Annotated in this window: 219 protein-coding genes, 1 tRNA gene and 3 pseudogenes (2 of these 223 cut by a window edge); 128 read left to right on the top strand and 95 right to left on the bottom strand. The window is 65.8% G+C overall.

Going from position 1 to position 225927, the window contains the following annotated elements; translation table 11 throughout:
* The 9 genes from rlmH to rplU form a co-directional block, all read right to left on the bottom strand.
* Nucleotides 1-371: the 5' portion of a 23S rRNA (pseudouridine(1915)-N(3))-methyltransferase RlmH gene (gene rlmH / locus AUL31_RS09865; protein WP_060605124.1), read on the bottom strand. The gene continues 112 nt to the left of window position 1, outside the view; 371 of the gene's 483 nt are visible here — the first part of the coding sequence; its start codon is at nt 369-371; the stop codon falls past the left edge of the window.
* Nucleotides 372-383: 12 nt separating this feature from the next.
* Nucleotides 384-848 carry a ribosome silencing factor gene (gene rsfS, locus AUL31_RS09860; RefSeq protein WP_082646881.1) on the bottom strand — a complete coding sequence of 155 codons (465 nt, stop codon included), beginning with the start codon at nt 846-848 and terminating at the stop codon, nt 384-386.
* A gap of 22 nt (nt 849-870) precedes the next feature.
* Nucleotides 871-1452, bottom strand: a complete 582-nt coding sequence (locus tag AUL31_RS09855) for a nicotinate-nucleotide adenylyltransferase (RefSeq protein WP_143190202.1) — start codon at nt 1450-1452, stop codon at nt 871-873.
* A 50-nt stretch (nt 1453-1502) separates the two neighbouring features.
* Entirely contained in the window at nt 1503-2777 is a 1275-nt protein-coding gene (locus AUL31_RS09850; protein ID WP_060605121.1) for a glutamate-5-semialdehyde dehydrogenase, read from the bottom strand.
* The gene (gene proB / locus AUL31_RS09845; RefSeq protein ID WP_060605422.1) at nt 2770-3936 is read right to left on the bottom strand and encodes a glutamate 5-kinase; all 1167 of its coding nucleotides are present in this window, start codon (nt 3934-3936) and stop codon (nt 2770-2772) included. The genes AUL31_RS09850 and proB overlap by 8 nt, the downstream gene beginning before the upstream one ends.
* Nucleotides 3933-5003 (bottom strand): GTPase ObgE, encoded by a 1071-nt coding sequence (obgE, locus tag AUL31_RS09840; RefSeq protein ID WP_060605118.1) that lies wholly within the window; start codon nt 5001-5003, stop codon nt 3933-3935. The genes proB and obgE overlap by 4 nt, the downstream gene beginning before the upstream one ends.
* 118 nt (nt 5004-5121) lie before the next feature.
* Nucleotides 5122-5730 (bottom strand): GNAT family N-acetyltransferase, encoded by a 609-nt coding sequence (locus tag AUL31_RS09835; RefSeq protein WP_060605115.1) that lies wholly within the window; start codon nt 5728-5730, stop codon nt 5122-5124.
* Between the two features lie 124 nt (nt 5731-5854).
* Nucleotides 5855-6124 (bottom strand): 50S ribosomal protein L27, encoded by a 270-nt coding sequence (gene rpmA, locus AUL31_RS09830; protein ID WP_060605111.1) that lies wholly within the window; start codon nt 6122-6124, stop codon nt 5855-5857.
* A gap of 118 nt (nt 6125-6242) precedes the next feature.
* Entirely contained in the window at nt 6243-6731 is a 489-nt protein-coding gene (gene rplU / locus AUL31_RS09825) for a 50S ribosomal protein L21 (protein WP_060605108.1), read from the bottom strand.
* 263 nt (nt 6732-6994) lie between these two features.
* On the opposite strand from rplU, the gene AUL31_RS09820 reads away from it, so the two are divergent.
* The 11 genes from AUL31_RS09820 (at nt 6995) to AUL31_RS09770 (ending at nt 18435) form a co-directional block, all read left to right on the top strand.
* Nucleotides 6995-7084 (top strand) — tRNA-Ser (locus AUL31_RS09820).
* A gap of 369 nt (nt 7085-7453) precedes the next feature.
* On the top strand, nt 7454-8614 hold the full coding sequence (locus tag AUL31_RS09815; protein WP_060605105.1) for a transporter substrate-binding domain-containing protein: 1161 nt from the start codon (nt 7454-7456) through the stop codon (nt 8612-8614).
* Nucleotides 8611-9264: an ANTAR domain-containing response regulator gene (locus AUL31_RS09810; protein WP_060605102.1), complete on the top strand. Its 654-nt coding sequence runs from the start codon at nt 8611-8613 to the stop codon at nt 9262-9264. Before AUL31_RS09815 ends, AUL31_RS09810 begins: the two co-directional genes overlap by 4 nt.
* Before the next feature lie 23 nt (nt 9265-9287).
* Nucleotides 9288-10523, top strand: a complete 1236-nt coding sequence (locus AUL31_RS09805; protein ID WP_060605099.1) for an urea ABC transporter substrate-binding protein — start codon at nt 9288-9290, stop codon at nt 10521-10523.
* Nucleotides 10524-10607: 84 nt separating this feature from the next.
* Nucleotides 10608-11480, top strand: coding sequence for an ABC transporter permease subunit (locus tag AUL31_RS09800; RefSeq protein ID WP_060605096.1), 873 nt, complete (start codon nt 10608-10610; stop codon nt 11478-11480).
* Between the two features lie 3 nt (nt 11481-11483).
* The gene (locus tag AUL31_RS09795) at nt 11484-12563 is read left to right on the top strand and encodes a branched-chain amino acid ABC transporter permease (RefSeq protein WP_060605093.1); all 1080 of its coding nucleotides are present in this window, start codon (nt 11484-11486) and stop codon (nt 12561-12563) included.
* Nucleotides 12563-13282, top strand: a complete 720-nt coding sequence (locus AUL31_RS09790; RefSeq protein ID WP_060605090.1) for an ABC transporter ATP-binding protein — start codon at nt 12563-12565, stop codon at nt 13280-13282. The genes AUL31_RS09795 and AUL31_RS09790 overlap by 1 nt, the downstream gene beginning before the upstream one ends.
* On the top strand, nt 13275-13991 hold the full coding sequence (locus AUL31_RS09785; RefSeq protein ID WP_060605087.1) for an ABC transporter ATP-binding protein: 717 nt from the start codon (nt 13275-13277) through the stop codon (nt 13989-13991). The genes AUL31_RS09790 and AUL31_RS09785 overlap by 8 nt, the downstream gene beginning before the upstream one ends.
* 40 nt (nt 13992-14031) lie before the next feature.
* Nucleotides 14032-15030, top strand: a complete 999-nt coding sequence (locus tag AUL31_RS09780; protein WP_060605083.1) for an acetamidase/formamidase family protein — start codon at nt 14032-14034, stop codon at nt 15028-15030.
* 69 nt (nt 15031-15099) lie between these two features.
* Nucleotides 15100-16842 carry a nitrilase-related carbon-nitrogen hydrolase gene (locus AUL31_RS09775; protein ID WP_060605080.1) on the top strand — a complete coding sequence of 581 codons (1743 nt, stop codon included), beginning with the start codon at nt 15100-15102 and terminating at the stop codon, nt 16840-16842.
* A 168-nt stretch (nt 16843-17010) separates the two neighbouring features.
* On the top strand, nt 17011-18435 hold the full coding sequence (locus AUL31_RS09770; RefSeq protein WP_060605420.1) for an SNF2-related protein: 1425 nt from the start codon (nt 17011-17013) through the stop codon (nt 18433-18435).
* A 9-nt stretch (nt 18436-18444) separates the two neighbouring features.
* Here AUL31_RS09770 and AUL31_RS09765 read toward each other — a convergent pair whose 3' ends face one another.
* The 7 genes and pseudogenes from AUL31_RS09765 to AUL31_RS09735 form a co-directional block, all read right to left on the bottom strand.
* Nucleotides 18445-19188, bottom strand: a complete 744-nt coding sequence (locus AUL31_RS09765; RefSeq protein ID WP_082646880.1) for an ATP-binding cassette domain-containing protein — start codon at nt 19186-19188, stop codon at nt 18445-18447.
* Nucleotides 19185-20021 (bottom strand): ABC transporter permease subunit, encoded by an 837-nt coding sequence (locus AUL31_RS09760; RefSeq protein ID WP_060605072.1) that lies wholly within the window; start codon nt 20019-20021, stop codon nt 19185-19187. Before AUL31_RS09760 ends, AUL31_RS09765 begins: the two co-directional genes overlap by 4 nt.
* Complete coding sequence (locus AUL31_RS09755) at nt 20018-20974, bottom strand: sulfonate ABC transporter substrate-binding protein (protein ID WP_060605069.1); 957 nt, start codon at nt 20972-20974, stop codon at nt 20018-20020. The genes AUL31_RS09760 and AUL31_RS09755 overlap by 4 nt, the downstream gene beginning before the upstream one ends.
* A 30-nt stretch (nt 20975-21004) precedes the next feature.
* A complete protein-coding gene (locus AUL31_RS09750) occupies nt 21005-21745 on the bottom strand; it encodes an ABC transporter ATP-binding protein (protein ID WP_060605065.1) in 741 nt (246 codons plus the stop codon).
* Between the two features lie 2 nt (nt 21746-21747).
* Nucleotides 21748-22584 carry an ABC transporter permease gene (locus AUL31_RS09745; protein ID WP_060605062.1) on the bottom strand — a complete coding sequence of 279 codons (837 nt, stop codon included), beginning with the start codon at nt 22582-22584 and terminating at the stop codon, nt 21748-21750.
* Between the two features lie 8 nt (nt 22585-22592).
* Nucleotides 22593-23551, bottom strand: a pseudogene (locus AUL31_RS09740) (aliphatic sulfonate ABC transporter substrate-binding protein).
* A gap of 123 nt (nt 23552-23674) precedes the next feature.
* Nucleotides 23675-24505, bottom strand: coding sequence for a MetQ/NlpA family ABC transporter substrate-binding protein (locus AUL31_RS09735; RefSeq protein WP_073469136.1), 831 nt, complete (start codon nt 24503-24505; stop codon nt 23675-23677).
* A gap of 329 nt (nt 24506-24834) precedes the next feature.
* Between AUL31_RS09735 and AUL31_RS09730 the strand changes: the two genes are divergently transcribed.
* Together AUL31_RS09730 and AUL31_RS09725 are read left to right on the top strand one after the other, a co-directional pair.
* Nucleotides 24835-25767, top strand: a complete 933-nt coding sequence (locus AUL31_RS09730) for a sulfurtransferase (RefSeq protein WP_039188269.1) — start codon at nt 24835-24837, stop codon at nt 25765-25767.
* A gap of 9 nt (nt 25768-25776) precedes the next feature.
* Nucleotides 25777-27006 carry a YeeE/YedE family protein gene (locus AUL31_RS09725; RefSeq protein ID WP_060605054.1) on the top strand — a complete coding sequence of 410 codons (1230 nt, stop codon included), beginning with the start codon at nt 25777-25779 and terminating at the stop codon, nt 27004-27006.
* Nucleotides 27007-27027: 21 nt separating this feature from the next.
* On the opposite strand, the gene AUL31_RS09720 is transcribed toward AUL31_RS09725, so the two are convergent.
* The 8 genes and pseudogenes from AUL31_RS09720 to AUL31_RS09685 all read right to left on the bottom strand — a co-directional run bounded on the left by AUL31_RS09720 (nt 27028) and on the right by AUL31_RS09685 (nt 34678).
* Nucleotides 27028-27540, bottom strand: coding sequence for a cupin domain-containing protein (locus AUL31_RS09720; protein WP_060605051.1), 513 nt, complete (start codon nt 27538-27540; stop codon nt 27028-27030).
* Nucleotides 27537-28160: a glutathione S-transferase gene (locus AUL31_RS09715; protein WP_060605417.1), complete on the bottom strand. Its 624-nt coding sequence runs from the start codon at nt 28158-28160 to the stop codon at nt 27537-27539. The genes AUL31_RS09720 and AUL31_RS09715 overlap by 4 nt, the downstream gene beginning before the upstream one ends.
* A gap of 31 nt (nt 28161-28191) precedes the next feature.
* A pseudogene (locus AUL31_RS09710) lies at nt 28192-29311 on the bottom strand (LLM class flavin-dependent oxidoreductase).
* Between the two features lie 10 nt (nt 29312-29321).
* Nucleotides 29322-30446, bottom strand: coding sequence for an LLM class flavin-dependent oxidoreductase (locus tag AUL31_RS09705; protein WP_060605048.1), 1125 nt, complete (start codon nt 30444-30446; stop codon nt 29322-29324).
* Nucleotides 30443-31624, bottom strand: a complete 1182-nt coding sequence (locus AUL31_RS09700; protein ID WP_060605045.1) for an acyl-CoA dehydrogenase family protein — start codon at nt 31622-31624, stop codon at nt 30443-30445. The genes AUL31_RS09705 and AUL31_RS09700 overlap by 4 nt, the downstream gene beginning before the upstream one ends.
* Nucleotides 31617-33137: a tripartite tricarboxylate transporter permease gene (locus AUL31_RS09695; RefSeq protein WP_060605043.1), complete on the bottom strand. Its 1521-nt coding sequence runs from the start codon at nt 33135-33137 to the stop codon at nt 31617-31619. The genes AUL31_RS09700 and AUL31_RS09695 overlap by 8 nt, the downstream gene beginning before the upstream one ends.
* 7 nt (nt 33138-33144) lie before the next feature.
* Entirely contained in the window at nt 33145-33669 is a 525-nt protein-coding gene (locus AUL31_RS09690; RefSeq protein WP_060605040.1) for a tripartite tricarboxylate transporter TctB family protein, read from the bottom strand.
* Nucleotides 33653-34678: a Bug family tripartite tricarboxylate transporter substrate binding protein gene (locus AUL31_RS09685; protein WP_060605036.1), complete on the bottom strand. Its 1026-nt coding sequence runs from the start codon at nt 34676-34678 to the stop codon at nt 33653-33655. Before AUL31_RS09685 ends, AUL31_RS09690 begins: the two co-directional genes overlap by 17 nt.
* A 142-nt stretch (nt 34679-34820) precedes the next feature.
* Here AUL31_RS09685 and AUL31_RS09680 point away from each other — a divergent pair, with 142 nt between their 5' ends.
* On the top strand, nt 34821-35687 hold the full coding sequence (locus tag AUL31_RS09680; RefSeq protein ID WP_060605032.1) for a LysR substrate-binding domain-containing protein: 867 nt from the start codon (nt 34821-34823) through the stop codon (nt 35685-35687).
* Between the two features lie 3 nt (nt 35688-35690).
* Here AUL31_RS09680 and AUL31_RS09675 read toward each other — a convergent pair whose 3' ends face one another.
* A complete protein-coding gene (locus AUL31_RS09675; protein ID WP_060605027.1) occupies nt 35691-36959 on the bottom strand; it encodes an amidohydrolase family protein in 1269 nt (422 codons plus the stop codon).
* Between the two features lie 80 nt (nt 36960-37039).
* Here AUL31_RS09675 and AUL31_RS09670 point away from each other — a divergent pair, with 80 nt between their 5' ends.
* A complete protein-coding gene (locus AUL31_RS09670) occupies nt 37040-37456 on the top strand; it encodes a nuclear transport factor 2 family protein (RefSeq protein ID WP_060605024.1) in 417 nt (138 codons plus the stop codon).
* Between the two features lie 6 nt (nt 37457-37462).
* Here the strand turns inward: AUL31_RS09670 and AUL31_RS09665 are convergent, their stop codons facing one another.
* Nucleotides 37463-38182, bottom strand: coding sequence for a GntR family transcriptional regulator (locus tag AUL31_RS09665; RefSeq protein WP_060605022.1), 720 nt, complete (start codon nt 38180-38182; stop codon nt 37463-37465).
* A gap of 240 nt (nt 38183-38422) precedes the next feature.
* Here AUL31_RS09665 and AUL31_RS09660 point away from each other — a divergent pair, with 240 nt between their 5' ends.
* Genes AUL31_RS09660 through AUL31_RS09645 form a run of 4 tightly spaced genes read left to right on the top strand, consistent with a single transcriptional unit; the run spans nt 38423 to nt 42717 of the window.
* Complete coding sequence (locus tag AUL31_RS09660) at nt 38423-39286, top strand: ABC transporter ATP-binding protein (protein WP_244489362.1); 864 nt, start codon at nt 38423-38425, stop codon at nt 39284-39286.
* A complete protein-coding gene (locus AUL31_RS09655) occupies nt 39283-40059 on the top strand; it encodes an ABC transporter permease (RefSeq protein WP_060605018.1) in 777 nt (258 codons plus the stop codon). The genes AUL31_RS09660 and AUL31_RS09655 overlap by 4 nt, the downstream gene beginning before the upstream one ends.
* 46 nt (nt 40060-40105) lie before the next feature.
* Nucleotides 40106-41128: an ABC transporter substrate-binding protein gene (locus tag AUL31_RS09650; RefSeq protein ID WP_060605015.1), complete on the top strand. Its 1023-nt coding sequence runs from the start codon at nt 40106-40108 to the stop codon at nt 41126-41128.
* A gap of 53 nt (nt 41129-41181) precedes the next feature.
* Nucleotides 41182-42717 carry a gamma-glutamyltransferase family protein gene (locus AUL31_RS09645; RefSeq protein ID WP_060605012.1) on the top strand — a complete coding sequence of 512 codons (1536 nt, stop codon included), beginning with the start codon at nt 41182-41184 and terminating at the stop codon, nt 42715-42717.
* Nucleotides 42718-42737: 20 nt separating this feature from the next.
* Here AUL31_RS09645 and AUL31_RS09640 read toward each other — a convergent pair whose 3' ends face one another.
* Nucleotides 42738-43706, bottom strand: a complete 969-nt coding sequence (locus AUL31_RS09640; RefSeq protein ID WP_060605008.1) for a GlxA family transcriptional regulator — start codon at nt 43704-43706, stop codon at nt 42738-42740.
* Between the two features lie 74 nt (nt 43707-43780).
* Between AUL31_RS09640 and AUL31_RS09635 the strand changes: the two genes are divergently transcribed.
* A complete protein-coding gene (locus AUL31_RS09635; protein ID WP_060605004.1) occupies nt 43781-44452 on the top strand; it encodes a DJ-1/PfpI family protein in 672 nt (223 codons plus the stop codon).
* Nucleotides 44453-44461: 9 nt separating this feature from the next.
* On the opposite strand, the gene AUL31_RS09630 is transcribed toward AUL31_RS09635, so the two are convergent.
* The 3 genes from AUL31_RS09630 to AUL31_RS09620 form a co-directional block, all read right to left on the bottom strand.
* On the bottom strand, nt 44462-45298 hold the full coding sequence (locus AUL31_RS09630) for a DMT family transporter (RefSeq protein ID WP_060605001.1): 837 nt from the start codon (nt 45296-45298) through the stop codon (nt 44462-44464).
* Nucleotides 45295-45861: a TetR/AcrR family transcriptional regulator gene (locus AUL31_RS09625; RefSeq protein ID WP_060604998.1), complete on the bottom strand. Its 567-nt coding sequence runs from the start codon at nt 45859-45861 to the stop codon at nt 45295-45297. Before AUL31_RS09625 ends, AUL31_RS09630 begins: the two co-directional genes overlap by 4 nt.
* A 75-nt stretch (nt 45862-45936) precedes the next feature.
* Nucleotides 45937-46689, bottom strand: a complete 753-nt coding sequence (locus AUL31_RS09620; protein WP_244489361.1) for an AraC family transcriptional regulator — start codon at nt 46687-46689, stop codon at nt 45937-45939.
* Nucleotides 46690-46825: 136 nt separating this feature from the next.
* Between AUL31_RS09620 and AUL31_RS09615 the strand changes: the two genes are divergently transcribed.
* Nucleotides 46826-47044 carry a DUF1127 domain-containing protein gene (locus AUL31_RS09615; RefSeq protein ID WP_060604991.1) on the top strand — a complete coding sequence of 73 codons (219 nt, stop codon included), beginning with the start codon at nt 46826-46828 and terminating at the stop codon, nt 47042-47044.
* Between the two features lie 47 nt (nt 47045-47091).
* Here the strand turns inward: AUL31_RS09615 and AUL31_RS09610 are convergent, their stop codons facing one another.
* The 7 genes from AUL31_RS09610 to AUL31_RS09580 all read right to left on the bottom strand — a co-directional run bounded on the left by AUL31_RS09610 (nt 47092) and on the right by AUL31_RS09580 (nt 52800).
* Nucleotides 47092-47445, bottom strand: a complete 354-nt coding sequence (locus tag AUL31_RS09610; protein ID WP_060604988.1) for a cupin domain-containing protein — start codon at nt 47443-47445, stop codon at nt 47092-47094.
* 4 nt (nt 47446-47449) lie between these two features.
* Entirely contained in the window at nt 47450-48211 is a 762-nt protein-coding gene (kduD, locus tag AUL31_RS09605; protein WP_060604983.1) for a 2-dehydro-3-deoxy-D-gluconate 5-dehydrogenase KduD, read from the bottom strand.
* Nucleotides 48208-49041 carry a 5-dehydro-4-deoxy-D-glucuronate isomerase gene (gene kduI / locus AUL31_RS09600; protein ID WP_060604979.1) on the bottom strand — a complete coding sequence of 278 codons (834 nt, stop codon included), beginning with the start codon at nt 49039-49041 and terminating at the stop codon, nt 48208-48210. The genes kduD and kduI overlap by 4 nt, the downstream gene beginning before the upstream one ends.
* Nucleotides 49042-49062: 21 nt before the next feature.
* Nucleotides 49063-49869, bottom strand: coding sequence for a FadR/GntR family transcriptional regulator (locus AUL31_RS09595; RefSeq protein WP_060604975.1), 807 nt, complete (start codon nt 49867-49869; stop codon nt 49063-49065).
* 12 nt (nt 49870-49881) lie between these two features.
* Nucleotides 49882-51162 (bottom strand): TRAP transporter large permease, encoded by a 1281-nt coding sequence (locus AUL31_RS09590; RefSeq protein ID WP_060604971.1) that lies wholly within the window; start codon nt 51160-51162, stop codon nt 49882-49884.
* A 2-nt stretch (nt 51163-51164) separates the two neighbouring features.
* Complete coding sequence (locus tag AUL31_RS09585; protein WP_060604968.1) at nt 51165-51755, bottom strand: TRAP transporter small permease; 591 nt, start codon at nt 51753-51755, stop codon at nt 51165-51167.
* 70 nt (nt 51756-51825) lie between these two features.
* Nucleotides 51826-52800, bottom strand: a complete 975-nt coding sequence (locus tag AUL31_RS09580; protein WP_060604965.1) for a TRAP transporter substrate-binding protein — start codon at nt 52798-52800, stop codon at nt 51826-51828.
* Between the two features lie 144 nt (nt 52801-52944).
* On the opposite strand from AUL31_RS09580, the gene AUL31_RS09575 reads away from it, so the two are divergent.
* The 5 genes from AUL31_RS09575 (at nt 52945) to AUL31_RS09555 (ending at nt 57053) form a co-directional block, all read left to right on the top strand.
* Nucleotides 52945-54027: a Gfo/Idh/MocA family protein gene (locus AUL31_RS09575; RefSeq protein ID WP_244489360.1), complete on the top strand. Its 1083-nt coding sequence runs from the start codon at nt 52945-52947 to the stop codon at nt 54025-54027.
* 3 nt (nt 54028-54030) lie between these two features.
* Complete coding sequence (gene uxaC, locus AUL31_RS09570; RefSeq protein WP_060604962.1) at nt 54031-55431, top strand: glucuronate isomerase; 1401 nt, start codon at nt 54031-54033, stop codon at nt 55429-55431.
* 186 nt (nt 55432-55617) lie between these two features.
* On the top strand, nt 55618-55827 hold the full coding sequence (locus AUL31_RS09565) for a Blp family class II bacteriocin (protein WP_060604959.1): 210 nt from the start codon (nt 55618-55620) through the stop codon (nt 55825-55827).
* Nucleotides 55828-55903: 76 nt separating this feature from the next.
* Nucleotides 55904-56146, top strand: a complete 243-nt coding sequence (locus AUL31_RS09560; RefSeq protein WP_060604956.1) for a hypothetical protein — start codon at nt 55904-55906, stop codon at nt 56144-56146.
* Between the two features lie 4 nt (nt 56147-56150).
* Nucleotides 56151-57053: an ATP-grasp domain-containing protein gene (locus tag AUL31_RS09555; protein ID WP_060604953.1), complete on the top strand. Its 903-nt coding sequence runs from the start codon at nt 56151-56153 to the stop codon at nt 57051-57053.
* Here the strand turns inward: AUL31_RS09555 and AUL31_RS09550 are convergent.
* Entirely contained in the window at nt 56974-58674 is a 1701-nt protein-coding gene (locus tag AUL31_RS09550) for a hybrid sensor histidine kinase/response regulator (RefSeq protein ID WP_060604949.1), read from the bottom strand. The two genes, AUL31_RS09555 and AUL31_RS09550, sit on opposite strands and share 80 nt — an antisense overlap.
* Nucleotides 58671-59309: a response regulator gene (locus AUL31_RS09545; protein ID WP_060604946.1), complete on the bottom strand. Its 639-nt coding sequence runs from the start codon at nt 59307-59309 to the stop codon at nt 58671-58673. The genes AUL31_RS09550 and AUL31_RS09545 overlap by 4 nt, the downstream gene beginning before the upstream one ends.
* Before the next feature lie 158 nt (nt 59310-59467).
* Between AUL31_RS09545 and AUL31_RS09540 the strand changes: the two genes are divergently transcribed.
* The gene (locus AUL31_RS09540; RefSeq protein WP_082646877.1) at nt 59468-60790 is read left to right on the top strand and encodes an HlyD family secretion protein; all 1323 of its coding nucleotides are present in this window, start codon (nt 59468-59470) and stop codon (nt 60788-60790) included.
* Nucleotides 60787-62925, top strand: coding sequence for a peptidase domain-containing ABC transporter (locus AUL31_RS09535; protein WP_060604939.1), 2139 nt, complete (start codon nt 60787-60789; stop codon nt 62923-62925). Before AUL31_RS09540 ends, AUL31_RS09535 begins: the two co-directional genes overlap by 4 nt.
* Nucleotides 62926-62938: 13 nt before the next feature.
* Here AUL31_RS09535 and AUL31_RS09530 read toward each other — a convergent pair whose 3' ends face one another.
* The 4 genes from AUL31_RS09530 to AUL31_RS09515 form a co-directional block, all read right to left on the bottom strand.
* On the bottom strand, nt 62939-64219 hold the full coding sequence (locus tag AUL31_RS09530; protein WP_060604937.1) for a TRAP transporter large permease: 1281 nt from the start codon (nt 64217-64219) through the stop codon (nt 62939-62941).
* A gap of 3 nt (nt 64220-64222) precedes the next feature.
* Nucleotides 64223-64729 carry a TRAP transporter small permease gene (locus AUL31_RS09525; RefSeq protein WP_060604934.1) on the bottom strand — a complete coding sequence of 169 codons (507 nt, stop codon included), beginning with the start codon at nt 64727-64729 and terminating at the stop codon, nt 64223-64225.
* 63 nt (nt 64730-64792) lie between these two features.
* A complete protein-coding gene (locus AUL31_RS09520; RefSeq protein ID WP_060604931.1) occupies nt 64793-65764 on the bottom strand; it encodes a TRAP transporter substrate-binding protein in 972 nt (323 codons plus the stop codon).
* Nucleotides 65765-65794: 30 nt separating this feature from the next.
* Entirely contained in the window at nt 65795-66493 is a 699-nt protein-coding gene (locus AUL31_RS09515) for a GntR family transcriptional regulator (RefSeq protein ID WP_244489359.1), read from the bottom strand.
* Between the two features lie 117 nt (nt 66494-66610).
* Between AUL31_RS09515 and uxuA the strand changes: the two genes are divergently transcribed.
* Nucleotides 66611-67831 carry a mannonate dehydratase gene (gene uxuA, locus AUL31_RS09510; protein WP_060604925.1) on the top strand — a complete coding sequence of 407 codons (1221 nt, stop codon included), beginning with the start codon at nt 66611-66613 and terminating at the stop codon, nt 67829-67831.
* Here uxuA and AUL31_RS09505 read toward each other — a convergent pair.
* Nucleotides 67785-70970 carry an efflux RND transporter permease subunit gene (locus AUL31_RS09505; RefSeq protein WP_060604922.1) on the bottom strand — a complete coding sequence of 1062 codons (3186 nt, stop codon included), beginning with the start codon at nt 70968-70970 and terminating at the stop codon, nt 67785-67787. The two genes, uxuA and AUL31_RS09505, sit on opposite strands and share 47 nt — an antisense overlap.
* Complete coding sequence (locus tag AUL31_RS09500; RefSeq protein ID WP_073469140.1) at nt 70967-72187, bottom strand: efflux RND transporter periplasmic adaptor subunit; 1221 nt, start codon at nt 72185-72187, stop codon at nt 70967-70969. The genes AUL31_RS09505 and AUL31_RS09500 overlap by 4 nt, the downstream gene beginning before the upstream one ends.
* A gap of 220 nt (nt 72188-72407) precedes the next feature.
* Here AUL31_RS09500 and AUL31_RS09495 point away from each other — a divergent pair, with 220 nt between their 5' ends.
* From AUL31_RS09495 to AUL31_RS09465, 7 genes are all read left to right on the top strand, one after another.
* Nucleotides 72408-72998, top strand: a complete 591-nt coding sequence (locus tag AUL31_RS09495; protein ID WP_060604919.1) for a TetR/AcrR family transcriptional regulator — start codon at nt 72408-72410, stop codon at nt 72996-72998.
* 133 nt (nt 72999-73131) lie between these two features.
* Nucleotides 73132-75420 carry a heavy metal translocating P-type ATPase gene (locus tag AUL31_RS09490; RefSeq protein ID WP_060605411.1) on the top strand — a complete coding sequence of 763 codons (2289 nt, stop codon included), beginning with the start codon at nt 73132-73134 and terminating at the stop codon, nt 75418-75420.
* A gap of 99 nt (nt 75421-75519) precedes the next feature.
* Nucleotides 75520-76659: an ABC transporter ATP-binding protein gene (locus AUL31_RS09485; protein WP_060604915.1), complete on the top strand. Its 1140-nt coding sequence runs from the start codon at nt 75520-75522 to the stop codon at nt 76657-76659.
* Nucleotides 76656-77579, top strand: a complete 924-nt coding sequence (locus tag AUL31_RS09480; RefSeq protein ID WP_060604911.1) for a carbohydrate ABC transporter permease — start codon at nt 76656-76658, stop codon at nt 77577-77579. Before AUL31_RS09485 ends, AUL31_RS09480 begins: the two co-directional genes overlap by 4 nt.
* Nucleotides 77579-78400 (top strand): carbohydrate ABC transporter permease, encoded by an 822-nt coding sequence (locus AUL31_RS09475; RefSeq protein ID WP_060604908.1) that lies wholly within the window; start codon nt 77579-77581, stop codon nt 78398-78400. Before AUL31_RS09480 ends, AUL31_RS09475 begins: the two co-directional genes overlap by 1 nt.
* A 47-nt stretch (nt 78401-78447) precedes the next feature.
* On the top strand, nt 78448-79731 hold the full coding sequence (locus AUL31_RS09470) for an ABC transporter substrate-binding protein (RefSeq protein WP_060604905.1): 1284 nt from the start codon (nt 78448-78450) through the stop codon (nt 79729-79731).
* A gap of 62 nt (nt 79732-79793) precedes the next feature.
* Entirely contained in the window at nt 79794-80594 is an 801-nt protein-coding gene (locus tag AUL31_RS09465; protein ID WP_060605407.1) for a phosphodiesterase, read from the top strand.
* Nucleotides 80595-80616: 22 nt separating this feature from the next.
* Here the strand turns inward: AUL31_RS09465 and AUL31_RS09460 are convergent, their stop codons facing one another.
* The gene (locus AUL31_RS09460; protein ID WP_060604901.1) at nt 80617-81708 is read right to left on the bottom strand and encodes a calcium:cation antiporter; all 1092 of its coding nucleotides are present in this window, start codon (nt 81706-81708) and stop codon (nt 80617-80619) included.
* A 188-nt stretch (nt 81709-81896) separates the two neighbouring features.
* On the opposite strand from AUL31_RS09460, the gene AUL31_RS09455 reads away from it, so the two are divergent.
* Complete coding sequence (locus AUL31_RS09455; RefSeq protein WP_060604898.1) at nt 81897-82892, top strand: Bug family tripartite tricarboxylate transporter substrate binding protein; 996 nt, start codon at nt 81897-81899, stop codon at nt 82890-82892.
* Here AUL31_RS09455 and AUL31_RS09450 read toward each other — a convergent pair.
* Complete coding sequence (locus AUL31_RS09450; protein WP_192842518.1) at nt 82889-83497, bottom strand: IMPACT family protein; 609 nt, start codon at nt 83495-83497, stop codon at nt 82889-82891. The genes AUL31_RS09455 and AUL31_RS09450 overlap by 4 nt on opposite strands.
* A 92-nt stretch (nt 83498-83589) precedes the next feature.
* On the bottom strand, nt 83590-84402 hold the full coding sequence (locus AUL31_RS09445; protein ID WP_143190178.1) for an MBL fold metallo-hydrolase: 813 nt from the start codon (nt 84400-84402) through the stop codon (nt 83590-83592).
* Nucleotides 84403-84587: 185 nt separating this feature from the next.
* Here AUL31_RS09445 and AUL31_RS09440 point away from each other — a divergent pair, with 185 nt between their 5' ends.
* From AUL31_RS09440 to AUL31_RS09415, 6 genes are all read left to right on the top strand, one after another.
* Nucleotides 84588-85394, top strand: coding sequence for an IclR family transcriptional regulator (locus AUL31_RS09440; protein ID WP_060604891.1), 807 nt, complete (start codon nt 84588-84590; stop codon nt 85392-85394).
* Complete coding sequence (locus tag AUL31_RS09435) at nt 85391-86140, top strand: ABC transporter substrate-binding protein (RefSeq protein WP_060604888.1); 750 nt, start codon at nt 85391-85393, stop codon at nt 86138-86140. Before AUL31_RS09440 ends, AUL31_RS09435 begins: the two co-directional genes overlap by 4 nt.
* A 29-nt stretch (nt 86141-86169) precedes the next feature.
* Nucleotides 86170-86823: an amino acid ABC transporter permease gene (locus AUL31_RS09430; protein ID WP_060604885.1), complete on the top strand. Its 654-nt coding sequence runs from the start codon at nt 86170-86172 to the stop codon at nt 86821-86823.
* Nucleotides 86820-87548, top strand: coding sequence for an amino acid ABC transporter ATP-binding protein (locus AUL31_RS09425; protein ID WP_060604881.1), 729 nt, complete (start codon nt 86820-86822; stop codon nt 87546-87548). The genes AUL31_RS09430 and AUL31_RS09425 overlap by 4 nt, the downstream gene beginning before the upstream one ends.
* A gap of 11 nt (nt 87549-87559) precedes the next feature.
* Nucleotides 87560-88843: an NAD(P)/FAD-dependent oxidoreductase gene (locus tag AUL31_RS09420; protein WP_060604878.1), complete on the top strand. Its 1284-nt coding sequence runs from the start codon at nt 87560-87562 to the stop codon at nt 88841-88843.
* A gap of 61 nt (nt 88844-88904) precedes the next feature.
* Nucleotides 88905-90218 (top strand): chloride channel protein, encoded by a 1314-nt coding sequence (locus AUL31_RS09415; RefSeq protein WP_060605401.1) that lies wholly within the window; start codon nt 88905-88907, stop codon nt 90216-90218.
* 86 nt (nt 90219-90304) lie between these two features.
* Here AUL31_RS09415 and AUL31_RS09410 read toward each other — a convergent pair whose 3' ends face one another.
* The gene (locus tag AUL31_RS09410) at nt 90305-93088 is read right to left on the bottom strand and encodes an autotransporter outer membrane beta-barrel domain-containing protein (RefSeq protein ID WP_082646875.1); all 2784 of its coding nucleotides are present in this window, start codon (nt 93086-93088) and stop codon (nt 90305-90307) included.
* 191 nt (nt 93089-93279) lie between these two features.
* Between AUL31_RS09410 and AUL31_RS09405 the strand changes: the two genes are divergently transcribed.
* The 3 genes from AUL31_RS09405 to AUL31_RS09395 are packed head-to-tail and all read left to right on the top strand — an operon-like array spanning nt 93280 to nt 96542.
* The gene (locus AUL31_RS09405; RefSeq protein WP_060604871.1) at nt 93280-93459 is read left to right on the top strand and encodes a hypothetical protein; all 180 of its coding nucleotides are present in this window, start codon (nt 93280-93282) and stop codon (nt 93457-93459) included.
* A gap of 48 nt (nt 93460-93507) precedes the next feature.
* Nucleotides 93508-94548, top strand: coding sequence for an efflux RND transporter periplasmic adaptor subunit (locus tag AUL31_RS09400; RefSeq protein ID WP_060604868.1), 1041 nt, complete (start codon nt 93508-93510; stop codon nt 94546-94548).
* 35 nt (nt 94549-94583) lie between these two features.
* Nucleotides 94584-96542 carry a MacB family efflux pump subunit gene (locus tag AUL31_RS09395; RefSeq protein ID WP_192842520.1) on the top strand — a complete coding sequence of 653 codons (1959 nt, stop codon included), beginning with the start codon at nt 94584-94586 and terminating at the stop codon, nt 96540-96542.
* Here AUL31_RS09395 and AUL31_RS09390 read toward each other — a convergent pair.
* From AUL31_RS09390 to carA, 5 genes are all read right to left on the bottom strand, one after another.
* Nucleotides 96531-97649, bottom strand: coding sequence for a Fic family protein (locus AUL31_RS09390; RefSeq protein WP_060604861.1), 1119 nt, complete (start codon nt 97647-97649; stop codon nt 96531-96533). The genes AUL31_RS09395 and AUL31_RS09390 overlap by 12 nt on opposite strands.
* 63 nt (nt 97650-97712) lie before the next feature.
* Complete coding sequence (locus tag AUL31_RS09385; protein WP_060604856.1) at nt 97713-98762, bottom strand: glycosyltransferase family 4 protein; 1050 nt, start codon at nt 98760-98762, stop codon at nt 97713-97715.
* Between the two features lie 3 nt (nt 98763-98765).
* Nucleotides 98766-99239 (bottom strand): transcription elongation factor GreA, encoded by a 474-nt coding sequence (gene greA / locus AUL31_RS09380; RefSeq protein WP_060604852.1) that lies wholly within the window; start codon nt 99237-99239, stop codon nt 98766-98768.
* 144 nt (nt 99240-99383) lie between these two features.
* The gene (gene carB / locus AUL31_RS09375; RefSeq protein ID WP_060604848.1) at nt 99384-102815 is read right to left on the bottom strand and encodes a carbamoyl-phosphate synthase large subunit; all 3432 of its coding nucleotides are present in this window, start codon (nt 102813-102815) and stop codon (nt 99384-99386) included.
* A 138-nt stretch (nt 102816-102953) separates the two neighbouring features.
* Nucleotides 102954-104162 (bottom strand): glutamine-hydrolyzing carbamoyl-phosphate synthase small subunit, encoded by a 1209-nt coding sequence (carA, locus tag AUL31_RS09370; RefSeq protein ID WP_409359956.1) that lies wholly within the window; start codon nt 104160-104162, stop codon nt 102954-102956.
* Between the two features lie 195 nt (nt 104163-104357).
* Here carA and AUL31_RS09365 point away from each other — a divergent pair, with 195 nt between their 5' ends.
* The 6 genes from AUL31_RS09365 (at nt 104358) to AUL31_RS09340 (ending at nt 110609) form a co-directional block, all read left to right on the top strand.
* The gene (locus tag AUL31_RS09365) at nt 104358-104822 is read left to right on the top strand and encodes a GatB/YqeY domain-containing protein (protein ID WP_159439796.1); all 465 of its coding nucleotides are present in this window, start codon (nt 104358-104360) and stop codon (nt 104820-104822) included.
* Between the two features lie 118 nt (nt 104823-104940).
* Nucleotides 104941-106869 carry a DNA primase gene (gene dnaG / locus AUL31_RS09360; protein ID WP_060605399.1) on the top strand — a complete coding sequence of 643 codons (1929 nt, stop codon included), beginning with the start codon at nt 104941-104943 and terminating at the stop codon, nt 106867-106869.
* Nucleotides 106870-107122: 253 nt separating this feature from the next.
* Nucleotides 107123-109093: an RNA polymerase sigma factor RpoD gene (gene rpoD, locus AUL31_RS09355; RefSeq protein WP_060604836.1), complete on the top strand. Its 1971-nt coding sequence runs from the start codon at nt 107123-107125 to the stop codon at nt 109091-109093.
* Between the two features lie 177 nt (nt 109094-109270).
* Nucleotides 109271-109645: a hypothetical protein gene (locus tag AUL31_RS09350; protein ID WP_060604833.1), complete on the top strand. Its 375-nt coding sequence runs from the start codon at nt 109271-109273 to the stop codon at nt 109643-109645.
* Nucleotides 109646-109887: 242 nt separating this feature from the next.
* Nucleotides 109888-110172 carry a glycine zipper domain-containing protein gene (locus AUL31_RS09345; protein WP_060604830.1) on the top strand — a complete coding sequence of 95 codons (285 nt, stop codon included), beginning with the start codon at nt 109888-109890 and terminating at the stop codon, nt 110170-110172.
* Entirely contained in the window at nt 110169-110609 is a 441-nt protein-coding gene (locus tag AUL31_RS09340; protein WP_060604827.1) for a BA14K family protein, read from the top strand. Before AUL31_RS09345 ends, AUL31_RS09340 begins: the two co-directional genes overlap by 4 nt.
* A 55-nt stretch (nt 110610-110664) precedes the next feature.
* On the opposite strand, the gene AUL31_RS09335 is transcribed toward AUL31_RS09340, so the two are convergent.
* From AUL31_RS09335 to AUL31_RS09320, 4 genes are all read right to left on the bottom strand, one after another.
* Entirely contained in the window at nt 110665-111627 is a 963-nt protein-coding gene (locus tag AUL31_RS09335) for an ABC transporter permease (RefSeq protein WP_060604824.1), read from the bottom strand.
* A complete protein-coding gene (locus AUL31_RS09330) occupies nt 111624-112538 on the bottom strand; it encodes an ABC transporter permease (protein WP_082646892.1) in 915 nt (304 codons plus the stop codon). The genes AUL31_RS09335 and AUL31_RS09330 overlap by 4 nt, the downstream gene beginning before the upstream one ends.
* A gap of 26 nt (nt 112539-112564) precedes the next feature.
* Nucleotides 112565-114046: an ATP-binding cassette domain-containing protein gene (locus AUL31_RS09325; RefSeq protein ID WP_060604818.1), complete on the bottom strand. Its 1482-nt coding sequence runs from the start codon at nt 114044-114046 to the stop codon at nt 112565-112567.
* 67 nt (nt 114047-114113) lie between these two features.
* The gene (locus AUL31_RS09320) at nt 114114-115127 is read right to left on the bottom strand and encodes an ABC transporter substrate-binding protein (protein WP_060604813.1); all 1014 of its coding nucleotides are present in this window, start codon (nt 115125-115127) and stop codon (nt 114114-114116) included.
* Between the two features lie 286 nt (nt 115128-115413).
* Between AUL31_RS09320 and AUL31_RS09315 the strand changes: the two genes are divergently transcribed.
* A complete protein-coding gene (locus tag AUL31_RS09315; protein WP_060605396.1) occupies nt 115414-116652 on the top strand; it encodes a GAF domain-containing sensor histidine kinase in 1239 nt (412 codons plus the stop codon).
* Nucleotides 116640-117359: a response regulator transcription factor gene (locus AUL31_RS09310; protein ID WP_060604810.1), complete on the top strand. Its 720-nt coding sequence runs from the start codon at nt 116640-116642 to the stop codon at nt 117357-117359. The genes AUL31_RS09315 and AUL31_RS09310 overlap by 13 nt, the downstream gene beginning before the upstream one ends.
* A 3-nt stretch (nt 117360-117362) precedes the next feature.
* Here AUL31_RS09310 and AUL31_RS09305 read toward each other — a convergent pair whose 3' ends face one another.
* Nucleotides 117363-118043 (bottom strand): GntR family transcriptional regulator, encoded by a 681-nt coding sequence (locus AUL31_RS09305; RefSeq protein ID WP_060604806.1) that lies wholly within the window; start codon nt 118041-118043, stop codon nt 117363-117365.
* 151 nt (nt 118044-118194) lie between these two features.
* Between AUL31_RS09305 and AUL31_RS09300 the strand changes: the two genes are divergently transcribed.
* From AUL31_RS09300 to AUL31_RS09290, 3 genes are read left to right on the top strand one after another with little or no spacing between them, the layout of a single operon-like run.
* Entirely contained in the window at nt 118195-119172 is a 978-nt protein-coding gene (locus tag AUL31_RS09300; RefSeq protein ID WP_060604802.1) for a Bug family tripartite tricarboxylate transporter substrate binding protein, read from the top strand.
* Nucleotides 119173-119210: 38 nt separating this feature from the next.
* Nucleotides 119211-119687 (top strand): tripartite tricarboxylate transporter TctB family protein, encoded by a 477-nt coding sequence (locus tag AUL31_RS09295; RefSeq protein ID WP_060604797.1) that lies wholly within the window; start codon nt 119211-119213, stop codon nt 119685-119687.
* Nucleotides 119688-119691: 4 nt separating this feature from the next.
* The gene (locus tag AUL31_RS09290; RefSeq protein WP_060604794.1) at nt 119692-121191 is read left to right on the top strand and encodes a tripartite tricarboxylate transporter permease; all 1500 of its coding nucleotides are present in this window, start codon (nt 119692-119694) and stop codon (nt 121189-121191) included.
* Between the two features lie 39 nt (nt 121192-121230).
* On the opposite strand, the gene AUL31_RS09285 is transcribed toward AUL31_RS09290, so the two are convergent.
* The 5 genes from AUL31_RS09285 to AUL31_RS09265 form a co-directional block, all read right to left on the bottom strand.
* A complete protein-coding gene (locus AUL31_RS09285; protein WP_060605393.1) occupies nt 121231-121539 on the bottom strand; it encodes an HPr family phosphocarrier protein in 309 nt (102 codons plus the stop codon).
* Nucleotides 121540-121542: 3 nt separating this feature from the next.
* Nucleotides 121543-121944 (bottom strand): PTS sugar transporter subunit IIA, encoded by a 402-nt coding sequence (locus tag AUL31_RS09280; RefSeq protein ID WP_039188321.1) that lies wholly within the window; start codon nt 121942-121944, stop codon nt 121543-121545.
* Nucleotides 121945-122136: 192 nt separating this feature from the next.
* A complete protein-coding gene (locus tag AUL31_RS09275) occupies nt 122137-122574 on the bottom strand; it encodes an HPr kinase/phosphorylase (RefSeq protein ID WP_060604791.1) in 438 nt (145 codons plus the stop codon).
* Nucleotides 122571-124340: a stimulus-sensing domain-containing protein gene (locus AUL31_RS09270; RefSeq protein WP_060604787.1), complete on the bottom strand. Its 1770-nt coding sequence runs from the start codon at nt 124338-124340 to the stop codon at nt 122571-122573. Before AUL31_RS09270 ends, AUL31_RS09275 begins: the two co-directional genes overlap by 4 nt.
* A gap of 84 nt (nt 124341-124424) precedes the next feature.
* The gene (locus tag AUL31_RS09265) at nt 124425-125126 is read right to left on the bottom strand and encodes a response regulator transcription factor (RefSeq protein WP_060604783.1); all 702 of its coding nucleotides are present in this window, start codon (nt 125124-125126) and stop codon (nt 124425-124427) included.
* Between the two features lie 414 nt (nt 125127-125540).
* Here AUL31_RS09265 and AUL31_RS09260 point away from each other — a divergent pair, with 414 nt between their 5' ends.
* The 5 genes from AUL31_RS09260 (at nt 125541) to AUL31_RS09240 (ending at nt 129194) form a co-directional block, all read left to right on the top strand.
* The gene (locus tag AUL31_RS09260) at nt 125541-127151 is read left to right on the top strand and encodes a phosphoenolpyruvate carboxykinase (RefSeq protein ID WP_060605390.1); all 1611 of its coding nucleotides are present in this window, start codon (nt 125541-125543) and stop codon (nt 127149-127151) included.
* Between the two features lie 81 nt (nt 127152-127232).
* On the top strand, nt 127233-127715 hold the full coding sequence (arfB, locus tag AUL31_RS09255; RefSeq protein WP_060605385.1) for an alternative ribosome rescue aminoacyl-tRNA hydrolase ArfB: 483 nt from the start codon (nt 127233-127235) through the stop codon (nt 127713-127715).
* Nucleotides 127716-127803: 88 nt separating this feature from the next.
* Nucleotides 127804-128298 carry a peptide-methionine (R)-S-oxide reductase MsrB gene (msrB, locus tag AUL31_RS09250; protein ID WP_060604780.1) on the top strand — a complete coding sequence of 165 codons (495 nt, stop codon included), beginning with the start codon at nt 127804-127806 and terminating at the stop codon, nt 128296-128298.
* A gap of 153 nt (nt 128299-128451) precedes the next feature.
* Entirely contained in the window at nt 128452-128907 is a 456-nt protein-coding gene (locus AUL31_RS09245; RefSeq protein WP_060604777.1) for an Hsp20 family protein, read from the top strand.
* 32 nt (nt 128908-128939) lie between these two features.
* Nucleotides 128940-129194 carry a BQ00720 family protein gene (locus tag AUL31_RS09240; RefSeq protein WP_060604774.1) on the top strand — a complete coding sequence of 85 codons (255 nt, stop codon included), beginning with the start codon at nt 128940-128942 and terminating at the stop codon, nt 129192-129194.
* 19 nt (nt 129195-129213) lie between these two features.
* Here AUL31_RS09240 and ptsN read toward each other — a convergent pair whose 3' ends face one another.
* The 6 genes from ptsN to lptC all read right to left on the bottom strand — a co-directional run bounded on the left by ptsN (nt 129214) and on the right by lptC (nt 134261).
* Nucleotides 129214-129669 (bottom strand): PTS IIA-like nitrogen regulatory protein PtsN, encoded by a 456-nt coding sequence (gene ptsN, locus AUL31_RS09235; RefSeq protein WP_060604772.1) that lies wholly within the window; start codon nt 129667-129669, stop codon nt 129214-129216.
* 246 nt (nt 129670-129915) lie between these two features.
* Entirely contained in the window at nt 129916-130494 is a 579-nt protein-coding gene (gene hpf, locus AUL31_RS09230) for a ribosome hibernation-promoting factor, HPF/YfiA family (protein ID WP_060604769.1), read from the bottom strand.
* A gap of 193 nt (nt 130495-130687) precedes the next feature.
* Nucleotides 130688-132070, bottom strand: a complete 1383-nt coding sequence (gene rpoN, locus AUL31_RS09225) for an RNA polymerase factor sigma-54 (protein ID WP_306302611.1) — start codon at nt 132068-132070, stop codon at nt 130688-130690.
* Between the two features lie 111 nt (nt 132071-132181).
* On the bottom strand, nt 132182-132964 hold the full coding sequence (lptB, locus tag AUL31_RS09220) for an LPS export ABC transporter ATP-binding protein (RefSeq protein ID WP_060604763.1): 783 nt from the start codon (nt 132962-132964) through the stop codon (nt 132182-132184).
* Nucleotides 132961-133563, bottom strand: a complete 603-nt coding sequence (locus tag AUL31_RS09215; protein ID WP_060604760.1) for an LptA/OstA family protein — start codon at nt 133561-133563, stop codon at nt 132961-132963. Before AUL31_RS09215 ends, lptB begins: the two co-directional genes overlap by 4 nt.
* A gap of 5 nt (nt 133564-133568) precedes the next feature.
* Complete coding sequence (gene lptC / locus AUL31_RS09210) at nt 133569-134261, bottom strand: LPS export ABC transporter periplasmic protein LptC (RefSeq protein WP_060604757.1); 693 nt, start codon at nt 134259-134261, stop codon at nt 133569-133571.
* Nucleotides 134262-134444: 183 nt separating this feature from the next.
* Between lptC and sppA the strand changes: the two genes are divergently transcribed.
* From sppA to AUL31_RS09195, 3 genes are all read left to right on the top strand, one after another.
* Nucleotides 134445-135392 (top strand): signal peptide peptidase SppA, encoded by a 948-nt coding sequence (gene sppA, locus AUL31_RS09205; RefSeq protein ID WP_082646891.1) that lies wholly within the window; start codon nt 134445-134447, stop codon nt 135390-135392.
* Between the two features lie 81 nt (nt 135393-135473).
* A complete protein-coding gene (locus AUL31_RS09200) occupies nt 135474-135755 on the top strand; it encodes an integration host factor subunit beta (RefSeq protein ID WP_039188343.1) in 282 nt (93 codons plus the stop codon).
* A 106-nt stretch (nt 135756-135861) separates the two neighbouring features.
* Complete coding sequence (locus AUL31_RS09195) at nt 135862-136254, top strand: lipopolysaccharide assembly protein LapA domain-containing protein (protein WP_060604751.1); 393 nt, start codon at nt 135862-135864, stop codon at nt 136252-136254.
* A 7-nt stretch (nt 136255-136261) separates the two neighbouring features.
* On the opposite strand, the gene AUL31_RS09190 is transcribed toward AUL31_RS09195, so the two are convergent.
* The gene (locus tag AUL31_RS09190; RefSeq protein WP_060604746.1) at nt 136262-136711 is read right to left on the bottom strand and encodes a CoxG family protein; all 450 of its coding nucleotides are present in this window, start codon (nt 136709-136711) and stop codon (nt 136262-136264) included.
* Between the two features lie 107 nt (nt 136712-136818).
* On the opposite strand from AUL31_RS09190, the gene AUL31_RS09185 reads away from it, so the two are divergent.
* From AUL31_RS09185 to olsB, 4 genes are all read left to right on the top strand, one after another.
* Nucleotides 136819-137934 carry a class I SAM-dependent methyltransferase gene (locus AUL31_RS09185; RefSeq protein ID WP_060605382.1) on the top strand — a complete coding sequence of 372 codons (1116 nt, stop codon included), beginning with the start codon at nt 136819-136821 and terminating at the stop codon, nt 137932-137934.
* Nucleotides 137931-138800, top strand: coding sequence for a TrmH family RNA methyltransferase (locus tag AUL31_RS09180; protein ID WP_060604737.1), 870 nt, complete (start codon nt 137931-137933; stop codon nt 138798-138800). Before AUL31_RS09185 ends, AUL31_RS09180 begins: the two co-directional genes overlap by 4 nt.
* Before the next feature lie 4 nt (nt 138801-138804).
* Nucleotides 138805-139311, top strand: a complete 507-nt coding sequence (gene lspA / locus AUL31_RS09175) for a signal peptidase II (RefSeq protein ID WP_306302610.1) — start codon at nt 138805-138807, stop codon at nt 139309-139311.
* A 108-nt stretch (nt 139312-139419) separates the two neighbouring features.
* On the top strand, nt 139420-140310 hold the full coding sequence (olsB, locus tag AUL31_RS09170) for a l-ornithine N(alpha)-acyltransferase (protein ID WP_082646872.1): 891 nt from the start codon (nt 139420-139422) through the stop codon (nt 140308-140310).
* A 3-nt stretch (nt 140311-140313) separates the two neighbouring features.
* Here the strand turns inward: olsB and AUL31_RS09165 are convergent, their stop codons facing one another.
* Nucleotides 140314-140589, bottom strand: a complete 276-nt coding sequence (locus AUL31_RS09165) for a hypothetical protein (RefSeq protein ID WP_060604731.1) — start codon at nt 140587-140589, stop codon at nt 140314-140316.
* 205 nt (nt 140590-140794) lie between these two features.
* Between AUL31_RS09165 and mutS the strand changes: the two genes are divergently transcribed.
* The 26 genes and pseudogenes from mutS to pnp all read left to right on the top strand — a co-directional run bounded on the left by mutS (nt 140795) and on the right by pnp (nt 171617).
* Nucleotides 140795-143506: a DNA mismatch repair protein MutS gene (mutS, locus tag AUL31_RS09160; RefSeq protein WP_060604728.1), complete on the top strand. Its 2712-nt coding sequence runs from the start codon at nt 140795-140797 to the stop codon at nt 143504-143506.
* Nucleotides 143507-143536: 30 nt separating this feature from the next.
* On the top strand, nt 143537-146368 hold the full coding sequence (locus AUL31_RS09155) for a [protein-PII] uridylyltransferase (protein WP_073469142.1): 2832 nt from the start codon (nt 143537-143539) through the stop codon (nt 146366-146368).
* Nucleotides 146365-147978: a murein biosynthesis integral membrane protein MurJ gene (gene murJ, locus AUL31_RS09150; protein WP_060604725.1), complete on the top strand. Its 1614-nt coding sequence runs from the start codon at nt 146365-146367 to the stop codon at nt 147976-147978. The genes AUL31_RS09155 and murJ overlap by 4 nt, the downstream gene beginning before the upstream one ends.
* Before the next feature lie 52 nt (nt 147979-148030).
* Nucleotides 148031-149098 carry a tryptophan--tRNA ligase gene (gene trpS, locus AUL31_RS09145; protein ID WP_060604722.1) on the top strand — a complete coding sequence of 356 codons (1068 nt, stop codon included), beginning with the start codon at nt 148031-148033 and terminating at the stop codon, nt 149096-149098.
* Nucleotides 149099-149155: 57 nt separating this feature from the next.
* Complete coding sequence (locus AUL31_RS09140; RefSeq protein WP_060604720.1) at nt 149156-149647, top strand: universal stress protein; 492 nt, start codon at nt 149156-149158, stop codon at nt 149645-149647.
* A 76-nt stretch (nt 149648-149723) separates the two neighbouring features.
* On the top strand, nt 149724-150302 hold the full coding sequence (locus AUL31_RS09135) for a NifU family protein (RefSeq protein ID WP_060604717.1): 579 nt from the start codon (nt 149724-149726) through the stop codon (nt 150300-150302).
* 18 nt (nt 150303-150320) lie between these two features.
* A complete protein-coding gene (tsaB, locus tag AUL31_RS09130) occupies nt 150321-151049 on the top strand; it encodes a tRNA (adenosine(37)-N6)-threonylcarbamoyltransferase complex dimerization subunit type 1 TsaB (RefSeq protein WP_073469144.1) in 729 nt (242 codons plus the stop codon).
* A 45-nt stretch (nt 151050-151094) separates the two neighbouring features.
* Entirely contained in the window at nt 151095-151622 is a 528-nt protein-coding gene (locus AUL31_RS09125; protein WP_060604711.1) for a GNAT family N-acetyltransferase, read from the top strand.
* Between the two features lie 7 nt (nt 151623-151629).
* Nucleotides 151630-152457, top strand: a complete 828-nt coding sequence (olsA, locus tag AUL31_RS09120) for a lyso-ornithine lipid O-acyltransferase (protein WP_060604709.1) — start codon at nt 151630-151632, stop codon at nt 152455-152457.
* Nucleotides 152458-152532: 75 nt separating this feature from the next.
* Complete coding sequence (gene miaB / locus AUL31_RS09115; RefSeq protein ID WP_060605372.1) at nt 152533-153966, top strand: tRNA (N6-isopentenyl adenosine(37)-C2)-methylthiotransferase MiaB; 1434 nt, start codon at nt 152533-152535, stop codon at nt 153964-153966.
* A complete protein-coding gene (locus AUL31_RS09110; RefSeq protein WP_060604706.1) occupies nt 153963-155015 on the top strand; it encodes a PhoH family protein in 1053 nt (350 codons plus the stop codon). The genes miaB and AUL31_RS09110 overlap by 4 nt, the downstream gene beginning before the upstream one ends.
* Entirely contained in the window at nt 155012-155557 is a 546-nt protein-coding gene (gene ybeY / locus AUL31_RS09105) for an rRNA maturation RNase YbeY (RefSeq protein WP_073469146.1), read from the top strand. The genes AUL31_RS09110 and ybeY overlap by 4 nt, the downstream gene beginning before the upstream one ends.
* 27 nt (nt 155558-155584) lie before the next feature.
* A complete protein-coding gene (locus AUL31_RS09100; protein ID WP_082646871.1) occupies nt 155585-156625 on the top strand; it encodes a transporter associated domain-containing protein in 1041 nt (346 codons plus the stop codon).
* Nucleotides 156622-158199: an apolipoprotein N-acyltransferase gene (gene lnt, locus AUL31_RS09095; RefSeq protein WP_143190180.1), complete on the top strand. Its 1578-nt coding sequence runs from the start codon at nt 156622-156624 to the stop codon at nt 158197-158199. Before AUL31_RS09100 ends, lnt begins: the two co-directional genes overlap by 4 nt.
* A 128-nt stretch (nt 158200-158327) precedes the next feature.
* Complete coding sequence (locus AUL31_RS09090; RefSeq protein ID WP_232414203.1) at nt 158328-158786, top strand: helix-turn-helix domain-containing protein; 459 nt, start codon at nt 158328-158330, stop codon at nt 158784-158786.
* A gap of 199 nt (nt 158787-158985) precedes the next feature.
* Nucleotides 158986-160203: a methionine adenosyltransferase gene (gene metK, locus AUL31_RS20685; RefSeq protein ID WP_060605358.1), complete on the top strand. Its 1218-nt coding sequence runs from the start codon at nt 158986-158988 to the stop codon at nt 160201-160203.
* The gene (trmB, locus tag AUL31_RS20680) at nt 160200-160904 is read left to right on the top strand and encodes a tRNA (guanine(46)-N(7))-methyltransferase TrmB (RefSeq protein WP_060604700.1); all 705 of its coding nucleotides are present in this window, start codon (nt 160200-160202) and stop codon (nt 160902-160904) included. The genes metK and trmB overlap by 4 nt, the downstream gene beginning before the upstream one ends.
* A gap of 164 nt (nt 160905-161068) precedes the next feature.
* Nucleotides 161069-161662, top strand: a complete 594-nt coding sequence (rimP, locus tag AUL31_RS09075; protein ID WP_409359955.1) for a ribosome maturation factor RimP — start codon at nt 161069-161071, stop codon at nt 161660-161662.
* Nucleotides 161663-161767: 105 nt separating this feature from the next.
* Nucleotides 161768-163357: a transcription termination factor NusA gene (gene nusA / locus AUL31_RS09070; RefSeq protein WP_060604694.1), complete on the top strand. Its 1590-nt coding sequence runs from the start codon at nt 161768-161770 to the stop codon at nt 163355-163357.
* Nucleotides 163245-164144: an RNA-binding protein gene (locus AUL31_RS19980; protein WP_082646870.1), complete on the top strand. Its 900-nt coding sequence runs from the start codon at nt 163245-163247 to the stop codon at nt 164142-164144. Before nusA ends, AUL31_RS19980 begins: the two co-directional genes overlap by 113 nt.
* A pseudogene (locus AUL31_RS20895) lies at nt 164145-164288 on the top strand (translation initiation factor IF-2 associated domain-containing protein); the annotation flags it as partial. It abuts the gene before it with no gap.
* Between the two features lie 63 nt (nt 164289-164351).
* Nucleotides 164352-167306: a translation initiation factor IF-2 gene (gene infB / locus AUL31_RS09060; protein ID WP_457912011.1), complete on the top strand. Its 2955-nt coding sequence runs from the start codon at nt 164352-164354 to the stop codon at nt 167304-167306.
* A gap of 138 nt (nt 167307-167444) precedes the next feature.
* A complete protein-coding gene (rbfA, locus tag AUL31_RS09055; RefSeq protein ID WP_060604688.1) occupies nt 167445-167873 on the top strand; it encodes a 30S ribosome-binding factor RbfA in 429 nt (142 codons plus the stop codon).
* Complete coding sequence (gene truB / locus AUL31_RS09050; RefSeq protein WP_060604685.1) at nt 167873-168853, top strand: tRNA pseudouridine(55) synthase TruB; 981 nt, start codon at nt 167873-167875, stop codon at nt 168851-168853. Before rbfA ends, truB begins: the two co-directional genes overlap by 1 nt.
* Nucleotides 168854-169016: 163 nt before the next feature.
* The gene (gene rpsO, locus AUL31_RS09045) at nt 169017-169286 is read left to right on the top strand and encodes a 30S ribosomal protein S15 (RefSeq protein WP_039188381.1); all 270 of its coding nucleotides are present in this window, start codon (nt 169017-169019) and stop codon (nt 169284-169286) included.
* 198 nt (nt 169287-169484) lie between these two features.
* Entirely contained in the window at nt 169485-171617 is a 2133-nt protein-coding gene (pnp, locus tag AUL31_RS09040; protein WP_060605355.1) for a polyribonucleotide nucleotidyltransferase, read from the top strand.
* A 92-nt stretch (nt 171618-171709) separates the two neighbouring features.
* Here the strand turns inward: pnp and tlpA are convergent, their stop codons facing one another.
* Entirely contained in the window at nt 171710-172390 is a 681-nt protein-coding gene (gene tlpA / locus AUL31_RS09035; RefSeq protein ID WP_082646869.1) for a thiol:disulfide interchange protein TlpA, read from the bottom strand.
* 39 nt (nt 172391-172429) lie between these two features.
* Between tlpA and argH the strand changes: the two genes are divergently transcribed.
* The 4 genes from argH (at nt 172430) to AUL31_RS09015 (ending at nt 178083) form a co-directional block, all read left to right on the top strand.
* Complete coding sequence (gene argH / locus AUL31_RS09030) at nt 172430-173830, top strand: argininosuccinate lyase (RefSeq protein WP_409359954.1); 1401 nt, start codon at nt 172430-172432, stop codon at nt 173828-173830.
* Between the two features lie 32 nt (nt 173831-173862).
* Nucleotides 173863-174108 (top strand): hypothetical protein, encoded by a 246-nt coding sequence (locus AUL31_RS09025; protein WP_060604681.1) that lies wholly within the window; start codon nt 173863-173865, stop codon nt 174106-174108.
* A gap of 22 nt (nt 174109-174130) precedes the next feature.
* Entirely contained in the window at nt 174131-175396 is a 1266-nt protein-coding gene (gene lysA, locus AUL31_RS09020) for a diaminopimelate decarboxylase (protein ID WP_060604678.1), read from the top strand.
* Nucleotides 175397-175497: 101 nt separating this feature from the next.
* Nucleotides 175498-178083, top strand: coding sequence for a TIGR02302 family protein (locus tag AUL31_RS09015; RefSeq protein ID WP_060604674.1), 2586 nt, complete (start codon nt 175498-175500; stop codon nt 178081-178083).
* A 6-nt stretch (nt 178084-178089) separates the two neighbouring features.
* Here the strand turns inward: AUL31_RS09015 and AUL31_RS09010 are convergent, their stop codons facing one another.
* The 3 genes from AUL31_RS09010 to AUL31_RS09000 all read right to left on the bottom strand — a co-directional run bounded on the left by AUL31_RS09010 (nt 178090) and on the right by AUL31_RS09000 (nt 179466).
* Nucleotides 178090-178497: a response regulator gene (locus AUL31_RS09010; protein ID WP_060604671.1), complete on the bottom strand. Its 408-nt coding sequence runs from the start codon at nt 178495-178497 to the stop codon at nt 178090-178092.
* Nucleotides 178498-178670: 173 nt separating this feature from the next.
* Nucleotides 178671-179207, bottom strand: coding sequence for a hypoxanthine phosphoribosyltransferase (gene hpt, locus AUL31_RS09005; RefSeq protein ID WP_060604668.1), 537 nt, complete (start codon nt 179205-179207; stop codon nt 178671-178673).
* Between the two features lie 76 nt (nt 179208-179283).
* Nucleotides 179284-179466 (bottom strand): hypothetical protein, encoded by a 183-nt coding sequence (locus AUL31_RS09000; RefSeq protein WP_060604664.1) that lies wholly within the window; start codon nt 179464-179466, stop codon nt 179284-179286.
* Nucleotides 179467-179603: 137 nt separating this feature from the next.
* Here AUL31_RS09000 and ftsE point away from each other — a divergent pair, with 137 nt between their 5' ends.
* The 5 genes from ftsE (at nt 179604) to AUL31_RS08975 (ending at nt 183763) form a co-directional block, all read left to right on the top strand.
* Nucleotides 179604-180263, top strand: a complete 660-nt coding sequence (ftsE, locus tag AUL31_RS08995) for a cell division ATP-binding protein FtsE (RefSeq protein ID WP_060604661.1) — start codon at nt 179604-179606, stop codon at nt 180261-180263.
* Nucleotides 180256-181257 (top strand): cell division protein FtsX, encoded by a 1002-nt coding sequence (locus AUL31_RS08990; protein WP_060604658.1) that lies wholly within the window; start codon nt 180256-180258, stop codon nt 181255-181257. Before ftsE ends, AUL31_RS08990 begins: the two co-directional genes overlap by 8 nt.
* 129 nt (nt 181258-181386) lie before the next feature.
* Nucleotides 181387-182028, top strand: a complete 642-nt coding sequence (locus tag AUL31_RS08985) for a YdcF family protein (RefSeq protein ID WP_060604655.1) — start codon at nt 181387-181389, stop codon at nt 182026-182028.
* Nucleotides 182029-182068: 40 nt separating this feature from the next.
* Nucleotides 182069-182869: a lysophospholipid acyltransferase family protein gene (locus tag AUL31_RS08980; protein WP_060604651.1), complete on the top strand. Its 801-nt coding sequence runs from the start codon at nt 182069-182071 to the stop codon at nt 182867-182869.
* A 99-nt stretch (nt 182870-182968) separates the two neighbouring features.
* Nucleotides 182969-183763: a SapC family protein gene (locus AUL31_RS08975; RefSeq protein WP_060604647.1), complete on the top strand. Its 795-nt coding sequence runs from the start codon at nt 182969-182971 to the stop codon at nt 183761-183763.
* A 10-nt stretch (nt 183764-183773) separates the two neighbouring features.
* Here AUL31_RS08975 and AUL31_RS08970 read toward each other — a convergent pair whose 3' ends face one another.
* A complete protein-coding gene (locus tag AUL31_RS08970) occupies nt 183774-185030 on the bottom strand; it encodes a class I SAM-dependent methyltransferase (protein WP_060604644.1) in 1257 nt (418 codons plus the stop codon).
* Nucleotides 185031-185280: 250 nt separating this feature from the next.
* On the opposite strand from AUL31_RS08970, the gene AUL31_RS08965 reads away from it, so the two are divergent.
* The 8 genes from AUL31_RS08965 to AUL31_RS08930 all read left to right on the top strand — a co-directional run bounded on the left by AUL31_RS08965 (nt 185281) and on the right by AUL31_RS08930 (nt 193013).
* Complete coding sequence (locus tag AUL31_RS08965; protein WP_060604641.1) at nt 185281-187560, top strand: FepA family TonB-dependent siderophore receptor; 2280 nt, start codon at nt 185281-185283, stop codon at nt 187558-187560.
* Between the two features lie 86 nt (nt 187561-187646).
* Nucleotides 187647-188498: a sulfite exporter TauE/SafE family protein gene (locus AUL31_RS08960; protein WP_060604638.1), complete on the top strand. Its 852-nt coding sequence runs from the start codon at nt 187647-187649 to the stop codon at nt 188496-188498.
* Between the two features lie 11 nt (nt 188499-188509).
* Nucleotides 188510-189814, top strand: a complete 1305-nt coding sequence (gene pncB / locus AUL31_RS08955) for a nicotinate phosphoribosyltransferase (RefSeq protein ID WP_060605347.1) — start codon at nt 188510-188512, stop codon at nt 189812-189814.
* Between the two features lie 90 nt (nt 189815-189904).
* Nucleotides 189905-190726 (top strand): ferredoxin--NADP reductase, encoded by an 822-nt coding sequence (locus AUL31_RS08950; RefSeq protein ID WP_039188413.1) that lies wholly within the window; start codon nt 189905-189907, stop codon nt 190724-190726.
* A 63-nt stretch (nt 190727-190789) separates the two neighbouring features.
* Nucleotides 190790-191032: an Lrp/AsnC ligand binding domain-containing protein gene (locus AUL31_RS08945; RefSeq protein ID WP_060604634.1), complete on the top strand. Its 243-nt coding sequence runs from the start codon at nt 190790-190792 to the stop codon at nt 191030-191032.
* A gap of 124 nt (nt 191033-191156) precedes the next feature.
* On the top strand, nt 191157-191693 hold the full coding sequence (locus AUL31_RS08940; RefSeq protein WP_073469150.1) for an SRPBCC family protein: 537 nt from the start codon (nt 191157-191159) through the stop codon (nt 191691-191693).
* A 4-nt stretch (nt 191694-191697) separates the two neighbouring features.
* Nucleotides 191698-192669, top strand: a complete 972-nt coding sequence (locus tag AUL31_RS08935) for a YVTN family beta-propeller repeat protein (protein WP_060604628.1) — start codon at nt 191698-191700, stop codon at nt 192667-192669.
* Nucleotides 192666-193013: a hypothetical protein gene (locus tag AUL31_RS08930; RefSeq protein ID WP_060604625.1), complete on the top strand. Its 348-nt coding sequence runs from the start codon at nt 192666-192668 to the stop codon at nt 193011-193013. Before AUL31_RS08935 ends, AUL31_RS08930 begins: the two co-directional genes overlap by 4 nt.
* A 7-nt stretch (nt 193014-193020) precedes the next feature.
* On the opposite strand, the gene AUL31_RS08925 is transcribed toward AUL31_RS08930, so the two are convergent.
* Nucleotides 193021-193821, bottom strand: a complete 801-nt coding sequence (locus AUL31_RS08925; protein ID WP_244489356.1) for a quinoprotein dehydrogenase-associated SoxYZ-like carrier — start codon at nt 193819-193821, stop codon at nt 193021-193023.
* Nucleotides 193822-193886: 65 nt separating this feature from the next.
* Nucleotides 193887-194846, bottom strand: a complete 960-nt coding sequence (locus AUL31_RS08920) for a quinoprotein relay system zinc metallohydrolase 2 (protein ID WP_060604622.1) — start codon at nt 194844-194846, stop codon at nt 193887-193889.
* A gap of 567 nt (nt 194847-195413) precedes the next feature.
* Here AUL31_RS08920 and AUL31_RS08915 point away from each other — a divergent pair.
* The 6 genes from AUL31_RS08915 to AUL31_RS08890 all read left to right on the top strand — a co-directional run bounded on the left by AUL31_RS08915 (nt 195414) and on the right by AUL31_RS08890 (nt 200671).
* Entirely contained in the window at nt 195414-197231 is a 1818-nt protein-coding gene (locus AUL31_RS08915) for a methanol/ethanol family PQQ-dependent dehydrogenase (RefSeq protein ID WP_060605341.1), read from the top strand.
* Nucleotides 197232-197250: 19 nt separating this feature from the next.
* Nucleotides 197251-197799, top strand: a complete 549-nt coding sequence (locus AUL31_RS08910) for a c-type cytochrome, methanol metabolism-related (protein WP_073469152.1) — start codon at nt 197251-197253, stop codon at nt 197797-197799.
* A complete protein-coding gene (locus tag AUL31_RS08905) occupies nt 197784-198644 on the top strand; it encodes a substrate-binding domain-containing protein (RefSeq protein ID WP_060604618.1) in 861 nt (286 codons plus the stop codon). The genes AUL31_RS08910 and AUL31_RS08905 overlap by 16 nt, the downstream gene beginning before the upstream one ends.
* A gap of 4 nt (nt 198645-198648) precedes the next feature.
* Nucleotides 198649-199188: a PQQ-dependent catabolism-associated CXXCW motif protein gene (locus AUL31_RS08900; protein ID WP_060604615.1), complete on the top strand. Its 540-nt coding sequence runs from the start codon at nt 198649-198651 to the stop codon at nt 199186-199188.
* Between the two features lie 157 nt (nt 199189-199345).
* Nucleotides 199346-200332 carry a DUF808 domain-containing protein gene (locus tag AUL31_RS08895; RefSeq protein WP_060605335.1) on the top strand — a complete coding sequence of 329 codons (987 nt, stop codon included), beginning with the start codon at nt 199346-199348 and terminating at the stop codon, nt 200330-200332.
* A 42-nt stretch (nt 200333-200374) separates the two neighbouring features.
* Nucleotides 200375-200671 carry a DUF6522 family protein gene (locus AUL31_RS08890; RefSeq protein ID WP_060604611.1) on the top strand — a complete coding sequence of 99 codons (297 nt, stop codon included), beginning with the start codon at nt 200375-200377 and terminating at the stop codon, nt 200669-200671.
* Here the strand turns inward: AUL31_RS08890 and AUL31_RS08885 are convergent.
* The 8 genes from AUL31_RS08885 to AUL31_RS08850 all read right to left on the bottom strand — a co-directional run bounded on the left by AUL31_RS08885 (nt 200643) and on the right by AUL31_RS08850 (nt 207921).
* Nucleotides 200643-201353, bottom strand: a complete 711-nt coding sequence (locus tag AUL31_RS08885) for a hypothetical protein (RefSeq protein ID WP_060604607.1) — start codon at nt 201351-201353, stop codon at nt 200643-200645. The genes AUL31_RS08890 and AUL31_RS08885 overlap by 29 nt on opposite strands.
* A 14-nt stretch (nt 201354-201367) precedes the next feature.
* Nucleotides 201368-202177 carry an ABC transporter permease gene (locus AUL31_RS08880; RefSeq protein WP_060604604.1) on the bottom strand — a complete coding sequence of 270 codons (810 nt, stop codon included), beginning with the start codon at nt 202175-202177 and terminating at the stop codon, nt 201368-201370.
* The gene (locus AUL31_RS08875; RefSeq protein WP_060604601.1) at nt 202174-202950 is read right to left on the bottom strand and encodes an ABC transporter ATP-binding protein; all 777 of its coding nucleotides are present in this window, start codon (nt 202948-202950) and stop codon (nt 202174-202176) included. The genes AUL31_RS08880 and AUL31_RS08875 overlap by 4 nt, the downstream gene beginning before the upstream one ends.
* Nucleotides 202951-202957: 7 nt before the next feature.
* The gene (locus tag AUL31_RS08870; protein ID WP_143190181.1) at nt 202958-203557 is read right to left on the bottom strand and encodes a cupredoxin domain-containing protein; all 600 of its coding nucleotides are present in this window, start codon (nt 203555-203557) and stop codon (nt 202958-202960) included.
* 38 nt (nt 203558-203595) lie between these two features.
* The gene (locus AUL31_RS08865; protein WP_060604598.1) at nt 203596-204570 is read right to left on the bottom strand and encodes a PQQ-dependent catabolism-associated beta-propeller protein; all 975 of its coding nucleotides are present in this window, start codon (nt 204568-204570) and stop codon (nt 203596-203598) included.
* Between the two features lie 110 nt (nt 204571-204680).
* A complete protein-coding gene (locus tag AUL31_RS08860) occupies nt 204681-205310 on the bottom strand; it encodes a response regulator transcription factor (RefSeq protein WP_060604595.1) in 630 nt (209 codons plus the stop codon).
* Nucleotides 205307-206650 (bottom strand): HAMP domain-containing sensor histidine kinase, encoded by a 1344-nt coding sequence (locus AUL31_RS08855; RefSeq protein WP_060604592.1) that lies wholly within the window; start codon nt 206648-206650, stop codon nt 205307-205309. The genes AUL31_RS08860 and AUL31_RS08855 overlap by 4 nt, the downstream gene beginning before the upstream one ends.
* A gap of 65 nt (nt 206651-206715) precedes the next feature.
* Nucleotides 206716-207921: an ABC transporter substrate-binding protein gene (locus AUL31_RS08850; protein ID WP_060604590.1), complete on the bottom strand. Its 1206-nt coding sequence runs from the start codon at nt 207919-207921 to the stop codon at nt 206716-206718.
* Nucleotides 207922-208073: 152 nt separating this feature from the next.
* Here AUL31_RS08850 and AUL31_RS08845 point away from each other — a divergent pair, with 152 nt between their 5' ends.
* The 5 genes from AUL31_RS08845 to AUL31_RS08825 all read left to right on the top strand — a co-directional run bounded on the left by AUL31_RS08845 (nt 208074) and on the right by AUL31_RS08825 (nt 213275).
* Nucleotides 208074-209144: a (5-formylfuran-3-yl)methyl phosphate synthase gene (locus AUL31_RS08845; RefSeq protein WP_060605328.1), complete on the top strand. Its 1071-nt coding sequence runs from the start codon at nt 208074-208076 to the stop codon at nt 209142-209144.
* A 112-nt stretch (nt 209145-209256) separates the two neighbouring features.
* The gene (locus AUL31_RS08840; RefSeq protein WP_060604586.1) at nt 209257-209907 is read left to right on the top strand and encodes an amino acid kinase family protein; all 651 of its coding nucleotides are present in this window, start codon (nt 209257-209259) and stop codon (nt 209905-209907) included.
* Nucleotides 209904-211346 carry a DUF6513 domain-containing protein gene (locus tag AUL31_RS08835; protein WP_060604583.1) on the top strand — a complete coding sequence of 481 codons (1443 nt, stop codon included), beginning with the start codon at nt 209904-209906 and terminating at the stop codon, nt 211344-211346. Before AUL31_RS08840 ends, AUL31_RS08835 begins: the two co-directional genes overlap by 4 nt.
* Nucleotides 211343-211924 carry a DUF447 domain-containing protein gene (locus tag AUL31_RS08830; RefSeq protein ID WP_060604580.1) on the top strand — a complete coding sequence of 194 codons (582 nt, stop codon included), beginning with the start codon at nt 211343-211345 and terminating at the stop codon, nt 211922-211924. The genes AUL31_RS08835 and AUL31_RS08830 overlap by 4 nt, the downstream gene beginning before the upstream one ends.
* A gap of 28 nt (nt 211925-211952) precedes the next feature.
* Nucleotides 211953-213275, top strand: coding sequence for a solute carrier family 23 protein (locus AUL31_RS08825; RefSeq protein WP_060605325.1), 1323 nt, complete (start codon nt 211953-211955; stop codon nt 213273-213275).
* 73 nt (nt 213276-213348) lie between these two features.
* On the opposite strand, the gene AUL31_RS08820 is transcribed toward AUL31_RS08825, so the two are convergent.
* Complete coding sequence (locus tag AUL31_RS08820) at nt 213349-214371, bottom strand: hydantoinase/oxoprolinase family protein (RefSeq protein ID WP_060605322.1); 1023 nt, start codon at nt 214369-214371, stop codon at nt 213349-213351.
* A gap of 83 nt (nt 214372-214454) precedes the next feature.
* Between AUL31_RS08820 and AUL31_RS08815 the strand changes: the two genes are divergently transcribed.
* Nucleotides 214455-215117: a HisA/HisF-related TIM barrel protein gene (locus AUL31_RS08815; RefSeq protein ID WP_060604577.1), complete on the top strand. Its 663-nt coding sequence runs from the start codon at nt 214455-214457 to the stop codon at nt 215115-215117.
* A 77-nt stretch (nt 215118-215194) separates the two neighbouring features.
* On the opposite strand, the gene fae is transcribed toward AUL31_RS08815, so the two are convergent.
* The 7 genes from fae to AUL31_RS08780 form a co-directional block, all read right to left on the bottom strand.
* The gene (fae, locus tag AUL31_RS08810; protein WP_060605320.1) at nt 215195-215710 is read right to left on the bottom strand and encodes a formaldehyde-activating enzyme; all 516 of its coding nucleotides are present in this window, start codon (nt 215708-215710) and stop codon (nt 215195-215197) included.
* A gap of 257 nt (nt 215711-215967) precedes the next feature.
* On the bottom strand, nt 215968-216777 hold the full coding sequence (locus AUL31_RS08805; protein ID WP_060604576.1) for a triphosphoribosyl-dephospho-CoA synthase: 810 nt from the start codon (nt 216775-216777) through the stop codon (nt 215968-215970).
* Nucleotides 216774-217682 carry an ATP-grasp domain-containing protein gene (locus tag AUL31_RS08800; RefSeq protein ID WP_060604573.1) on the bottom strand — a complete coding sequence of 303 codons (909 nt, stop codon included), beginning with the start codon at nt 217680-217682 and terminating at the stop codon, nt 216774-216776. The genes AUL31_RS08805 and AUL31_RS08800 overlap by 4 nt, the downstream gene beginning before the upstream one ends.
* 7 nt (nt 217683-217689) lie before the next feature.
* Nucleotides 217690-218658 carry a methenyltetrahydromethanopterin cyclohydrolase gene (gene mch, locus AUL31_RS08795; RefSeq protein ID WP_060604570.1) on the bottom strand — a complete coding sequence of 323 codons (969 nt, stop codon included), beginning with the start codon at nt 218656-218658 and terminating at the stop codon, nt 217690-217692.
* Nucleotides 218655-219776: an ATP-grasp domain-containing protein gene (locus tag AUL31_RS08790; RefSeq protein ID WP_060604567.1), complete on the bottom strand. Its 1122-nt coding sequence runs from the start codon at nt 219774-219776 to the stop codon at nt 218655-218657. Before AUL31_RS08790 ends, mch begins: the two co-directional genes overlap by 4 nt.
* Before the next feature lies 1 nt (nt 219777).
* On the bottom strand, nt 219778-220677 hold the full coding sequence (locus tag AUL31_RS08785; protein ID WP_060604564.1) for an NAD(P)-dependent methylenetetrahydromethanopterin dehydrogenase: 900 nt from the start codon (nt 220675-220677) through the stop codon (nt 219778-219780).
* Nucleotides 220674-221681: a beta-ribofuranosylaminobenzene 5'-phosphate synthase family protein gene (locus AUL31_RS08780; RefSeq protein WP_244489355.1), complete on the bottom strand. Its 1008-nt coding sequence runs from the start codon at nt 221679-221681 to the stop codon at nt 220674-220676. The genes AUL31_RS08785 and AUL31_RS08780 overlap by 4 nt, the downstream gene beginning before the upstream one ends.
* A gap of 164 nt (nt 221682-221845) precedes the next feature.
* On the opposite strand from AUL31_RS08780, the gene AUL31_RS08775 reads away from it, so the two are divergent.
* The 4 genes in view from AUL31_RS08775 to AUL31_RS08760 are tightly spaced (each overlapping or abutting the next) and all read left to right on the top strand, a layout consistent with a single transcriptional unit that may run on beyond the window.
* Nucleotides 221846-222934 (top strand): molybdopterin-binding domain-containing protein, encoded by a 1089-nt coding sequence (locus tag AUL31_RS08775; RefSeq protein WP_060604559.1) that lies wholly within the window; start codon nt 221846-221848, stop codon nt 222932-222934.
* Nucleotides 222931-224550, top strand: a complete 1620-nt coding sequence (locus AUL31_RS08770) for a formylmethanofuran dehydrogenase subunit A (RefSeq protein ID WP_060604556.1) — start codon at nt 222931-222933, stop codon at nt 224548-224550. Before AUL31_RS08775 ends, AUL31_RS08770 begins: the two co-directional genes overlap by 4 nt.
* Nucleotides 224547-225455, top strand: a complete 909-nt coding sequence (gene fhcD, locus AUL31_RS08765) for a formylmethanofuran--tetrahydromethanopterin N-formyltransferase (protein WP_060604553.1) — start codon at nt 224547-224549, stop codon at nt 225453-225455. Before AUL31_RS08770 ends, fhcD begins: the two co-directional genes overlap by 4 nt.
* On the top strand, nt 225452-225927 hold the 5' portion of the coding sequence (locus AUL31_RS08760) for a formylmethanofuran dehydrogenase subunit C (protein ID WP_060604548.1). Its footprint extends 322 nt past the window's final position; 476 of the gene's 798 nt are visible here — the first part of the coding sequence; the start codon lies at nt 225452-225454; its stop codon lies beyond the right edge, outside the window. Before fhcD ends, AUL31_RS08760 begins: the two co-directional genes overlap by 4 nt.

Genomic DNA, 225927 nt, shown 5'->3' with positions numbered 1-225927 from the left:
ATGGACGATGCCTGCGAGCGAAGCGACGGAGACAGCCCGTCCGGCCCCCCGATGACGATGCCGAGATCGCGCACGGGCTCGTCCCTGAGCGCCGCAAGGCGCAGGGCGAATTCATCCGAATTCGGCGTCTTTCCCGTTTCGTCCAAGACCATCAATGCGGCTTTGTCCGGCAGGGCGGCAAGGATGCGCGCCGCCTCGTCGGCCTTGCGCGCATCGGCATCGGCGGCCCGCGATTCGGTAAGCTCGACCACGCCGGCGAAATCCAGCCCGAGCGGCGCGCCGCTCTTGCGCAGACGCGTCAGATAACGGGCCGCAAGCTCCTGTTCCGGCCCGGCCTTCATGCGGCCGACGGCAATCAGCGTCATGCGCACGCGGCGGCCCGCTCAGTGCAGCTTCGGATCCTGATCCACGGCCGACCACATCTTCTCGATATTATAGAAGCTGCGCACTTCCGGCCGGAAGATGTGGATGATGATGTCGCCGGTGTCGATGAGCACCCAGTCGCCATTGGTCAGGCCTTCCACCTTGGCGGGGCCGAATCCATTGTCCTTCAGGTCTCTCAACAGGTGGTCCGCAACGGCGCTGACATGGCGGTGAGAGCGGCCGGAGGCGATGACCATATGGTCCGCGAGGGCCGACTTTCCCTTGAGGTCGATCGAGACGATCTCCTCGGCCTTGGAATCGTCGAGGCTTGCGATGACCAGATCGATGGCGTTCCGGTCGGCCGTACGGTCGCCGGAGGGCGCGTCGGAAGCAACGTCCGGGACGTCCTTCGTTTCAGGCGCGGGGGTCAGTTGACAGGCTCCTTCTTGCTGCAAACGGTGCGGCGATTGTGTTCCAACTTGCATATCGTGTCCAGTTCGATGCCGATCAAGCATTGCTGCGCAATGCTGTTGATGAGAGAGCCGAGCGCGGCCCATGAAGAAAAACCCAGGCCGGCGGCCGGGCGCCGGGCAGCGCCCGGGCCGAGCGCTCCGGCATGCGCCAGCGTTGAAAACGCTGCGCCATGGGAGAGGATAGGAGCGACAGGGTTGATCCCGGGCGGTCCACGACCGCGATCGGCATTGCCGCCGCGATAAACTGCCAGTCCTGCCAGCGGTGGAACGTCGCCAGGCTGTCGGCGCCCATCACCCACACAAATTCTACGTCGCGGCGGCGTGCGGCCACCAGCCGCACCGTGTCGGCGGTAAACCGGATGGCGGCGGCCGCCTCGAATGCCGTGACATCGATACGCGGATCGCGGGCCAACGCTTCCGACAGCGCCAGCCGCTCGCCCAGTGGCGCAAGGACCCCATGGTCTTTCAACGGGTTGCCGGGCGTCACCATCCACCACAGACGGTCGAGGCCAAGCCGGCGCAGCGCCGTTTCCGCCACCAGCAGATGGCCGCGATGGGGCGGGTTGAACGATCCGCCGAACAGGCCGACGCGCATGCCGGCCATGGTGAACGGCATGCGCAGGGCGTGGGCGGGCAGGGGCCATTCGGGGGCTGAGAAGCCCGCGTTCACGGCCTCAATTGCCCGGTGCCATGGACGCGGTAGTTGAAGCTCGTCAATTGCTCGACCCCAACCGGACCGCGCGCGTGCATCTTGCCGGTGGCGATGCCGATTTCCGCACCCATGCCGAACTCTCCACCATCGGCGAATTGCGTCGAGGCGTTATGCAAAAGAATCGCGGAATCGATCGCCCGCATGAAGCGGTCGGCGGTTGCCGCATCGTCGGTGACGATGCACTCGGTGTGGTGCGAGGAATAGGTCTCAATATGGTCGATCGCCCCCTCGACGCCATCCACCAGGTCTACCGAAATGATGGCGTCCAGATACTCTGTCCGGAAATCCTCGTCGGTGGCGGCATTGGCGGCCGGGTACAGGGCGCGGACGGCATCGGAGCCGCGGATCTCGCAGCCCTTGGATGCCAGAGCGTCGAGGATGGGCGACAGATGCGTCTCTGCCACCGCCCTGTCGACAAGGAGCGTTTCGGCCGAGCCGCAGATGCCGGTGCGCCGCATCTTGGCGTTGACGGCGATATCGCGCGCCATGTCCAGTTGCGCGGCCCGGTCGATATAGACATGGCACAGGCCTTCCAGATGCGCGAAGACCGGTACGCGCGCCTCTGTCTGCACCCGCTCCACGAGGCTGCGGCCGCCGCGCGGCACGATCACGTCGATTGCGCCGCCAAGCCCTTTCAGCATCTCGCCAACGGCAGCACGGTCGGCCGTCGGCACGATCTGTATGGCGTCTTCGGGTAGCCCGGCCGCCTGCAGCCCGCTGGTCAGCGCCCGATGGACAGCGGCTGAGGAGCGCGCGCTGTCGGAGCCGCCACGCAGGATGACGGCGTTGCCGGAAGCAAGGCACAGCGCCCCCGCGTCTGCCGTCACATTGGGGCGGCTTTCGTAGATGACACCGATCACGCCGAGCGGCGTGCGCACGCGCTCGATCCTCAGCCCATTGGGCCGGGTCCAGGCATCGATGACCGCGCCGACGGGATCGGGCAGGGCGGCCACGGCCTCGATGCCGGAGGCGATCCCGGCGATGCGACCTTCATCCAGCACCAGCCGGTCGATCAGCGCGGCGGAAAGCCCGGCTTCCCGCGCCTGCGCGACGTCCTGCGCATTGGCCGCCAGTATATCCGCTTCGGCACGCCGGACGGCGGCGGCCATGGCAAGAAGCGCCTCATGGCGCAGCGCCGACGGAGCCTGCGCCAGCAGGCGCGCTGCCGCGCGCGCCCGCGTGCCGATGTCCGCCATGACGCTTTCGATACCGGCGCTGTCGTCACGCATCGTATGTCTCCGATTTCTCTCCGGATGCCCCATCGCCCTGTCGCGGGCTGACGACGAGATCGTCGCGATGGATCATCGCCGTGCGCGGCGCATGGCCAAGGATGCGTTCCACATCGCTGCTGCGATGGCCGGCGACGGCGCGCGCATCTTCAGCGTCGTAGGCGACGAGGCCACGCGCCACCTCGTGGCCGGCCTCGTCTTCCACCACGATCGTGTCGCCGCGTCCGAAGGTTCCGTGCACGGCCCGCACGCCCGCCGGCAGCAGGCTGCGACCGCGGCGCAGGGCGTCCACCGCGCCGGCATCGACGGTCAGGCGCCCCAGCGTGTTGAGGTGCCCGGCGATCCACCGCTTGCGCGAGTTGACCGCACTGGACGCGGGGGCAAAGAAGGTCGCGCGTTCGCCGGCCTCGATTGCCGACAGCGGGCTCATGCGGTTGCCGGCGGTGACGATCATGGCCACCCCGGCTTCCGTCGCGATTCGGCCGGCATCGATCTTGGTTTTCATGCCGCCGCGGGAGAGCTGCGAGGCGGCGGCCCCGGCCATCGCCTCGATCTCGGGCGTGATGACCGCGACATGCGGGATATGACGCGCATCCGGATTTTGGGCCGGCGGCGCGGTGTAGAGCCCGTCGATGTCGGACAGAAGCACCAGCAGGTCGGCGGACATCATGGTCGCCACCCGCGCGGCCAGCCTGTCATTGTCGCCGTAACGGATTTCCGCAGTGGCGACGGTGTCGTTTTCGTTGATGACGGGGATCGCGCCGAAGCCGATCAACGTCTTGATGGTGGCGCGGGCGTTCAGATAGCGGCGTCGCTCTTCGGTATCGCCGAGCGTCAGCAGAATCTGCCCGGCTTCCAGCCCATGCGCGCCCAGCACTTCGGAGTAGACGCGCGCCAAAGCGATCTGGCCGACGGCCGCCGCCGCCTGGCTTTCGTCGAGGCGCAAGGGCTTGGGCTGCAGCCGCAACACATTGCGGCCGAGCGCGATGGCGCCCGACGATACCAGCAGCACCTCGTGCCCCGCACGGACCAGGCGAGCAACGTCGTCGGCAAGGCTTTCCAGCCAGGCGCGCCGCAGCCCGCTTTCGCGGTCGACCAGCAGAGCCGAGCCGATCTTGATGACGATACGGCGATAGGCCGAAAGGGATGTGTCGCTCACCGACGCCAATCCTCTTCATTCATACGATGGCCGAAGCGGCTTGCATCTTCCTCGGCCAGCCGCTCACCAGCCTCGTCGGCGAAGCTGTCGATGTGCCGGCGCAGCAGACGCAACGTTTCGGGCAGGCCCTCGCGGCTGACGGCGGACAGGGCGATGACCCGGTGGCCGACCTCGGCTTCCAGCGCCGCCAGCTTTTCGGCCCGGATTTCGGGCGACAGGGAATCGATCTGCGACAAGGCGACGATCTCCGGCTTGTCTGTCAGGCCACCCTCGTACAGCTCCAGCTCGCGCCGCACGGTACGGTAGGCATGCGCGACATCCTCCTCCACACCGGATACCAGATGCAGCAGGACGCGCGTACGCTCGACATGGCCCAGGAAGCGGTCGCCGATGCCGACCCCCTCATGCGCACCCTCAATCAGGCCGGGAATATCGGCGATGACGAATTCGGTGCTGTCGACCGAAGCGACGCCGAGGTTGGGATGCAAAGTGGTGAACGGATAATCGGCGATCTTCGGCCGCGCCGCCGTCACGGAAGCCAGGAACGTCGACTTGCCGGCATTCGGCAGGCCCACAAGGCCGGCATCGGCAATCAGCTTGAGCTGCAGCCAGATGGTCAGTTCTTCGCCCGGCAGGCCGGGGTTGGCGCGGCGTGGAGCCTGGTTCACGGATGTCTTGAAATAGGCGTTGCCGAAACCGCCATTGCCGCCGGCAGCAATGCGGAACACCTCGCCGACTTCCGTCAGGTCGCAGATCAGCGTCTCGCCGTCCTCGGCAAAGACCTGCGTGCCGACGGGCACCTTCAGCGTCACGTCGGCGCCCTTGCCGCCCGTTCGGTTGCGGCCCATGCCGTGCATGCCCGTCTTGGCGCGGTAATGCTGCTGGTAGCGATAGTCGATCAGCGTGTTGAGGCCCGAAACGGCCTCCACGAAAACGTCGCCGCCGCGCCCGCCATCGCCACCGTCCGGCCCGCCGAACTCGATGAACTTCTCGCGGCGAAACGAGACGGAGCCGGAGCCGCCGTCGCCGGACCGTACATAGACCTTGGCCTTATCGAGAAACTTCATCTTATGCCTTCATCCTTGGCTGCCGGGAGCGGGCGGTTCCGTCCTCGGCGTGCTTGCCCCGTTTCTTAAGCCAACCACGCGAAGAATTGAACGCCCGCCGCAGCTTGTTTTGCGGCCGTCAGCTCACCTGGTCCAGTTCGCCGGCCGGCACCGGCGACGTATCCCGCACCCAGGACTTCAACGACAGCCAGCATCGGCGGTCCATGCGGTAGGATTCGCTGGCCACCCGGCCCGCGACGGCCGACACATCCATACCGACGCCCTGATAGTGGAAACCGCATTTGTGGATCACGCGGCGCGAGGCGTTGTTGATGACGCGGCAGCGGATCTCCACCGCCTCCGCCGCCAGTTCGCCGAAGGCATAGTCGATCACGGCATGCGCCGCTTCGGTGGCATAGCCCTTGTTCCAGAAGGGACGGCCAAGCCAGTATCCGAGGTCGAGCGCGTCGCTATCATCCTTCTCGCGCAGCGATATAAGGCCCATGAAGGCGTCGTCGGCGTTGCGCATGATGGCGAAGGTCAGTTCGTGGCGCGTGCGCGCCAGAAACTCTTTCGCATCCTCCAGCCGGTAGGGGTAGGGGATGCGCGCCGTCATCTCGGCGATGTGCCTGTCATTGGCCAGCGTGGCAATTGCGGGCGCATCGTCCATCCGAACTTCCCGCAGGGTCAGTCTGCGGGTTGGTAACGGACTGAGTTCTTCCTCTATCCACAAATCGTCCGAAGGCATCGGGGTCCACTTTCCACGAAAAGAAACGGGGAGATGGCGGCCCATCTCCCCGTTTTATCGCTTTACCCGAACCTGTTCGGTTAAAGCGCCGGGTCGGTGGGACGCCGGCGCTTGGAAGCCAGCGTCACTCGGCGGCTTCGGCGGTCGGCATAATCGATACGTAGGTGCGCCCTTGCGCTTTGGTCTGGAAGTTCACGACGCCGTCGGTGGTCGCAAAAAGGGTATGGTCGCGGCCGATGCCTACATTGACGCCCGGGTGCCAGCGCGTGCCGCGCTGACGCACGAGGATATTGCCGGCGATGACGCGCTCGCCGCCGAACTTCTTTACGCCGAGGCGTTTGGACTCGGAGTCGCGACCGTTGCGGGAAGAACCGCCTGCCTTTTTATGTGCCATTGTTCAGTCTCCTGATCTCATCCACATGGTGGAGCCCATCCTGGGCTGCGCTGCCATGCATGTTCAATTTCGTTCACGCCGGCCGAAGCCGGCCTGATCTCACCTTGGGCGGGGCCGCTCAGGCCTCGTCGCCCGCAGCGTCCTTCTTCTTGGTGGCGCGGGGCTTCTTCGGCGCGGCCTCTGCGGCCTCCACCTTTTCGGCCTTCGGCTTAGCGGCGCGCTTGGGCTTGTCGCCCTCGACTGCCGTATCCTCGACCTTCGCCTCGCTTACCTTGGCGGCCTTTTCCTTCTTGGACGGGGCCTTGCCGTCGGTCAGGATCTCGCTGATGCGCACCAGCGTCAGGTCCTGGCGGTGACCGCGCGTGCGCTTGGAGTTCTGGCGACGACGCTTCTTGAAGGAGATCACCTTCGGGCCGCGCGTCTGCTCGACGATCTCGGCCACGACACTGGCGCCGGCCACGAAGGGCGCGCCGATCGTGGTGCCGACCATCAGCACCTCTGCGAAGGAGACGCTGTCACCGGCTTCGCCGGCTACGCGCTCGATCTCGAATTCGTCGTTGGCGGCGACGCGATACTGCTTACCGCCGGTTTTGATGACTGCGAACATGCCATGTACCTTTATCAGGGGATCGGCTCTCGGGGTTACCGGGCCATCTTCTTTTGATTCTTGGGTCTTCAGGGCTTTTGAGCCCGCGCGCTGCATAGCCGATGCGCTGCCCTGCGTCAACGCCGAAAGCCCGGCGTCTGCGGCATCCGAAGCGATTGATGGCGCCTTAAGGGAAATTGGCTCTTGTGCGCCGGGGGCAAGCTTTGATATGCACCGCACGCGCTTTCAGGCGCAACCACGAAAGTCCGGTTTCACCGGCGGCCGGAGAGGTGGCAGAGTGGTTGAATGCACCGCACTCGAAATGCGGCATGCCTGCAAGGGCATCGGGGGTTCAAATCCCTCCCTCTCCGCCATCCAATAAAAATCCGCAAAATGATAAGTGCTGGCTAAGGGTCGTGCTGTCAGGCGATGGCTGATGACGTGGGCTGTACCGAAGCCTCCTGTCACTGGAAAACAAACCTCCACGGCTGTACCCAGCGGGCTTGGCGCGCAATCCGTACGGAAGTCCTGTGCGCAGGGGCGTCGCGCGCCTCGTTTTGTTCGCGATAGGCGCCATTGCCAACTTTAAAAAATAGCCAGTTGACATGGCCGCGTTTTGTCGTCAGCCTAAACATTAGTCGCAGGGCAGGGCTGCCCAAAAATGCGACATTTGATCGACGATATTTCGGCAGCTTCGCCCCGCAGCATCTGATGCTGAGGGGTTTCGTTCGTTGGGCAGTTCCATGACGGCTATGCGCATCCCCATCGGTATCGTCTTCTCCGCCACCGGCTCGTATGGAACCGTCGGGCGCACGATGCAGAATGGCGCACTGCTGGCTTGCCACCAGATCAACTCCCAGACGGACGGCAATCTGCGCATCGAGCCCGTCGTGATCGACCCGGGCAGCCGCCTCGAAGCCTACGTCCCAGCGGTCGAAGGGCTTCTGGCACAGAACATCCGTCATATCGTCGGCTGCTACACCTCTTCTGCGCGCAAAGAGATAATCCCGATCTTCGAGAAGCGCGATGCGCTCCTCTGGTATCCCACGCATTATGAGGGATTCGAGAGTTCGGAGAACGTCGTCTACACCGGGGCGGCACCCAACCATCACATCCTGCCGCTGGTCGAGTTTCTGGTGGCGCGGCACGGGCGACGCGCCTTCTGCATCGGCTCCAACTACATCTGGGCCTGGGAAAGCAACCGGGTTCTACGCGAAGAGCTGATACAGCGCGGTGGTACCGTGATGGCCGAGCGTTATCTGTCGGTCGGCGAGACTGAGATGGCGCATATCGTCTCGGCCGTCATCGATGCGCGGCCCGACTTTGTCTTCAACTCCCTGATCGGGGAGTCCGCCTATGCCTTCTTTCGGGCGATGCGCGCCGAATGCAAGCGACGCGGCATCGACCAGATCGGCGACATGCCGATTGCCAGCTGCAACCTGTCAGAGCCCGAACTGGTCGAAATCGGACCGGAGGCCATCGACGGCCATCTCAGCTCCTCGGCCTATTTTGCCTCCATCGACACGCCGGCCAACAGGGCCTTCGTCGCCGACTATGCCAAGCACTTCCCGCACGGTCCTGCCGCATCGGGCGAGGCGGAGTCAGCCTATGTCGCCGTGAGGCTGCTGGCCCAGGCACTGGCGCAAGCGGGTTCCGACGACATCGCTGCCGTGAAACACTGCGTCGCCAGCCAGACTCTCGATGCCCCACAAGGGGCCGTCTCGATCGACCCCGATACGCTGCATGCCTATCTCACCCCCCGCATCGGACGCTCGCGCCGCGACGGACAGTTCGACGTCCTGGTCGAGGCGCCGGCTCCGGTGCGGCCGGACCCTTATCTCGTGCGGTCCTCCGAAGCCCTGGAGCAGCCAATCCTGCGTCCCATCCTGAAGGTGGTGTCATGAGCGTCGCGCGCCTCGTCCAGAACTTCAGCCAGCGCCGTGCGCTGATCGCCTCCGGCGACCCGCGGGCAATCGAGTCTCTAACCGCGACGCTGCGAAAGCTGGGCTTGAGCGTCGACACGCTGGAGGGTTGCGAGGCCGGCCAGAAGCCTGTGGCATTCCAGGGTGATCCGACGCGCGACATCCTGTTTCTCGACGGAGACCTCAATGCCGCCGAGGGCGGTGCGTTCGGATATGACGCAGTGCTTCCGGCGGTTCCGGTGATCGGCCTTGTCGGCGTAGAGGCGCCGAGCCGGCTCCGCACGCTGATGACGGCGGGGGCCACCGCCTTCCTGCCCAAGCCGATCTATGGCGGATCGGTCTATTCGGCCCTCTATCTCGGGGTCAACGAGCACGCGCGCCGCGCCCGGCTCCAGGCCGATGTCGAAGAGCTCGAAGCCCGGCGTCGTCTTCGCCGCCATGTCATCCGCGCCGTCGTCGAAATCATGGCCGCACGCAATCTCGACGACGAGGGTGCCTACCAGATCCTCCGACGCGAGGCGATGCGCGAACGCCTGGCACTGGAAACCTACTGCGAACGGCTCGCTCTTTCCGGAGCGCCGCCGCCCGCTGTTGATACGGCGCACCTGCTCCGCCAGGCCGTCGCGGACTGAACCTCCCAATCCGAAGGAGACAAATGATGAAGAAGCGATCCTCCGGCGCCCTCGCGGCGCTCGGAACACTCCTCCTGTTGTCTGGTGCCGCCCTCGCGCAGGAGCCGATCAAGCTCGGCGTCCTGGAGGATCAATCCGGCGACTTCGCCGTGGCGACGATCGGCAAACTGCACGGCATCCAGCTCGCCGCCGACGAGATCAACGCATCGGGCGGAATCGCCGGCCGGCCGCTGGAACTTGTCGTCTATGACACCCAGTCCGATAACACGCGCTACCAGGAGTTCATGCGCCGCGTCCTGCAGCGTGACAAGGTGGACGCAGTCTTCGCCGGCTTCTCGTCCGCCTCGCGCGAAGCCTATCGGCCGATCGTCAACCAGTTCGATGCGCTGGCCTTTTACAACAATCAGTACGAGGGCGGCGTCTGCGATGCCAACATGATCGTGACGGGCGCCGTCCCGGAACAGCAGTTCTCCACGCTCCTGCCTTATATGCTGGAGACATACGGCAAGAAGGTCTACACGATCGCCGCCGACTACAATTTCGGCCAGATCTCGGCCGAGTGGGTTCGCAACATTGTCAAGGAGAACGGTGGCGAGATGGTGGGCGAGGAGTTCATCCCGCTCGGCGTGTCCCAGTTCTCGCAGACCATCCAGAATATCCAGGCGGCCAAGCCCGACTTCATCGTGACGCTTCTGGTCGGGACGGCGCAGGCCTCCTACTACGAGCAGGCGGGCGCGGCGAACGTGGCCCTGCCGATGGCATCCTCGGTCAATGTCGGCCAGGGCTACGAGCACAAGCGCTTCAAGCCGCCGAGCCTGGCCAATATGTACGCCACGGTGAATTACATCGAGGAAGTCGATACGCCGGCCTCCAAGGCCTTCGTCGAGAAGTGGCACCAGAAGTTCCCGGATGAGCCCTACATCAATCAGGAAGCCGAGAACTCCTACACCGCCGTCTACCTTTACAAGTCCATGATCGAGCGGGCCGGTGGCAAGACCGACAAGGAATCGCTGCGCGCCGAGATCGCCAAGGGCGATGTCTGCTTCGACGCGCCGGAGGGCAATGTCTGCCTCGACCCGAAGAGCCAGCATATGTCCCATACGATCTATCTCGCCAAGGTCGAGGACGATCACTCGATCTCCTTCCCGAAGGTCTGGAACGACATCAAACCCTACTGGCTGGGGGATTCGGGCTGCGATCTGACCAAGAACGATCCGAGCGAGCAGTACACGCCCTCCAACCCGCCGCCGAAGGGCTGACGACCTCCGCGTGACACCGCACCGGCCGGGCCTTGCGGGCTCGGCCGGCCCATTCTCGACGGCTCACAGACATCGGATGGCACTATGGACGTCTTCTACGGCGCCTTCACCTTTCTTTACCAGGCGGGCGACGCCTTCGCCTTCCTCGTCCTCTCGGCCTGCGGCCTGGCCGTGATCTTCGGCATGATGGGCGTCATCAACCTCGCCCACGGCGAGTTCATCCTGTGCGGTGCCTACGTTTCGGCGAGCGCGGCGCGGATGGGCCTGCCCCTGCCGCTTGCCATCCTCGTCGGCGCCCTGGTTGCAGGGCTTGTCGGCATGGTGCTGGAGCGCCTCGTGATCCGTCACCTCTACGATCGCCCGCTCGACACGATCGTGGCGACCTGGGGCATCTCGATGATTGCGACACAGGGAACGCTTATCCTCCTTGGATCGTCCATGCCCGGAACCGGCACGCCTTTCGGTTCCTTCTCCGTCGGCTCCTATTCCTATTCCGTCTATCGCCTGGTGCTGGTCGGATCGGCGCTCCTCATGCTGCTCTGTCTCTGGCTTCTCTTCACCAAGACTCGCTTCGGCCGGCTGGCCCGCGCCACGATCCAGGTGCCGCACATCGCCGAGGCGCTCGGCGTCAACACCAACCTCATCTACTCGCTGACCTTCGGTCTCGGCGCCGCGCTGGCAGGCCTTGCGGGCGGTCTCTACGCCCCGACCATGACGCTGGTGCCGACCATGGGCTCGGCCTTCGTGGTGGAGGCCTTCGTTACCGTGGTGGTCGGCGGAGCCGATGTCTTCCTAGGAACCGCGCCAGCGGCCGCGATCCTCGGCATCGTCAAGGCGGCGCTGACCTCCTGGCAAGGGCAACTCTTCGGCCAGATCGGCCTCCTCGTCGCGGTGATCGTGGTGATCCGCGTCCTGCCCCGGGGCATCTCGGGCCTCATCCTGCGCGAGAGGGCATAAGCCATGGCGACCGCAAGCAAGAGGCCTGGCCTCCTCGCCCTCCTCGAAGGCCCGCAGACGCTCGGCAAAGGGCCGAAATTCTGGACTTCGTTCGCCGTCGTCCTCGCCGCCGCCTGCGCCTATCCGCTGTTTGCGGACGGGTACGATGTCGGCAACAACGTCTACTTCTTCAACTGGGCCTTCATGGCCTTGGGCCTCAGCCTGGTCTGGGGGTATGGTGGCGCGCTCACCTTCGGGCAGACAGCTTTCTTCGGCGTCGCCGGCTACACCTACGGCATCATTTCCATCAACTTCGGCGATGCCTACGGCCTGACGCTCTTCGCGCTCATCGCCTCGGTCGCCACTTCGGCGCTTCTGGCAGCCATCCTTGGCTACTTCCTGTTCTTCGGGCGCATCTCGGGCGTGTTCCTGGGCATCGTGACACTATCGGTGACGCTGGTTCTGGAGCGCTTCATGGCCCAGACCGCTGGTCCGGAATGGAAGGTGGGCACGGCGCGGCTCAACGGCTTCAACGGTATGGGCGGCATGCCCTCGCTGACCATCCCTTGGCCGGGCGGCGACATCGCGCTGTTTCCCGACGTGCCGCTCTACTACGTCACGCTCGCGCTGCTTGTCACAACCTACCTCGCCCTTCGCATGCTTGTGAACTCGCGCTTCGGCAACGTGCTCGTCGCCATCCGCGAGAACCCGCAGCGTGCCGAAATGCTTGGCTATGACATCCGCCGCTACCAGCTCGCCGCCTTTGTCATCGGCTCGGCGCTGGCAGGGCTGTCCGGCGTGCTCTACACCTCCTGGGGCAACTACATCACGCCCGCCTCCATGGGCATGACGGCGGCCTCGCTGCCCATTGTCTGGGTCGCGGTCGGCGGACGGTCGGATCTGACCACCACGCTCCTCGGCACCCTTCTCGTCCTCGGCGGCTTCCAGGCGCTGACGATCTACGGCAGCCAGTATGCACTGGTCGTCATGGGCCTGCTCCTGGTCGCCACCGTGCTGCTGGCGCCGAACGGCCTTGTCTACGGTCTCGGGACACTTCTGTCGGGCCGGCTGCGCCGCCGTGTCCGCGAGCGGGAGGCGCTCTGATGTCGGCCATCCTCGAAACCCGCGCGCTGAACAAGTGGTTCGGCGGCCTTCACGTCACGGGCGGCATCGATTTTGCGGTGAAGACGGGCGAGATCCACTGCCTGATCGGCCCGAACGGCGCAGGCAAGAGCACATTCTTCCGATTGATCCTGGGCGAGCACATGCCGACAAGCGGCACGATCCTCTATGACGGTGCCGACATCACCCGCGAAAAACCGTTCCAGCGCATCCGGCGCGGCATCTCGGTTAAATTCCAGGTGCCGGGCATCTTCAAGGCCCTGTCGGTACGCCAGAACCTTCAGATCGCCCTCCAGCATCACAGAGGCGATATCTCGCTCGCCGAGGAGATCGACCGCCTCCTGGAGTTTCTCAAGCTGAAGGACGATGAGCGGACGCTCGCCGGCAACCTCAGCCATGGCCAGAAGCAGTGGCTGGAGATCGGCATGGCAATCGCGCTCAAGCCCCGGCTCCTGCTCCTGGACGAACCGACCGCCGGCATGACGCCCGACGAGACCTTCGCGACGGGCGAGATGGTCCAGGCGCTGAACCGCGATGGCGTCAGCGTGCTCGCCGTCGAGCACGACATGGCGTTCGTGCGCCAGATCGCGCAAGCCGTCACCGTTCTCCACTTCGGCAAGATCTTCGCGCAGGGGTCGATCGACGAAATCGTCGCGGACGACCGCGTAGCCGCCATCTACCTGGGAGAGGTCCATGCGTAGGGAGGTGATCCTCAACACGACGGGCCTCTGGTCGGGCTATGGCGGCAAGCCGGTGCTCCAGGGTGTCGACATGCAGGTTCACGAGGGCGAGATCGTCGCAGTGATCGGCCGCAACGGGGTGGGGAAATCCACCCTGATGAAAAGCCTGATCGGGCTCCTGCCCACGGACAGGGGTTCGGTCGTCTTCCGCGGCAGCGCCATCGACACGCTCTCGGCGCACAAGCGTGCACGGCTCGGCATCGGATACGTGCCGCAGGGACGCGACGTCTTCCCGCGGATGAGCGTGCTCGAGAACCTCGCGATCGGCGAGGAAATCTCCGGCAAGCGGGCGCCGAAGGACCGCCTCGACCAGATTTTCTCCTTCTTCCCGATCCTTGCCGAGCGGCGCGACCAGCGTGCCGGCACCATGTCGGGCGGCCAGCAGCAGCAGCTTGCCATCGGTCGTGTCCTGATGGGCGCGCCCGCCCTGATCCTTCTCGACGAGCCGTCCGAGGGCATCCAGCCCAACATCGTGCAGGACATCGCCCGGATCATGGTCGAGCTGAACCGCGCCACCGGCGTCACGGTCGTCTTCGTGGAGCAGAACATCGACATGATCCGCGCCATGGCGAGCCGGGCTTACGTCATGGACAAGGGTCGCATCACCAACGAGATCGCGCCGGACGCGCTGGAGGACCGCGATGCGGTCCGCCGCTACCTTGCCGTCTGAGCGCCGGACCATCAGCAGACACACAACAGGAGGCTCTAACATGAGCTGGTTTCAGGATTCCCTCATGGCCCGCCGGGCCGTCGCCAAGGGCGAAGCGCGCAGCGAGCACGCCATCACCGAAGAGACGCAGGGCAAGTATCACTACGTCTACGGCGCCTTCGTCGAACCCGTCCTGACCGTCGATCCGGGCGCGGTCGTCTCGGCCGAAACGCACGACGCCTTCGAGGGGGCGATCCAGACCGAACAGGACATGCCCAGCGAGAAGCTGAACTTCCCGTATCTCAACCCGCAGAACGGCCCGATCTACGTCAATGGCGCGGAGAAGGGGGACTGTCTTGCCGTCTACATCAAGAGCATCGTGCCGCGGGGGGCCCAACCGCGCGGCACCACGGTGATCATGCCCGAGTTCGGCGGCCTCGTGCCGACGGCCGACACGGCGCTTCTTACCGAGCCATTGCCCGAGCGTGTGAAGAAGCTTCATGTGGATGCCGAGACGGGCGTTGTCTGGAACGAGCGGATCACGCTGCCTTACGAGCCCTTCATCGGCACGATCGGCACGGCGCCCGAGATCGAAGCGATCTCTTCGTTGGTGCCCGACTACTACGGCGGCAACATGGATCTGCCCGATGTCGCGCCGGGTGCGGTCGTCTACCTGCCCGTCAACACCAAGGGCGCCTATCTCTATCTCGGCGATTGTCACGCGGCGCAGGGGGACGGCGAATTGTGCGGCGTTGCCGTCGAGCACCCGACCGTGACGACCGTCCAGATCGACCTGATCAAGGGCTGGACGATCCGGACCCCGCGCCTCGAGAACGAGTCCTTCTACATGACGGTCGGCTCGTCGCGGCCGATGGAGGACGCGGCGCGCGGCGCTTATCGCGAGCTGATCCGCTGGCTGGCCAAGGATTTCGGCTTCGACGAGCTCGACGCCTACATGCTGCTCACTCAGTGCGGGCGTATCCGCCTCGGCAACATGGTCGATCCGAAATACACGGTCGGCGCCTCCATCCTGAAGTCGATCGCCGGCACGCCGCGCTGATTGACCGACCGGCCGACGCGACGCGGCGGCCGGGCCTTTCCTTCGTCAGCATTCCCGCGGAGCCAGACCATGCCCGTCCCCTTCAAGGCTGCGGCCGTCCAGTTCGAACCCACAATGTTCGATAAGGAGCGCAATATCGAGACTTTGCTGGCCCTGGTCGGCGAGGCGGCGGATGCGGGTGCGCGGTTGATCGTGACGCCCGAGATGGGCACGACCGGCTACTGCTGGCACGAGCGATCGGAGGTCGCGCCCTTCGTCGAACCGATCCCCGGCCCGACCACCCGGCGCTTCGCGCAACTTGCGCACGAACGAAACTGCTTCCTTGTCATCGGCATGCCGGAGGTCGATCCGGCGACGAACCTTTACTACAATTCCGCCGTGCTTATCGGCCCCGAAGGCATTGTCGGAACGCACCGCAAGACGCACCCCTATATATCGGAGCCGAAATGGGCGGTGTCTGGCGATCTCGGACACGAGGTCTTCGAGACGGAGATCGGGCGCATCGCGCTTCTGATCTGCATGGACATTCACTTCGTCGAGACGGCGCGCCTGGCGGCCCTGAAGGGGGCCGACGTCATCTGCCACGTATCGAACTGGCTCGCCGAGCGCACGCCCGCGCCCTACTGGATCAACCGCGCCTTCGAGAACGGCTGCTATCTGATCGAGGCGAACCGCTGGGGGCTCGAGCGGGGTGTTCAGTTTTCGGGTGGCTCCTGCATCATTTCGCCCGACGCGGATATCCTGGCCGTCGTGGATGGTGGCGACGGCATCGCCTATGCCGAAATCGATCCGGCCCGTGCGCGAGCGCGCACCGTCTGGGGCGAGCCGATTTTGAAGCAGCGTCGGCCGGACCTCTACATGGAGCTGATGACCAACACTTTCGCCTGGAATCCTAGCGACTTCTTCCGTCTCTACGGTCACCGACCGCTGCCCGAAGGCCGCAAAGCCAAGGTCGCAGTGGCGGAGATGGAGCCGGCGGACGACCCGGCCGCAAACCTGCAGACGATTGCCGAGACCGCAAAAGAAATTGCACTGGAGGGTGCGGAGCTTATCGTATTTCCCGAACTGGCGCTGACGGGTCTTTCTCGGCCGGCCGAGACGGCGGTCGCCACCGATGCACCCACGCTGGTGCATCTCCAGCGCATTGCCGCCGACCTCGGCATCCATCTTGTCGCGGGCTTTGCGGAGCGCGACGGAGAAGACTGCTACAACAGCGCCGTTCTTGCCGGACCGGAGAGCATTGTCGGCACCTATCGCAAGATCCATCTGACCGAGGCCGAGAGGGGCTGGGCTCGGGCAGGGGATTCCTGGGCCGTCTTCGACCTGCCTTTCGGGCGCCTTGGCCTCCTGATCGGGCATGACATGAGCTTTCCGGAAGCAGGGCGGATACTGGCGTTGAAGGGCTGTGACCTCATCGCCTGTCCCGCTGCCGTCCGGGACCGGTTCCATGCCTCCCATGACGGCACCAGCATCGCCCAGCCTGCACCGATCCCCACCGGTGCCGATCCGCTGCATTGGCACCAGTACCGGGTCCGCGCGGGCGAGAACAATTGCTGGCTCGCCTTTGCCAATGTGCGCGCGCCTCTCGACGGCTATCCGGGCCTGTCCGGCGTCTTCGGGCCCGACACGTTCCTGTTCCCTCGGCAGGAGGCGGTTGTACTCGACAACGAGAGCTACGCGCTTGCCGAGATCGACACGAGCAGCCTGGGCGGGCCTTACCCGACGCATGTTGCGCGTCGGAAGGACCTCGTGCTGATGCGCCAGCCGCATCACTACGGCGATCTCGTTGCCCCTCGAGCCGAAGGATCATAAGCGATCCCATACCTCCGGGGTTCAGCCTGTGATGAGTGACTATCGTGGAAACCGCTTGGGAAGATGCGATATGTCCAGCCGAAATGGATCGGTGCTTGCCAATGAGCGCGTATAAGGCGACCAGAGCACACGCCTCATCCAGGCAGATCATCAATAACCGGAGTGAACGTGTCGAAAGCAGCGTCTTCCGCAGCGAATGAGCCGCTATTCGTCCCGCGCCCGCACCAGATCGAGGCGCGCGATTCTATCCTGGCAGCCAGAGCGCGCGGCCGGCCGGGTTTTCTGCTCGGCGATCTGACGGGGTTGGGAAAGACACTGTCGGCGTGGAGCGCCATTTGCGCAATGCCGGACCCGGAAGTGCTGATCATCTGCCCGAAGGGCGCGATCCCGCAGTGGCAACGCACGATCGCCGGCTCGCCTGCCAGTGGCAAGAGAGTGACCATCATGAACTTCGAGAAGACGAAGTCCCTGATGGCGCCGCCAAGCTCCAGCACCCGGCGCTCGACGCGGGCAAAGAACAACGAACTCGCCAAGCTCGGAACGCTCAAGCGGCGCTGGCCGCTGGTGGTGATCGACGAGAGCCATCGCATTCGCAACCCGTCATCGCAGCAAGGGCTGGTCTGTCGGCATCTGGCCGCTGCGGCCGACTTCGCGATCTACATGAGCGCGACGGCGGGCCAGTCTCCGCACGAACTGTCCTATCTCGGCAGGCTGCTTGCCTTTGCCACCGGAGGACACACCGGCGACATGAACGAATTTCGTGCCCTGATGAAGCGCCTGAAAATCGGCCGGCCACGCGGACGGTGGAAGAACTGGAGCTGGGAGCCGAACGAAACCGACCGGCAGGTGATGTCCGGGCTCCTGTATCGCGGCGACAACGCGATCGGCTTGCGTCGGCGGCCCGAACAGATCGCCGGCTGGCCCGAAGTGCAGCGGGAACTGGCGCCCACGGCGCTGGATGCCGAAGCCACACGGCTTTACGATTCCACCTGGCGGGAGTTCCGGCGCGAGCTCGGCCTTGCCGGCGGATCCACCCGGCGGCCGACAGGCTGGGCGGCGGACCTGCGCTTTCGGCAGAAGGCCAGCCTGATCCGCGTGAAGGGCACCGCCGACTTCGTCTGCGATCTTCTGGAGGTGGGCCAGCAGGTGGCGATCTCGGTCGCCTTCCTGGAGACCAGCGCGATCCTGGCAGACAGCCTTCGCGGCCGGGGGTGGAGCGTCGGCGAGATCAACGGCAATGGTGCCGGCGACGCGAATGAGAAGACGCGTGTGGCGTTCCAGACGGGGCAGCTCGATGTCGTCATCCTCACGGTGACGGAGTCGATCTCGCTGCATCGTGGTGAGATGGAAGGCGGTGACCGGGAGCGCTCGCTCGTCGTGCATGACATGCGCCACAGCGCGATTCAGCTTCAGCAGATCGAGGGCCGCTGCCACCGCGATGGGCAGCGCGCGGTGATCTATTACACCTTTGCCGAGGGCACGGTCGAAGAGCGGATCGCCGCCATCGTCATCGCCCGGATGGCGTCGATGGACGGAATGGCGGGGGACGACACCGCGCTGCTCGACGCGATAGCGCTGGAACTCCAGGCCTGAGCGCTCCGCTTATACGGCGGCCAGCACCTCGGCCTGTAAGGCGACTGCGTCCGCGTCGGTCAATTCGCGGCGTGGTCGCGGAAGGTCGATGGCGATGTCGAGGGCGATGACACCATCGCGCAGTACGATGACACGGCCTGCCAGGGCAACCGCCTCGGCGACGTCGTGGGTGATGAGAACGGTGGTAAAGCCGCTCCGCAACCACAGACCTTCCAGCAGGGCGTGCATCTCGAGCCGGGTGAGGGCGTCGAGCGCGCCGAAGGGCTCGTCCAGCAGCAGGACATGCGGGTCGCTTGCCAGCGCGCGCGCCAGCGCCACCCTCTGCTTCTGCCCGCCGGACAAAACGCGTGGCCAGTCCATCGCACGGTCGAGAAGCCCGACATCGGCAAGGCAGCCTTGCGCGCGGGCGCGCCAGCCCTCGCCACGGGCAATGCCGACATTGTCCAGCACCCTGGCCCATGGCACCAGGCGCGGCTCCTGAAAAAGCAGCCGCGTGCTGGCGCGGCGGGCAGTCGCCGGCACACCATCGATCTCCGCCTTGCCCGCCGTCGGCACGTCAAGGCCGGCCAGCAACCGCATGAGCGTCGATTTTCCACCGCCGGACCGCCCGACGACGGCCAGAAACTGGCCGGCCGGCACATGCAGATCCAGACGCCGCAGGACCGGCCTGTCGTCGAAGGATTTGGTAAGCCCGGCCAGCCGGATATTGAAACCGCCCTGCTGCGACAAAGGTCTTTCAGCGGCTGCGCTCATGGCCGATCCCCCTGCTTTGATGCGTAGGCGGGGTGCCAGGCAAGAACACGCCGCTCGATGGAACGCGTGGCCGCGTCGGCCGCCTTGCCGAGCAGGGCGTAGATGAGGATGCCGAGAATGACGATGTCGGTCTGCAGGAACTCGCGCGCATTCATGGTCATGAAGCCGAGCCCGGTAGAGGCCGAGATCGTTTCAGCCACGATCAGCGTCAGCCACATGAAACCCAGCGCATAGCGCAGGCCGACGAGTATGGAGGGCAGGGCGCCGGGCAGCACAATCCGGGTCAGGATCGCCCGTCGAGACAGCCCGTAGACTTCGGCCATCTCGACGACCTGATCGTCCACGGTGCGCACCCCATGAAACGTGTTGATGTAGATGGGGAAGAACACACCGATGGAAACCAGGAATATCTTGGCCGTCTCGCCGATGCCGAACCATAGGATGACCAGCGGTATCAAAGCCAGATGCGGGATATTGCGCAGCATCTGGACCGTACTGTCCAGAAACACCTCGGCCGGCTTCCAGAGCCCGGTTGCAAGCCCGGCCGCAAAGCCGAGCCCGCCGCCGATAATAAGGCCGATGAAAGCGCGCTCTGCCGATGCCGCTGTGTTGAGGATGAGGCTGCCATCCATGAGCGTTCGCCAGAAGGCGAGGGCGATGGTGGAAGGCGCCGGCAGAAGGCGGGCATTGACGAAACCCGCTTGCGCCGCGACTTCCCATGCGACCAGTATGGCAAGGGGCAATGCCCATGGGGCCAGCCAGCGCAGCCATGTGCGCCAGGCATGGCGCCGGCCGCCGACCACCCGGGAGGGCGTCTGTGCCACGCTCGTCATGCACCGAGATCCGCGACCGCATCTGCGATGGAGATGGCGGAAGGGATAAGCCCCAGCTCATGAAACGTGTCGGCTATGGCCTGCTGCTGGGCCACGACCGCGTCGGTCAGCGGCGTGACGCCGTAGGATTGCCGCGCCAGCGCTACGGCCAGCACATCCGCCGGTATTCCGACATTGGGCGCAAGCTGCGCTGCAGCCTCTCCGGTATTGGCGCTGACCCAGACATCCGTTTCGCCGATCGCGGCCAGAAGCTGCTGCACCGCCTCGCGGTGGTCGTCGACGAGGTCTCGTGTGCCAAGGTAGAACTGGTGGTTGGGTACGATCCCTTCGCCATTGCGCAGTTCGCGTGCCTCGATGGCCACTTCCGCCGCCGCCTGGAATGGATCCCATATGGCCCATGCATCCACGGAGCCGCGCTCGAAGGCGGCGCGGCCATCTGCCGGCGGCAGGAAAACGGTGGTGACGTCGCTGTAGGACAGGCCGGCATCTTCCAGCGCCTTGACCAGAAGATAATGGACGTTCGAGCCGCGATTGAGCGCCACCGTCTTGCCCTTCAGGTCGGCCACCGTCTGCAACGGGCTGTCCTTAGGAACAAGGATTGCCTCGCCGCGCGGGGCCGGCGGCTCGTGCGCGACATAGACCAGCGGCGCGCCGGCTGCCTGGGCGAAGATCGGCGGCGCCTCGCCGGTGGAGCCGAAGTCGATCGCCCCGACATTGAGGGCTTCAAGCAGTTGCGGCCCGCCCGGAAACTCGGTCCATGTCACCTGGTAGCCTGTGCCGGCGAGTTTCTTTTCCAACAGGCCGCTGCCCTTCAACAGCACGAGCGTGCCGTATTTCTGGTAGCCGATACGCAGGGTTTTCTCCTGCGCGCGCGCCGGGGCGCCGAAGCCCATGATCGGATTGGCGATGGCGGCCGCCGTCAGGATCGAGAAGGTGCGTCGTGTGATGCTCATTGCCTGTCTTCTCCTTTGAACGGCTGCCGCTCAATGCGGGCGGCCAATGGCTTCGTCCAGCGCAAGGCGCACCCGTCGTACGGCGGCCTCGAATTGCGGCGAGATGCGCTGGCGCGGACGCGGGACGTCGATGGCGATTTCGGCGGATACACGCCCGGGGTGGGAGCGCATGACAAGGACGCGGTTGGCCAGGGCGACGGCCTCGTCGATGTCGTGCGTCACGATGATGAAGGTGCGCTTGTCTCGCTGCCACAAGGCGACGAGGTGGTCCTGCAACTCGGTGCGGGTGATCGCATCGAGTGCCGAGAAGGGCTCGTCCATCAAGAGCACCGATGGCTCGGGTGCCAGCGCCCGTGCAATGGCGACGCGTTGGGCCTGCCCGCCGGACAGCTCTTTCGGCCAGCGCTGCGCGTAGCTTCCCAGTTGCACGGCGTCCAGAAGCGCCGATACCCTCGCGCGGCGCTGCCCGGCCGGCAGGTGCCGCAGCCCGAACCCGACATTGTCGGCAACGGTAAGCCACGGCAGCAGACGCGGCTCCTGGAAAACCATGCCGATCTCTTCGACCGGCCGGGTCACCGCATTGCCCATCAGCCGCACCGCGCCACGGCTTGCCCCGTCGAGCCCCGATATGAGGCGCAGCAGCGTGGACTTGCCACAGCCGGAGCCGCCCACGATGGCGACGATCTCCCCCTCCGCGACGTCCAGGTCCAGCCCGGCCAATGCCGTCGTGCCGTTGGGATATACTTTCGAAAGCTGCTCGATCGAAAGCATCGTCATGCCCCCTGTCCGTGTGTGTCCTGCCAGCGCAACAGCGGCGTGAAGGCAGCGGCAAGCAGCGCGTCCGTTGCCTTGCCGAGCACGGCGAAGGCGATGATGGCCGCCACGATCTGTGTCGGCTTGCCAAGCTGCTGGCCGTCGATGAGCAGGTAGCCCAACCCGGCGGACGCCCCCATGAACTCGGCCGCGACGACGAACATCCAGCCAAGGCCGAGGCCCGTCCGCAACGCGGTCACGAAGGCCGGAAGGGTGGACGGAAGCAGAATGCGAACGATGGTTTGCAGCGGCGTCAGCCGGTGGATGCGGCCAACCTCGACGATCTTCCGGTCCACCGTCAGGAGCGCCGAACTGACACCCAGATAGACCGGGAAAAAGACACCGACGGCGATCAACGTGACTTTCGATGCCTCGAAAATGCCGAACCAGAGAATGAACAGCGGCACCCAGGCGATCGAGGGGATGGAGCGCAGCGCCTGCAATGTCGGGTCCACCGCCTCTCGCGCAAGGCGCCAATAGCCGGCGGTCGCGCCGAGCACGGTGCCGGCTGCCGCGCCGGCAAGAAAGCCGGTGGCAACGCGCCAAAGCGTGATGCCTGCATGGTGCGCAAGCGCGCCGTCAGCCGAAAGCGAAACCAGTTCCGCCCATATGCGCGACGGCGGCGGCAGCAGGCGACCGCTGGAAAGCCCGGCGGCAACCGCCGCCTCCCACGCCAGTGCAACCACCACCGGCAGGACAAGGGCAATGGCCAACCGTCGCGGCCAGCCGACGCCGGAGCGTGGCGCATCGGCAAGGTTTGCCGTGTCGTGCGGCGCAGTGTCGGCGACAAGCGTCATGGGTGCGCTCACTGGCCCAGATTGTCGAAGCGCCTGTCGATCAGGTCGGCCACCGTGCCATCGACATCGACGTCGGCGGCGATCACCCCGGCCGATTGCAGCGCCTTGCCTGCCTCTGAAATGGTCTGCGCCTGTGCGTCGCCGATGGTGGAGTGGGACAGGTCGGTGCGCTCGAGCTGGCGTTCGATCACCGCGTCGGGCAGGCCTGTTGCGGCGACAAGCAGCGCCTGCAGATCTGCCGGGTTGGCCAAAGCTTCCTGCCGCGCCTGCTCGTAGACGGCAAGGACGCGCTGCACGAGCGCCGGATGCTCTTCTGCGAAATCCTCCCGCGTGTTGAGGACGCCCCAGGTATTGGCGTCGGCGTTGCGGAAGAAGAGCCGGCGCCGTCCTCCACCTCTGCCGAAGCCATCAGCGGATCGAGGCCGGCCCATGCGTCGACGTCACCGCGCAGAAGTGCCGTCTTGCCGTCGGCGTGCTGAAGCAGCACGAGGTTGAGGTCGCGCTCGGAAAGGCCGGCATCCGACAGGGCCCGTACCAGGAAGATGTGCGGGTCGGTGCCGCGCGTTACCGCGACGGTCTTGCCCTTCAGGTCCGCCACGGCGGAAATATCGCTGTCGCCCTTGGTGACGAGCGCGGTCCATTCGGGCTTGGAGTAGACATAGATCGACTTGACGGGATTGCCGTTGATCCGCGCCAGGAAGGCTGCCGAACCGGCAGTCGAGCCGAAGTCGATGGATTGCGCGTTCAGGAACTCCAGCGCCTTGTTGCTGCCGGCAGACTGCACCCAGCGGATCGATATGCCGTCCGCCTCGAACTCCTTTTCGAGAAGGCCCTTTTCCTTGAGAAGGATGGAGACCGGGTTGTAGGTGGCCCAATCGATGCGGATCTCTTCCACGTCGGCGGCCTGCGCCGTCGTCGCCGCGAAAAGGGCGGCTAGCCCGGCGAGCATGGTTCCTAGGCGTTTCATGATGGCGGGCCCCCTTCGTCGTCAATGAGCCCTCAGGCTAGCCGCGGCGACGAGACCTCGCCTAGAAATAGTCTATTAATTTTATCGACTTTCAGAACAATTCTTGCCTCGCTGCAGGTGCGGCTAGCGGTTTTCCCATGGCAGGGAATAAAGGGCGTCATTGTCGGCATAGGCCCGGCTGATCTCGGCGCGGACGGCCGGCGACTGCTGGTAGATCTGTATGAAGCGCGCGATGTCGGCGTCGTCGGCATTGTCCTTGCGCGATACGAAACGAATGGCGAAATCGCTGTCAGCCACGCCGGAATAAAGCAGGGCAGAGCCGGCGATCTCAGGCTTGCCCGCGTTGACGTAATGGGCGGGGTAGCCCTGCGCCAGATCGACGTCGTCGAGCGCACGAACGAGCTGCGGACCCTCGATCTCGATCAACTCGATGTTCCGGGGGTTGGCGACGATGTCGTCCAGCGTTCCACGAGAGGCGACACCGTCCCGCAGCGTGATCAGCCCGGCCTGTGCCAGCAGCAGCAGGCCACGCCCCTGGTTGACCGGATCGCTGGCCACGCCGACACGCGCACCCTCGGGGAGTGCGTCGAAGCTTGGGTAGCGCGTGGAATACAGACCGATATTGGGCAGCAGCCCCAGCCCGACGCTGACCAGCTCATAGCCCGTCTCGGCAATGGCATTGTCCAGAAAGGCCTTGTGCTGGAAATAGTTGAGATCGAGATCGCCGGCGTCGAGCGCGAGGTTTGGCGTGGTCCAGTCGCTGAACTCCACCACCCGTACGTCGAGCCCGGCGCCCCGCGCCTCGTCTGCCGCCACCTCGATGGAATCGGCAAGGGCGCCCGGCGTCACGCCGATCACGAGCTCATCGGCCATCGCGCCCATCGGCACGCTGAGCATGGCCGCAACCAGGGCGCTTCGCAGTGCCGGTCGGGCCGGCCGTATAATTCTGATCATCTTGACTACTCTTGAGCTTGGAGGGCGGGCAGGCATCGCCGGTCCCATCCGGCGACGCTGGACAAGAAGGCTAGGCGGGATCGGCCCGCCTGGAAAAGAATAATCTATCGATCTTATAGATTTTTAGGGAAAGGCATCCCTTATTGGCTCGGGAGGCCGCAAAGCCAGGCAGAGCAGCGATCTCGCCGCCCACGCGTTTGTGATGAATCGTGAGCGCCCCTTGGCCATGGCTGACCAAAAATCTCCAGTGCTTTGGTATATTTTGCCTCGCGGCCTGTCGGCCAAGCGCCCTAGCCTGTTCCTCCCAAGCGCAACCTCGGAGAGACAGAATGAGACACAATGGGGCCGTTGCGGCCGTCGCTTTTGCATTTTCGCTTTATGCGGGCTCAACCTCGGCGCTGGCCCTGGACGTGCCGGACGGGCCGCTCGTCACCACCGAATGGCTGGAGGCCAATCTGGGCGATGACGCGCTTCGCCTCGTCGAGGTTTCCGTAGAGCCCGGTGTCTTCGAGCGCGGGCATATCGAAGGCGCGCAGAACGTCGTCTGGCACACGGACCTGGTGGATCCGGTCAAGCGCGACATCGCCAGCCGCGAGGATTTCGAGGCCCTGGTGCGCAAGCTCGGCATCGACGAGCAAAAGACCGTCGTGCTGTACGGCGACAACAACAACTGGTTCGCGGCCTGGGGCGCCTGGGTGTTCGATACCTATGGCATCGACGTGAAACTGCTGGATGGCGGCCGCAAGAAATGGGAGGCCGAAAACCTTCCGCTATCGACCCGCGTCGCTTCGGTGGCCGCAACGAGCGTCGAGCTTCCCGAGCGCAACGAGGCGCTGCGCGCGCGCCTGTCGCAGGTGCTGGATGTCGTGAACGGCGAGGAAGACGCAACAATCGTGGATATCCGCTCGGCCGACGAATATTCGGGCCGCATCTTTGCGCCCGAAGGCTCGCAGGAATTGACGATCCGCGCCGGCCACGTGCCAGAGGCGATCAACGTTCCGTGGGGCACGGCCGTTGCCGAGGACGGCACGTTCAAGCCGGCGGAAGAGCTGCGCAGAATCTATGCCGAGAAGGGGATCGACGGTTCGAAGCCCATCATCGTCTATTGCCGCATCGGAGAACGCTCCAGCCACACATGGTTTCTGCTGAGCAAGATTCTCGGCTACGATGTGCGCAATTACGATGGCTCATGGACAGAGTATGGCAACTCGGTCGGATCGCCGATCGTCAATGTCTCGAACACGGTGTGGACCGGAAAGTAAAACCGGGCGATGACGACTCGTTCGCAGAAAGCAGATTACGCGACGCCCGGCAGCCTTGTGGTTGCCGGGCGTCGCCTCGTTCCCGTCGGCATCGCTGTGGCGCTCATCGCCGCAGGGCTTGCCCTGTCATGGAGCGGCGCGGGCGACGGCCTGGCACTGTCGCTGACATTCGGCGCGATCTTCGGCCTGGTGCTCCAGCGTGCCCGCTTCTGTTTCTATTGCTCGATCCGCGAGTGCATCGAAGAGAAAGAGCCTGACGGCGTGCTCGGCATCCTGGTGGCGCTGGCTGTCGGGATGGCGGGCTATGCCGTCGTCTTCGGCGCCTGGATGCCCGACCCGGCAACGGGCCGTCTGCCGCCGGACGCCTTTATCGGCCCGGTTGCCTGGAGCCTCGTCCTTGGCGGGCTTGCCTTCGGTGCCGGCATGGCGATTTCCGGCTCGTGCCTCTCGGCGCATCTGTATCGGCTGGGCGAGGGGTCGCCGACCGCTCCCTTTGCGCTGGCGGGAGCCTTCCTCGGCTTTATCCTGGGTCTGGCAAGCTGGAACAGCCTTTACCTCGCCATGGTGGTGGATGCGCCGACCGTATGGCTGCCCGCGCATCTTGGATATGCCGGCTGGCTTATGGCGTCTCTGGCGCTTCTTGCTGTCGTCGCGTGGCCGCTGGTGTTCTGGCACTCCAACAGGCGAACGCAGACGCGGGCTGGCCTGGCCCGGCTTGCCGACGATCGGCTGAAGCCGGTCAAGGTGCTGTTTATCGGGCGGTGGCCAGGCTGGATCGGCGGCATCGCCGTGGGCGTGCTGGGCATGGTCGCCTATCTGCGCGTCGCGCCACTGGGCGTGACGGCCGAACTTTCGGCGCGTGCACGCGCGGTGGGCACGGATGTCGGCCTTGTTCCGGGGCAATTGCTTGGCCTGGACCGCCTGCGCGGCTGCATTTCCATCGTTGCAGACGCCCTTTTGTCCAACAATGGCCTGTTCATCCTGGGTCTCGTTTCGGCCAGCTTCGCGGCGGCGATATCGAGTGGGCAGTTCACGCCGCAACGGCCTCGCATGGCCCATGTCGCAAGAGGGTTGGGCGGCGGCATCCTGCTCGGATGGGGGGCGACGACCGCGCTCGGCTGCTCGGTCGGTACCCTGATGTCCGGCATTCATGCTGGTGCGCTGTCGGGCTGGGTGTTTGCCCTATCCATGCTCGCGGGCATCGTGCTGCTGCGCGCACGCGCCCTCAGTCGTCGCTGATCTTATGACGCGCAGACACCGCTATGGATGGCGGTGGATCGGGTCTACCCAGTAGACCTCTTCCGGCTTCTCGACCGGGTCGACATCGGTGATGTTGACCACGACCGCCTCGTTGTCCGAGCGGACCAGCACGCATTGCAGCGGTTGGGTGGGATCGGCATTGATTTCCTGGTGCGGCACGAAGGGCGGCACGAAGATGAAATCGCCGGGCTCTGCCTCTGCCACGAATTCGAGCCGGTCGCCCCACCGCAAACGCGCACGGCCGCTGACGACGTAGATGACGCTTTCCAGCTCGCCATGGTGATGCACGCCGGTCTTGGCGTCGGGCGCGATGCTTACCGTGCCCGCCCAGATTTTCTGTGCACCGACGCGCGCGGCGTTGATGGCCGCCTGGCGGAACATGCCGGGTGTCTGCGGGGTGTTCGAATCCAGCGCGTCGCCCTTGATGACCCGGATGCCGTCATGCTTCCAACGTGGCTCGTCATCCGTGTGTGGATGGGTGTGGTCGTGGGTCAATGATGCCTCCTCGGTCATGCCGGTACCGGAGCTTCCGCCCCCGTCTGGCGGATACTCTCATGATTTTCGATTGTGGCGAACCATGCGGCGGCATGGGGATGCTCCGAACGCCAGTCCAACTCGCGGAAGCGCAGGTCCAGATAAAGGAGCGCGCAGGCCAGGGTGATGGTGCCTATATCCAATGCCGTGTCGAAGGCCGGGGCGGCGGCATCGATTGCCGCGAGCGCGGACCGGATCTTGTCGAACTGGCGCTCCTGCCAGAGTGCCCAGCGCAGCTCGGCGGGGCGGGCGGTGGCTTCATAGCGGATCAGCAAGGCAGCATCGAGCAGGCCATCGCCGAGCGCCTGCCGGGCCAGTGCCTGCCAGCGGCCTTTTCCGGCGGTGGGGAAAATCCGCTGATCCCCCGAGCGTGCCGCAAGATATTCCGCGATGACGCGGCTGTCGAACAGAACCAACCCTTCCGACGTGATCAGCGTCGGCACTTTGCCGAGCGGGTTGTGCGAAACGATGGCGCTGTCCCGATCGATGGGATGCGGGGCCGCGGGGATGATCTCGATATCGCCTGCCTGTCCCGTTTCATGCGCGACGATCATGACCTTGCGGGCATAGGGCGAGGTGGCGGAATGATACAGCTTCACGGTTGCGTCTCCGTTGCTCAGGGTCTGGCGCTCACTCGGCCGCGGCTTTTTGCCGGCGCTCGGCAATGATCTGCCGGGCACGCGGCAGCAGTTCGCGGCCGTATTGCACCGCGTCGACGAGTGGATCGAACCCGCGCAGCAAGAACTTGCTGATACCGATCTCGTAATAGTCGGCCAGGGCTTCGGCCACCTGGTCGGGCGTGCCGACGAGCCCGGTCGAATTGCCGCTGGCGCCCGTCAGGGCTGCAATACCCGTCCACAGGCATTTGTCCAGGCGCGGCCCCTTCGCTGCCGCTTCCAGCAGGCGGCGGGACCCTTCGTTCTGCGGCAAAACGCTCGGGTCCCGTGCCTTGCGGGCATTGTTGGGGTGCGCGTCCATCCCCGCCTGCCTGCCGCAGGGCTTTCGCCCGTTCCAGGATGGCCTCCGCCTTGGCCCACGCCTTTTCTTCCGTGTCCGCAAGCACCGGCCGCAGCGACAGGCTGAATGCGGGCTTCCGGTTGAATTTGGCCGCCGCCGTCCGAACCCGGCCGGCAAGCTCGCCCACCTGCGCATAGGTTTCGCCCCACAGCGCATAGATGTCGGCATGCTGGCCCGCAACCGCTATGGCGGCGTCGGACGCCCCGCCAAAGAACACCGGAATGCCACCCGGCTGGTTCGGCTTCACGTCGCCGAAGCCCTGCCGGACGCGGTAATAGGCGCCGTCATAGTCGAAGGGCGTTTCGCTGGACCATTCGCGGCGCAGGATGTCGATATATTCGGCGGTGCGGGCGTAGCGCTCGTCCTTGGTCAGATGGTCCCCGTCCTGCGCCAGCTCGGCATCGTTGCCGCCGGTGATGATGTGGACGGCGACACGCCCTCTGGAAAACTGGTCCAGCGTCGCCAGTTGCCGGGCGGCCAGCGTCGGCGCGGTAAAGCCCGGCCGATGCGCGATCATCAGCTTCAGCCGCTGTGTGACGGAGGCGACATGCTGGCCGATCAGGATGCTTTCGGCCGACGTCGAATGGAAGGCGACGAGCGCCCGGTCGAAACCGACATACTCGTGGGCCTTCGCCACCGTCTCGATATGGTCGATATCGACTGCGGGGCCGGTGCGACGGACAGATTCGGACGAATTGAAATGGCCGACATAGCCGATAAATTCGATACTCATGGGTGGTCTCCTACTCGGCAGCGATGCCGCGGGCCGTGTCCCGTGCGGCGGCCAGGGCCCGAATGCGCGGCAGTAATTCGCGGCCATACTGAATGGCGTCGACCAACGGGTCGAAGCCGCGGATAAGAAAGCGGGTGACGCCCAGTTCGTGATAGGCGGCCAGCGCATCGGCCACCTGATCGGGTGTGCCGACGAGGGCCGTGGTGTTGCCTTGCGCCGCCGTGAGTTGGGCGATCCCGGTCCACAGGCACGTATCGAGGCGCGTCCCCTTTGCGGCGGCCGCCAGAAGGCGGCGCGACCCTTCGTTGGGCGGGATTTCGCCGGTCTTGCGCTTCTGGCGGATGTTGTGCGGCGACTTGCCGTCGCCACCGGCGGTGCGCAGGGCCGTGGCCCGCGCCAGGATGTCGTCGGCCTTCGCCCAGGCCTTGGCTTCGGTATCGGCCAGCACCGCGCGGATCGAGACGCTGAAGGCGGGAGAGCGTCCGAAAGGGGCGGCGGCGGCGCGAACCCGCGCAATGAGCTCGGCCACCTGGTCGAGGCTTTCGCCGTAGAGCGCATATGTGTCGGCATGCTGGCCGGCAACCGCTATGGCGGCGTCGGACGCCCCGCCAAAGAACACCGGAATGCCACCCGGCTGCCTCGGCTTCACGTCGCCGAAGCCCTGCCGGACGCGGTAATAGGCGCCATCATGGTCGAAGGGCGTCTCGCTGGACCATTCGCGGCGCAGGATGTCGATATATTCGGCGGTGCGGGCGTAGCGCTCGTCCTTGGTCAGATGGTCTCCGTCCTGCGCCAGCTCGGCATCGTTGCCGCCGGTGATGATGTGGACGGCGACGCGCCCTCTGGAGAACTGGTCCAGCGTCGCCAGTTGCCGGGCGGCCAGCGTCGGCGCGGTAAAGCCCGGCCGATGGGCGATCATCAGCTTCAGCCGCTCTGTGACGGAGGCGACATGCTGGCCCACGAGGATGCTGTCGGCGGAATTGGAGTTGAAGGCGACGAGCGCCCGGTCGAAGCCGACATACTCGTGGGCCTTGGCCACCGCCTCGATATGGTCGATGTCGACCGCGGGGCCGGTGCGCCGCGCGACCTCGGAAGAATTGAAGGCGCCGACATAGCCGATCAGCTCGATGCTCATGGTTCTGCACTCCAACGGGAAAGCGCTTGCCGACCGGATGCGGCAAGGGCGGAATCGTCCTGGGGCGTGTGGATCCGCCCGCACAGGACGTCGCGGAAATGCCGTTCCAGCGGGTTGTCTCGATTGATGCCGTGATTGCTGCTCAGCTTCACGCACTGTTCCACCACGGCAATCGCATTCTCGGTGACGATCACCTTCAACAGGGCCGAATCCTCGGCGGGCGGCGCCAGGCCGTTATCGACATCCCTTCCGGTGCGCTCGATGAGGCTGCGGTTGACCAGGAGGCGCTTTTCGATTTCGCCGACGGCCTCCTGAAAGCGGGGCAGGGTGGCAAGCGGCGCTCCAAGGCTTGCCGGCTTGCGTTCATTCAGGAAGGTAACCAGCCAGTCTCTGGCGGACCGCGCGATCGCATCGTAGACGGCAGCAAGAAGCGTCCCATGCCAGGCGGCCTCTATGGGTTCCTTTCCCTTCCACTGGTCTGGCGTCCGGAGATCGGCAGCGTAGCGGGCGGGCACGGTGACCTTGTCGAAGATGACGTCGTGGCTGGCGGTCGCGCGCATGCCGAGCGCGTTCCAGCTTTGCTTGATATGCGTGCCGGGGCTTCCCGCCGGCACGACGAAACGCCCGACGCGCGGAACCGCCTCGTCGGTCTTTGCCCAGACGAGCATCCATCCAAGCGCGGTAGACCCCGTCGAATAGATCTTGTGCCCGCTGATTTCCCATCCTGAGCCGGTGGCCCTGGCGGTCGTGAGCGGCAGGCCGCCACGCGCGGGCGAGCCGAGTTCGGGCTCGACACGCAGCGAGTTGATGAGCGCGCCTTGCGTTGCCCCCGATCCGACCACCTCGTCCACCAGAGCAGGGTCCCAGCGGCCGCGCGGAATGGCGGCCAGATTGGTGTAGTGCATGAAAAGGATCAGCGCGGTGGACGGCTCGCCCCCGGCAATGGCGCCGATTACCGCCGCCGCCTCTGCCAGGCCGGCGCCCCGCCCGCCGAGCGGGCCCGGCGCCGTCAGGCCCATGAGGCCGGCCTGCCGCAGCGCCTTGAAATTGGCGACGGGCAGTTCCGCCGTCCGGTCGTGCAGTGCGGCGGTCCGGGCAAAGGCCCGGGCCAAAGAGAGCGCCGTTTCGACGGGATTGCCTGCCGGGGCGGGACGGAAGAGGCTGAGGGTCTCAGGCATCGACCGCGTCCTCCACCAGTTGGCCCTTGGCCCGGGCTTTGGTGAGTGCCGGCAGGAGCAGCGAAGCGAAAAGCGCCAGCACGCTGAGGGCCAGGAACAGGATGGTGATCCCGCTCGAGACGAAGATCGAAAGCGAGCCGCCGGAAATCGTCATGGACTGGCGAAAGGACTGCTCCATCATCCCGCCCAGGACGACCGCCAGGACCAGCGGTGCGGTGGGTATGTCGAGCTTCCTGAACGCGTAGCCCATCAGCCCGAAGCCGAAGACGATATAGAGATCGAAGACGCTGCTGTTGACGGCGAACACACCGATGGAGGCGATGGCGATGATGAGGGGGAACAGGATCCCCGTCGGGACACGCAGCAGCTGAACGAACAGGAAGATCAGGGGCAGGTTGAGCACGAACAGGACGATGTTGCCGAGATACATGCTGTTCACCAAGCCCCAGAACAGCTCGCTATGCTGGTTGATCAGCAGCGGACCCGGCTGGATACCGAGGATCACGAACGCCCCCAGAAGCACCGCCGTCGCGCCCGAGCCGGGCAGGCCGAGCGCCAGAAGCGGCACCATCGATCCCGCCGAGGCGGCGTTGTTGGCCGCCTCCGGGCCGGCGACGCCCTCGATCATCCCGGTGCCGAACTTATCCTTCTCCTTCGATATCGCCCGTTCCAGATTGTAGGAGAGCATCGTCGAGATGGTGGCTCCGCCGCCGGGCAGCACGCCCTTGACGAACCCGATCGCCGTTCCGCGCAGGATCGGAAAGATGGAGCGTCGCCATTCGTCAGCGGTGAGCCACAGCCGGCCGGAAATCGGCACCATGCGAACGGGGTTGCGGAAATGGTTTTCCAGGCCGGTGAACACTTCGGCCAGGGCAAACAGGCCAACCGCCGCCAGAATGAAATCGACCCCGTCGAGCAGTTGCGCATAGCCGCCCGTAAAGCGCGGCATGCCGCTTTGCAGGTCGATGCCCACCGTGGCGATAGCCAGTCCGAGCAGCATCGAGAGCATGCCGCGCGCAACCGTACGCCCCCCGAGCGAGGCTGCCGACAGCATCGAGAAGACCATCAGCGTGAAATATTCTGGCGGCCCGAACTGCAGCGCAAGCTGGGCAAGGGGCCGCGCCAGCAGGCTGAGCAGGATGATGCCGATCGTGCCGGCGATGAACGAGCCGATTGCCGAAACCGCCAGTGCGGCGCCTGCGCGGCCTTTCCGCGCCATTTGGTAACCATCGAGCGTCGTCATGACCGACGATGCCTCGCCGGGCGTGTTGATCAGGATGGAGGTGGCCGAACCGCCGTACATGGCCCCGTAATAGATGGCCGCGATCATGATGAGCGCGCTGACGGGCTCCATGCCGAAGACGATCGGTATCAGAAGCGCCATCCCGGCAGAGGGACCAAGCCCGGGCAGGATGCCGACGATGGTGCCGAGCAGGCATCCGATCACCACATGCATCAGATTGCCCGGCTGCAAGGCGACGAGTAGCCCGTCAAGCATGGTGGAGGCGTTCATCGCGCTCTCAATTCAGAAACGGTACGCCCGGAAGGAATACTTCCAGGTAGTGATCGAACAGCACGAAGGTGGCGGCCGAGAAGGTGACCGCAACGATGGCGCTTCGAACAAGCCGCCGACCGTCGAACACGACGATCAGCCCGAACAGAAACAGCGTGGTTGCCACGATGTAGCCTGCGACATCGAAAACGAGGAAGTAGAGCAGCGTCCAGCCCATCACGCCGGCCGCGATGCGCCAACGCGGGTCGCGGATATCGAAGCGCTCCTTGCCGGGTTCCGTGCCGCGAAACAGCAGCAGCCCCTCGAAGAACAAGCCGACCGCGCAGGCAAGCAGGGCCGCCCCGATCAGGTAGGGGAAAGCCTTCGGACCCACGGGGTCGCTGAGTTGCGGCGTTACGATCTGCGATGCGGCCCTGATATAGGCCACGGCGAAGATGGCGGACAGCGCCGCCAGCCAGAAGCTGGCCTTGGCCTGGAAAGGCAGCCGGGCGCGCGCCGCCGGGCCGGCCCGCTGCTCAATGTCCTGCGACATTGAGGCCGAGCTCCTTGTAGATCGCCGCATATCGCTCGTTTTCGGCAGCGTAGAAGCGCGCCGCGGCCTCGCTGTCGAGGTAGCGCTCGTTCAGGTCGCTTCTCTCCACCTCGGCCTTCCATTCCGGCGTTTCCACGAGATCGGCGAAGGTGGTGTCCCAGAAGCGGATCTGTTCCTCGGTCAGGCCCTTCGGGGCCACGATCCCGCGCCAGGCGTAGATTTCCGAGTCGATGCCCAGCTCTTTCCAGGTGGGCACGTCGGCCAGCACCCCGCCCGCACGCTCTGCCGAAGAGACGGCGATGATCTTCATGTCGCCGGATTCGACGAAAGGCAGGATCGGCTGGGGCGAGGATACGACCACGTCGATCCGCCCGCCAAGTGCCGCGGTGATCGCCTCGGAGTTTCCGTTGGAGAAGTTGACCGTCTTCAACTGGCCGCCCTTGACGTCGACCCCGGCGTCCCGCGCCAGCATCAGGGTGGCGATGTGCTGGACGGTGCCGAGGCCGGTGGCCGTCGAAAAGACCACCGAAGCCGGATCGGTCTTCAGCCGATCGAGCAGATCCTGTGCGGAGGAAATGCTGGACGAGGTCGGCACCGAGAAGATGACATTCTCGTCGTACAGCAACGCGATCGGGGTGAAGTCCCTGTAGGTGATCGGGCTTCGGCCCAGAAGATTGTTGGTGATCAGAGGCGTATTCACGAGCTGGATGATCTCGCCCGAACCGACATGACCGGCCGTGTAGGTCAGCGCCAGCGCATGGCCACCGCCCGGCTTGTTCAGGACGATGCTGTTGGACGGGATCTTTCCGGCCTTTGTCAGCCAATCCAGGATCAAGCGTGCATTCCGGTTCAATCCGCCCTCGGCGGCGTTCGTCCCCAGAACGATCTCCACGCGCTTCTCGGGCTTCCAATCCTGTGCCAGCGCGGGCATGGCAGCGCCGGCCACGAGCCCGATCGCAACGGCGTATGCGGAACGCCGTGCAGCGGTGAAAATGCTTCCAATAGCCATGTCTTGCGACCGTCCTTTTTATCTACTTGATCGCTAGACTGAGGAGCCGTAATCAATTTGGCAAATTGATTTTTCGCCGCCGTACATTTGCAAAACTGAACTGTTGGACGATGAAGCACACCGTTCTCAAGCGTGGTCGGTCATGAGCACAATCAACCTCGATCTCGATCTCCTGCGCACATTCGTTACCGGCGTGCGCCTTGGAAGTTTTTCCAAAGCTGCCGTGCGGGTGGGGCGTTCGCAGTCGGCGGTCAGCCTGCAGTTGCGCCGGCTGGACGCGCAGATCGGCGCCACGCTGCTGAAACGCGAGGGCAAGGGCCTGAGGCTGACCCCGGCAGGAGAGATCTTCCATGCCTATGCGGTGCGGCTGCTGGAGCTGAACGACGAGGCGCTGGAAGTGGTGCAGCGCCGGCAGGTCGAGGGCGAGGTCCGTCTCGGCATTCCGCCGGACCTGGCAGAGACGTGGCTGCCCCGCATGCTGGCGCGGTTCGGGCGCTCGCATCCGGGGGTCTTCATAGAGGCGCGCGTGGATCGGACCGCGACCCTTGTCGAGGATATCGCCAAGGGCAGTCTCGATCTTGCGCTGGTGTGGGAGCGCGGCGCCGTGCCCGCAGGCTCCAACGCGTCGACCATCGCGACCGTGCCTATCGTATGGATTGCCGCGGAAGGGTATGAAATCCCGTCTTCGGAAAGCCTGCCTCTGATCATGATGGGAGAGCCCTGCCTGTTCCGGGCGCAGGGTCTGGAGACGCTGGGCGAAGCCGGGATCGCGTATCGCATCGCGTTCACCAGTTCCAGCCTGGCCGGTCTTTGGGCTGCCGCCGCCGCGGGCCTTGGCATCGCCATACGGACACCATCCGTCATTCCGGCGGGGCTGGTTCCCCTATCGCACCCGTCGATGCCCGACCTCGGAGACGCGGCGCTGCGACTGTACACCGCCGATGCCCCGTCATATTCGGTCCGGCATTTTTCGAAGCTGCTGGTCGAGACGACGGGGGAGTTCTTCTGACGACTACCGGTTGAACGCCGGCACGCCTTCGGGCGGGACATCCAGCGTCGCGGGATCGCATCGGAACGAGCGCCTGCCATTCTTGTAAGCCGAAACCACCGTCGGCAGCTCTGCGAGCGCGCTGATCGCATCCGGGGCATCGAGGATGACGAAGTCGGCTGGCGAACCGGCGTGAAGGCCATACCCCTCAAGCCGCATCAACTGGGCAGGCAGCCGCGTTATGAGGTCGAGGCACAGCTCGAAATCATCCGGCCCGACATGCATCACGTTGGCATAAAGCTGGGCCATGCGCAGCAGCGAGCCATCGCCGAACGGCGTGAAGGGGTTCAGGACGTTGTTCGTGGCAAGCGATGCAAGGACGCCTTGCTCTGCATGAAGGCGATGCACCGGCGCGATGCCGCGCGGCACATCGAAACCCCGGTCACGCCCGTTCAGGTATAGGTCGGTTGCCGGCAGGGCGGTGACGGCAACGCCTGCATCGGCGAGCGCCGTGCCTGCCTGCGAAAACGCGCCTTCGTCCATCGACGAAAGCTTGGTGACATGGCCGATCGCGACGCGCCCCTGCCAGGCGTGACGCGTCGCCTGCCGGCAGATGTCGAACAGCAGGGCACCCTCCGGGTCGAGGTCGAAGTCGAGATGGATGTCGAGGTCGAGATCGCGCTCGACCGCAATGGCGAAAAGGCGCTCGATCTGCGCCTGCGGGTCGGTGTCGGTATAGGGACAGCCGCCGAGAAGGTCGGCGCCGGCATCCAGCGCCTGCATAAGCAGTGCTTCCGTTCCCGGATCGTTGGTCAGCCCCTCCTGCGGAAAGACGCAGACGGACAGGTCGACCGCGAAGGCATATCGGCGCTTCAGCTCCAGGATCGCCTCGAAGGAGCGAAGCCCGACGCGCGGATCCACCTCCACATGGGTGCGCATATGCGTGGTGCCCTTGAGGATCGCCTTTTCCAGCGTGCGTGCGCCTCGGGCGTAGACATCGTCGGTCGTAAAGCCACGCTTGGCGGCCGAGACGGCCGCGATGGCGCCCTTCAACCCGCCGGCCCCGCCGCAGGCGCAGCCCATCAGGCAGGATTTGTCGAGGTGGACATGACTGTCCACGAAACCGGGCATCACAAGACGCCCGCCCGCTTCCTCGACCACCCTGGCGGCGATACCCGGCCCGGCCGTATGCGGCTTGATCACGGCGATCCGCCCCGCCGTCACGGCAATGTCGTGCCGCCCCGGCTGCCCGCGCAGCGCCGCACCCCTTACCAGCAGATCGTACTGCCCCATCGTCCTACCCGCACTTGAGATGTGATAGTGCATACAGTAATTGCATTCCATTGCCACCGGAAAAGTCGAAGGGAAGACGGATGCAGGATCGCGACCTCGAAGCGGTGAAGGCGTATCTGGATGCGACCATGGCGCAGGACCCCGCGCGCGCTGCCCGCTATGTGGCGCCGGGCTTCAAGGTGCGCTTCACGGGCGGGCGGGCCTTCGACGCGCCGGACGGGCCAACTGGCTTCAATGCCGCGCGCTACAAATGGGTGAAGAAGCGCATCCTGCGCTATGACGTGATGCCGGCCGGGGCAGACGGAACGGTGATCTACAGCCTCGGCTATCTCTTCGGGGAATGGCCGGACGGAACGCCGTTCGACAACAACCGCTATGTCGACCGCTTCGTGGTCAAGGACGGGCTGATCGTGGAAACCGATGTCTGGAACGACAGTGCCGAATGGATCCTCGACCCGGCGTGCCAGAAAGCCGTCGAGGCGGCGCAGAAAGGCTGATCCGTATCAGCGCTTTGCGGCGCGCCCGGAAGGCGCGGATGCGTAGGGTGCAAGGATGTTCATGAGATCGCGTGCCGGCGACCCGGGCGCCTGTAGAAGCGCCCGTTCGGCAACCGCGTCGAGATGATGCGCCATCAGGTCCGCAGCCTTGCCGGCATCCCCCTCCACGAGGGCATCGATCAAGGCAAGATGCTCGTTGACCGCGCATTCCGAGGAATGCGGCCGGCCGAACGATGACAGCGACAAGCCCGCCCGGTAACTGATCTCCGACACGTAGCGGATAAGGGTCGGCTTGCCCGTCATCTCGGCAAGGCGGACATGAAACTCGGTGGCGAGCCGAATGGCGTTGCCGGCCGCGCCGTCCCGCGCGGCGTCTTCCTCGGCTACCATGGCGCGCAGCTCGGCTACCTGCGCGGCCGTCAGGCGGCCCGCCAGCCGGCGCATGACCAGCCGCTCCAGCTCGACACGGATGTCGAACACGTCGCGAGCGTCCTCGAAGGAGGGCGTCGCCACCACGGCGATGCGGTTGCGGCGCAGGTCCACCAGGCCCTCCGCCGCAAGCTGGCCAAGCGCATGGCGTGCGATGGTCCGGCTGACGCCGAAGCGTTCGCCCAGCGCATCTTCCGGCAGACGATCGCCGGGCACCAGCGCCCGCTCGATCACCGCGCGGCGGATCGCCTGGCAGATCAGCCGCGTCCGGTCGCCCCCCTTGTCTGCCGCACCCATGTCCTTCCTCGCCCCGTCGACCCTTCCGGGCAAGGATTAGTCGCCCGCCATGCATCGCGCAATGGCGCGGGGCGCATGTAATTTCGGCACGTCGCACAATCGCTGCTCACCGGGCGATCTGCCCTATGGCCGCTGCCAGGGCTCCACCAGGACGGCATCCCTTACGCTACGGCGTGTGGCGAGTTTGGCACGGGTATTGCATGCATTTTCTGGTGAGGACGCATGCAGATTGGACGCTTGATGCCTGATGATATTTTGCCCATGCGCGCCGGCGGCACGGCCGACGGGCGCCCACCGCACGCAATCGAGTTGTCGCGCGCGGGCGTCGCCTTCGGCAAGGGCCCCGACCCGGTCACGGCGCTTCGCCCGACGGACTTTCGGATTTCCGAAGGCGAGTTCGTCGCGCTGGTTGGGCCGTCGGGTTGCGGCAAGTCCACCATCCTGAAGCTGGCCAGCGGGCTTCTGACCCCGTCCGAAGGCGTCGTGCTGGTTGGCGGCCGCGAGGTGTCCGCCAAGGCGCTCCGCATCGGCATGGCGTTCCAGAACCCGACGATGCTGCCGTGGTTGACCATCGAGCGCAACGTCATGCTGCCGCTGAAGATCGTGCAGCCCTTCCGTTCCGAGTTCCGTGCCAAACGTAAGGGCGAATTCCGCGAGCGGGTGCACGCGCTGCTTGCCGAGGTCGGGCTGGCGCGGTTCGCCGGCCATTACCCGTGGCAGCTTTCGGGCGGCATGCTGCAGCGCGCCAATCTGTGCCGCGCGCTCGTGCACGAGCCGCGGCTCCTGCTGCTCGACGAGCCGTTCGGCGCACTCGACCAGTTCACCCGAGAGGAATTGTGGGGCGCGCTCCAGACCCTCTGGATGAAGCTCAAGCCGACCGTGCTTCTGGTGACGCACGATCTGAAGGAAGCCGGCTTCCTGGCCTCGCGCATCTGCGTGATGAGCGCGCGCCCCGGGCGCATCGTCGACGACAGTCCGGTCGACTTCGCGCGTCCGCGCACCGTGCCGATGACCTTCGAACCCGACTTCGTCGCCCTCAACCAGCGCCTGCGCGCGCAGATCGAGGAGGCGCGCATGACCGCCACCGAAGGAGCGGAACGATGAGCTACGAAATCCGCCGCCGCATCTGGGCCGTGCTTCTGATCCTCGGTTTCTTCCTGACATGGGAGGCGTTGTGCATCGCGCTGAACGTCTCCGACCTGGTCCTGCCGCGCCCGAGCCAGGTAATGGCGACGCTGGTTGCGCGCTTCCCCGTGCTTTGGCCCCATATCGTGCAGACCGTCTACACCACCATGATCGGCTTTGCGCTGGGCGTGGCGGTCGGCGTTGCGATCGGGGCGTGTATCGGCGTCTCGCGCACCGCCTACGACACGGTATATCCGCTGCTGATCGGCTTTTCGTCGATCCCCAAGGTGGCGGTGGTGCCGATCTTCGTTCTGTGGTTCGGCGCAGGCACGGTGCCCGCGGTGCTGACCGCGCTCGCCATGTGCTTCTTTCCCATCGTGGTCAACATCGCCACGGGCCTCGCGACCACCGAGCCCGAGCTTGAGGATGTGTTGAAGGCGCTCGGTGCAAGCAAGCTCGACATTCTCTGGAATGTCGGCCTGCCGCGCACCATGCCGTTCTTCTTCGCGTCGCTGAAGATCGCCGTCACCTTCGCCTTCGTCGGCACGGTGCTGGCCGAGACGGTCGCCTCCAACAGGGGCATCGGCAACGTCATGATGAGCGCCTCGTCGAATTTCGACGTGCCGCTGGTTTTCGCCGGCCTCTTCATCCTCGCGACGCTCGGCGTGCTTCTCTACGTCCTGTTTTCCCTCGTCGAGCATCGCGTCGCGGGATGGGCCACCCGCCGCACCGACGTCGCGGCAACCGCCTGACCTTTCTTCCCGGCCTCGTTCAATCAACCCTAAGGATCATGATCCCATGCGCAAGACTGGCCTGACTGCTTTTGCCCTGACACTTCTTCTGTCCGGCGCGGCCTTCGCCGACACGGACATCCGCTTCACCCTCGGCTGGAAGACGCAAGGCTCGGACGCCGCCATGCTTCTGGCGCTCGACAAGGGCTATTTCACGCAAGAGGGGCTGAACGTGACGATCGACCAGGGCGAGGGCTCCGGCGCGACGGTCACGCGGATCATGTCGGGCACCTACGACGCCGGCTTCGGCGACATCAACGCCATCATCCAGAACGCCGCCGCCCGCCCGGATGCGGCGCCGGTGATGGTCTACAACATGTGGAGCAAGCCGCCCTTCACCATCGTCTCCAGGAAAGAGACGGGTATCGAGACGCCGGCCGACCTCGAGGGCAAGACGCTCGGCGGTGCGCAGGGTACGCCGACGACGCGCCTGCTGCCGGTTCTGGCACGCTTCAACGAGGTCGACCTGGAGACGATCCGCGTCGACAACATGGCCCCGAACCTGCAAGAGCCGATGCTGATCCGCGGCGATATCGACGGCGCGCTTGTCTTCAACATCACCAGCTACTTTAATCTCCTGCAGAATCGCCAGGATCCCGAAGCGGACTTCAACTGGCTGAACTTCGGAGAATACGGACTGGACCTCTATTCCAACGGCGTCATGGTCTCGCAGGCAATGATCCGCGACAATCCCGATGCGGTCCGGGGCCTGGTGCGGGCGATCAACCGCGCGGCGGTGGAGATCGGCCTCGACCAGGAGGTCGGCGGCGACGCCGTCATCGCCTACGACAACCTAGCCAATCGCGATATCGAGATGCAGCGCCTGCGCTACGCCTACGAGAACCTCATCGTCTCGGACGAGAATGCCAAACTCGGCATGGGCGATCTCGACGACGCGCGTCTGACCAAGGCGATCGGGATCGTCGTCGAGGGCTACGACCTTCAGACGACGCCGGAAGCCTCCCAGATCTTCAGCCGCGAGTTTCTGCCGGCGCGCGAAGAGCGCGAGCTGGTCTACAAGAACGACTGACAGCGGGGCGCGGCAGCATGCACACGGGCGGCGAGGCGCATTCGCGCCGGGGAATGGTGACAAGCCCGGACCTTAGTGCCAGCGCGGCAGGGCGCGATGTCCTTGCCGCCGGTGGAACTGCCGTGGAGGCAGTGGTGGCGGCCGGCGCGGTGCTGGCCGTCACCTACCCGCATTTTTGCGGCCTGGGTGGCGACGCCGTCTGGCTTCTCGCGGATGGGAAGGGGCAGCGCGACTGCCTGCTCGGCATCGGGCAGGCTGCCGCCGAACTACCTGCCTATCCGGACGGCATTCCACCGCGCGGCCCCTTGTCGGCGATCACCAGCGCCTGCCTCGTCGATAGCTGGGACACGGCGCTTGCCTTTTCCCGGCAGGCGTGGGGCGGCACAGGCACGCTGGCCGACCTGCTGGAGCCGGCGGTGCGGCTTGCGGAAGATGGCTTCCCGCTGACCGCCTCGCAGGCATGGTGGCGCGACTATCGCGCCAAGGACATTACAAACTGGCCCGGCTTCCTGTCACTCTTCGACGCGGACCGGGCAGGCATGCCGTTCCGCCAGCCGCAACTGGCCAAAACCCTGCGGCGCATCCAGCGGGACGGGTCGCGGGATTTTTACGAGGGCGCGCTTGCCGCCGACATCGCGCGCGGCCTTCAGGCGGCGGGCTCGCCCCTGCGCGCCGCCGATCTGGCTGCGACGCGCACGCGGCACGCCGAGCCGCTGTCGCTCGACTATCGAGGCACCACGCTTCTTGCCCCGCCGCCGCCGACGCAGGGCGTGACGACGCTGGCCATCATGGGCATCCTGTCGCGCCTCGATCCGGGCGCGCTCACCGCAGGCGGACCGGATCACCTTCATCTGCTGGTCGAGGCCGTGAAGCGTGCCTTTCTGGATCGGCGCGGCATCGCAGACCCGGATGCCGTGGCACAGCGCACCGACGAATGGTTGAGCGCCGACCGTCTCGATGCGCACGCCGCCTCGATCGATGCCGGGAGCGCCATGGCCTGGCCGCACCGCTTCCAGACCGGCGACACCGTCTTTCTTGCCGCGTGCGATGCGCAGGGGCGCTGCGCCAGCGTGCTGCAGAGCCTGTATTTCGACTGGGGCAGCGGCGTGGTTGCAGGCGACACCGGCATCCTGTGGCAGAACCGGGGCGCCGCCTTTTCCACAGACACGGGCGATGCCAACCGTCTTCGGCCGGGGAAGCGGCCCTTCTACACGCTCAATCCCGGGATCGGCCTGAAAGACGGTCGTCCGTCGCTGCTCTACGGCACGCAAGGGGCCGACGGCCAGCCGCAGACGCTGTCGCTCGTCCTGTCCAATATGCTGGATTTCGGCCTCTCGCCGGCCGAGGCGCTGGCCGCACCCCGCTTCCTGCTTGGACGGACCTTTTCCGATACGCGGGACAGCCTTAAGCTGGAGGTGTCGGCGGGGGAGGCGACCATCGCGCAATTGTCGCAGCGCGGCCACGAAGTCGCGCCCATCCCGGCATTCAGCCCGCTTGCGGGCCAGGCGGGAATGATCCAGATCGACGGCAACGGCGCGATGCGCGGCGCCCACGACCCCCGAAGCGACGGTGCGGCGATCGGTGTGTGAAGTCGACGAACGGCGTCTCGTCACCCATGAAAGCGATCCCGGTAGGCGCGCGGGCCGACGCCCAGATGGCGCAGAAACACGCGGCGCATCGTCTCTGTCGAGCCGAAGCCGCATCGCGCGGCGGCTCTTGTTACGCTTGCGCCGTCTTCCAGAAGCCGACGTGCGCCGTCCAGGCGGATCGTCTCGACGCCCTCCGCCGGTGTTCGGCCCGTTCCAGCCCGGTAGCGTCGGCAGAAGGTGCGAAGGCTCATGCCCGCGCGGTCCGCGAGAACGCTCAATGACAGGTCGTTATCGAGATGAGCGGCGATCCAGCCATGCAGCTCTTCGAACCCCTCGTCGGCCGACTGCAGCGCAAGCGTCGCGCTGAACTGGGACTGGCCGCCCGGCCGCTTCAGGAACACGACAAGCTGGCGCGCCACGGCCAGCGCCAGCTTGCGCCCGTGATCCGCCTCCACCATGGCGAGCGCCAGATCGATGCCCGCCGTGACGCCGGCCGATGTCCAGACCGTGCCGTCGCGCACGAAGATCGGGTCGGGATCGAGATGGACCAGGGGGTAGCGTGCCGCGAACTCGGCGCAGCGCTGCCAGTGCGTTACCGCCCGCCGCCCATCGAGAAGGCCCGCTTCGGCAAGCAGCAGCGCCCCGCTGCAAACCGAGGCGGTGCGTTCCGCCAGGGATGACCGCCGCCGCACCCAGTCGATCAACGCCGTATCGCGCCGCGCCGCATCCACTCCGTAGCCGCCCGAGACGATCAGCGTGCCGAACGCGCCCGCCCGGCTTGCCGCAGGCACCGCCATCAAAGTGAGGCCCGAGCTGGTGACGACCGCGTCATCCAGCGAGACGACGGTAATCTCGTAGGGGCGGGGCGTGCCGGGGCTCGCCAGGTCGTTGGCCTTGGCGAAGACCTGCGCGGGCCCCGTCACGTCGAGGATCTGGGCGCCGGCGAAGGCAAGGATTTCGATATGATGAGGCGAGGCTGCGTTTGGCATGATCCGAGCGATGATTGGCACAATGGCCAGAAGGTCCCGTGCTAGGTGTCTGGTGTCAAGACAGGACCAGACCCATGACCCTTCGCTTCGGCCTTCTCTGCTTTCCCGGCGTCCAGCAGCTCGACCTTACCGGCCCCTACGAGGTTTTCGCCTCCGCCACGGGCTCCACCGTGCATCTTATCTGGAAGGATCTTCAGCCCGTGCGCTCGGCCACGGGCCTGATGCTGACGCCCGATACGCTGCTGTCCGAGGCGCCGGATTTCGACGTTCTGTGCATTCCCGGCGGCGGCGGGGTGAACGCGCTCCTGACCGACGAGACGGTGCTTGCCTTCATTCGTGACAAGGCGGCGAAAGCGCGGTTCGTCACATCGGTGTGCACGGGCGCGCTGGTGCTCGGCAAGGCGGGGCTGTTGTCCGGCAAGCGCGCGGCGACGCACTGGAACGCGATGGACTTCCTGCCTGCCTTCGGAGCGATCCCCGTATCGGAGCGCTTCGTGCAGGATGGATCGATCATCACCGCCGGCGGCGTAACCTCGGGCATCGACTTCGGCCTTGCGGTCGTCGCCGAACTTCTCGGCCGTGCCGAGGCCGAGACGATCCAGCTCGCGCTCGAATACGCGCCCGCGCCGCCCTTCGACGCGGGGCAGCCCGAAACGGCATCGGAGGCTGTCGTCCGGGCGGCGAAGTCCCGCATGGCCGGCTCTCGGCAAGAGCGCGAGGCGCTCTTGGGATATGCGAGGGCGTAACGGCCTTTTCTAGTTGCCAAGGCCTATGAGCACCGCGCCGACGGTAACCAGAATGCACGAGGCGATCCTCTGCCGCGTCAGTGCTTCATTCAAAAACACGGCGCCGATCAGCGCGGCGAAGACGACGCTGGTTTCCCGCAGGGCCATCACCGGCCCTGTCGGGCCAAGTGAAAACGCCGTGACGACGAGGACATAGGATATCAGGGATACGATGCCCCCGCCGGCGGCCTTGCGCGTCTCTAGCGAGCGCGGATTGATCGACAGGCGCCCGCGGACCGCAAGAAAGGCGCCCATCAGCAGCGCCCCGTAGACGAGGCATATCCACGCCGAGTAGGCGATGGGGTTACCGGCATGGCGCACGCCCAATGCGTCCACGGTGGCGTAGAGTGCAACGAGGGCGCCGGTTGCAAGCGCCCACAGCAGGGCTCGTCCGCTCATCCGCGCGCTGCCCACCGTCAGCCCCATGATGCCGCCGACGATCAGCGCGATGCCTGCAAGAGAGGCGATGGGCAGAACCTCGTTGGCGAAGACGAAGCCGCCGACAGTCGCCAGCACGGGTATGGTGCCTCGCACGACCGGATAGACCTGCCCAAGCTCCCCATGGCGGTAGGCCGCGACCAGAACGAAGGCGTAGCCTGCCTGCAGCAGCGACGACAGCAGGATGTAGGGCCAGGCGTGCGCCGGCGGGAAAGGCAACAGGACGGCAAAGGGAAGGGCCACCAGAACCATCGTCAGGCTCATGACGGTGACGACCCAGAGGCGATCCGCGCCGGAGCGCAGAAACGCGTTCCAGGATGCATGCGCCAGGGCCGCCGAAAGGGCGAGGGCGACGACGAGCGCGCTCACGCGATTGCGGCTTGCGCAAGAAGGGCGTTCGTTCCGGCCTCAAGGGCGGCAACGGCTTCGTCCGTGCCGGAAATCCGCGCCTGCATGACTGCCCCCTCGAACATCATCGCGACCATCATTGCCAACCGTTTCGCCTCTGCGTCGTGCAATTCCTGAGACAGGATCGATCGAAGCCGCGCGACGAAGGCGCTTTTCTGCGCCGCTGCCGCCTGAAAGACGGGATGGTCCGGATCGCCGAACTCGGCGATGGCATTTGCGAAGGCGCAGCCGTGGAAGTCGGCCCGCGCGAACCACCGCTTGTACCAGCCGATGATCGCACCGATGCGCGCGCGTGCGTTCGGCTGCGATGCCGTGAGCTTGTCCAACTGCGTGTCGAAGCGCGTGGCCCTGGATCGCAGGACTTCGGCGATGAGGTCGTCCTTGGCGCGGAAGTGTCGATACATCGTCATCTTCGCGACGCCGGCCTCGGCGATGATCCGGTCTATGCCGACAGCATGGTAGCCGTCCGATCGGAACAGGCGGTACGCTGTCGACACGATATCCTGCCGCTTGTCGCTGATCATCGAGCACTCTCAGTAAGTGATGAGACAGGTCTGTATCATCGCGTACGCACTGTGGCAACTGCAGGTCTCACGGACCTATCGCTGTGTGCGATACTCGGTTGGCGCAGCTCCGAGCAGCCGGTTGAACATCGCCGTAAACGAGGCCGGGTTTTCATAGCCGAGTGCAAGCGCGATGCTGGTAACGCTTCGCCCCTCGGCAAGCTGCGGGAGTGCCGACATGAGGCATGCCTTCTGCCGCCATTCCACGAAGGTGCATCCGGTTTCCTGCTTGAATAGCCTCGTAAAGGTTCTTCGGCTCATTCCGACGTCGTCGCTCCAAATGTCGATCGTGTCATGCGGCGACGGGCTTTCGATGAACCGCCGGCACTTTCCGGCAAGCCGCGGATGTCGAGGCAGTGGGAGAGACAGGGGCAGGGGTGACAGCCCTCGCAATTCATGCAGCAGCAAATTCACCAGGGCGCCATCGCGCCCTGCCTCGTCATACTGCGCCGCGATGGCGGGCGCGGCGATCAGGATGCTGCGCAGCAGGCCGGATACGCCGACCACCTCGCAACGGTCGAAGGGCGCGGGGAAGGCGGCCTCGTCGATGTAGACGCTGCACATCGCCACCTGCCCCAGCATCCTGACACTGTGCTCCGTGCCCGGCGGAATCCAAAGCCCTCGCTCCGGTGGCATCATCCACGAGCCCTCGGACGTCGATACCAGGACGACGCCTGAGGAGCCGTAGAGAAATTGCGCACGTCGATGCTTGTGTGGGGCGGCCTCATAACCGTCCGGGTAATCGATCCCCAGCACCAGAACGGGCCGATCGACGTCGCGATCGGCCAATTGGCTTTCGGATGGAGGAACTTGGCCCACTTGCATAAGGGTTAAGCCTACCAGCGGTGGCGGGCCAACCGCAAGAGGCGCAGTTTACAGGCAAGGAACGCCGAGGCGTTCGCTCAACCTGTTTTGCGAGGTACCGATGACCGACGCTTCGATTTTCCTGCGCAACGCTTTGCCGTTGCGACAGCCATTGTCCCTTCATGCGGCCGCACGCCGGTTCGCACGCTGTATCCACCGCTGGATCGAACGCTCTCGGCAGCGCTCGGCGCTGTCGGAACTGAGCGACGCGCATTTGCTGGATCTCGGCCTCAGCCGGGCGGACGTCGCACGTGAATGCGCAAAGCCATTCTGGCGGTAAGCAGGCCTCAGGCCTACCTGGTTCACCCCGTCATTCCAGGCATCAGATCAGCCCGGCTTTTTCGCAGCCAGGAAGTCTTCCCGCATCGGCGTGAAATTGTCGATCAGGCGCCCCTTCTCTATGGCCTTCACGCCATGCTGCACGCCGGATGGCACGACGAAGGTGTCGCCGACCTGCAGCCGTTCGGTATGCCCGTCTATGGTGACGTCGAAGACGCCTTCCGCAATATAGCTGGATTGGACATGGGGATGGGCGTGCAGCCAGCCTTCGCCCCCCTTCTCGAAGGCGAATTCCACCAACATCAGTTCCGGCGTATGGCACCGGATGCGGCGTCGGTTGCCATCGGGCGTCGGTTCCCACCCGCCATCGCCCTCGCGGGACACGAATCCATTCTTGCTCATGACATCACCTCGCCAACCATCCGCCATCCACCGGAAGGACCGCGCCGTGCACATAGGATGATGCCGGCGCCAGCAGAAAGACGACGGCATCGCCGATATCGTCGGGGCGTCCCCAGCGGGCAGCCGGTATGCGCTCCAGGATGGACTTGCTGCGCGCCGCATCCTGGCGGAGCGCTTCGGTATTGTTCGTCTCGATATAGCCGGGCGCGATCGCGTTCACGTTGATCCCGCGCGATGCCCACTCATTCGCCAGAAGCCGGGTCAGGCCGAGGACGCCGTGCTTGGAAGCCGTGTAGGATGCAACGCGAATGCCGCCCTGAAACGACAGAAGGGAGGCGATGTTGACGATGCGGCCCGCCTGGCCAAGCGACAGCAGCGTGCGGCCATAGGCCTGCGAGAGACGAAAAACCGATTTCAGGTTGATGTCGATGACATCGTCCCAATCCGCCTGCGAAAGATCCACCGCATCGGCCCGACGGATGATGCCCGCATTGTTGACGAGACCGTCCAGGGGCCCATCCTGCATCAGGGCTTCGATACAGGCGACGCCGGCCGGGATGTCGGCAAGATCGACTATTGCCGTGGTGAAACTTCCTCCCGCGCTGTCCACCAGTTGCGCGGTTTCGTCCATCGACGATCGCCCGATGCCGATGACGGAAGCGCCTGCGCGCGCGACGGCAACCGCGATGCCCTGTCCGATGCCGGTGTTGGCGCCCGTGACGGCAATGCGGCGGCCCGCCAGGCTGAAGGCGTCGGGGCGGCTCAACGCATGTCTCCGAGGTGCACCTTGTCGACATCGGTGTAATCGACATTGTCGCCGGCCATCGCCCAGATGAAGGCGTAACTGGCCGTCCCGCAGCCGGAATGGATAGACCATGGCGGCGACAGGATCGCCTCCTCGTTGGCGATCACCAGATGCCGCGTTTCGGCCGGCTCGCCCATGAAATGGAAGACGCGCGCATCGTCCGGCAGGTCGAAATAAAGATAGGCTTCCATCCGCCGGTCGTGGACATGGGCGGGCATGGTGTTCCAGACGGATCCCTTCGCCAACTGGGTCATGCCCGCAACGAGCTGGCATGTTTCGATGGTCGTGGTGAACTGGAAGATCGAGCGCTCGTTGGACGTTTCGGCGCTGCCGAGGTCCAGTCGCTTCGCCTGGTCGATGCCGATCCGCACCGTCGGGCATTTGCGGTGCGCCGGAGCCGACAGAAGGTAGAATTTGGCCGGCATCGCCGCATCGTCGGAGGCGAAGGACACCGTCTCGCCGAGGCCGACATAAAGCATGTCCCGCGTGCCGAGGCGGTGCGCTTCGCCCGAAACCGTCACGGTGCCGGCCCCGCCGACATTGACCACGACAAGCTCGCGCCGGTCGAGGAAGCCGGCGGTGCCCATGGGCTTTACGGCCGGCAACTCCAGCGTGCCTCCGTCCGGCATCGCGCCGCCGACAACCATGCGGTCGTAATGGGTATAGGTCAGCGATACGCGACCGGGGCGGAACAGGCCGCCGATATGGAAATTGGCGCGCAGCCGTTCCGTATCCATTGCGGCGGCCGCTTGCGGGTCTATGGCGTTGCGGCTGGTGAAGTCGAGTGTCATGGCGCTTCCGATGTTCGATTGTCAGGTGCCGCCGCCGGATGAGGCCGGCAGCGTGGTGAGGTAGTTGGCCTGCTGCCCGGCAAGGCGCTGGCGGTAGCGGTTCTGCGCGGCGCCGAGATGGGCGCGCATGGCGCGCCGGGCCGCCCCCGGATCGCCGGCGGAAATCGCCTGCAGGATCGCAAGATGCTCGCGCTGCAGACCGGCGAGATAGTCGGCCGACAGAAGCTCCGGCGAATAGAAGGGAGAGGTCCGGTCACAGGGGATGGTCCTGTCGCCGAGCGCGTCCAGAACCTCTACATAAAAGGGGTTGTTGGTTGCCGACGCGATCTCGCGGTGGAAGGCGAAGTCCGCCTTGCCGGTATCGGTGCCCTGCCGAAGGGCGTTGTCGAAGTCGAAGAAGGCCTCGTGGATACGTGCCTCCTGAGAGGTGTTGCGCCGCTCTGCGGCCAGGCCGGCACTTTCGATCTCGATGCCCATGCGCACTTCCAGCACGTTGATCGCCTGGCTGATCCGATTGCCCACATCGGAGGAGATCGGGCCCATGATCCGGCTGCGATTGTCCAGCACGAAGACGCCGGCGCCGTGGCGCGGCTCCAGCAGGCCGTCCGCCGCCAGCACGGCCACCGCCTCGCGGATCACGGTGCGGCTGACGCCGAACAGTTCGGTCAAACGGCTCTCGCTGGGCAGGCGGGCGCCGGCCTCGAACTCGCCCGCCAGGATCTGGCCGCGCAGCTTGCGTGCGACGGTTTCCGAAAGCCGCGGCTTGCGCCCGTTCTCCGACGGTTGCGCCGCGCGCCCCGGCTTTGGTTCCGCGATCCCGTTGGCCATGGGGCATCCTTCCTATCGAAATGCCGCCGGAAGCCACAGGGAAATCGCCGGGATGTAGGTGACGAGCAGCAAGACGACGACGCCGGCGCCGTAAAAGGGCCAGATCGAGCGCATCGCTTCCCAGACCGAGATCTTTCCCACGGCGCAGGCGACGAACTGGACCCCGCCTACGGGCGGCGTATTGAGGCCGATGCCGTAGTTGAGGATCATGATGACGCCGAAATGCACCGGGTCCACGCCATAGGCAACGGCGATCGGCAAAAAAATGGGCGTGGTGATGATGATCGTCGGACCCATGTCCATGAATGTGCCGAGAAGCAGCATCAGGACGTTCAGAAGAAGCAGGATGACGATGGGGTTGTCGGACAAAGACTGCATCCAGCCGACCAGCTCCGCCGGAACGCGCAGGAAGGCCATCAGCCACGAGAAGGCGGCGGCGCATCCGATGATCAGCAACACCATCGCAGTCGTGCGCACGGCGCCCATCGTTGCATGGATGAAGTCGTTCCAGGTGAGCTGGCGATAGACGAAGACGGTGACGAGCAACGCGTAGATGACGGCGATGCACGAGCTTTCGGTGGCGGTGAAGATGCCGAGGCGCACGCCGCCGAAGATGATGCCGATCAGCAGCAGGCCCGGCATGGCCACCGCCAGAAGCTGCGCAGCAACCGCGATGCCCTGGAACCGGTCGGTCGGATAACCTCTGCGGCGGGCAACGAAATAGGCCGTGACCATGAGCGCGGCGGCCAGCAGCAGGCCGGGGATGATGCCGGCCGTGAACAGGTCGGCGATGGAGATCCGCCCGCCTGCCGAGATGGAATAGATGATCATGTTGTGCGACGGCGGCAGCAGCAATGCGATCAGGGCCGCCATGGACGTAACGTTGACGGCGTAGTCGGCACCGTAGCCGCGCGCCTTCATCTGCGGGATCATGATGCCGCCGACGGCGGCGGCCTCGGCCACGGCAGAGCCGGAAATGCCGCCGAACAGCGTCGAGGTCAAGATGTTCACCTGGCCGAGGCCGCCGCGAAGATGCCCTACCAGCGCCGCCGCGAACGCCACGATGCGCCCGGCGATCCCGCCGCGCACCATCAGGTCCCCGGCATAGATGAAGAAGGGGATGGCCAGCATGGAGAACACGCTCATGCCGGAATTCAGCCGCTGGAAAACGACGAGCGGCGGCAGGCCCAGATAGGCGACGGTGGCCAGGCTGGAAATTCCAAGACAGAAGGCGATGGGCGTGCCGATCAGCATCAGCACCGTGAACACGCCGAAGAGAATCCAGAGCTCCATGGTCAGCGTGTCCTGTCGAGTTCTGCCGCGTCGCGGCGCACGTCTTCGATGCTTTCGAGCTCCACCGCGATCTCGGCGGGGGCGGCCTTGTCCAGGGCGTCGTCTATCGGTGCACCGCGCAGGCGCAGCACGATGCGCTCCAGGGCAAACAGCACCACCAGCGCGCCGCCGCCCACCAGCGGCACATAATCCCAGCCCCCGGAAATGCCGAGCGAGGGAAGCGTGGTCGCCCATGTCAGGCCGACCAGCTTGCCGCCGTACCAGACCATGCCCGCGCCGAAGAGCAGGATGGCGATATCGGAGATCATCCGCAGCCAGGCCTTGCCGGATGGCGGCACGACATAAAGCAGGACGTCGAAGCCGAGATGATTGTTCTCGCGGACGCCCACGGCCGCACCCAGCATGATGAACCAGCTCATCAGCATGACGGCGCCGGGTTCGGTCCAGCTTGGAGAATCGTTGAGCACGTACCGACAGAAGACCTGCCAGCCGACGATGCAGGTCATCGCCACCAGGCCGACGCCGGCCACGTAGAGCGCAAGAGTGTTGACCCGGGTCAGAACCGGAACGTGAGGTTGGGGCGGGCTGTGCATCGTAGCGTCCGTTCGATTGGCTCGTCGTCTGAGGGCGGCGGCCTGCGCCGCCCCTGCGGATCGCGCGTCGTCACTGCGTCGCCTGCACCTCGTCCACCATTTTCTGAAGCACCGGGTCCGTCACATGCTTGTCGTAGACGGGCTTCATCGCGTCGATGAAGGGTTGCTTGTCGACCTCGTTGATCTCGGCGCCCGCAGCTTCCACCGCTGCACGCGACTCCGCGTTCTTGGCTGCCCACAACTCCCGTTGCCGCGCGACGCTGTCTGCCGCGGCCTGCCGGAAAATCTCCTGGTCTTCCCCCGAAAGAGCATCGAAGGCCGCCTTGTTCATCACGAAGACTTCCGGAAGGATCGTGTGCTCGTCCATCGAGAAGTATTTCGCCACCTCGACGTGACGGGCCGTGTCGAAGCTCGGGAAATTGTTCTCGGCACCGTCGATGACGCCGGTTTCGATGGATGAATAGACCTCGCCGTAGGGCATCGGTGTCGCGTTGGCGCCCAGGGCCGATGCCATGTCGACGAAAATGTCCGACTGGATGACGCGGAACTTCATTCCGGCAAGATCGGCAACCGTGGTGATCGGCTTCTTCGAATTATAGAAAGAACGCGCGCCGGCGTCGTAGAAGGCCAGGACCACCAGTCCGGCCGGCTCGAACGCCGCCTTGATCTGGTCGCCGATTGGGCCGTCCATCACGGCGTGCATATGGTCTTCGGACCGGAAGATGTAGGGCAGGGCAGGCACGATCGTTTCCCGCACCGTGCCGTTGAACGGCGCCATGGAAACGCGGTTCAACTCGATGACGCCGGATCGGACCTGCTCGATCGTGTCCTTCTCTTCGCCGAGCTGCGCGGAATGATAGACCTCTACCGCATAGCGCCCATTGGTGCGCTCGCCGATGAGCTCGCCGAAATACTTGACGCCCTCGACCGTCGGATAGCCATCCGGATGGGTGTCCGAGGAGCGCAGAACCGTCTGTGCGCCAGCCGCTCCGATCATCAGCCAGGACGCAAGCGCCATGCGCGCCGCGATGCCGGTAAAAGACATGCCGTTTCCTCCCAAATCAAAAGAGATCATATGACTTCACGGGGTGGTCGCATTCTGTCCGGTCCGGAATCTGGCGACCTTTGCTTATGATTGTGATGTTGTTGAATGCTTTTAGCTATGTCAACATACAAGTTGAAAATTCATATGCTGACTATGCATATGATGGTTCTGGCGCCGGGGAGGGTGCGGATGTCGAAGGTGCGGTTGGGGCTTGTCGGGTTGGGTATGGCCTCTGCCCCGCATGCAGCCAGCTTGAAGGAGCTTGCGCATCGCGTGACGGTAGCAGGGGTGTATTCGCCCTCGGCGGCGCGGCGGGAGGCCTTCGCGGCCCGTCATGGCTTTCCAACGGTCGATGACATCGACGATCTGATCGGCGCGCCCGATATCGATGCGCTCTTGCTTCTGACCCCTCCCTCCACCCACCTCGAACTCGTCCGCCGCGCAGCGGGCGCCGGTCAGCACATCCTTCTGGAGAAGCCGCTGGAAACGAGCCTGCAACGGGCGCAGGAGCTGGTTGCAACTGCGGAGGCGGCATCGATCACCCTGGCCGTCGTGCTGCAGCGCCGGCATCGCAGATCCCTTGTCGAGGCGCAGGCCATGCTTTCGCAAGGAGAGTTGGGAGAGATCGTCTCCGCTTCGGCTCGCATCGCCAATTGGCGGCCGCAATCCTATTACGACGAGCCGGGCCGCGGCACGCTTGCGCGCGATGGGGGCGGCGTCCTGCTGACGCAGGCAATCCATACCCTGGACCAATTGATCGCACTGGCTGGCATGCCGGGCCGGGTCGCTGCCTTCGCGACGACCAGTCTTATGCATCGAATGGAAACGGAAGATCTCGTCCAGGCGGTGTTGCACTACGATAGCGGCGCCTTGGGGTCCATATCGGCGACGACCGCCGCCTATCCGGGTTTCGAGGATGAGATCGAAATCCTGGCGACGAAGGGCTCGATCCGCTTGCAGGCAAACGGTGCGCGGATCGCCTTGATGGACGGTACGGAGCGCCGAATCGACGACGACGGCGCCGATGGCGGATCGGGCGCCGATCCGATGGCATTCTCGCACGCCAACCACCGCGCCGTCCTGGAGGATTTCCTGACGGCGGTGGAAACGGGGAGGCAGCCGCGCGTCAGCGGCCGGGATGCCCTGCGCGTCCACCGGTTGATCGACATGCTGCTGGCATCCGCGGCGGATGGCGGCAGGCCCGTCGCGCAATCACAGGGAGAGTAGAGAATGAGCCTCAATCCGGATCGCCTGCTGCCGATCGAGCCCGACGCGCGCGCCATCGCACGGCGCCTTTTCGCGGAGGTTGAGCATCGCCCCATCATATCGCCGCACGGCCACACCGAACCCGTCTGGTATGCCGAGAATGCGCCGTTCCGCGACCCGGCATCGCTGTTCGTGATCCCCGACCACTACATTTTCCGCATGCTCTACTCGCAAGGGGTGCCGTTGGAGGCGCTCGGCGTTCCCCGCTTCGACGGAGCACCGGTGGAACAGGATCCGCGTGCGATCTGGCGCCTTTTCGCCGCGCACTACCATTTGTTTCGCGGTACGCCGTCGCGGCTGTGGTTCGAGCATGCCCTTCAAACCGTGTTCGACATCACGGAACGGCTGTCTGCGTCCAATGCCGACCGCATGTTCGATACGATCTCGGAGACCTTGACGCAGGATGCCATGCGCCCTCGCGCGCTTTTCGAACGGTTCGGCATCGATGTCATTGCCACGACGGACTCCGCCGACGACACCCTGGCCTACCACGATGCGATCAGGGCATCCGGCTGGAGCGGCCGTGTCGTTCCCACCTATCGGCCGGATGCGGTCGTCGACCCCGACCGGCCGGGTTTCCGAACGGCGCTTCGGCGCTTTGTCGAGATGTCGGGCGAGGCGGCGACCTTTGCCGGCTACCTGACGGCGCACCGCACCCGGAGAGCGTATTTCCAGGAGCGTGGCGCCACCGCCACCGACCATGGCCACCCGACCGCCGATACGGCCGACCTGTCGACCGCCGATGCCGAAGCGTTGTTTGCGGACATCCTTGCCGGAACGGCCGATGCCGAAGCGCGTGCGCTGTTCCGTGCGCAGATGTTGACGGAGATGGCGCGCATGAGCCTGGACGACGGAATGGTGATGCAGATCCATCCCGGTTCGCTGCGCAACCATAACAAGGCGGTCTTCGATGTCTTCGGCTTCGACAAGGGAGCCGATATCCCCACACGGACGGACTATGTCCATTCCCTGCGGCCGCTTCTGTCGGCCGTCGGCAATGAAATCGGCCTGACGGTGATCCTGTTCACCCTGGATGAAACCGCCTATGCGCGCGAGCTGGCGCCGCTCGCCGGACATTATCCGGCCCTCAGGCTCGGCCCGGCCTGGTGGTTTCACGACAGCCCGGAAGGCATGCGCCGCTTTCGGGAAATGACCACGGAAACGGCAGGCTTCTACAACACGGTCGGCTTCAACGACGATACGCGCGCCTTCCTGTCCATTCCGGCGCGGCACGACATGGCACGCCGGGTGGATTGCGCCTTCCTGGCGCGCCTCGTTTCGGATGGCAGGCTGGACGAGGACGAGGCCGCACAGTTGGCTTTGGACCTTGCCGGTAGGCTGGCCAAGGAAGCCTACAAGCTTTGAGAACAGAGAGCGATAACAGCATAAAGTGCCGCATCGTACACCTGTACGAATGATCGTCTCGCGGTGGGAGCTTATAATTTCTCCCAGATATAGCCAAACAAAGTATCCAGAATTTTCAAAGGCTATATCGATGTTCCATTGAAACAGGAGATACTGATGTCCACTGCACAAATGGAAATCAATTCAATGAGAGAATTGAATTTCGACGAAATGAATATGGTTGGCGGCGCTGATTTTTCCTGGCAGGCGGCGGGTGCGTCGATGGTTGCCGGCGGCGTAGCCGGGGGCCTGGGCGGCATGGCGCTCGGCGGCATCGGGGCCGCGCCTGGCGCGCTGGCCGGTGCCCTGGCCGGGGGCATCACCTACGGCGTCTATGAAGTCGTCATGCTGCTCTAGACGGCCAGCCTCTGCGGGCGCGCGGGATTGCTCGCGCGTTTCCGCGCCCGGGAAAAGCAAACGACGAGGTAAGACGATGACCAATCTGAACGACGGAACCATGCGGACTCTGACCGATGGTGAACAGGAACGCGTCTCCGGTGCCAGTGCCGAGTTGGTAACGACCCTTGCGGTGGGCGAGGAAGACGGCGGCGGCGGCTTTGCCACCACCAAGGCGCTCGGCGAGGAAGATGGTGGCTGGGCAACCACGATGGCGGTCGGCGAAGAGGATGGCGGCGGCCTGTCGCCCATCGCGCTCGACGCCAAGATCCATCGGTAAGACGATGATCGTCATTGCCGGCGGCCTTCACGATACCAACCTGACGGTGCTGCTGGACCGGCTGCGGCAGCGAGAGCTGCCGCACCGCGAAATCCGCGTCGGTCCGGAAGGCGGGCCAGGCCTGCGCATCGACATCGCGGCCAACAGGCTGGAGATAGATGGGGAGGTGCTGGAGCCGACGGCGATGTTCGTTCGGCAGGACGTCTTTCTGTATCCGACGCAGGATATCGCCGCCGCGCATGCCGGCGCGTCGAACTGGTATAGCGCCGTACGTGGCTGGGCCCTCGGCCGGCCGGACATACGCATGTTCAACAGACAGACGAGCCTGCGCGAAAACAACAAGATCCAGAATCTGGTCGAGGCCCTGAAGGCGGGGCTTCGCGTGCCGGAAACACTGGTATCGACGGCTGTGCCGGAAGCGGCGGCCGTCGGCGCCTGGATCACCAAGCCGGTTGCCGGGGGCGCCTATACAAGGCTGGTGGACGAGGTCACGGATGCGGATGGTGCGCCGTATCCAAGCTTTTTCCAGCCCCGGCTGGAGCGGCCGGAAATGCGCATCTACAAGATCGACCGGATTTTGATGGGCTTCTGGCTGGCGTCGCCGGACCTCGACTATCGAGAGACGCAGAGTGCTCTACTGTCCGAGGCTGAGGTGCCGGCCGAGCTGGGCGCCAAGCTTCTGGCGCTCTGCGATAGGCTGGGGCTCGAATTCGCGGCCGCCGACTTCATGGCCGATGCCGATGGCACCCTCCACTTTCTGGAGGTGAATTCGCAACCCATGTTTGCCGCGTTCGACCGTGTCGTCGAGGGGCGTCTTGCCGACGCGATCATCGACCGTCTTCTCGACGCCGCGCCAGCACGATCAGCGACGAGCGAAGCTCGATGGGGCGCAACGGCTTCTGCATGACGGGAATATCCCGCCCCATGACCGCCTGTTGCACCCGCCCGTCGTCGTGACCTGTCATCAGCAGCGCCGGTACCTCGGCGCCCAGCCTGAGGCGAACCCTGTCGACGATGTCGACGCCGGAGACCGGCCCGTCCAGATCGAAATCGGTCAGCACCACGTCCACCGGTTGGGGTTCGAAATCGGCCGAGGCTTCCGCCTGGACGACGCATCCCCAACGGCGCAGCAGCAGCGAGGTCGCGTCGAGAACCTGCCTGTTGTCCTCCACCAGAAGGACCCGCAGGCCGGCCAACGGCTCGTACGCAACGGGGCCGGACCGCTCCGTGGTCTGGTGCCGCGCTTCCGCGGCGCTGGCGATGCGCAGCCCGGTGATGGCGAAGCCGGCGCCGCGCCCGGGCGTGGACCGCACCTGCACCGAGCATTCCAGAAGGCGCGCCATGCGCTGCAGGATGGACAGGCCGAGGCCGATGCCCTCCACGTCGCGGCCGGGTTGCGGGATACGATAGAACTCGACGAAAATGTTGGCCTGTTCGTGCGGCGCAATGCCCGGTCCGCGATCGATCACCCAGATTGCCGCGGTCCCGCCATTGCGGCGGCAGCCGATCAGAATGTCCGAGCCGGGAGCGTGCTTGAGGGCATTGGAGACGAGGTTCTGCACCATCGTCTCCATCAGGGCGCCGTCCGTGCGGACGCGCAACGCCGTTTCGACCACCCTTATCCGAACGCCGCCGGCGCGTGCCGCTTCGCCGTTGCGCGCCGCAACGCCCTTGAGAAGCCGGCCGATGTCGACAGTGGACGGTCGCACCTCGATCTTGCCGCTGTCCAGCATGGAGACATCGAGAAGCGAGCGGAACAGGTTCGACACGCTGTCGAGCGCGCGGTCGATATTGTCGGTCATCTGGCTTTGGGCGCCGTTCAACCCTTCCTCGCGCAGGCAGGCCGTGAACAGGCTGATGGCATGGATCGGCTGGCGCAGATCGTGGCTGGCCTGGGCCAGGAAGCGCGATTTTGCGATATCGGCAGCCAGTGCCGCATCGCGCGAGCGCCGCGTTTCCCGCAGCAGGAGGTTGGCGTAGAGCGGCACGATCATCGCGGTCAGGAACAGCATGCCGACAAGGCTTGGATGCTGCCGCCAGAACGGCGAGGTAAGACCGATCACCAGCACGCTGGCCAGCGATGCGGCCGTGCCGGCCAGAAGATACCACTGGCCGAAGCGCATGCCGTAGCCCACCGTGACCCAGATGAGGATGGCATAGATCGGCGCGGCGAACTGCGCGCCGATGGCGATCGTGGCGGTCAGGATGGAATAGTCGAAGATCAGCGTCGTGATGCGGCGCAGCCGTGACGCGTGGGGCCACAGCCGAATCGATGCGCGGATCACGAGCGAGAAGGCCAGTGCGCCGATGAACATCCAGAGATATAGATTGCCGAGCGTCGGCGACAGCAAAGAGAACGCGCGCCCGAGCAAGAGATAGGCATTGGCGACAAGAACGATGGCAACGCGGATGTCGGCCTGCTCGCGTTCGTGCCGCGCAAAGGGCAGGCTGTCCGATGCACTGCCCAGCGACCGGATGAGGGCAAGCCGCTCCGAACGGCTGCCGACGGGATCGGCCAGTTCCGTCAAAGGCCCAGCTCGGCAGCCCGGAAGGCAGCCGCGCTTCGGGACGACACGTCCAGCGCCCTCAGCAGCGCCGAAACGTGCACGCGGGCGGTAAAGGGAGAGATGGCAAGATCCCAGGCGATTTCCTTGTTCGTCTTGCCTTGCGCCAAGAGGGCAAGCACCTCGCGCTGACGCGGCGTGAGGGCGTCCAGGCACACACCGGGAGCCTCGTCCGTCGGCTCGCCCGAAGGCGCTTCCGTCACGATGACCGGTTCGCCGGCCAGGATCGCCTCTACCGCCTCGACCAGTGCCGTCGGCGGCACCGACTTGCAGATGAAGCCGTCGGCGCCGTTGCGCATCACGGCCTGGATTTCGGTCTGGTCTTCGACCATCGAGACGACCACGATCGCCATGCCCTTGAACTCGGCGCGCAAGGCCGGCAGGCAGGTTTCCGCGTCGAAGCCCGGGAAGCGGAGATCCAGCATCATCATGCCGGGCGGCTGGCCGTCGCGCGCACAGGCCAGCGCTTCGTCGAAGCTGCCGCACTCGGCGATGCGCGCCAGCGGAAAGCTGCGCTGCATCAGCCGGCGCAGGCCATCGCGGAACAGGGGGTGATCGTCTGCTATGACGATGCGCTCGGAATCCTCGAATTCACCCATGAGTAAACGTCCGACCCTCCCGGCGATCCTGCACTGCGACTTAGGGCGCGGACCGTTCACCTGCCCTAGTACATGTGTACGACTAGCGGCTTGCGGCGCGACATCTAGCCTTTATTGCCCAATTGCAACTCAAGGGTAAGAGGCGACCGGCGATCCAGATGGCTGACCCTGCACCTCTGTTCCGGCCTGAATCGCTGGAATCGCGTCGCCATTCCTGGCTGGGACGTCCGATGCTGATGCCCTCTCCGTCGGGGGCCGTCTTCGCGATATTCTCCATAGTACTGGTGGTAGCCCTGGCGGTCGGACTGGTGTTCGGGGAGTATACGCAGAGGGTGCGCGTCGGCGGTGTTCTGCTTCCATCGGAAGGGCTGACCCGTATGGTCGCGCCGCAATCCGGCTGGGTGACGGAGGTGGCGACGGCCAACGGCGCACGCGTCGGGCGCGGCGATCTTCTGTACCGCATCAGCATAGACCAGCAGACGGCGCTCGGCGACACGCAGGATGCGGTGGCGCAGCTTCTGCGCGACAAGGCGGACAATTTACGCGCCGCCATCGAAAGGCAGGTCGAGCTCGACGCGCAGGAGCGCGGCTGGCTGGACGTGCGGACCGCCAACCTGACGGCGGAAATAGAGGGAGCGGACGAACAGATCGTCGTCCTGACCGAATTCGTCGAGCAGACGCGCACCTTCGCCGAACGGCAGGAGGACTATGTTTCGCGCGGTATCTCCGTGGCCGGCGAGTATCAGGCCCGGTTGTCGGCCTATCACGCGGAGCGGAGCCAGCTTGCCCGTTTGAAGCGGGAGCGTATCCAGCTCGAGTCCCAGCGTGCGGAGATCGTCAACCAGATCGCCGGCTTCGATCTCGCCGCAGAGACGCGGATCTCCGAGATGCGCCGACAGATCATCGACACGGAGCAGCAGCTTTCCGAAGCGGAGGCGCGGCGGTTGATCGAGGTGACGGCCCCGCGCGACGGCCGGGTAACCGGTCTTCTGACGCTGGCCGGGCAGACCGTATCGGCCGGCACGCCGCTGTTGACCATCGTGCCGGAAGACAAGCCGCTGAGGGCGGAGCTGCTCGTACCCAGCAGCGGCATAGGCTTCGTGCGCGAGGGCAGCCCCGTCCTGCTGCGCTACGAAGCCTTTCCCTATCAGAAGTTCGGCCAGCATCCCGGCCGGGTCGAGTCGATTTCCCGCACGACGCTGCGGCCGGAGGAACTGACCTTGCTCAATGCCACGGCAACCCAGGACACGGGTTCGGTCTACCGCATCACCGTATCGCCGGACGAGGAGCATGTCGCGGCCTATGGGCAGGACGTCCGGCTGCAGGCCGGAATGCAGGTGGAGGCCCACATATTGACCGACACGCGACCGCTGTATCAATGGATCCTTTCACCGGTGTACAGCCTGCGTGGCGGCCTGACAGGCGCCGACGAGGGGCGTCCCGCCGCGGGGCCCGGTCCGCTTGCCGAGGCCGCGCCATGACGGGCGAGACGGGCGCATCGCTGGCCGGGCGGATTTCCACCAGCCTCTTCGCACGCACACCGCTGATCCTGCAGAGCGAGGCGGCGGAGTGCGGGCTGGCCGCCATGGCGATGGTGGCGGGGCACCATGGCCACCGCATGGACATGGCCGCCATCCGCCGCCGCTTCTCAGCCTCGATCAAGGGCACGACCCTGCGCGATCTCGTGTCGGTGGGCTCCGGGCTTGGCTTGGCGACGCGCGCGCTGCGGCTGGAGCCGGGCGATCTCGGCAAGCTTCGGTTGCCGTGCATCCTGCACTGGGGGCACAATCATTTCGTCGTCCTGACGAAGGTGCGCAACGGCTCGATCGTCATCCACGACCCGGCCAAGGGGCGACGCGCAGTGCCCATGGCGGAAGTATCGCGCCAGATGACGGGCGTCGCCCTGGAAGCCTGGCCGGCAGAGGGTTTCACGCGGCGGGACGAAACCGCGCGCCTGCGTGTGACGACCATGCTGGCCCGGACGACGGGCCTGTGGCGCACGGCATTCCAGGTGCTGGCCATATCGCTTGCCATCGAGGCGGCGGTGATCGCCATGCCCATCGGTTTCCAGCTTGTGCTCGACGAAGTGGTCGTTGCCGCCGATTACGACCTGCTGACGCTGATCGCACTGGGCTTGTTCCTGCTTCTGATCGTTCAGGTGGCCGCCACCTTCGCGCGGGCGTGGGTTACCATGCTGGTCGGCTCCAGCCTGGCGCTTCAGTGGAAGGTCGCGCTGTTCGACCAGCTACAGCGGCTGCCGCTGTCCTTCTTCGAGAAGCGGCATGTCGGCGATGTCGTCTCCAGGTTCTCATCTGTGGATGCCGTCCAGCAGACGCTGACCACAAGTGCGATCCAGGCGATACTGGATGGCATCATGTCCGTCACGCTGATCGTCATGATGTGGCTTTACGGGGGCTGGCTGCTGTGGATCGCGCTGGCCAGCGTCGCGGTCTATTCCATCATGCGCCTGCTCTACTACCGGCCCTATCGCGGCCTTTCGGAAGAGGCCATCGTCGCGGCCGCGCAGGAAAATTCCCATTTCATGGAATCCGTCCGGGGAATGAGCAGCATCAAGGTGCTCAACCTGGAAGAGCGGCGTCGCGGCGTCTGGTCGAACCATCTCGTCGAGCGGATCAACGCGCAACTTGCCGTATCGCGGTTCGACGCTGTGTTTTCCGCAGGCAACGGCTTTCTGTTCGGGGTCGACCGCATCCTGATGATCTATCTCGGCGGACGGGCGATCCTGGCCGGAGACCTGTCGATCGGAATGCTCGTCGCCTTCCTGGCCTACAAGGACCAGTTCGCGGCGCGTGTCGCCAGCTTCATCGACACGATGCTGCAGTTCGCGATGCTGTCCCTGCATGGCGAACGCCTTGCCGACATCGCCTTCGCCGAGCCCGAAAAAGTCGGTAATGGGGCGGCGGCGCCGGTACGGGACGGGGAGAACCGGCCAGCCGCGATCACCCTGTCGGGCGTCGGCTTTCGGTATGCCGAAAACGATGCCCCCATTCTTTCGGGCTTCCACATGCATGTGGCGGCCGGGGAGTGCGTCGGCATTGCCGGGCCGTCCGGTGTCGGAAAATCGACGCTGCTGAAGCTCATGGCAGGTTTGGCCGAGCCGGAGACGGGGCAGGTGCTGGTGGATGGCGTGCCGCTGGCATCGATCGGGCTGAATGCGCATCGCGAACGGGTCGGCTGTGTGTTGCAGGAAGACAGGTTGTTTGCCGGCTCCATAGCGGAGAACATTTCCGCCTTCGATCCGGCGCCCGATCCGGCCTGGGTACAGGCGGTGGCCAGGATGGCAAATATCCATGACGAGATCATGCGCATGCCGATGGGCTACGAGACGCTCGTCGGAGACATGGGCAGTTCCCTGTCGGGTGGGCAGAAGCAGCGCGTCGTCCTGGCAAGGGCCGTCTACCGGCGCCCGGCACTGCTGCTGATGGACGAGGCGACCAGCCATCTGGACCCGGATGCCGAAGCGGCGATCAACGCCGCGGTCCGGCACCTGCCGATGACGCGTATCCTGATTGCGCATCGGCCATCCACGCTGCAGATGGCCGATCGCGTCGTCACGCTTGCGCCGCCGGGCGCGGCCGCGCAGGCGGCGGAGTGATGCGGCTACGGGCTCAATTTCCCATCATGGCGTTTGGCAGCCAGGTTGCGAAGGGCGCGTAGTAGGACACCATCAGCAGCACGATGATGTTGGACAAAAGGAATGGCAGCACCGCCTTGATGACCGGCAGCAACGGGATGCGGGCAATGTTGCAGGCCACGAACAGGCACACGCCGACTGGTGGCGTCGTTAGTCCGATCATGAGGTTCAGCACCGCGAAGGTCGCGAAATGGACCGGATCGATGCCGACGCTCGTTGCCAACGTCAGGAGCGGGACGAACAGGATGATCAGCGCCGCGATCGTTTCCATGAACATGCCGACGATCAAGAGCAGGATGTTGATCAGCAGGATGACCAGCAGCGGATTGTCGGTGATCGACAGGACGGTCTGCGCAAGCGCCTGCGGGATCCGCTCGGAGGCCAGGATGGATCCGAACACATTGGCGAAGCCGACCAGGGCCAGGATGCCGGCCGAGGAGATCGCGCTGTCGATGATGATGCGCGGCACCTTGGACAAGGGCAGTTCCCGGTAGACGAGCGTGCCCACAAGGAAGGCGTAGATGCAGGCGACGACCGCCGTTTCTGTGGGCGTGGCCATGCCGGTGATGAGGCCGCCGATGATCAGCGCGATCATGGCCAGCGCCCACGACGCCGACAGCGCCGCCGACACGAGCTCGCCCCAGCCTTGCCAGGGCATGCGCGGATAGTTGCGGCGCACGGAAATCACGTAGCAGGTGATGCCCATGCCGATGCCCATGAGGACACCCGGCACGGCGCCGGCCAGGAACAACTGCCCGACCGAGATACCGGACAGCGCGCCGACGATGATCATCGGAACGCTGGGCGGAAGCATGGGCCCGACGGTGGAGGAGGCCGCCGTGATGGCGGCGGAGAAGTCGGCCGGATAGCCGGACTTCTTCATGCCGGGGATCATGACCGAACCGGTTGCCGCGACATCGGCGACCGCCGTGCCGGACACGCCGCCGAACATCATGGAATCGGCCACGTTGGCCATGGCGAGGCCACCGCGCATCCAGCCGACCAGCGCGTTGGCCAGACGGATGATGCGTTCCGTCACGCCGCCGTAGTTCATCAGGTTGCCGGCCAGGATGAAGCCGGGAATGCACAGCAGCACGAAGACATCCATGCCGGCATACATGCGCTGCGGCAGGATGACGATGGGCAGGCCGGCGACCAGCATGTAGGCGAGCGACGACAGGGCCAGACAGATGGCAACGGGCACGCCGAGGGCGAGCGTCACCACGAAGGTGACGAGAAGCAGTGCGAGTTCCATCGATCAGGCTTCCTCTGGGCGTTGCGGACGCCCGTCATCGGCGCCGGCCAGCATGCCGACGACCCGCAGGGCGGAAAAGAGAAACAAAAGGACCGCCAGCACGAAGACGCTGGCATGGACCATGTCCATGGTGACGCGAAGGGCGGGCGACCGCTGGAAGGCGCCGATCTGCACGAAGCGCCATGCCGGCCAGATCATCACCGCCGCCAGCAGCGCGGTGGCGGCCAGCGCCACAAGGCGCATCCACCAGGAGGCACGTTCGGGCACCGCTTCCTGCAAAAGATCGACCGCGACGAACTCGCCGGTCATCAGTGACAGGCCGATGCCGAAGGCGACCATGTAGAGCAGAAGGATGCGCGACAGCTCTTCCGTCCAGACCGGGGAGGGCAGGCCGAAGGTTCGCGTGGCGATCTGCAGCGTAACCACGACGATCAGCCCGAAGAAGGCCAGGCCGACGAGGCTTCGGGTGGTTGCCACCAGCAGGCGCGAGAAGAGATTCAGGAAGTGCATTGGCGATCCCCATGCGTTTCGCGCGATGGCCATGCGCGTGTCATGGCCATCGCGCGGTTCGGATCAGCGGGCGAACAGCTCTTCGACCGTCGGACGGATTTCCGCATCGACGGAGTCGATCACGGGCTGGCGCGCCTTTTCCGCGAAGGCCGCCTTGTCGACCTCGACGAAGGTCATGCCCTTGGCTTCCAGGTCGGCGCGGATCGCGTCCTCGTCGGCCAGGAACTGCTCGCGCTCGAACTCCTGCGCGATCCGCGCGGCTTCGATCAGGTGCGCCTGGTCGGCTTCGTCGAGCTGGCTCCAGACCTGCTCGGCAATCGCCAGATAGATCCAGGAACGGACATGCTCCGTCATGTTCACATGGCTCTGCACTTCATTGAACGATGCCGTCTGGATGAGCGCGAGGGGGTTTTCCTGGCCGGCGATGGTGCCGTTCTGGAGCGAGGTGAACACCTCCGAGAAGGCCATGGGCGTCGGCAGCGCGCCGAGCGCGGTCCACGTATCCACGAACAGCGGCACGTTGGGTACGCGCATGCGCATGCGCTGGAGTTCGTCGGGCGTGGTGATGGCGCGGTTGGCGGTCAGGTTGCGCGGTCCGCGCGCGAAATAGGCGAGGGGGCGCACCTGGGCGCGCTCGACGATCTGCGCCTCGATCTGGTCGCCGATTTCGCCGGAGGCGACCGCGTCCATCTCTTCCAGCGTCTGGTAGGCATAGGGCAGGGCCAGCAGGGAGGCCATCGGCGCCCAGTTCTGCAGGCTCTCGCCGGTGATGGTCATTTCCACCGTGCCGAGCTGCATTCCGTTGATCAGGTCGATTTCGCGGCCGAGCGAGTCGTTCGGGTAGACTTCCACGACGATGCGCCCGTCGGTCCGCGCCTTGACCTCCTCGCCGAAACGAAGCGCTGCCTTGTGCCAGGAGTTCTGTTCATTGGCGAGATGGCCGAGCTTGAGCGTCAGATCCTGCGCCAAAGCGCCCGTACCTGTCGCCAGCGCCACGATCAGCCCCGCGATACCCGTCTTGAAACCCGTTGTCATGAAATCCTCCCTGAAGATGCGTTCGAAAGTTCAGCCGCCCTTCCCGAACAGGTCGGGATGGGCCGCGGCGATATCCGGAAGCGAGCGCAGGATTTCGCGCAGGTGCCCGCGCATGGCCTCCTCCGCGGCGGCGGCGTCGGCCGCCTCGATGGCTCGCGCTATGGTCTCGTGCTGGGCGATCAGCCGGCGCACATGCATCTCTTCGACGCTGAGATAGCGGATGCGGTCCATCTGCGCCTTGACGTCCTCCACCACGCGCCAGGCGAAAGGCACGCCGGCGATCTCGGCCAGCGTGCGGTGGAACAGCTCGTCCAGCTTCATGAAGGCGGCGACGTCATCCTCGGCTACGCGCTTCTGGTCGTCGATCTGTGCCAGCAACCGGCGGGCGTCGTTGCCGTCGGCGCGGGTGGCCGCAGCGCGTACGACATCGGCCTCGATGGCCTCGCGCACGAAGCGCGCCTCGGTAACCGCCTCCGCCGTGATCGGACTGACCATCGTGCCGCGTTGCGGCCGAACCCGCACAAGTCCTGCCTCGGCAAGCTTGATGAAGGCTTCGCGCACGGGTTGCCGCGAAACGGAGTAGGCCTTTGCGATTTCCGTTTCGGAGATGATCTCGCCGGGGCGCAACTCGGCGCGCACGATCCGCCCCCGCAAGCTTTCGTAAAGCTGCGGCGCGATGGCGGTGTCGGCGTCGAGCTCGACGGCCGGTCGCTCAGATCCTGCTCCCACGCGAATCCCCCTCGTCCTCGCGCCTATTCTCTCCATACTTCCATACTAGTCAACTCTAGTTTAAGAATCGGTGCGTTCGGTCACGGTTCGGGGCCGGTGAAGATAAGGGAGTGCCCAATGAGGCAGACTTGGCGATGGTTCGGTCCGCATGATCTGACCTCGGTCGACGATATGCGGCAGGCTGGCGTGGAGGGCGTCGTCAGCGCCTTGCACCATGTGCCGACCGGTGCGGTCTGGACCGACGAGGAAATCCGCAAGCGGCAGAGCGAGATTTCCCGCATGAAGGACGGCAGCGCTTCCGGCCTGTCCTGGGACGTCGTCGAAAGCCTGCCTGTATCGGAGGCGATCAAGAAGCAGAAGGGCGACTGGCGCGCCCATATCGCGAACTACAAGGTGAGCCTCGAAAACCTCGCTTCTGCCGGGCTGCAGACGATCTGCTACAATTTCATGCCCGTGCTGGACTGGACGCGCACCGACCTCGCCTTCCGCGTCGGCCATGGCGGCACGACCATGCGCTTCGACCATATCGATTTCGCGGCATTCGATATCCACATCCTGCAGCGGGGCGGTGCGGCCGAGAGCTTCGGGCCCGAGGTCACGGAAGCAGCCGGCGCGCGTTTCGCGGGCATGAGCGAAGAGCGCAAGCAGCAACTGGCCGCCAATGTCACGGCCGGTCTTCCCGGCTCAACCGAAAGCATGACCACGCAGGAGGTGAGGCAGCACCTTGCCGAGTACGATTCCATCGGCGTGGATGCCTTGCGGGCGAACTTCATCGCCTTCCTGGAAGAGGTGACGCCGGTGGCCGAAAGACTGGGCATGCGGCTCTGCTGCCATCCCGACGACCCGCCTTTCCCGCTGCTGGGCCTGCCGCGCATCATGTCGACGGCCGACGATTACGCCGTCATCCTGGATGCGGTGGACAGTCCGGCCAGCGGCATGACGCTCTGCTCGGGTTCGCTCGGGGCGCGGCCCGACAACGACATCCCGGCGATCATGCGGCAGTTTGCGCCGCGCGTGCATTTCCTGCATCTGCGCAACGTGACGCTGGAAACGCCGGGCATGCCGGCATCCTTCCATGAAGCGGAGCATCTCGGCGGGGGCACCGACATGGTGGCCCTGATCGCCGAGATCGTCGCGGAAGAGGCCCGCCGCAAGGCCGAAGGGCGGGCGGACCACCAGATACCCATGCGGCCGGATCATGGACAGGACATCGTCGACGATCTCGGCCGCGATGGGCAGCCCGGCTACCCGATCATCGGGCGGCTGAAGGGCCTGGCGGAGCTTCGCGGCGTCATGACGGCACTGACTCACCCGTCGATGGCGCGTGTGCCGGCATAGCCTGGCGGCGTACCGGTGCCAGGCGGCGCACCAGGACGTAGAAGACCGGCGTCAGGAACAGGCCGATCAAGGTGACGCCGATCATGCCGGCGAAGACGGCGATACCCATGGCCGAGCGCATCTCTGCGCCGGCCCCCGTCGACAGGACGAGCGGCAGCACGCCCATGATGAAGGCCAGCGACGTCATCAGGATCGGCCGCAGCCGCAGCCGTGCCGCTTCGATGGCCGCCTCGCGGGCGTTGCGGCCCTCTGCCTCCAGCTCGCGGGCGAACTCCACGATCAGGATGGCGTTCTTGGCCGATAGTCCGACAAGCACGATCAGGCCGATCTGCGTGAAGATGTTGTTGTCGCCGCCGGTCAGCCAGATGCCGGTAAGCGCCGAGAACAGCCCGGCCGGCACGATCAGCAGGATCGCGATCGGCAGGGTGAGGCTTTCGTACTGGGCGGCCAGCACCAGGAAGACCAGCAGCAGCGCGAGCGGGAAGATGATCAGGCCCGAATTGCCGGCGATGATCTCCTGGTAGGTCAGTTCCGTCCATTCGAAGGAGAAGCCCGGCGGCAGCGTTTCCGCCGCGATGCGCTCCACCGCCTCCTGGGCCTGCCCGCTCGAATAGCCGGGCGCGGCGTTGCCGTTGACGTCGGCCGACAGGAAGCCGTTGTAGCGCAAGGCGCGCTCTGGCCCGGACACCATATCGACATTCATGAGGGCCGACAGCGGGATCATCTCGCCCGTGTTGGACCGCACCTTCAGGGCGCCTATGTCCTCGGCCCGTGCGCGGTAGGGCGCGTCGGCCTGGACGCGGACCGAATAGGTGCGGCCGAACTGGTTGAAGTCGTTGACGTAGAGCGAGCCCAGATAGATTTGCAGCGTATTGAAGATCTCGGTGATGGGCACATCAAGCTGGCGGGCACGGGCCCTGTCCACATCGGCGAAGAGCTGCGGCACGTCTATGCCGTATCCGGTGAACAGGCCGACAAGCTCGGGCGCCTGCTGTGCGCTGGCCAGAAACGCCTTCACCGTATCGTCGAGGGCCTGGAACCCGTTGCCGGCCCGATCCTCGATCTGCAGCTTGAAGCCGCCGATCGTGCCGAGCCCCTGCACCGGCGGCGGCGGGAAGATGGCCGTGAAGGCCTCCTCGATCCCGGCGAAGCGCCCGTTCAGGCTTTGTGCGATGGCGCCGGCCGAAAGCTCCGGCGTCTTCCTGTCCTCGAACGCGTCGAGCGCGAGAAACACGACGCCGGCATTGGACGAGTTGGTGAAGCCGTTGATCGACAGGCCGGGGAAGGCGATCGTGCTTTCGACGCCCGGCGTCTCCAGCGCGATGTCGCCCATGGCCCGCACCACCTTTTCCGTCCGATCCAGCGAGGCGCCGTCGGGTAGCTGCGCGAAGCCGACGAGATACTGTTTGTCCTGCGCCGGTACGAAGCCGCCCGGCACGGAGTTGAACAGCACCGCCGTCATGGCCACCATGAGCACGTAGAGCCCCAGCGTAATGCCCTTGCGGGATATGACGCCGCCCAACCCGTTGCCGTAGCGCCTGGAACTTGCCCCGAAGAAGCGGTTGAAGCCGCGGAAGAACCATCCGAGGGTCCGGTCCAGGAACCGCGTGAGGCGGTCTTTCGGGGCATCGTGGCCACGCAGCAGCAGAGCCGCCAGCGCCGGCGACAATGTCAGCGAGTTGAAGGCCGAGATGACGGTGGAGATGGCGAGCGTCAACGCGAACTGACGGTAGAACTGCCCCGTCAGGCCCGAGATGAAGGCCAGCGGCACGAAGACGGCCACCAGCACCAGTGCGATGGCGATGATCGGGCCCGACACCTCGCTCATGGCCTTGTAGGTGGCCTCGCGCGGGGCAAGGCCGTTCTCGATGTTGCGCTCGACATTCTCGACGACCACGATGGCGTCGTCGACGACGATGCCGATGGCGAGGACAAGGCCGAACAGGCTGAGCGCGTTGATGGAAAATCCCAGGAAGTACATGACCGCGAATGTGCCGACGATCGACACGGGCACGGCCAGAAGGGGGATGATCGAGGCGCGCCAGGTCTGCAGGAAGACGATGACCACGATCACCACCAGCAGGATGGCCTCCAGCAGCGTGTCCACGACGGCCTCGATGGAGGCGCGCACGAACTGCGTCGTATCGTAGACGATCTCGTAGTCGATGCCCTCGGGCATGGTCTGCTTGATCTCGGCCATGATGGAACGGACCTCGTCCGCGATGGCGATCGCGTTGGAGCCGGGAGCCTGGAAGACCGGTATGGCGACAGCCGGCTCGTTGGACAGAAGCGAGCGCAGCGCATAGTCGCTGGCGCCCAGCTCGACCCGGCCGATATCGCGGATGCGGGTGAGCGCCCCGGTTTCCGGGTCCGTCCGTACGATGATGTCGGAAAATTCCTCGACATCCTTCAGGCGGCCCTGTGCGTTGACCGAAAGCTGGAATTCGACGCCGGGCACGCTGGGCGATGCGCCGATGACGCCGGCGGCCGCCTGTATGTTCTGCTCGCGTACGGCCTGCACCACGTCGCTGGCCGACAGGCCGCGCGCCGCCGTCTTTTCCGGATCGAGCCAGATGCGCATGGAATAGTCGCCGGAGCCGAAAAGCTGCACCTGCCCCATGCCTTCCACCCGCGCCAGCCGGTCGCGCACGTTGATGAGGGCGTAGTTGCGAAGGTAGGTCAGGTCGTAGCGCCCGTTGGGCGAGGTCAGGTGGACCACGAGCATCAGGTCGGGAGAGGATTTGACGACGGTGACGCCGAGGCGGCGCACTTCCTCGGGCAGGCGCGGTTCGGCCTGGGCGACGCGGTTCTGCACGAGCTGCTGAGCCTGGTCCGGGTCGGTGCCGATGCGGAAGGTGACGGTCAACTGCATGACGCCGTCCGTGGTCGTCTGGCTGGACATGTAGAGCATGTCCTCGACGCCGTTGACCTGCTCTTCCAGCGGCGTCGCCACCGTTTCGGCGATCACCGCCGGGTTGGCGCCGGGGTAGGTGGCGCGCACCACGATGGATGGCGGCACCACATCCGGATATTCGCTGACCGGCAGGGCGAAGATGGACAGAAGGCCGGCAAGGAAGATCATGAAGGACAGGACACCGGCGAAGACCGGCCTGTCGATGAAGAAACGGGACATGTTCATGGCTGTTGGTGCTCTGTTGCCGGTTCGGCTTGCGCCGTGCGTGTCGACAGGGGCTGGCCCGTTTCCATCGACACCATCCGCGGTTCTACGCGTGCGCCGGGGCGCAGGCGCTGCAGGCCGTTGACGACGATGCGCTCGTCTTCGGCAAGGCCGCTTTCCACCACGCGCATGTCGCCGGAAGCGCGACCCAGCGTGACATTGCGATATTCCACCGTGTCGTCCGGCCCGACCACCAGGACGTAGCGCCGGTCCTGGTCGGTGCCGACGGCGCGTTCGGCCACCAGTATGGCCGGCGCCGCGTTCGCCTCGCCGAGGCGGATCCGGGCGAACTGGCCCGGCAGCAGCGCGCCGCTCTTGTTGGAGAACGCGACGCGGATGCCGACCGTGCCGTTTTCGGGATCGACGCTGGGGTCGATCAACTGGATATGTCCCCTGACCATGGTGCCGTTGGCGAGGTCCATCTCGACCGGAACCCGATCCAGCCCCTGCGTGGCGGCCAGAAGGCCGTCGACCGTGCCCTCGTCGGCATCGAAGCTGGCATATATGGGATCGACGGAAACCATGCGCGCCAGGACGGGCGAGCCGGCACCGGCCGAGACGAGGTTGCCGGCCGTCACCTCCAGCCGCCCGATGCGCCCGGATACCGGGGCGCGAATGTCGGTATAGGCAAGGTCCAGCCGCGCGCTGCGCAGCATTGCCTCTGCCGCGGCCAACTGGGCCTGCGCCTCGAGGCTTGCCTGGACGCGCCGCTCGTATTCCGAAACGGCGATCGTGCGGTTGCCCTGAAGCTGCGTGCCGCGCTGCAGTTCGCCCCGGGCGTAGGCAAGGCGTGCCTTGGCGGCTTCCAGCTCGGATTCGGCGCGCGAGACCGCGGCCTGGTAGGGCGCCGGATCGATGGTCAGAAGCGGCGCTCCCTTCTCGACCAGGCTGCCCTCGCGGAAATGGGCGGCCTCGACGGCGCCTGCCACGCGCGAGCGGATGTCCACCCGCTCGACGGCTTCGAGCCGCCCCGAAAAGCGTGTCCACAGCTCTACCGGCCGCCGCTCGACGCGCGCTACCGAGGCGGGGACCGCGGCTGGCTGCTCGCTCGGGAGCGTTTCGGCTCCGGCGTTGCGGCCGACGAACCCGATGCCGAGCAGGACGACGAAGAAGGCCACCGTTGCGAGCGTGGCGAAAATGCCGACAACCCAGTTCACGATTCTCTGGATGCTGGACATGGCGTTTTCCTGATAATGGAGTGAAGACGAGTGTCGGCCGGCTGACGCCATGCGACAGCAGTCCATGCCCGGAAGACGAGGCCGGGCGCCGGTGAAAGTGTTGATTACCGATCGGTAAGAAATGAATTAGGGGCTTGGAACCGAAGTGTCAATGGATTAATTTACCGATAGGTATAAAAGTTGACGACAACGGTTTTGCAGGCAGGAAAGGAATAACGCGATGGGTGTCGGCCGTCCGCGGGAGTTCGATCCCGATGTGGCCCTCGACAGGGCAATGGAGCTTTTCTGGCGCCAGGGCTATGAAGGGACGTCGCTGTCCGACCTGACGGAAGCGATGGGCATCGCCAAGCCAAGCCTGTATGCCGTTTTCGGCAACAAGGAGGAATTGTTCCGCAAGGCGCTGGATCGCTACGCGTCGCGTCGCTCCGATACCGCCTGCGATGCCTTGAACGAGCCAACCTCGCGCCGTGCGATCGAGATGCTTCTGCTTGGCTTCGCCGGTGTCGGCGCCGAGGATGACAAGCCCAAGGGTTGCCTGATGGTGCAGGGCGCGCTCGTCTGCAGCGAGGCCAGCGAAACCATCCGGCGGGAACTGTGCGACCGGCGCGCCGAAAGCGAAGCCGCCCTTTGCCGCCGCATGCAGGAATGGAAAGCCGCAGGAGACCTGCCGGACAGCGCCGATCCGGAGGATCTTGCACGCTATGTCATGACCGTGGCCAACGGCATCGCCGTGCAGGCGGCCAGCGGCGCCAGCAAGGAAGATCTGCGGCAGGTGGTGGAAATGACCATGCGGACCTGGCCGCCGGCCTGAGACGAACCCCCTGCCATCGCCCCTGTGCCGGGCACGTCGATTTTTTCGCTTGCTCCTCTAGTCGCTAGAGGAAGCAAGCTCCCGGATCATGATGGCCGCGTGCGTTGCGGCCCCTGCATTCGGGACGGGTTCGATGAGAGACGATAGCGTGCAACGGCGGGAATGGACGGTCACGGGCATGGATTGTGCCGCGTGCGCGACCAAGGTCCAGAATGCGCTTGGCAGGCTGCCGGGCATCTCCGAAGTCCGGGTCGGGCTGATGAGCGAGCGTCTTTCGCTCAACCTTCTCCCCGGTGTCGGCGTGGATGGCGATGTGGAAGATGCCGTCCGCCGGCTTGGCTACGGCATCACCCCGCGCGAAAGCGGCCCGGTGCACGATCATGAAGAGCAGGGCGACGCTGGGGCGTGTTGCGGTGGCCATGCCGCCGCCGCCGAGACCGGGCATCACCACGATCATGGCGACCCGCACGATCATGGCCACGCGGCGGAGGATGCCGCGCATGGCGGGCACGTCCACGACGACCCCGCCGACAGGGGCAAGCGCTGGTTCCGCACCGCCAAGGGCCGGCTCGTTCTCCTGACGGGCGCGCTGCTTGCCTGCGCCTGGGCCTTCGAGATGCTGACCGGCACCCGCTACGGCTACTGGGCGTTCCTTGCGGCGTGCCTCATCGGGGTGGCGCCCGTTGCGCGGCGGGCCTTCGAGGCGGCACGCATGGGCCAGCCCTTCACCATCGAAAGCCTGATGACCATCGCGGTGGTGGGCGCCCTGTGGATCGGCGCCGCCGAGGAAGCCGCGCTCGTCGTATTCCTGTTCGCGGTCGGCGAGGTGCTGGAAGGCGTTGCGGCCGGCAAGGCTCGGGACGGCATCCGGGCGCTGGCCGACCTTGTGCCCAAGACGGCCCTTCTGGACGATGGCGGCACGACGCGCGAAGTCGCGGCCGACACCTTGCGCGTCGGCCAGACGGTGCTGGTGCGTCCCGGCGACCGGATCCCCGCCGACGGCGAGATCGCCGACGGCACCAGCGGCGTCGACGAAAGCCCGGTAACGGGCGAAAGCGTACCGGTGACGAAGGGGCCGGGGGAGGCCGTCTTCGCCGGCTCCATCAATACCGAGGCGGTCCTGCGCGTCACGGTCACGAAAGAGCCTTCCGACAACACCATCGCCCGCATCATCCGCCTCGTCGAGGATGCGGAGGAGGCGCGGGCGCCCACCGAGCGCTTCATCGACCGGTTCAGCCGCTGGTACATGCCGGCCATCGTGGCGGTCGCTGCGCTGGTGGTGCTGGTGCCGCCGCTGGCCTTCGGTGCAGATTGGGACATTTGGGTCTATCGCGGGCTGGCCCTGCTTCTGATCGGCTGCCCCTGCGCCCTGGTCATCTCCGTGCCCGCATCCATCGCCTCGTCGCTGTCCGCCGGAGCACGCAAGGGCCTGCTGATGAAGGGCGGCGCGGTGATCGAGGCGACATCGGTGGTGCGGACCGTCGCCTTCGACAAGACGGGCACGCTCACGCATGGCCGGCCGGAGGTGGTGGACATCCGCCCCGCCGCCGGGGTGGATGCAGCCGAGCTGCTGGCCGTCGCGGCCGCCGTCGAGGCCGGCTCGAGCCATCCACTGGCACGTGCGGTGCTGAAGCGCGCGGCCGCCGACGGCGTCTCTCCGCTGGCCGCCGCCGACGCACGGGCCATGCCGGGCAAGGGCGCCGAGGCCATTGTGGACGGTGCGCGCGCCGTCGTCGCTTCGCCGCGCCATGCGGCGACCGAAGGCGGCATCGATGCCGAGGGCGCAGAGCTGGCCGGCACGATGGAAACCGAAGGCAAGACGGTCGTCGCGGTCTACCGGCAGGGGCGTCCGCTTGGGATTCTGGCACTGCGCGACGAAGCGCGCGGCGACGCGCGCGAGGCCATCGCCCAGTTGAAGAGGCTGGGCGTCGGCGCGGTGATGCTGACCGGCGACAACCCCCGTACGGCCAAGGCGGTGGCCGGCGGGCTTGGCGTGGACTTCAAGGCCGGAATGATGCCGGAGGACAAGCTGGCCACCGTACGCGAGATCGGCGCGCAAGGCGGCGTCATGATGATCGGCGACGGTATCAACGACGCGCCGGCCCTCAAGCAGGCGGCCGTCGGTGTCGCCATGGGTTCCGGCACCGACGTGGCGTTGGAAACCGCCGATGCGGCCATCCTGCGCGACAGGGTGGTGGATGTGCCGGCGCTGATCCGGCTGGCGCGCGCCACCATGGGCAACATTCACCAGAATGTCGCCATTGCCCTGGGGTTGAAGGCCGTATTTCTGGTGACCTCCGTTCTGGGCATCACAGGCCTGTGGATCGCCATCCTGGCGGATACGGGCGCGACCGTGCTGGTGACGCTCAACGCCCTGCGTCTTCTGGGCTTCGATCCGACGCGGGAGCGCTCTCACCAATAAGCCGGGACGGCAACCGTCTTTCATGGAACCGCAGCAATAGCTTCATGCGCCCGTCATGGAACCAGCCGATATGCCTCCACCTAAGGTTAGGAGCAAGGCATGGCAGCGCAATCGGTGGAGCTTGTCGGGATCGGCAAGCGGTTCGGCTCGGACGAGGTGCTGAAGGGCATCGACCTCAGCGTACGCGCCGGCGAGTTTCTGTCGCTGGTCGGCATGTCGGGCTGCGGAAAATCGACGCTTCTGCGGCTCATCGCAGGGCTGGAGCTGCCGGATAGCGGGTCCGTCGCCATCGGCGGCGAAACGGTGACCGACCGCGATCCGAGCGACCGCAACCTTGCCATGGTGTTCCAGTCCTACGCGCTGTACCCGCATATGACGGTGCGGCAGAACATTGCGACGCCCCTGCGCATGCGCCGGTTGTCGGCGCTGGCGCGCCTGCCGCTTGCCGGGCTTCTTGCGCCGGGCCGCCGGGCCGCGATGCGCGCCATCGACGCCGAGGTGGAAGACGCCGCGCGCACGCTGCAGATCGAGGCCCTTCTGGACCGTCGTCCGGCCCAGCTTTCGGGTGGCCAGCGGCAGCGCGTCGCCCTGGCCCGTGCGCTGGTGCGCCAGCCGGCCGCCTTCCTGATGGACGAGCCCTTGTCGAACCTAGACGCCAAGCTGCGCGCTCATATGCGCGACGAGCTTGCGGGCCTGCACCGGCGTCTCGGCGCGACGTTCATCTATGTCACGCACGACCAGACCGAAGCGATGACCATGTCGGATCGCATCGCACTGATGGAGGGTGGGCGCATCCTGCAACTGGGCACGCCGGCCGAGCTGTACGAGCGTCCGGACAGCCTTGCCGTCGCCCGCTTCATCGGCACACCCACCATCAATGCGGTTCCGGCCACTATCGACGGCGGCGGGCAGGTCGGCGTGTTCGGCTACAGGCTGGGTGTCGCCTGCGTTGAAGCGCGCGGCTCCTGCACCGTCTGCATCCGCCCGGAAGACGTACGCTTTGCCACCGATGGCATGCCGGCGCGGCTGATCCGCAGCGAAATCCATGGAGCGGACCGCTATTTGACCCTTTCGGTTGAGGACGGGGTCGAGATCACCATGCGCACCCGTGTCGGCGATAGCCTGCCCGTGGATGGCGACGGCGCCGCCTGGATCGCGTTCGACCGGCGGCGCATCCATCTTTTCGATGCCGGCGGCAGACGGCTGGACGTCCGGACGCGCGAGAAGGTGGCCGCATGAGCGCCGCCGACATCGCCCTTTCCGGCGCCACGGCACACGCCACGGCGGCCCGTCGTCCGTCACGGCGCCGCTGGGTGGGCTTGGCCTTTGCCGCACCCGCCGTGCTTCTTCTTCTGGGCATCTACATCCTGCCGATGGCGGCACTGGGCCTGTTTTCCGTGACCGACTATCAGCTCGGCGCGCTGTCCTTCGGCTTCGTCGGCCTAGGCAACTTCACTGCCGCCTTTTCCGATCCCGTCTTCATGCGGGCCATGGGCAACACGCTTCTCTATGCCTTGATCGTCATTCCCTTCGGGGTCGGCCTCGGCCTCGGGGCGGCGCTGCTGGTGGACGGAACCAAAGGCAGCCGGCCTTTCTGGGAGGTCGCCTATTTCCTGCCGGTGACGGCCACCCTGGTTGCCATGGCGACGGTGTGGCAGTTCCTGCTGCACCCCTCGCTCGGGCCGGTCAACGCAGCGATCAGGGCGCTGGGCTTCGACCCCGTCTACTTTCTGTCCAACCCCGTCCTGCTGATACCGACCATGGCGCTGATCGGCATTTGGCAGGTGCTCGGCTTCAACATGGTCCTGTTTCTTGCGGGTCTTACGAACATTCCGCGCGATCTTTACGAGGCCGCACGGCTGGATGGCGCAAAAAGCCCGGTGGACCGGTTTCTGACGGTGACATGGCCGATGCTGGGGCCGATCACGATGTTCGTCGTGGTCACCACCTCCATATCGGCACTGAAGGTGTTCGAAACCGTCGCCGTGCTGACGAAGGGGCGTTCGGGTTCGGAAACGGTGCTCTACGCGCTGTATCTCGAAGGCTTCGAATATTCCAACACCGGATATGCCGCGGCGCTGACGCTGATCTTCCTGGCGCTGGTGCTCGTGCTGTCCATCGGCCAGACACTCTCGATGGACCGGAAGGTGCATTACTGATGACCCGCTCCGGCCAGTTCTTCCGCTTCCTCGTGCTGGCTGTCGGCGCGGCGGTCATGCTTCTGCCCTTCTACTGGATGGTGCTGACCTCGCTGCGCTCGCCGGCCGAGATCTTCGATGTTTCGCTGTGGCCGACCGTCTCGCCGCTCGACGCCGTGGACAATTATGTACGTGCCGCTTCGCAGGTGCCGATGGCGCGCTTCATGCTCAATGGCGCCATCGTCTGCCTCGGCATTCTTGTGGTTCAGGTGCTGACGGCGGTACCGGCCGCCTATGCGCTGGCAAAGCTGCCGTTTCCGGGGCGGCGGCTTCTGATGACGTTGGTCATCGCGGCCCTGTGCATTCCGATGCAGGCGCTGGCGCTGCCGCTCTTCGTCGGCCTGGCGATAACGCAGATGCTGAACAGCTATTTCGCGATGATGCTGCCCTTCTTCCTGTCGGTCTTCGCCATCTTCCTGTTTCGCCAAGCGTTCCGCAGCTATCCTGACGAGATCATCGAAGCGGCGCGCATGGATGGCTTCTCCGAAATGGAGATCTGCTGGCGGCTGGTCCTGCGCGGTGCGCTGCCATCGCTTGCGGCCTTCTCCGTGTTCTCGGTCGTCGCCCATTGGAACGATCTCTACTGGCCGATGATCGTCGTTTCCGACACCAATCTGGCGCCGCCGCCGCTGGGCATGCTGTTTTTCTCGGATGTCGAATCCGGGGCCAACTACGGCGCCCTGATGGCCGGAGCCACCCTCATCACCGCCCCCATGGTCGTCTGCTTTCTCATGGCGCGGCGGCACTTCATCGCCGGAATCACCATGACCGGCGTCAAGTAACCGGACGGCTGGAACAGCCGTCCGGCCCATCGACAGGAGATGTCTACATGTCGCTTCCCACCCGCATCGTGGCCGGCGCGCTGGCGCTTGGCCTCGCGCTTCCGGGCGTTGCCCGCGCCGAGCCCGTGGAGTTGCAGGTTCTCTACAACCTGCCCGGCTTCACCAAATTCCACCAGCCGCTGGCCGATCAGTTCATGGCGGCCAACCCCGACATCAAGATCAACTTCCTTGCGCCCGCCGCCGGTTACAACGAGGGGCAGCAGCAGGTGCTGCGCGCCGCCGTCACCGGCAATCTGCCGGATGTCTACTTTTCCGGCTACAATTTGACGGCCGAGCTGGTGGGCACCCTGGCGCCTCGCTCGCAGATCACCGATCTGGCGCCCTTCATCGAGGCGGAAGGCGGACAGGCTTTCCTGGACGAGAACTACACGCCCAAGATGGCGGCGCTGGGCCAGATCGACGGCAAGCAGTACGGCCTTCCGGTCAACGCATCGTCGCCGATCATCTATGTGAACGCCGATCTGGTGCGGCAGGCGGGCGGCGACCCGGAAAACATGCCCGACACGTTCGATGGCCTTGTCGAGCTGGCCGCGAAGATCGACGCGCTCGACCCGCGATACGCCGGCATGGGATACGATATTGGCGGCTGGCCGGACGACTGGCTGTGGCAGGCGCTGATCTTCCAGCAGGGCGGCCAGCTTGTCGACGCGCAGACTGGCACCGTCGCCTTCGATGGCGAAACGGGTTTGAACGCGATGAAGCTGGTGCGCCGCTTCGTGACCGAAGGCGGCCAGGAGATGCTGGACTGGGATCAGTCCCGCCAGCAGTTCGGGGCCGGATTGACGGGCTTCATCTTTTCCACCCCCGCCCATGTCCAGACCATCGAGGGGCTGGTGGGCGAGCGGTTCGAGCTGACCACCGCAACCTTCCCGCTGGAGAACAAGGAGACGGGCGGCGTGCCGACCGGCGGAAACTCGGCCGTCATCCTGACGCAGGACCCGGCGCACCAGCAGGCCGCGTGGAAATACCTGAAGTGGATCACCGGTGCGCAAGCGCAGAACCAGATCGTGCGCATCACCGGTTACCTGCCGACCAACAAGCGCGCGACCGGGCCGGATTACCTTGCGCCCTATTACGCCGAGAATCCGAATGTCGAAACGGCGTCGCGGCAGGCAGACCGCTCGCTGCCCTGGGCCGGGTATCCGGGCGGTGACTCCGTCCGCATCTGGCGCACGCAACGCGACATCATCGGCACCGTCATGCGTGGCGAGGTGACGCCGGAAGACGGCCTGAAAGAGATCGTCGCGCAGACCAACGCCCTGATGAAGTAACCCCGAAACGGGGACGGGCGCGGGGGGCCATGCCGCCGCGCCCCATTCGGAAAGACGATACCTTGAAGATAATCCAGATCACCGACACGCATCTCGTAAAACCCGGCCGCGTCGTCAACGGAGTGGATCCGGAGCTGCAGCTGCGCCGCGCGCTGGACGACGTCCTCGTGCGCCATGCCGATGCCGACCTTCTGGTCATAACGGGCGACCTGTGCAACGACGGCGAACCGGAAGCCTACGCGCTCCTGCGCGAGATCCTGTCGGACGTGCCGTTTCCCGTCCGCCTGATGATCGGCAATCACGATCGGCGACCGGCGTTCGTGGATGCCTTCCCCGATCATCCCGTGGACCGCCACGGCTATGTCCAGTCGAGCGTCGATACCGTGTATGGCCGGCTGCTGTTTCTGGACACGCATGAGGCCGGGACGATCGGCGGCATCTACGGCGCCGACCGGCTGGCCTGGCTCGACGATGCGCTTGCCGGGGCGGATGGCCACCCTGTCACCGTGTTCGTCCACCATCCGCCGGTGCATGACGGGCTGGCGCATTTCCGGCATATCGGCCTGCATGACGATGGTGCCCTTCTGGCGCGCCTTGCCGCCCATGCAGGCGGGGTCCGCCACATCGTGTTCGGCCATATCCACGTGCCTCTGGCCGGCACGACGGCCGGCGGCATCGCCTTCAGCTCGGGGCAGTCCTGCGCGCATCGCTTCATCACCGATCTCGACGCGCCCGACCCGTGGTGGACCGGCGGCAACCCCTGTTACCGCATCCTGATGCTGGACGAGCACGGCTTCCGGGCCTATGGCGCCGAAGTCGGAGAGGCGCGCCTTGCCCAGGCCGAGATCTGCGCCGGGCCTTGAGGTGGCTTTGCGTCGGCGGCGCTTACGGCACCGCCGACATAAACAGGAAGACGAAAAAGATCACCAGATGGACGCCGCCCTGCAGGATCGTGGTCCGGCCGGTGGCCAGGGTCATCGTGCCGATGATCAGGGTCAGCACGATCTGGACGATGTGATCGCTTTCCAGACCCAGCGTGATCGGCCTGTCGGTGACGATGGAGACGATGGCGACGGCCGGAATGCTCAGTCCGATACTGGCAAGCGCCGAGCCCAGGGCCAGGTTGAGGCTCGTCTGGATGCGGTTGGCGCGTGCCGCGCGGAAGGCGGTCGTGCCTTCCGGAAGCAGCACGACCGCGGCGATCAGAACGCCGATCAGCTCCGAGTTGAGGCCGGCCGACAGCACCACCGTGCTGACGACGGGCGTCAGATCCTCTGCCAGAAGGATGATCATGAGCAGGGACAAAAGCAGAAGGCCGAGGCTGGCCAGGGCCCGGCCTCTGCTTGGCGCCTCGTGCGGCTCGGCCTCGATCAGGTCGGTGAAGTAGTTGCGGTGGCGCACCGTCTGGACGAACAGGAACAGGCCGTACAAGGTCAGCGACACCACCGCCACGAACCCCAGTTGCATGGTCGAGTAGGACGGACCCGGCGTTGCCAAGGTGAAGTTGGGCAGGATCAGGGTCAGCGTCGCGAGCGTACCCAGAACCGACAGCGCCGCCGCCGCCCCGGTGGTGTGGAACCCCTGCTCCTTGTGCAGGATGCCGCCCGTCAGAAGGCACAGGCCGACGACGCCGTTCAACACGATCATCAGCGTCGCAAAGACCGTGTCGCGCGCGATTTCGCTGCCGTCCGCGCTGGCCGACAGCATGATCGATACGATCAGCGAAACCTCGATCAGCGTGACGCAACCGGCCAGCAGCACGGAGCCGAACGGCTCGCCGATCTTAAGCGACAGCACTTCGGCATGTTCGACCGCCGCGAAGACCGAGCCGATCAGAAACAGCGCCGCCAGGCCGACGAAGAGGCCGGAGCTTTCCGAAACGAGATGGGTTGCGTGCGCCAGCAGCAGCAGGACCGCGCCGGCGACGAAGAGAAGCGAGCGGCCCGTGACAGGGCGCGAGACAGACGGTGCGTGCATCGATGATCCGGAACGGGCCGTTGCGACAAGACCTGTCTGGCGCAAATTGCCGAACCGGTCCCGCCAAGCTGTGTCAGTTGCGCGCGCCCTGTCAAGACGCCACGGCCCGCCATAAGACGCTTCCGAAACGTGCAACCTGTGATATTCGAGCGGCCGAGATGGGACGCTATAAAGGTGGGAGGAACGAGATGGTTCAGGCGCGGATCAACCGCCGCAGCATGCTGGCGATGACGGCGGCGCAACTGGCGCTGTGCGGGCTGACGGGCCATCGCGCGATGGCCGCGCAGTTTCCGACCGGCACGCTGACGCTCGTGGTGCCGTTTCCGCCCGGCGGCACGCTGGATATCGCCGCACGCCTTCTGGCCCGGAAGCTGGAAATGGCCTTCGGGCAGTCGGTCCTCGTCGATAACAGGCCCGGGGCCGGCGGCAATATCGGCGCCGATTTCGTGGCCGAAAGCGCACCCGACGGTGCCTCCCTTCTGATGGGCGCCACCTCGACCCACGGCATCAATGTCAGCCTGTTTCCCGACATGCCGTTCGACCCCGTGGCGGATTTTTCTCCCGTCGCGCTCGTCGGCAAGACGCCCAACGTGCTGGTGGTGCGGGAAGAAGCCGGCATCGATACGCTGGACGCGTTCGTGGAGCGCCTTCGGCAAGAGCCGGAGCTGGGTATCTATTCGTCCGGCTCCAACGGAAGTGCGGGCCATCTGGCGGGAGAACTCTTTGCGCAGAAGCTCGGTCTCGATCTGACCCATGTTCCCTACCAGGGTTCGGCCGCGGCGTTGCAGGCGGTTCTGTCGGGGGAGGTCGGCTTCATGTTCGACAATCTGTCGTCCGCGTCGAGCCATATCGATTCGGGCGTGCTGCGCCCTCTCGCGGTGACGACCAAGGCGCGCTCGTCCTTCCTGCCGGATGTGCCGGCGATGGCGGACGAGGGGTTCGAGGACTTCGACCTGACCACATGGTTCGGCGTTCTGGTGCCGGCCGGCACGCCGGAAGCGTCGGTGACGCGGCTGAATGGCGCGATCCGCGAGGCGATGGCGCAGCCGGACATCGTCGAGGCGCTGGCCGTGCAACGCACCGAGGCGGCCGCGGGCAGCCCGCAGGATTTCGCCGCGTTCATCGCGGCCGAGATCGCGCGCTACAAGGCCATCATTGAGGCGGCGAACCTGTCCCTGAACTAGGCCGCGACGTCATCGCGCCATGTCAGTGTGCCGCGGCCGCTTGTGACGTCGGCCACGAGCCGCTCCACCCGGGCCCGTTCGGCCACGGGTATCGCAACCTGGATCAGGGCGCCATGCGCGGTGAATTCCTGGCCGGTCGTCTCCAGCCCCGCGATGGCGACCAGCCGCGCCGTCAGGATGGCAAGGTCGCCGAATTCGCAGGCGATCGACGCCGGCGCAAGGTCGAGGCATTGCAGCTTTTCGGCCTGGCGTAGGCATTGCGCCGCAGCGCCGCCATACGCCCGCACGAGGCCGCCGCCGCCCAGCAATATGCCGCCGAACCAGCGGGTGACGACAACGGCCACCTTGTCGAGGTTCTGCCCGTCGATGGCCTGCAGGATCGGCTTGCCCGCCGTACCCGACGGCTCGCCGTCATCGTCGAACCGGTAGGCCTGCCCGATCCGCCATGCCGAGCACTTGTGCGTTGCCGCCAGATCCGAATGGGCGGCGATGAAGGCCTTTGCCTCGCCTTCGTCCCGTATGGGCCCGGCGACCGCCAGGAAGCGGCTCTTGCGGACCTCCGTCCGGACCATGGAAATGGCAACAAGGGTGAAACTGTCTGACATGGGCATCGCAAGCGGACGTGGATCGCGGGCCGGTTTTCCCCGGCCCTTGCGCCCTTATACGACCGCCTCGATCGGATTTGGAGGCCAAAGGCTCACAGACTGGCGGGAATGAATATGGTGGGGCGCTCCGGCAGCGTCCGGACAGACAGGTCCAGCGTGTCGCCGTCCAGCCTGCGGACATCGAAGGCATCGCCCATGCGCCCCGTAAACGCATCGATGGACGTGGCATTGCGGTGCATCGGCAGCACAACGGAAGACGACAGCCGCCGTGTGATCGTTTCCATGTTGGCAAGTGACGAGGTAAGGCCCCCATCCACCGGCACCATGACCACGTCCAACCGGCCGATCCGGGCGTAGTGGTCGTTTGTCAGCTCGTGGTGTAGGTGGCCGAGATGGCCGATGCACAGGCCGGCAACCTCGAAGATGAAGATGGAGTTGGCATCCGGTTCGGAGGCGCCCCATCGGCGGATGTCGGTCGTGACGTTGCGTATGACGACATCGTCGACAGCAAGCCCATGGCGCGCCGGTCCGGACTCGCCCCAGCCCTTCAGCACATGCTCGATGCCGGGATCGGGTGTTTCGGTGTAGTGCGTCCTGTGCGCCTTGTTCATGGTGACGATGCGGGGCAGGGGCGTGCTGCCGTAGAAGCCCGAATAGTCGGTGGCGATGGTGACGCCGCCGGGCGTTTCGATGCGGTAGGTCGAATGGCCGGCATAGGCGATGCGCACCGTGCCCTCCATCGTGCTGACCGGCGTGTAGGCCACGTTGAAGGCCCGGGGCATCGTGGAAGCCATTGCCAGGCAGGAAGACGCGACCGAAGGCGCCTCGTTCGATTGGGCGGCCGTCTGCGTCGCCATCGCCAGAAGCATCGCCATGGAAAAGAGAACCGGTCGCATCATCGGCATGGCCTTCGACTGTTCCAGTTCCGAAGGATAGGCATCATCGACCGCCGCTGACCAGCCCTCCCCAATTCCTGCCCGTCAATTCAGCGTGACGCATAAATGCGCATGCGCCTTGACAGGTCCGTAAAATGACGACACCGTAATCGCTCTGCAATTTGAAAAATCGCACAGCGATTAAACAGGGCGTGATGGAATACAAGGACCGCCTCTTCGTCGAGTCTCTGGAACGTGGGTTCGAAGTGCTGCGCGCCTTCGAAGGCCATGAAAGCCTCGGCCTTGCGGAAATCGCCGAAAAGGCCGGCATCACCCGCAGTGCCGCCCAGCGCTTCACCCATACGCTGGAGGTTCTCGGCTTCCTGCGGCGCGATGCGGCGCGCCGCTGGCGCCTGACGCCGCGTACGCTGGAATTCGGCACCTATTATCTGGCGGCCGATCCACTGATCGCGCAGGCGACGCCCCATCTTGTGGACCTCAACAATGATTGCGGAGAGACGGTAAACCTGTCGCGTCCGGATGCGCTGGACATGGTGTTCCTGGGCCGCTTCACCGCCAACCGCCGCTCGTTCATCCACATGCCGCAGGGCATGCGGGTTCCGATGTATTGCGGCGCCACGGGCAGGGCCTACCTGGCGACCCTGCCACGCGATGCGGCGCAGGAGATGGTGGAGCGTTCGGTGCGGCGCGCCTTCACGCCAAGCACGCAAACCGATCCGGACCGGATCATGGAGGCTGTCGACGCCGCGCGCGAGCGGGGCTTCGCCACCGCGGCCGAGCAGTTCTACGTCGGCGACCTCAACATCGCCTGCGCCATCGTCGGCACGGACGGCACCGGCCTCGGCGCCGTGAACATATCCTGCCCGACCAGCCGCTGGAGCATGGCGGACATGGAGCGGGAACTTGCACCCCGCCTGATCGAGACGGTCGGCTTCATTTCGTCCGTGCCGGCGGCACGGGCCGATAGCGGACTTCACCACAGCGAAAGGAACCAGTCATGAAACTGCAGGCATTCCTAGCAGGCGCAGCCATGCTCGCCATCGGCTCGCTGCAACCGGCCAACGCCGAGACGCTGACCGTCGGGTCCACGCCGACAGGCGTTCCCTTCACCTTCCTCGACATCCAGACCAACGAGATCCAGGGCATGATGGTGGATCTCGTTCGCGCGGTGGGCCAGGAAGCGGGCTTCGAGGTGACCGTGCAGCCGGTGGATTTCGGCTCGCTGATCCCCTCGCTCACGTCCAGGCGTATCGACATCATCGCCGCCGCCATGATCGCCACCGACGCCCGGCGCGAGGTGATCGACTTTTCGCAGGAAGTGATGCCCTACGGCGAGGGCGTGGTGGTGGCCTCCGGCTTCGAGGGCGGCATCTCTCCCACCTTCGAGGAGCTGCGCGGCGAGGTGATCGGAGTCCAGCAGGGCACCACCTATCTGGACCGGCTGCAATCCATGGATGTCTTCGGCGAGGTCCGCGTCTACGACTCGCTCGCCGATATCCTGAACGAGGTGAACCGTGGCCGCATCGCCGCCGGCATGGGCGACAAGCCGATCATGGCCTACCAGATGTCGCAGGGCCGGTTTCCCGAGGTGAAGATGGCCGACTACGAGAGCCAGCAGACCGGATCGGTGGGCCTTGGCGTGCGCAAGGACGACACGGCGCTTCTGGAACGCATCGACGGCGCGTTGGCCAAGCTCAAGGAAAACGGCACGGTGGACGAGCTTGCCGCCAAATGGGGCCTGAAGTGACCGCCGCCCGCGCCGCGAGGCGCTAGGCGATGGGAGCGTTCTGGCAGAATTCCGGGCAATATCTGCCCATCCTGATGGAAGGCGTGGCGATCACCGTCATGCTGACCCTCGCGGCGCTGGTCATCTCCACCGCGCTCGGGCTTGTCTGGGCGCTGATGCGCTATTCGGGCATCTGGCCGCTGGTGCTGATCTCCAAGACGGTGGTCAACACCGTTCGCGGTATCCCGATCCTGGTGCAGCTTTTCTACATCTACTTCGTGCTTCCCGAATTCGGCATCGACCTGTCGGCCTTCCAGGCCGGCGCGATCGGCCTTGGCATCGCCTATTCCTGCTACATGGCGGAAAACTTCCGGGCCGGGCTGGAGGCCATCGACAAGGGGCAGATCGAGGCGGCGCATTCCATCGGCATGAAATGGTCGTTGATGATGCGCCGGGTGGTGCTGCCGCAGGCCCTGCGCACCGTGCTGCCGCCCTACGGCAACACCATGATCATGCTGCTCAAGGATACCTCGCAGGCATCGGTGATCACCGTTGCCGAACTGACGATGAAGGGTAAGCTCGTCGCTTCCGCCACGTTCGACAACATGACGGTCTACACGCTGGTGGCGCTCCTTTACCTGGCGCTGTCGGTGCCGCTGATCGTGCTGGCATCCTATCTCGAGCGGAGGTTCGGCACGCGATGATCCGGCTCCAGAACATTCACAAGCGGTTCGGCAATATCGAGGTTCTGAAAGGGATCGACGGAGAGATCCGGCAAGGCGAGGTGGTCTGCCTGATCGGCGCTTCGGGCTCCGGCAAGTCGACGCTGCTTCGCTGCATCAACGGGCTGGAAAGCTATGAGAGCGGCCTCATCACGGTCGATGGCGTAACTGTGGATCGCAAGTCGCCGTCCATCCGCGACATCCGCACATCCGTGACCATGGTCTTCCAGCGCTTCAACCTGTTTCCGCATCGCACGGCGCTGGAAAACGTCACCGAAGGGCCGATCCATGTGAAGGGCGAGAGCCGCAAGGCGGCCGAAGAGCATGGGCGCGCGCTTCTGGAGCGCATGGGCCTTGCGGCGAAGGCCGACAGCTACCCTGCCGCCCTATCGGGCGGGCAGCAGCAGCGCGTGGCCATCGCGCGGTCGCTGGCGATGCGCCCGAAGGCCATCCTGTTCGACGAACCGACATCGGCGCTCGACCCGGAACTGGTCGGCGAGGTGCTGGCCGCCATGCGCGATCTGGCCGACGAGGGCATGACCATGCTGGTCGTGACGCATGAAATGGCGTTCGCCCGGGAGGTCGGTGACCGCGTCCTGTTCATGGATGGCGGACTGATCGTGGAAGAGGGGCCGGCCAGCCGGGTGCTGACCGATCCGCAGCATGAGCGCACGCGCGATTTCCTTCGCCGCGTGCTGGACAAGTAGCAGGTGAACTTGTGACCGAACTTCGACTTCCCCCATCGCTCTGGGCGGCGACAGCCACCGCCGCCCCGCCCACCGCGCCGCTTCAGGCGGATATTTCGGTGGACGTCTGCGTCATCGGCGGTGGGTACGCCGGCTTGTCCACCGCAATCCATCTGGCAAAGTCCGGGCGCAGCGTGCAGCTTCTGGAGGCGGGCGATATCGGCTTCGGCGCGTCCGGGCGCAGCGGCGGCCAGGTCATCCCCGGTATCAAATACGATCCCGACCAGCTCGAAACGATGTTCGGCCCGCAGGCTGGACGAAGCGCCGCACTGGCATTCGGATCGACCGCAGCCAAGGTATTCGAACTCATCGACGAATTCGGGATCGACTGCGACGATACGCGGGCAGGCTGGGTGCAGCCGGCGCATTCCAAGGCCGCCGAGGCCGGTGCGCTGGACCGATGCCGGCAGTGGCGCGCGCTCGGTGCGGACGTGGCCGCGCTGAGCCGCGAGGAAGTCGCCGCGCTTCTCGGCACCACGCGTTATCACGCAGGCTGGATCGATCGTCGCGGTGGCAGTGTCCAGCCCCTGTCCTATACGCGCGGGCTGGCGCGCGCCGCGCTCGGCCTTGGGGCGGCCATCGCCACCCATACGAAGGCGAGCGCGCTCGAAAGCCGATCCGGCCGATGGGTCGTTGCGACGGAGGCGGGGCCAAGCGTCACCGCCGAGCGTGTCGTCGTCTGCACCAATGCCTATACGGATGGGCTTTGGCCGCGCCTGTCGCGCACCGTCATCGCGGCCAACAGCTTCCAGGTGGCCACGGCGCCTTTGTCCGGCAATCTCGACAAGGCGGTGCTGAAGGGCGGCGTCGTCGCTTCCGATACGCGCAAGCTTTTGTCCTATTTCCGGCGCGACCGCGAGGGCCGTTTCATCATGGGCGGGCGCGGCACCTTCGCCGAGCCATCCGGGCCGGACGATTTCGCCCATGTGGAGCGGATGATCCGCATTGCCTATCCCATCCTGGCCGACCAGCCGATCCAGTATCGCTGGGGCGGCCGCGTCGCCATCACGCAGGATTTTCTGCCGCATCTGCACGAGCCCGAGAAAGGCCTGTTGTTCCAGCTCGGTTGCCAGGGGCGCGGCGTCGGGCTGCAGAGCAAGATGGGAGAGTGGATCGCCGATTACGTGCGGACCGGCGATCCGGCTGCATTGCCGCTCCCCGTCACCGCAATCGCGCCCATACCGCTGCACGGCTTGCGCAGGCTCTATGTTTCGGCAACCTTGGCTTACTACAAGGCGGTGGATCTGGTTCATTGAGTTGAGCCAAGGCGACGAGGGGTAAGGCAGGGCCGTGTTCTGGCTGGGCGGGCGCAAGGGGATGGTGCGGCGCTCGCGGGCGCTGCTGGCCTCCCGGCGCATGTGGCGCATGCGGTTGGTGTTCTGGTGCGGCGCGCTTGCCATCGGCCTCGTGGCGACGGTCTTTGCCTACGCATCCGACGCGGCGCAGCACATCTTCTTTCGTCTGACGGACCCGCGAACCGGCCTCTGGTGGTTGCCCCTTCTGATCACACCGGCCGGCTTCGTCGCCTGTGCGGTCATCGCCGAGCGGTTCTTCCCCGGCTCGCAGGGCAGCGGGATACCGCAGGCCATGGCGGCGCGCCGGCTGGAGGGGCGCGCGCGCTTCACCTACCTCACCATGCGCATCGCCGTCGGCAAGTTCTTCCTGACCGTGATGGGGTTGCTGTGCGGCGCCTCGATCGGGCGCGAAGGCCCCACCGTCCAGATCGGCGCGGCGCTGATGATGCTGTCGGCGCGGCTGGGCGGCATGTCCTATGCGCGCGGGCTGATCCTGGCGGGGTCGGCCGCGGGCATCGCCGCCGCCTTCAACACACCATTGGCCGGCATCGTCTTCGCCATCGAGGAACTCGGGCGCGCCTACAGCGCCCGTACCAACGGACTGGTCCTGTCGGCCGTCATCATCGCCGGCATCGCCTCCCTCGCGCTGGTCGGCAACTACACCTATTTCGGCGTCTCGGACGCGGTGGCGATGTTTCCGTCCGACTGGCCGCTGGTGATCCTGTCCGGGGTCTGCGGCGGCATTCTGGGCGCGGCCTTCAGCATCGCCACCCTGTCCCTGACCCGAAGCATCCGGCGCTGGCGCTCGGTGCCCGGCCGCTGGAAGGCGGCGATCGTGGCAGGGGCCGCCGGCCTGGTGGTGGCCATCGTCGGGGTGGCTGCCGGCGGCGCCACCTTCGGCACCAGCTACGACATCGCGCGCGGCGGCGTCGAGGGCGAGACCCTGCCCGCCCTGTTCTTTGCCGCCAAGTTCGTGGCCACCCTCGCTTCCACCGTCTCGGGCATCCCGGGCGGCCTCTTCGCACCGTCGCTGGCCGTCGGAAGCGGCCTCGGCAGCACCATAGGCGCGTTTCTGGGCTCGCCGCCCGGCCTGGCCGCCATCCTGGGTATGGCGGGCTATTTCGCCGGCGTCGTCCAGGCGCCGATGACAGCCTTCATCATCGTGCTGGAAATGACGGGAACCCAGACCAACGTGATCGCCATCATGACGGCTTCGATGATCGGCTACGGCGTCTCGCGGCTGATTGCGCCGGAACCGCTCTATCATGGCCTGGCGCGGCTGTGGCTGGCCGATGCCTTGCGCGGGCAGCGAAATCAGGACAAGCCGGACACCTGATCCGGGCAGGATCCAGCCGGCATCTTCAATCCGGAACGTGTCGCGGCGCCCCGACGGGGCGCCGCGATGCATAGGCTGTCGCCGCCTTAGAAGCGGTAGGAGAAGGTTGCGCGGGCGCTATGATCTTCCCCGCCGTCGCCGAACTGTCCGCCATAGGAGACGTTCAGGCTGGCATCCGGCGACAGGTTCATGCCGAGCCCGATCTCGACCACGGCCGAGTCGCTTGCGATCGGTGCGCCCGCGACGCTGAAGGGCAGGCCTTGCGCGAAGGCGAAGGTGGAAACCGGCGTCCTGTCGTCGAAAGCGTGGCGCCAGCCGAGCATACCGTCCAGCGTTACCGTCTGGCTGCCGAGGACCACATCCGTCGATGCCCGCAGGCCGAGGGTGGAGAAGGTCGTTTCAGTGCTGCCGCCGCCGCCCGACAATGCCGCCGCGCCGCCGGTTTCGCCGAACCCGTCGACGTCGAGGTTCACATAGGCGATGCCTGCAAACGGCTCGAAGGCCACGTTGCCGGCCTGCATGGCGTAGCCCGCTTCGCCGAAGAGCTGCACCGTACCGGCGTCGTAGTCGGCCGAAAGCGCATCGGCGAAGCCGCCGAAGGCCACCGCGCGGCTGGCTTCCACCTCGTGCCAGGTATAGGCGATGCCGCCGCGAAGCCCGAAGCCGTGCAACTGCGTGCCGCCGTAAAGGCCGAGGTGGTAGCTGTCTACATCGGCGGACGACGACAGGGCGTCGACATCGAAGCTCGACCGGCTGTAGCCGGCCAGGATGCCCAGCCGGACATCATCCGTGACGAAGCCGTCGATACCGGCGACGAAGCCCCCGGTGTCGCGGTCGAGCTTGCCGGAGGTGCCGTTGGCGTCGGTCGTGCCCCAGGAGCCGAAGACGCGGCCCCAGGCCGCAGGCTCCAGCGCGGTGCCCGTCGGCTGCGCCGACTCCCATGGGCCGGACGTGCTGGAAACGGAGGAGGGACCGGCGAAGGCGGCGCGGATGCGATCCGTCGCGGCATCGCGGATCAGGCGGCTGTCCTCGATCAGGCCGGTGCGCACGGAAGCATGGACCTCGCCCGACAGGCCAGAGAAAGCGGTGCGGGCTGCGTCGACCGTGCCGAAGGCGATGGTGCGGCCGAGCGTTCCGTTGATGGGCAGGCTCTCCAGCGCGTTGGCGACGGCGCGCTGGTTGTCGCCTTCCGCCACCGAGGCATAGGCGATGCCGTTACGCTGGAAGGTCAGGTCGACGGAGGTTGCGTCATAGGACAGGAGCGCCGACACGAAGGCGTAGCTTTCGGTGAAGGACACTGCGTCGAACCGCGTGCCGCCAAGGCTGCCGGAAGTCAGGATGGTGTAGGGCGTGCCCACCAGATAGCCGCCCAGCGGGCTGACGGCCACGGAGCCGGCGAGCGTTGCCGTGCCGCCCACCGCAACCAGATCGGATGCGCCGGTGGCGTCGATCTCCACCTCATAGATATGGCCTTGTGCCAGCGTCAGGTCGCCGCCGATGGTGACGACGCCGATGGAGTTGCCGGGGGTGATCGTTCCGGCGCTGGCAAGGCTGCCCGCGATGCTCCAGTTGCCGCCCATGATGGATTGTGGCCCGACCGCGACGTCGCCCTGGACCTCGATGGGGGTTTCGATGCTGCCGCCGGTGGTGCGCGCCGAGCCCTGCAAGCCGACATTGCCGGCGATGACGCCGCCGGCGCTGCTGAATGCAACGGCGGAACCGTTGCTGTTCAGGTCGCCGTTCACCACGGCCCGCTCGGTGAAGTTGACCTCGCCGCCGGCCGCCGTGTTGAAGGCGTCGACACCGCGCAGGATGCCGGTCCAGCGGGCATTTTCACGCAGGTTGACGATCGTCTGGCCGCTCGTCTTCGTGCCGTCGTCGACGATGTCGCCGGCCGATGTCGAACCGGCGTCGAGGTTGAGTGTCACGACGCCGACTGCGCCGGCCACGTCGCGCTCGACCTGCATCAGCGTCCCGTTGTTTTCGGTCGCGACCGTGCCTGCGCCAAGCGTTACGCTGGCTTGGCCCTTGCCCGCGACGACGCCGATGGTCGCGGCATTGCCGGCCGCGAGCGTCGCTCCGTTGACGACGATCGTGCCGCTGTCGAGGATCGCAAGCGCCGTCGCGCCTTCTCCTGCGGTGCGGATGCTGCCGCCGTCGATGAGGATCGTGCCGCCATCGCCGGCGACGGCGCCGGCCGCGCTTTCGCCGCTGGTGAAGACGGCCACATTCGAGGCGGACAGCACGCCGGCTGCCGTGGCCGCGTCATTGTTGGCGATGAGGCCGAACGCGAAGGCACCGCGCGTCTCTATGCTGCTGTCGGACAGGGCTATGGACGAATCGGATTCGGCGAAGGCCCCGAAGCCCAGAATGCCGTCGGTGGCGATGGTTGCCTGTCCGGAAATCGCGCCGCCGTCGATGGCGTGCAGACCGTAGGCCTGCGCGCCGCTTGTGCGGATGCTCGCGCCGGTCAGCACGACGCTGGACCCGTCCTGTCCGCCGGTGCCGTTGGTGGTGCCGAGGCCGGACTGCACCCCATGCGCGGAGGTGCCCGTGGTTACGATGGTGGCCGCGCTGGTGATTGTCGACCCACGTCCGGCGAGGATGCCGTAGCCTCGTTGGCCGGACGTCGTGATGGTGCCGTCCGTCAGGGTGATAAGCCCGCCGCGATCCGCAAAAGCGCCATAGGCCGACGCGCCCGACGTGGTGACGTCGATCGTACCGGAGAAGGCCTCCTCGGTGCCGATGACCCGCAATGGTTCGGTTGCCTGCTGCGCCTGCGCTGCGCCGGCGGCGCACAGGCCGATCACCATCAACGAGGCAGACTGCGCCAGACCGCGTCTGCCGCAGCGTAGAATATTACCTATCATCGGTTATGCGTCCCCCGCCAACACCGTCAAAATACAACTGACGGTTACAAACTGGATGATTGGAGAAGCAATCAAATCATATGTGATCCATACTGTTCGCTGGTGAACGATGTAAAATCGCCACAATGGCGCTTGGTCTATCGACACACGCCGACACACTTTGAAACCTGATTCACGGTGCGTCGGCTGATATGACGGCAGGGAAGGGATGGCTGGTCGGCCTCCACCGGGAAGAAGTCATGCTGCAGCGTCTCGATCCACTCGATCTCCCCCAATCGACTGAGCCGCGCCGCGCGCGGCGCGGTGCCGGCCGACGCCGGCTGGCGCTTGTCGCTATCGTCTGCCTGGTCGCCGCCGCAGCGGCATTCTAGGTCTTCGGGCAGGAGCGCAGTGCCGCCCCCATCTATCGTTTTGCCCCGGTGACGCGCGGCGCGGTGGAAGATACCGTGGCAGCGGTGGGCGTGCTTGCGCCGATCCGCACCGTCGATGTCGGCGCGCAGATATCTGGCCAGTTGAAAGCCGTCCATGTGGCTGTCGGCGACCGCGTCGAGGAAGGCCAGCTTCTGGCCGAGATGGACCCCGCCATCTACGAGTACACGGTAGAGGCGACAGAGGCGCAGATCGCCAATCTGGAAGCCCAGGTGGTCAATGCGCAGGCGCAACTCGTTCTGGCGGGACAGACGCTGACGCGGCAGGAGACGCTGCGCCGCGCCAACACATCGGCCGCCAGCGACTATGACGCGGCCGTGGCCGCCGTGGCCGCTGCCAAGGGAGCGCTCGAAAGCCTCGATGCCCAACTGCGCGAGCGCCGTTCCGATCTGCGCCGGGCCGAGACGAACCTCGGCTACACGAAGATCTATTCGCCGCTGACCGGAACCGTCGTTTCGCAGACCTCCGAGCAGGGACAGACGCTGGCCGCCACGCAGACCGCGCCGGTTATCGTGACGGTTGCCGACCTGTCCACCATGACGGTCGAGGCCAAGGTGTCCGAGGCCGACATCGCCCGGCTGACGCCCGGCATGAAGGGCTGGTTCACAACGCTCGGCGGCGACGACAAGCGCTGGGAGGGCACGCTGCGGCTGATCGAGCCCACCCCGGAGATCGAAAACAACGTCGTCCTGTACAAGGCGCTGTTCGATGTCCCCAATCCGGATGGGCGGCTGATGATAACGATGACGGCGCAGGCCTTCTTCGTGGTCGCAGAGGCGCAAGACGTGCTGACGGTGCCCGCCGCCGCCGTGCGGAACGGCCGCGATGGCAGCATGGTGCAGGTGCGCCAGGAAGACGGCACGGTGGCGCGGCGCACGGTGGAGACCGGGCTTTCGACGCGCGCCGTCGTCGAAATCCGCTCGGGCCTCGATGAGGGCGATGAGGTGGTGGTGTCGGCCGACGGCGCCCCGTCGGGTGCGCCCCAATCCCAATCCCAGCGGCGCGGGCCCGGCGGCCCGCCGGCCTTCTGAGCGGGAGCGGCGTCATGAACCTGCATATGCCTGAGATGGAAGCCGCGCCTGCGGCACGACGGGTGTCGCCGGCGCGCCTTCAACTGTCCGGTATCGCGCGTCGCTTCGACAGCGGCGGCGCGCCCGTGGACGTGCTGAAGGGCGTATCGCTGGACATCGCCCCCGGCGAGTTCGTCGCCATCATGGGCCAGTCGGGCAGCGGCAAATCGACCCTGATGAACATTCTCGGCTGCCTCGACAGGCCGACATCCGGTCAGTACCGCGTCGGCGGGCGGGATGTCGCCACCCTGTCACCGGATGCCCTGGCGGATTTGCGGCGTGACACGTTCGGTTTCATCTTCCAGAGCTACCATCTGATCGCAGGGTCCAGCGCGGTCGAGAATGTCGAGCTGCCGGGGATCTATTCCGGCATGGCGGCGGATGCCCGCGCGGCCCGCGCCGAGGGGCTGCTTGCGGCGCTCGGGCTTGCCGACCGGCTGGATCACCATCCCAATCAGCTATCCGGCGGCCAGCAGCAACGCGTGTCCATCGCGCGGGCGCTGATGAACGGCGGGTCCATCATCCTGGCCGACGAGCCGACCGGCGCGCTCGACAGCGCCTCCGGGCGCGACGTGATGGCGCTCCTGCACCGCCTGCATGCGGCGGGCCACACGATCGTCGTCATCACCCATGACAGGAGCGTGGCCGACGAGGCCGAGCGGCAGATCGAAATCAGCGACGGGCGCATCGTCTCCGACACCGGGCGCGTGCCGGCGCAAACGGCAAACGGGACGCAGGATGACGGGGCGCGGGGCGGACGACGGCTTTCCGGCTTCGGCGAAGCCGCGCGCATGGCCATGCGTTCGCTGTTCGCCAAGCCGCTGCGCACCCTGCTGACCCTTCTTGGCATGATGATCGGCGTTGCCGCCGTCATCGTCATGCTGGCCATCGGCAACGGGTCGCGGCAGGATGTGGTGGACCGCATCAGCGCCATGGGCTCCAACCAGTTGCTGGTGCGCCCCGGATCGCCCGGGCAGCGAACCCCGGACGGCGTCACGGCAACGCTCGTGCCGGACGACGCGCGGGCCATCGCCGAACTGCCGAACGTTGCCCGCGTGGTGCCGGAGATACAAGGCAGCGTGACGCTGCGCGCCAATGGTGTGGACTACCAGTCGACCGCATCGGGCACGTGGCCCGACTTTCCGCAGGCGCGGAACTGGCCGTTGGATACCGGCACCTTCGTAACGCCGCAGGACGAGAACAGCTATGCGCCGGTGGCCGTCCTTGGCCGGACCGTCACCGAGGTTCTGTTTCCGCAGGGGCAGGACCCGGTCGGCCAGTATATTCTGGTCAACTCCAACCCGTTCCTTGTGGTCGGCACCATGAGCGAGAAGGGCGCCTCGCCCATGGGCACCGACCAGGACGATATCGTCTTCGTGCCGCTGTCCACGGGCGGCCTTCGCCTGTTCGGCCAGCGGCACCTGCGCTCCATCTCGGTCGTGGTGGAGGATACGGCGCGCATCGACGAAACGCAGGCCACCATCCAGAACCTTCTGGATCAGCGCCATCGTGTCCGGGATACGACCATCCGCAACATGGCCTCGCTGCTGACGGCCGTCAGCGAGACCGCCTCGACCATGACGATCCTTCTCGGCTCCGTCGCGGCCATCTCGCTGCTGGTCGGCGGTATCGGCATCATGAACATCATGCTGGTCAACGTGACGGAGCGCACGCGCGAGATCGGTATCCGCATGGCGACCGGTGCATCGCAGGGCGATATCCTGCGGCAGTTCAACACCGAGGCTGTGGTAGTGTCGGCCATCGGCGGCGGCATCGGCTGCATTATCGGCATCGGTGTCGCGCTGGCGCTCCAGCGTTTCGGCATATCGGCGGTGATATCGCCCGGGCCCATCGCGCTGGCCTTTGCCTCCGCGTTCCTGTCGGGCCTCGTCTTCGGCTACCTGCCTGCGCGCAAGGCCGCCGCAATGGACCCCGCTGCCGCGCTATCGAGCTGACGGCCTATCGACCGCAAGCGTGTAGCGCGCATAGCGGCGTTCGCCGGTGCGGCGCATCGCTCCCTTGTCCACCAGATCCTGCAGGTCACGCGTGGCAGTCGAACGCGATGCCTGAGTGATGGCAATGTATTTTTCCGCGCTCATGCCGCCCTTGAAGCCGTCCGGCCCTTCCCGGAACATCCGGGCGATAGCCTTGTGCTGGCGTTCGTTGAAGAGGCCGTCAAACGACTCGTAGAAGCGTGCCTTTGCGAGAATGAAACCGATGCGCGCAAGAGTGGCGTTCTGGGCATCGAGTATCGTCTGGCCGAAATAGACGAGCCATCCCGTTACATCCAGACCGCGCTGATAGCGCTCCAGATTGTCGTAATAGGATTTTCGATTGCGCTCTATGGTCTGGGAAAGGGCAATCAGGCTCGGCCGCCCGATGCTTTGCGCAAGCGACTTTTCCGCGAGTGCGCGCCCAATGCGTCCATTGCCGTCTTCGAACGGATGGATGCTCTCGAAATAGAGATGCGACAGGCCTGCCCGTGTCAGCGCCGGCATCGCCGCCGGGCCGGCGGCGCCGGTGTCGTTGAACCACCTTACGAATTCGGCCATTTCCTGGGGCACGCGGGCGGACGGGGGTGCCTCGAAATGGATCTGAGGCCGCTCGAGTGCTCCCGATACGATCTGCATCGGTTGCACATGCGTGCGATAGCCGCCGATGATTTCGATATGGCGGGCGCCGGCAAGCATCATGCGATGCCAGCGAAACAGGGTGGCGTCGTCCAGTGCGGTCGCGAAGCAGCGGTAGACATCCGCCGTCATCTCGGCAATTCCGCGTTCCTTCAGGCCGCCAAGCTGTCCATGCGCGGCAAGACCGAACTGTCGGCAAAGCGAGGATTGCACGCTGGCCCGGTCGAGAACCTCTCCTTCGATCCTCGACGTCGTCAGGGCCTCGTCAATGAGGATCTCGATTCTGAGCTCTTCTCGGGTTTCGGCATCCATATGGCGGATCGTGCCGGCGACTTCGCCCGTCGAGACGAGAAATGCGCGTTCGAGAGCAAGCATGGCGTCACCATCGAAGGTGAAATGCGGCCAGTCGTCGAATGTCCAGTTCCATGCCATGGGCTATAGAATCCGTTTCTATAGCCCAGAAATAGCGCTATTCATGAGCAATAGAAAGCGGTTCTATAGCCCACCGGCATCCCAGAGCCGATCGTAGACCGTACGGATTTCCGCAGCTTCGCGCTCCAGCGGGAAGTTGCGCCGGGCCGTTTCCAGCGATTGCACCGCGCCATCGCGGCGCCTGTCGCCATCATCCATCCAGCGCGCCGCCGCCGCCATCATCGCCGGAAGATCGCCCGGCGGGACGATCTCACCCGTGCCGGGCCCGATCACATCGGAAAACACGCCGACATCGGCGGCAACCACCGGCACGCCGCTGGCCATCGCCTCCAGCGGCGTCAGCCCGAAGCCTTCCCAGCGCTGCGGAGCCACGAACAGGTCCAGCGCGCGATAATAGGGCGCGACGTCGGAAAACTCGCCAAGAAACAGGATGCGCCCGGAAAGCCCGGCATCGGCAACCTTGCGCTTCAACTCCGCTTCGAAGCCGGCATGCTCGGCCGTCGCCCGCCCGCACAGGATGGCCTGCCAGCCGGGGCGTTCGGGCAATAGCGCGATCATCGCCTCGACGAAAAGGTCGCTGCCCTTCTGGTGCCGGATGCGACCGAAGCAGCCGACCGTCTTCAGGTCTGGAAGATCGAGCGACCGCCGGACGCCGCCCGCATCCTCGGCCGGGCGGAACCGGTCAAGGTCGATGCCATGCGTCACGACGCTGTGGGAAACCGAAAGATAGGCGCCGCTGCGGCGGCTGGTTGCGATCACCGCGTCCATGCGTGCGATCAGCCACCGCGTGTAGGCGGTATGCCGCCGCTGCGACGCCGATGTGAAGACAAGCCTGAGCGGCATGCGCAGCACATCGCGCATGAAGATGCCGGGCAGCATCTCTACATTGCGGCGCGCGTGCCAGATGCGGAAAGGTTTGGTGCGCGGTCGCTTCCACAGCCCGGCAAGCTGCCGGACATGCAGCTTGGGCAGGGCCTTCGGGAGGCCCGGCCCGAAGGCCACGATTGGCAGGGATTTTGCCTGCAGCGGCACGAGCTGGATGATGGTGGAGGTGACGCCCGACAGCCGCCGCTTGAAATTGGGAGCGATGACCAGAATGTCGGACGTCCGCATGAATCAGGCCCAGCTGATCTGCAGCACCTCGTAAGAGCGCGCGCCACCAGGGGCGGCCACTTCCACCGTGTCGCCCTCGGACTTGCCGATGAGCGCGCGTGCGATGGGCGAGGAGATGGAGATACGGCCTTTCTTCACGTCGGCTTCCTGCTCGCCGACGATCTGGTAGACCTTCTCTTCCTCGGTGTCCTCGTCGACCAGCTTGACCGTCGCCCCGAACTTGACCCGGTCGCCCGAAAGCTTCGTCACGTCGATCACTTCGGCACGGGCGGTCAGGTCTTCCAGCTCGGCGATCCGGCCCTCGTTGAGGCTCTGCGCCTCCTTGGCGGAGTGATATTCCGCGTTTTCGGAAAGATCGCCATGCGCCCGCGCTTCCGCGATCGCCGTGATGATGCGAGGGCGCTCTTCCTGCTGCCGGCGGCGGAGCTCTTCTCTGAGCGCCTCGAAGCCACCCGTGGTCATCGGAACCTTTTCCATGCCGTCATTCCTTGCCCGCGGCGGGTAACGCATCCGTCCCGCAAATCCGCGACCTGAATTTAAAAGAAAGACTGGCGCCCGAGGGCGCCAGCCTCAACAGAATCACTTCTGACGTACCAATCAAACACCCCGGAGGGGGGAAGTTCAAGCAGAGTGAAAGTATGACTGAAGGGGTCGGACTTCAAGGCTGCCGGCCCTGAGCGCGGCGATCGCCTCCGCGGCGGCCACCATGCCGGCAAGCGTGGTGTAGTAGGGCACCTTGTGCATCAGCGCCGCGCGCCGCAGCGACCGCGAGTCGGACAGCGCCTTGGCGCCTTCCGTCGTGTTCATGACAAGCTGCACCTGCCGGTTGCGGATGGCGTCCTCGATATGCGGACGGCCCTCCAGCACCTTGTTGACGCGCTCCGCCTTGACGCCGTTTTCTTCCAGGAAGAGCTGCGTGCCCTTGGTGGCCGATATTGTGAAGCCAAGCTCCACCAGACGGCGCACCGGCGCCAGGACCGCTTCCTTGTCGCCGTCGCGCACGGACACGAACACCGTGCCGTCGCGCGGAAGGTCCACGCCGGCGCCAAGCTGCGCCTTGGCGAAGGCCAGCGCATAATCCACGTCGAGGCCCATGACTTCGCCGGTCGAGCGCATCTCCGGTCCCAGAAGCGTATCCACGCCGGGGAAGCGCGCAAAGGGGAACACCGCTTCCTTGACGGCGATGTGCTTGAGGTTCTTCACGTCCGGCCTGCCGCCATAGGCCGAGAAGGCCTCGTCCAGCGTTTCGCCGGCCATTACGCGGGCGGCGATCTTGGCAACCGGAGCGCCGATCGTCTTGGCGACGAAGGGCACGGTGCGCGAGGCGCGGGGGTTGACCTCGAGCACGTAGATCTCGTCGCCCTTGATGGCGAACTGCACGTTCATCAGGCCGCCGACGTCGAGGGCGAGGGCCATTTCCTGCGTCTGCCGCTCCAGCTCGTCCGTTACCGGCTTCGACAAGGAGTGGACGGGCAGCGAACAGGCCGAGTCGCCCGAATGAATGCCGGCTTCCTCGATATGTTCCATGATGCCGGCAACGAAGGTTGCCTTGCCGTCGCAGAGGCAATCGACATCCACTTCGATGGCATCGGACAGGTAGGAATCGATTAGCACGGGGGATTTGCCCGATACGACGACCGCTTCCTTCATGTAGCGCTCGAATTGCGCGTCGCCGCGCACGATCTCCATCGCCCGGCCGCCCAGCACATAAGAGGGACGGATGACGACCGGATAGCCGATCCGCTCCACGATCGTGCGCGCTTCCTCGACCGAGCGGGCGATGCCGTTGTTGGGCTGGCGCAGGTTGAGCTGGTGCAGCAGCTTCTGGAAGCGGTCGCGGTCCTCGGCCAGGTCGATCGCATCGGGCGATGTCCCAAGGATCGGGATGCCCGCGGCTTCCAGCGCATTGGCAAGCTTGAGCGGCGTCTGGCCGCCGAACTGCACGATGACGCCCACCAGTTCGCCGCGCGCCTTTTCTGCGTGCAGGATCTCCAGCACGTCCTCGGCCGTGAGTGGCTCGAAATACAGCCGGTCGGACGTGTCGTAGTCGGTCGACACGGTTTCCGGGTTGCAATTGATCATGATCGACTCGAAGCCGGCATCCTTCAGTGCGAAGGCCGCGTGGCAGCAGCAATAGTCGAACTCGATTCCCTGGCCGATGCGGTTGGGTCCGCCGCCCAGGATCACGACCTTGCGCTTGTCCGATACCTCGGCTTCCGAGCGGGGCTGGCCGGCGAAGGGCGTTTCGTAGCTCGAGTACATATAGGGCGTGGGCGAGGCGAACTCGGCGGCGCAGGTGTCGATGCGCTTGAACACCGGGCGCACGTCCAGCCCGGCGCGCAATGCCGTCACATTCGCTTCCTCGGTGCCGGCAAGCTTTGCCAGCCGTGCGTCGGAAAAGCCCATGGCCTTCAGCATCCGCAGATTGTCGGCATCCTGCGGCAGCCCATGCTCGCGCACGCGGGCTTCCGTGTCGACGATCTCCTGCAGCCGGTCCAGGAACCAGGGGTCGATCTTGCACGCCTGATGGATCTGGGCCTTCGGCATGCCGATGCGCAAGGCTTGCGCCACCATGCGCAACCGGTCCGGCGTCGGCCGGCCGAGTGCCTCGAGTACGGCGTTGGTGTCGTCGCCTTCGCCGAGGCCCGGGATGTCGATCTCGTCCAGCCCGTCGAGGCCGGTTTCCAGACCGCGCAATGCCTTTTGCAGGGATTCCGAGAAGGTGCGGCCGATGGCCATCACCTCGCCGACCGACTTCATAGCGGTCGTCAGCGTGGGCTCGGCACCGGGGAATTTCTCAAACGCGAAACGCGGGATCTTGGTGACGACATAGTCGATGGTCGGTTCGAAGCTGGCGGGCGTGGCGCCGCCGGTAATGTCGTTCTTCAGTTCGTCCAGCGTGTAGCCGACGGCCAGCTTCGCCGCGACCTTGGCGATGGGGAACCCGGTGGCCTTCGATGCCAGCGCGGAGGAGCGCGACACGCGCGGGTTCATCTCGATGACCACCAGCCGGCCATCGGCTGGGTTGACGGCAAACTGCACATTGGAGCCGCCGGTCTCGACGCCGATCTCGCGCAGCACCGCGATGGAGGCGTTGCGCATGACCTGGTATTCCTTGTCGGTCAGCGTCAGCGCCGGCGCGACGGTGATCGAATCGCCGGTATGCACGCCCATCGGGTCGATATTCTCGATGGAGCAGACGATGATGCAGTTGTCGGCGCGGTCGCGCACGACTTCCATCTCGTATTCCTTCCAGCCGAGGACCGATTCCTCGATAAGCACTTCGGTCGTGGGCGAGGCATCGAGGCCACCCTCGACGATCTCGAAGAATTCCGACCGGTTGTAGGCGATGCCGCCGCCGGTGCCGCCCATGGTGAAGGAGGGGCGGATGATGGCCGGCAGGCCGACATGCTCCAGCCCTTCGGCCGCGGCGCCCATGGCGCGCGCCATGTAACGCTGCTTGCGGTCGGTTTCGGACAGGTTCCACTGCTGTTCCAGATCGGTCAGCGCCTTGTCGCGCGCCGGGCCTGCGGGGATATCGCGGATGATGTCGCCGCGCTTCTCTTCGTGGGCAAGACGGTCGGCATGCTTCGCCTCGGTCGCGTTGGCCAGGAAGGACCGGGGCGTGGCAAGGCCGATGCGGGCCATCGCCTCGCGGAAGAGGGCGCGATCCTCGGCCATGTCGATGGCGGCGGCGTCGGCCCCGATCATCTCGACATCGTATCTTTCAAGGACGCCCATCCGCTTCAGCGACAAAGCGGTGTTCAGTGCCGTCTGGCCGCCCATCGTGGGCAGGATGGCGTCCGGCCGCTCCTTGGCGATGATGCGCGCGACGACTTCCGGCGTGATCGGCTCGATATAGGTTGCGTCGGCGAGATCGGGATCGGTCATGATCGTCGCCGGGTTCGAGTTGACGAGAACGATCCGGTAGCCTTCCTCGCGCAGGGCCTTGCAGGCCTGCGTGCCGGAATAGTCGAATTCGCATGCCTGGCCGATGATGATGGGACCCGCGCCGACGATGAGGATGGTTTTGATATCGTTGCGTTTGGGCATCTGCGATCCGTCTCGTTTGTTCGTGCGCGAAGACACCCGTGCCGCATGCGGCCGGGGTTCTGGAAATCTCTAAGGTCTGGCTAAGCCCGCCTTATAGGTGAGACAGCCAGGGGAAGGAAGGGGCAATCGCCCCTTTCCTCAGGCCGCCTTGCGGCGATGCTCGTCGATCAGGTGGAAGAAACGCTGGAACAGGTAGTGCGAATCCTGCGGGCCGGGCGAGGCTTCCGGGTGATGCTGTACGGAAAATACCGGCTGGTCCTTGAGGCGGATGCCGCAATTGCTGCCATCGAACAGCGAGACATGCGTTTCCTCGACATTGCCGGGCAGCGAGCCGCGATCCACCGCGAAGCCGTGGTTCATGGACACGATCTCCACCTTGCCGGTGGTGAAGTCCTTGACCGGGTGGTTGGCGCCGTGATGGCCCTGATGCATCTTTTCGGTCCGAGCGCCCAGCGCCAGCGCCAGGAGCTGATGGCCGAGGCAGATGCCGAACATCGGGATGCCGGTATCGGCCAGCGCGCGGATGGTGGGCGCCGCATACTCGGCAGTGGCGGCCGGATCGCCCGGTCCGTTGGACAGGAAGATGCCGTCCGGCTTGTGGGCCAGCACGTCCTCGGCCGTGGCGGATGGCGGCAGGATGACGACCTGCGCGCCATGACCCGACATGAGCCGCAGGATGTTGCGCTTGGCGCCGTAGTCGATGGCGACGATGGTGTAGGCGGCTTCGGGGTTTGCCGCATAGCCCGAGTTCCAGGCCCAGGGACCTTCGGTCCAGACCTCGGCGCGCTTGGATGCGGCATCCCTGGCGAGGTCCAGTCCGACAAGGCCCGACCATTCGGCCGCCTGCCGCTGCAGTGCCGGAATGTCGAAGACGCCGTCCGGATGGTGGGCGATGACGCCGTTGGGCATGCCCTTGTCGCGAATCAGCGCGGTGAGAGCGCGTGTATCGACGCCCGACATGGCCACGACGCCGCGCGCCTTCAGCCAGGCATCGAGGCTTTCGGCCGAGCGGTAGTTGGACGGGTCGGATACGGTGGCGCGGAAGATGGCGCCCACCGCTCCGACGGCGTTTTCGGGCACGAGATCTTCGAGGTCTTCGTGGTTTGCGCCGACATTGCCGATATGCGGAAAGGTGAAGGTGACGATCTGCCGGGCATAGGACGGGTCGGTCAGGATTTCCTGATAGCCGGTCAGTGCCGTGTTGAAGCAGACTTCGCCCAACGCCTCGCCGGTGGCGCCGATGCCGTCTCCTTCGATCACCGTCCCATCGGCAAGGACGAGAAGCGCAGTCGGTTTCCTGCGTGTCCAGCCTTCGCTCATCGCGATCTTCCTTCGTCTGCGCGGCATGGCGCACGTGCCGGGCGCTTTCGCTGCACCAGCCCGTTCGCGATTGGCATGCCTGATCGTTTCGGTCGAGCTATGCATATCGCTGCAACCAGCCTCCCGCGCAACCCCTTGCAGACGGCCTGGGGCGATATTAATCAATATGCCCGAAACAAGGCGCGCTCCGCCTGGCCGTCCAATGAGCCGGGCGAGACAGTCATGAAAGTTCCCGAAATGCGAGAATGCCTCGCGGCCGCGCTGGACGACGCACGATCCGGCAACGATCCGCAACGCCTGTGTACGCTCCGCCTGATCGCCACGGCCATCAAGGACAGGGATATCGCCCTTCGGGCCGAGGGGCGCGAGCGCCTCTGCGACGAGGAGATCGCCCGGCTGTTGCACCGCATGGCCTGCCAGCACGAAGAGAAGGCATCGGCGCTCGAGGCAGCCGGCGATGTCGGCCGCGCCGCCGACCAGCGCCGGCTGGCCGGCATCGTCGCCGAGCTCATGCCGCCATCGATGGATGCCGGATCGATCCTGGCGGCCTGCGAGACGGCGGTTGCCGAAACCGGCGCGCGCGGCCTGCGCGACATCGGCCGCTGCATGGATGCCCTCAAGCGCAAGCATGGCACGGCGCTGGACCTGCCCGCCGCCGGGGCGGTGGTGCGCGGCATGCTGCGCTGAGGCGCGGCCGGGTATTCTGCCCTGTGGAAAGCTGTGGACGGCTGTGGACAGCGGGGGCATTTCCCGCGCAGCCGGAGAATGTCTGGATTTGTCCGCCGCTCTGGCCGATATGTCGGCCATGAGGTTTCCCCCGCACTTCCTTGAAGAGATCAAGAGCCGCATCCCGATCTCGGAGGTCGTCGGCCGGCGCGTGACCTGGGACCGCCGCAAGTCGCAGGCCGGCAAGGGCGACTACTGGGCCTGCTGCCCCTTCCATGGCGAAAAGACCCCGTCCTTCCACTGCGAGGACGCCAAGGGACGCTATCACTGCTTCGGCTGCGGGGTTTCGGGCGATCACTTCCGCTTTTTGACCGATCTTGAGGGAATGAGCTTTCCCGAGGCGGTGGAACGCCTTGCGGGAGAGGCCGGGCTGCCGATGCCCGAGCGCGACCCGGAGGCCGAGCTGCGCCAGGAGGCGCGGACCAGCCAGATCGACGCGCTGGCCATTGCGCGCGACTATTTCCGCCAGGCCCTGCAGGAATCGGATGGCGCCAAGGCGCGCGCCTATCTGCGCGACCGGGGCATCGGCAGCGCTGCACAGGCGGCTTTCTCTATCGGATACGCGCCGGACAGCCGGTCGCGCCTCAAGGAGCATCTGGCCGGCCGCGGTGTCGGCCGCGCCGTGATCGAGGCGGCCGGCCTCGTCGTGCATGGCGAGGGCATCGCCGTTTCCTACGACCGCTTCCGCGACAGGATCATGTTTCCGATCGAGGACGCGCGCGAAAAGGTGATCGCCTTCGGCGGGCGCGCCCTGTCGCCCGGCGCGCCCGCCAAATACCTGAACTCTCCCGAGACCGACGTCTTCCACAAGGGCGCCACGCTGTACAATCTGGCGCGGGCGCGCCGCGCCGCGCGCGACGGCGGCACGATGATCGTGGTGGAGGGTTATGTCGACGTCATCGCCCTGCACCAGGCCGGGATCGGGCATGCGGTCGCGCCGCTGGGCACGGCGCTGACGGACCGCCAGCTCGATCTTCTGTGGCGCACCACGCCCGAACCGATCCTGTGCTTCGACGGTGACGCGGCAGGCGTCAAGGCGGCGCAGCGCGCCGCCGACGTGGCCCTGCCGCTTCTGAAGCCGGGCCGTTCGCTGCGCTTCGCCTTGCTTCCCGGCGGACAGGACCCGGACGATGTCGTTCGGGAAGGGGGCGCCGAAGCGTTCCAGGCCATTCTGGCAGGCGCCCGGCCGCTGGCGGACATGCTGTGGGCGCGCGAGACGGCCGGTGGCGCCTTCGATACGCCCGAGCGCCGGGCCGAGCTGGAAAGCCGCCTGCGGACGCTGAGCCGGCAGATCGCCGACGAAAGCGTGCGCCGCCATTACCAGCAGGATCTTCAGGAGCGCCTTTCGGCGTTCTTCGGCCCGCCGCCCGGCCAGGGGCGCGGCGGCATGCGCCGAAGCGAAACGGGCGGGCGGGGCGCGCAGCGCCCCGGCACGCCACGCCGCTCGGCGGTGTCGGATCGCCTGATCCGCTCCGGCCTCGCTTCGTCGGCCGGCCGGGCGAACCAGGGGTCGATGCGCGAGGTCGGCATCGTCGTCGGCTTCATCAACCATCCATTGCTGATCGCCGAGGCCTTCGACTATCTCGCCGAGCTGGAGCTGCCCGAGGGCGAGTTGTCGCGCCTGCGCTCGGCCGTGCTGGACGTGGCGATGACGGCCGCGGCGCTGGACCGGCAGGCGATCCTGTCGGCGCTGGAGGGGCGGGGGCTGCGCGGCGTGTTCGATGCGCTGGAGGCGCGGGTGCGCGCCAACAGGGACTGGATGTTCCTGGCGGAAGCCGCCGTGGAGGATGCGCGCGAGGCGCTTCGTCAGGCGCTTCACTTGCAGCATCGCCAGCGTTTCCTACATAGGGAACTCCGGAACGCGGAAGTGGCTTTTGCCGCCGAGCAGACGGAGCAGGCTTATGCGCAGATCGTCGCGATCAAGCAGGAAATGGACAACCTTGCCGGTACCGAGGCGTTGATCGACGGATTCGGGCTGCTGTCCGGCCGTCCGGCCCGCAGCATATAGGCGCGGTTCCTGTTTTTTTGGCGCATGGCCTTGACTTCAAAGGGTGAAATCGAAAGAGACGATGCTCATAGCGGCATCTTCGGAATTTTGGATTGGTATAATTGGCGTGGCCGGGCGTTTCGTGAGCGAATCGCCCGAGCTGCAAGTCGGGCGGTTTCGACTGCCTGTCCGGTTCATCGAGAATTTACCGCCTTGGCGCTAGTCAGGTGGCGGTTCGCCGGACGCGGCTGACGCGAATTGGAGAGATACGCGAATGGCGACTAGGGTCAAGGAAAGCGAAGCGGCCGTCGAAGAGCGTCCGGAGACGCCTGACAGTCCTCTGCTGGACCTGTCGGATGACGCCGTCAAAAAGATGATCAAGGCCGCCAAGAAGCGCGGCTTCGTCACGATGGAAAAGCTCAATTCCGTCCTGACGGCGGATGACGTGACCTCCGAGCAGATCGAAGACACGATGGCCATGTTGAACGACATGGGCATCAACGTCGTCGAAGAGGACGAGTCGGAAGAGGCCGAAGAGCGCGACACCGAGGAGTCGAGCACCGAAGTTGCCGAGACCGGCGCCGGCAGCGCCGTCGCCACCACCCAGAAGCGCGAGGCCGGCGACCGGACGGACGATCCGGTGCGGATGTACCTGCGCGAGATGGGCTCGGTCGAGCTTCTGTCGCGCGAGGGCGAGATCGCCATCGCCAAGCGTATCGAGGCCGGCCGCGAGACGATGATCGCCGGGCTGTGCGAAAGCCCGTTGACCTTCCAGGCCATCATCATCTGGCGCGACGAGCTGAACGAGGGCAACATCATGTTGCGCGAGGTCGTGGACCTCGAGGCAACCTATGCCGGGCCCGAGGCAAAGATGCCGGCCGCGCCCGCCCCGACCGCCGATGAACCGCAGCCCCAGCCCGAGCTGGAGCCCGGTGGCGGCGAAGAGGAAGACGAAGACGACGACCTGGAAAGCAACATGTCGCTTGCGGCCATGGAGGCGGAGATCCGCCCCCAGGTCATGGCGACGTTCGACCTCGTCGCGGATAATTACAAGCGCCTGCGCAAGTTGCAGGACCAGCAGGTCGAGAACCGGCTGGCGGCGCAGGGTACGCTGTCGCCCGCACAGGAGCGCAGCTACCGCAAGTTCAAGGAAGACCTGATCGCGCAGGTCAAGTCGCTGTCGCTCAACCAGAATCGTATCGATGCGCTGGTGGCGCAGCTCTACGATATCAACAAGCGCCTCGTGAGCAGCGAAGGCAAGCTGTTGCGGCTGGCCGAGAGCCATGGCGTCAAGCGCGAAGAGTTTTTGAAGAGCTACCACGGCGCCGAGCTGGACCCGAACTGGACCCGGCATATCGCCAATCTGTCGGGCAAGGGCTGGACGAAGTTCGCGCAGGGCGAAAAGGAAAACATCCGGGGCCTGCGCCAGGAGATCCAGAACCTTGCCACCGAGACGGGGCTGGAGATCACCGAGTTCCGCCGTATCGTGCACATGGTGCAGAAGGGCGAGCGGGAAGCCCGGCAGGCCAAGAAGGAGATGGTGGAAGCCAATCTGCGCCTGGTCATCTCCATCGCGAAAAAATACACCAATCGCGGCCTGCAGTTCCTGGACCTGATCCAGGAAGGCAACATCGGCCTGATGAAGGCGGTGGACAAGTTCGAGTACCGGCGCGGCTACAAGTTCTCCACTTATGCGACATGGTGGATCAGGCAGGCCATCACCCGCTCCATCGCCGACCAGGCCCGCACGATCCGCATTCCGGTGCACATGATCGAGACGATCAACAAGATCGTGCGCACCAGCCGCCAGATGCTGCACGAGATCGGACGCGAGCCGACGCCGGAAGAGCTGGCCGAAAAGCTGGCCATGCCGCTGGAAAAGGTACGCAAGGTCCTGAAGATCGCCAAGGAGCCGATCAGCCTCGAGACGCCGGTGGGCGACGAGGAGGATTCACACCTCGGCGACTTCATCGAGGACAAGAACGCGATCCTGCCCATCGATGCCGCGATCCAGGCGAACCTGCGAGAGACGACGACGCGCGTCCTGGCTTCGCTGACCCCGCGTGAGGAGCGCGTTTTGCGCATGCGCTTCGGCATCGGCATGAACACCGACCATACGCTGGAAGAGGTCGGGCAGCAGTTCTCGGTCACGCGTGAGCGTATCCGCCAGATCGAGGCGAAGGCCCTGCGCAAGCTCAAGCATCCCTCGCGCTCGCGCAAGCTGCGCAGCTTCCTCGACAGCTAAGCCAAGCTGCCGCAGGACTGGATAGCAGGAAGGCCGGGCGCCCAGCGCCCGGCCTTCCCGTTTGTGGGTGAACGCCGGCTGAACACGCCCTTCCGCATCGGTTCAGTTGCCACGGTGCAAGGTCACGTTCGAAGGCCCGGACAGCCGGGCAGAACAGACCTTGAAGGAGGAACCCTCATGTTCGGCAAACTCATTCGTTCCGCCATGCTGACCCTGGCTCTGGCCGGCGGCGCAACCGCAGCGGCCGGGGGCCTCGCAGGCATGTCCGCCGCCGCGCAGGAAGTGCGTATCGGCGTCGGCTCCGGCCCCGTCATTCAGGTGCAGGGCAGGGGCTACGATCACCGGCATGACCGCTGGCGCGAGCGCGACCGCGATCGCGGCGGCTGCGATGCCCGGCAGGCCCTGCGCAAGGCCGATCGCATGGGCGTACACCGGGCGCGCGTTGTGGACGCCGGACGCCGCAGCGTCACCGTAGCCGGCCGCGACCGTGGGGGCCGCACCTTCGTGCGCTTCGCCAATGCGCGCGGCTGCCCGGTCATCGGCCAGCGTTGACGGACCCCCGCCGCGTGCATGGCTGCCATGCACGCGGCGGGCTGGCTCGCTCACCGGCGATGTGCGATCAACATTGCCAGCGGGCTACCTCCTCCCAGCCCGCAACATTAAGAGCCCGCCCGGTCCTCCCCCGGTGCGGGCTTTTCTTTTGCCTGGAACCAAATTAGCAATCGACAGTTGAGCGTTGGTGTTGGTTTACCGCCGGGCGTGCGCGGCGGCCTGTCTATGAAAGGCCTACCCAGATGAGGAAAGTGACGATTGCCGGCTGTGCGGCGTTGTTGATGGCGGTGGCGGGTTGCCAGTCCGTCGATCGGGATATAGCGGCTCCCGCCGCAATCGGTGGTTTGGGTGGCGCTGCAATCGGTGCTGCGGCATCGGGCGATCTGGGCGGTGCTTTGATTGGCGGTGCGCTTGGCACGGCAGCGGGCGCGTTGATCGGTTCCGCAACCAAGCCCAACGAGTGCGTCTACCGCGACAACAATGGCAACCGTTACGTTGCGGCCTGCCCGCGCGGCTACCGCGGATGACACGCCTGGCGTCGAAGTGGCAGGCAATCGCCTTCGGCCTGATGGCGGGTAGCTGGGCCCTGGCTCCGCTGCCGTCAGCGGCGGCTGCGGTTGTACGCCCCGCGGCGGTCGAGACGTCCTCTCGGCCGGTGATCCTGGCGCAGACCGACTTCAAGGAGATCATGCGCGGGGTGCAGCGGCGGGAAGATATGCGCAATCGCGGTGGCCCACGCCACTACGATCGCCGCTATGACCGCGACAGGCGCTACGACCGCGACAGGCGCTGGGAGCGGGACCAACGCCGCTACGAGCGCGATCGCTGGGAACGCCGGGGTCCACCGTCGGCCTATAGGGGCCTCAGCCGTCACCAGGCCGAGTGCGCCCGCCGATACCGGACCTACGATCCGCGCACCAACACCTTCTTCATCCGGCCGGGCGTCCGTGCCGTATGCCGCTAGGGCGTTGTAGAGAGCGCATTTCAAAGGGCCGCCTGAACCGTTCAGGCGGCCTTTTTCATGCCCGGCCGGTCTTCTTGCCGCCGGCGATGGTGATGATGGCGATGATGATGAGGCCGGTGACGAGCAACCTCAGCCCGGCGCTGACACCGTAGGTGTTGAGCATCGTGACCAGCAGATACATGAACAGCGATGCGCCCCACAACCCGGCGACATTGGCCTGGCCACCGGCGACGGACGTGCCGCCGACGACGACGACGGCGATGGACGCCAGTAGATACTCTTCCCCCATATTGAGCGATGCCCCGCCGGAAAAGCCTGCAAGCACCGCGCCGCACAGGCCCGCAAGTGCTGCCGAAAGAACGTAGGTTGCCCAGCGCACACGGTCGACGCGGATACCGGCAAGCCCGGCGGCACGGCTGTTTTGCCCGATGGCGGTGACCGACCGGCCGTAAACCGTCCGGTGAAGGAGCACGGCCATCGCAATGGTCAGCAGGAGCGTGGCAATGGCAAGGATCGGGATGCCGGCAACGCGCCCCGTCGCGAAGTCGGCGAAGGCCGAGGGCGGACGCACGCGCAGGCCACGGCCGAAAGCAATGGCGCTCGACATGACCAGGAAGCTGGCCGACAAGGTGGCGATGATCGGCGGGATCGAGAGAAGGCGGATCAGGCCGTAATTGAAGCAACCGACCGCCGCGCCGACGGCGAGGGCCGAGGCGATGCCGGGAAGGATCATGGCGTTGTCGCCATTCATCACCCGCATGGCCACGGCGCCGGCAAGTGCAATCGTTGCCGGTATGGACAGGTCGATATTGCCGGGCCCGGTGGTGATGACGAACATCTGGCCGAGGCCCACGATGACATACATGGTGGCGAAGGTGAGCGCCGTCGTGAGCACCTGCCCGGACCCGGCGCCGCCCGAGGCGGCGATGGTTGCGAAGAAGATCACGACCGCCCCGGCAAAGGAAAAGGCCGAGGGAACGCGCTGGCCGAAATCGCGGATTGCGGCAAGAGCGCTCATGCGGATTTCCTTTCGGCACGGTTGACGAGGGCGCGCAGCGCCAGCACCAGGATAAGGATGGCGCCCTGCGCGCCGATCTGCCAGTCGGGCGAGATGCGCAGGAAGGCCAGAAGCGAGCCCGCCAGCGTCAGGGTAAGCGCGCCGATGACCGCCCCGACGGGAGATATCCGCCCGCCGGTAAACTCGCCGCCGCCCAGGATGACGCCGGCGATGGACAGAAGCGTGTAACGCAGCGCGATATTGGCGTCGGCCGACGTTGTCAGGCCCACCAGAGCCAGCCCGGCCAGGACGCCGAAGAAGCCGGCAAGCGCGTACATGGACATCCGCACCTTCAGAAGCGACCAGCCGGCCCGTGCCATTGCCTGCGGGTTGCCGCCCGCACCGCGCAGCACGGTGCCGACAGATGAGCGCATCAGGAACAGGTGGACCGCCAGTGCCAGGACTGCGCTGGCCACCAGCGCAAACGGAACGATGGGCGTGCGGAACTTGACGATGGCCTGCAGCCAGGCCGGGGCGCTGCCGCCGGGCGATGGCAGGATCAGGACCGCCGCGCCCAGCCAGACGAAGGACATGCCGAGGGTGACCACGATGGATGGCAGGTTGCGCCATTGCACGAGTGCCCCCACCAGGGCGTAAACCAGAATGCAGCCGGCCAGGGCGGCGATGCCCAGCACGGGCGTATCGTTCAACAGCGTCGCGCCGACGCACGCCACGAACGAGACGAAGCTGCCGATCGACAGATCGATGTCGTTGATGGCGATGATGAACATCTGCGCGATGGTGGCGAGCGCGATGGGCAGCGCCAGGTTGAGCATCAGATTGAGGCCCATGAAACTCATGGCCCTTGGCTGGATGATGAAGATCGCCGTCAGCAGCAAGGCAAGCGAGACGGGTGGAAGAAGCGCCCGCATGATGCGCGGCGATGTGAGGTCCAGCTTCAAGCCGCATCCTCCGTAAAGGAACTCTGCAGCACGCGGGCCTCGGTCAGTTCGCCGCGCGGCATGTCCGCGACGATCCGCCCGGACCTGAAGACGTAGGCATGGTCGCAACTCAGCAACTCGTCGAACTCCGTCGTGTACCAGATGAAGGTGCGCCCGCGCGCCGCCTCGGCGCGGATCAGGGCATAGACATCCTGCTTTGTGCCGATGTCGACGCCACGCATCGGGTCGTCCATCAGGATGATGTCGGCGTCGGAGGCGAGCGCCCGGGCAAACAGCGCCTTCTGCTGGTTGCCGCCCGACAGGGTGAGGATGTTGTTGTCCATGTCGGGAGAACGGATACCGATGCGCGTGCGCCAGTCCGACGCCATGCCGGCTTCGGCGGCCTTGTCGATCAACCCCATCTTCACAAGCGCGGGCAGCGAGCGGACGGTGATGTTCTGCCCGATGGACCACAGCGGAAAGACGCCGTCGCTTTGCCGGTCTCCGGCGACGAAGGCGACTTTGCCCGACAGCCGCGCGAAGCGGGAGCCGCGCACCCCGGCATTCTGCATCAGGACCAGAAGCGCCGTCTGGCCGTGCCCGGCAAGGCCCGCCAGGCCGACGATCTCGCCCTTGTGCGCGACCAGGCGCCGGTCATTGCCCTGACGCGGCGGTGCGGCGGTGGCGACAACCGGCCCGGTCCGCGCCTTCGCCTGCAAGTCGGCATGGGCGGCCTCGGCCACGACATGGCCCATCGCCTCCACCAGAGACACCCGGTCGAATTGCGCGGCAGGCCGCAACTGGGTGATCCGGCCATCGCTCATCACGGCGATCCGGTCGCATGTGGCGAGGATCTCGCCGAGGATGTGGGATATCAGGACGACGCTGCCGCCGCCTTCGACGAACCGGCGCACATGCGCAAGCAACTGCGCCGCCACCGTCTGGTCGAGCGAGGAGGTGGGTTCGTCCAGAATGATCAGGCGCGGCGCCAGATCGGAAACGGCGAAGACGATGGAAATCTCCACCATCTGCCGCTGGCCGAGCGCCAGATCGGACAGGAGGTCATCCGGGCCGATGCCATGTCCGGGAAAGATCGTATCGAGGCTGCTGCGCGCCAGGGCCGCCGCGCGGCGGCGCCAGCCGAAACCTTTCAGCGACGGATGCCGGATCCGCATGTTTTCGGCGACGGTGAGGTTGGGGCAGAGCGACAGCTCCTGGAAGACGCATCGGATGCCGGCCCGGTTGGCGGCCGCAACGCCGAAGCCACCGGAAACCGGCGTGCCGTCGACGGCCAGACGTCCCGTATCGGGTGTCACATTGCCGGCCAGCACCTGCATCAGCGTCGACTTGCCGGCGCCATTATGCCCGGCAAGCCCGATGCACTCGCCCGGGGCGAGGTCGAGGCTGACGCCGCCCAGCGCCTTGACGGCGCCGAAGCTTTTGGCGATGTCGCCCAGCGAAACCAGCGGCGGGCGCGCCCGGTCGTCGATTGCGGTCATGATGTCGTGTCCGTCCTGTCGGGGGCCGCCGCGCGCGGCCAGTGCCGCACGCGGCGCTCCAAAGCGCTTACTTCGCTTCGGCGATGACCTTCCGGGCGTCTTCCAGCGTGTACTCCACGTTGGCGACGCCGCCTTCCTGGGTCGTTTCCAGCGCCTTCTCAAGGCCCGCCTGGTCGATGGACAGGAAGGGAACCACCAGGTCCTTCGGAACGTCTTCACCATCCAGGATCTGCTGCGCCACCCAGAAGGCGAGGGTGGAGACACCCGGCGCGATCGAAACCGACATGGTCTCGTAGCCGTTCGCGTCCTTCTGCTGCTTCCACCAGAGAAGCTCATCCTGCCGGTTGCCCATGATGATGGTGGGCATGTCACGGCCGGCGGCCGCGAAGGCCTCTGCGGCACCGAAACCGTCGCCGCCCTGCGTCACCACGCCCACGACCTGCGGGATCGAGGGCAGCACGCCGGCTACGGAGCGCTGGGCGACGGTCTGGGTCCAGTCGCCCTGGACCTCGGACACGATCTTGAAGTTGGGATGCTTCTGCGCGCCCGCCGCGATGCCTTCGTGGATCTCGGAATCGACCGAAGTTCCCGGCAGGCCGCGGATCTCGAGCAGGTTGCCGCCGTCCGGATAGCGGCCGGCGAGATAGTCGAGCTGGTCGGACCCCATCTTGCGGAAGTCCACCGCGACGCGCCATGCACAGGGCTCCGTCACGATGCCGTCGAAGGAAACGACGGTGATGCCGGCGTCGCAGGCTTCCTTGACGGCGCCGTTCAGCGCGGTCGGCGATGCGGCGTTGATGACGATGGCATCATAGCCCTGCAGGATCATGTTCTGAATTTGCGCGGCCTGCTCGGTTGCCTGGTTCTCGGCCGTCGTGAAGGCATCGGCAGAGGCGACGACACCATCGGCGACCGCCTTTCCGGTGACGGTCTGCCAGCTTTCCAGCATGGCCTGCCGCCAGGAATTGCCGGCGTAGTTGTTGGACAGCGCGATGGTCTTGTCGGCGGTCTCGGCGCTGGCGGCCAGTGGCGTGGCCAGAAGCGTGGCGGTCGACAACAAAAGGATGCTGCGTCGGATCATGGGTTCCTCCCTGTTCGAATGCGTCGCGCGGCCTCCCGTACCTGGCCCTGGACAGCTGGTGTCCGGCCGCGACCCGATGCGAAGTCTTCCCGCTCCCGTGGTTTCTGTCCAACCCTTTCATCGCAGATGCTTTGCGGGTTCGCGCACGTGGCGTGCCAAGGGCCGACCGATTTGCGCTAGGATGCGCGTAGGCAGGACAGTCGAAAGGTGATGCGCTGGGCAAATGGCGACGATGCGATACAGCGATGCGGCGGAAGAGGTACGGCGGACGGCGCGCCGTCCCGCCATGCGACACGAATCCGTGTTCCGTCACCTTTTGCGCATATCCCGTGCCATGGCCGGCAGGCTGGATTTCCAGTCCGCCATCCAGGCCGTCTCGCAAGAGATGCAGGAGGTGCTGCCGCACGACCATCTGGACGTCTGCATCGTCCACCGCGACATGCATGTCGCCTACGAGGCGGGGCTGCATACCGATTGGGGCCTGACGCCGGCCATGCATCCGGTAGTCGGCAGCCCGATCCGCGATCTCCTGATGGGCGCGGAGCCCTTCCTGATCAGCGACGATGCCGTGAACGACGCGCGCTTCCGCTTCGACGGCGCCTTCAGCCACCCGATCCACGACCAGAACCTGCGCAGCCGGCTGCATGTGCCGCTGATCGTGCATGGCGAGATCATCGGGGCGCTGTCCTGCTCGAAACACGATACCGGTTACTATCGCCGCACCGACATCCCCCTGGCGCAACATCTGGCCGATACGCTGGCCCCGTACCTCTATGCCCTGCGCGCCGCCGAGGAGCTGCGCCGCTCCGCCATCGAGGAGGCCGCCGTGCGCGCCCGGGAAGAGGGCTTGCGGGAAGGGGCGCTGCGGCTGACCGAGGAGCTGGAGCACGAACGCCAGCGGATCGGCATGGACCTGCACGACCAGACGCTGGCGGACCTGACGCGGATCGAACGGCGTCTGGCGCGGCTGGAGGCGGTCGACGACGCACGCAAGGGCGAGATCGCCGCCCTGTCCGGGGCCATGCAGCGCTGTATGGCGGGCCTGCGCGAGATTATCGACGATGCCCGGCCCAATGTCCTCGAGCTGTTCGGTTTTGCCGACGGGGTGGAGGATTTCCTGCACCGGGCCCTCGGCGATTCCGGAAGCGGTATCGAGGGACGCTTCGTGGATCGCAGCGACGGGGCGGTCGACAGGCTGGCGCCGGCCCTGCGCATCGCCTTGTTCCGTATCGTGCAGGAGGCCGTCAACAACGCCGTGCGGCATGCCGAGCCCTCCCGTATCGAAGTGGAGGTAGAGGTGCGCATGGTGCCCGGCGGCCGCCATGCGCTGTATATCTGTATCCGGGACGATGGGGTGGGCTTCGATTCGCCGTTGCGCCGCCGACGTGCCGGCGGCATCCGCAACATGCAGACGCGGGCACGGCTGGTATCGGCCGAACTCGAGATCGAGCGGCGGAGCGGCGGCACGGGAACGCAGGTCACCCTGTCGCTGGCTTTGGAGGAGGATGCCCGATGGAGGTCCTGATCGTCGAGGACGATGCCGTCCACCGGGCGTTCCTGCGCGACGTGATCGCGGCGGCGCTGCCCGACAGCAGCCTCTATGAGGCCGCGGACGGAGAAGAGGGCGAGGCGATCGCCCGGCGCCTCGGCGCGCGTAACGTGGTGGTGGACCTGCAGATGCCCCGGCGCACCGGCGTCGACATGGCCCGGACTTTGTGGCGGGAGCGGCCGGACACGGCGATCATGTTCTGGTCCAACTATGCCGACGAGGCCTATGTGCGGGGCGTTTCGCGCATCGTGCCGCCCGGCGCGGCCTATGGCTACGTGCTCAAATCCGCCTCCGAGGAGCGGCTGACCCTGGCGGTGCGCGGCATCTTCGTGGAAGGCCAATGCGTCATCGACCGTGAAATCCGCACGGTGCAGCAAAAGGCCGCCAGCCATTTCGAGGGCCTGTCGGATGTCGAGTACGAGATATTGGTGGATGTCGCACTGGGCCTGACGGACAGGCTGATCGCGGAGCGGCGCGGCCTTTCGCTTCGCAGCGTGCAGAACCGGCTGCAGCAGGTTTACGACAAGCTCGGCATCTATGGCGAAGACATGCCCACCGAAGCGATCAACTTCCGGACGCGGGCCGTCAGCCTTGCGCTGCTGCGGCGGCTGATCAACCGCTCCGGCCTGGAGGAAGCCGAGGCAGACCTCAGCCGATGGTTGAAGGGCAGATCCCGGCGCTGACGGTCAGCCCGACAGGGCATGGGCGCGGAACAGCTCGATCGCCATGGCGTCGGCATGTTCGCGGTGCGACTGAAGCATCTGCGCCGCCTTGAACTCGTCGCCTGAAACCAGAACCTCCACAAGGCGGCGGTGCTCCACATTGGAGCGGACGGGCAGGGGGCGATACGGAACGATGGCCATCCGCGCCCGGAACTGCTCTGCCCAATAGGTGCGCAGGGTCGCCCGCAGGCGGTCGTTGCCGCTGGCTTCCGCAATCGCCCAGTGGAACGCGTCGTCGAGTTCCGACCAGCCGGCGACATCCTCCTTCTCGGTGGCGCGCTCCATGGCGGTCATCAACTGGTTCAGCCGCGCATGCACGCCGGGCGCGAGCCCTTCGCGCGCGACGATCCGGCAGGCCATCGCCTCGAGCGCCGAGAACACTTCGTAGATCTGCATCAGATCCTGCAGCGACTGCCGGCGCACCGTCATGCCGCGGCGCGGACGGATATCGATCAGATGCTCGCCCTCCAGCATGATCAGGGCTTCGCGCACCGGTGTCCGGCTCATCGACAGGAGCGAGGCGACCTCCGATTCCAGAAGGGTCGTGCCCGGCGCCAGATGCCCCAGCAATATCCGTTGCCGCAGGTTTTCGTAGGCCCGCTCGCGTGCCGATGCCGTTCCGCGCTGCTCGTGCTCGACACTCATCGGTGAACTTCAATCCACGATGTATACGTTGACAAGATGGTACGTACTAAGGATAGTTCTTGGCAAGAGGCCGAAACAGGCCCGCAGGAAACGGTCGGCGGCGATAGTCCGCCATCAATGTATCCATTGTGTGGATACGCGCGGAGGTATCATGCTCAGACGGACATTTCTCGCATCCTCGATCCTGGCCCTGACGGCAGCCGGCGTTCTGCCCGCTGCGGCCCAGTCGGATTTTCCGCAGCGCCCGATCCAGATGATCGTGCCGTGGGGCGCCGGCGGCGGGACCGACGCGGTCGGCCGCATCGTCGCCACGCTGCTGCAGCAGGAACTCGGCGTGCCCATAAACGTCGTCAACCGCACCGGCGGCTCCGGCGTGGTCGGGCATAGCGCCATCGCCAATGCGCGCCCGGACGGCTACACGATCGGCATCATGACGATCGAGATCGACATGATGCACTGGATGGGCCTGACCCAGATGACCTACGAGGATTTCGATATCCTCGCCATGATGAACGCCGATCCGGCCGGCCTGATGGTATCGGCGGACTCGCCCTATCAGGATGCTCCGGCGCTTCTGGCGGCCATCAAGGAGCAGCCCGCCGGTACGTTCAAGGCATCGGGCACCGGGCAGGGCGGCATCTGGCATCTCGGCCTTGCCGGCTGGCTTTTGTCGCATGACCTTGCCCCCAACCATGTCACCTTCGTTCCCAGCCAGGGCGCGGCCAGCGGAATCACCGACATGGTGGCCGGCGGCGTCGACCTGATCCCATCGTCTCTGGCCGAAGGCCGCTCCATGATCGAGGCGGGCCGCGTCAAGGCGCTCGGCACCATGTCGGAAGGCCGGCAGGAGGCATTCCCCGACGTGCCGACGATCAAGGAGGCGCTGGATTCGGACTGGACCCTCTCCGTCTGGCGCACCGTTGCCGCACCCAAGGGCCTTCCCGACGATGTAAAGGCCAAGCTCGAGGCAGCGCTCGAGAAGGTCTACAATACCGACGAGTATCAAAAATTCATGCGCGATCGCGGTTTCGGCGTCCGCTGGGCCGGCGGCGCGGAGGCCACCCAGATCGTTGCGCAGGACGATGCGACGCTTGGAGAAGTGATGAAGAAAGCCGGGCTCGCCAAGTAGCGAGCCCTTCGCCGCGTCCATTCCGGGGTTCAGGCATAATGATCAGATTGAGCGAATTCCAGCTCGGCGTCCTTACCGCCGTGCTGGCCGCAGGGTTGCTCTATGCGTCGAGCGCCTTCGCCCCCATACCGGGGCAGGACTACGGCGCCGGGACCATGCCCCGGCTGATCGCCTGGTGCGGCATCGCGCTCGGCATCTATATGATGGCGATGAGCTTTCGGACATTGCCGGCGGCTCTCAAGCCGCATCTGTCGGAGTGGACGGGGTCTCGCCGCTCCGTGCTGTCGGCGCTGGCGGTGCTGGCCGTCATCCTGTTCTATATCTTCTTCTCCGAGACGTTCGGCTTCATCCCCACCAGTTTCATCGGACTCTTCGGGCTGATGCTGGCTCTGGGCAGCCGGGCGCATGTCGCGGCACTCGCCAGCATCGCTACGACGCTGGTGGTCTACTACGCCTTCTCGCGCATGCTCCTGGTGCCGCTGCCGCGCACCGAATGGCTCTCGTTCCTCGGGTGATCCCATGATGATTATCGAACAGGCGGCGGCCCTCGTCTTCCAGCCCTACGTTCTGGGCGTGATCCTGCTGTCGGCCATCTTCGGCATGTTCGTCGGTGCCATCCCCGGCCTGACGGCCACCATGGCGACCGCCCTGCTGGTGCCGCTGACCTTTTTCATGGAGCCGGTGCCGGCCATCGCCGCCATCGTGACGGCGACGGCCATGGCCATCTTTGCCGGCGATATACCGGCCGCGATGCTGCGCATGCCCGGAACGCCGGCCAACGCCGCCTATGTCGAAGACGCCTACCGCATGACCATCAGCGGACGGGGCGACGATGCGCTCGGCGCGGCGCTCGTCTTTTCGGCCATCGGCGGCCTGTTCGGGTCGATCGTCCTGATGACGCTGTCGCCGGTGCTGGCCGAGATCGCACTGAAATTCAGCTCCGAGGAATATTTCTTCCTTGTTCTCCTGGGGCTGTCCTGTGCCGTGTTCGTGTCGCCCGGCTCGCCGACGCGCGGCCTGATTTCGCTGCTCATCGGCCTGTTCTTCGCCACCATCGGCATCGACAACCCTTCCGGAGAGCCGCGCTTTGCCTTTGGCAACGTCGAATTGATGGCGGGTATCCAGTTCATTCCGGCCATGATCGGCCTGTTCGCCGTGTCCGAGGTGCTACGCACCGTAACCTCGACGACGCCGCGCGGCGCCGTACCGAAAATGGACGGCGGCGGCATCTTCAAGTCGCAGTGGAAGAACCTGAAGACCTATCCGGTGCAGGCGGCGCGCGGCAGCGTAACGGGCACGGCGCTCGGCATTCTGCCGGGAGCCGGCGCGGACATCGCCGCGTGGATTTCCTATGCGATCTCGAAGCGCTTTTCCAAGCATAAGGAACTGTTTGGGAAGGGCCATGTCGAGGGTCTGGTGGAGGCCGGCTCGGCGAACAATTCGTCCGTCAGCGGCGCCTGGATCCCGGCTCTGGTGTTCGGCATTCCGGGCGATTCCATCACCGCCATCGTGATCGGCGTCCTGTATGTGAAGGGCATCAACCCCGGCCCTGCGATCTTCATCAACGATCCGTCGTCGATCTACGCGATCTTCATCGTCTTCCTGATCGCCAACATCATCATGCTGCCTTTGGGCTGGCTGGCGATCCGAGGCGCGCGGCCCATCCTGTCGATCCCGCCGGCGATGCTGATGCCGATGATCCTGATGTTCTGCATCGTCGGGGCATTCGCCATCAACAACTCCATGGCCGGCATCGTCATGATGCTGTTCTTCGGGCTGCTCGGCTTCTTCATGGAAGAGAACGACATTCCCATCGCCCCGGCCATCCTTGGCCTGGTGCTCGGACCCATGCTGGAGCAGAACTTCATCTCCTCGATGATCAAGGCGGACGGCAACCCGATGGGCTTCTTCGAGCGGCCGATCGCGGCCGGGCTCGGCGTCTTCACCATTCTGGTGTGGCTGTTGCCGCTAATTCTTCTGGCCTGGCGTCATGCGCGCCGGCCTGCGCGGGCAGCCTGACGGGAAAGGCTTACAGGGGGCCGAACGCTGCCTGTGGACTCAACAGTCCTCGCCGAAGCGATTGGCGACGAGTTCGGCAATCGCCTCGATGGCGCCCTCGGCTTCCGGCCCGGTGGCCGTCACCTGGATCGTGCTGCCCTGGCTGGCCGCCAGCATCATCAGGCCCATGATGGATCGCCCGCCAACCGAAAAGCCGTCGCGGCTGATGGTCAGTTCGGCGTCGAAGCCTTCCGCGGTCTGGACGAATTTGGCGGAAGCGCGCGCATGCAGCCCGCGCTTGTTGATGATGGACAGGGTCCTCGATGTTGCGATTGCGGCCGGGCCCGGTTGCGTCACAGCATCGACCATCATCTATTTCCCTGCGAGAATGCGGCTTGCGACCGCTATGTACTTGCGGCCGGCCTCCTGCGCCTCGACGAGCGCGGCTTCCATGGGGCGGTTTTCGCGGACACGGGCAAGCTTGATCAGCATCGGCAGGTTGACGCCGGCCAGGACGTCGACGTTCCCCTCATCCATCACGGAGATGGCCAGGTTGGACGGCGTGCCGCCGAACATGTCGGTCAAGATGATGACGCCATCGCCCTTCTCGGCGGCGCGCACGGCGGCGACGATGTCCTCTCGGCGCTGCTCCATGTCGTCGTCCGGTCCGATCGATACCGTCTCGAAAGCCTCCTGTGGACCTACGACATGCTCCACAGCGGCCTTGAACTCCTTGGCGAGTTGGCCGTGGGTAACGAGAACCAGTCCGATCATGCCTGTCGATAGTCTCCACGCTTGCGCAATTGTGAGGCAGCCTTCGATTGTGCGCCTGCTTCCTGCGGGCTGCAAGATGCCGGACGACAACAGATGGAATTATTCGAGATTACAACGAGAATTGATGCAAACCAGTGTTTTCCGGGCGTTCGCAGCGCCGAACGGGCGTCGCGCTTTGTGTGCAGTGCAACCTTAGGTAGTAGTCGAGCCCAGAACTTCGAGGATGATTTCCGCGCCAAGCGTCGCCTCACGGCTGTGCAGGTGCACCTGGCGAATCGACAGGCCGCATAATTCGGTGGTGGGTTGGTCCGGCAGGCGAGGGGGCTCCGGCGACAGGGATACGACCAGGAATATCTCCGCCTCACGCAGGTTCGCCTGCGCGACGATGCCGACGCCGGAAATCTCCAGAAGGCCCGCAATGGCCGCTGGCGACGCGCCGACCAGCCGGTCCCCGTCCCGTCGCAGCAGAACCTGATCGTCGGCCACCAGGGCGGCCTGCCGACCTTCGCGACGGGCGAGACGAATGAGGCAGAGGGCCAGCGCCGATTTGCCGGACCGGGCCGCCCCGAGGATCAGGACACCCCGACCGTCGATGGAGACAAGCCCCGCATGCCGGTTGCCGACGCTCATACGGCCGGCAGCGAGATGATGAAGCGGGCCCCGGCAACGCCTCCCGGTGCATTGTCGGCCCGGATGTTCTCGGCGGTCAGCGTACCGGCATGCGCCTCGACGATCTGCCGGCTGATGGAAAGGCCCAGCCCGGAATTCTGGCCGAAGGCCTCGCCCGCCGGCCTGTCGGTGTAGAAGCGCTCGAAGATGCGCTCGATCTTTTCCGCCTGTATGCCCGGCCCGTTATCTTCCACGGTCAGGATCACCCGCGTTCGGGATCGCTTCAGCCGCACGCTGACGCGGCCACCCGGCTCGGCCGCAAACGACCGCGCATTATCGATGAGGTTGGTCAGAACCTGGCTGAGGCGCAGATCGTGGCCGGCCACGGCAAAGCCCTTGATGCCCTGCGGGGGCGGTTCCACGGCCAGGTCGATGGCGACATCGCGCCCGTCGCGGCTGTGCGAGCGCGCGCCGTCCACCACGGATGCCGCCAGCCTGTCCATATGCACCGTATCCGACAGTTCGCGCGCAAGCTCGGCGTCGAGGCGCGATGCGTCGGATATGTCGGTAATCAGCCTGTCGAGCCGCTTCACGTCGTGCTGGATGACGGCCAAAAGGCGTTGCCGCGAGTCTTCGTTGCGCGCCAGCGGCCATGTTTCCACCGCGCTGCGCAGGGAGGTCAGCGGGTTCTTCAATTCGTGGCTGACATCGGCGGCGAAGGATTCGATGGCGTCCATGCGCGCATAAAGCGCGTTCGTCATGTCGCGCAGCGAAGTCGCAAGATGCCCGACCTCGTCGGCGCGGTCGCCGAAATCGGGGATTTCCTCGCGGGCATTGACCGAGCGCCGCACGCGCACCGCCGCAGCCGACAGCCGGCGCAGCGGCGTGGCTATGGTGGAGGCGAGGAAGATCGACAGGAAAATCGTCACCGACGCGGCAACGGCGAAGGTGCGCACGATGGCCATGCGCTCGGCCTGCACGATCTTGTCGATGTCGCCGCCCTGCGTCGACAGCAGCAATACGCCCAGCACGGCGCGGAAACGCTGGATCGGCACGGCGACGGACACGATCAACTCGCCGTTCTCGGTGGAGCGCACCACGGTCGAGGGGCCGCCCGTCAAGGCGCTGAGCACTTCCGGATAGGTGCTGCCGGACCCACCGGGCGTCTCGTGATAGATGGGCAGGCTGGAATTGCGGAACAGCTTGCCGACTTCGTCGCCCAGCCATTCGGCGGCGCCGCGTTCGGCCGGCTCTACCGGCGGCAGGTTGTACCGCAGGATCTGCCCGCGCGAATAAAGGTGCCGCGAGTCGAGGATCAGGTTGGTGTCGCGGTCGTAGATGCGGGCGCGTGTTCGGGTGGGGGAGATCAGGCGACGCAGCAGCGGCGCAACCCGTTCGGGGTTGATCGGAAAATCGAGGCTGTCCGACAGGTCCATGCCCGGCGTCAGCGTGGCGCCGGCCTGCAGTTCCAGGAGGCGCTCCGGATCGAGCGAGATCGAATTGGTTTCGACCGTTGCCGACGAGGCGATGGCGCTGGCGATGATCTCGCCCTGCGTGAGCAGGCTTTCAACCCGCGCGTCGATCAGCCCCGCCCGGAACTGGTTGAGATAGAGGATGCCGGATACCAGGACCAGCAGGGCAACCAGGTTCAGGAAGATGATGCGGCGCGTCAGCGACGAGAAGATCGTATGGCCGAGCACCCAGCGGAAGCGCAGAAGCGCGCGACGCACGAGGGGCACCCGCCGCCACCGTGCGCGACGGGCGGACCTGCGGGGCTCTTCGCGCATGTCCGTCGTTGATACCAAGGCACAATTCCTGTTTCTTGTCCGTGCCTTAGCACCCGCGCGTCAAATGCGCGACAGCAAACTTCGTCAAATTTCGCGGAAGCGGTAGCCGACGCCGTAGAGCGTTTCGATCATGTCGAAGTCGTCGTCGATGGCCTTGAACTTCTTGCGCAGCCGCTTGATGTGGCTGTCGATGGTGCGGTCGTCGACATAGACCTGCTCGTCATAGGCCGCATCCATCAGGGCATCGCGGCTTTTGACGACGCCCGGCCGCTGCGCCAGCGAATGCAGGATCAGGAATTCGGTGACGGTGAGCGTGACCGGCTTGCCCATCCAGGTGCAGGTGTGGCGCTCCTGGTCCATGACGAGCTGGCCGCGCTCCAGCGATGCCTCAGGGTTGGCGCCCGGCTTCGCCGTTGCGTCACGCGGGGCGCCGCGCCGAAGGATCGCCTTGACGCGCTCGACAAGAAGACGCTGGGAAAACGGTTTGCGGATGTAATCGTCGGCGCCCATCTTGAGGCCGAACAGTTCATCGATCTCCTCATCCTTGGACGTCAGGAAGATGACGGGCAGATCGGACTTCTGGCGAAGACGCCGCAGCAGCTCCATGCCGTCCATGCGCGGCATCTTGATATCGAAGATCGCCAGATGCGGCGGCCTGGCCTGAAGACCCTCCAGCGCCGACGCCCCGTCCGTATAGGTTTCGACGCGGTAGCCTTCGCTCTCGAGCGCGATCGAAACCGACGTCAGGATATTCCGGTCGTCGTCGACCAGTGCGATGGTGGGCATGTGCGAAGAATCTCCTAAAACCGCGGTTGCCTGCATATCTGGCGGGCAATTGTGGCATTTCTACCACAATTGCCGCCGAGGACGCCAGCGGTCTGCCTGGCGCGGACCCGGACGTGCTTTCGACGGCCAGCGACCGAACATCCCCTGTCTATCCTGCTGCCCTGCGGACAGGCAGTTCGACACAAACCGGTGATTAAATAATAGCCGCCCCTCGAACGCGTCTTGAGAAGAATAAAACGATTTAAATCATGTGACAAATTTTTTAAACGATTGAATTACTGTCGGTCGATAGTAACCCTTTAAAAATGCCTTGCTGTTTCTGTTTCAGACACGTATTTGCCGATGCAGAGGCTGGGGCGTTGCCCTGGCCGGGGCCGCCTGCGCGGCCTCGCAACTTTGCGGAGCGACATGACGATGGAAGAAATCGGGCAGAGAAATCCGGCCAGCGGCATCGAGACGACCGGTCTTTCCGGCCTGGCCTCCGTGCGCTGGAACCTGACCGAAGCCGATCTGGTCGAGGCCGCCATCCGCCGTGGCGAGGGCCGGCTTACCGCCCATGGCGCCTTCCTGGCCACGACAGGTCAGCACACCGGACGCTCGCCCAAGGACAAATATGTCGTGCGCGACGGCGAGTCCGATGCACGCGTCTGGTGGGACAACAACAACGCGATGGAGCCCGCCGCGTTCGAGCAGCTCTACGCCGACTTCAAGGCCCATGCCGAAGGGCGCGACCTGTTCGTGCAGGATCTCGTCGGCGGCGCCGACAAGGACTATGCGCTCAACACGCGCGTCGTCACCGAATTCGCCTGGCACTCGCTGTTCATCCGCAACCTGCTTATCCGTCCGAACGCCGAGGAACTGGCCCGCTTCGTGCCGGACCTGACCATCATCGACCTGCCGTCCTTCCGCGCCGACCCGGCCAAATACGGGGTCCGCTCCGAGACGGTCATCGCCTGCGACCTGACCCGCAAGATCATCCTGATCGGCGGCACGGCCTATGCCGGCGAGATGAAGAAATCCGTCTTCACGGTGCTCAACTATCTTCTGCCCGAAAAGCACGTGATGCCCATGCACTGCTCGGCCAATGTCGGCGCGCATGGCGATGTGGCCGTTTTCTTCGGCCTGTCCGGCACCGGCAAGACGACGCTGTCGGCCGATCCGCACCGCACGCTGATCGGCGATGACGAGCATGGATGGGGCGAGCATGGCGTCTTCAATTTCGAAGGCGGCTGCTATGCCAAGACGATCCGCCTGTCGGCCGAGGCCGAACCCGAGATTTTCTCCACCACGCGTCGCTTCGGCACGGTGCTGGAAAATGTCGTGCTGGACGACCGTCGCGTGCCCGACTTCGACGATGGCAGCCTGACCGAAAACACCCGTGCCGCCTATCCGCTGCACTATATCGCCAATGCCAGCGAAACGGGGCGTGCCGGCCATCCGCGAAACATCGTCATGCTGACGGCGGATGCCTTCGGCGTGTTGCCTCCCATTGCCCGGCTGACGCCGGCCGAGGCGATGTACCATTTCCTGTCCGGCTATACGGCAAAGGTGGCTGGCACGGAGCGCGGCGTGACCGAGCCGGAGGCGACTTTCTCCACCTGCTTCGGCGCGCCCTTCATGCCGCGCCATCCTTCGGAATACGGCAATCTGCTGCGCGATCTGATCGCCGAGCATCAGGTGGACTGCTGGCTGGTGTCCACCGGCTGGACGGGCGGCGCCTATGGCACCGGCAAGCGGATGCCGATTCGCGTGACGCGTACGCTGCTTGCCAGCGCGCTTGACGGCTCGCTCCGCAATGTCGAGTTCCGCACCGATCCGAATTTCGGCTTCGAGGTGCCGGTGGCCGTTCCCGGCATCGAGGACGCCATCCTCGACCCCCGCGAGACCTGGACAGACAAGGCGGCCTACGACGCGCAGGCACGGCGCCTGTCCGAGATGTTCCGCAAGAACTTCCAGAAGTTCGAGGCGCATGTGGATGCCGATGTGCTGAAGGCCGCACCCAGCATCGCGCTGGCAGCCGAGTAGGCCGCCCGCCAAAGGCACCGTCGAAACTGGATTTGCCCGCTGCACGCCTTGCGTGCGGCGGGCATTTTCGTGGATACAGACATGCCACGGCTGGCGGAGGATGGTTCGATTTCTGACGATCGCGACGACAACAGGCCGGGAGGCGACCTTGCCGTTTCGCGCCGTGTGGTCATACCCGCAGCCGAGCTGGAAGAAAGTTTCATCCGGGCCGGCGGACCGGGCGGGCAGAACGTCAACAAGGTGGCGACCGCCGTGCAGCTTCGGTTTCTTGCGGCGGCATCCTCGGTCCTGTCGGATGATGTGAAGGCGCGGCTGCACAAGCTTGCGGGGCAACGGGGCACGAAGGACGGCGACGTTCTCATCGAGGCATCGCGCTTCCGCCTGCAGGAGCGCAACAGGCAGGACGCGCGCGAGCGGCTGGCGGAGCTCGTTCGGCAGGCCCTGGTGCCGCCGCCGCCGCCACGGCGCAAGACGAAGCCCTCCAAAGGCGCGATCGAGCGTCGCCTGAAGGAGAAGAAGGGTCGTTCGGGCATCAAGCGCATGCGTGGCCGCGTCGACGATTGATGATCGCGAAAGCGTGTTCCCCTTTGCCATCCAAATGCCCCGATCCATATCAGGATAAGCGTGTGCAACACTTTGGGGAGCCAAGGCCATGATCGGCCGTCGAACGTTTCTGGCGGGCGGGGCCGTCGCCCTCGGCGCCGCCATGACCGGCATTGCATTCCGTACGGGCGCGCAGGAGGCGAGCTATCCCGTCACCATGACGGACGCCGAATGGCGCCAGAAGCTGAGCGCGGATCAGTATGCGGTCCTGCGCCAGGAGGCGACGGAGCGGCCCTATTCCAGCCCGCTCAACAGCCAGAAGCGGCGCGGTATCTATCGCTGCGCCGGGTGCGACAGCGATGTCTACACCTCGTCCACGAAGTATGATTCCGGCACCGGCTGGCCGAGCTTCTACGAGGCGGTCGACGGTGCGGTCGCCACCAGGTCGGACTACAAGCTCGTGGTGCCGCGAACCGAGGTGCACTGCGCCACCTGTGGCGGGCATCTGGGGCACGTGTTCGATGACGGGCCGCCGCCCACCGGCAAGCGCCATTGCATCAATGGGGTGGCGCTTACCTTCTCGGCCGGTACGCGGCTGGGATGAGGGGTTAACCATTCATTCATTCTGCGGGCTCATCGTGATCCAACGGGGATGTTGAAGAGCCCGGGTAAGGTTGCCATATATCTGCAGAAGGGATGGGAGTGCCGCTCTTGGGCTCTCATCCACAAAGTCGCTTGATACAAGGACTTGTCGCAGATGAGCAGGATGACTCCGTTCTCTAACCCTCTTTTGCTCGGCTTCGACAGCGTCGAGCGGACGCTCGAGCGCCTGCAGAAGAGCGGTGACGGATATCCGCCCTATAACATCGAACGCATCCACGCGGGTGCCGGAGATGATCGCATCCAGACGGATGCAGGGGGCGGCGATACGGTCATCCGGATCACGCTGGCCGTCGCCGGTTTCGGACCCGGCGACCTCGATATAACGACCGAGGAAAACCAGCTTACGATCCGCGGCTCGCAGGCCGACCAGAAGGACCGCGACTTCCTCTATCGGGGTATCGCCTCCCGTCAGTTCCAGAGGAGCTTCCTCTTTGCCGACGGTATGCGGATCCTCGGGGCGGAGCTTCGCAACGGTCTTCTTTCGATCGACCTGGCAAGGCCGAAACCCGAGCGTGTCGTCAAGAAAATCGACATCGTCGTCGCCGACTGACGATCTCGTACCTGCTCGAAGGAGGAGCCAACATGACCAATGTCCATTCCGGCCCTTACACCGACAGCGAACTGGCTGCCTTGGGCGAGGGACACCTCGCATATCTTCGCCGCATGTCCTCCGATGACATCCGCGCGAAGTTCCCGTCCGCTCAGTCGATCCGTCCGGGGTTGAACCTGTGGGCGCTCTTCTCGGCCGATGGAACGCCACTCGCCGTGTCTGACGATCGTGGCAGCATCCTGGCCAGCGCCAGCGAGAACGAGCTTCTGACCGTCAGCCTGCACTGATGGGCTGCCCTGGAGCCTGTCAGGCGGATACGCCGCCTGACAGCATCAACCCGTAAATGCCCTGGCGGTCGTCGGCGCCCCGCAGTGCCGCGACCGTGTCCGGGTTGCGCAGCATCCGCGCCACGCGCGACAGCGCCTTCAGGTGATCGGCCCCGGCTTCTTCCGGGGCAAGCAGCAGAAAGAACAGATCGACCGGCTCGTCGTCCAGCGCCTCGAAATCGACGGGCCTCGGCGCGCGGCCGAATACGCCGACCATCCGATCCAGATGGCGCATCTTGCCGTGAGGAATGGCGATCCCGTTGCCCACGCCCGTCGAGCCGAGTTTCTCCCGCCTGACCACCGCCTCGAAGATCTCGCGCTCGTCCAGACCGCTCAGTCCGGCCGCACGTTCGGACAGTTCCTGCAGGATCTGCTTCTTGGAGTGTCCCCTCAGCGCCGGGATGATGGCATCCTGAGTGATGAAATCGAGCGGCATGGGCAGGGTTCGAGCTTTCTGTTCCGGGCATGGGCGGAGCGCGGCATGCGTCCCCGTCGCAGAGCGGGCATGCTGTAGAACAAAGCGCGGACAATTGGAACCGGAGATTACCACCCGCCCCGCGACCGCGCCTGTCCTGAAGACGAGGGTGGGGCAGTATCACGGCCCTTCAAGCCGTTCGGGCGCCGGATCGCCCGAATGTGAAAAAAGGCCCCCGCACCGAAGCGGGCGGGGGCCTCGTCGCTGTCAGGCGCGGTCGCGCAGCGTGGATGGGTCCACCCAGCCGACATTGCCGTCCGAACGGCGGTAGACGATGTTAATTTCGCCGCTGCCGGCATTCTTGAACACCACCACCGGGCTATCGCGGCGGTCGAGCTCCATCACCGCGCCGGCCACCGAAAAGATGCCGACGGGGAAGGACGTCTCGGCCACGATCGCCGGGGCGTAGTCCTCCGGAATGTCGTCGTCTTCGTCGGGGATCGGTGCGAAGACGGAATAGGCGACGTCCGAACTCTTGCCGTTCAGCCCCGCCTTATGGTCCTTGAGACGCCGTTTGTAGCGGCGCAGGCGCTTTTCGATGCGCTCGCAAGCCTCCTGGAAACTGTTTTCTGGATCATGCGCCATTCCGGCGGCCTGGAAGGTTACGCCCGTGTCGAGGCGCAGGGAGCAATCGGTGTTGTAGCGTGACGACTCCTTGGACAGGACGACGGAACCCGAATAGTTGCCGTCGAAATATTTCGCGACCTGTTCCTTGAGCCGGTCTTCGATCCGGGTCCGAAACGATTCACCGACATCCATGTGCCGGCCCGATACGCGAATTGTCATTCCTTTTCCCTTCCCTTGTATGTGTGCGGAGCGTGTCCCGACACCGTCGAAGCAGCCCGCAGCACAGGAGCGTAATCCCAATGCAGGCAGGAGCAAGCGAAACTTGGCGCTGCCTGCCGGGACAGCCGCCACAGCAACGCACGAGGATGGGGCCGCGTTGCGGCACAAGGCACAATCGAAAGTGATCGATAATTCAGGAGGCGCAGCGCCTGGCGTTCAGTTCGCGGCGCCGCTGGATGGACGATGAGAGGCCGAGCGCCTCACGATACTTGGCCACGGTGCGCCGGGCCAGGTCGATGCCGTCATCCTTGAGCTTCAATGCGATATCGTCGTCCGACAGGACGTTGCCCACCGTCTCGGCCGCGATCAGCCGCTGGATGCGCAGCTTGACGCTTTCGGCCGAATGCGCATCGCCGCCATCCGTGGCGGCGATGGCGACCGTGAAAAAGAACTTCAACTCGAAGGTGCCACGCGGGGTCGCCATGAATTTGTTGGCGGTCACGCGGCTGACCGTGGATTCGTGCAACGAAACCGCCTCGGCCACCGATGCAAGCGTCATCGGGCGCAGGCCCTGCACGCCGCGCTTCAGGAACTCTTCCTGCCGGCGGACGATTTCCGCCGTTACCTTGAGGATCGTCCGGGCGCGCTGGTCCAGCGAGCGGATCAGCCAGCCGGCCGAGTTCTGGCACTGTGCCAGGTACTCCTTCTCACCCGTCGACGCCGCACGCGAAACGATGTCGCTGTAGTCGTTGTGTACAATCAGGCGGGGCAGGGCGCGGCCGTTCAGCCGTATGCGCCATCCGGACCCGCCATCGGACGACACGAAGACATCGGGCACGATGCTGTGGATCGTCCGATCGCCGAACTGCTGGCCAGGCTTCGGGTTCAGCCGGCGGATTTCTGAAAGCGCTTCCATCAAGCCGTCCTCGTCTTCGCCCGTCAGGCGGCGCAGGGCGGCAAAGTCGCGCTTTGCCAACAGATCGAGGTGAGACAGGATGCCGGCCATGACCGGGTCCATCCGGCCCTGCCGGGAAAGCTGGATCGACAGGCACTCGGCAAGGCTTGCCGCAAACAGTCCGGCCGGCTCGATCGCCCGTCGGATGCGGTCCAGGCAATCGACCACCTGTGCCGGCGGGCAGCCGAGGGAGGCCGCGATATCCTCGGCGGGGGTGCGCATGTAACCGGCTTCGTCGAGATGCATGGCGAGCGTCTCGCCGATCGCCCTGTCGCCGGGCGGCAGTATATCGCACAGTTCCGCCATCACATGGCCGAGCAGGCCGGGCCTGTCGTCGGCAATGTCTTCCATCGTCGGCGGGGCGCCGACGTGGAATTCCGGCCCATGCCCGCGCCGCGGCCCGCCGGCATCGTCATCGCCCTCGCGCGGGGCAGCAGGCGCCTGCGGCAGCGCGGATGCCCCCCGCTCTGCCGATGGGATCATTTCCAGAAGGGGGTTCTGCTCGATCTCACGCTCGATGAAGCCCTGCAGCTCCAGCGCCCCGAACTGCAGCAGCCGGATCGACTGGAGCAGCTGGGGGGTCATCACCAGAGACTGGCTCTGGCGGACCTGAAGCTTCATGGACAGGTTCATGCGCTATCGATCGCTGCAGGATGAGGGACGGCTAGAGGAAACTGGTCCGCATCTTGCATGTCAAGCTTGTCCGCGCGTGTCACAGCCGCACAGCATCAATTAGTAGGTGAATTGCTCGCCCAGATAGATACGCCTGACGTCGGAATTCGCGACGATTTCGTCCGGGCGGCCATGGGTCAGCACCGCGCCGGCATGCATGATGTAGGCGCGGTCGATGAGCCCGAGCGTTTCCCGCACGTTGTGATCGGTGATCAGTACGCCGATTCCGCGCCGCGTGAGATGGCGCACCAGCTCCTGGATATCGGAGACGGCGATGGGGTCGACGCCGGCGAAGGGCTCGTCGAGCAGCATGAAGCTTGGCCGGGAGGCAAGGGCGCGTGCAATCTCGCAGCGCCGCCGCTCGCCGCCGGACAGGGCGGTGGCGGGTTGCTTGCGCAGGTGGGCGATGCCGAATTCCTCGAGAAGCGCGGTGAGCTGCCGCTCCCGCTCCTTGCGGTCGGGCTCGACCACCTCCAGCACGGCGCGGACGTTTTCCTCGACCGTCAGCCCCCGGAAGATCGACGCTTCCTGCGGCAGGTAGCCGATGCCCAGGCGCGCCCGCCGGTACATCGGCACCCGCGTGATGTCGTGGCCATCGAGCTCTATGCGGCCGCTGTCCACCGGCACGAGGCCGGTGATCATGTAGAAACAGGTCGTCTTGCCGGCGCCGTTGGGGCCGAGCAGGCCGACGGCCTCGCCACGCCGCACGCCGACTTCCACGCCATCCACGACGCGTCGTCCACGATAGGTCTTGGTGATGCCGCGCGCCACGAGTGTGCCGGCAGGATAGGCCTTGCCAGCGGTGGCCGTCCGCGCCGCCGCTTCATCCGTCACTATGGTCATCCGTTCGGCTGGCTCCCGGGCGACAGCAGCATGCGCACGCGGCCGCCACCGCCGGCCGGCGCCCCACCACCGCAGTTCTGGCTTTGCAACTGCGCCACGCTGGTTTCCATGTTGATCGTCAGCCGGCAGCCCGTGGCCACGTTGGGACCCTGCGTCAGCACCACATCGCCCGTCATGACGACGACCTGCGTGCTCATGTCGAAATCGGCGCGATTGGACGTGGCGACCTGGTCGGCCGACTTGACGTAGACATTGCCCTCGGCTTCCAGGCGCTCGATATCGCTGGAGTTGCCGGGCATGTTGCCTGCCGGGGCCGGCTGTGCGCCCTCCTGGCCCTCGGCGTTGCGCACATAATGGACGATCAGCCGCGCCGTACGCAGGAGAGTCTCTCCCTGGACGACTTCGACATCCCCCGAGAAGGTGGCCACGGACTGCGCATCGTCGACGTCGAGCTGGTTCGATTCGATCGTGATCGGCTGGTCTCCCTGTACCTGGAGGCCGCCGAAGCTGTTGCCGAATCCTCCGGCCTGCTGGGCAACTGCAAGGCCGGGGGCCAGAAGCAGGGCGCCCGTCAGGCAGGCTCGAACAAGGTTATTCATCAGATCTACTCGCCGTTGGCTGCCCGTTGATCGCCATCCGTCGCCGGGTGCAGCGTCAGCTTTACCCGATCCCCGAAGGTCAACCTGTTTCCACTATTCTGGATTGTGACGTTGCCAGACTGCAAGGTCTGATTGGGAGTTTGGATAACGACCGGACCGCGACCTTCGAGCCGACCGTCGTTGAGGACGATGTCGGCGCTCGTCAGATTGATGGTCACGTCGTTGGACGTGCGGACGCTGATATTGTCGTAGAGGCGCAATGTCTCGGCCTGCGGGTCGTACCGGCCTGCGGCCGCGACGATATCGGCGGTCGTCTCCGGGTCCAGCGTCAGGTTGGCGTTGATCTCTTCCAGGTCGACCGAGCCGGTCCGATCGAGCGCCTGCATGGCGCGGCGCGCGACGACGGTGAAGGGGCGGTCGTTCTTGTCCTTGCCGGACATGCGCGGATCTTCCATCACCAGGCGCCCATCCTGGATGGATGTCGCCGCGACGGCGATGTCGACGGGTACGGAGCGCGCCAGCCACGTTGCGAAAAGGCCTGCCGCCACGATGCCCACCGCGACGATGGGCAGGGTGATGCGCAGTATGCGCACGCGGCGCGTGTTGCGATGGGCGCGGCGGAAATCCGCAGCCGAGCGCGCGCCCGCGCCAAGGGCGATCGTGTCGTCGGCGGCTCGCTGCGGCCTCTTGCCTTCCATCGTACCTGTTCCGATCGTGAAACCCGGCAATCACGCACTGTGTATGCCTGCATCGGCGCGTTACGACGCATATGCGGCTTTTGAGTGATAATTGGAAGGTGTCGCACGGGATTTTGGGACGACTTGGCAATCTTCCCGCAACGCGTTATCCCGCCTGCCAGCAACAAGCCGGGATGAATGGCCATGAGCGCACAGGACTGGATCGACAGGCGCCGCCTGCGCCGCAAGCTGGGCTTCTGGCGGCTGGCGGCCATCCTGCTGCTCATTGCGGGGCTGCTGGCCATTCCCTTTTTGATGACGGGCGGCACCGATGCGCTGCGCGGGCCCGAGATCGCCTCCGTCAAGATATCGGGTGTCATCACCGAGGATGACGAGCGGCTGGCGCTGCTGGAAGATCTGGCCGACAACCCGCGCGTGCGCGCCGTGATCCTGAAGGTGAATTCGCCCGGCGGAACCACCGTCGGCGGCGAGACGCTCTATCATGCAGTCCGACGGCTGGCCGAGGCCAAACCCGTCGTGGCCGAGATCGGCACGCTGGGTGCCTCGGCCGCCTACATGGTGTCGCTCGGGGCCGACCGGATCGTTGCGCATGATTCGTCGATCGTGGGCTCCATCGGGGTGATCTTTCAGTATGCGGACGCATCGCGCCTCCTGGACACGATCGGACTGCGGGTCGACGCCGTGCGCTCCGCGCCTTTGAAAGCCGAGCCATCGCCCTTCGCGCCGGCCCCGCCGGAGGCGTTGGACATGATCCGACGGCTCGTATCGTCGAGCTTCGACTGGTTCGTCGGGCTTGTCGTCGAACGACGGCCGCTGGACGAGCCGGCGGTGCGCCGCCTGGCGGACGGGTCGATCTTCACCGGCCTGCAGGGGCTGCAGAACGGACTGGTCGACGCCCTGGGCGGCGAGGCTGAATCGCGGCGTTGGCTGGAACAGGAGCGGGGCGTAGAACCGGGGCTGGACATCGTCGAGCACGAGCCGCAGCGCAAGGGCCGCTACGGCTTCCTCAGAAGTGCGACCTTTTCGCTTCTGGGGCTTGACCCGGCCGCCTCCAGCCTTCAGGACGCGCTCTTCGGAACGGGCGCTCGCCTTGACGGTCTCCTGTCCCTCTGGCAGCCTCCCACCGGCTGACCATTGCGTGGCAAGGGGCCAGGGTCGTCCCAAGCCGATCGGTTGGCCCTCCGGGCCGGTTCCAACGAGGATTGAAGTTTCGTGATCAAGTCCGAACTCGTGCAGATCATCGCAAGCCGGAACCCGCACCTTTACCAGCGGGACGTGGAAACGATCGTCAATGCGATCTTCGACGAGATCACCGATGCGCTATGCCAGTCCAACCGCGTCGAATTGCGCGGTTTCGGGGCATTTTCGGTGAAGAACCGCCCGCCGCGCGCCGGCCGCAACCCACGCACGGGCGAGGCTGTCGACGTCGAGGAAAAGTGGGTACCGTTCTTCAAGGCAGGCAAGGAACTGCGCGAGCGCCTCAACGGCGAGTAAGCCACCGGCGGCGGATTGACGCCGACGCGGCGGGCATTACCTACCGCGCCAGGGCAGGGCGGTCATACACCCGGCCAGCGGATCGATCCAGGGGACCAAGACAGGCATGTTGTCCAAGCTTCTGACACTTCTCATCGGGCTGCCGCTCGCCGTGCTGCTCATCGTCTTTTGCGTGGTCAACCGCCAGCCGACGACGATCAGCCTCGACATGTTCGGAACGACGCCGTCCCTGTCGCTGACACTGCCGCTCTTCGTGCTGCTGCTCCTGTGCGTCATCGCCGGCCTGCTGCTCGGCGGCGTCGGCACCTGGCTCACCCAATCCCATTACCGGGCCAAGTCGGCCCGTCGCCGCCGCGAGATCGAGGGCCTCAAGCACGAGGTCGAGGTGTCGCAGGAGCGTTTGCGCCGGCTGCGCGAAGAGCGCGACCGGGATTTGTCGGCAGGTCCGGCGCTTGCCGCCCCGACCGGGCAGCAGGCCATCGCGGCTTCGCAGCCCTGACCGCCGGTCAGACCTTGCCCTCTTCGATACGCGCCTGAAAACTTTGGAAGAAGCGCTCCGCCAGCTTGCGACCGGCCTTTTCGATCCATGCCTGGCCGAATTCGGCAAGCTTGCCGCCGGCTGCCGCTTCCGCACGATAGGCAAGCTGCGTTCCGCCGTCGGCGTCGGACAGGTGCACATAGGCACGCCCCGTTGCAGCGCCGGCGATGCCGCGGCCTTCTCCGTTGAGGACATATTGTTCGGCCGGGACGACATCCGACAGGCGGATCGTGCCATGGAACCGCACCTTGGCGATGGACACCTTCACCGCGACGGTGGCCTCCAGAAGGTCCGGCCCCACCCATTGCAGATGCTCGCAGGCGTGGATGCAATCCTTGAGGACGTCAGGGTCGTTGAGCCCCTGCCAGACGCGCTGCCGTTCCAGTGGCAGCCATACCTCGCCCTCGATCTTCATCATGCACGCTCCCGGTCATCGGCGTCCTCTTGATAGGGATGCCGGGCTGGCGCTTCAAGCAAGAGCTGGGGAATTCCGCTGGCGCCGAAAATGCTCTACAGCACCTTCCCATGAAGAAACCACATGACAGACGGGCCGGTGGCGCAACCGGCCGCAAGGCCGAGCGGCACGAGGGCAAGGCGCGGCCGCAGGCTGCGCCGCAGCGTGTACAGGCGCGCACGCCCCGCCCGCCCGAGCCGGAGGCCGGGCCGCGTCTCAGCGCTGCGGAAAAGGGCGAGGAGGCGCGCGCCGCGCGGCCGCCGCTGCGCTATCCGGAAGGGCCGCTTCCGGCGCTGTCCATGCCGGTCATACTGACGGTGGAGCCCACCGAAGAATACGCCCTGATCGATTCCGGCAATGGCGAAAAGCTGGAGCGCTATGGATCGCTGACCCTGCGCCGGCCGGAAAACCAGGCCATCTGGCGGCCGCGCCTTGCGTCCAGGGCCTGGGATGGCGCCGATGCAGCCTTTACCGGCGACACGGACGAGGAGGGCATGGGCCGCTGGCGCTTCGCGGCCGGCGACCTGACCGAGACCTGGCCGATGACGCAGGATGGGCTGCCCTATTGGGGCCGCTTCACCTCGTTCCGGCATGTCGGAGTGTTTCCCGAGCAGGCGGCGCACTGGCGCTTCGTCACCGATGTGATCGGCCGTGCCGGCCGCCCCGTGCGGCTTCTGAACCTGTTCGGCTATACGGGCGTCGCTTCGCTGCTGGCGGCGCGGGCCGGCGCCGAGGTCACGCATGTCGACGCCTCGCGAAAGGCCATCGGCTGGGCCCGCGAGAACCAGACCCAGGCGGGCCTCGACGACCGGCCCATCCGCTGGATCTGCGAAGATGCCGTGCGCTACGCCGAGCGCGAGGCGCGGCGCGGCTCGACCTATGACATCATCCTTCTCGATCCGCCGAAATTCGGCCGCGGCCCCAAGGGCGAGGTCTGGCAGCTCTTCGAGGATCTGCCCTATCTTCTGTCGCTGATGCGTACGCTGATGTCGGCCAACCCGCTGGCTCTCGTGCTGACGGCCTATTCCATCCGGGCGTCGTTCTATTCGCTCGCCGCCTTGATGGCCGATCATTGCCGGGGCCTTGGCGGCCGGATCGAATCCGGCGAGCTCGTCATCAGGGAGGCGGGGGAAGAGCCGCGCCTCCTGTCCACCTCCCTTTACTCCAGATGGGTAGCCGCAGAATGAACGATGGCAGGACAGAGCCGCGACGCCCGCTTTCCGCGCCGGGCCGGGTCAAGGAAGTCACCAGCGTCTCCAACCCGATCGTCAAGAGCATCCGCAACCTTGCCATGCGCAAGACCCGCGAGGAGACGGGCCTGTTCATGGCCGAAGGGCTGAAGCTGGTTTTCGATGCGCTCGAGGCCGGCTGGAAGATCGATACGCTGATCGTGTCCCGCAACCAGCTAGCCGACAGCCCGCATCTGACGCGGGCCGCCGCACGGACGGTCGCTGCCGGCGCCGACGTGCTGGAGGCCTCCGACAAGGTGCTGGCCGCCATCTCGCGCCGCGACAACCCGCAACCGGCCATCGGCGTGTTCCGGCAGCATCTGGCCGAATTGCCGTCGCTGGACCTCGGCAAAGACGGGCTCGTCGTCGCGCTGGACAGGGTGCGCGACCCCGGCAACCTCGGCACCATCCTGCGCACCGCCGATGCGGCGGGCGTCAAGGGTGTCGTGCTGATCGGCGATACGGTCGATCCGTTCTCGCTGGAGGCAGTCCGCGCCACGATGGGCTCGATCTTCTCGGTGCCCGTGGTCCGCATGGGCGAAGCCGCCTTCCTGAAATGGCGCGCCGGCTTCAAGGGCCTGGTGGCCGGCACCCACATGGACGGCACGGTCGATTACCGCAAGCCGGATTACGCGGCGCGGCCAAGCGTCCTTCTGATGGGCAACGAGCAGGCGGGGCTGTCGGATGCGCTTGCCGCCGCCTGCGACGTGCTGGTGCGGATACCGCAGGTCGGCAAGGCGGACAGCCTCAACCTTGCCATCGCCACCGGCCTGATGATCTTCGAGGCGCGACGGCCTCTCCTGACACTCGGTTCGGATGGATGATGACGTGAAGTTCGTTCTCGGCAACGTATTTTTGGTCGTCATGGCCATCTTCCTCGACCAGTTCATCAAGCTGGTCGTGGTCGCGACCATGCCGCTCGGCTCGGCCATCCCCATCCTGCCCTTCTTTGCTCTTCTGCATGCGCGCAACGAGGGCATCGCCTTCTCGATGTTCTCCAGCCTCAGCGGCTGGACGCTGGCCGCCGCGTCAAGCGTGGTGCTGCTGTTCGTGCTGTGGCTGTGGTGGAATACGCCCCGCAACCGCATGCTCACCCATGTCGCCTTTGCGATGATCTTCGGCGGTGCCGTCGGCAACCTGATAGACCGGGTAACGCTCGGCTATGTCACCGACTACCTCTATTTCCACACGCCGGTCTGGTCCTTTGCGGTGTTCAATCTTGCCGACACGTTCATAACCGTCGGCGCGGCGCTCATCATCCTCGACGAGTTCGTGCTGCAACCCCGCAACGCGCGGCGCAAGCGCGCGATTGCCGGTGACGGTGAGCAAGAGTAAGCTCTGCCGAAAACAGGCCTGGGCGCGGTCATCAAAACTTTGCGATCCCTCGCTAGATCAGGCCGCATGCGCCGGGCGTCCTGGCGTGAATGAGTGGGGGGACGGATCATGAGCGTCTATCGTGCGGATGGGGCTTCCGGCAGGGGGTTCCCGGCTCTTCGGCTCCTGCCGGACAGATTGCGGCGGCCGATCCGGATACCTGCCGAGCCGCCGCTTGGCCGCATCGGCGGCCTGGAGGTTCGCGTCGCGGCATCCAGGCTTGAGGTGCGGGCCGCGCAGGCGCTGCGCTACCAGGTCTTCTACAGTCAGGGCGGCGCGAAACCATCGGCGCTCCAGCGGGTGACGCGCCTCGACAAGGATGCGTTCGACCGCGTCTGCGACCACCTGATCGTGCTGGACAAGAGCCTGCCCGGCAGCACCGCCCAGCAGATCGTGGGCACCTACCGCCTGCTCCGGCAGGAGAGGCTGCCTGTCGGCGGGCGCTTCTACACCGAACAGGAATTCGAAATCGGATCGCTGGTCCGGCGCCATCCGCACAAGCGCTTCCTGGAACTTGGCCGCTCGTGCGTGTTGAAGAACTATCGCGGCAAACGAACCGTCGAACTGCTCTGGCAGGGGATCTGGGCCTATGTGCTGAGGCACCGGATCGACGTCCTGTTCGGCTGTGCGTCGCTTGCCGGAACGGACCTTGCCACCTTGGACACGTCCCTGTCTTTCCTGCGGGAAAACGCGTCCGCCCCCGAAGAGTGGCAGGTCAGCGCCCTGCCGCATCGTCATGTTGCCATGGGTGCCGGCCGCTGCGCAGACCCGCGCCGTGCGCTTGGGGGGCTTCCGCCACTGCTGAAAGGGTATCTCAGGCTCGGCGGTTACATCGGGGACGGCGCGGTCGTGGATCGGCAGTTCGGGACGACGGATGTTCTTGTCGTCCTGCCCGTTTCGCGGATCAGCGCACGCTATGTCAGCCATTACGGGCAGGATGCGGGCCGCTTCGCGGCCTAGGCGCTAGCCGACGCGGACGATGGAGCGCGTGGTCATATCCACGAGGATAGGCCGGCCTTCATAGTAGAAGTAGCCGTAGACGCCATTGCCGCCTTCGGCCTGATGCACTTCAACGTTTTGCGGCACCGAGGCGCCCACGGAGGGCGGCGAGGGAAGCCGCGCGTCCGCCGTCGGGTGCTGGAGGGCGTAGTCGTAGATCGACGGGGCGGAATCCTGCGCCGATGCGGCGCCCGCAAGGTAAAAGAGGGCAACGACAGCGAAGCCGAGTTTGCGCATCATACCAACCATCCCTTCGAACAGACCCCAGACTAGCATTCGCCGGTGAACGCGGGCTGAACGCTTTCTGCTCATATCGTGCGTTTGCGCCCGGCTGCAAGAACCCGTCCGTTGATGTGGACGAGGCGCCGCCGCCGCTTCCCACGCCGCGGCGCGGCGGATAGAAGTCCGGCATGAGGCAGAGCGCATTTACACCCCGGACCTTGCGATGAGCGAAGCGGACACCGCCCCGACGCCCATGATGGCGCAGTATCTGGCCATCAAGGATGCCAATCCGGACTGCCTTCTGTTCTACAGGATGGGCGATTTCTACGAGCTGTTCTTCGACGATGCGGTCAAGGCGGCCGCGGCGCTGGGGATCGCGCTGACCAAGCGCGGCAAGCATCGGGGTGAAGATATCCCGATGGCCGGCGTGCCGGTGGTTTCGTCCGAGGATTATCTGCAGCGCCTGATCGCCGAAGGCTTCAGGGTCGCGGTCTGCGAGCAGATTGAGGACCCGGCCGAGGCGAAGAAGCGCGGCTCCAAATCGGTGGTCGCACGAGACGTCGTCCGGCTGGTCACGCCGGGCACCATCACCGAGGAAACGCTGCTGGAGCCGGGCCGGCCCAATTACCTCGCCGCTGTCGCGCGGCTTGGCGGCGGCGGGCCCGGCGCCGAGTATGCCATCGCCTGGACGGATCTTTCGACCGGCCATTTCCGCATCGCCGAAACCGACCTGGACAGGCTTTCCACCGATATATCGGCGCTCGAACCGAGCGAACTCATCTACCCGGACCAGCTATCCGGCGAACCCGAGATCGCGCCGCTGGTGCGCCGCCTGCAACGCGCGGCGCGGGCCGAGCCGTCGGTCCTTTTCGATGGTGCGACCGCCAGCGAACGGCTGTGCCGCTTCTTCGGCGTATCCACCCTTGCCGGGTTCGGCGCGTTTTCGCGTGCCGAGCTTTCGGCGGCGGCGGCGCTGGTGTCCTATCTCGGCAAGACGCAGTTTGCGGCGCGGCCGGCGCTCGAGCGTCCACGCAAGGTGGCGCCCGGCTCCACCATGCTGATCGATCCGGCCACCAGAGCCAGCCTGGAGTTGACGCGCACTTTGTCGGGCCGCAGGCAGGGATCGCTGCTGGCAACCATCGACAGGACGCGGACGGGGGCGGGCGCCCGGCTTCTGGCGGCGCGCCTCGCCCAGCCGCTGACAGACCCTGCCGCCATCCGCGAGCGGCACGATTCCGTGGGGTTCTTCGTTGAGGAACCGGCCATCGCCACGGCGCTTCGGCTGACCATCAAGGGTGCGCCGGACCTGGAGCGCGCATTGGCGCGCCTGTCGCTGGACCGGGCCGGCCCCCGCGACCTCGGCGCCGTACGCGAAACGCTGGACCGGTTCCGTCAATTACGCGACTTGATGGCAGGCGCAGTGCTGCCTGCCGAGCTGGCCTCGGCCCTCGGCGCCGTGGCCGCCGTGCCGGCCGAGCTGGAGCAGCTTCTTTGCGCCCTTCTGGCTGACGAGTTGCCGCTGCAGAAGCGCGATGGCGGCTTCATCGCGAATGGGGCGATCGAGCCGCTGGACGATGCCCGCGCCCTGCGTGACGAGTCGCGCCAGTACATCGCCGCGCTGCAGGCACGCTACATCGAGGAAACGGGTGTGCGGAGCCTGAAGGTCAAGCACAACAACGTGCTCGGCTACTTCATCGAGGTGCCTGAGGCGCAGGGCAAGTCGCTGCTCGGCTCGTATGCGGGCTTCACGCACCGGCAGACCATGGCCAGCGCGATGCGCTTCGCGACGGTGGAGCTGGCCGATCTGGAGGCCCGTATCGTGGAGGCCGGGTCGACCGCGCTGAAGCTGGAGCTCGAAGCGTTCGACCATCTGCGCGCGGCGGTGCTGGCCGACATGGCGGCCTTGCGGGCCGCGGCCGATGGCGTGGCGGTGCTGGACGTATCGTCGGCCCTGGCCGATCTTGCGCGCAGCGACGCCTGGGTGCGGCCGGAGGTGGACGATACCCTGTCCTTCTGCATCGAATGCGGCCGCCATCCGGTGGTGGAAGCAGCCCTCAAGTCATCCGGCGGAGAGGCGTTCGTCGCCAATGACTGCGACCTGTCGCCACCGGCCGGGTCCGGCGCCAAGGGCGGCGCGATCTGGCTGCTGACGGGGCCGAACATGGGCGGCAAGTCCACCTTCCTGCGGCAGAACGCGCTGATGGCCGTTCTGGCCCAGATGGGCGCCTTCGTGCCGGCCACCAAGGCGCGCATCGGCATGGTCGACCGCCTCTTCTCTCGCGTCGGGGCTTCCGACGACCTGGCCGAGGGGCGGTCCACCTTCATGGTCGAGATGGTGGAGACCGCCGCGATCCTGAACCAGGCGGGGCCGCGGACGCTTGTGATCCTGGACGAGATCGGGCGCGGTACGGCAACCTATGACGGCTTGTCCATCGCCTTTGCTGCGGTGGAGCACCTGCACGAGGCCAATCGCTGCCGTGCGTTGTTCGCCACCCATTTCCACGAGCTGACGGCGCTTGCCGCGCGCCTCGGCCGCCTCAGCAACGCGACGATGCGTGTAAAAGAGTGGGAAGGGGAGGTGATCTTCCTGCATGAGGTGAAGCCGGGCGTCGCCGACCGCTCCTACGGCATCCAGGTGGCGCGGCTGGCGGGCCTTCCGGCCGCCGTCGTCGAACGTGCGCGCCATGTGCTTTCGGAACTGGAAAAGGGCGAGCAAGGCGAAAAGCGGACTGCCTTCGTGGACGACCTGCCCTTGTTCTCCATGCTGTCGAAGCCCGCCCCCGTGGCCGCCCAGCCCAAGGCGGAGCCGGTGCTGGACGCGTTGAAGGCGCTGGATCCGGATGCCATGACGCCGCGTCAGGCGATGGATGCGCTGTACGAGTTGAAGCGGCTGGAGCGCTCGGCGGCTTTGCCGCAAGGGCGAAAGGGGCTATAGCCGCGCCAGACCCATTTTAGACGGATATCCATGGCCTCTCACGATGCCCGACCCCGCCGCGACGGAGCGCATGTTCAGGACCAGCTCCGTATTGCCGAGATCGTCGACGTCGCCCAGTTGACGGCGGACGTCGCCGCCATCGGCGCGGCGCGCGGGGACAGCCGGCCGGCCCTGCTGCAGCGTTTGCGCCAGGCAAAGGACGAAGGGCGCGCCAGGGCCGAGCGCATGCTCTTCGAGGATGGCAGCGGCCTGCTTTGCGCACGGCGCATCAGCGTGCTCCAGGATATCCTCATCCGCGCCATCAGCGAATTCGCGCTGGACCATGTCTTCGAGGCGCAGAACCTGTCCGCCGCGGAACGCGTCGCCGTGCTGGCGGTGGGCGGCTACGGACGCGGCACGCTGGCGCCGGGCTCCGACATCGACCTGCTGTTCCTGTTGCCCTACAAGCAGACCGCGCTGGGCGAGCAGTGCGCCGAATATCTGCTCTATCTGTTGTGGGATCTCGGCTTCAAGGTGGGACATGCCACCCGATCGGTGGAAGAGTGCATCCGCCTGTCGCAAACCGACTTCACCATCCGCACCGCGATTCTGGATCGGCGGTTGATCGTCGGCAACGCGGCGCTGTTCGACGAATTGTCGCAGCGCTACGACAAGGAGATCGTCGCCGGAACGAGTGCCGAGTTCATCGCTGCCAAGCTGGCCGAGCGCGATGCCCGCCACGCCCGCTCGGGCGATACGCGCTATCTGGTGGAGCCGAACGTCAAAGAGGGCAAGGGTGGCCTGCGCGACCTGAACACGCTGTTCTGGATCGCCAAGTATCATTACGGCGCCGGCACCCCGGCCGAGCTGGTGACGGCCGGCGTCCTGTCGCGGCGCGAGGGGCGCATCTTCGACAAGGCGGAAGATTTCCTGTGGGCCGTCCGCTGCCACCTGCATTTCCTGACCGGCAAGGCGGAAGAGCGCCTGTCCTTCGATATCCAGCCCGAGATCGCCGACCGTCTCGGCTACAGCACCCACCCCGGACTGCGCGAGGTGGAGCGCTTTATGAAGCACTACTTCCTCATCGCCAAGGATGTCGGCGACCTGACCGGTATTCTCTGCGCCGCCCTGGAAGAGGAAAACGCCAAGCCGCCCTCGGGCATGGTCCGCCTGCTGGGCAGCCTGCGCAGCAGATCCCGCTCGATCCCGGGAACGCTCGCCTTCCAGATCGACAATGGCCGCATAAACGTCACCTCTCGGACCGTCTTCTCGGACGATCCGGTCAACCTGATCCGCATGTTCCGCCTGGCGGCGCGGCACGAGCTGGAGTACCACCCCGACGCCTTGAAGCTGGTGCGCCGATCGTTGCGGCTGATCGATGCGAAGCTGCGCGACAATGCCGAGGCCAACAGCCTTTTCATCGACGTCCTGACCGATCGCCTCAATCCGGAGTTGCATCTGCGCCGCATGAGCGAGGCGGGCGTGCTGGGGCGCTTCATCCCCGATTTCGGCCGCATCGTCGCGATGATGCAGTTCAACATGTATCACCACTACACGGTGGACGAGCATCTGTTGCGCTCCATCGACACCCTGTCGCGCATAGAGCGGGGCCTCTACCGCGACGAGTTGCCGTTGATCGCCGGCATCATCGGCACGATCAAGGATCGCACGGCCCTGTACGTGGCGCTGCTGCTGCACGATATCGCCAAGGGCCGCCCGCAGGATCATTCCATCGCCGGGGCCGCGATCGCGCGCCGACTGTGCCCGCGCTTCGGGCTCGACGAGCGCGAGACCGAGCTGGTCGAGTGGCTGGTGCAGGAACACCTGACCATGTCCATGGTGGCACAGCAGCGCGACCTCAACGACCGCAAGACCATCCTCGACTTTGCAGAGAAGGTGCAGTCGCTGGACAGGCTTCGCCTGCTGGTCATCCTGACCGTGTGCGATATCCGCGCGGTGGGGCCGGGCGTGTGGAACGGCTGGAAGGGCCAGTTGATCCGCACCCTCTACTGGGAGACGGAGCCGGTACTGACGGGCGGCTTCACGCAGATGTCGCGGTCCAACCGCGTGTCGTTGGCGCGGAGCGAGTTGGAAGGCCGGCTTGCGGATTGGCCGGAGGCGGACCGTAAGGCAGCCCTGGACAGCCATTACGACAATTATTTCCTGACGGTGCCGCTGGACGATCAGGTTCGGCTGGCCGAGTTCATCCGTGGGACGCAAAGCGCTTCGCTGGCCACCGACATCCGGACGGACCGCTTCCGCGGCATGACGGAAATCACCGTCATCGCCCCGGACCATCCGCGTCTGTTGTCCATCATCGCCGGCGGTTGCGCCGCCGCCGGGGCCAATATCGCGGATGCGCAGGTGTTTACCATGGTGGACGGGCGCGCCCTCGATATCGTCACCATCAGCCGCGCCTTCCCGGACGACGAGGACGAGTTGCGCCGCGCCGAGCGCGTGGTGCGCAACATCCGCGACCTTCTCGGCGGCAAGGAAGCCATGCCAACGATGCTGGCGCGCCGCCGCACGCGCGACCTGTCCACATTCGCCGTCGCGCCGCAGGTGCGGATCGACAATGCCCTGTCCAACGCGCTTACCGTCATCGAGGTCGAGGGGCTCGACCGGCCAGGATTGCTCAGCGACCTGACGGGCGCGATCTCCGATCTCAACCTCGATATCCGCTCGGCCCACATCTCGACCTATGGCGAGAAGGCGGTGGACGTCTTCTATGTCACCGACCTGATCGGCATGAAGATTACCGGAGAAAACCGCATCGAGCGGATCGAGAGGCGGTTGGCCAGCGTCCTCGAAAGCGCCGAGGGAGAGCTGAGCTCGGGGACCGCGAACCGGGGCCCGTTGATGTCCGGACTGGGACCCGCGTGAGCCTCGTATCCAAATTCGCCACGGTCGGCGGCGCAACGCTCGTATCCCGCATCTTCGGCTTCGCGCGGGAAATGATGATGGCGTCGGCACTCGGCATCGGGCCGGTGGCCGACGCCTTCAACCTGGCGTTCCGCTTCCCCAATTTGTTCCGCCGCTTCTTTGCGGAGGGCGCGCTGAACGCCGCTTTCGTGCCGCTCTTCTCGCGCGCGCTCGAGGAAGAGGGCGAGGCGGGCGCACGGCGCTTCGCAACGGAAATCTTCTCCTCGCTGACGCTGGTGCTGTTTACCCTGACGGTTCCGGCCATCATATTCATGCCGTTCCTGGTGCGCACCATCATCGCGCCCGGCCTCAATCTGTGCATCGACGAGGCGGCGGCCGCGCAGGCGCTGAGCTGCGCCGACCGGTTCGACATAACCGTCGCCTTCTCGCGCATCATGTTCCCCTACCTCGCCTCCATGTCGCTCGTGGCGATGGTGAGCGGCATCCTGAATGCCTATCGCCGGTTTTTCGCGGCGGCGGCAGCGCCGGCACTTTTGAACGTCTTCCTGATCGCCGTTCTCGGATGGTCGCTCTGGACCGGACAGAACACGCAAACCCTCGGCTTCGCCATGAGCTGGGGCGTCCTGGCTGCGGGTGTCGCGCAATTCCTGATGGTGGCCGTTGCCATGCGCATGGCCGGCTTCTCAATCGCGTTGCAGCGCCCGCGCTGGACGCCGGGGCTGAAGCGGCTGCTGGTGCTTGCGGGGCCGGCGGCGCTGATCGGCGGCATCACGCAGATCAACCTCTTCGTCGGACAGGCCGTCGCTTCTTTCAAGCCGGGCGCGGTGTCGATTCTCACCTATGCCGACCGGCCCTACCAGTTGCCGCTCGGCATGGTCGGCGTCGCCATCGGTGTCGTGCTGCTGCCGGAGCTGTCGCGCGCCCTGAAGGGGGGGCGCCTTGCCGAGGCCCAGCACACGCAGAACCGCAGCCTCGAGTTTGCGCTGTTTTTGACCCTTCCGGCAGCCGTCGCCCTGTTCATCATTCCAGAGCCGATCGTGCGCGTCATCTACGAGCGCGGCGCCTTCGGCCCGGATACCACGGCGGCGGTGGCCGCCGTCCTCGGCATCTATGCGCTGGGCCTGCCGGCCTTCGTGATGATCCGCGTGTTCACGCCCGGCTATTTCGCGCGGGAAGATACGCGAAGGCCGATGCTGGTGACGGTGGCGTCGGCCGTCGCCAACACCGTCCTGTCCGTCGGCCTGTTCTTCGTGATGGAAGAGAAGGGCATAGCGCTGGCCACCACGCTGGCCGGCTGGCTGAACGCGCTTCTGCTGTTTCATGGCCTTTACGCACGCGGCCTCTGGGCCGTCGACGGGCCATTGGTGCGGCGATGCCTGATGCTGCTGGTCTCGGCCCTGGCCATGGGCGGCCTGCTCATCTTCGCCATGCCCCATCTGGAGGGCTGGATCGTGCCGTCGGCCGGGCTGCACCGGCAACTGGCCGGCATTGGCATCCTGGTGCTGATTGCCATGGCGGCCTATTTCGCGCTGTGCCTTTTAACCGGGGGCGCCGACCGCCAGATGGTGGCCCGGCTGCTGCGGCTCAGGCGGCCACGTCGCGGCGCTTGATCGCGGCGGCGCGGCGATCCATAAGACGCCCGTCACGAAAGGACGAAGCGTCATGGCGGAATTCACGCAGCGGGTATTTTCAGGCGTCCAGCCGAGCGGCAATCTGCATCTGGGCAACTATCTGGGCGCGGTCCGCCGGTGGGTGGAACTGCAGGACAGGTACCCGTGCATCTTCTGCGTCGTCGACCTGCATGCGATCACCGTCTACCAGGAGCCGAAGGCCCTGGAACACGCCACCCGCGAAGTTGCCGCCGCCTATATCGCCGCCGGCATCGACGCCCAAAAACACATCGTCTTCAACCAGAGCCGCGTGCCCGAGCATGCCGAGCTGGCATGGCTGTTCAACTGCGTCGTACGCCTTGGCTGGCTGAACCGCATGACGCAGTTCAAGGACAAGGCGGGCAAGGACAGGGAGGCGGCCTCGGCCGGGCTCTACGTCTATCCGTCGCTGATGGCGGCCGACATCCTGGCCTATCGCGCCACGCATGTGCCGGTGGGCGAAGACCAGAAGCAGCATCTGGAACTGACGCGCGACATCGCCGCCAAGTTCAACCACGACTATGCCGAACGCATTGCGGAGCGCGGCGTCGGCGTGCCCACGACGATCGGCGACGAGACGGTAAATGCCTGGTTTCCGCTGACGGAGCCGCTGATCGACGGTCCGGCGACGCGGGTCATGAGCCTGCGCGACGGCACCAAGAAGATGTCGAAATCCGACCCTTCCGACCTGTCGCGCATCAACCTGACCGACGATGCGGAGCAGATCTCGCGCAAGATCCGCAAGGCCAAGACCGATCCCGACGGCCTTCCGTCGGAGGTTGCCGGGCTGGCCGGCCGGCCGGAAGCCGACAACCTCGTCGGCATCTATGCGGCGCTGGCCGGCAAAACCCGGCAGGACGTTCTGGCCGAGTTCGGCGGCCGCCAGTTTTCCGAGTTCAAGCCGGTGCTGGCCGACCTTGCGGTCGAGGTGCTGTCGCCGATTTCCGGCCGCATGCGCGAGCTTCTCTCCGATCCGGCCGGGATCGATGCGACCCTGCGGGACGGCGCCGGCCGGGCGCGCGAAATCGCAACCGCCACGATTGCCGAAACGAAGGCGATCATGGGCCTGATCGACAATTGACATGAACTCGGCGGCTGCCCGCTTGCGGGCGGCCGCTCCGACTGCCATTTTGCCGCCATGGTTTCAAAACGCATCGGCCGCCAGGAAGGCGGCAAACGAAAATTCCTGGCCGTCATCGACGAGACGCCCGAGTGCACCCGTGCGGCGTCCTACGCCGCCCGGCGTGCCAAGGCCAGCGGCGGCGGCGCTGTCTTCCTGTATGTCATCGAGCAGGACGAATTCCAGCACTGGGCCGGGGTCGAGAAGATCATGCGGCAAGAGGCGCAGGCCGAGGCGGATTCGCGCCTGTCGCGCATCGCCGAAACCCTGCGCGCCGATGTCGGCATCGAGCCGGAGCTCGTCGTGCGCGAGGGCAAGAAGGAAGAAGAGATCCACAAGCTGATCGAGGCCGACCGCGAGATCGCCATCCTGGTGCTGGCCACCAGCCAGGAGAACGAGGGCCCGGGCCCGCTCGTTTCCGCCGTTGCCGGACGGTCGGGTGGCTTCGCCATCCCCGTGACCATCGTGCCGGGCGCCCTGACCGAGGAAGAGATCGAAAGCCTCTCCTGACCGTGCCGGTTGCGCACTGTTGCCACCGGACTTACATGACGCTGAAACACTTCCGACGCGCAAAGGCCCTGAAGCCATGTTCATCCAGACCGAAACGACGCCGAACCCGCAGACGCTGAAGTTCCTGCCAGGTCGTGTGGTGCTGGAACAGGGTACCGCCGAATTCCTCGACGCCGACGATGCCGACCGCCGCTCGCCGCTGGCCGCGCGCCTGATGGGTATCGACGGCGTGACCGGCGTGTTCTTCGGCTTCGACTTCATCACCGTCACGCGCGACGACACGGCATGGCAGCATCTGAAGCCGGCAATTCTTGCCGGCATCATGGAGCATTTCATGTCGAACCAGTCCGTCATGGCGGACGATGCCGGCCATGCGCCGTCCGGCTCGGATTCCGGCGAAGAGTTCTACGAGCCGGGCGATGAGTCGATCGTCGCCACCATCAAGGAATTGATCGAGACCCGCGTGCGGCCCGCCGTGGCACAGGATGGCGGCGACATCACCTTCAAGGGTTTCCGGGAAGGAACCGTGTTCCTGAACATGCGCGGAGCCTGTGCCGGCTGCCCGTCGTCCACGGCGACGCTGAAGCACGGTATCGAAAACCTCCTGCGTCACTTCGTGCCCGAGGTCGAGGCTGTCGAGGCCGTGGCGGCCTGACGCGAAACCGCAGCCGAAATGACTGCAGTGAGCCGCGACCCTTCGTACGACAATCGCTACTGCCTTCTCCTCGACACCGCCGCGGCCCGTTCCGCGGCGGCGGTTTACGATATGCAGTCCATGCAGATGGTTTCCTGCGTCGACAGCCTTATCGGCAAGGGCCATGCGGAACTGCTGCTCGATCAGGTTGCCGAGGCGTTGGCCGGCGCCGGCATCGTCATGCACGACCTGGCGCGAATCGGCGTGACCGTCGGTCCCGGCTCGTTCACGGGGCTCCGGGTGGGCATCTCGGCCGCGCGCGGCCTGGCGCTGGCGCTCGATATCGAGGCGGTCGGCATCGGGACGCTGGAAGCCCTGGCGTTTCCCTGGCTGCGGCAGGGCGGGCCCGTGCTGGCCGTGCAGGATGCGCGGCGCGGCGAAGTGTTCGCCGCCCTCTACGACGTGGATGGTGGCGTCCTGGCGCCTGCAGCGGCGCTGTCGCCAGCCGCTGCCGCGGCCCTTGTGCCGCAGGATGGGCGGCTTCTGCATATTGCCGGCTCCGGCACCGAGCTCGTCGCGCCCTTGGTGCAAGGTGGCTTCAAGCAGCTTCACGATTACGAAGGCCTTCCGCAGGTGGCCGCGATCGGCGCAATCGCGGCGACACGGCAGCCGGGAGAGCCGGTGCGCCCGCTTTACCTGCGCGGCGCGGATGCCAAGCCGCAGGCTCCGGTTGCCGGAATCGTCCGAACGGGGCTTCCATCCGCCTGAAACGGCTTCTACAGGATGGCCGAAGGGATTTCCCGAGGGGCGCGCATGGTTTGGCATCTTCCCTTGAACTGGACACTGGCATTCTGGGAGGGGCTCTTGGGGCAGGGCGGTTCCTATGTCGCAACCGGGCTCGATAGCGAGCAGGATCTGGCGGCCGTTGCTTCGGTGCATGGCGGCGCCTTCGCCCACGCCTGGGATGAAGACGAGTTCGCCGCGCTGATCGCCCAGCCCGGCACGTTCGGCTTCGTGGCGCGACGCGCCGGCCACCGCGAGCCGGAAGGGCTCGTTCTGGCGCGCCTTGTCGTCGACGAGGCGGAGATCCTCACCATCGCCGTCGACCGCAGCGCGCGCGGCAAGGGTGTCGGGCGCCTGTTGATGGACATGGTGCTGCAGCATCTGCATGCCGAACGCGCGCTGGCCCTGTTTCTGGAAGTCGACGAAACAAACGCGCCGGCGTTGGCGCTGTATCGCCGGCTGCGATTCGAGGAGGTGGGCCGACGCCCCGCCTATTATCCGGGCCCCGATGGCCAGCGCACCAGCGCGCTGATCATGAAGCGTACCTTGCGCGGTTGAGGGCGTTTTGCCGGGGCGTTTGCGCATCGCTGTCGTCGCCGTCGGACTTGCCGCACTGACGGCGGTGCTTGCGCCTCTTCAGCTTCTGGCCATGCGGTTCGACTGGCCGGTGGCGCGCCGGCTGCCTTTCCTGTGGCATCGTGTCGCCGCCCGCCTGTGCGGCATGCGGGTGCATGTGCGCGGCAAACCCGCGGCCGGCCGCCCGCTGCTGATCGCCGCCAACCATCAGTCATGGGCAGACATCGTGGCGCTGGGCAGCGTCATGCCGCTCAGTTTCATCGCCAAGTCCGAAGTCGGCACCTGGCCCGTATTCTCGGTTCTCGCCCGCCTGCAACGCACCGTCTTCGTCACGCGCGGCGAGCGGCGGCAGACCGGGCAACAGGCGGCGTCCATTGCCGAGCGGCTGCGCACGGGCGACGTGATGGTGCTGTTTGCCGAAGGGACAACCTCGGATGGCAACCGGGTGCTGCCCTTCAAGACGGCGCTGTTCGGCGCGGCTCAGGCCGCCCTGCGGGGTGCCGGGCAGGATCGTGTGTTGATTCAACCCGTGGCCGTGGCCTATACGCAGGCGCACGGACTGCCGTTGGGTTTTCACGGGCGTCCGCTTGCGGCCTGGCCGGGGCATGTCGCGCTGATGCCGCATCTGCTGGCGTTCCTGCGCTGCGGCGCGGTGGATGTGGAGGTTTCGTTCGGGGCTCCGGTCGAATTCTCCGAAGGCTCGGACCGCAAGATCGTGGCGCGGCTGTGCGAGGCCGGCGTCCGCGCCATGCTGGAAGCCAGCCTTTACGGCCGGCACCCGCAGGAAAGCATCGCAAAGCATGGGGACGGAACCTGAGGGCGCTTGCGCAGCCGCCTTATCGGGCCGATATTGAAGGACGAGGGCCGGCTTGCCGGCATCCCGGAAGGATCGATGACCGAGACAGCGAACGAAGGTAAGTCGGGCAGCAACAGCCGCAAGGTTTTCATCCGCACCTATGGGTGCCAGATGAACGTCTACGACAGCCAGCGCATGGGTGATGCGTTGTCCCGCGACGGTTACGAGCCCACCGACACGATCGAGAACGCCGACCTCGTCCTCATCAACACCTGCCACATCCGCGAAAAGGCGGCCGAGAAGATCTATTCGGAACTCGGCCGCATCCGCGAGCTGAAGGCCGAGCGCGCCGAACGCGGCGAAGCCATGACCATCGGTGTCACGGGCTGCGTGGCGCAGGCCGAGGGCGCCGAGATCATGGCGCGCGCGCCGGTGGTGGACCTCGTCGTCGGCCCGCAAACCTATCACCGTCTGCCCGAGGCGCTGGGCCGCGTGGCCCTTGGCGAGCGCGTCGTCGATACCGACTATGCGGTGGAGGACAAGTTCCGCCATCTGCCCGGCCAGAACCGCAAGCAGATCGCCAGCCGCGGCGTCACTGCCTTCCTGACGGTGCAGGAAGGCTGCGACAAGTTCTGCACCTTCTGCGTGGTGCCCTATACGCGCGGCGCGGAAGTGTCGCGGCCGATGGCGGACGTCGTCGAAGAGGCACGGCGCCTTGCCGATGCCGGCGTGCGCGAGTTGACCCTGCTTGGCCAGAACGTCAACGCCTGGACCGGGGCGACCGGCGATTTCGCCGACCTGCTCCATGCGCTGGCGCAGGTGCCAGGCATCGCGCGCCTGCGCTATACGACGTCGCATCCGCGCGACATGGACGATGCGCTGATCGCGGCGCACCGCGACCTGCCGCAGCTCATGCCCTATCTGCATCTGCCGGTGCAATCCGGTTCCGACGCGATCCTGAAAGCGATGAACCGTCGCCACAAGGCTTCCGACTATGTCCGGCTTGTCGCGCGCATTCGCGCGGCGCGGCCCGACCTTGCATTGTCGGGCGATTTCATCGTGGGCTTCCCGGGCGAAACGGATGCCGATTTCGAGGCGACTTTGCAGATCGTGCGCGACATCGGCTATGCGCAGGCCTACTCGTTCAAGTATTCGCCGCGCCCCGGCACGCCGGGCGCCGCGATGGACGGCCATGTCGCCGAGGCCGTCAAGTCCGAGCGCCTCGAACGTCTGCAGGCCCTGCTGCGCGAGCAGCAGGTGGCCTTCCAGGAAAGTTTCGTCGGCCGCACGACCGACGTTCTCATCGAGAAGACCGGCCGTCACGCCGGGCAGATGGTGGGGCGCTCGCCCTTCCTGCTGCCGGTGGTGGTGCCGGATAGCGCCGGCGCAGTCGGCGACATCGTCTCGGTACGGATCGCCTCTTCATTGCCCAATTCGCTGATGGCAGAGGGCGCAGAGCCCCGGGTCCAAGGCGTCCGTGCCGGCGCCGCCGGAAACTTCACCCAACACGACCTGAGGGAGAGCGCATGACACCAGCGCGCGGCATGTCACCGGCTTCCGGTGCTTCGGACATGGCCCATATCGTGCTGACTTTCGACGATAATCGTCTTGCCGGTGCGCTTTTCGGCAAGTTCGACGAAAATCTTGCCCTTCTGGAGCAGAAACTTCATGTCGACGCGCGGGCGCGCGGCAACCAGCTTGAGCTGCGCGGCGAGCCCATGGCCTGCGAGCAGGCCCGCCGCACGCTCGATACGCTCTATGCCCGCCTGCAGGCAGGGCACGATATCCAGCCCTCCGACGTCGAAGGTGCCATTCGCATGGCCGTGGCGCAGGACGACCAGCTCGTCCTTCCGACACTCGAAAAGAAAGGTCGGATGGCGCTGGCCCAGATATCCACCCGCAAGAAGACCATCCATGCGCGCACGCCGACGCAGGATGCCTATATGCGGGCGATGGAGCGGGCCGAACTCGTCTTCGGCGTCGGCCCGGCTGGCACCGGCAAGACCTACCTTGCTGTGGCCTATGCCGCCCAGTTGCTGGAGCGCGGGCAGGTGGAGCGGATCATCCTGTCGCGTCCGGCGGTGGAAGCCGGCGAACGGCTGGGCTTCCTGCCCGGCGACATGAAAGAGAAGGTCGACCCTTATCTGCGCCCGCTCTACGACGCGCTCTACGACATGATGCCCGCCGAAAAGGTGGAGCGGGCCATCGCGGCTAACGCCATCGAGATCGCGCCGCTTGCCTTCATGCGTGGACGTACGCTTGCCAATGCCGCCGTTATCCTGGACGAGGCGCAGAACACGACCACCATGCAGATGAAGATGTTTCTGACCCGCCTTGGCGAAAACGCCCGCATGGTGGTGACGGGCGATCCTTCCCAGATCGATCTGCCGCCCGGCCAGAAGTCCGGCCTGGTGGAGGCGCTGCGCGTGCTGTCCGGCGTATCCAACATCGTGACGGTGCGCTTCCAGTCGGCCGACGTTGTGCGGCACAAGCTGGTCCAGGCCATCGTCGAAGCCTATGAGGGCGACGCGACACGCCAGCGGGAAGCCGTCCAGGCGGGGACCGCATCGCCGGCATGAACGATGAGCCGTTGCACGCGGCCGGCTATCCGTCGGTCGAGCTGATCCTGTCGGTCGACGATGCCGATTGGAACACCATTCTGCCGGATGCGGCCCGTCTTGCGGCCGAGGCCGCAGGCGCGGCCTTGTCCGGCGCCGGAATGAAGCCGGGCCTAGCCACGGAAGTCGGCGTCACGCTTGCCGACGACGAGGCGCTCCGCGCCTTGAACGGGCAGTGGCGCGGCAAGGACAAGCCAACGAACATTCTGTCGTTTCCCATCGTGCAGCTGACGCCGGGCAAGGCACCCGGCGCCATGGCCGGAGACCTGGTGCTGGCGCGCCAGACCCTGCAACGGGAGGCGCTGCGCGACGGAAAACCGCTTGCGGATCATTTCCGTCATCTGGTCGTTCATGGCATGCTGCATCTTCTGGGTTACGATCACGAAGAGGCCGAAGAGGCCGAACAGATGGAGCGTCTGGAAGTTCTTGTGCTTTCGACGCTTGCAATTGCCGATCCTTACGCCGATTCTGGCGGGGTAGCCGGTGTGGACCCGGTCGACTGAGATGTTGAACATACGATGGATAAAGGGATGAACAGGACCGCGAGCGGCAGCACGTCTGCCGACAACGCGCATGACTCGGTCGAGGGCGCCTATGGCGATGGCGACGCCGCCAACGAAGACCGAAGTCCGCGCCCCGACGAGCGCAAATCGTCGGAACCCGGCTTTTTCGAGCAGTTTCTCTCGCTGCTGAAGCCGAAAGTACCGCTGCCCTTGAGAGAAAAGATCACCGAGGCACTTCTGAATGCCGAGGAGGGATCCGGCCTGACCGGCGAAGAGCAGGTCATGCTGACCAACATTCTCGGGCTGCACGAATTTCGCGTCGAGGACGCGATGGTGCCCCGCTCCGAAATAGAGGCCGTCGATATCAACGCGACGCTGGGCGAGTTGCTCGTCAAGTTCCGCGAGTGCGGCCATTCCCGCCTGCCGGTCTATGGCGACGGCCTGGATGACCCGCGCGGCATGGTGCACATCCGCGACCTTGTTGATCATATCACCGAGTACGCGCTGGGTGCCGAGGGTGGGGGCGCCCCGGCATTGAACCTGGCTGCCGTACGCCTGGACAAGCCGCTTTCCGAGCTGGCCCTGATTCGCAAGGTGCTGTTCGTTCCGCCGTCGATGTCGGCACTGGAATTGATGAGCCGCATGAAGGTCAGCCACATCCAGATCGCCCTCGTCATCGACGAGTATGGCGGTACGGACGGTCTGGTTTCCATGGAAGACCTTCTCGAGATCGTCGTCGGCGACATCGAGGACGAGCATGACGACGAGGAAAAGCTGATCCAGCCCGAGGCCGACGGCGTGTTCATGGTCGACGCGCGTGCCGACCTCGACGACGTCCGCGACCGTATCGGGGTCGATTTCGACATCGCGCCCTATGCGGACGAAGCCGATACGATCGGCGGGCTCGTCGTGCTGGAGTATGGCGACATTCCGCCCGAAGGCGTCGTCATCGACACCGTCAGCGGATATCGGCTCGAAGTCATCGAGGCCGACAGCCGCCGAGTGCGCAGGGTGCGCGTCATGCGCAACGTCGATGGAGCCGCCGACGCCGTGGCGTTGCACGCTTGACGCTGCCGGCCGGGGTGCCTGCGGCCGTCGTTGAACGGCCGTTCGGCGCGGCCGGCTGGCGCCGCGCCGCATTGGTCGCGCTGGCCGGGGCCATCGCCACATTGGGCCTGGCGCCGTATCATATCGTGCCGGCGGGCTTTATCGCCTTTCCCATACTGGTTCTGGCCATCGACGGCCTGGTTCGCCGTGGCGATGGGATGGCGGCTGCCTTCCGTCTCGGCTGGTGGTTCGGATTCGGCTATTTCGTCGGTGGTCTCTGGTGGCTCGGTGCCGCCATGCTGGTGGATGCCGCCGCCTTCTGGTGGGCGCTGCCGCTGGCGGTCCTCGGCCTGCCGGCGGTGCTGGCCGTGTATTTCGGTATCGCCGTCGCCATCGCCCGGCGCTTCTGGTCAACCGGGGCGGAACGTATCCTCGTGCTGGCGCTGGCCTTTGCGCTGGCCGAATTTCTGCGTGCCCGGCTGCTGACCGGCTTTCCCTGGAACGAGATCGGCATGATGGCCGCGCCCTGGCCGCTGTTCATGCAGACGGCGGCGGTCTGGGGCACGCATGGGCTGACGCTCATTGGCGTCGTGGTCTTTTCGCTGCCCGTGCTGTTGCTTCGCCGGCAGCCGAGGCGGCCGGCCGTTGCGTCTATCGGCCTGTCGCTTCTGGCGTTCCACGGCGCCTATGGGGCGTATCGCCTGGCGGCGGACGTGCCCGCACCGGGGCCCGACCCCGCACATGTCCGCATCGTCCAGCCGGCGATCGACCAGAGCAGCAAATGGGACCCGGCCGAGGCAAACGCCATCCTGCGGCTGCTGATGGACATGTCCGCTCCACGGACGGACAGCCCCCCGGGCGAGATCGTCATATGGCCGGAATCGTCCTTCCCATACCTGATCTCCGACGTTTCGCCCGTGGTGGGCGCTGCCGCGCAAAGCCTTGCGCCCGATGCCCGGCTTCTGGCCGGCGCCGCCCGCACGCAAGAGCGCGCCGGGGCGGAGCCGCGTTACTATAATTCCATACTGGCAATCCGGCCGGACGGCACGGTGGATGGCCGTTTCGACAAGCTGCACCTTGTCCCCTTCGGCGAGTATCTGCCGTTCCAGTCGGCCCTGGAACGCCTCGGCATCATGCAGCTGACGCAGCTTCCAGGTGGCTTTTCGGCCGCCCAGGAGCGGCAGTCGGGCGGGGTGGAAGGCGTTCCGCCCTTCCTGCCGCTGATCTGCTACGAAGTGATCTTCCCCAACGAGATCCGGCGTCAGCCCGGCGACGCGTTCATCCTGAACGTCACCAACGATGCCTGGTACGGCGATACGCCCGGCCCCTACCAGCATCTCGCGCATGCCCGGCTGACAGCCGTGGCATTGGGCCTGCCGCTGGTGCGGGCGGCCAATTCGGGCATTTCCATCGTGACCGATTCGGTGGGCCGGGACGTGGCGCGCATGGGCCTCGGCGAGCGTGGAACCATCGCCGCCGCATTGCCGGCGCCGGGTGCGCAAACGGTGTTCGCACAGTATGGAAGCCTCGTATTCTGGCTCATGTCGGCGGCCGCACTGCTGACCGTATCCACCCTCCGCCGCAGCCATTCCTGATCGCCATTGACGGTTGCGCCATTCTGCGCAATAAACATAATCCTATAGAGTAAGATGGATATTGTTGGATAAATATGGTTACAAGGAAATTGGTGGAGACAGAGGTATTGAAGCCCATGGATTTGACAGTGCAGCAAAATCAAATACCCGAAGGTCGGGTCAACAAGAAAAAGCCTGACGAGGCCGACGTCATCGTCGGCCGTCAGATCCAGGCGATCCGGATGCGCGCCCGCGTCAGCCGCGAATGGCTCGGAGATCGCCTCGGCATCACGTTCCAGCAGGTGCAGAAGTACGAGAACGCCACGAACCGCATTACGGTTGGCCGTCTCTGCGACATCGCACGCGTTCTGGAAGTGCCGCTGATGCGCTTCTTCGAGGGGGTTCCGGCAGTCGCCGCAGCCCGCGGCGGCATGGCCGAAGGCGAGGGAAGCGGCTGGATCGGTGGCGACAGCCTCTCCGCCGAAGAGGCCCGGTTGCTGGAGCGGTTCCGCGATATCAGCGATCCGAACGTGCGCCGCATGGTGCTGGAGCTCGCCGATACGCTGGCCGCGACCAATCGCAAGCCGCAGCGCGGCTTCCGGCAGTAAGGCCCACAACGGACTGAACGGGCGTTCAGGCGCCCGTTCGCATCTTCCCCCTTGACGCGGAAGCCGCGTCTCGCCAAACCCCTTGCGATGAACGACATTGCCACAAGCACCGTCGTTTCCCCGTCGATCGGCTGGTTCTGCCGGCTATCCAGGGCCCTTGGGCCGCGTCATCCCGCTTTGGCGGCAAGGTTTGGCATTCATGCAGCGCAACGAGTTCTTCTTTACGTCCGAGAGTGTGTCGGAAGGCCATCCGGACAAGATCTGCGACCGCATATCCGACGAGGTCGTGGACCTGTTCTACCGCGAAGCGAAGAAGATCGGCATGGACGCCGGCCAAATTCGCGTCGCCTGCGAGACGCTCGCAACCACCAATCGGGTCATCATCGCCGGTGAAGTGCGATGCTCGCTCGACGAGCGGCAGATCCGCTCCAAGGTGCGGGCCGCCGCGCGCCGTGCGATCAAGGCGATCGGCTACGAGCAGGACGGCTTCCACTGGAAGAAGGTCAAGATCGACGTTCTGCTGCATGCCCAGTCGGCGGATATCGCGCAGGGCGTGGATGCGGGCAACAAGGCCAGCGAGGGCGCGGGCGACCAGGGCATCATGTTCGGTTATGCCTGCAGGGAAACCGCCGACCTGATGCCGGCGCCGATCTATTATTCGCACAAGATTCTCGAGCGTCTGACGCAGGCCCGCAAGGCCGGCGAGGGGGAGGCCGGCAAGCTCGGCCCCGACGCCAAGACGCAGGTGACAGTGCATTACAAGGACGGCGCCCCTTCGGCGATCAGCTCGATCGTGCTGTCGACGCAGCATTTCGACGAGACCCTCACCTCCGAGGATATCCGCCGCATCGTCGAACCGTTCGTGCGCGAAGCCACGGCCGAGCTTCCCATTGCCGAAGACTGCGTCTGGCACGTCAACCCGACCGGCAAGTTCGTCATCGGTGGTCCCGATGGCGATGCGGGCCTGACCGGCCGCAAGATCATCGTGGATACTTATGGCGGTGCGGCGCCCCATGGCGGCGGCGCCTTCTCCGGCAAGGACCCGACCAAGGTGGACCGGTCCGCCGCCTATGCGGCGCGCTATCTGGCCAAGAACGTCGTTGCGGCCAAGCTGGCCGACCGCTGCACGATCCAGCTTTCCTACGCGATCGGCATCGCCGAGCCCGTCTCCGTCTATGTCGACCTCCACGATACCGGCAAGGTCGGCGAGGATGTCGTGGAGAAGGCGATCCGCGAGGTAATGAAGCTGACGCCGCGCGGCATCCGCGAGCATCTTCAGCTTGCCCGGCCGATCTATGCGCGCACCTCCGCCTACGGGCATTTCGGCCGCAAGCCCGGCCGCGACGGTGCCTTCTCGTGGGAGAAGACCGATCTCGCGCCCAAGCTGAAGGCGGCGGTGGCAGCGGCCAAGGCGTGACGTCGCACCCCGTACGCTCGCGGGAGGCCTTTTTCGGCCGCCACAAGGGCAAGTCGCTGACAGCATGGCAGCAAGGCCTGATCGACGGCCTTCTGCCGGACCTGGCCGTGGATCTGTCGACGCCTGCGCCGGCGCGGCTGGAAGCGCTTTTTGCCCGCCCCGTCGAGGCCGTCAGGCTGGAGATCGGCTTCGGCGGCGGCGAGCATCTGCGGCACGAGGCGGCGCGCTTCCCCGATGTCGGCTTCATCGGCGTCGAGCCCTTCGTCAACGGCATGGCCAAGATGCTGGCCGCGCTGGAGGCCGATCCGCTTCCCAACCTGCGCCTCTATGCCGACGACGCAACCCGGCTGCTGGACTGGCTGCCGGAGGCTTCGCTTGCCGGCATCGATCTCTTCTACCCGGACCCGTGGCCCAAGAAGCGCCACTTCAAGCGACGCTTCGTCAATCCGCGCAACCTGGACCGGTTTGCCCGGGTGCTGCGGCCCGGCGCACGGTTTCGGTTTGCTTCCGACATCGACACCTATGTCAACTGGACGCTTGCCCATATCGACGCGTACGAAGCCTTCGACTGGCCGGCAACGAGTGCCCGCGACTGGCACACGCCCTACGAGGCGTGGCCCGGCACGCGCTATGAGGCGAAGGCTTTCCGAGAGGGGCGTCGGGCTGCCTATCTTACCTTCCTGCGCCGGGACGTTGCCTGATCGGCTTGAAAAGATGGGCCGGAATGGGTATATGCCATTTCAAATTCTCTGCGATGTCTTCGTGAGAGTGGGTCCAGCCGGTCCCGCTCTTTTTTGTTGATAGGGCTTCGCAGCGATGAATCCCTGCCGGGGTATCCCGGCACGATCGCTTTTCCGGAGTGTCCGTGAACGTAGACAATCGCATCATCGTCGAGGAAGGGCTCGAAGGGCGTATCGCCGCCATCGTCGAGCCCGTCATCGAGCAACTTGGGTATCGCCTCGTCCGCATCCGTATGTCGGGCCTGAACGGTACGACGCTGCAGATCATGGCGGAGCGGCCGGACGGCACCATGACGGTCGAGGATTGCGAGGCAGTCAGCCGCGGCGTTTCGCCGGTGCTCGACGTAGAGGACCCGCTGGATCGGGCTTACCATCTCGAAGTGTCCTCGCCCGGTATCGACAGGCCGCTGGTGCGTCGCCAGGATTTCGAAGCCTGGGCCGGACATCTGATCAAGCTGGAGACGAACCGCCTGCTGGATGGCCGCAAGCGGTTTCGCGGCAAGGTCACCGGTGTCGAGGGCGATTCGATCCGCCTCGACCGCGATCAGCCCGCCTATGGCGAGGAGGCCAGCGTGCTGGTTCCTCTCGATGCCATCGCCGAAGCCCGTCTGATCCTGACGGACGAACTGATCCAGGCATCGCTGCGCCACGAGAAGATGGCGCGCAAGGGTGTGGCCGGCGAGGCCGGTGACGATGCGGATATCGGGGCGCGCCAGTAGGCCGGCCCCGACGCCCAGAGTTGGACAGCGCCGCCATGGGCGTGCGCCAAGCGGCCGGCATGACAGCCCGGCGGGCCGGAAGGCCGCTAACAGGAGATGACGTCAATGGCAGTCAGTGCGAACAGGCTTGAGCTTCTGCAGATCGCAGACGCCGTCGCGCGCGAGAAGTCTATCGACCGCGAGATCGTGATCGCGGCCATGGCCGACGCGATCCAGAAGGCGGCGCGGGCCCGGTACGGGCAGGAAACCAACATTCGCGTGGACATCAACTCCCGCACCGGCGAGATCAAGCTGCAGCGCCTGCTGGAAGTGGTCCACGATGTGGACGATCCGTCGACGCAGATCTACCTGGAGTTGGCGCGCGACAAGAACCCCGACGCCGAGCCGGGCGACTTCATCGCCGAGCAGTTGCCGCCGATGGAATTCGGCCGTATCGCGGCCCAGTCGGCCAAGCAGGTCATCGTGCAGAAGGTGCGCGAGGCCGAGCGCGACAAGCAGTACGAGGAATACCGCGACCGCGTCGGCGAGATCGTCAACGGTACGGTCAAGCGGGTGGAATACGGCAACGTCATCGTCGATCTCGGCAAGGGCGAGGGCATCATCCGCCGCGACGAGCAGATCCCGCGCGAGATCTTCAGCTATGGCGACCGCGTGCGCGCCTATGTCTACGATGTCCGCCGCGAGCAGCGCGGCCCGCAGATCTTCCTGTCGCGGACCCATCCGCAGTTCATGGCGAAGCTGTTCACCATGGAAGTTCCGGAAATCTACGATGGCATCATCGAGATCAGGGCCGTGGCCCGCGATCCCGGCTCGCGCGCCAAGATCGCCGTCATCTCGCGCGATTCGTCCATCGACCCGGTCGGCGCCTGCGTCGGCATGCGCGGCTCTCGCGTGCAGGCGGTGGTCGGCGAATTGCAGGGCGAGAAGATCGACATCATCCCCTGGTCGCCGGATGCCGCGTCCTTCCTGGTCAACGCCCTGCAGCCGGCCGAAGTGGCAAAGGTCGTGCTGGACGAGGACGCCGAGCGTATTGAAGTCGTGGTGCCGGATGACCAGCTATCCCTTGCGATCGGTCGTCGGGGCCAGAATGTGCGCCTTGCGTCGCAGCTGACCGGCTGGGATATCGACATCCTCACCGAGCAGGAAGAATCGGAACGCCGACAGAAGGAATTCGTCGAGCGGTCGGCTCTTTTCATGGACGCGCTCAATGTCGACGAGATGGTCGGCCAGCTTTTGGCGTCGGAAGGCTTTTCCTCGGTAGAGGAAGTAGCTTATGTTGATACAGACGAGGTATCCGCAATCGAGGGTTTCGATGAGGATACGGCTTCGGAAATCCAGACCCGGGCGCGTGAGTATCTCGATCAGCGCGAAGCGGAGCTGGATGCACGTCGCCGCGAACTCGGCGTTTCAGACGATCTGCGCGAGATCGACGGGCTGACGACACCCATGCTCGTCGCCCTCGGCGAGGACGATGTGAAGTCGCTCGAAGATTTCGCCGGTTGTGCTGCGGACGATCTCGTTGGCTGGACCGAGCGCAAGGACGGGGAAACCAAGCGTTTCACCGGCGCCCTGTCGGCCTTCGATGTCAGCCGCGCGGACGCCGAAGCCATGGTCATGCAGGCGCGCATCAAGGCGGGCTGGATTTCGGCCGACGCCGTCGAGGAAACGGAGACGGCCGAAGACGAGCAAGCCTGAGCGGCATCGATCGCCGCAGGCAGAAACGGAAACGAGGTTACGAACGGTGGAAGAGGAGGTGCAGTTGAACGATCGCATGTGCATCCTCTCTCGCGCGACCATGCATCCGGACGCGCTTGTCCGGCTGGTTGCGGCGCCGGACGGCACGGTCGTACCCGATCTGCGGCGGCGGTTGCCGGGACGCGGCGCCCACGTCGAGGCGCGGCGCAAGGTCGTGGAGGAGGTCGTCCGCAAGGGGCTTCTGAAGCGCGCGCTGCGACAGGACGTGAAAGCCGGGCCGGAACTGGCCGATACGGTGGACGCGGCGCTGTCGCGTTCGGCGCTTGGATCCCTTGGGATGGCCCGCAAGGCCGGCCAGGTGGTGACGGGGGCAACCAAGGTCGAAGCCGCCATCCGTGGCGGCAAGGCCGTGGCGCTGCTTCATGCGCTGGACGGGGCGCCCGACGGGATCCGCAAGCTGGATGGTGCCGCCAAGGCGGCGACGGCGGGCGGACTAAAACCCGTACCGGTGTTCGGATCCTTTTCCAGCGACGAAATGGGTTTGGCACTCGGCGGCGATAATGTGATACATGCTGCCGTTCTTGCCGGAAGCGCAGGCACGGCATGCCTGAAGCGCCTTCGGGCGCTGGCGAATTTCAGGGAGCAGAGCTCCGAGGAGAGCGTGTTGCCGGAGCGGGATGCCGCCCGGGGCGACACGGTCTCGAACGAACATGCAGGGCAGCCCGGCTATCTCTGCGGCACGGACGATAGGCGTGGGACGACACCCACGCAGGAAGCGGAAGCGTAAATGAGCGATACCAAATCCGGCGACGACAAGACTCTGAGCGTCAACACGAAGAAGACTCTGTCGATCAAGCCCGGTGGGGTCCAGCAATCCACCGTGCGGCAGAATTTTTCGCATGGGCGCACGAAGAATGTCGTGGTCGAAACGAAGAAGCGCAAGTTCTCCAAGCCCGAGGACGCGCGTCCCGGCGATGGTGCGGTCCGCAGTGGCCTGACGCCGGCGCAGGCGCAGGCGCTTGCCAATGCGCAGGCTGAGGACGAGGCGAAGGCGGCACGCGCCGCCGCCGAAGATTCCGCGCGCCAGGAAGAGGCCCGCAAGGCTGCCGAGGCGGAGGCTGCAGCGGCAGCAGCCGCCAGCGCAGCAGCGGCAGCCGAGGCGGATACGGCCCGCCGTGCCGCCGAGGCGGAAGCCGCGGCCGCCAAGGCCGCAGAGCCGGTTGCGGAAGCGCCGAAGCCGGCCGCAGCCGCGGCACCGGCCCCTGCATCGGCCCCTGCTGCAAGTGAGACGGCGACGACGCCCGCTGCGGCCAGCCCGGCTCAGGCTACCCCGGCTCCGGCGGCCCCGGCCGCAACGGCGCGTCCGGCAAGCCCGGCGGCTTCGCGGCCTGCTGCGCCGACGTCCTCTGCCGGCGCTCCGCGTCAGGATGCGTCCCGACAGGATCGCGGTGGAGGCAATATGGCCTCCCGCAATCGTGGAACGGCGCCCGGCCGATCCGGCCCGGGTGGCCAGGGTGGGCGTGACGGCAACCGCGGTGCACCGGCTCCGGCCGGACGGCAGCCGCGCGGCGCCGTACTGTCCGATCTGTCGTCCAAGGAAATGGATGCGCGCAAGCGCGCCCTCGAGCTGGCCCGCCAGCGCGAGGTGGAAGATCGCCGCCTGTTCCAGGAGGCGGAAGCACGCCGCATCGGAGAAGACCAGCGCCGCCGCGCCGAAATGGAAGAAAGCGAGCGTCGTCAGGCCGAAGAAGCGGCGCGCGTCGAGATGGAAGCAGCCGCCCGTCGCAAGGCCGAGGAGGATGCCGCACGGCGTGCCCAGGCCAAGCCGCAGAAGCGTGGCGGTGGCGGCGTCGCCGAAACGGTCATCCCCGGGCCGCCGCCCGTCGATGACGGGCTGGGCCTCAAGCCGGCAGCGCGCAGCGATCTGTCGCGCGGAACCCGCCGTGCCACCGAGGACGACGACAGCGCCCGTGCCGGTGCACGCCGTCGCAGCGCAGGCGCCGGTGCCGGACCTGCTCCGGATGCCGCACGTCCTACCCGCACACGCGGCACGGAGGACCGGCGCGCAGGCCGGGTCAACCTGGACCGTGCACTGTCCGACGAGGATTCACGCGGACGTTCCCTCTCCTCGATGCGTCGTCGTCAGGAGAAGTTCAAGCGTTCGCAGCAGTCGCAAAGCCGAGAGAAGATTTCCAGAGAAGTGATTATTCCAGAGACGATCACCATCCAGGAACTGGCAAACCGCATGTCGGAACGTGCGGTAGACGTGATCAAGTACCTGATGCAGCAAGGCCAGATGATGAAGCCGGGCGACGTCATCGACGCCGACCTTGCCGAGCTCATCGTCGCGGAATTCGGCCATACGGCGAAGCGCGTGGCAGAGTCCGACGTCGAGGAAGGCTTCTTCAACGTCGTCGACGACCCTGCCAAGATGCTGCCGCGGGCACCCGTCGTGACCATCATGGGCCACGTCGACCACGGCAAGACGTCGCTTCTGGATGCGATCCGCAAGACCAGCGTCGTTTCCGACGAAGCGGGCGGCATCACGCAGCATATCGGCGCCTATCAGATCGAGCATAACGGGCAGAAGGTGACCTTCATCGATACGCCCGGCCACGAGGCGTTCTCGGCCATGCGTGCCCGCGGCGCCCAGGCAACCGACATCGCCGTGCTGGTGGTGGCGGCCGACGACAGCGTCATGCCGCAGACGATCGAGTCCATAAAGCACGCCAAGGCTGCGAACGTGCCGATCATCGTGGCGATCAACAAGATCGACAAGCCGTCGGCCGATCCGTCCAGGGTACGCAACGGGCTGCTGCAGCACGAGGTGTTCGTCGAATCGATGGGCGGCGAAGTGCTGGACGTCGAAGTGTCGGCCAAGGCCGGTACGAACCTCGACAAGCTGATCGATGCGATCCTGCTGCAGTCCGAGGTGCTCGAACTCAAGGCCGATCCGGACCGGCCGGCCGAGGGCGTCGTCATCGAGGCCCAGCTCGACCGCGGTCGCGGCCCGGTGGCTACCGTTCTGGTGCAGGCGGGTACGCTGCGCACCGGCGACATCATCGTGGCCGGCAACGAGTGGGGCAAGGTGCGTGCGCTGGTCGACGATCAGGGCCGCCAGGTCAAGGAGGCCGCGCCTTCCATGCCCGTCGAGGTTCTCGGCATGCAGGGCACGCCCCGTGCCGGCGATCGTTTTGCCGTCGTGCAGAACGAAGCGCAGGCCCGCGAGATCGCCGAGTACCGTCAGCGCGTCTCCCGCGAGAAGGCCGTCGCCAAGTCGGCCGGACAGCGCGGCTCGCTGGAGCAGATGATGAGCCAGCTTCAGGCGACCGGCCTGAAGGAATTCCCGCTCGTCATCAAGGGCGACGTGCAGGGTTCGGTCGAAGCCATCGCCGGGGCGCTCGAGAAGATCAGCACCGACGAAGTCGCGGCACGCCTGGTGCATTCCGGCGCCGGCGCGATCACCGAGTCGGACGTGGCGCTGGCCGCCGCCTCCAATGCGGCGATCATCGGCTTCAACGTCCGTGCCAACGCTCAGGCTCGGCAGGCTGCCGAGCGCGAGGGCATCGAGATCCGCTACTACAACATCATCTACGATCTGGTGGATGACGTTAAGCAGGCGATGTCGGGCCTTCTGTCGCCGGAGCGCCGCGAGACGTTCCTTGGCAATGCGGAGATCCTCGAGGTCTTCCACATCACCAAGGTCGGCAAGGTTGCCGGTTGCCGTGTCACCGAAGGCCGCGTCGAGCGCGGCGCCGGTGTGCGCCTCGTGCGCGACGGCGTCGTCATCCACGAGGGCAAGCTGTCGACGCTCAAGCGCTTCAAGGACGAAGTGGCGGAAGTGCCGGCCGGCCAGGAGTGTGGCATGGCCTTCGAGCGTTACGACGCCATCCGCCAGGGCGACGTCATCGAATGCTTCCGCGTGGAGCACATCGCCCGCTCGCTCTAGGGGCGTCACTGGCGGCAATGCTTTCGGCCCGGCGTCATGCGCCGGGCCTCTTGCCGTTATCGCTCGATTTTGCTCCCGGCCAGCATGGCCGGCGGGCGCGTCCATCCGTTTCCATCATGCCAGGCTGAACGACGTAACATGGCTCGAAGCCCCAATCCCTCCAAGGCGCCCTCGCAGCGCCAGCTCAGCGTCGGCGAGAAGGTTCGCCACGCGCTGACTGAAATTCTGCAACGCGGCGAGTTGCGCGATCCGCTTCTGGAGCGGGCAGTGGTGTCCGTTACGGAAGTCCGCATGACGGCCGACCTGAAACTGGCGACCGCCTATGTGACGGTGCTTGGCCAGGAGGATTGCGAGCCTTTCGTCGCCGCGCTGAACCAGAACCGCAAATACCTGCGCGGCCGCGCCACGCCCGCGCTCAGACAGATGAAGTACATGCCCGATATCCGCTTTCGCGCCGACGACAGTTTCGACAATTTCGCCCGGATCGACGCTATTCTGCGCTCGCCTGCCGTCGCCCGCGATCTCGACGACGCGGACGAGGACGATACCGGCGGGGAGCAACGCTGATGGCCCGCCGCGGCAAGCCCAAAGGGCGCCCGATTTCGGGCTGGGTCATTCTGGACAAGCCGAAGGGCCTCGGCTCGACGGATGCGGTCTCCAAGCTGAAATGGCTGTATTTCGCGCAGAAGGCGGGCCACGCCGGAACGTTGGATCCGCTGGCGTCCGGCATGTTGCCCATCGCCTTCGGCGACGCGACCAAGACCGTACCCTATGTCATGGATGGCCAGAAGGTCTACCGCTTCACCGTCCGCTGGGGCGCGGAGACGGCAACCGACGATACCGAGGGCCCGGTGCTGCGGGCAAGCGACCTGCGTCCGCAACAGACGGACATCGAGCAGGCGATGAACGCCTATCGCGGCGAAATCTCGCAGGTGCCGCCCCAGTACTCCGCCATCAAGATCGATGGCGAACGGGCCTACGACCTTGCGCGGGGCGGTGAATCGGTCGAGATCGCCGCGCGCGGCGTGACGATCCACCGGCTCGATATCGTGTCCATGCCCGACGCCGAGACAACCGTCTTCGAGGCGGAATGCGGCAAGGGTACCTATGTGCGTGCCCTGGCGCGCGACATGGGCCGCGACCTTGGCTGCTTCGGTCATGTGATCGACCTCAGGCGGCTCAGCGTCGGCGCCTTCGACGAGGCCGACATGGTGACGCTCGAAGAGCTGGAAGCCGCCGCCGACGAGGGCCGCGAGACGCTGGACGAAGAGGCCGTGACGGCGGGCGCACGGGCGCGCGTCGTGGACTTCACGCCGCTCGACGATTACCTCCTGGACGCCTCCGAGGCGCTGGGCGAGTTGTACGAGGTCAGCCTCAGCGACGAGCAGTCGGCACGTGTCCTGTCGGGCAACCCCGTGCTGCTGCGCGGCCGCGATGCGCCGGCTTTCTGCGACGAAGCGTTTGCCACCGGGCTTGGCCGGCTGATCGCCATCGGCTCGATCGAACAGGGCTCCTTCCATCCGCGCCGCGTCTTCGGCGGGCGCTGACGGCGGCGTCATGCGGCCTGCATGGGGCGGGCTGGCATTTCGCACCGTTTTGGCTTATATCCCGCCGATCGCCGGCCCACGGGCCAGAGCGAGTAACGACCCATGCTGGACGACATCCCGGCTTTGGGTGTCCCGACCCTCCTGAATACGAAAGGGAAACACGATGTCGATCACGCTTGAGCGCAAGGCCGAGCTTATGAAGGAATTCGCGACCAAGGAAGGCGATACCGGTTCGCCGGAAGTGCAGGTAGCCCTGCTTTCCGAGCGCATCGCCAACCTGACCGAGCACTTCAAAGGCCACAAGAAGGACAACCACTCGCGTCGCGGCCTTTTGAAGATGGTCTCGCAGCGTCGTCGTCTTCTCGACTACCTGAAGAGCCGCGAAGAAGAGCGCTACCAGGCGCTGATCTCGCGCCTCGGCCTGCGTCGCTAAAGACTGAAAGTGGCGGGTTTCCTGACGGAGCCCGCCCTTTCGACATCTGCCCCAGGCGCCCATGGGGCAGGATTGCCGGATGCTTGTGCCGCGCTGGCGCAGTGGAAGCCTCCCGCCGTCTTGCCCATGTGCGTTTCCAACCAACGGAACGCCGGCGGCGCACTTGCGCCGCGGCAATCAGAAGAGAACGATTCAACGATGTTCAACACCCATAAAGTGGAAATCGAATGGGCCGGCCGCCCGCTGACGCTTGAGACGGGCAAGATCGCCCGTCAGGCCGACGGCGCCGTCCTGGCCACCTACGGCGAAACCACGGTCCTGGCGACCGTCGTCTCCGCCAAGGCGCCCAAGCCCGGCTTCGACTTCTTCCCGCTGACCGTCAACTACCAGGAAAAGGCCTTTGCGGCCGGTCGCATCCCGGGTGGTTACTTCAAGCGCGAAGGCCGCCCCTCCGAGAAGGAGACGCTCGTCTCCCGCCTGATCGACCGCCCGATCCGTCCGCTCTTCGCCGAGGGCTACAAGAACGACACGCAGGTCGTGATCACCGTTCTGCAGCACGACCTCGAGAACGATCCGGACATCGTGTCGATGGTTGCCGCTTCTGCCGCGCTGACGCTGTCGGGCGTGCCCTTCATGGGCCCCATCGGCGCGGCGCGCGTGGGCCTCATCGGCGGTGAGTTCAAGCTGAACCCCCATGTCGACGAAATGGTCGAGTCCAAGCTGGATCTCGTCGTCGCCGGCACGCAGGACGCCGTCCTGATGGTAGAGTCGGAAGCGCAGGAACTCGACGAAGAGACGATGCTCGGCGCCGTGATGTTCGGTCATCGCGGCTTCCAGCCGGTGATCGACGCGATCATCCAGCTTGCCGAACATGCAGCCAAGGAGCCGCGCGATCATTCCGCCCCGGACTTCTCCGCCCTCGAGGGCGAGATGCTGAAGCTGGCCGAAACCGAACTGCGCGACGCCTACAAGATCACCGACAAGCAGGCCCGCTATGCCGCCGTCGACGCCGTCAAGGCGAAGGTCTCGGCGCATTTCCTGCCCGAGGGCGATGAAGCCCCGCGCTTCACCAAGGAAGAGATCGGCTCGGTCTTCAAGGAGCTCCAGGCCAAGATCGTGCGCTGGAACATCCTCGACACCAAGAGCCGCATCGACGGCCGCAGCCTCGACACGGTCCGCCCGATCGTCGCGGAAGCCGGCCTTCTGCCGCGCACGCACGGCTCGGCCCTGTTCACACGTGGTGAGACGCAGGCCCTCGTGGTGGCGACGCTCGGCACCGGCGAGGACGAGCAGTATGTCGACTCGCTGACCGGCACCTACAAGGAAACCTTCCTTCTTCACTACAACTTCCCGCCCTATTCGGTGGGCGAGACGGGCCGCATGGGCTCGCCCGGCCGCCGCGAAATCGGCCATGGCAAGCTGGCCTGGCGGGCGATCCGCCCGATGCTGCCGGCCAAGGAAGCCTTCCCCTACACGCTGCGCGTCGTCTCCGAAGTCACCGAATCCAACGGCTCCTCGTCGATGGCCACGGTGTGCGGCACCTCGCTGGCGCTGATGGATGCCGGTGTGCCGCTTGGCCGTCCGGTTGCGGGTATCGCCATGGGCCTCATCAAGGAAGACGAGCGCTTCGCCGTTCTGTCCGATATCCTGGGCGACGAGGATCACCTCGGCGACATGGATTTCAAGGTGGCCGGCACGGACGAGGGCATCACCTCGCTCCAGATGGACATCAAGATCCAGGGCATCACCGAGGAGATCATGAAGATCGCCCTCGAGCAGGCCCGCGGTGGACGTATCCACATCCTGGGTGAGATGGCCAAGGCCCTGTCCCAGAGCCGCTCCGAGCTGGGCGAGTTCGCTCCGCGCATCGAAGTGATGCAGATTCCGACCGACAAGATCCGCGACGTGATCGGTTCCGGCGGCAAGGTGATCCGCGAGATCGTCGAGAAGACCGGCGCCAAGATCAACATCGAGGACGACGGCACGGTGAAGATCGCCTCTTCCTCCGGCAAGGAGATCGAGGCGGCCCGCAAGTGGATCCACTCCATCGTGGCGGAGCCGGAAGTCGGCGGCGTCTATGAGGGCACGGTCGTCAAGACGGTTGAGTTCGGCGCATTCGTCAACTTCTTCGGTTCGCGCGATGGTCTCGTCCATATCAGCCAGCTCGGCGCCGACCGCGTCGCCAAGACGACCGACGTCGTCAAGGAAGGCGACAAGGTTTGGGTCAAGCTGATGGGCTTCGACGAGCGCGGCAAGGTCCGCCTGTCGATGAAGGTCGTCGACCAGACTTCCGGCCAGGAAATCGGCAAGGACGCGGAAGACGCGGCGTAAGCTGCGACTGCGTCGAGACTATTGGAAAGGCCGGGGAAACCCGGCCTTTTCGCATTCAGGCACTGGAACGTCCGGTGCGATCGTGGAGGGCGTCAGCCGCCCGCCGACATGAAGGCATCGATCAGGGCGCGCGCATCCGCGCCCGCCCATTCGGCCGGTCCGTTCATGACGCCGCGGGCACAGCCCGTGCTGTCGACGAGCATGGTCACCGGCATGCCGAAGGCCACCCCGTTGCCCTTCAAATCGTTGAAGAGTTTCAGCGTCTCGTCGCGGTACATGGGCAGATGGGTCAACCCGATCTCGTCATAGAAGGCCTGCGGCTTGTCGCTCTCCCCGAGATCCAGGTTGATCGGCACCACCGCGAAGGCGTCGCTGCCCGCTTCCGCTTGGAGACGGTCGAGCTCGGGCATCTCGACTCGGCAGGGCACGCACCACGTTGCCCACAAATTGACGAGCAGCGTCTGCCCGGCCATCGCGCCGATGCTGGTCTGCACGCCGTCCGCATCCTTGAAGGCCAGCGCGGTGGCGTCGAAGGGTGTGTCCATGGCCACCATCGCCGCCACTTCGCCGCGCGCCGCCGCGTCGATCCGCGCCTTCAACTGATCGTCGACGGGGCAATTGCCTGCAACTTCGTTGCCAGAGCGGCTTTCGATCACGTATACGCCAAAGGCGCCGGCCGCGACGCCGGCAAAGAGCGCCAACGTGCCGAAGCTGAAAAGCGAGCGCTTGCGCGGCTCCTTGCCGGGGGACGGTTGCTGCGGCGACGACTGCATGATGAAAAACCTTCAGGACGCATGAGCCAGGAGACCGGAATGACCAAAAAGCCTGGCAACGAAATGTGGGGCGGCCGGTTCGCACAGGGGCCGGACGCGATCATGGAGGCCATCAACGCTTCCATCGACTTCGACAAGAGGCTTTACCGCGAGGATATCGCAGGGTCGATGGCCCATGCCGCCATGCTGGCCGAAAACGGCATCATTTCGGCAGAGGATGCGGCGGCCATTCACAAGGGCCTGACCGAGATCCGTGCCGAGATCGAGGAGGGGCGCTTCTCCTTCTCGCGCGAGCGCGAAGACATCCACATGAATATCGAGGCGCGGCTGGCCGAGCTGATCGGCCCGGCGGCCGGCCGCCTGCATACCGCCCGCTCGCGGAACGACCAGGTGGCCGTGGATTTCCGCCTCTACGTCAAGCGTGCCCTGCAGGAGCTGGAAGCCGGACTGAGCGCCTATATGGGCGCGCTGCTGGCCCGCGCGCAGGAGCATGCGGCAACCGTCATGCCGGGCTTTACCCATCTGCAGGCGGCCCAGCCCGTGACCTTCGGCCATCACTGCCTCGCCTATGTGGAGATGGCGGGCCGCGACCGCTCCCGCGTGCGGGACGCCCTGCGCCGCATGGACGAATCGCCGCTCGGTGCGGCGGCACTGGCCGGCACCGGCTTCCCGATCGACCGGCATCGCACGGCGCAAGACCTCGGCTTCCGCGAGCCGACCCGCAACTCGCTGGATTCCGTCTCCGACCGCGATTTCGCCATCGAGTTTCTGGCCCTGGCCGCCATGACGGCCATGCACCTGTCGCGTCTGGCGGAAGAGATCGTCATCTGGTCTACGCCGCAATTCGATTTCGTGCGCCTGTCGGACGCCTTCTCGACCGGCTCGTCCATCATGCCCCAGAAGAAGAATCCCGATGCCGCCGAACTGGTGCGCGCCAAGAACGGCCGCATCAATGGCGGGCTCGTGGCGCTGCTGACGGTGATGAAGGGGCTGCCGCTGTCCTATTCGAAGGATATGCAGGAAGACAAGGAGCAGGTCTTCGACGCCATCGACTCGCTGTCGCTGGCCCTTTCGGCCATGACGGGCATGGTCCGTGACCTCGAGGTGAACGTGGCCCGGATGCGCGCCGCCGCCGGCGCCGGCTTCTCTACCGCCACCGATCTCGCCGATTTCCTGGTGCGCGGCGCGGGCCTGCCTTTCCGCGAGGCGCATCATGTGACGGGCCGGGTGGTGGCTCTGGCGGAATCGCGTAAGGTCGCGCTCGAGGATCTGCCGCTGGAAGCCCTGCAGGAGATCGACGAGCGGATCGGGCCCGAGGTCTTCGATGTGCTGTCGGTCGATTCATCGGTGGCCAGCCGCAAGAGCTTCGGCGGCACGGCCCCCGACAATGTGCGCCAACAGGTTGCCTATTGGCAGCAACGCCTATCCACGGGCGAGTGATTTCTGATCTGGAGTGATGGGCGATGCGCGTAATGATCCTTGTAAGCTTGGCACTGATGCTCGGCCTCGCCGCCTGCGGACGCAAGAACCTGCCGGTGCCGCCGACGCCTGAGGGCCAGCCGGCACGGCCCTATGTCATCGCGCCGGACGGCAACGGGTTGGCGCGCGCACCCGCAATCACCAATCGCTCGTCCGAGACGTCGGTGGTGCCGAAAGAGGTGACACGCAATCCCGGCGCGCCGGAGCGGCGCTTCCTCCTCGACGGCCTGTTGAACTGACGATCCATATAAAAAGCGCGCCATGAACCACTTTGACTATGTCGACGGCGTCCTGCACGCCGAGGATGTCGATATCCGCAGCATTGCGGACTCTGTCGGCACGCCCTTCTATTGCTATTCCACGGCGACGCTGGAGCGGCATTACCGCGTCTTCGCGGAGGCCTTCTCCGATATCGACGCGCTCGTCTGTTACGCCATGAAGGCCAATTCCAACCAGGCCGTGCTGAGAACGCTGGCGGCATTGGGCGCGGGCGCCGACGTGGTGTCCGGCGGCGAGTTGAAGCGGGCTCTGATGGCCGGCATTCCAGCCGAACGGATCATGTTTTCCGGGGTGGGCAAGACGGACGCCGAGATCGAGGCCGCCCTCGATGCGGGCATCTTCTGCTTCAACGTGGAGTCCGAACCCGAGCTGGAGGCGATCTCGGGGCAGGCGGCGGCGTCCGGGCGCGTTGCGCACATCTCGTGCCGCATCAACCCGGATGTCGATGCGCGTACGCACGCCAAGATCTCCACCGGCAAGAAGGCCGACAAGTTCGGCATCGCCTTCGACCGTGCAGAAGAGGTGTACGATCTCGCCGCGCGGCTGCCCGGGCTGAAGGTGTCGGGCATCGATATGCATATCGGCAGCCAGATCACCGAGCTGGAGCCATTCGACGAGGCGTTCGGCCGTCTGGCCGCCCTTGTTCGCCGGCTGCGCGCGCTTGGCCACCAGATTTCGCATGTGGATCTGGGTGGCGGCCTCGGCGTGCCCTACAAGCGGGACAATAACCCGCCCCCGGAGCCGCCCGCCTATGCCGCGATCGTCAAGCGCCATGTGCGCGATCTCGGTACGCGCGTGATCTTCGAGCCGGGGCGCCTGATCGCCGGCAATGCCGGCATTCTGGTTGCGCGTGTCATCTATGTGAAACGCGAAAGCGGGCGCACCTTCGTCATCGTCGACGGGGCAATGAACGACCTGATCCGCCCGACCCTCTACGATGCCTGGCACGATATCGCCCCGGTGATCGAGCCGGCGGCAGGGGCACCGGCGCAGCGCGTGGATGTGGTGGGGCCGGTGTGCGAGAGCGGCGATTTCTTCGCGCGGGACCGGGACTTGCCGGAGTTGAAGGCAGGCGACCTCGTCTATGTCTCGACGGCCGGCGCCTACGGGGCCGTCCAGTCCGGGACGTACAATACCCGACCCCTTATCGCCGAGGTTCTCGTCAAGGGCGATGCCTTCCATGCGGTGCGGCCACGGCAGACGCTCGAAGAGTTGATCGGACTCGACCGCATTCCGCCCTGGCTTTGACGGCAAGCACGGCGCGCGCCTCGCCTTCGCCTTAAAAGCTGGTAAGCTTCGGTCAGGGCGGCGTGCCGCCCGATCCAGCCGCCGGAACGAAGGCCCGCGCCATGGCACCAGCCGACAGCAACGACCAGAACCGCGGACAGGGCGGCGGAACAGGCTTCATACCGGCCCGATTGTCGGCCTGGTTCTCGATCGCGGTCGAACGGTTCTGGCCGCTCGTCCTTGGCCTGTCGGGCCTTGTCGGCCTGTTCCTCATCCTGGCCTGGACGGGCATCTTCGCCGCCATGCCGGCACCGGCGCGCATTGCCGTTTTAACCACGCTCTGCCTTGCGGCGCTTTGGCTGGCATGGCGCAACCGGCACCTGCGTCTGCCCGGCGCGGCCGCCGTGACGGCGCGTGTGGAAGAGGCAAGCCACCTTGCCAACCAGCCGCTGCGCGCCCAGGAAGAGCGCGCGCTGGGTGACGATCCGGTCTCCATGGCGCTGTGGCGAATTCACCAGAAGCGCATGGCCGAGCGTTTGACCGGGCTGACCGGCGGGCTTCCCAATACGCGGACGGAACGTCTGGACCCTTATGGGCTGCGCGTCCTTGTCGCCCTCGGCGTCGTGACGGCCTTCGCCTATTCCTTCGGGCCGGGCGGTGGCCGTATCTCCGATGCCACGACGCCGCTTGAAGGCACCGTACTGGCTGCGGCACGCGTCGACGCCTGGGTGACGCCGCCCGGTTATACGGGCCGGGCCCCCATCTTCCTGACCGGGGCGGAGGATTCCGGTCCGTTCGGCGTGCCGGCGGGCAGCGTTCTGTCTGTTCGCGTATCGGACGGCAGCGGCGTCGATATGAGCTTCCGGGCGGCCGACGCCGCCGAAGCCGAGATCGTTCCGCAGGCAGTTGACACGCCTGCGGATGGCGAAGCCGCTTTGCCGGCGCCAACCTCCGGGCCTGCCGAATACGAGTTTGCGCTGGATCGCTCCGGCGCGGTGGCGGTGGAAACCCGGTTCCGGACGCTCGGCGCGTGGCAGTTCGACGTCGTCCCGGATACCGTGCCCGTCATCGCCTTCGACGGCGAGCCGCGTTCCGCGCGCAATGGCGCATTGGAAATCGGCTTCACGGTGGAGGATGATTACGGGGCGCCACAGGGGCAGGCATTGATCGAGCCGGTGGACGTGGCCGAGAACGCCCGTCCGCTGATCGAGCCGCCATCGATCAACCTTGCCATGCCGAGACGCACGAAGGGCGTTGCCAAGGGGCGGACATCGGCCAATCTGGTGGATAGCCCCTATGCAGGGGCAGCCGTGCGGATGACCCTGGCGGCGCGGGACGATGCCGGGCAGGAGGGCCGTTCCGACCCTATGGAGCTTGTGCTTCCGCAGCGCCCCTTCAACAACCCGCTGGCGCGTGCCGTGGTTGAACAACGCCGTATCCTGGCGCTGGATGCGAACGCAGCCCGGCGCGTGGTCGATCTGATCGATGCCGTCACGCTGCATGCCGACAGCTTCATCCCGCGCACCGCCGATTATCTGGCCCTGCGCGCGGCGCGCGAGCGCATCGCCCATGCAGCCAACGACGACGACCTTCGCTCGGCGGTCGACTTCCTGTGGGAGATCGCGCTCGGCATCGAGCAGGGCAACCTGTCCTTTGCGGAGCGCCGCCTTCGCGATGCCCAGCAGGCCCTGTCGGAAGCCCTGCAGAACGGCGCTTCGGAAGAGGAAATCGCCGAGCTGATGCAGGAATTGCGCGAGGCGATGCAGGAGTTCATGCAGGCCATGGCAGAGGCCATGCGCAACCAGCCGCCGCAGAATCTGGGCCAGATGGACAATGCTCAGGAGATCAGCCCGCAGGATCTGCAGCGTATGATGGACCGGATCGAGGATCTGGCGCGCTCCGGTTCGCGCGAGGCGGCGCAGCAGCTTTTGTCCGAGTTGCAGGACATGATGAACAATCTGCAGATGGCCCAACCGGGACAGCAGCAGCCGCAGGGCGAGAGCCCAATGCAGCAGCAGATGAACGAAATGGGCGAGTTGCTGCAGCAGCAACAGCAGTTGATGGACCAGACATTCGAACTGGGCCGCGAAGACCTGCGTCGGCAGATGCAGGAGGGCATGGAAGGAATGCCGCAGCCACCGGGCGCGCAGGGAGGCGAGGGCCAGCAGCCTCCGTCTGCCGAGGAGCTGCGCCAACAGATGGAGGATCTGCAACGGCGGCAGGGCCAGTTGCAGGAAAGGCTGGAGGCGCTCCGGCAGCAGATGGAAGAGTCCGGGCTCGAACCCGGCAAAGGCATGGGGCGCGCCGACGAGGCGATGGGCCAGGCAGAGGGCGCCCTCGGCCGTGGCAGCGACGGCGAAGCCGTGGACCGGCAGGGAGAAGCCCTGCAGGCATTGCGCGAAGGCGCGCAGGACATGATGCGGCAAATGCAGGAGGCCATGCAGGGGCAGCCGGGGCAGGGTGGCCAGCAGCAGGGCGGCACGATGGGGCCGGGTGCGGCGCCCGGCGAGCAGCGGTCCGGCCGCGATCCGCTGGGCCGGCAACGCCAGACGCAGGGCCCGGATTTCGGTCAGGATGTCGACATACCCGACGAGATCGACATTCAGCGCGCAAGGCGCATCCTGGACCAGATCCGCGAGAAGCTGGGCGACAGGCTGTCACCCCAGCAGGAGCGCGATTATCTGGAAAGGCTTCTGAGGGCTCAGTAAGGGCGTTCAGCCGGCGCGGCGGATGGGCTCTGCGCGCGCCCGGGGCGGATGCGCCGCGAAGAGATCGCCCATGGCGCGGCGAATCTGCGTCAGGGTGAACGGCTTTTCGACGACGCCGAAGACGATGCGCGTCAGGCTTTCCGCCGCTTCCTTCTGTTCCGCGTAGCCGGTCATCAGCATGATCGGCAAATCCGGAAAGACCGCCTTGACGGCGTGCGCAAGCTCGATCCCCGTCAGGGCCGGCATGCGGATATCGGACAGCACGGCATCGAAGCCGTCATGGTCGCCGGCGATCACCTCCAACGCTTCTTCACCGTCCTCGACGGTGACGACGTCGTGGCCTTCGAGGGTAAGGGCGCGCGCAACGAGAAGGCGTATTCCCGCTTCATCTTCGGCGATCAGGATCCTGGCCATCGCTCACTCCGGCAACTCGGCCCCCATCCCATTGATCGGCATGAGAGATTCCGCAATGCATAAGACGCACGGACAACCTGTCCGTTCCCCTATTATGCAGAAAATTCTTTCCCAGAACTTTCAGCCGTTGCTCAAATGCAACCACGACGAAATATTTCTGCCGATCTCCAGCCCTATTCGACGACGCGACCGACGAAGGGCAGCTCACGGAAGGCGTGGCCGACATCCATTCCGTAGCCGACCACGAAGTAATCCGGGCAGTCGAAGCCCACATGGTCTGCCTCGATCTCGGATTTGCGGCGCATGCGCTTGTCCAGCAGAACGGCGATCTCAGCCCGCGCGGCGCCGCGCTCCAGCATCAGGTCGCGGGCGTATTTCAGCGTGCGTCCGGATTCCAGGATATCGTCCACAAGCAGCACCTGCCGGCCCTGAACGTCGCTTTCGATGTCGCGCACGATCCGCACCTCGCCCCCGATGGTGCCGGCGCCGTAGCTGGACAGGGTTATGAACTCGACTTCCGGTGCCACCCCGGCCCTGTGCAGGGCGCGGATGAGATCGGCCGCGAAGACGAAAGAGCCCTTGAGCACGGAGACGACCAGTAGATCGTTGCTGGAGTTGGCGGCAACCTCGGCTGCGACGCGCTCCACGGCCGAGGCGATCTCGGATTCGGAGTAGAGGGTGTCGATCTGCTTGCCGCGAACTTCGATCATGGAACAGCCGTTTCCATCCTGAATTGACAGGATGCCTGCCTACATCGCCGCGCCCCGGAATGCGAGCCCCGCGTGCTCACCCTCTGCCAAGACGCACAAGCCTGCGGAGCGCATCGCCGAAGGCCGCAGCCAACCCACGCTTCAGCGGTACGGCGCGCCGCAGCTCGGGGCCGGAGGGCCTGCGAACGGTCCAGCATTCCGCGTCGATGATGCGCCATTGCGGATGGCGGGCGGCGCTGCTGCGAGACGTCTGTGCCATCGACCCTCTCCGGCGCTTTGAAGACATTGCGAAAAGGTTAACGGCGGGTGGTTAATGAACGGTAAAGGAATTGACGTCACACTCCGGGTTGCGTCATGCCCGGCCGTCACCACGGCAGGCGGCGGAGGGACAGGGTCTTGATCAGGTTCGAGAATGTTGGGCTCAGATACGACATGGGGCCGGAGGTTCTACGCGACCTCAGCTTCCGCATCGACGCCCAGTCTTTCCAGTTCCTGTGCGGCCCTTCCGGCGCCGGCAAGACGAGCCTGATGCGCATGCTGTTCCTGGCGCTGCGGCCGACGCGCGGCATGGTGACGGTGATGGGGCGCGACGCGGCCACCATGCGCCGCGACGAGCTGCCGGAGCTGCGTCGGCGCATCGGCATCGTCTTCCAGGACTTTCGGCTTCTCGACCATCTGACCACCTACGAAAACGTGGCGCTTCCACTGCGCGTGCGCGGCCGGGAGGAAGCCACATACCGGCAGGATGTCGTGGATCTCTTACGCTGGGTCGGCCTCGGCGACCGCATGGATGCGCCGCCCATGGTCCTGTCGGGCGGCGAAAAGCAGCGCGCCGCAATCGCCCGCGCGCTGATCGACCGGCCCGACCTTCTGTTGGCCGACGAGCCAACCGGGAATGTCGATCCGCCGCTGGCGCGCCGGTTGTTGCGCCTGTTTCAGGAAATGCACAGGCTGGGCACTTCGGTCGTCATCGCCACGCATGACGTAAGCCTGATGGAGCAGGCGCCGGCCCGGCGGCTGGTGCTGGCGGACGGGCGGATGAGCATCCATGACTGAGCTGCGCGACCGTCTGGTAATCGGCCTCGGGTCGCTGTCGCGGCAGGTGTCGTCACTTGCGCGGCGCTCGACCGCAAAGCGCCCGGTGCCGATCGTGCCGGCGCGCAGCGTAACGAGCACGGCGCTGATGGCCGTCATCGCCATCATGACCTTCCTGGCCAGCCTGACGCTGGGCGGCGTCCTGATGATTTCGGATACGGCGCGTGCATGGCGCGACGACATCGCCCGCGAGGCGACGATCCAGATCGAGCCGGAGCCCGGCCTCGACATGCAGGCGGCAATCGGCGAGCTGCAGCTTCTGGCCTTGTCGACCCCCGGGGTGACCGCCGCCGTGCCTGTCGGAGAGGACGAAGCCGGGGCGATGCTGCGGCCCTGGCTGGGCGGATTGGACGTGGCCGGCCTGCCCATGCCGCGTATGATCGCGGTGGAGATAGACCCGGCATCGCCGCCGGATTTCGATGCGCTGCGCGAGGCGGTAGAGCGCGCGGTGCCGCAGGCGACGCTGGACGATCATCGCATGTGGATGTCGCGCCTCGTCGCCATGGCGCAGGCCACCGTGCTGGCCGGCATCGCCATTCTGGTACTGGTGGTTGTTGCGGCGGTGCTGACGGTGGTGTTCGCAACGCGCGGGGCCATGGCCGGCAACCGGCACATCATAGAGGTGCTGCATTTCGTGGGCGCCCGGCACGGCTTCATAGCGGCGCAGTTCCAGCGCCATTTTTTGCGGCTGGGGCTGATCGGGGGCGCCATCGGCGGCCTGGCGGCCCTCAGCATCTTCGCCGTGGCGGGCTGGTACGCGGCCCCGGACGCCGCCTCGGCCGAGGGCGACCAGCTTCGAGCCCTGTTCGGCACCTTCAGCCTTGGGTTGTGGGGGTACCTCACCATCGCGCTGATGGCCTTCGCCGCCGCGCTGTTGACGGCTCTCACATCACGCTTCACCGTGCGGGCGCAACTTTCGGAGATGGATATCCTGTCGCCCGCCGGCACCGCATGAACGGCTTTGGAAACCACAAGGCTCGGGCATAGTTCCTCGCTCATATGTACGGATTGGACAGTGTACGCAGGCAAGCACATGCAGGCTGAAAGAGACAGAGCAAGGCGCAGGGGCGGTGCACGGCCCGGGATGCGCCTTGGCCTGCTTCTGTTTCTGGCCGTCCTTGGCCTTGCCGCCTATCTGGCCGGAGGCTTCCTGCGCTTCGCCAACGACGTGGCAAGCCTGCGGGCACCGGCATCGATTGCCGATGTCGGCGGCATCGTGGTGCTGACCGGCGGCGAGATGCGGCTTCAACAGGCGGTGGATCTTCTGACGAAGGACAGCGGCCAGCGTTTGCTGATCAGCGGCGTCAATCCCGGCACCAGCCTGTCGACGCTCGCGCGCATCACCGGCGGCGACCGGACATTGTTCCAATGCTGCGTCGACCTCGACTATGCCGCGCTCGACACGATCGGCAATGCGCGCATGACGGTGGAATGGGCGCGCTCGCACGGGATCGGCCGCATCGCCCTGGTGACGAGCGACTATCATATTCCACGGGCCATGACGGAGCTTGGCGGCGTTTCCGGCGCGCCGGAGATCGTGCCCTATCCCGTCTCGCCGCAGAAATTGTGGCGCACGGACGGTTTCCCGACCCGGCTGGGCCTGCGCCTGCTGTTGAGCGAATATGCCAAGGTGCTTGTGGCGCGCGCGCGTCTTGCAACGGGGTTCGACATCGTCGATACGCTGGGGCGGCATGTGACGTCGCAGGGCCATACCGGCCACGGCTGAATCGCCGCCCAGTCGATATACAAGCGGGACAGCCATTAAGATGATCGCCCTGCGCTCCCTTGCGTTCCAGATCCTGTTCTACGCCAATCTGATCGGGCAGCTTCTGCTCTTCTCCCCCGTCTTCTTCCTGCTGCCCGAGCGGACATGCTGGCGGATCGTCAAGAACTGGGCGCGCTCCTCGCTGTGGCTTCTGCACCGGGTGGCCGGTACGAAATCGGAGATCGTCGGGCAGGAGAACCTGCCGGACGGCGCGACCATCATCGCGTCAAAGCACCAATCCTTCTGGGAAACCTTCGCCCTTGTCCCGGAGCTGGATCGCCCGACCTTCATCCTGAAGAAGGAGCTGATGGCCATACCGGTTTTCGGCGCCTACTGCCGCCGCATGGGCATGATCCCGGTAGACCGCAGCCGCCGTGGGGCCGCGCTGGCCAGCATGCTGGAGGATGCCCAGAAAGCGATGGCCGAGGGGCGGCAGATCGTCATCTTTCCGGAAGGGACCCGCAGCGCCCCCGGCGCAGTGCCGAACTACCGGCCGGGCATCCATTTCATCTACAACGCAACCAATGTGCCCGTAACGCCGGTTGCGCTCAATTCCGGGCTGTTCTGGCCACGCCAGGCCTTCTATCGCCGGCCGGGCACCATCCGCGCCGAGTTTCTGCCGCCGATCGAGCCGGGGCTGGACCGAGCGGCCTTTCTGGCGCGCCTGACCGACGAGATCGAAGCGCAATCCATCGCGTTGATGCGCCGCGCCTACAAGGAACAGCCCGAGCTTCCGATGAGCAAGCTTGTCGCAAGCCGACTGGGGCAGGATGGCGTTGCGGCCAATAACGTCGAAGCTTGAGTCTTTCGGTGGAATGGCGCATAAAAGAAAAATTCTGCATGATGACGTTTATATGACCCGCCTCTGACGGCGGAGCAACGCCGGGCAAGGGGTGAGCCGATGGCATATGCGGATTTTCTGTCATTTCCCGACCGGGCGCCGACATTGCCCGCATGGTTCGCCGAGCCGCGGGTGCTGAGCCTGGATCGGCACGCCGGCCTCGGCGTGCGGCGAAGCGGCAATCTGCGCTTTGCCGCCACCATCGAGACGGCGCCCCTGGCGTTAAGCGAATTTGGTGCAGCCATGCGCTGCTATCCCATCTGCTTCACGAACGGCGACACCCCCACACCTGTCGCCGTCATGGCGCTCGAAAAGGGACGCAACCTCTTCGTCGATGCGCTCGGCGGCTGGCGGCGAGACCACCATGTGCCCTCCTGCCTCAGCCGATACCCGCTTGTCGCCCTGGCGGGTCATGACGGCAAGATCCGGCTCTACGCCGATTTTTCCAGCGGCCGCCTTGTCCAGATGCGGCCCGGCGTGGACGAGGATGTCGACCCGATCTTCGAGGAATCCGGCGGGTTGTCCTCCTTCGGAAAATCGTCGGTCATCCGCAGCCAGCTTGCAGAGCGTAGCCTTGCGGATTCCGCCGAGCTGGGGCGCGCCCTTGCCGAGGCCGGCGTCCTGACGCCCTCCAAGGCGCCGGGTCTCGGCGATGCCGGACAGGCGCTCCGCGACGGTCTTCTCTGCGTCGACGAGGGGGCCTTGAACGCCCTGCCGGCGGCGCTGCTGGCCGAGTTCGCGCGTCGCGGTTGGCTTGAGCCGATCGTTTTGTCCATCGTCTCGCGCCAGAACTGGCACGCTCTGGCCCAGATGGCCCAACGATACAACCCGACGGGGCGCTCCCGCGCGGCCTGAGGAGCGCTGTCTAGAGCGGGCGCGGCCCCATCAGTTCCGCATCGGCCAATGCCGGTGCATCCGCGTAGTCGGACACCGCATGGTTGAAGGCCCGGGCGCCGGCCGTGTCGGCGCCGGGCCAGACCGGCCGCACAAGGCCACCCTCCATCAGCAGCACCAATGACTGGTTCAGAAGACCGGGCCGGCCGGAAAATGGCGGCAGGCGCGCCAGCTCGTCAAAGCCGCGGTCGCCCGACGCGAAGGCGTCGAGAAGCGGACCGAAGATCGCGGCTGCACCCTCCACCGGCCCCACCCTGGTCTGGACGGTGACGGCACCGCCCGCAACGTGCGCCATGCGGCGGAAGCGCAAGCCGGCAAGCGCATCCATATGCGCCTGGGGCGTCAGCGGCCGGCCGTTCTTCACATAGATGTCGCGCCGCAGGGCCTGGTCGCGGGCAATGTCCTTTAACACCTCGCGCAGGGGCGTCTGGCCGACGCCCTCCAGTGCGGCAAGGCAGTCCTGGGGCAGGGACATGCGGTCGACATTCTCGATGGGGGTGGCGCTGCCGGCGAAGGCGCATCCCTGTGCCGCCATCGCCGTGATGACATCGCCGCTCGACAGGGGCTCGAACGTATCGCCTGCCAGCTCGTGGGCGACATAGGCATCGGGCTGGTTCGCCAGGCTGTCCCATGATGTCCCGGCCTGGGGATGGGCAACGAACAGGCCCGCGCCACGCCGCATGCGCGCCAGAAGCGGACGGACTTTCTGAAGACGCTCCATCGGCGTGCCACCGGGCGCGGCGGCCCGCATCGCGCCGTTCAGCACTGCCAGGGTGGAGGCGCCCGGCTGGCAGGCATAATGGAGATAGGCGATGCCGCCATCCTTCAGCGCCGAACCGGCAAACCGGAAGATCGCCTCCCGGACATCCGGCTGCACCCAGGACAAGACGCCATGGACGACGATGATATCGTAGGTCCTTGGCGGATCGTCGGCGAGCCGGCGGATGTCGGCGGTGTCGAAGCGGATGTTGCCGAGGGCGGCGCTCCTGGCCAGTCGTTCGGCCGTTTCGATATGGCCCGCATCGGCATCGAAACCATCCACGGTTGCGGACGGCACGCAAGCCGCGGTCAAAGCGGCCGAATAGCCGGTGCCGCAAGCCAGGTCGCAAATGGCGAGCGGGCCGTTTGCCGGATGGCGGAACCCCAGCATGGCGGCGAGGGCCAGAAGCCATCCCGGCGACGTCTCGCGCCAGGCGGTATGGATATAGGCTTGCGTATGCGGCATCATTGCAACGCCCTCCGATCGTGGCGGAACCCTTGCCGGTCAACGAGGGGCGACCGGCATTGTTGCCCTTTGGCATCACAGATCGCCAGTTGCAATAGTTGAGTGCAGGAATCTACTTTTAGCTTTCAGGCTCCTGTGTCACATGGGGGCGAACCTGAAAGTCCGGGCAGTAGCCGCCGCCAGCGCCACGGTTTTCCATTCCAGCTCATCACCTGATCCCGGCTTCTCCCAAAAGCCGGGAAACGGCTTGCCTATGGAGATTTTCGCCTTGTCGCGCACTCTTACAAACCGAACCGTCCTCCGCTCCGGTACCGCCATCGGGCTGCTGATCGCCCTGTCCGTACCGGTGGGCCATGCCGCAGCCCAGGAAGGCGCCGTTGCGCAGGAGCAGATCGAGGAAGGCGAAAGCGTTCTTCCGGCCGGCGAGGCCATCGCGCTCGACGAGGTGCTGGTGCTTTCGGCCGACGAACAATTGAAGCAGGCGCCGGGCGTTTCGATCATCACCGCCACCGACATCGATCATCGGCCCCCGGTCAACGACCTGTCCGACATCATCCGCCGGCAGCCGGGCGTGAACCTCACCGGCAATTCGGCGTCGGGCGTGCGTGGCAACAACCGCCAGATCGACATTCGCGGCATGGGGCCGGAAAACACGCTGATCCTGATCGACGGCAAGCCTGTCCTGTCGCGCAATGCCGTCCGCTACGGCCGCTCCGGCGAGCGCGACACGCGCGGCGACTCCAACTGGGTGCCGCCCGAGGCGGTCGAGCGGATCGAGGTGCTGCGCGGCCCGGCCGCCGCGCGCTACGGTTCGGGTGCGGCGGGCGGCGTCGTGAACATCATCACCAAGCGCCCTGCCGAGCAGAGCGTCACCGTTTCGAGCTACGTCAACATTCCGCAGCACTCGGAAGAGGGCAAGACCTTCCGCGGCAACGTTTTTGCGGGCGGGCCCCTGGGGCAGGACTTCGCCTACCGGGTCTACGGCAGCTACAGCAAGACCAACGCCGACGACCCGGCGATCAACGCCGACGCGGCCCTGCTGCCGACCGACATACCGGCCGGGCGCGAGGGTGTCGTCAACAAGGACGTGCGCGGCGTGCTGACCTGGTATGCCAACGAGTCCCACGAGTTCGAGTTCGAGGCCGGCTACAGCCGGCAGGGCAACATCTTCACCGGCGACCGGCAGCTTGCCGGCACCAGCAGCATCATCGAGGAACTGGCCAGCCAGGGCGAGGAGACCAACACGCTCTACCGCACCACGCTGGCACTGACCCACCGCGGCAATTACGAGTTCGGCACCTCGAACTCGTATGTGCAGTGGGAGAACACCCGCAACAACCGCTTCCTGGAAGGAACGGCCGGAAGCGGCGAGGGGGCGATCAGCAGCAATCTGGAAAAGGGCACGATCACGCTCGACAACTGGGCGGCGAAGTCGGAATTCAACATCCCCTTCACTTATCACTTCGACCAGAACGTCACAGTGGGCGCCGAATTCCGCGGCGAGTACATGGACGACCCTGTGTCGCTGCGGCAGGGGATTGCCTCGGGCGTGGTCATTCCCGGCGTCCCATCCGACCCCGCCGACCGCGACTCGAAGATCGACGCGCAGCTTTACGGCCTGTATCTGGAAGACAATATCCACGTCACGGACAAGCTGATCGTGACGCCGGGCATCCGGGGCGATTATCACAGCGAGTTCGGCGGCAATGCCAGCCCCAGCCTCAACGCCTCCTACGACCTGACCGACGAGATTTCGCTGAAGGCGGGCATCGCAAGAGCCTTCAAGGCGCCCAACCTGTACCAGCTCAATGAAAACTACGTCTATTTCACCATGGGCAACGGCTGCCCCTTCAACTTCCAATCGCTCGGGCTCGGTTGCTACGTCATCGGCAATCCCGACCTGAAGGCCGAGACGAGCATCAACAAGGAAGTCGGCATCAACTATATCAACGATGCCGGATGGCAGGCGGGCCTGACCTACTTCCACAATGACTACAAGGACCGCATCACGGCGGGCGTGGTGCCCGTCGCGGTTCTGGGGCGTGCGCAGTTGTTCCAGTGGGACAACACGCCGAAGGCGGTGCTGTCCGGGCTGGAAGGCAACCTTCTGGTGCCGCTGCTGGACTCGGTGAACTGGCGCACCAACGCCACCTACATGCTGGAATCGGAGGACAAGGAAACCGGCAATCCGTTGTCCCTGGTGCCGGAATACACGATCAACACCGCACTGGAGTGGCAGGCCACGGAACGCCTGTTCACCGCCTTGACGCTGACGCACTACGGCAAGACGGAAGCACCCTCCCGCAACGTCGTGACGGGGCGCCTGGCAACCAATACGGACGATCTCGATCCGTATACGCTGGTGGGCTTCAACGTGGACTTCCAGGCCAACGAGCAATTGCGGATCGGCGCCGGCGTCAGCAACATCTTCGACGAGCGGCTGTTCCGCAAGGGCAGCGGCAACGCAGCCGGCGCGGCAACCTTCAACGAGCCCGGCCGGTCCTTCTACCTCAAGGTCAGCACCACGTTCTGACGCGGCGCAAGGCGAAATATCCGCACGCACACCTTGTGCCACCGTGTTCCCCGCACCTATGAGTGGGGGGCACGAGGGGAGACGACATGATCGATATCGCAATGGGGGAGGCGATCTGGCTCGCCTTGGCGCTTCTGGCCGGCGGGGCGGTTACCGGCCTTCTGGCCGGGGTATTCGGCGTCGGGGGCGGGGCCGTGGCGGTGCCGATCCTGTACGAGCTCTTCCGCATCCTGGGCGTTCCGGAAGATGTGCGCATGCCGCTGTGCATCGGCACCTCGCTCGCCATCATCATCCCGACCTCGATCCGCTCTTTCAGCGCGCACCGGCGGCGCGGCGCGGTGGACATGTCGATCCTGAAAGTGTGGGCGATACCGGTGGTGCTGGGCGTCGCGGCCGGAAGCTTCATCGCCCGCTATGCCCCGGCCGACCTGTTCAAGATCGTCTTCATCGTCGTGGCGGGCATTTCGGCCGTCAAACTTCTGTTCGGCCGGGAAAGCTGGCGTCTTGGCCTGGATATGCCCGGCCGGGTCGTGATGGTGATCTACGGCTGGGTCATCGGCATTCTCTCGGCCCTGATGGGCATCGGCGGCGGGCAGCTTTCGTCGCTCTTCATGACCTTCTACAGCCGCCCCATCCACCAGGCCGTGGCGACATCGTCGGGGCTGGGCGTCATCATCTCCATTCCGGGAACGATCGGCTACATCTATGCCGGCTGGCCCGCTGCGGCGCAGTACCCCGGCATCGCGGCATTGCAACCGCCGCTCGCTTTCGGCTACGTCTCGGTGATCGGCTTCGCGCTGTTTTCCATCACCAGCGTCATCACCGCGCCGATGGGCGCCGCGCTTGCGCACAGGTTGAACAAGAAGCGGCTGGAGATGGCCTTCGGCATCTTCCTGCTGCTGATCTGTGCGCGCTTCGTCTATTCGCTTATCGCCTGAGGTCAATGTCGATGGTCGCGATCGATATCGCAACGCGCGTCTGGAACCACACGTTCAAGCTGGATCCGATCATCCGGAGCCTTCTCGATACCGATTTCTACAAGCTCCTGATGCTGCAGCTCATCTGGGGCCGCTACCGCGATACGCAGGTGACATTCGAGCTGATCAACCGCACGGCCTCGGTGCGCATCGCCGACGAGATCGACGAAGCGGAGCTGCGTGCCCAACTGGATCATGCGCGCACCATCCGCTTTTCCAAACGCGAGATGATCTGGCTGGCCGGCAACAGCTTCTACGGCAAGTCGCAGATCTTCCGCCCCGATTTCCTGGACTGGCTGAGCGGCTTCGAGCTGCCGCCCTATGAGCTCAGCCGGCGCGACGGCCAGTACGAGCTGCAGTTCCACGGCCCGTGGACGCATACGATGATGTGGGAGATACCCGCCCTCGCCATCATCAACGAGTTGCGCTCGCGCGCGGCCATGCGTGGCTTCAAGCGCTTCGAGCTGGATGTGCTTTATGCGCGCGCCAAGACGAAGATGTGGGAGAAGGTCGAGCGGCTGGCCGAGCTTCCCGATATCCGCATCTCGGATTTCGGCACGCGCCGGCGCCATTCCTTCCTGTGGCAGCGCTGGTGCGTGGAAGCCTTGAAAGAAAAGCTCGGAAGCCGTTTTTCCGGATCGAGCAACGTGCTGCTGGCCATGGAAACGGATCTGGAGGCCATCGGCACCAACGCGCACGAACTGCCGATGGTGGCCGCCGCGCTTTCGGTGGACGACGCCACCCTGCGCGATGCGCCCTACCGCATGATGCGCGAGTGGCAGGACTGGTACGATGGCAACCTGCTGGTCGTGCTGCCCGACACGTTCGGAACGCGGTCCTTCCTGGACAATGCGCCGGACTGGGTTGCCGACTGGACAGGCTTCCGGCCCGATTCCGCGCCGCCCATCGATGGCGGCGAGACGATCATGGATTGGTGGCGGCAGCGCGGGGTGGACCCACGGGAGCGGCTTCTGGTCTTTTCCGACGGGCTCGATATCGAAACCATCGAGGAAACCTACCGGCATTTCCATGGCCGCGTCCGCATGAGCTTCGGTTGGGGCACCAACCTGACCAACGATTTCAGGGGCGTCGCGCCCGAGCCGACGAATGGGCTGAAGCCGATTTCCCTCGTCTGCAAGGTCAAGGATGCGGCCGGCCGGCCGGCGGTGAAACTATCGGACAACCCGGCCAAGGCGACAGGGCTGCCGTCCGAAATCGAGCGGTATCGCCGCGTCTTCGGAACCGAAGGGGCCATTCCACGCAAGGTCGAAGTTTAAGAAAATTCTTTCTCGCAATAGGATGTGTTCTGCGGCATGAACCCGCTGTACGCCGCCAGAACGTCCAGATAACGCCAAAGGCCGATCGACATGAACGCTATCGTCAAGCCGCAGGATGAGGCGCAGCCGGTATTTCCTGTCCCCGCGAACGTCTTTGCCGAGACGGTGACCGAAGTCCACCACTATACGGACAGCCTGTTCCGCTTCCGCATGACGCGGCCCGCCAGCTTCCGCTTCCGGACCGGCGAGTTTGCCATGATCGGCCTGCCCAATGCAGAAAAGCCGGTGTTCCGGGCCTATTCGATCGCCAGCCCGTCCTGGGACGAGGAACTTGAGTTCTTCTCGATCAAGGTGCCGGGTGGCCCGCTGACCGAGCATCTGCAGAAGATCAAGCCGGGCGATACGGTGCTGATGCGCAAGAAGCCGACGGGTACGCTGGTGCTCGACGCGCTCATTCCGGGCCGGCGTCTGTACCTGTTCTCGACCGGCACGGGCATTGCGCCGTTTGCCGGCGTCATCCGCGATCCCGAGACCTACGAGAAGTTCGAGAAGGTCATCCTGACGCACACCACCCGCGAGACCGCCGAACTGCAGTACGGCAAGGATCTCGTGGATTCCATCGCCCAGGACGAGATCCTGTCCGAGATCGTCGGCGACAAGCTTCTCTATCATGGGTCGGCCACCCGCGAGGGCGAGCCGCGCGGCGAGCGCATCACCACCATGATCGAGAATGGATCGCTGTTCTCCAGCCTCGGCCTGCCGCCGCTGGACCCGGCCATCGACCGCGCGATGATCTGCGGCTCCATGGCGATGCTGAAGGATACGGCGGCGCTCCTGGAAAAGGCCGGTCTCGAGGAAGGGGCCAACAACAAGCCCGCCACCTATGTGGTTGAACGCGCCTTCGTCGATTGATAGCAAGGGGCAGGGTGCCGCCGCGCGGCGCCCTGTCCGCAACGCTTTTCACGGGGGCACGCCGTGCGCGCCATCTTCGTTCAGTTCAAGTGCCGGCCGGGCCGGGCCTATGCGGTGGCCGAAGCCCTCGTCGAGACGGTGGAGGAACTGTCCGAGGTCTATTCCACGTCCGGCCAGTTCGACCTGATCGCAAAGTTCTACCTCGATCCCGAAAGCGATACGGGGCATTTCGTAACAGAACGGCTGCAGACCGTCGACGGCGTATCCGACACGTTCACGACCGTCACCTTCAAGGCGTTCCGGTAGTTCTTCCCAGGGCTGCCGGGAAATCTTCCCGATATCGTTTCCGAAAATTCCTTCGGCCTTCCCATGATGGAGCGGACGTCATAGCGTTTCGCCTGGGCACCGTTGCGTCTTGAGGGAGGATAGCGTGACACGTAGCTTGGTCGCGTTGACACTGGCCCTGACGGTCCTGCCGGGCATAGCCCTTGCGCACGGCCCGTCGCGGCAGAAGCATGCCACGTCCATCGAAGTCGACATGGCGCCGGTCGCCGTCTGGCAGAAGATCGGCAATTTCGACGATCTGTCGTGGAATCCGCTGGTTGCCTCGGTCAAGGCCGAACCGGGCAACGCGGTGAACAGCGTGCGCGAGGTGACGCTGAAGGATGGTGGGGTCCTGCGACAGGAGCTCTACAAATACGATGCCGCGCGCATGAGCTACCAGATCCAGATGCCCGAGGTGGGTACCGCGGTTTTGCCCGTGACCAATTACAGCGAGTTCCTGACGGTGAAGCCCGCAGCCGGGGGCGACAAATCCGAGATCGAGATTCGCAGCGCCTACTACCGGGGCTATCCGAACAACGAGCCGCCGGAAAACCTCAACGACAAGGCCGCCAACGATGCCGTGGCCGCCATGCAGGAAAAGGTCGTGGAGGGGTTGAAGGCCAGTCTGGAAAACGGGTCCTGATTCCATGCCGGCATCGGTCTTTCGGTGCGCGGTACTGGCGGCCGCCCTTCTGACGGCAACGGGCGCCGGGGCGGACACGGCCTATGTCACCAACCAGTCGAGCGACGATCTGTCGGTCGTGGACCTGACGTCCATGCGCGTCGTGGCAACCATCCCCATCGGCGGTAAGCCCGCCGGTGTCGCCGTGCCGCCGGATGGACGCCATGCCTATGTGACCAGCCCGGAATCCGGCACGCTCACCGTGATCGATACCAAGGCGGCAAGGGTGGCGCGCCGCATCGAGGTGAAGGGCGGGCCGCTGGGCGTCGCGGTGCATCCATCGGGCGCGCCGGTCTATGTGGCGGACTGGTATGCCCATCGACTGTCGGTCGTGGACCCCGAAGATGGCCGCATAATCGCCGAGGTGGCGACCGGCCTTTCTCCGTCGGGCGTCGCGGTATCTCCGGATGGCAGGCTGGTTGTGACGGCCGACCGGGATTCCAACCGCATCTCCGTCTTCGAGACCGGCAAGATGGCGCTTGTCGGAACCGTGCCGGTGGGCGAGCGCCCTTTCGGCGTCGAGTTTTCGCCCGATGGCAGCCGGCTGCATGTCGCCAACGTCGTGTCCAACGATGTCAGCATCGTCGATGTGGCTTCGCTGGCGACAGTGGCCAGCGTGCCTGTCGGTGACCGGCCCTATGCGACGGCCACCGCCTCCGGCCGGGTCTTCGCCACCGACCAGCACGGTGCGACGGTCAGCGTATTCGACGCCGAAACATTTGCGCCTGTCGGGACGGTCGATGTCGGGGAATATCCGGAAGGGATCGCGGCGGCCGGGGATGGACGCGCGCTCTACGTGGTCAACTGGTTCGATAATACGCTGATGAAGATCGATGCTGCGACATTGCAGCGTGTGGGCGAGGTGGCGGTGGGCGACGGCCCGCGCGCCTTCGGCAAATTCGTCGCCTATGACGGCGGCCAAGGGAGGTCCGAATGAAGAAGCGATCCATCGGCCTCATGGCCATTTTGGCATGCGGGCTTTTTGTGGCGCCCTCCGGCGCCGTCACGAACGACTATCCGACGGACGCCGTCGCCGACTACGTCTTTGCCTGCATGCAAACCAACGGACAGACGCAGCAGGCGCTGCGCCAATGCTCCTGCTCGTTCGACGTGGTGGCCTCCATCGTTCCCTATGCGCGCTATGTCGAAGCCAGCACATACCTGTCGATGGGGCAGGTGACCGGCGAGAAGGGCGTCGTCTTCCGCACGTCCGCCCCGGCGAAAGCCGCCATCGGCGATCTGCGCCGCGCGCAGGCCGAAGCAGAGGTACGCTGTTTCTGAGCGGCTTTCAGCCCTCTCCGGGGCTGAAGACCTTGGCGAAGGTCTGCCCTTCCGTGTCCGATGCGATCACCCGGAACACGCCCTCCGGCCCATCGTAGCGGAAGCGGAAATTCGGGTCCTCGGAAATGCTGATCCCGCCGCTCATGGACAGAAAGGGCTTGTCGTCCAACCGCACTTCCAGGTCGGAGACGAAATGCGCCGGAATGTAGAGATGCGTCACCTGATCGCGCTGCAGCCCGGAATTATTGGGGTGGCGGATCATCAACTGCGCTTCCTGGGTCTGGCCGTTGGCCGCCTCCACCAGGCGCCGCAGCCGCATTTCGCCCAGGGTGGACGCAGCCTCGGCGGGGTTGCGGGCGGCAGGCGCGGCGCAGCCTCCGGACGCCTTCACATAGACGACGGACTCATGCAGTGCCCCATCGGCCGTCTCGGCGACGGCGCGCACATTGCTGTAGGCGTTGACGCGCAAGCGCGTCTCGATGGAGCGGATGCCCGTATCCGGCCCGAGGGTGAAGGTGGCGGCGACGGGTGCCGGGTTTTCATCGACGATCAAAGTCACCTGCTTGATCGCCGCATCTTCGGCAAGCCGGATGACGACGGGCACGACGGCCGGGTCGGTGGCTCTGGATGGCGCTTCCAACTCCACCACGCGATCATCCGCGATGGCTCGGTCTCCGAAGATGGCGCCCTTCAATTCGCTCCAACTGTCGGACGCCCGGCTTGGCCCGGCCCCGGCCGTAACGGACAAGCCAAGAACGAGCGCGACGAGAGCTGCGCTTGAAAAGCGGTTGATAGGCATGGCGGCCATGTCCGATCCTCCCAGATCGACGATGCCCGTGGTGAATGTGGCGCGCCGCGATCCGGAAGGGAAGCCTATTCCCATTCGAGCTCGGTGAAGGCGGCAGACACGTTTTGCCCGTTATACGCATCGAAGAGCGCCCATTTCCCGCGTTCGGACGCCGCAGCGCCGGTCTGGGCCGCGCCGATCGAGCCGCCGGACGCGATCTGCGCCCTGATGTCGCGGGCAAGCACGTCAAGGTAGCGGGCCTCATTGCGCAGTGCCTCCGGCCAGGGCTGCGGCGCCGGGCCATGGCCCGGCACGACCTGCCGGGCGGGGATGGCCGCCAGTTGCGGCAAGGCTGCGATCCAGCCTTTCAGGCTGCCATCGAGCGTCGGCACGTGGTCGACAAAGACGAGGTCGCCGGCGATCAACGTCCCGGACGTTTCGTCCAGCACGGTCAGGTCGGTTGCCGTGTGGGCAACCGGCCAGGATGTCAGCCGGAGCCGGCGGTTGCCGAGATCGATGATGCGATCGCCCTCCACCACCTCGTCGGGCGCGGAAAAGAAGAACGCCTCCGGATCACCGTCCTGCCGCCGAACTTCGAGATCGCGGTAGAAGTCGCGGCGCGGCGCGATGGACGCCTCGTATCCGGAATGCGCGATCACGGTTGCGCCGGCCTCCACCAGCGGAGCGGATCCGGCGACATGGTCCGGGTGCATGTGTGTCAGGATAAGCCAGCCGACCGGCTTGTCCGTCACGCCCCGGATCGCGTCCAGCGTGGCTTGCCCAATGGCTCGGCTGCCGCCGGCGTCCACCACAACCACCATGTCGTTGCCGACGACGAAGGCGATATTGGACGTATCACCCTGATTCGCGCTGTCCGGCACTGCCACCTGGCCGACATGAATGTACAGTCCGGGCTCCATTTCCTTGAAGTCGATGGGTTCGGCAGCTTCCGAAAAGCCCATGCCCCATATGACCGCGACGGCCGCAAAGCCCTGTGCTGCTTGAAGTCGGGAAAAAGTCCATGTCGGATTCAGGATACGGATCACAATAGAACCTTTCCATTAGTCGGAAGCAAAGGGGACCGAACAACAATTTCAGGTTGAGCTCCCATATCCCGATCGTCGAGTTGCAGTTCATGCCACCCCTGGAAGGCAGTTTAGACCTGCGTCGAACCGGTTGATCGAAAGCCGATCTTCGTCATGGGGCCTCGTGTCGCCGTGATATCATCTTATGTAACGCCGTTACGCGAGCCATATTTACTTACAATATTGTCCTTGCTGCGGTGCAATGATATATGTGTTTGCGTTGCAGCAACAAATTCTTTCAATTGATACTTGCACAAACGGGAAACTCGGCCTAGCTTCATCCTTGGTTTCCGGCTTCAAGGCTGTCGGTGTTGGGAGCGTCGACAGATCTCGAAGGCCTCGGTAGGGCGAACTTTAACGGTGCCCACCAGGACCCCTATTGGCGGTCGTGACACGCTGCCGGAAACCGTCCCCAATTAACATTGCGATGTTGCTCGTGCGGTTCCGCGACCGCGCATGGCTTGCTGACGCTTGCTTTGGGAGGAATCCGTGCTGAAATCCATAACGAAGGCGGCCGCCGCCTCGACGATGCTGCTTGCCCTGAGTTCCGGTGCGGGGGCCAACGAGTCTCTCGCTGAGCTCGGCAAGGATCCGACCAACTGGGTCATGCAGTCGGGCGACTACGCTAATACCCGTTACTCGCCGCTCAAGAACATCGACAAGGCCAATGTGGGCGATCTTCAGGTCGCCTGGTCCTTCTCGACCGGCGTCTTGCGTGGTCATGAAGGCGGCCCCCTCGTGATCGGCGACACGATGTTCGTGCATACGCCGTTCCCCAACATCGTCTACGCGCTCGATCTTTCCGAAGACGGCGCGATCAAGTGGAAATACGAGCCGCGTCAGGATGCCAACGTCATCCCGGTGATGTGCTGCGACACCGTGAACCGCGGCGTCGCCTATGTGCCGCCCGAGGGCGATCAGCCGGCCAAGATCATCCTGCATCAGGCCGACACCTCGGTCGTCGCGCTCAATGCCGACACGGGCGAGCAGCTCTGGTCGGTCAAGAATGGCGATGCGTCCAAGGGCGAAACCGGCACGGCCGCGCCGCTGGTGGTGAAGGACAAGGTCTATATCGGCATTTCCGGCGGCGAGTTCGGCGTGCGCGGCTCGCTGACCGCCTATAATCTGAAGGACGGTTCCGTCGCCTGGCGCGCCTATTCGACCGGGCCGGACGAGGAGATGCTCTTCGATCCGGAAAAGACGACCGAACTCGGCAAGCCGGTGGGCAAGGATTCGTCCCTCAAGACCTGGGAAGGCGATCAGTGGAAGATCGGCGGCGGCACGACCTGGGGTTGGTTCTCCTACGATCCGGAGACGAACCTCGTCTATTACGGCTCGGGCAACCCATCGACCTGGAACCCCTCGCAGCGCCCTGGCGACAATAAATGGTCGATGACCATCTTCGCCCGCGATGCCGATACCGGCATGGCGAAATGGGTCTACCAGATGACCCCGCACGACGAATGGGATTTCGACGGCGTCAACGAGATGATCCTGGCCGATATTCCGGTGGATGGACAGGACCGCAAGGCGCTCGTGCATTTCGACCGGAACGGCTTTGCCTACACGCTCGACCGGGTATCGGGCGAGTTGCTGGTAGCCAAGAAATACGACCCGGTCGTCAACTGGGCGACCGAAGTGGTGATGGACAAGAACTCCGATCAGTACGGCCGGCCGCAGGTGGTGGACCAGTATTCGACGGAATTCAACGGCGAAGACGTCAACACCACGGGCATCTGCCCGGCGGCCCTGGGCACCAAGGACCAGCAGCCGGCCGCGTTCTCTCCGGACACGGGCATGTTCTACGTGCCGACCAATCACGTCTGCATGGACTACGAGCCGTTCCGCGTCGCCTACACGGCCGGGCAACCCTATGTCGGCGCAACCCTGTCGATGTATCCGGCGCCGAACAGCCATGGCGGCATGGGCAACTTCATTGCCTGGGACGCCAGCTCGGGCGAGATCAAATGGTCGATCCCCGAGAAGTTCTCGGTGTGGTCGGGCGCGCTGGCCACCGGTGGCGGCGTCGTCTTCTACGGAACGCTGGAAGGCTACCTGAAGGCCGTCGACGCGGAAACGGGCAAGGAGCTCTACAGCTTCAAGACGCCGTCCGGCATCATCGGCAACGTCACGACCTATGAGCGCGACGGGCAGCAGTATGTGGCCGTATTGTCCGGCATCGGCGGCTGGGCCGGCATCGGCCTCGCGGCTGGCCTGACCGATGCCAATGACGGCCTCGGCGCGGTCGGCGGCTATGCCTCGCTGTCCCGATACACGGCACTGGGCGGGCAGCTGACCGTCTTCACCGTACCCGACCAGACAGCCTCCGCGACCGATGGCAATTAAGATCGGAGACGGTTTGTCGATGAACAGGGTAATCTTGGCGTTTGCCGGCGTCGTCTTCCTCGCAATGGGGACGGCGTCGGCGCAGCAGCAGCAGCCTTCTGCCCATCCATCGCTCGACACCGTCAACAACGGTGTCGAGGCGACGGAGGGGGAAAACGGCAAGTTCGTGGACTCCGCCGACGTGCCGACCTATTCGCTGCAGCAGGACGGGACCGCCGATTTCTATACGTGGCGCGGCTACAAGAAATACACGGCCAACTGCATGCAGTGCCATGGGCCGGACGGGCAGGGCTCGTCCTTCGCGCCCAACCTGACGGAATCCCTCAAGCAGATGGATTACTACGCCTTCACCGGCGTCGTCGTCGGCGGACAGCAGAACGTGTGGAACACCGGCGGCAATTCGGTGATGCCGGCCTGGGGCGAAGACAAGAACGTGATGTGCTATCTGGACGCCATCTACGTCTATCTCCGCGCCCGTACGGACGGCGTCGTCGGCAAGGGAGAGCCGAAGCGTCCGCCGATCAACGAACAGGCACGCGCGGCGGAAAACGAATGCCTCGGCTTCTGACGCTCATGATCGCGCTTATGGTGGCCGGCGCCCTTGCGCCGGCTTCCGCCCGTGCGCAGGACAGGGATTTCGGCGGAGCCATCGAGCTGGTCGATCCCGACGTACTGCGCGTCTGCGCCGATCCCAACTCCATGCCCTATTCCAACCAGAAGGGCGAAGGTTTCGAAAACGAACTCGCCACCTTCCTTGCGGGCAAGCTCGGCCGCAAGTCGGTCAGCTATACCTACTTTCCGCAGGCGACCGGTTTCGTGCGGATGACGCTGGGCCTGCATCGCTGCGATATCATCATGAGCTATCCGCAGGGCGACGAACTGGTCCAGAACACCAACGCCTACTACCGCACCGCCTATGCGATCGTCTATCGCAAGGGCAGCGGGCTCGACGGCGTCGAAACGCTGGAAGATGCGCGGCTGAAGGACAAGACGGTCGGCGTCGTCGCCGGTACGCCGCCGGCAACCTTCATCGCCAAGGCCGGGTTGATGGGCAAGGCCAAGGGCTACCAGCTCATGGTCGATACGAGGATCGACAATTCCGCAGCCGACATGATGGCGGATCTGGAAAACGGCGTCATCGATGCAGCCGTTCTCTGGGGCCCGCTGGCCGCGTACCAGGCCGGCAAGGCCGGCGCCGACTACGTTGTCGTACCCTTGCTGAAAGAGCCGCGCGGGCCGGCAATGGTGTTTCGCATCACCATGGGTGTACGGCCGAGCGACCAGGAGTGGAAGCGCACGTTGAACCGGGTGATCGCCGAAAACCAGGATGACATCAACGAAATCCTGTTGTCCTACGGCATCCCGCTGCTGGACGAGCAGAACCGCCCCATTGCTCCGGCGCAGGGCGGATAAGACCATGCGGCGCTCCGCCCCGGCCATGCTGGCGCTGCTGTCGCTGGTCTTCGGCGCACAGGCCGCCGCTGAGGTGAGCGAGCCCGGCGACTATCGACGCTCCGATTACCGTGCGCCGACACCGGCCACGCTGGCCGGGGCGCATGTATTGACCACCGACGAAGCGGTCGCCCTGTGGCGCGACGGCGAGGCGGTGTTCGTCGATGTGCTGCCGCGCGCGCCGAAGCCCGACAATCTCCCGGAAGGCACCATCTGGCATCCCGCACGTCGCGACGCCATCCCGGGGTCCGTCTGGCTGGCCGACACGGGTTATGGCGATCTCGCACCGCAGACGGAGCGTTACTTCACCGAGGGACTCGCAAAGGCCAGTGGCGGCGACCGTGCCCATCCGCTGGTGTTCTACTGCCAGCGAAATTGCTGGATGAGCTGGAATGCCGCCCGACGTGCCATCGCCATGGGTTATACCTCCGTCGCCTGGTATCCGGACGGCACCGACGGCTGGTCGCAGGCCGGACAGCCCTTGCAGCCGCACGAGCCGCAATAGGCCAGGCCGTCGCCTCCGCTGCGCCCGCCGTTAAACGGAATCGGGAAACTTTCGCGGATTGCCCGTTGTACCCAAGCCTCGCCTTGCCAAGCAGGGTCGCGAGGCAAAGATAGATGATCGTCGGGACGCGACGGGATTCGATTTCGAGGGACTGGGCATGAGTATCGGACTGATCGCGCTTCTGGACGACATCGTCGCCCTGACCAAGGTTGCGGCGGCATCGCTGGACGATGTCGCGGCGCAGGCCGCCAAGGCCGGCGCCAAGGCGGCCGGTGTGGTCATCGACGACGCGGCGGTGACGCCGCGCTATGTCGTCGGCTTTTCCGCCGACCGGGAGCTGCCCATCGTCTGGCGCATCGCGCGTGGTTCGCTGTTCAACAAGCTGGTCTTCCTGCTGCCCGGGGGGCTTCTGCTCAGCAGCTTCGCGCCCTGGGCGATCACCCCCATCCTGATGCTGGGCGGACTTTACCTCGCCTATGAGGGCGCGGAAAAGATCTTCGAGATGATCGCCCCGCACAAGGCGCACAAGCACGAGGCGAAGATCGGCACCGTCGCGCCCGATGCACGGACGCTGGAAGACGAGCGCGTCGCCAGTGCCATAAAGACGGACTTCATCCTTTCGGCCGAGATCATGGCGATCACGTTGGCGGGCCTTGGGCCGGACACGGTGTGGATGCGCGCGGCGGTGATGGCGGTGGTGGCCATCGGCATCACGGTCGCCGTCTATGGCGCCGTCGCGCTGATCGTGAAGGCCGACGATGTCGGGCTTGCCATGGCAAAGGGCAGCAACAGGGCGTTGGCCACGATCGGGCGTGGACTGGTGCGTGGCATGCCGGGCTTTCTCAAGGGGCTCGCCATTCTCGGTACGGCTGCGATGGTGTGGGTGGGCGGCGGCATCATCGTCCACAGCCTGGCCGGCTACGGGATCGCCGCGCCCGAACATTTCATCCACGATATCGCCGTCGCCGCGGGCGGTCTCGTGCCTGCGGCCTCCGGCGCGGTGACATGGGTGGTCACCGCCATCGGGTCGGGCATCGTCGGCCTTGCGGCGGGCTTTGTGTTGATCCCGATCGTCGAGAAGGTTCTCGGCCCCCTCTGGAAGGCTGTGACGGGCCTGCGCTCCATTCAGGAGGGGAAAGCCTAGCCAGGTCTGGTCCCCGGCCGGCGGGGCGTCCATAATAGCCATATGGATACGAAGCATCCGGGCGTTTCGGTAGAGAATGACGGCATCATGCTGGATGCCGATTTTCTGGCAGCGCGTTTTTCCCTGACCGAGACGCAGATGCGGGGCCTGATGGCCCGGCGTCTGGTGCAGAGCCGCGTGGAACGCGGGGAGGGCGAGGATCTGGGACGCTGGCGGCTGACCGTGCGGATCGGCAACCGCGTCTGGCGCGGCGTCGTGGCGGCGGATGGCGCCCTGCAGTCGGAATCGATGGGCCTGTCGCCCGCCAGGTCTAGCGATCGTTCTCCGCAAAATCCTTAAGAAGCCGGCCAAGGGCAAACATGCGCTGCTCGATCAGCACAGGCACCTCGCAGACATATGTCAGGGATTGGCGGCGCTCGTCGAAGACGCGCGTCTGCCAAAGCAGGGCCTCCTGTTCCCGGGCAACTTCGTTCTGGTCGGGCATAGGCTGGCTCATCAGCCTGTCGAACTTTGCCGTCTCGGCACGGATGCTTTCGGCTAGGGTCTTCTGCTTGCCGGCATAGCGGCCGATGCCGTTGATGACATCGGCCCGCTCGCGGTTCAGCTCATGCAACAGGTCGATGAAGACGGCTTCGGCAGCCGCCCTGCGCCGCTCCGGCGGCAACGCCGCCAGATGGTCGGTCAGGCGCTGGCGTGCATCTGGTATCGGCACGCGGCGCTGGGCGATCTCCCGCACAAGCTGGCGCTCGGCCGGCGTGCGTTCCGGCTGGGCAACGGTTTCAGGCGCGGCGGGCCAGATCTGCGCGGCATCCATCCGGGCAACCTTGCGCTGGATGCAGGGCCAGTCGGCGCTGCCATGATGCTCCGGCGCGGCCAGGACGGGGTTTGCGGCGGCGTTGCCCTTGGGTGCCGGGCCGGGCAGGACGAAGCCTTCGGGTATCTCGCGCGGGGCCGGCGCCTGGGCCGGCGCCACAGCGGGGAAAAGCCAGAGCCCGCAGGCGATGAGGGCGGTCAGGCGCATTGGGCATCTCCTGTTCAGCTTGCGGGACGCGCTTCGCCCTTGCGGGCGATCGTACCGCGCATGGGGTCGTAGGCGAGGATGGCGAGGCCGAGGAAGGCTGCCGTGCAGGCCGTCACGACCGCCAGGGCCGGCACATTGACCTGCCCGTATAGGGCGAAGCGGATCAGCTCGACCGCATGGGTGAAGGGGTTCAACTGGCATATGTGGTAAAGCAGCGGCGAGGACTCCCGCACCCGCCACAGGGGGTACAGCGCCGATGAGGCGAAATACATCGGGAAGATGACGAAGTTCATCACCCCGGCGAAATTTTCGAGCTGCCGCACCAGCGACGACAGCAGCATGCCGAGCGCCCCCAGCATCAGGCCCGACAGGATAATTGCGGGCAAGACGGTGATGTAGCCGAACTCGGGCGGCCGCACGCGCCAGAACCAGGCGATGGCCAGAAACACATAGGCCTGCAAAACCGCAACCATGACGCCCGCCGCAAGCTTGGACACCAGCAGGAACCAGCGGGGCAGCGGGCTGACGAGCAACGTCTTCATCGACCCGGATTCGCGGTCGTAGACCATCGACAAAGAGGATTGCATGCCGTTGAACAGAAGGATCATGCCGATCAGCCCCGGCGTGATGAAGACCTCGTAGAGAATGTAGGTGCGGTAGGGTGGGATGATCGACACGCCCAGCACCTGCCGGAAGCCGGCGGCGAAAATGAACAGCCACAGCAGCGGGCGCACGAGGGCGGAGACGAAACGCTCGCGCTGGTGCAGGAAGCGCAGCGCCTCGCGCACGACGATCCCGTAAAAGCAGCGCCAATAGACGATCATGGTGCCCCCGCCGCCTGTAGGGGCGCAAGCGCCGTCAGCCTTGCGAAGGCCTCGCCGATGGTTGCCGCGCCCTCCGCCTCCATCACGTCGCGGCAGCCGCCTTCGGCCAGGACATGGCCGCGATGCAGCACCACGACGCGGTCTTCATCCTCGATCTCGTCGATGAGATGCGTTGCCCACAGCACGCTGACGCCTTCCTCGCGCACCAGCCGGCGCACGGTGCGGATGATCTCGGCCCGCGAGGCGATGTCCAGCCCGACCGTCGGCTCATCCAGCAGGATCAGGCGCGGCCGATGCATGAAGGCCCGCACGATCTCGACCCGTCGAAGCTGTCCGCCGGACAAGGCGCGGCCTTTGTCGCCCAGGCGGTCCAGAAGCTCGGACCCTGCCAGGATCTCGCGCGCCCGTGCCCGTGCCTCGCGCCCGGACATGCCGTGCAGGGCGGCATGATAGGCAAGGTTCTGGCCGATCGACAGATCGAGATCCAGCGTCCTGCCCTGGAAGACCACGCCAAGATGCCGCAACGCATGCCCCGGATGCCGCGACAGATCGTGGCCGAGAATGCGGATCGTGCCTTCGCGCGCGTCGAACAGGCGGGTGACGAGCGAGAAGAGCGTGCTCTTGCCGGCTCCGTTGGGGCCGATCAGCGCCGTGAAGCTGCCCTGCGGCACCACGAAGGATACGTCGTCCAGCGCGCGCCGCCGGCCATAGGCATGGCCGACGCCGTCGAGTTCCAGCGCCTGCGGGCGCGTTGCGGTGGCGGAGGGCGGCACGACAGCCTCAGGGCACGACGGTGATGGTGCCCTTCATGGCCTGCGCCCCGTCGAGCCCGTCGATCCACCATTCGAAATTGCCGGGGCGGACGGTGTTGAACTGGATCTGGATGGTGCCCTTGGCATCGTATTCCAGCCATGCGGGCGGCCCGGCCATATGCAGCTCCAGATCGCTTATGACGATCTGGTTGAACCATACATTGCGGAAGAAGTCCGGGGCGCGGAACTTGTATTCCAGCGCTCCGTCCGAGCTTATGCGCCAGCGATAGGCCTGTCCGGCCCGCATGACGAAATCCTTCTTGTTCACCGCGAAATCGCTGTCGGCACTGCCGAGGACCAGCTCTTCCACATCCTGGCTCGACCGCGACAGCGCAGGCAGCCCCAGCGCATCGGCCGACATGGCGCTGGCGGGCATCTGGGCGTTGCCCGCGCCGGCCGGTGCGGCGGGTGCGGCCGCAGCCGGCGCCTCGTCCGCGTCATCATCGTCGTCGTCATCGTCGTCGGCCTGCACCTGCGCCGCGTTGCCGCCCTGCGCATGCGCCGCGACATGCGGCGCGAAGGCAAGGCAGGCGGCCATCAGCATCAGCCAGTGCGTCTTGATCGTCATTCCATTCCTCCCACTCGTATCCGGTCGTTTCTGACCTGTCATTGCGTGTCCGCCACGGCGACGCCCCAGGGCTGCTCGCCGACCTGCACAGACTGGATCACCTCGTCCTTCGCGGTATCGATGATCGAAATGTCGTTGGAGATGCCGTTGGTGGAAAACAGGTGGCTGCCATCGGGCGAAAAGGCCAGTTGCCACACCCGCTGGCCGACCAGCAGATAGTCTTTGACCTCGTAGGTGTTGGCATCCACCACGGCGACCCGGTTGGCGGGGCCGAGGGCCACATAGGCCTTGGACCCATCCTTGGTGATCCGCACACCCACGGGCTGGATCAGCTCGGCGCTGATGCCCGGTATCTCGAACGTCACCTTGTGCTTGATGTCGCGCGTCACGGCATCGATCACGCTGACGGTTCCGCCGATCTCCGCCGACACCCAGACCTCGGAATTGTCATTCTTGAACTCGGCGAAGCGCGGCCGGGAATCCACCAGCACATTGGCCACGATCTGCTGGGAATCGCGGTCGATGAAATGCGCCATGTTGGTGGTTTCGGACGTGTTGACGATGATCTTGCCGTCCGGGGAAACGCCCATGCCTTCCGGCTCGACACCCACGGGAATCTCCACCACCCGGCTACCGGTCTGCAGGTCGATGACGGTGACGAGGTTGTCGTCCTCGTTGGCGACGTACATGCGCGTTCCGTCCGGAGAGACGACCATCAGCTCCGGGTCCGGCCCCGAAGGGAGCGTGCCGGTGATCTGGTGCGTGGCCGTATCGATGACCTCGATCGTGTCGTCGTCGCTGGCGCAGACGTAAAGCTTCGTCCCGTCGGGGGAAACCACGATACCGCGCGGGCGCTGGCCCACCTTGATCGTGTCCACCACCTCGAATGTCGCGGAATCGAGCACGGTGACATCGTTGCCGCGCTCGTTGGATACGTAGATCTTGTAGGCGAATGCCGGGCTTGCCGACATGCAGAGCACGGCGGCCATCGCCGCCAGAACGGGCTTCGTCATCGATCCTCCCCACACGCTTCTTTTCTGCGACGCTAGGGAAAAATGTCACGGCGACCCATGGGAATAGTTCCCGTATTGGGCGGCGGCGCGCCGAATGCGGCCGGCGATGCCTAGATGCCGCCCACGAGCCGGCCGCCGCGTGTCTCGACGGCAAAGCGGATCAGGTCCGACGTGCGCTCCAGTCCGAGCTTTTCCTTGATGCGGGTCGAGCTGTTGGCGATCGTCTTGTAGGCGACGCCGAGGCCGGAGGCGATGTCGTTGAGGCTCTGGCCCTCGCCCAGCATATGCAGGATCTCCAGCTCGCGCGTGGACAGCCGGGCCGCCACGTTGATGGCCGCGTTCTCCTGGGTCGCGGCGGTGACGCAGTCCACATAGGTTTCGCCGCGCAGGGCGCGGCGGATGGCCGTCAGCAACTCGTCGGACGGCGCGCTCTTGGAGACATAGCCGAGCGCTCCCTCGCGCCGGGCCGATGTGGCGTAGACAAGGTCCGAATACATCGAAAACACCACGATGCGGGCCTTGGCGTCGTCCGCATGAAGGCGGCGCAGCACTTCCAGCCCGCTGCCGCCGCGCAGGTTGATATCGAGGATCACGATATCCGGCCGCATGCGCCGGAACGCATCCAGCGCGTCGCGCGGGGTTTCCGCCTCGGCGATGGCTTCGGGCTGAAGGGGGGCGATCAGCCGGCGCACGCCATCGCGGACCACCATGTGGTCGTCGACGATCAGAACCTTGGTCATGCCGCTGCCTCCAATCTGTCCCCGGGGCCGTCCAAGGGACTGTCCACGGCGATGGGCAGGCGGCCTTCGACGCGGAGCCCGGCAGGCGTGTCCACCGGCACGATGCGCAGCTTGCCGCCGGCGGCCTCGACCCGCTCGCGCATGCCGATGATGCCGAAGCCGTCTGCGCCCGCATGGCGGCCGCCGCCATCGTCGATGACGGAAAATTCGGCCCCACCGGCGATGGCGCGCACGCTGACGTCCAGACGGCTCGGCTCCCCGTGGCGAAGGGCGTTCAGCATCGCCTCGCGCAGCACCATCAGAAGCGTCGCATCCGTCTGGGCGTCGAAACCGGCCTCCGGTACGGCAATCTTGATGCGGATACCCGGACGGCGGCTTTCGAAGTCGTGGGCAAGATGCACGAGGGTTTCCCGCAGGCCGAGGCCCGGCAGGAGGCCGGGGCGAAGGTCGGCCAGGATGCGGCGTACGGCCTGCCGGGCCCGCGCCGTCGCCTGGCGGATCGCGCCGGCGCGTTCCTCGTTGACGGTGCCGGCCGGCTCCCGCTCGATGGCCGCGGCATCGACGTCGATGGCGAACAGGAATGGCCCGACCTCGTCATGCAGGTCGCGGGCAAGTTCGGCGCGCTCTTCCTCCTGCATCCGGTAGACGAGCTCGCTGAGGCGGCGATTGTCCGCCGACATCGCCGACAAGCGCGCCGCCATGTCGTTGCAGCTTTGTGCAAGCGCCCGGATTTCCGGGGGGCCGGCCAGGGCCGCCCGCTCGTCGGTGCGGCCCTCGCCGATGGCGCGGAGCGTGTGCCGCAGCCCGTCGAGCGGCTTCAGCGACGTGCGGGCGATCACCCACACCAGCGCCAGCGCGGTCACCACGAAGAGGCCGAGCAGGGTGAGGCCGAGCCCGAGATCGGTCCACACGTCGCGCGTGTGGCTGGCAGGGTCCACCGTCAGTTCCAGCGCGGCGACCGGCCCGGAAACAGGCAGCGGAATGACGCTCACCTCCGGCCCCGGCGCAAACAGCGCGGCAAACCATGCCGGCGCGGGGTGTCGCGGGCCGTCGAGATGCGAGCGCATGATCATCCGCCCGTCGCGGCCGATAAGCGACAGGCGGGCATGGCGGTCGCTGTCGAAGGTGCGGATGAGCGCCCTGAACTTGGCTTCATGGTCCATCGTCGCGGGCAGCTCGGCAATCTGCCGCGCAACGCGATGCTCGGCCACGATATGGGCGGAGCGCATCTCGGCCTCGATGCGCTCGCGCACGTGCAGGACGGTCGCCAGGCCGCCCAGCAGCAGCATGGCGCCGAGCGCACCCAGAATGGCAAGGATCAGCCTGGTCTGCAGGGACACCGTCGATCGAGCCTCCCATTGCGGATCGTGCGTCGATCACAGATTGCAGCTTTCGCGGTGCTTTGTCACTGCGCGAGATTGCAGGCGGTTTCGGGCCGGTCGACGCCCAATGTATCCAGCTCCGTCGTCTGGTGCAGGAAACCCTCCTGCGGGGAAGCGGAAACGACCGACCTGCCTTCGCCGAGCAGGATCGGCTGCCGCAACTGCCAGTTCCAATCGCGGAAGGTCAGCTTCTGGCCCTTGAAGGCGGCGATGGAGAAGTCCGGGCTCTTGATATAGTCCACGATCCTGTCCGGCTCCGCAGATTGGGTGCGGGTTGCGGCCTCTCCCACGATGCGGATCGCCGTCCAGACCTGCATGTCCTTCGCCAGCATGCGGCGGCCGGCCATCTTTTCGAAGCGGTTCTGGATCTGCGCGCCGCCCCACTGCTCGCTAGCCGGGTGCCAGGAGGCGGCGACAAGCCCCGCGGTGCCTGCAACCGGGCGGGGCAGCCATGTGCGCCAGGGTATGAAGCTGCCGAAGACCTCGCTCTCGTCGGCCACCAGCACCACGTCATGATCGGGCAGACCTTGCATGAAGACGGGGATCTGCCGTTGCACCTGTGCCTGTCCGGAATCCGTGGCGCGGGCCCCGCCCGCATCCTCGAAGGTGCGTTCCTCCAGGATATCGCCGCCGAACTTTTCCGCAGACGCCTTCATCGCGGCGGCAAAGAGCCGGTCGTTTTCGTGCTCACCCGCAATCAGCACCCAGTTGCGCCACTGTTTCCACATCAGATACTGCGCCAGCGCGTCGGTCAGCATCGAGCGGGTCGGCGCCGTGTGGAACATGTTGGGCCGGCAGTTTTCTTCGCGCAGGCTGTCGTCGGTGGCCCCGGCATTCAGGACGCTTGCCCCGGCCTTGCGGGCAAGGTCCGCCGCCTTCAGCGTGTCGGGGGCCGGCAGGTCGGTGACGATGAAGTTGACGCCGGCATCGGCAAAGGCCTGCATGGCAGGCCCGATATCCTCGCCCGGCTTGAGGGTCGTGACGGACAGCTCGAAATCCTGCCCCATGAACGCGCCGGTCGTGTCGTTGTCCGCAATGGCAAGTTCCGCCCCCGCGATGCCGATCGTCTCCGGCGGGATATCCAGCGCCGAAAGAGCCAGCACGGGCTCGTAGGCGCGCAGCAAGCCAATGCGGACGATGGCGGTTTCCGGCCCCGGCTGCTGGGCCTCCGCCACGCCTGCAATGCCAAGCGCCATCGCGGCGACCAGGGTGCCGATTTGTATATTCATGCTCGAGCCTCCCCCGAAGTTTTCCCCAAGGGGAGGCATAAAAATGCCCGGCCGCAAGGCGACTTTTTCCCGTTCGTCGCCCTGTGCCTGTTCAAGGGCGGGGGCTGCGGCCTATAGGGAGAGCTGCCCCGCAGCGATGGATGACCGAGATCATGGCGACGAAATTTCTGGCAAGCGTCCGAAACCGTGCCGAGGCCCTGACCGCGCTGGACAACGGGGCCGACATCATCGACGTCAAGGAGCCCGATGCCGGCGCGCTGGGTGCGGCCGATACGCAAAGCCTGGCCGATATCCTGGCTGCGGTGGCCGGGCGCAAGCCCGTGTCCGCCGTCGCCGGAACGCTGTCCATGGCGCCGGAGTCCCTGGCGTCGGCGGTTGCGGCGCGGCGCCACGCGGACTTCGTCAAGGTGGGCCTGTCGACACCGGACGCCGTGCAACTGGGTAACGCCCTCGAAAGACTTGCAGCGCATGCCGGCGCAACGCGGCTGATCGCGGTTCTCTTCGCCGACGAGGGCGTCGATCCTGGGTTGCTGGACCGCATCGCGGCTGCCGGCTTTGCGGGGGTCATGCTGGATACGGCCCGCAAGGACGGTCGCCGCCTGATCGACCATGCGCCGCTTTCCACCCTGTCGGCTTTCGTGGATGCGGCGCGCCGGCTCGATCTTTTCTGCGGGCTTGCCGGGGCGCTCGAGGCCCCCGATGTGCCGCGCCTTTTGCCGCTGCGCGCCGATTATCTCGGCTTTCGCGGCGCGCTGACGGACGGCGGACGCGGAGACGGCATCTCGGCCGCGCGGGTGGCCGGCATCGCCGCCCTCGTGCATCCGCAGGCGGGGCCGGTCGCGCCCGGCCCGGTGGACCGGGTCTTCATCCGCGACTTCGTCCATGACATGGAGATCGGGGCCTATGGCTTCGAGCGCGGGCGGCGGCAGCGCGTCCGCTTTTCCATCGAGGCCGAGGTTCCAAGACGGGCGGCCGGTGGGGGCGGTATGGCCGATATCTATTCCTACGACCTCATGATGGACGCCGTGCGGGCCATCGTGGCGCGCGGGCATATCGATCTGGTCGAGACGATCGCGGAAGAACTCGCCGCCACGATCCTTGCCGACAGCCGCGTGACCGGCGTCACCGTGAGGGTCGAGAAACTCGATCTCGGACCGGCGGCGGCGGGCATCGAAATCCGCCGCGAAGCGGGCGATTCATGCTGCGGCGCAGCATCGAATTGATCGGCGGTCACCCTTGCCCTTCGCCGGAAAAAGGCGAAAGAGTGGCGGCCGACCGCGCGGTACCGTCCGGGATAGCCGTGGGCCTTGCCTGAACGTTCAAGGAGTCCGCAGAGTGAAGGACCTGCTCATCGTCAAAGTCGGAGGAAGCTCGATTTCTTCTCCCGACCTGAAACTTTGGGTCGCAAGCATGGAAAAGGCGGCTCGACCGCTGGTACTCGTGCCCGGCGGCGGACCCTTCGCGGATGTGGTGCGCCGGTTCCAGCCGGTGATCGGCTTCGACGACGACGCGGCCCACCACATGGCGATCCTGGCTATGGAGCAGTTCGGCCGCGCGCTTGCCAGCCTGGGCGACAGGCTGGTGGCCGTCGCTTCGATGGAAGCCATTAGGCGCGAGCTGGATGCCGGCCGGATACCCGTCTGGATGCCCGCGAAGCTGGCGCTGCGCGCCGGCGAGATTCCGCGCAACTGGAGCGTGACGTCCGATAGCCTGGCCGCGTGGCTGGCGGGGCAATTCTCCGGGTGCTCGCTGTGCCTCATCAAGCAGCTCGACATGCCCGAAGGCTCGACGCTCGATGCCATATCGGCGGCGGGCGTGGTGGATTCCTCTTTCGTCAAGCTGCTGCATCCGGAGACGAGCGTGTATGTGGCCGGCCCGTCCGACCTGACGCTGGCGGCCAAGCGGCTTTCGGGCGGCGGCGTCCCGGGCCGCGCCATTCCGCGCAGCACGCCGCCCGGGGCCTACGCCGTCGAAGCGGCGGAGTGAACGGGGCGCCGCCGCCTGCAAGTCCCTTTACCGGCCAGCGCCTCCTGTTCCTGACCGGACGGCTGGCGCTGCCCCGGCTGGAGCGCGTTCTGGCCGAAATGGGGCCGACCGACTTCGATTTCGCTATCCGCGACATGGGCGTGAAGGTTGCCGCCCTGTTGACGGGCGACATCATCCGGCGACGCCTGGAACTGCCCGTCGATGCCGACAGGATCGTGCTGCCGGGCCGATGCCGCGCCGATCTTGAAAGCCTGGAGCAGCATTTCGGCGTCGCCATCATCCGTGGGCCGGACGAGGTTGCGGACCTGCCGCAATTCCTGGGGCGGGGCCGCAAGGCGGCCGACCTTTCGAAGCACGACATGCGCATATTCGCCGAAATCGTCGACGCCTCTGCCCTGTCGCTGCCCGCCATCGTCGAAAGGGCGCGGGCCATGGCATCGTCCGGCGCCGATGTGATCGATCTCGGCTGCCTGCCGGATACGCCGTTTCCGCATCTGGAGGATGCGATCCAGGCCCTGAAGGCGGAGGGGCTTGCCGTCAGCGTCGACAGTGCCGACCGGGGAGAGCTGGCGCGCGCGGCGCGCGGCGGCGCCGACTACCTGCTGAGCCTGACCGAACATACGCTCGACATCGCGCTGGAAGGAGATTGCATTCCGATTCTGGTGCCGGCCGAGCCGCGCGACCTTGGGTCGCTGCTGCGCGCGGTGGATGCGGCCAGCGATCGCGGCCTGTCCTTCATCGCCGATCCGGTCCTCGATCCGATCCATTTCGGCTTCACCGACTCGCTGGCGCGCTATCACGCATTGCGCGCCGCGCGGCCCGATATCGACATCATGATGGGCACCGGCAACCTGACGGAACTGACGGAGGCCGACACATCCGGCATCACGGCCTTGCTGCTGGGGGTCGCCTCCGAACTGTCCGTTCGCAACCTGCTGGTCGTGCATGTCAGCGCCCATACGCGCCGCACGATCGAGGAGCATGATATCGCCCGCCGCATCATGCATGCGGCGCGCGCCGACAACGCCTTGCCGCGCGGCTACTCCCCGGCATTGTCGCAGGTGCACGATTTGAAGCCGGTGGCCAACAGCGCCGCGGACATCGCGGAGCAGGCCGCAGCGGTGCGCGACCGCAACTACCGTATCGAGGTGGCCGAAGACGGCATCCATCTGTTCACGCGCGGGCAGCACGCGGTACATGGCGACGCCTTCTCGTTCTATCCGCTGCTGGATGTCGATGGGGACCCGGCCCATGCCTTCTATCTGGGTGCCGAACTGCAGAAGGCCGAGATCGCCTATCGCCTCGGCAAGCGCTTCGCACAGGACGAGCCGCTGCGGTTCGGGATCGCGACACCGGAAGACGCGGACGAGGATCGCACCCGGCTTGCAGAGGCCGGCCACACGCTGAAAGCCGGGCGCGGCGGGGCAGGCGAGGCATGATCCGGGAAACGATCCTGACCAGCGTGTCGGCATCGGGCCGCGTTCATATCGCGCCGCTCGGTATCATCGCGGCGGGCGAGGACGAGGCGGGGCAATGGATCGTGGCGCCGTTCCGGCCGTCGACGACGCTTGCCAATATCGAGGAGACAGGCTTCGCCGTCGCCAATTACACCGACGACGTGCTGATCTTCGCCGGCTGCCTGACCGGGCAGAAGGACTGGCCGCTCGTGCCGCTGGACGGCTGCCCCGTGCCGCGTCTTGCCGCGGCGCTGGCCCATGACGTGCTGCAGGTCGAGCATGTGGAGGACGATGCGGTGCGACCGCGATTCCACTGCCGGGTCGTCGCATCCGCCGCCCATGCGCCCTTCGCCGGCATGAACCGGGCGCGCGCCGCGGTGCTGGAGCTGGCCATCCTGGCCAGCCGCCTGTCCATGCTGCCGCGCCGGAAAGTAGAGGATGAAATCGCCTACCTTCAGATCGCGGTGGACAAGACCGCCGGTCCGCGCGAAAGGCAGGCATGGGACTGGCTGATGGACAAGGTCGCGGCATTCTACCGCGACGAGCCCGCCGGCACCTGATCGGCGAGGGCGGTTACGAGGGGCTATGATGAGCGATAGAGGCGGTTACTTCCCGCGCTGGACGTTGAAGACCGAAGGGCGGATCCTGCCGGACGAGCGGCTTCCGGCCGGCCAGACGGTGGTGCTGGGGCTGCAGCACGTCGTCGCCATGTTCGGCTCTACCGTTCTGGCGCCGATCCTGATGGGTTTCGACCCCAATGTGTCGATCCTCTTCTCCGGCATCTCCACGCTGATCTTCTTCATTGCCGTCGGCGGCCGCGTGCCGAGCTATCTGGGCTCGTCCTTCGCCTTCATCGGACCGGTCCTCGTGGCCACCGGCGCCATGGCCGGTGCGCCCAACCCCAACATCGCCCTGGCGCTGGGCGGCATCATCGTCGCAGGTGCGCTTTACGCGCTGATCGGCCTTATCGTGATGGCGGCAGGGCATCGCTGGATCGAGCGCCTGATGCCCCCGGTGCTGACGGGCGCCATCGTTGCCGCCATCGGTCTGGTGCTTGCGCCCATCGCCATCGCCAGCGCATCGGGCATATCGCCGGCCAACGCGGATGGCGACCAGCTATCGCGCTGGGTCGCCATCGCCACGGTTGCCGCCGTCGGGCTTGTCGCCGTGTATGCGCCCGGCATGACACGGCGGCTGCCGATCCTGATCGGCGGGGCTGCCGCATACATCCTCTATCTCGTCCTCGCCAATGGCATGGGCCTCGGCGCACCGGTGGACTTTTCCGGCGTCGCGGCGGCGGCGTGGTTCGGGCTGCCGCGCTTTACGGCGCCGGTCTTCTCGGCGTCGGCCGTCACGCTGATCGCTCCGGTCGTCATCATCCTGGTGGCCGAGAACCTTGGGCACATCAAGGCCATCGGCGCGATGACCGGCCGCAACCTGGACCCCTATCTCGGCCGCGCCTTCATCGGCGACGGCATCGCCACGATGGTCTCCGGCTCGTTCGGTGGAACCGGCATGACCACCTATGCCGAGAACATGGGCGTCATGGCCGTAACGCGCATCTTTTCGACGCTGCTGTTTCTGGTGGCGGCCGCCATCGCCATCCTGCTCGGTTTCTCGCCGAAATTCGGCGCGCTGATCCAGACCATTCCCGGGCCGGTGCTCGGCGGATTGTCCATCGTGGTCTTCGGCCTCATCGCCGCGACTGCCGGGCGCATCTGGGTGGAAAACAAGGTGGATTTCGCCGACCCGCGCAACCTGATCACGGTTGGCGTTGCGCTGGTTCTCGGTGCCGGCAATTTCACGCTGGATGTCGCCGGCTTCACGCTGGATGGCATCGGCACCGCCACCATCGGCGCCATCGTGCTTTACCATGCGCTGGGCTGGGCCCGGCCGCCGCGCGACGCATAAGGCGATAGAAGGGGATGCCGTCGGGCGGCATCAGATGCCGCCCGCCTCCTGCCGATTGCCCGACCCCGTGGTCTTATTCCTTGCCCATACAGGCCAGGGCTACGGCCGGCGCGGCGCGGCTGGCCGCCTCGCGCAGGCCGGACCGGCAGTCCGCCAGATCGGCGAATTCAATGACGCCCCGGTCCAGGCGTTGCGCAAGCCGCCGCAACAGCGGGCGGCCCGTGCCGGCAATGACAAGCGGGGCGTCTGGCGCAAGCTCCCCGCGCGACAGCACAAGCGACAAGGCGTCGTGGACAAGCCGCAATTGCGCTTCCGTCAGCGCAAGCGCAACAGCGCGCCAATCCTCGTCGCTGCCATCGGCCGCATCCGCGCCCAGCATGCGCGCCAGACGGGCCCGCGAATGCGCCGGCGTCTTGTCACGCCCATCGGCCGTGGGCATCTGGTCGTCCCCTTCGTCCAGATGGCCGGCCAGCCGCGCCACATCCGCCATGGTGGCGAAATGCTCGGCCATCAGCGGCGCCATCCGACCCTGGAAGGGAACCGCGCGCGCAACCGCCATCAGGCTGGTACGCGTGAAGCCCTGGTAGACGAGCTCCCCACAGGCCAGCCGCTCGCTGTCCGTATAGCCCGCATTGCGCACCGCCCGGCCGGCGATCGGAACGATATCGGTGGTCGTCGACCCCATGTCGATGAACAGCGCATTATCGAGGGCAAGGGCAACGAAGGCGGCGCTGGCATGCCAGTTGGCCGAGCCCACCAATGCCGGATGCCTTGCGGCCTCCGCCGGCGACATCAACCCGCGCGGGCCTGCATGGACGCGAAGCCCTGCGCCCAGCCGGGCCGCCAGCCTCTCGCATAAAAGCCGTACCCCGCTGGCCCTGTCCTGGAAAATGTCGGCCAGCTCGCCGGTCATCGTCAAATGATGGTGCTGCACGGCGCCCGTCGCGGCGAGGATGCGGTCCAGCGCCGAATCGAGATGTTCCATACCCCGCCACAGCGGGGAGGGCTCCTGCCAGACGCCGACGAGCCGTCCGTTTTCGAAGAGCGCGGCCTTCAGATGGGCCCCGCCCACATCCCAGCCGAGCCGCCTGTCCATGCCGGTCATTGCCTTCGCGTACCTGCGCCTGTTTGCGACGAGCCCCGAAAGGACCGTAAAATGGCATGAAAGGAAAGAGGCGAATGCGGATCGTGCCGGTTCTGGATTTGATGGGCGGTGTCGTCGTGCACGGGCGCGGTGGGCGGCGCGAAACCTATGCGCCGATCCGCACGCCCCTTGGCCGTGCCGACGATGCGCCGGAGCTTGCGGCCGGGCTGGTGCGGGCCGCCGGCGCGGACACGCTCTATATCGCCGATCTCGATGCGATCATGGGCGGCGCAGTGCAGCGGGATCTCTTGGCGCGGATCGGTGCGCGCGTGCCGGGCGTCGACATCTGGGTAGATGGTGGGTTCGGCGCGCCGGGGCAGGCGGCCCTGCTGCCGGCCGGCATGCGCCCGGTTTTCGGTACGGAAAGCCTCGCCTGCAATGCGGTGGAGCTGCCGTCTGAGGCGGTGCTGTCGCTGGATTTTGCAGGCGACAATTTCCTCGGGCCGGCCTCCTGGCTGGATGCCGGCCAGTGCTGGCCGCAGCGCGTCATCTGCATGACGATGGCGGCCGTGGGCAGCGGCGCGGGACCGCAGATCGACACGATAGAGGCAGTGCTGGCCCGTGCGCAGGGCAGGCAGATATACGCCGCCGGCGGCGTCCGCCATGCGGAGGATATCCATGCGCTCGGAAGGCTGGGATGCGCCGGGGCCCTGGTGGCCACGGCGCTTCACGACGGGCGGATCGCCGCCCTCTACTGAAACCCGAATATGGCGGCCAATCGCCGAAGAAGGCCTGCTTTCATCGCCGGTTCGTCTTCCTCGGGATGGTCTCTTGTCTAGGCGCCCGCCCCGGCGAAGGGGTGGTGCGCCGCGCCCTTCTGGGCCACGACTTCGGCGGCCGTCGGCTTGCCGTTGACCGCGCGCTCGATGGATTCCAGCGTGGCGCGATAGTTGTAGTCGCGGATCTTGGCGTCGTCCTCGGCCTCCCAGTGGATGAAGACACCGACGCAGATGAAGATGTCGTCGGCCTCGTCCTGCGGGATGATGCCCTTTTCCACGGCGTCGGCGACGGCCCGCGCAACGGCGGTCTGCGCCGGGCCGAACATCTGCACGGCCTGCTTGGCGCCCTTGATCGTCACCTTGTTGAACATGACCGTGTTGGGCTTGGTCACGAGATTGGGTGCGATGACGGCGAGCAGCGAGGTGAAGCCGTCCTTGTTGTTGGTCAGCGCGTTGCAGAAGGCGCTTTCCGCGGCCGAGCCGCGCGGGCCCATGATGAGGTCGATATGCGCGACTTCGTTGCCCTCGCCGACAAGCGACTCGCCGACCAGAACCTTATTGATTTTCGCCATGGTCAATGTCTCTCCCTGGTTGTTCACGATCCGGCTGGTGCCGGCGCGATGCCGGACCACCGGTGAAACAGTCGTGCGGAATGGAAAGACGCCCCTCGCGGCCCACGAATTTCCCCCGCAAACCCGACCCTCCTCCGGCCTGGTCCTGACTGCCCTTGTTCTCGACGTCCGTGGGGGACCGGTTAGCCAGACAGTTGGCAAGAGACTGACCTCCAGTTGCGGCCTCGTCAATCCTTTCCATGGCCTCGAAGGCAGGTTCAGCGCGGCTCGGACGCTTTTTCGTCCAGTGCGGCGGCAAACAGCGACGCGACCGTCATGTCGGCGCTGGTGCCGGGGTTCAGCCCTTGCGCCTTCAGCGTGCGATCGAACGCCGCCAACGCCTCTTGCGGGGCGCCGACGAGGGCGCGAAAGCGGTGCATCAGGTCGGCGGCTGCGGCATCGCCGAACTTGCGGGCGACATGGCTGTCGGGTGTCGCCGTGGCGAAGGCCAGAAAGACCTGCTGCGCCGCCTTTTCCATGGGCCGGCCCTCTGCCAGCGGAACGCCGATCTCGAAGATATCCGCAAAGCCGTTCGCATACTGGCGGGCGATGAGGTCCCGGTCGGCCGCAAGGCGCATCGCCGCGAGCAGGCCGATCTGCGGCGGCTTGCGCACATCCCCCTCCGGCGCGGTGCCGAGCCCGCCGGGGGCGGCCAGCGCGATGGCGCGGAACGTGTCTTCGGCATCCTGCGGGCTCATATCGGCAAGCACCGCTTGAAGATGCGTGCGCAGCAGCCCTCCCGGCCGCTCGGCCGCCTTGGCCAGCGGTGCGCAGAGCAGCAGGATGCCGAGATTGGTGTTCTGTCCCACGGCCTGCCGCGTGGCCGAGACCGCTGCAAGAATGCGCGCGCCGACGCCGACGCCCTTGGCGCAAAGCAACGGGGCGGAAACCTCGGCGCTCGTCTCGAAATCCTGCACGCTCATGCCGTGCCCGGCTTCGAAGCGATGCACGTTGCCGGGTTTCAACGCGTCCAGCTCTGCCCGGCATGCCTTGACGAACAGGGCGGCGACCGCGTCCGCGCTTGTCACCGCACGCTCCGGATGCGATGCCGGTCCTGTGCGCTGAGTGCGGCGACCAGATCTCGGGCGCGGATGGCGGCGACGTCTATGCCGGTCGCCTGTTCCAGCCCGGTCCAGGCCGGCATGGAATTGACCTCGATCACCTGCGCCACGCCATCGGCGTCGCGCATCAGGTCGACCCCGCAGAACTCCGCTCCCACCGCGTCCGCCGCCGCGACGGCGAGGCGCTCCAGTTCCGGGTCCGGCGCGATACCGACAGCCTCCGCACCCTGCGCGACATTGGTGATCCAACTGGCCGGCGAGCGGCGCATCATGGCGCCCACGGCCACCCCCCGCGATACCAGGACGCGATAGTCGCACCATGCCCCCGCGCGGCGATGGCCGATAAACCGTTGAAGGTAATACACGCCGCCGACATCGCCGGGTTCGGGCAGGTCGTCCGGCGTCTTCACCAACCGGATGCCCTTACCCTGCGCGCCGAACAGCGGCTTCAGCACCAGCGGCCCGGGCGCCGCTTCCAATATGGCCAACGCCTGGCCGCGCGTCTCCACCGCATGGCTGCGCGGGGAGGGCAGCCCGGCCCGCGCCAGAAGGAAGCTCGTCATCGATTTGTCGGTACAGCGCTCCACCGTCCGCGCGTCGTTGGACACCACGACGCCCAGCGCCGAAAGGGCATGCAGGATCGAGAGCCGACGGGTGACCGCCTCGAAGCTGCCGCCGGCCATGGTGCGCAGGCAGACGGCGTCGGGCAAGGCCTCGCCCAGCTCCGGCATGACGATGCCGTGGGCAGCGCCGGTGTCGAAGCCGATCTGTGCCGTCTCGAAGCGGTGGCAGTCGCAGCCAAGTGCCGCGAACGCCTTTTCCAATTGCCGCGCATGTCGGTCGGGCGCGGCGGACAGAAGCACGATGCGCATGGTGGCCTTAACCGAAGGACGTGTCGACGAGCCGCTCGTCGAGCCCGCCGGACCGGAAGGTCTCACCGGTCTCGAGCGCCACGACCGTCACCTCCGCCGGAGAGAAGAGCGTCGGGTCGATCTTGTAGAAATCGCCGTCGAAGCGGCGGAATATTTCTGCAAAGGGGGCTCCGTAATCCTTGCACATGCTGCTGGGCAGGTTCTGTGCCAGGCGCTTCGCCTCGGAAACCGGGCCTTTGACGTGCAGGCGGATACGCCCGCCATAGATGACGGCGTCGTTGGTGCGCCCCATGGCGGTGATGAAGTCGGGGTGCGGCGGCGGCAGCGGGGCGGTGCCGATGCCTTCGACGATATCGGCAAGGGCAAACCCCATCTCGTGCGCCTTGTGCAGGGCAACCTCCACCACCCGACCCACGATCTGCACCGTCCCGGCCAGGCTTTGCGTCGGGGCGTAGATCAGTGTCAGGTTGGCAGGCTCTACGCCGCAATCCTCGCACAGGCGGCGGACAAGAGCTTCCGGCGGTGCGCTCGATGTCTCCAGCACCAGTGTCGCAACGTCGCTGTCGTCGCTATAGCCGAGATCCTCGAACAAGGGTTCGCGGCGGGCCAGGGCACGGGCGGGGCCGGAGCCCATGGCGAAATAGCCCTCCTTGCCCGCGCCATGCGTGAGCTGCCAGCCGGCATACTGGCTGGCCAGGCAGGCAAGCACCGGCCGCGAGGTGGCCACGGTGACGCCGAAGGGATGGTTGGGCAGCCCCGTGCCCGCATCCAGCCGCACGGTGCCAAGGCCGCCCAAGCATATTTCGGCGATGATGCGGCCCGCCTCGATGCTGCCGGGCGTTCGTGCCCCGGCATCTATGAGCGTTTCGCCGGCGCCGCCTTGCGACACCGCCACGCGCAGCGCGGCGGCGTGCCGCTTCAGCCTGTCGACGAGCGGCAGCGCGCCCCGGTTGACGGAAACATGGTCGCTCGTCATGCGGCATCCCTTCTGAGACAGGAGAGGAGATAGGCGCGCCGGCTGTCGAAAAGCCGGCGGGCATCGGCCTCTTCTCCGTCGTGGGCCCCGTCTTCCACGCAGACGGTGCATAGCGGTTCCCCGGCGGCGACCTGTGCGCCGGCAGCGGGCAGGTCGGCCGCCCAGGCGGGCCACGCGAAGGCGCGGTCCACGACGCCGGCTTCCGTCGCCCAGGCAAGGCCGCTGGCCCGTATCCCCGGCCGCCTCGGCCGCCACCTTGTGCCAAGGCCCTGCACGGCTGCAAGGTGATGAACCAGAAGCGGATCTTCCGCGGTGTCGTGGACATCCAGGGTGGCCCCGGGGCGCGGGTTGAGTTCCAGAAGGGTTGCCACCGCACCGTCGACGACGAAATCGGCGCTGCCGATGCCGATCAGCGGGATGCGGCCAAGCACGCCTTCGACCGCCGCCACGAGCTGGCCCTCGATGCTGAGGTTCAGCGGCCCGACCGCCCCGCCATACCGGTAAGGCGCGGTCGCCACCGGATCGCACCATTGGCGTGTGACGCCAAGGCTGGCGATATGCGTGCCATGCGCGACGAAGCCCAGCGACAGGCGCTCGCCCGGAACGATGCGCTGAAAGTAATGGCCGGCCGGGTCCGCCAGGCTTTCGGCGGGCACGACATGCCCGCCGCCCGCGCCGCCCTGCCGCTTGGCCAGCCAGCCACGCCTGTCGGCCGGCGGTGTCATGCGCGTTTCAGGGTGTGGCACGCCGGCCGCGGCGCAGGCCCCGGCAAACAGGATGGGGTCCTTGATGCGGCGCACGGTTGCGGCATCGTTGCCCAGCACCGGCCAGAACCGGGCGATCTCGCCGAGAAGGTCGGGCCGATCCTCGAAGCCGGCGCCGTAGACGAAGCCGAAGGGACGCCGCCCTTCGGCAAGGCGCGCCAGCGCACCCATCAGCGCCGGGCCGGAAAAGCCGTCGGGATACTCGCCCGGCAGGCATTCACTGGCCAGGCAAAAGGGGGCCAGATCCCTGTCGTTGAAGAAGTCGACCGCCAGGACGTCGTAACCCGCCGCCACGGCAGACCGGGCGATCTGGCGGGCGGAGAATGCCGCGACGAGGAGACAGGCTTTGGCCACCCTATCCAACCTTGAGCTGGCGGGCGAAGGCGAAGGCGTCGCGGAAGTCGAGGGCCAGCGGCGTATCGCTTTCGATCATCCGTTTGAACAGTCCGGACTCGGTCTTGTACTTGATGTTGCCGATGGCCAGCGCGCCGATGCCCACGGCCTTCGTGCCGTCGATGGGCTTGCCGTCGTCGAACGGGTCGATGCCCTCGATGCCGGCGGGCGGAACAGCGTTGACATCGGCGGCGACGCGCAGGCTTTCCGAGCCTTGCAGAAGGCTGCGATCCAACACGCGAACGCCGGCCTTGGCGGCGGCCAGCGCCACATCCACCCTGCCCAGTATGGCGGCCTTGGCGGCATCGTCCGGCCCATCCACCGCATCGACCGTCACGCCGAAGCGCGCCTTCATCTCATCGGCCCGCCTGCGCACCCGCTCTACCCCGTTGTGGCCGACCAGCGTTACGCGGGCGCCCTCGAGGGCGGCGATGACGGCGGCGCAGTAGCCGACGACGCCGGTTGCGCCGAACACGGCCACCGAAGATTGCCCGAGCGTCCTGCCCTGACCAGCTTTCAATGCGGCCTCGACGGAGGCCACCATGGCGGCCGCGGTGGTGAAGGAGCCGGCGGGATCGGCAAAGAGGTGCACACCGAATGGCGGCACCATCGCCTTGCGCGCCGCGTCCATCATGTCGAGGGCCAGAACCGCATCGTCGCCGCCAAAGAAGATCGCCGTCGAGCGCCCCCATTTCGGCGGACGCGAGAATATGGCGTCCTGGACAAGATCGGCCACTTCCGACAACTCCACCGATTCATAGGGAATCACGACGCCGAAGCCCGCGTCGCTGGCCATGTTCACGTCGAAAGGGCTGACATGCTTGTGCGGCGTCAGCATGTGAAGAATTTTCGCTTCGCTCATCGGGCGCTCTCCATCCTGTCATGTTTCATGCCGTCCAGCCCGTGCGAGACGGTCTCGACGACAGCCCCGCCACCGCGTGCCGCGACGACACGTATGTCGAGGCCGTCGGCCAGACCCTTGCCGACAAGCCCGCGCCGGAGATTCTGCGCGGTATCCTCGCTGTCGGCGAAGGCAAATCCCGTGGGCCCCCAGGAGCTTTGCCCGGTTCCGTGAGCGCCCATGGCATCCAGCGCCGCCATGGCCGCGCCGACGCGCGGGCTGGTGAAGACGCCGCCCTGGGCCGGGGCGAAGTGGGCGCCGACCATGCGCTGGATTTCGTGGACGGCGGCGCCGAACCCCTCGATGTCGCGTTCCGCCACACATGGCAGCATCTGCATCAGGGTAAGGCGGCAGATGCGCGCCGCATCGGCTTCGGGAAATGGCGGCAGGCGCCGGAAGGCCTCGACCTCGGCCGTGCCGTGGATGCCTTCATCCTTGCTGTCCATCACAAGGAGCACGCGCCAGTCGGATGGAAACGGCAGGCACGACACGATGGGCGGAGGCGCATCCAGGTTGCCCTTGCCGCCATCCACCATCAGGCCGCCACGGCGGAACAGGCCGGCTCCGAGGCCCGAGCGCAGACCCCGGCCAAGCCGCGCCGCATCCCCCTCGGGGTCCAGCGGCAGCTTTTGCAGATGGCGCACCGCCGCCGCGACCGACAGCGCAAGCTGGGTGCCGGAGCCAAGCCCCGCATGAGACGGTATGGCCTGCGACACGTGCAGCGAGAATGGGCCGGGCAGCGCCAGTTGCCGGGAAATCGCTTCCAGGTAGCGCGCGGCGCGACGACCTTCCATTCCGGTAATGTGATGCGTCTTGCCCTCGGCATGGCACAGGGTCAGGCATGTGCGGGGCTCGGCAATGCCGAGGCCGATGCCGCCGAATGTGCGGCCGAGGCTGCCATTCATGTCAAGAAAGCCGAGATGTAGGCGCGCCGGAGCCAAGACGCGGACGACGTCCGTTTTCACGAATCCCCCTGCCATCGCGTGCCCACGGTTATTATGAGTCAAAAGATCGCAACCGCCAAGACAAGTCGCACTTGCCGCCATTGCGCATTGCAGCACCTTTTTGCGCTTCACCTCCATGGCCGGCTCGACTAGAAATCGTTGCAGGGCGCCAGAAAGCGATCAAGTTGGGCAGTGCATTCGTTGCGGGGGCCGAAACCACCCTCGATCAAGCCATCGATGCGGCGGCCCTGGCCCTTGCACGGGCAAGGCACGTCCTGGTGACCGGGCTGGATGCGGACGCCAACGCCGTGCGCTCGGCGCACCATCTTGCCCGTGCCTGCGGCGGCGTCATCGACCACGCCGGGTCGGGCCGCATCTACCCGTTCCTGTCGGCATTCCGCGATCATGGGCTGGTCATGGGCGTGGCGTCCGAGGTGCGCCGGCGAGCCGACCGCGTCCTGGTGGTCGGCGCCGACGCCGCCACCCTTCACCCCGGTTTCCTGGAATCGCTCGCCAAGACCGCGCCGGACCTGCCGACGCCGCTTGAAGGCCCACGACGCCTGTTCTGGCTGGGCCCGGAAAGCGCACCCTGCGCCATCCCGGCGATGGTGCAGCCGGAGTTTGCGGCCTGTCCGCCGGACCGGCTGACGGAGGCTCTGGCCATCCTGCGCGCCGGCATGAAAGGGCATCGCCACAGTTCTGGCCCGTTGGGAGAGGCGGACCAGGCGCGGCTGCTCGCCTTCGTGCAGGGTGCCCGGTTCGGCGCGGTCGTCTGGGCGGCGGCCGCAACCGACGCGATCGGCAACGAGATGGCGGCCGGCTTGGTAGACGATCTGAATACGGAGCGTCGCTTTACCTGCGTGCCGCTGTTGCCGGACGACGGCGCCTATGGCGCGGCGCTGCTGTCCACGTCCATCACCGGCTTCCCCTTACGCGTGTCCTATTCGGGCCCGGCGCCCCATCACGACCCCTATGCGTTCGACGGCATGCGCATGATCGCGCAAGGGGAATGCGATCTCGTGCTGGCCGTATCCGGGCGGGCGGAAATCTTCGAGGGCAGCCATATCGCCATCGGCCCCGCATTCCGGCCCGATGCCGCCGACATCGTCATCCGGGCCGCGGTGCCGGACCGGCCCGTCTATTATCAGCCGCAACTCGGCAGCTTCGGCCAGAGCGCCACGGCCGAGCAACCGGCGGGGACCGCGATGCATCAGGTGCTGCGTGCCCTGGAGCGGGCGGTGCGACAGCAGGTTTCAGCGGAGGGGCGGCCATGACGATCCTGTTGAAGGGCGGCCGTGTCCTGGACCCGGCCGCAGGGCGCGACGCGATCGGAGATGTCGTCGTCGCCGATGGCCGGATCGCGGAAGGCGCATCCGGCGCCGTCGAGGTGATCGACTGCACCGGGCTCGTCGTGATGGCCGGGGGCATCGACATCCATTCCCACATCGCCGGAGGATTGGTGAATACCGCGCGGCTCCTGCTGCCCGAGTTTCATCCGGCCCATGCGCCGCGTCCGGCCGGAACGCCCCTGTCGCAGGTAGGGTGGACCACTTGGGAAACCGGCACACGCTACGCCCAGATGGGTTTTACCATGGTTGTGGAGCCGGCCATGGGGCCATCGGGCGCCCTGCACACGCATCTGGAACTGGCCGATATTCCGATCATCGATCGTGCGGCGCTGGTTGTTCTGGGCAATGACGACTTCCTTTTGTCGCGCCTGCGCGACGGCGCAAGCGAGGCCGAGATCGACGACTACGTCGCATGGCAGGTTTCCGCCGCCGGCGCCCTCGGCGTCAAATGCATCAATGCCGGCGGATCGGCGGCCTTCAAGGCCGATGTCCGAACCTTCGGTTTCGACGACGAGGTGCCCGGCTACGGGCTGTCGTCGCGGCATATCGTCAAGGCCCTGCAGGATAGCGTACAGCGGCTGGGCATAGCCCATCCCCTGCATGTCCACTGCAACAATCTGGGCGTGCCCGGCGAGGGCGAGGCCGCCGCCGAGGCGACGATGCTCGCCGCCGAAGGCGTTCCGATGCACCTGGCCCATATCCAGTTCTACGGCTACGGCACCGATGGGCGCCGTGGCTTTTCCTCGCAGGCCCGGCGGCTGGCCGACCTCGTCAACGCACGGCCGGAACTAACCGTCGACATCGGGCAGGTGATGTTCGGCCAGACGGTCACCATCTCGTCCGACGAGTTGCGCCAGTTTGCCGGACGGCCTCTGGCGCGGCCCCGCAAATCGGCCATTATCGACGGCGACGCCAATGGTGGTGGCGCGGTGCCGATGAACTATCGCCGGGCCGATTACTACAACGCCATGCAGTGGGCGATCGGGCTCGAGCTTTTCCTGATGATCGACGATCCGTGGCGGGTCTTTTTCACCACCGACCACCCGAACGGGGCTCCCTTCACCACCTATCCGGACCTGTTCGCGCTGCTGATGAGCCGCGACCTGCGGGCCGAGTGGCTCGACGCCCTGCCGCCGGGCGTGCGCAAGCGCAGCGCGCTGGCGGACCTTTCGCGGGAATATACGCTGCCGGAAATTGCGATCATGACGCGCGCCGCCCCGGCGCGGCTGCTGGGCCTGCCGGACCGGGGCACGCTGGCGCCCGGCGCACGGGCCGATATCGCGGTGTATCGCCCGGGCGCGGATGTCGCTGCCATGTTCGGCGCGGCCGAGCACGTCTTGAAGGACGGTGCGCCCGTGGTGCGCGGCGGCCGGGTCACCGCCACGCCCGCCGGCCATACGATGGCCCTGTCGCGCCCGCGCGACCGCGCCATGGTGCGTCGGCTGGAGACGTTCTACGACGAGAAATACGGTCTCCCCCTGCATTGGTTCGAGGTGGAGGACGGCGCGCTCGGCGGCGACGTGCTGGAGGTCGTGCCATGAGCGCGCGTATCGTCAATGGCGTCACCGTCGACGACACCTTCGCCGAAGCCTTCCCCATGCGGGGCACCGCCATCGTGGTAACGGCGGTCGATGAGGCATGGGCCATCGAGGCGGCCCGCTCCTTCACCGGCTTTGCCACATCCGTCATCGCCTGCGGATGCGAGGCTGCCATCGACGCGATCCTGTCGCCGCAGGATACGCCGGACGGGCGGCCGGGCGTGCGCATCCTGATCTTCGCGATGGATAGCAAGGGTTTGGAAAAGCAGCTCGCCACGCGCCTCGGCCAATGTATCCTGACCAGCCCGTCCTCGGCCTGCTACGCCGGGCTGGACGGGGCGACGCGGCTGCCGCTGGGCGATGCGATCCGCTATTTCGCCGATGGGTGGCAGGTCTCCAAGCGGATCGGCGAACGCCATTTCTGGCGGCTGCCGGTGATGGAAGGCGAGTTTCTGTGCGAGGCCACGACCGGGCTGACCAAGGAGGCCGTGGGCGGCGGCAACCTTCTGCTGCTGGCATCGGATGCGGCGCGCGCACTGGCGGCGGCGGAGGCGGCACGCGATGCGATCGCCGCCCTTGACGGCTGCATCATGCCGTTTCCCGGCGGCATCGTGCGGTCCGGCTCCAAGATCGGCGGCAAGTACAAGGGCATGATGGCCTCCACCAACGACGCCTACTGCCCGACATTGAAGGGCACGGTCGACAGCGCCCTGTCGCCCGAAATCGGCTCGGTGCTGGAGATCGTCATCGACGGCCTGAGCTTCGACCATGTCGCCGCGGCAATGCGGGCAGGGCTGTCCGCCGCCCTTGCCCTCGGGCCCGACAGGGGCGCCATGCGCATTTCGGCCGGCAATTACGGCGGCAAGCTCGGCCCCCATCACTTCAAGCTTCTGGATCTCCTGCCATGACCCAGTCCATCCTTTCCTTGCGGGCACTGCCTGGCGAAAGGCTGGACCTGTCCCGGCTCGACCCGGTGGCGCTTGCGTCATCGACACAGGGCGAAATCGCCCGGCTGCCCATCGGCATGGCGGGGGGCGGGCCGCTGCTGGGCGATCTCTTCGATATCCGTCTCGGCGATGAAGGCGCCCTTGTGATCGAGGGTGGTTCGCCGCGCTTCGACCGGCTCGGACAAGGGCTCGAGGCCGGCACGATCCGTGTCGTCGGCGATGTCGGGCAACTGGCCGGCCGCGGCATGACGGGCGGGCGCCTCGACATCGAGGGCGCGGCCGGGCCGCTGGCGGGCTCCGGCATGGCGGGGGGCAGCATCCGCATCGGCGGCGATGCCGGCGACTGTCTCGGCGGTCCGATGCCCGGCGAGATGGCCGGAATGCGCGGGGGGCAGATCGTCGTCGAAGGCCATGCCGGCGCGCGCGCCGGCGA

It is taken from the genome of Aureimonas altamirensis, assembly GCF_001463885.1.
GTDB lineage: Bacteria > Pseudomonadota > Alphaproteobacteria > Rhizobiales > Rhizobiaceae > Aureimonas > Aureimonas altamirensis.
The sequence above is the reverse complement of the archived record's forward strand: the minus strand, read 5'-3'. Positions and strand labels throughout refer to the sequence as shown.

Bases quoted from the DNA above. Each gene is read 5' to 3' on its own strand.
- rsfS (WP_082646881.1), bottom strand. From the start codon at position 848: ATGCAAGTTGGAACACAATCGCCGCACCGTTTGCAGCAAGAAGGAGCC.
- AUL31_RS09855 (WP_143190202.1), bottom strand. From the start codon at position 1,452: ATGCCGTTCACCATGGCCGGCATGCGCGTCGGCCTGTTCGGCGGATCG.
- AUL31_RS09850 (WP_060605121.1), bottom strand. From the start codon at position 2,777: ATGCGTGACGACAGCGCCGGTATCGAAAGCGTCATGGCGGACATCGGC.
- obgE (WP_060605118.1), bottom strand. From the start codon at position 5,003: ATGAAGTTTCTCGATAAGGCCAAGGTCTATGTACGGTCCGGCGACGGC.
- AUL31_RS09835 (WP_060605115.1), bottom strand. From the start codon at position 5,730: ATGCCTTCGGACGATTTGTGGATAGAGGAAGAACTCAGTCCGTTACCA.
- rpmA (WP_060605111.1), bottom strand. From the start codon at position 6,124: ATGGCACATAAAAAGGCAGGCGGTTCTTCCCGCAACGGTCGCGACTCC.
- rplU (WP_060605108.1), bottom strand. From the start codon at position 6,731: ATGTTCGCAGTCATCAAAACCGGCGGTAAGCAGTATCGCGTCGCCGCC.
- AUL31_RS09815 (WP_060605105.1), top strand. From the start codon at position 7,454: ATGACGGCTATGCGCATCCCCATCGGTATCGTCTTCTCCGCCACCGGC.
- AUL31_RS09810 (WP_060605102.1), top strand. From the start codon at position 8,611: ATGAGCGTCGCGCGCCTCGTCCAGAACTTCAGCCAGCGCCGTGCGCTG.
- AUL31_RS09805 (WP_060605099.1), top strand. From the start codon at position 9,288: ATGATGAAGAAGCGATCCTCCGGCGCCCTCGCGGCGCTCGGAACACTC.
- AUL31_RS09800 (WP_060605096.1), top strand. From the start codon at position 10,608: ATGGACGTCTTCTACGGCGCCTTCACCTTTCTTTACCAGGCGGGCGAC.
- AUL31_RS09795 (WP_060605093.1), top strand. From the start codon at position 11,484: ATGGCGACCGCAAGCAAGAGGCCTGGCCTCCTCGCCCTCCTCGAAGGC.
- AUL31_RS09790 (WP_060605090.1), top strand. From the start codon at position 12,563: ATGTCGGCCATCCTCGAAACCCGCGCGCTGAACAAGTGGTTCGGCGGC.
- AUL31_RS09785 (WP_060605087.1), top strand. From the start codon at position 13,275: ATGCGTAGGGAGGTGATCCTCAACACGACGGGCCTCTGGTCGGGCTAT.
- AUL31_RS09780 (WP_060605083.1), top strand. From the start codon at position 14,032: ATGAGCTGGTTTCAGGATTCCCTCATGGCCCGCCGGGCCGTCGCCAAG.
- AUL31_RS09775 (WP_060605080.1), top strand. From the start codon at position 15,100: ATGCCCGTCCCCTTCAAGGCTGCGGCCGTCCAGTTCGAACCCACAATG.
- AUL31_RS09765 (WP_082646880.1), bottom strand. From the start codon at position 19,188: ATGAGCGCAGCCGCTGAAAGACCTTTGTCGCAGCAGGGCGGTTTCAAT.
- AUL31_RS09760 (WP_060605072.1), bottom strand. From the start codon at position 20,021: ATGACGAGCGTGGCACAGACGCCCTCCCGGGTGGTCGGCGGCCGGCGC.
- AUL31_RS09755 (WP_060605069.1), bottom strand. From the start codon at position 20,974: ATGAGCATCACACGACGCACCTTCTCGATCCTGACGGCGGCCGCCATC.
- AUL31_RS09750 (WP_060605065.1), bottom strand. From the start codon at position 21,745: ATGCTTTCGATCGAGCAGCTTTCGAAAGTATATCCCAACGGCACGACG.
- AUL31_RS09745 (WP_060605062.1), bottom strand. From the start codon at position 22,584: ATGACGCTTGTCGCCGACACTGCGCCGCACGACACGGCAAACCTTGCC.
- AUL31_RS09735 (WP_073469136.1), bottom strand. From the start codon at position 24,505: ATGATCAGAATTATACGGCCGGCCCGACCGGCACTGCGAAGCGCCCTG.
- AUL31_RS09730 (WP_039188269.1), top strand. From the start codon at position 24,835: ATGAGACACAATGGGGCCGTTGCGGCCGTCGCTTTTGCATTTTCGCTT.
- AUL31_RS09725 (WP_060605054.1), top strand. From the start codon at position 25,777: ATGACGACTCGTTCGCAGAAAGCAGATTACGCGACGCCCGGCAGCCTT.
- AUL31_RS09720 (WP_060605051.1), bottom strand. From the start codon at position 27,540: ATGACCGAGGAGGCATCATTGACCCACGACCACACCCATCCACACACG.
- AUL31_RS09705 (WP_060605048.1), bottom strand. From the start codon at position 30,446: ATGAGCATCGAGCTGATCGGCTATGTCGGCGCCTTCAATTCTTCCGAG.
- AUL31_RS09700 (WP_060605045.1), bottom strand. From the start codon at position 31,624: ATGCCTGAGACCCTCAGCCTCTTCCGTCCCGCCCCGGCAGGCAATCCC.
- AUL31_RS09695 (WP_060605043.1), bottom strand. From the start codon at position 33,137: ATGAACGCCTCCACCATGCTTGACGGGCTACTCGTCGCCTTGCAGCCG.
- AUL31_RS09690 (WP_060605040.1), bottom strand. From the start codon at position 33,669: ATGTCGCAGGACATTGAGCAGCGGGCCGGCCCGGCGGCGCGCGCCCGG.
- AUL31_RS09685 (WP_060605036.1), bottom strand. From the start codon at position 34,678: ATGGCTATTGGAAGCATTTTCACCGCTGCACGGCGTTCCGCATACGCC.
- AUL31_RS09680 (WP_060605032.1), top strand. From the start codon at position 34,821: ATGAGCACAATCAACCTCGATCTCGATCTCCTGCGCACATTCGTTACC.
- AUL31_RS09675 (WP_060605027.1), bottom strand. From the start codon at position 36,959: ATGGGGCAGTACGATCTGCTGGTAAGGGGTGCGGCGCTGCGCGGGCAG.
- AUL31_RS09670 (WP_060605024.1), top strand. From the start codon at position 37,040: ATGCAGGATCGCGACCTCGAAGCGGTGAAGGCGTATCTGGATGCGACC.
- AUL31_RS09665 (WP_060605022.1), bottom strand. From the start codon at position 38,182: ATGGGTGCGGCAGACAAGGGGGGCGACCGGACGCGGCTGATCTGCCAG.
- AUL31_RS09660 (WP_244489362.1), top strand. From the start codon at position 38,423: ATGCCTGATGATATTTTGCCCATGCGCGCCGGCGGCACGGCCGACGGG.
- AUL31_RS09655 (WP_060605018.1), top strand. From the start codon at position 39,283: ATGAGCTACGAAATCCGCCGCCGCATCTGGGCCGTGCTTCTGATCCTC.
- AUL31_RS09650 (WP_060605015.1), top strand. From the start codon at position 40,106: ATGCGCAAGACTGGCCTGACTGCTTTTGCCCTGACACTTCTTCTGTCC.
- AUL31_RS09645 (WP_060605012.1), top strand. From the start codon at position 41,182: ATGGTGACAAGCCCGGACCTTAGTGCCAGCGCGGCAGGGCGCGATGTC.
- AUL31_RS09640 (WP_060605008.1), bottom strand. From the start codon at position 43,706: ATGCCAAACGCAGCCTCGCCTCATCATATCGAAATCCTTGCCTTCGCC.
- AUL31_RS09635 (WP_060605004.1), top strand. From the start codon at position 43,781: ATGACCCTTCGCTTCGGCCTTCTCTGCTTTCCCGGCGTCCAGCAGCTC.
- AUL31_RS09625 (WP_060604998.1), bottom strand. From the start codon at position 45,861: ATGATCAGCGACAAGCGGCAGGATATCGTGTCGACAGCGTACCGCCTG.
- AUL31_RS09615 (WP_060604991.1), top strand. From the start codon at position 46,826: ATGACCGACGCTTCGATTTTCCTGCGCAACGCTTTGCCGTTGCGACAG.
- AUL31_RS09610 (WP_060604988.1), bottom strand. From the start codon at position 47,445: ATGAGCAAGAATGGATTCGTGTCCCGCGAGGGCGATGGCGGGTGGGAA.
- kduI (WP_060604979.1), bottom strand. From the start codon at position 49,041: ATGACACTCGACTTCACCAGCCGCAACGCCATAGACCCGCAAGCGGCC.
- AUL31_RS09595 (WP_060604975.1), bottom strand. From the start codon at position 49,869: ATGGCCAACGGGATCGCGGAACCAAAGCCGGGGCGCGCGGCGCAACCG.
- AUL31_RS09590 (WP_060604971.1), bottom strand. From the start codon at position 51,162: ATGGAGCTCTGGATTCTCTTCGGCGTGTTCACGGTGCTGATGCTGATC.
- AUL31_RS09585 (WP_060604968.1), bottom strand. From the start codon at position 51,755: ATGCACAGCCCGCCCCAACCTCACGTTCCGGTTCTGACCCGGGTCAAC.
- AUL31_RS09580 (WP_060604965.1), bottom strand. From the start codon at position 52,800: ATGTCTTTTACCGGCATCGCGGCGCGCATGGCGCTTGCGTCCTGGCTG.
- AUL31_RS09575 (WP_244489360.1), top strand. From the start codon at position 52,945: ATGCTGACTATGCATATGATGGTTCTGGCGCCGGGGAGGGTGCGGATG.
- uxaC (WP_060604962.1), top strand. From the start codon at position 54,031: ATGAGCCTCAATCCGGATCGCCTGCTGCCGATCGAGCCCGACGCGCGC.
- AUL31_RS09565 (WP_060604959.1), top strand. From the start codon at position 55,618: ATGAGAGAATTGAATTTCGACGAAATGAATATGGTTGGCGGCGCTGAT.
- AUL31_RS09560 (WP_060604956.1), top strand. From the start codon at position 55,904: ATGACCAATCTGAACGACGGAACCATGCGGACTCTGACCGATGGTGAA.
- AUL31_RS09555 (WP_060604953.1), top strand. From the start codon at position 56,151: ATGATCGTCATTGCCGGCGGCCTTCACGATACCAACCTGACGGTGCTG.
- AUL31_RS09545 (WP_060604946.1), bottom strand. From the start codon at position 59,309: ATGGGTGAATTCGAGGATTCCGAGCGCATCGTCATAGCAGACGATCAC.
- AUL31_RS09540 (WP_082646877.1), top strand. From the start codon at position 59,468: ATGGCTGACCCTGCACCTCTGTTCCGGCCTGAATCGCTGGAATCGCGT.
- AUL31_RS09535 (WP_060604939.1), top strand. From the start codon at position 60,787: ATGACGGGCGAGACGGGCGCATCGCTGGCCGGGCGGATTTCCACCAGC.
- AUL31_RS09530 (WP_060604937.1), bottom strand. From the start codon at position 64,219: ATGGAACTCGCACTGCTTCTCGTCACCTTCGTGGTGACGCTCGCCCTC.
- AUL31_RS09525 (WP_060604934.1), bottom strand. From the start codon at position 64,729: ATGCACTTCCTGAATCTCTTCTCGCGCCTGCTGGTGGCAACCACCCGA.
- AUL31_RS09520 (WP_060604931.1), bottom strand. From the start codon at position 65,764: ATGACAACGGGTTTCAAGACGGGTATCGCGGGGCTGATCGTGGCGCTG.
- uxuA (WP_060604925.1), top strand. From the start codon at position 66,611: ATGAGGCAGACTTGGCGATGGTTCGGTCCGCATGATCTGACCTCGGTC.
- AUL31_RS09505 (WP_060604922.1), bottom strand. From the start codon at position 70,970: ATGAACATGTCCCGTTTCTTCATCGACAGGCCGGTCTTCGCCGGTGTC.
- AUL31_RS09500 (WP_073469140.1), bottom strand. From the start codon at position 72,187: ATGTCCAGCATCCAGAGAATCGTGAACTGGGTTGTCGGCATTTTCGCC.
- AUL31_RS09495 (WP_060604919.1), top strand. From the start codon at position 72,408: ATGGGTGTCGGCCGTCCGCGGGAGTTCGATCCCGATGTGGCCCTCGAC.
- AUL31_RS09490 (WP_060605411.1), top strand. From the start codon at position 73,132: ATGAGAGACGATAGCGTGCAACGGCGGGAATGGACGGTCACGGGCATG.
- AUL31_RS09485 (WP_060604915.1), top strand. From the start codon at position 75,520: ATGGCAGCGCAATCGGTGGAGCTTGTCGGGATCGGCAAGCGGTTCGGC.
- AUL31_RS09480 (WP_060604911.1), top strand. From the start codon at position 76,656: ATGAGCGCCGCCGACATCGCCCTTTCCGGCGCCACGGCACACGCCACG.
- AUL31_RS09475 (WP_060604908.1), top strand. From the start codon at position 77,579: ATGACCCGCTCCGGCCAGTTCTTCCGCTTCCTCGTGCTGGCTGTCGGC.
- AUL31_RS09470 (WP_060604905.1), top strand. From the start codon at position 78,448: ATGTCGCTTCCCACCCGCATCGTGGCCGGCGCGCTGGCGCTTGGCCTC.
- AUL31_RS09460 (WP_060604901.1), bottom strand. From the start codon at position 81,708: ATGCACGCACCGTCTGTCTCGCGCCCTGTCACGGGCCGCTCGCTTCTC.
- AUL31_RS09455 (WP_060604898.1), top strand. From the start codon at position 81,897: ATGGTTCAGGCGCGGATCAACCGCCGCAGCATGCTGGCGATGACGGCG.
- AUL31_RS09450 (WP_192842518.1), bottom strand. From the start codon at position 83,497: ATGTCAGACAGTTTCACCCTTGTTGCCATTTCCATGGTCCGGACGGAG.
- AUL31_RS09445 (WP_143190178.1), bottom strand. From the start codon at position 84,402: ATGCCGATGATGCGACCGGTTCTCTTTTCCATGGCGATGCTTCTGGCG.
- AUL31_RS09440 (WP_060604891.1), top strand. From the start codon at position 84,588: ATGGAATACAAGGACCGCCTCTTCGTCGAGTCTCTGGAACGTGGGTTC.
- AUL31_RS09435 (WP_060604888.1), top strand. From the start codon at position 85,391: ATGAAACTGCAGGCATTCCTAGCAGGCGCAGCCATGCTCGCCATCGGC.
- AUL31_RS09430 (WP_060604885.1), top strand. From the start codon at position 86,170: ATGGGAGCGTTCTGGCAGAATTCCGGGCAATATCTGCCCATCCTGATG.
- AUL31_RS09425 (WP_060604881.1), top strand. From the start codon at position 86,820: ATGATCCGGCTCCAGAACATTCACAAGCGGTTCGGCAATATCGAGGTT.
- AUL31_RS09415 (WP_060605401.1), top strand. From the start codon at position 88,905: ATGGTGCGGCGCTCGCGGGCGCTGCTGGCCTCCCGGCGCATGTGGCGC.
- AUL31_RS09410 (WP_082646875.1), bottom strand. From the start codon at position 93,088: ATGATAGGTAATATTCTACGCTGCGGCAGACGCGGTCTGGCGCAGTCT.
- AUL31_RS09405 (WP_060604871.1), top strand. From the start codon at position 93,280: ATGACGGCAGGGAAGGGATGGCTGGTCGGCCTCCACCGGGAAGAAGTC.
- AUL31_RS09395 (WP_192842520.1), top strand. From the start codon at position 94,584: ATGGAAGCCGCGCCTGCGGCACGACGGGTGTCGCCGGCGCGCCTTCAA.
- AUL31_RS09390 (WP_060604861.1), bottom strand. From the start codon at position 97,649: ATGGCATGGAACTGGACATTCGACGACTGGCCGCATTTCACCTTCGAT.
- AUL31_RS09385 (WP_060604856.1), bottom strand. From the start codon at position 98,762: ATGCGGACGTCCGACATTCTGGTCATCGCTCCCAATTTCAAGCGGCGG.
- greA (WP_060604852.1), bottom strand. From the start codon at position 99,239: ATGGAAAAGGTTCCGATGACCACGGGTGGCTTCGAGGCGCTCAGAGAA.
- carB (WP_060604848.1), bottom strand. From the start codon at position 102,815: ATGCCCAAACGCAACGATATCAAAACCATCCTCATCGTCGGCGCGGGT.
- carA (WP_409359956.1), bottom strand. From the start codon at position 104,162: ATGCCGCGCAGACGAAGGAAGATCGCGATGAGCGAAGGCTGGACACGC.
- AUL31_RS09365 (WP_159439796.1), top strand. From the start codon at position 104,358: ATGAAAGTTCCCGAAATGCGAGAATGCCTCGCGGCCGCGCTGGACGAC.
- dnaG (WP_060605399.1), top strand. From the start codon at position 104,941: ATGAGGTTTCCCCCGCACTTCCTTGAAGAGATCAAGAGCCGCATCCCG.
- rpoD (WP_060604836.1), top strand. From the start codon at position 107,123: ATGGCGACTAGGGTCAAGGAAAGCGAAGCGGCCGTCGAAGAGCGTCCG.
- AUL31_RS09350 (WP_060604833.1), top strand. From the start codon at position 109,271: ATGTTCGGCAAACTCATTCGTTCCGCCATGCTGACCCTGGCTCTGGCC.
- AUL31_RS09345 (WP_060604830.1), top strand. From the start codon at position 109,888: ATGAGGAAAGTGACGATTGCCGGCTGTGCGGCGTTGTTGATGGCGGTG.
- AUL31_RS09340 (WP_060604827.1), top strand. From the start codon at position 110,169: ATGACACGCCTGGCGTCGAAGTGGCAGGCAATCGCCTTCGGCCTGATG.
- AUL31_RS09335 (WP_060604824.1), bottom strand. From the start codon at position 111,627: ATGAGCGCTCTTGCCGCAATCCGCGATTTCGGCCAGCGCGTTCCCTCG.
- AUL31_RS09330 (WP_082646892.1), bottom strand. From the start codon at position 112,538: ATGCGGGCGCTTCTTCCACCCGTCTCGCTTGCCTTGCTGCTGACGGCG.
- AUL31_RS09325 (WP_060604818.1), bottom strand. From the start codon at position 114,046: ATGACCGCAATCGACGACCGGGCGCGCCCGCCGCTGGTTTCGCTGGGC.
- AUL31_RS09320 (WP_060604813.1), bottom strand. From the start codon at position 115,127: ATGATCCGACGCAGCATCCTTTTGTTGTCGACCGCCACGCTTCTGGCC.
- AUL31_RS09315 (WP_060605396.1), top strand. From the start codon at position 115,414: ATGCGACACGAATCCGTGTTCCGTCACCTTTTGCGCATATCCCGTGCC.
- AUL31_RS09310 (WP_060604810.1), top strand. From the start codon at position 116,640: ATGGAGGTCCTGATCGTCGAGGACGATGCCGTCCACCGGGCGTTCCTG.
- AUL31_RS09305 (WP_060604806.1), bottom strand. From the start codon at position 118,043: ATGAGTGTCGAGCACGAGCAGCGCGGAACGGCATCGGCACGCGAGCGG.
- AUL31_RS09300 (WP_060604802.1), top strand. From the start codon at position 118,195: ATGCTCAGACGGACATTTCTCGCATCCTCGATCCTGGCCCTGACGGCA.
- AUL31_RS09295 (WP_060604797.1), top strand. From the start codon at position 119,211: ATGATCAGATTGAGCGAATTCCAGCTCGGCGTCCTTACCGCCGTGCTG.
- AUL31_RS09290 (WP_060604794.1), top strand. From the start codon at position 119,692: ATGATGATTATCGAACAGGCGGCGGCCCTCGTCTTCCAGCCCTACGTT.
- AUL31_RS09285 (WP_060605393.1), bottom strand. From the start codon at position 121,539: ATGGTCGATGCTGTGACGCAACCGGGCCCGGCCGCAATCGCAACATCG.
- AUL31_RS09280 (WP_039188321.1), bottom strand. From the start codon at position 121,944: ATGATCGGACTGGTTCTCGTTACCCACGGCCAACTCGCCAAGGAGTTC.
- AUL31_RS09275 (WP_060604791.1), bottom strand. From the start codon at position 122,574: ATGAGCGTCGGCAACCGGCATGCGGGGCTTGTCTCCATCGACGGTCGG.
- AUL31_RS09270 (WP_060604787.1), bottom strand. From the start codon at position 124,340: ATGCGCGAAGAGCCCCGCAGGTCCGCCCGTCGCGCACGGTGGCGGCGG.
- AUL31_RS09265 (WP_060604783.1), bottom strand. From the start codon at position 125,126: ATGCCCACCATCGCACTGGTCGACGACGACCGGAATATCCTGACGTCG.
- AUL31_RS09260 (WP_060605390.1), top strand. From the start codon at position 125,541: ATGGAAGAAATCGGGCAGAGAAATCCGGCCAGCGGCATCGAGACGACC.
- arfB (WP_060605385.1), top strand. From the start codon at position 127,233: ATGCCACGGCTGGCGGAGGATGGTTCGATTTCTGACGATCGCGACGAC.
- msrB (WP_060604780.1), top strand. From the start codon at position 127,804: ATGATCGGCCGTCGAACGTTTCTGGCGGGCGGGGCCGTCGCCCTCGGC.
- AUL31_RS09245 (WP_060604777.1), top strand. From the start codon at position 128,452: ATGAGCAGGATGACTCCGTTCTCTAACCCTCTTTTGCTCGGCTTCGAC.
- AUL31_RS09240 (WP_060604774.1), top strand. From the start codon at position 128,940: ATGACCAATGTCCATTCCGGCCCTTACACCGACAGCGAACTGGCTGCC.
- ptsN (WP_060604772.1), bottom strand. From the start codon at position 129,669: ATGCCGCTCGATTTCATCACTCAGGATGCCATCATCCCGGCGCTGAGG.
- hpf (WP_060604769.1), bottom strand. From the start codon at position 130,494: ATGACAATTCGCGTATCGGGCCGGCACATGGATGTCGGTGAATCGTTT.
- rpoN (WP_306302611.1), bottom strand. From the start codon at position 132,070: ATGAAGCTTCAGGTCCGCCAGAGCCAGTCTCTGGTGATGACCCCCCAG.
- lptB (WP_060604763.1), bottom strand. From the start codon at position 132,964: ATGACCATAGTGACGGATGAAGCGGCGGCGCGGACGGCCACCGCTGGC.
- AUL31_RS09215 (WP_060604760.1), bottom strand. From the start codon at position 133,563: ATGAATAACCTTGTTCGAGCCTGCCTGACGGGCGCCCTGCTTCTGGCC.
- lptC (WP_060604757.1), bottom strand. From the start codon at position 134,261: ATGGAAGGCAAGAGGCCGCAGCGAGCCGCCGACGACACGATCGCCCTT.
- sppA (WP_082646891.1), top strand. From the start codon at position 134,445: ATGAGCGCACAGGACTGGATCGACAGGCGCCGCCTGCGCCGCAAGCTG.
- AUL31_RS09195 (WP_060604751.1), top strand. From the start codon at position 135,862: ATGTTGTCCAAGCTTCTGACACTTCTCATCGGGCTGCCGCTCGCCGTG.
- AUL31_RS09190 (WP_060604746.1), bottom strand. From the start codon at position 136,711: ATGATGAAGATCGAGGGCGAGGTATGGCTGCCACTGGAACGGCAGCGC.
- AUL31_RS09185 (WP_060605382.1), top strand. From the start codon at position 136,819: ATGAAGAAACCACATGACAGACGGGCCGGTGGCGCAACCGGCCGCAAG.
- AUL31_RS09180 (WP_060604737.1), top strand. From the start codon at position 137,931: ATGAACGATGGCAGGACAGAGCCGCGACGCCCGCTTTCCGCGCCGGGC.
- olsB (WP_082646872.1), top strand. From the start codon at position 139,420: ATGAGCGTCTATCGTGCGGATGGGGCTTCCGGCAGGGGGTTCCCGGCT.
- AUL31_RS09165 (WP_060604731.1), bottom strand. From the start codon at position 140,589: ATGATGCGCAAACTCGGCTTCGCTGTCGTTGCCCTCTTTTACCTTGCG.
- mutS (WP_060604728.1), top strand. From the start codon at position 140,795: ATGAGCGAAGCGGACACCGCCCCGACGCCCATGATGGCGCAGTATCTG.
- AUL31_RS09155 (WP_073469142.1), top strand. From the start codon at position 143,537: ATGGCCTCTCACGATGCCCGACCCCGCCGCGACGGAGCGCATGTTCAG.
- trpS (WP_060604722.1), top strand. From the start codon at position 148,031: ATGGCGGAATTCACGCAGCGGGTATTTTCAGGCGTCCAGCCGAGCGGC.
- AUL31_RS09140 (WP_060604720.1), top strand. From the start codon at position 149,156: ATGGTTTCAAAACGCATCGGCCGCCAGGAAGGCGGCAAACGAAAATTC.
- AUL31_RS09135 (WP_060604717.1), top strand. From the start codon at position 149,724: ATGTTCATCCAGACCGAAACGACGCCGAACCCGCAGACGCTGAAGTTC.
- tsaB (WP_073469144.1), top strand. From the start codon at position 150,321: ATGACTGCAGTGAGCCGCGACCCTTCGTACGACAATCGCTACTGCCTT.
- AUL31_RS09125 (WP_060604711.1), top strand. From the start codon at position 151,095: ATGGTTTGGCATCTTCCCTTGAACTGGACACTGGCATTCTGGGAGGGG.
- miaB (WP_060605372.1), top strand. From the start codon at position 152,533: ATGACCGAGACAGCGAACGAAGGTAAGTCGGGCAGCAACAGCCGCAAG.
- AUL31_RS09110 (WP_060604706.1), top strand. From the start codon at position 153,963: ATGACACCAGCGCGCGGCATGTCACCGGCTTCCGGTGCTTCGGACATG.
- ybeY (WP_073469146.1), top strand. From the start codon at position 155,012: ATGAACGATGAGCCGTTGCACGCGGCCGGCTATCCGTCGGTCGAGCTG.
- AUL31_RS09100 (WP_082646871.1), top strand. From the start codon at position 155,585: ATGAACAGGACCGCGAGCGGCAGCACGTCTGCCGACAACGCGCATGAC.
- metK (WP_060605358.1), top strand. From the start codon at position 158,986: ATGCAGCGCAACGAGTTCTTCTTTACGTCCGAGAGTGTGTCGGAAGGC.
- nusA (WP_060604694.1), top strand. From the start codon at position 161,768: ATGGCAGTCAGTGCGAACAGGCTTGAGCTTCTGCAGATCGCAGACGCC.
- AUL31_RS19980 (WP_082646870.1), top strand. From the start codon at position 163,245: ATGTCAGCCGCGCGGACGCCGAAGCCATGGTCATGCAGGCGCGCATCA.
- rbfA (WP_060604688.1), top strand. From the start codon at position 167,445: ATGGCTCGAAGCCCCAATCCCTCCAAGGCGCCCTCGCAGCGCCAGCTC.
- truB (WP_060604685.1), top strand. From the start codon at position 167,873: ATGGCCCGCCGCGGCAAGCCCAAAGGGCGCCCGATTTCGGGCTGGGTC.
- rpsO (WP_039188381.1), top strand. From the start codon at position 169,017: ATGTCGATCACGCTTGAGCGCAAGGCCGAGCTTATGAAGGAATTCGCG.
- pnp (WP_060605355.1), top strand. From the start codon at position 169,485: ATGTTCAACACCCATAAAGTGGAAATCGAATGGGCCGGCCGCCCGCTG.
- tlpA (WP_082646869.1), bottom strand. From the start codon at position 172,390: ATGCAGTCGTCGCCGCAGCAACCGTCCCCCGGCAAGGAGCCGCGCAAG.
- argH (WP_409359954.1), top strand. From the start codon at position 172,430: ATGACCAAAAAGCCTGGCAACGAAATGTGGGGCGGCCGGTTCGCACAG.
- AUL31_RS09025 (WP_060604681.1), top strand. From the start codon at position 173,863: ATGATCCTTGTAAGCTTGGCACTGATGCTCGGCCTCGCCGCCTGCGGA.
- lysA (WP_060604678.1), top strand. From the start codon at position 174,131: ATGAACCACTTTGACTATGTCGACGGCGTCCTGCACGCCGAGGATGTC.
- AUL31_RS09015 (WP_060604674.1), top strand. From the start codon at position 175,498: ATGGCACCAGCCGACAGCAACGACCAGAACCGCGGACAGGGCGGCGGA.
- AUL31_RS09010 (WP_060604671.1), bottom strand. From the start codon at position 178,497: ATGGCCAGGATCCTGATCGCCGAAGATGAAGCGGGAATACGCCTTCTC.
- hpt (WP_060604668.1), bottom strand. From the start codon at position 179,207: ATGATCGAAGTTCGCGGCAAGCAGATCGACACCCTCTACTCCGAATCC.
- AUL31_RS09000 (WP_060604664.1), bottom strand. From the start codon at position 179,466: ATGGCACAGACGTCTCGCAGCAGCGCCGCCCGCCATCCGCAATGGCGC.
- AUL31_RS08990 (WP_060604658.1), top strand. From the start codon at position 180,256: ATGACTGAGCTGCGCGACCGTCTGGTAATCGGCCTCGGGTCGCTGTCG.
- AUL31_RS08985 (WP_060604655.1), top strand. From the start codon at position 181,387: ATGCGCCTTGGCCTGCTTCTGTTTCTGGCCGTCCTTGGCCTTGCCGCC.
- AUL31_RS08980 (WP_060604651.1), top strand. From the start codon at position 182,069: ATGATCGCCCTGCGCTCCCTTGCGTTCCAGATCCTGTTCTACGCCAAT.
- AUL31_RS08975 (WP_060604647.1), top strand. From the start codon at position 182,969: ATGGCATATGCGGATTTTCTGTCATTTCCCGACCGGGCGCCGACATTG.
- AUL31_RS08970 (WP_060604644.1), bottom strand. From the start codon at position 185,030: ATGATGCCGCATACGCAAGCCTATATCCATACCGCCTGGCGCGAGACG.
- AUL31_RS08965 (WP_060604641.1), top strand. From the start codon at position 185,281: ATGGAGATTTTCGCCTTGTCGCGCACTCTTACAAACCGAACCGTCCTC.
- AUL31_RS08960 (WP_060604638.1), top strand. From the start codon at position 187,647: ATGATCGATATCGCAATGGGGGAGGCGATCTGGCTCGCCTTGGCGCTT.
- pncB (WP_060605347.1), top strand. From the start codon at position 188,510: ATGGTCGCGATCGATATCGCAACGCGCGTCTGGAACCACACGTTCAAG.
- AUL31_RS08950 (WP_039188413.1), top strand. From the start codon at position 189,905: ATGAACGCTATCGTCAAGCCGCAGGATGAGGCGCAGCCGGTATTTCCT.
- AUL31_RS08935 (WP_060604628.1), top strand. From the start codon at position 191,698: ATGCCGGCATCGGTCTTTCGGTGCGCGGTACTGGCGGCCGCCCTTCTG.
- AUL31_RS08930 (WP_060604625.1), top strand. From the start codon at position 192,666: ATGAAGAAGCGATCCATCGGCCTCATGGCCATTTTGGCATGCGGGCTT.
- AUL31_RS08925 (WP_244489356.1), bottom strand. From the start codon at position 193,821: ATGGCCGCCATGCCTATCAACCGCTTTTCAAGCGCAGCTCTCGTCGCG.
- AUL31_RS08915 (WP_060605341.1), top strand. From the start codon at position 195,414: ATGCTGCTTGCCCTGAGTTCCGGTGCGGGGGCCAACGAGTCTCTCGCT.
- AUL31_RS08910 (WP_073469152.1), top strand. From the start codon at position 197,251: ATGAACAGGGTAATCTTGGCGTTTGCCGGCGTCGTCTTCCTCGCAATG.
- AUL31_RS08905 (WP_060604618.1), top strand. From the start codon at position 197,784: ATGCCTCGGCTTCTGACGCTCATGATCGCGCTTATGGTGGCCGGCGCC.
- AUL31_RS08900 (WP_060604615.1), top strand. From the start codon at position 198,649: ATGCGGCGCTCCGCCCCGGCCATGCTGGCGCTGCTGTCGCTGGTCTTC.
- AUL31_RS08895 (WP_060605335.1), top strand. From the start codon at position 199,346: ATGAGTATCGGACTGATCGCGCTTCTGGACGACATCGTCGCCCTGACC.
- AUL31_RS08890 (WP_060604611.1), top strand. From the start codon at position 200,375: ATGGATACGAAGCATCCGGGCGTTTCGGTAGAGAATGACGGCATCATG.
- AUL31_RS08885 (WP_060604607.1), bottom strand. From the start codon at position 201,353: ATGCGCCTGACCGCCCTCATCGCCTGCGGGCTCTGGCTTTTCCCCGCT.
- AUL31_RS08880 (WP_060604604.1), bottom strand. From the start codon at position 202,177: ATGATCGTCTATTGGCGCTGCTTTTACGGGATCGTCGTGCGCGAGGCG.
- AUL31_RS08870 (WP_143190181.1), bottom strand. From the start codon at position 203,557: ATGACGATCAAGACGCACTGGCTGATGCTGATGGCCGCCTGCCTTGCC.
- AUL31_RS08865 (WP_060604598.1), bottom strand. From the start codon at position 204,570: ATGACGAAGCCCGTTCTGGCGGCGATGGCCGCCGTGCTCTGCATGTCG.
- AUL31_RS08860 (WP_060604595.1), bottom strand. From the start codon at position 205,310: ATGACCAAGGTTCTGATCGTCGACGACCACATGGTGGTCCGCGATGGC.
- AUL31_RS08850 (WP_060604590.1), bottom strand. From the start codon at position 207,921: ATGAATATACAAATCGGCACCCTGGTCGCCGCGATGGCGCTTGGCATT.
- AUL31_RS08845 (WP_060605328.1), top strand. From the start codon at position 208,074: ATGGCGACGAAATTTCTGGCAAGCGTCCGAAACCGTGCCGAGGCCCTG.
- AUL31_RS08830 (WP_060604580.1), top strand. From the start codon at position 211,343: ATGATCCGGGAAACGATCCTGACCAGCGTGTCGGCATCGGGCCGCGTT.
- AUL31_RS08825 (WP_060605325.1), top strand. From the start codon at position 211,953: ATGAGCGATAGAGGCGGTTACTTCCCGCGCTGGACGTTGAAGACCGAA.
- AUL31_RS08820 (WP_060605322.1), bottom strand. From the start codon at position 214,371: ATGGACAGGCGGCTCGGCTGGGATGTGGGCGGGGCCCATCTGAAGGCC.
- AUL31_RS08815 (WP_060604577.1), top strand. From the start codon at position 214,455: ATGCGGATCGTGCCGGTTCTGGATTTGATGGGCGGTGTCGTCGTGCAC.
- fae (WP_060605320.1), bottom strand. From the start codon at position 215,710: ATGGCGAAAATCAATAAGGTTCTGGTCGGCGAGTCGCTTGTCGGCGAG.
- AUL31_RS08800 (WP_060604573.1), bottom strand. From the start codon at position 217,682: ATGCGCATCGTGCTTCTGTCCGCCGCGCCCGACCGACATGCGCGGCAA.
- mch (WP_060604570.1), bottom strand. From the start codon at position 218,658: ATGACGAGCGACCATGTTTCCGTCAACCGGGGCGCGCTGCCGCTCGTC.
- AUL31_RS08785 (WP_060604564.1), bottom strand. From the start codon at position 220,677: ATGAGCGAAGCGAAAATTCTTCACATGCTGACGCCGCACAAGCATGTC.
- AUL31_RS08770 (WP_060604556.1), top strand. From the start codon at position 222,931: ATGACGATCCTGTTGAAGGGCGGCCGTGTCCTGGACCCGGCCGCAGGG.
- fhcD (WP_060604553.1), top strand. From the start codon at position 224,547: ATGAGCGCGCGTATCGTCAATGGCGTCACCGTCGACGACACCTTCGCC.